Source organism: Mycobacterium sp. RTGN4 (assembly GCF_033804635.1).
Lineage (GTDB): Bacteria > Actinomycetota > Actinomycetes > Mycobacteriales > Mycobacteriaceae > Mycobacterium.
The window spans coordinates 516779-742899 of the sequence record NZ_JAPZLB010000001.1 but is presented as its reverse complement, the minus strand read 5'-3'; the positions used below and the strand labels follow the sequence as shown (position 1 = coordinate 742899).

The 226121-nt window shown below is 66.3% G+C and carries 229 protein-coding genes and 2 pseudogenes (2 of these 231 running past the window's edge); 129 read left to right on the top strand and 102 right to left on the bottom strand.

The genetic code is table 11. The features are described 5' to 3' along the window. A protein-coding gene (locus SLQ30_RS03625; protein WP_319445457.1) for an FAD-dependent oxidoreductase crosses the window boundary here: on the bottom strand, positions 1–12 show its 5' end (the start). Its footprint begins 1383 nt before the window's first position; the window shows 12 of its 1395 coding nt (coding positions 1–12); the start codon lies at positions 10–12; its stop codon lies off the left edge, out of view. A gap of 121 nt (positions 13–133) precedes the next feature. Then, positions 134–844 (bottom strand): DUF427 domain-containing protein, encoded by a 711-nt coding sequence (locus SLQ30_RS03620; protein WP_319445456.1) that lies wholly within the window; start codon positions 842–844, stop codon positions 134–136. Positions 845–1027: 183 nt separating this feature from the next. On the opposite strand from SLQ30_RS03620, the gene SLQ30_RS03615 reads away from it, so the two are divergent. Continuing rightward, entirely contained in the window at positions 1028–3880 is a 2853-nt protein-coding gene (locus SLQ30_RS03615; protein WP_319445455.1) for an FAD-binding and (Fe-S)-binding domain-containing protein, read from the top strand. Here SLQ30_RS03615 and SLQ30_RS03610 read toward each other — a convergent pair. Continuing rightward, positions 3837–4091 carry a DUF2631 domain-containing protein gene (locus SLQ30_RS03610; protein WP_319445454.1) on the bottom strand — a complete coding sequence of 85 codons (255 nt, stop codon included), beginning with the start codon at positions 4089–4091 and terminating at the stop codon, positions 3837–3839. The two genes, SLQ30_RS03615 and SLQ30_RS03610, sit on opposite strands and share 44 nt — an antisense overlap. 73 nt (positions 4092–4164) lie before the next feature. Further along, a complete protein-coding gene (locus tag SLQ30_RS03605; protein WP_319445453.1) occupies positions 4165–5457 on the bottom strand; it encodes a deoxyribodipyrimidine photo-lyase in 1293 nt (430 codons plus the stop codon). A 58-nt stretch (positions 5458–5515) separates the two neighbouring features. Here SLQ30_RS03605 and SLQ30_RS03600 point away from each other — a divergent pair, with 58 nt between their 5' ends. From SLQ30_RS03600 to SLQ30_RS03580, 5 genes are read left to right on the top strand one after another with little or no spacing between them, the layout of a single operon-like run. Beyond that, positions 5516–6385, top strand: a complete 870-nt coding sequence (locus SLQ30_RS03600; protein WP_319445452.1) for a TIGR03619 family F420-dependent LLM class oxidoreductase — start codon at positions 5516–5518, stop codon at positions 6383–6385. A 36-nt stretch (positions 6386–6421) separates the two neighbouring features. Then, on the top strand, positions 6422–7372 hold the full coding sequence (gene puuE, locus SLQ30_RS03595; protein ID WP_319445451.1) for an allantoinase PuuE: 951 nt from the start codon (positions 6422–6424) through the stop codon (positions 7370–7372). Between the two features lie 15 nt (positions 7373–7387). Beyond that, on the top strand, positions 7388–8104 hold the full coding sequence (locus SLQ30_RS03590; RefSeq protein ID WP_319445450.1) for an Rv3717 family N-acetylmuramoyl-L-alanine amidase: 717 nt from the start codon (positions 7388–7390) through the stop codon (positions 8102–8104). Positions 8105–8151: 47 nt separating this feature from the next. Then, a complete protein-coding gene (locus SLQ30_RS03585) occupies positions 8152–8940 on the top strand; it encodes a MerR family transcriptional regulator (RefSeq protein ID WP_319445449.1) in 789 nt (262 codons plus the stop codon). Further along, positions 8937–9695, top strand: a complete 759-nt coding sequence (locus SLQ30_RS03580; protein ID WP_319445448.1) for an SDR family oxidoreductase — start codon at positions 8937–8939, stop codon at positions 9693–9695. Before SLQ30_RS03585 ends, SLQ30_RS03580 begins: the two co-directional genes overlap by 4 nt. A 9-nt stretch (positions 9696–9704) precedes the next feature. Here SLQ30_RS03580 and SLQ30_RS03575 read toward each other — a convergent pair whose 3' ends face one another. Both SLQ30_RS03575 and SLQ30_RS03570 read right to left on the bottom strand, forming a co-directional pair. After that, positions 9705–10145, bottom strand: a complete 441-nt coding sequence (locus tag SLQ30_RS03575) for a nitroreductase family deazaflavin-dependent oxidoreductase (RefSeq protein ID WP_319445447.1) — start codon at positions 10143–10145, stop codon at positions 9705–9707. A 12-nt stretch (positions 10146–10157) separates the two neighbouring features. Beyond that, positions 10158–11009, bottom strand: coding sequence for an SDR family oxidoreductase (locus SLQ30_RS03570; protein ID WP_319445446.1), 852 nt, complete (start codon positions 11007–11009; stop codon positions 10158–10160). Positions 11010–11118: 109 nt separating this feature from the next. Between SLQ30_RS03570 and sigI the strand changes: the two genes are divergently transcribed. Continuing rightward, the gene (gene sigI / locus SLQ30_RS03565) at positions 11119–11946 is read left to right on the top strand and encodes an RNA polymerase sigma factor SigI (RefSeq protein WP_319445445.1); all 828 of its coding nucleotides are present in this window, start codon (positions 11119–11121) and stop codon (positions 11944–11946) included. Here the strand turns inward: sigI and SLQ30_RS03560 are convergent. From SLQ30_RS03560 to SLQ30_RS03550, 3 genes are all read right to left on the bottom strand, one after another. After that, positions 11937–13676, bottom strand: a complete 1740-nt coding sequence (locus SLQ30_RS03560; RefSeq protein WP_319445444.1) for a cytochrome c biogenesis protein DipZ — start codon at positions 13674–13676, stop codon at positions 11937–11939. The two genes, sigI and SLQ30_RS03560, sit on opposite strands and share 10 nt — an antisense overlap. Before the next feature lie 148 nt (positions 13677–13824). After that, positions 13825–14445 carry a fasciclin domain-containing protein gene (locus tag SLQ30_RS03555; protein WP_319445443.1) on the bottom strand — a complete coding sequence of 207 codons (621 nt, stop codon included), beginning with the start codon at positions 14443–14445 and terminating at the stop codon, positions 13825–13827. 54 nt (positions 14446–14499) lie between these two features. Beyond that, on the bottom strand, positions 14500–15045 hold the full coding sequence (locus SLQ30_RS03550) for a fasciclin domain-containing protein (RefSeq protein WP_413467905.1): 546 nt from the start codon (positions 15043–15045) through the stop codon (positions 14500–14502). A gap of 327 nt (positions 15046–15372) precedes the next feature. On the opposite strand from SLQ30_RS03550, the gene dxr reads away from it, so the two are divergent. From dxr to SLQ30_RS03520, 6 genes are all read left to right on the top strand, one after another. Continuing rightward, complete coding sequence (dxr, locus tag SLQ30_RS03545) at positions 15373–16545, top strand: 1-deoxy-D-xylulose-5-phosphate reductoisomerase (protein WP_319445441.1); 1173 nt, start codon at positions 15373–15375, stop codon at positions 16543–16545. Continuing rightward, the gene (locus SLQ30_RS03540; protein ID WP_319445440.1) at positions 16542–17771 is read left to right on the top strand and encodes a M50 family metallopeptidase; all 1230 of its coding nucleotides are present in this window, start codon (positions 16542–16544) and stop codon (positions 17769–17771) included. The genes dxr and SLQ30_RS03540 overlap by 4 nt, the downstream gene beginning before the upstream one ends. Before the next feature lie 10 nt (positions 17772–17781). Next, complete coding sequence (ispG, locus tag SLQ30_RS03535; RefSeq protein WP_319445439.1) at positions 17782–18954, top strand: flavodoxin-dependent (E)-4-hydroxy-3-methylbut-2-enyl-diphosphate synthase; 1173 nt, start codon at positions 17782–17784, stop codon at positions 18952–18954. Positions 18955–19008: 54 nt separating this feature from the next. After that, the gene (locus SLQ30_RS03530) at positions 19009–19863 is read left to right on the top strand and encodes a GNAT family N-acetyltransferase (protein WP_319445438.1); all 855 of its coding nucleotides are present in this window, start codon (positions 19009–19011) and stop codon (positions 19861–19863) included. A 147-nt stretch (positions 19864–20010) separates the two neighbouring features. Next, positions 20011–21834: a penicillin-binding transpeptidase domain-containing protein gene (locus SLQ30_RS03525; RefSeq protein WP_319445437.1), complete on the top strand. Its 1824-nt coding sequence runs from the start codon at positions 20011–20013 to the stop codon at positions 21832–21834. A 27-nt stretch (positions 21835–21861) separates the two neighbouring features. Continuing rightward, positions 21862–22473, top strand: a complete 612-nt coding sequence (locus tag SLQ30_RS03520) for a DUF1707 domain-containing protein (RefSeq protein WP_319445436.1) — start codon at positions 21862–21864, stop codon at positions 22471–22473. Here SLQ30_RS03520 and SLQ30_RS03515 read toward each other — a convergent pair. Genes SLQ30_RS03515 through SLQ30_RS03505 form a run of 3 tightly spaced genes read right to left on the bottom strand, consistent with a single transcriptional unit; the run spans position 22470 to position 25115 of the window. Beyond that, complete coding sequence (locus SLQ30_RS03515; protein ID WP_319445435.1) at positions 22470–22853, bottom strand: PaaI family thioesterase; 384 nt, start codon at positions 22851–22853, stop codon at positions 22470–22472. The two genes, SLQ30_RS03520 and SLQ30_RS03515, sit on opposite strands and share 4 nt — an antisense overlap. Before the next feature lie 28 nt (positions 22854–22881). Then, complete coding sequence (locus SLQ30_RS03510) at positions 22882–24054, bottom strand: sulfotransferase (protein ID WP_319445434.1); 1173 nt, start codon at positions 24052–24054, stop codon at positions 22882–22884. Beyond that, a complete protein-coding gene (locus SLQ30_RS03505; RefSeq protein WP_319445433.1) occupies positions 24051–25115 on the bottom strand; it encodes a DUF1214 domain-containing protein in 1065 nt (354 codons plus the stop codon). The genes SLQ30_RS03510 and SLQ30_RS03505 overlap by 4 nt, the downstream gene beginning before the upstream one ends. A gap of 42 nt (positions 25116–25157) precedes the next feature. On the opposite strand from SLQ30_RS03505, the gene SLQ30_RS03500 reads away from it, so the two are divergent. From SLQ30_RS03500 to SLQ30_RS03475, 6 genes are all read left to right on the top strand, one after another. After that, a complete protein-coding gene (locus SLQ30_RS03500; protein WP_319445432.1) occupies positions 25158–25739 on the top strand; it encodes a TetR family transcriptional regulator in 582 nt (193 codons plus the stop codon). 17 nt (positions 25740–25756) lie between these two features. Further along, on the top strand, positions 25757–26614 hold the full coding sequence (gene map / locus SLQ30_RS03495) for a type I methionyl aminopeptidase (protein WP_319445431.1): 858 nt from the start codon (positions 25757–25759) through the stop codon (positions 26612–26614). A gap of 79 nt (positions 26615–26693) precedes the next feature. Continuing rightward, positions 26694–28193 carry a cobyric acid synthase gene (locus SLQ30_RS03490; protein ID WP_319445598.1) on the top strand — a complete coding sequence of 500 codons (1500 nt, stop codon included), beginning with the start codon at positions 26694–26696 and terminating at the stop codon, positions 28191–28193. 13 nt (positions 28194–28206) lie between these two features. After that, positions 28207–28875 carry a hypothetical protein gene (locus SLQ30_RS03485; protein WP_319445430.1) on the top strand — a complete coding sequence of 223 codons (669 nt, stop codon included), beginning with the start codon at positions 28207–28209 and terminating at the stop codon, positions 28873–28875. Between the two features lie 64 nt (positions 28876–28939). Beyond that, positions 28940–29503, top strand: coding sequence for an alpha/beta hydrolase (locus tag SLQ30_RS03480; protein ID WP_319445429.1), 564 nt, complete (start codon positions 28940–28942; stop codon positions 29501–29503). Positions 29504–29574: 71 nt separating this feature from the next. Then, positions 29575–32907: a DEAD/DEAH box helicase gene (locus SLQ30_RS03475; protein WP_319445428.1), complete on the top strand. Its 3333-nt coding sequence runs from the start codon at positions 29575–29577 to the stop codon at positions 32905–32907. 87 nt (positions 32908–32994) lie between these two features. On the opposite strand, the gene SLQ30_RS03470 is transcribed toward SLQ30_RS03475, so the two are convergent. Beyond that, positions 32995–34602, bottom strand: coding sequence for an amino acid permease (locus SLQ30_RS03470; protein WP_319445427.1), 1608 nt, complete (start codon positions 34600–34602; stop codon positions 32995–32997). A gap of 183 nt (positions 34603–34785) precedes the next feature. Here SLQ30_RS03470 and SLQ30_RS03465 point away from each other — a divergent pair, with 183 nt between their 5' ends. The 7 genes from SLQ30_RS03465 (at position 34786) to SLQ30_RS03435 (ending at position 41338) form a co-directional block, all read left to right on the top strand. After that, the gene (locus SLQ30_RS03465) at positions 34786–36162 is read left to right on the top strand and encodes a glutamine synthetase family protein (RefSeq protein ID WP_413467904.1); all 1377 of its coding nucleotides are present in this window, start codon (positions 34786–34788) and stop codon (positions 36160–36162) included. Further along, positions 36086–36904, top strand: coding sequence for a gamma-glutamyl-gamma-aminobutyrate hydrolase family protein (locus tag SLQ30_RS03460; protein WP_413467903.1), 819 nt, complete (start codon positions 36086–36088; stop codon positions 36902–36904). Before SLQ30_RS03465 ends, SLQ30_RS03460 begins: the two co-directional genes overlap by 77 nt. Next, entirely contained in the window at positions 36901–38265 is a 1365-nt protein-coding gene (locus SLQ30_RS03455; protein WP_319445426.1) for an aldehyde dehydrogenase family protein, read from the top strand. The genes SLQ30_RS03460 and SLQ30_RS03455 overlap by 4 nt, the downstream gene beginning before the upstream one ends. Continuing rightward, on the top strand, positions 38266–39039 hold the full coding sequence (locus SLQ30_RS03450; protein ID WP_319445425.1) for a 3-oxoacyl-ACP reductase: 774 nt from the start codon (positions 38266–38268) through the stop codon (positions 39037–39039). A gap of 16 nt (positions 39040–39055) precedes the next feature. Next, the gene (locus SLQ30_RS03445; RefSeq protein WP_319445424.1) at positions 39056–39778 is read left to right on the top strand and encodes a FadR/GntR family transcriptional regulator; all 723 of its coding nucleotides are present in this window, start codon (positions 39056–39058) and stop codon (positions 39776–39778) included. Positions 39779–39820: 42 nt separating this feature from the next. Continuing rightward, the gene (locus SLQ30_RS03440) at positions 39821–40162 is read left to right on the top strand and encodes a metalloregulator ArsR/SmtB family transcription factor (protein ID WP_319445423.1); all 342 of its coding nucleotides are present in this window, start codon (positions 39821–39823) and stop codon (positions 40160–40162) included. A 78-nt stretch (positions 40163–40240) separates the two neighbouring features. Further along, positions 40241–41338, top strand: a complete 1098-nt coding sequence (locus SLQ30_RS03435; protein WP_319445422.1) for a HoxN/HupN/NixA family nickel/cobalt transporter — start codon at positions 40241–40243, stop codon at positions 41336–41338. Between the two features lie 48 nt (positions 41339–41386). Here the strand turns inward: SLQ30_RS03435 and mtr are convergent, their stop codons facing one another. Beyond that, on the bottom strand, positions 41387–42784 hold the full coding sequence (gene mtr, locus SLQ30_RS03430) for a mycothione reductase (RefSeq protein WP_319445421.1): 1398 nt from the start codon (positions 42782–42784) through the stop codon (positions 41387–41389). 2 nt (positions 42785–42786) lie between these two features. Beyond that, complete coding sequence (locus tag SLQ30_RS03425) at positions 42787–43812, bottom strand: alpha/beta hydrolase (RefSeq protein ID WP_319445420.1); 1026 nt, start codon at positions 43810–43812, stop codon at positions 42787–42789. A 144-nt stretch (positions 43813–43956) separates the two neighbouring features. On the opposite strand from SLQ30_RS03425, the gene mqo reads away from it, so the two are divergent. The 10 genes from mqo to SLQ30_RS03375 are packed head-to-tail and all read left to right on the top strand — an operon-like array spanning position 43957 to position 56704. Beyond that, positions 43957–45474, top strand: a complete 1518-nt coding sequence (gene mqo / locus SLQ30_RS03420) for a malate dehydrogenase (quinone) (protein WP_319445419.1) — start codon at positions 43957–43959, stop codon at positions 45472–45474. 10 nt (positions 45475–45484) lie between these two features. Continuing rightward, a complete protein-coding gene (locus SLQ30_RS03415) occupies positions 45485–45949 on the top strand; it encodes a GNAT family N-acetyltransferase (protein WP_319445418.1) in 465 nt (154 codons plus the stop codon). Beyond that, positions 45946–47802: a magnesium chelatase subunit D family protein gene (locus SLQ30_RS03410; RefSeq protein ID WP_319445417.1), complete on the top strand. Its 1857-nt coding sequence runs from the start codon at positions 45946–45948 to the stop codon at positions 47800–47802. The genes SLQ30_RS03415 and SLQ30_RS03410 overlap by 4 nt, the downstream gene beginning before the upstream one ends. 21 nt (positions 47803–47823) lie before the next feature. After that, positions 47824–48450: a cob(I)yrinic acid a,c-diamide adenosyltransferase gene (gene cobO / locus SLQ30_RS03405; protein ID WP_319445416.1), complete on the top strand. Its 627-nt coding sequence runs from the start codon at positions 47824–47826 to the stop codon at positions 48448–48450. Beyond that, complete coding sequence (locus tag SLQ30_RS03400) at positions 48447–49817, top strand: cobyrinate a,c-diamide synthase (RefSeq protein ID WP_319445415.1); 1371 nt, start codon at positions 48447–48449, stop codon at positions 49815–49817. Before cobO ends, SLQ30_RS03400 begins: the two co-directional genes overlap by 4 nt. Continuing rightward, positions 49814–51010, top strand: coding sequence for a uroporphyrinogen-III C-methyltransferase (gene cobA / locus SLQ30_RS03395; RefSeq protein WP_319445414.1), 1197 nt, complete (start codon positions 49814–49816; stop codon positions 51008–51010). The genes SLQ30_RS03400 and cobA overlap by 4 nt, the downstream gene beginning before the upstream one ends. Before the next feature lie 33 nt (positions 51011–51043). Beyond that, entirely contained in the window at positions 51044–52660 is a 1617-nt protein-coding gene (locus tag SLQ30_RS03390; protein ID WP_319445413.1) for an MFS transporter, read from the top strand. A gap of 45 nt (positions 52661–52705) precedes the next feature. After that, positions 52706–54211, top strand: coding sequence for an MFS transporter (locus SLQ30_RS03385; protein ID WP_319445412.1), 1506 nt, complete (start codon positions 52706–52708; stop codon positions 54209–54211). A 2-nt stretch (positions 54212–54213) separates the two neighbouring features. Next, on the top strand, positions 54214–54927 hold the full coding sequence (locus SLQ30_RS03380; protein ID WP_413467923.1) for a VOC family protein: 714 nt from the start codon (positions 54214–54216) through the stop codon (positions 54925–54927). A gap of 34 nt (positions 54928–54961) precedes the next feature. After that, positions 54962–56704: a proline--tRNA ligase gene (locus SLQ30_RS03375; RefSeq protein ID WP_319445410.1), complete on the top strand. Its 1743-nt coding sequence runs from the start codon at positions 54962–54964 to the stop codon at positions 56702–56704. Here SLQ30_RS03375 and SLQ30_RS03370 read toward each other — a convergent pair whose 3' ends face one another. Both SLQ30_RS03370 and SLQ30_RS03365 read right to left on the bottom strand, forming a co-directional pair. After that, positions 56705–57178, bottom strand: coding sequence for a ferritin-like domain-containing protein (locus SLQ30_RS03370; RefSeq protein ID WP_319445409.1), 474 nt, complete (start codon positions 57176–57178; stop codon positions 56705–56707). It abuts the gene before it with no gap. Continuing rightward, a complete protein-coding gene (locus SLQ30_RS03365) occupies positions 57175–57705 on the bottom strand; it encodes a hypothetical protein (RefSeq protein ID WP_319445408.1) in 531 nt (176 codons plus the stop codon). The genes SLQ30_RS03370 and SLQ30_RS03365 overlap by 4 nt, the downstream gene beginning before the upstream one ends. 154 nt (positions 57706–57859) lie before the next feature. Here SLQ30_RS03365 and rimP point away from each other — a divergent pair, with 154 nt between their 5' ends. From rimP to SLQ30_RS03330, 7 genes are all read left to right on the top strand, one after another. Next, the gene (gene rimP, locus SLQ30_RS03360; protein ID WP_319445407.1) at positions 57860–58444 is read left to right on the top strand and encodes a ribosome maturation factor RimP; all 585 of its coding nucleotides are present in this window, start codon (positions 57860–57862) and stop codon (positions 58442–58444) included. Next, positions 58441–59475, top strand: coding sequence for a transcription termination factor NusA (gene nusA, locus SLQ30_RS03355; protein WP_319445406.1), 1035 nt, complete (start codon positions 58441–58443; stop codon positions 59473–59475). The genes rimP and nusA overlap by 4 nt, the downstream gene beginning before the upstream one ends. 47 nt (positions 59476–59522) lie before the next feature. Next, positions 59523–59900, top strand: a complete 378-nt coding sequence (locus SLQ30_RS03350) for a YlxR family protein (RefSeq protein WP_319445405.1) — start codon at positions 59523–59525, stop codon at positions 59898–59900. A gap of 74 nt (positions 59901–59974) precedes the next feature. Continuing rightward, the gene (infB, locus tag SLQ30_RS03345; RefSeq protein WP_319445404.1) at positions 59975–62749 is read left to right on the top strand and encodes a translation initiation factor IF-2; all 2775 of its coding nucleotides are present in this window, start codon (positions 59975–59977) and stop codon (positions 62747–62749) included. Continuing rightward, positions 62749–63264 (top strand): 30S ribosome-binding factor RbfA, encoded by a 516-nt coding sequence (gene rbfA / locus SLQ30_RS03340; protein WP_319445403.1) that lies wholly within the window; start codon positions 62749–62751, stop codon positions 63262–63264. The genes infB and rbfA overlap by 1 nt, the downstream gene beginning before the upstream one ends. Continuing rightward, on the top strand, positions 63239–64240 hold the full coding sequence (locus tag SLQ30_RS03335) for a bifunctional oligoribonuclease/PAP phosphatase NrnA (protein WP_319445402.1): 1002 nt from the start codon (positions 63239–63241) through the stop codon (positions 64238–64240). Before rbfA ends, SLQ30_RS03335 begins: the two co-directional genes overlap by 26 nt. After that, the gene (locus SLQ30_RS03330) at positions 64233–65564 is read left to right on the top strand and encodes an MATE family efflux transporter (protein ID WP_319445401.1); all 1332 of its coding nucleotides are present in this window, start codon (positions 64233–64235) and stop codon (positions 65562–65564) included. The genes SLQ30_RS03335 and SLQ30_RS03330 overlap by 8 nt, the downstream gene beginning before the upstream one ends. Positions 65565–65628: 64 nt before the next feature. Here SLQ30_RS03330 and SLQ30_RS03325 read toward each other — a convergent pair whose 3' ends face one another. The 3 genes from SLQ30_RS03325 to SLQ30_RS03315 form a co-directional block, all read right to left on the bottom strand. Further along, positions 65629–66465: a hypothetical protein gene (locus tag SLQ30_RS03325; protein WP_319445400.1), complete on the bottom strand. Its 837-nt coding sequence runs from the start codon at positions 66463–66465 to the stop codon at positions 65629–65631. A gap of 148 nt (positions 66466–66613) precedes the next feature. Continuing rightward, entirely contained in the window at positions 66614–67177 is a 564-nt protein-coding gene (locus SLQ30_RS03320; protein WP_319445399.1) for a class I SAM-dependent methyltransferase, read from the bottom strand. Position 67178: 1 nt separating this feature from the next. Beyond that, entirely contained in the window at positions 67179–67940 is a 762-nt protein-coding gene (locus SLQ30_RS03315) for an enoyl-CoA hydratase (RefSeq protein WP_319445398.1), read from the bottom strand. A gap of 35 nt (positions 67941–67975) precedes the next feature. Between SLQ30_RS03315 and SLQ30_RS03310 the strand changes: the two genes are divergently transcribed. Then, positions 67976–68242, top strand: coding sequence for a DUF2277 domain-containing protein (locus SLQ30_RS03310; RefSeq protein WP_319445397.1), 267 nt, complete (start codon positions 67976–67978; stop codon positions 68240–68242). After that, a complete protein-coding gene (locus SLQ30_RS03305) occupies positions 68239–68787 on the top strand; it encodes a DUF1802 family protein (RefSeq protein WP_319445396.1) in 549 nt (182 codons plus the stop codon). The genes SLQ30_RS03310 and SLQ30_RS03305 overlap by 4 nt, the downstream gene beginning before the upstream one ends. Here SLQ30_RS03305 and SLQ30_RS03300 read toward each other — a convergent pair. Continuing rightward, positions 68776–70431 (bottom strand): CocE/NonD family hydrolase, encoded by a 1656-nt coding sequence (locus SLQ30_RS03300; RefSeq protein ID WP_319445395.1) that lies wholly within the window; start codon positions 70429–70431, stop codon positions 68776–68778. The two genes, SLQ30_RS03305 and SLQ30_RS03300, sit on opposite strands and share 12 nt — an antisense overlap. 101 nt (positions 70432–70532) lie before the next feature. Between SLQ30_RS03300 and SLQ30_RS03295 the strand changes: the two genes are divergently transcribed. Together SLQ30_RS03295 and SLQ30_RS03290 are read left to right on the top strand one after the other, a co-directional pair. Next, on the top strand, positions 70533–71663 hold the full coding sequence (locus tag SLQ30_RS03295) for a sulfotransferase (RefSeq protein ID WP_319445394.1): 1131 nt from the start codon (positions 70533–70535) through the stop codon (positions 71661–71663). Positions 71664–71672: 9 nt separating this feature from the next. Beyond that, complete coding sequence (locus tag SLQ30_RS03290; RefSeq protein ID WP_319445393.1) at positions 71673–72734, top strand: hypothetical protein; 1062 nt, start codon at positions 71673–71675, stop codon at positions 72732–72734. On the opposite strand, the gene SLQ30_RS03285 is transcribed toward SLQ30_RS03290, so the two are convergent. Continuing rightward, the gene (locus SLQ30_RS03285) at positions 72731–73315 is read right to left on the bottom strand and encodes a DUF3558 domain-containing protein (RefSeq protein WP_319445392.1); all 585 of its coding nucleotides are present in this window, start codon (positions 73313–73315) and stop codon (positions 72731–72733) included. The two genes, SLQ30_RS03290 and SLQ30_RS03285, sit on opposite strands and share 4 nt — an antisense overlap. A 166-nt stretch (positions 73316–73481) precedes the next feature. On the opposite strand from SLQ30_RS03285, the gene SLQ30_RS03280 reads away from it, so the two are divergent. The 4 genes from SLQ30_RS03280 (at position 73482) to SLQ30_RS03265 (ending at position 76693) form a co-directional block, all read left to right on the top strand. Then, positions 73482–74438 carry a metallophosphoesterase gene (locus SLQ30_RS03280; RefSeq protein ID WP_319445391.1) on the top strand — a complete coding sequence of 319 codons (957 nt, stop codon included), beginning with the start codon at positions 73482–73484 and terminating at the stop codon, positions 74436–74438. Continuing rightward, entirely contained in the window at positions 74435–75094 is a 660-nt protein-coding gene (locus tag SLQ30_RS03275) for a 4'-phosphopantetheinyl transferase (protein ID WP_319445390.1), read from the top strand. Before SLQ30_RS03280 ends, SLQ30_RS03275 begins: the two co-directional genes overlap by 4 nt. Beyond that, complete coding sequence (gene truB / locus SLQ30_RS03270; protein WP_319445389.1) at positions 75091–75978, top strand: tRNA pseudouridine(55) synthase TruB; 888 nt, start codon at positions 75091–75093, stop codon at positions 75976–75978. The genes SLQ30_RS03275 and truB overlap by 4 nt, the downstream gene beginning before the upstream one ends. Positions 75979–76042: 64 nt before the next feature. Then, positions 76043–76693 (top strand): TetR/AcrR family transcriptional regulator, encoded by a 651-nt coding sequence (locus tag SLQ30_RS03265; RefSeq protein WP_319445388.1) that lies wholly within the window; start codon positions 76043–76045, stop codon positions 76691–76693. A 238-nt stretch (positions 76694–76931) separates the two neighbouring features. Here SLQ30_RS03265 and SLQ30_RS03260 read toward each other — a convergent pair whose 3' ends face one another. Both SLQ30_RS03260 and mntR read right to left on the bottom strand, forming a co-directional pair. Then, positions 76932–77405 carry a hypothetical protein gene (locus SLQ30_RS03260; RefSeq protein ID WP_319445387.1) on the bottom strand — a complete coding sequence of 158 codons (474 nt, stop codon included), beginning with the start codon at positions 77403–77405 and terminating at the stop codon, positions 76932–76934. 85 nt (positions 77406–77490) lie between these two features. Further along, the gene (gene mntR / locus SLQ30_RS03255) at positions 77491–78186 is read right to left on the bottom strand and encodes a manganese-binding transcriptional regulator MntR (RefSeq protein WP_319445386.1); all 696 of its coding nucleotides are present in this window, start codon (positions 78184–78186) and stop codon (positions 77491–77493) included. An 81-nt stretch (positions 78187–78267) separates the two neighbouring features. On the opposite strand from mntR, the gene SLQ30_RS03250 reads away from it, so the two are divergent. From SLQ30_RS03250 to bla, 6 genes are all read left to right on the top strand, one after another. Then, complete coding sequence (locus tag SLQ30_RS03250) at positions 78268–79242, top strand: bifunctional riboflavin kinase/FAD synthetase (protein ID WP_319445385.1); 975 nt, start codon at positions 78268–78270, stop codon at positions 79240–79242. 97 nt (positions 79243–79339) lie between these two features. Continuing rightward, a complete protein-coding gene (gene rpsO, locus SLQ30_RS03245; protein WP_319445384.1) occupies positions 79340–79609 on the top strand; it encodes a 30S ribosomal protein S15 in 270 nt (89 codons plus the stop codon). 10 nt (positions 79610–79619) lie between these two features. Beyond that, positions 79620–80108 carry a hypothetical protein gene (locus tag SLQ30_RS03240; RefSeq protein ID WP_319445383.1) on the top strand — a complete coding sequence of 163 codons (489 nt, stop codon included), beginning with the start codon at positions 79620–79622 and terminating at the stop codon, positions 80106–80108. 270 nt (positions 80109–80378) lie between these two features. Beyond that, entirely contained in the window at positions 80379–82676 is a 2298-nt protein-coding gene (locus SLQ30_RS03235; RefSeq protein ID WP_319445382.1) for a polyribonucleotide nucleotidyltransferase, read from the top strand. Then, the gene (locus SLQ30_RS03230; protein ID WP_319445381.1) at positions 82654–83955 is read left to right on the top strand and encodes a pitrilysin family protein; all 1302 of its coding nucleotides are present in this window, start codon (positions 82654–82656) and stop codon (positions 83953–83955) included. The genes SLQ30_RS03235 and SLQ30_RS03230 overlap by 23 nt, the downstream gene beginning before the upstream one ends. Then, complete coding sequence (gene bla, locus SLQ30_RS03225) at positions 83952–84857, top strand: class A beta-lactamase (RefSeq protein WP_319445380.1); 906 nt, start codon at positions 83952–83954, stop codon at positions 84855–84857. The genes SLQ30_RS03230 and bla overlap by 4 nt, the downstream gene beginning before the upstream one ends. Here the strand turns inward: bla and SLQ30_RS03220 are convergent. Then, entirely contained in the window at positions 84817–85518 is a 702-nt protein-coding gene (locus tag SLQ30_RS03220) for a helix-turn-helix domain-containing protein (RefSeq protein WP_319445379.1), read from the bottom strand. The two genes, bla and SLQ30_RS03220, sit on opposite strands and share 41 nt — an antisense overlap. A gap of 118 nt (positions 85519–85636) precedes the next feature. Here SLQ30_RS03220 and SLQ30_RS03215 point away from each other — a divergent pair, with 118 nt between their 5' ends. Continuing rightward, entirely contained in the window at positions 85637–86947 is a 1311-nt protein-coding gene (locus tag SLQ30_RS03215; protein WP_319445378.1) for a cytochrome P450, read from the top strand. A gap of 12 nt (positions 86948–86959) precedes the next feature. Further along, on the top strand, positions 86960–87394 hold the full coding sequence (locus tag SLQ30_RS03210) for a nitroreductase family deazaflavin-dependent oxidoreductase (RefSeq protein ID WP_319445377.1): 435 nt from the start codon (positions 86960–86962) through the stop codon (positions 87392–87394). 6 nt (positions 87395–87400) lie between these two features. Here the strand turns inward: SLQ30_RS03210 and ald are convergent, their stop codons facing one another. Next, complete coding sequence (ald, locus tag SLQ30_RS03205; RefSeq protein WP_319445376.1) at positions 87401–88528, bottom strand: alanine dehydrogenase; 1128 nt, start codon at positions 88526–88528, stop codon at positions 87401–87403. Positions 88529–88623: 95 nt separating this feature from the next. On the opposite strand from ald, the gene SLQ30_RS03200 reads away from it, so the two are divergent. Together SLQ30_RS03200 and SLQ30_RS03195 are read left to right on the top strand one after the other, a co-directional pair. Further along, positions 88624–89139: an Lrp/AsnC family transcriptional regulator gene (locus tag SLQ30_RS03200; protein WP_319445375.1), complete on the top strand. Its 516-nt coding sequence runs from the start codon at positions 88624–88626 to the stop codon at positions 89137–89139. Then, positions 89136–90008, top strand: a complete 873-nt coding sequence (locus tag SLQ30_RS03195) for a hypothetical protein (protein ID WP_319445374.1) — start codon at positions 89136–89138, stop codon at positions 90006–90008. The genes SLQ30_RS03200 and SLQ30_RS03195 overlap by 4 nt, the downstream gene beginning before the upstream one ends. Here SLQ30_RS03195 and speB read toward each other — a convergent pair. Both speB and SLQ30_RS03185 read right to left on the bottom strand, forming a co-directional pair. Next, positions 89972–90913 (bottom strand): agmatinase, encoded by a 942-nt coding sequence (speB, locus tag SLQ30_RS03190; protein ID WP_319445373.1) that lies wholly within the window; start codon positions 90911–90913, stop codon positions 89972–89974. The two genes, SLQ30_RS03195 and speB, sit on opposite strands and share 37 nt — an antisense overlap. Then, the gene (locus SLQ30_RS03185; RefSeq protein ID WP_319445372.1) at positions 90913–92388 is read right to left on the bottom strand and encodes a purine-cytosine permease family protein; all 1476 of its coding nucleotides are present in this window, start codon (positions 92386–92388) and stop codon (positions 90913–90915) included. The genes speB and SLQ30_RS03185 overlap by 1 nt, the downstream gene beginning before the upstream one ends. Positions 92389–92513: 125 nt before the next feature. On the opposite strand from SLQ30_RS03185, the gene SLQ30_RS03180 reads away from it, so the two are divergent. The 6 genes from SLQ30_RS03180 to SLQ30_RS03155 are packed head-to-tail and all read left to right on the top strand — an operon-like array spanning position 92514 to position 97321. Beyond that, a complete protein-coding gene (locus SLQ30_RS03180; RefSeq protein WP_319445371.1) occupies positions 92514–93989 on the top strand; it encodes a PucR family transcriptional regulator in 1476 nt (491 codons plus the stop codon). 36 nt (positions 93990–94025) lie between these two features. Then, positions 94026–94760 (top strand): 4-hydroxy-tetrahydrodipicolinate reductase, encoded by a 735-nt coding sequence (gene dapB / locus SLQ30_RS03175; protein WP_319445370.1) that lies wholly within the window; start codon positions 94026–94028, stop codon positions 94758–94760. Positions 94761–94782: 22 nt separating this feature from the next. Then, positions 94783–95268 carry a hypothetical protein gene (locus SLQ30_RS03170; RefSeq protein ID WP_319445369.1) on the top strand — a complete coding sequence of 162 codons (486 nt, stop codon included), beginning with the start codon at positions 94783–94785 and terminating at the stop codon, positions 95266–95268. Further along, positions 95265–95720, top strand: coding sequence for a flavodoxin family protein (locus SLQ30_RS03165; RefSeq protein WP_319445368.1), 456 nt, complete (start codon positions 95265–95267; stop codon positions 95718–95720). The genes SLQ30_RS03170 and SLQ30_RS03165 overlap by 4 nt, the downstream gene beginning before the upstream one ends. A gap of 52 nt (positions 95721–95772) precedes the next feature. Continuing rightward, a complete protein-coding gene (locus SLQ30_RS03160) occupies positions 95773–96813 on the top strand; it encodes a hypothetical protein (protein ID WP_319445367.1) in 1041 nt (346 codons plus the stop codon). A gap of 46 nt (positions 96814–96859) precedes the next feature. Next, complete coding sequence (locus tag SLQ30_RS03155) at positions 96860–97321, top strand: hypothetical protein (RefSeq protein ID WP_319445366.1); 462 nt, start codon at positions 96860–96862, stop codon at positions 97319–97321. Here SLQ30_RS03155 and SLQ30_RS03150 read toward each other — a convergent pair. Together SLQ30_RS03150 and SLQ30_RS03145 are read right to left on the bottom strand one after the other, a co-directional pair. After that, complete coding sequence (locus tag SLQ30_RS03150) at positions 97315–98244, bottom strand: CoA ester lyase (protein WP_319445365.1); 930 nt, start codon at positions 98242–98244, stop codon at positions 97315–97317. The two genes, SLQ30_RS03155 and SLQ30_RS03150, sit on opposite strands and share 7 nt — an antisense overlap. Before the next feature lie 46 nt (positions 98245–98290). Further along, positions 98291–99028 (bottom strand): dienelactone hydrolase family protein, encoded by a 738-nt coding sequence (locus tag SLQ30_RS03145; protein WP_319445364.1) that lies wholly within the window; start codon positions 99026–99028, stop codon positions 98291–98293. 42 nt (positions 99029–99070) lie between these two features. Between SLQ30_RS03145 and SLQ30_RS03140 the strand changes: the two genes are divergently transcribed. The 5 genes from SLQ30_RS03140 to SLQ30_RS03120 all read left to right on the top strand — a co-directional run bounded on the left by SLQ30_RS03140 (position 99071) and on the right by SLQ30_RS03120 (position 103707). Beyond that, positions 99071–99871 carry a thymidylate synthase gene (locus SLQ30_RS03140; RefSeq protein ID WP_319445363.1) on the top strand — a complete coding sequence of 267 codons (801 nt, stop codon included), beginning with the start codon at positions 99071–99073 and terminating at the stop codon, positions 99869–99871. After that, positions 99868–100350 carry a dihydrofolate reductase gene (locus tag SLQ30_RS03135; protein WP_319445362.1) on the top strand — a complete coding sequence of 161 codons (483 nt, stop codon included), beginning with the start codon at positions 99868–99870 and terminating at the stop codon, positions 100348–100350. Before SLQ30_RS03140 ends, SLQ30_RS03135 begins: the two co-directional genes overlap by 4 nt. Then, complete coding sequence (locus tag SLQ30_RS03130; protein WP_319445361.1) at positions 100347–101564, top strand: winged helix-turn-helix domain-containing protein; 1218 nt, start codon at positions 100347–100349, stop codon at positions 101562–101564. Before SLQ30_RS03135 ends, SLQ30_RS03130 begins: the two co-directional genes overlap by 4 nt. A 13-nt stretch (positions 101565–101577) precedes the next feature. Then, the gene (locus SLQ30_RS03125; RefSeq protein WP_319445360.1) at positions 101578–102663 is read left to right on the top strand and encodes a GGDEF domain-containing protein; all 1086 of its coding nucleotides are present in this window, start codon (positions 101578–101580) and stop codon (positions 102661–102663) included. A 432-nt stretch (positions 102664–103095) separates the two neighbouring features. After that, complete coding sequence (locus SLQ30_RS03120) at positions 103096–103707, top strand: hypothetical protein (RefSeq protein WP_319445359.1); 612 nt, start codon at positions 103096–103098, stop codon at positions 103705–103707. Between the two features lie 27 nt (positions 103708–103734). Here SLQ30_RS03120 and SLQ30_RS03115 read toward each other — a convergent pair whose 3' ends face one another. The 3 genes from SLQ30_RS03115 to SLQ30_RS03105 are packed head-to-tail and all read right to left on the bottom strand — an operon-like array spanning position 103735 to position 106665. Then, the gene (locus SLQ30_RS03115; RefSeq protein WP_319445358.1) at positions 103735–104322 is read right to left on the bottom strand and encodes a nucleoside deaminase; all 588 of its coding nucleotides are present in this window, start codon (positions 104320–104322) and stop codon (positions 103735–103737) included. A gap of 15 nt (positions 104323–104337) precedes the next feature. After that, a complete protein-coding gene (locus SLQ30_RS03110; protein ID WP_319445357.1) occupies positions 104338–105735 on the bottom strand; it encodes an APC family permease in 1398 nt (465 codons plus the stop codon). A gap of 27 nt (positions 105736–105762) precedes the next feature. Then, positions 105763–106665, bottom strand: coding sequence for a proline iminopeptidase-family hydrolase (locus SLQ30_RS03105; RefSeq protein WP_319445356.1), 903 nt, complete (start codon positions 106663–106665; stop codon positions 105763–105765). Between the two features lie 88 nt (positions 106666–106753). Between SLQ30_RS03105 and SLQ30_RS03100 the strand changes: the two genes are divergently transcribed. From SLQ30_RS03100 to SLQ30_RS03090, 3 genes are read left to right on the top strand one after another with little or no spacing between them, the layout of a single operon-like run. Next, the gene (locus SLQ30_RS03100) at positions 106754–107521 is read left to right on the top strand and encodes a FadR/GntR family transcriptional regulator (RefSeq protein ID WP_319445355.1); all 768 of its coding nucleotides are present in this window, start codon (positions 106754–106756) and stop codon (positions 107519–107521) included. 47 nt (positions 107522–107568) lie between these two features. After that, positions 107569–108471 carry a 4-hydroxy-tetrahydrodipicolinate synthase gene (gene dapA / locus SLQ30_RS03095; RefSeq protein WP_319445354.1) on the top strand — a complete coding sequence of 301 codons (903 nt, stop codon included), beginning with the start codon at positions 107569–107571 and terminating at the stop codon, positions 108469–108471. Beyond that, a complete protein-coding gene (locus tag SLQ30_RS03090; RefSeq protein WP_319445353.1) occupies positions 108468–110192 on the top strand; it encodes a ribonuclease J in 1725 nt (574 codons plus the stop codon). The genes dapA and SLQ30_RS03090 overlap by 4 nt, the downstream gene beginning before the upstream one ends. On the opposite strand, the gene SLQ30_RS03085 is transcribed toward SLQ30_RS03090, so the two are convergent. The 3 genes from SLQ30_RS03085 to SLQ30_RS03075 are packed head-to-tail and all read right to left on the bottom strand — an operon-like array spanning position 110189 to position 112217. Further along, a complete protein-coding gene (locus tag SLQ30_RS03085; protein WP_319445352.1) occupies positions 110189–111061 on the bottom strand; it encodes an SAM-dependent methyltransferase in 873 nt (290 codons plus the stop codon). The genes SLQ30_RS03090 and SLQ30_RS03085 overlap by 4 nt on opposite strands. A 6-nt stretch (positions 111062–111067) precedes the next feature. Continuing rightward, positions 111068–111874, bottom strand: coding sequence for a mycofactocin-coupled SDR family oxidoreductase (locus SLQ30_RS03080; protein ID WP_319445351.1), 807 nt, complete (start codon positions 111872–111874; stop codon positions 111068–111070). A 31-nt stretch (positions 111875–111905) separates the two neighbouring features. Then, positions 111906–112217, bottom strand: coding sequence for a putative quinol monooxygenase (locus SLQ30_RS03075; protein ID WP_319445350.1), 312 nt, complete (start codon positions 112215–112217; stop codon positions 111906–111908). 92 nt (positions 112218–112309) lie between these two features. On the opposite strand from SLQ30_RS03075, the gene SLQ30_RS03070 reads away from it, so the two are divergent. Next, the gene (locus tag SLQ30_RS03070; protein ID WP_413467902.1) at positions 112310–114868 is read left to right on the top strand and encodes a DNA translocase FtsK 4TM domain-containing protein; all 2559 of its coding nucleotides are present in this window, start codon (positions 112310–112312) and stop codon (positions 114866–114868) included. Between the two features lie 21 nt (positions 114869–114889). Here the strand turns inward: SLQ30_RS03070 and SLQ30_RS03065 are convergent, their stop codons facing one another. Next, entirely contained in the window at positions 114890–115405 is a 516-nt protein-coding gene (locus tag SLQ30_RS03065) for an amino-acid N-acetyltransferase (protein ID WP_319445348.1), read from the bottom strand. A gap of 41 nt (positions 115406–115446) precedes the next feature. On the opposite strand from SLQ30_RS03065, the gene pgsA reads away from it, so the two are divergent. The 4 genes from pgsA to pspM all read left to right on the top strand — a co-directional run bounded on the left by pgsA (position 115447) and on the right by pspM (position 118227). Continuing rightward, positions 115447–116043 carry a CDP-diacylglycerol--glycerol-3-phosphate 3-phosphatidyltransferase gene (pgsA, locus tag SLQ30_RS03060; protein ID WP_319445347.1) on the top strand — a complete coding sequence of 199 codons (597 nt, stop codon included), beginning with the start codon at positions 115447–115449 and terminating at the stop codon, positions 116041–116043. Positions 116044–116122: 79 nt separating this feature from the next. Then, the gene (gene clgR / locus SLQ30_RS03055; protein ID WP_319445346.1) at positions 116123–116455 is read left to right on the top strand and encodes a transcriptional regulator ClgR; all 333 of its coding nucleotides are present in this window, start codon (positions 116123–116125) and stop codon (positions 116453–116455) included. A gap of 131 nt (positions 116456–116586) precedes the next feature. After that, positions 116587–117396 carry a phage shock protein PspA gene (gene pspA, locus SLQ30_RS03050; RefSeq protein WP_319445345.1) on the top strand — a complete coding sequence of 270 codons (810 nt, stop codon included), beginning with the start codon at positions 116587–116589 and terminating at the stop codon, positions 117394–117396. 12 nt (positions 117397–117408) lie between these two features. Next, the gene (gene pspM / locus SLQ30_RS03045) at positions 117409–118227 is read left to right on the top strand and encodes a phage shock envelope stress response protein PspM (RefSeq protein ID WP_319445344.1); all 819 of its coding nucleotides are present in this window, start codon (positions 117409–117411) and stop codon (positions 118225–118227) included. A gap of 3 nt (positions 118228–118230) precedes the next feature. Here the strand turns inward: pspM and SLQ30_RS03040 are convergent, their stop codons facing one another. Together SLQ30_RS03040 and SLQ30_RS03035 are read right to left on the bottom strand one after the other, a co-directional pair. Further along, a complete protein-coding gene (locus SLQ30_RS03040) occupies positions 118231–118647 on the bottom strand; it encodes a DUF5313 domain-containing protein (RefSeq protein ID WP_319445343.1) in 417 nt (138 codons plus the stop codon). After that, on the bottom strand, positions 118647–119096 hold the full coding sequence (locus SLQ30_RS03035) for a limonene-1,2-epoxide hydrolase family protein (RefSeq protein ID WP_319445595.1): 450 nt from the start codon (positions 119094–119096) through the stop codon (positions 118647–118649). The genes SLQ30_RS03040 and SLQ30_RS03035 overlap by 1 nt, the downstream gene beginning before the upstream one ends. Positions 119097–119144: 48 nt before the next feature. Between SLQ30_RS03035 and SLQ30_RS03030 the strand changes: the two genes are divergently transcribed. Beyond that, positions 119145–120317: a nucleotide disphospho-sugar-binding domain-containing protein gene (locus tag SLQ30_RS03030; protein WP_319445342.1), complete on the top strand. Its 1173-nt coding sequence runs from the start codon at positions 119145–119147 to the stop codon at positions 120315–120317. A gap of 9 nt (positions 120318–120326) precedes the next feature. Beyond that, positions 120327–120521 carry a DUF3046 domain-containing protein gene (locus SLQ30_RS03025; RefSeq protein ID WP_319445341.1) on the top strand — a complete coding sequence of 65 codons (195 nt, stop codon included), beginning with the start codon at positions 120327–120329 and terminating at the stop codon, positions 120519–120521. A gap of 5 nt (positions 120522–120526) precedes the next feature. Here the strand turns inward: SLQ30_RS03025 and SLQ30_RS03020 are convergent, their stop codons facing one another. The 16 genes from SLQ30_RS03020 to SLQ30_RS02950 all read right to left on the bottom strand — a co-directional run bounded on the left by SLQ30_RS03020 (position 120527) and on the right by SLQ30_RS02950 (position 134805). Further along, positions 120527–121270, bottom strand: coding sequence for a DUF6390 family protein (locus SLQ30_RS03020; protein WP_319445340.1), 744 nt, complete (start codon positions 121268–121270; stop codon positions 120527–120529). 1 nt (position 121271) lies between these two features. Next, entirely contained in the window at positions 121272–122354 is a 1083-nt protein-coding gene (gene hypE, locus SLQ30_RS03015) for a hydrogenase expression/formation protein HypE (protein WP_319445339.1), read from the bottom strand. Beyond that, complete coding sequence (hypD, locus tag SLQ30_RS03010) at positions 122347–123447, bottom strand: hydrogenase formation protein HypD (protein ID WP_319445338.1); 1101 nt, start codon at positions 123445–123447, stop codon at positions 122347–122349. The genes hypE and hypD overlap by 8 nt, the downstream gene beginning before the upstream one ends. Beyond that, a complete protein-coding gene (locus SLQ30_RS03005; RefSeq protein ID WP_319445337.1) occupies positions 123444–123761 on the bottom strand; it encodes a HypC/HybG/HupF family hydrogenase formation chaperone in 318 nt (105 codons plus the stop codon). The genes hypD and SLQ30_RS03005 overlap by 4 nt, the downstream gene beginning before the upstream one ends. Before the next feature lie 13 nt (positions 123762–123774). Further along, positions 123775–126117 (bottom strand): carbamoyltransferase HypF, encoded by a 2343-nt coding sequence (gene hypF / locus SLQ30_RS03000; protein WP_319445336.1) that lies wholly within the window; start codon positions 126115–126117, stop codon positions 123775–123777. Then, positions 126114–126365 carry a HypC/HybG/HupF family hydrogenase formation chaperone gene (locus tag SLQ30_RS02995; protein ID WP_319445335.1) on the bottom strand — a complete coding sequence of 84 codons (252 nt, stop codon included), beginning with the start codon at positions 126363–126365 and terminating at the stop codon, positions 126114–126116. Before SLQ30_RS02995 ends, hypF begins: the two co-directional genes overlap by 4 nt. 5 nt (positions 126366–126370) lie before the next feature. After that, complete coding sequence (locus SLQ30_RS02990; RefSeq protein ID WP_319445334.1) at positions 126371–126880, bottom strand: hydrogenase maturation protease; 510 nt, start codon at positions 126878–126880, stop codon at positions 126371–126373. Positions 126881–126899: 19 nt separating this feature from the next. Next, entirely contained in the window at positions 126900–127019 is a 120-nt protein-coding gene (locus tag SLQ30_RS33070; protein WP_413467901.1) for a DUF6893 family small protein, read from the bottom strand. Further along, positions 127019–128407, bottom strand: coding sequence for a hypothetical protein (locus SLQ30_RS02985; protein WP_319445333.1), 1389 nt, complete (start codon positions 128405–128407; stop codon positions 127019–127021). The genes SLQ30_RS33070 and SLQ30_RS02985 overlap by 1 nt, the downstream gene beginning before the upstream one ends. Then, complete coding sequence (locus tag SLQ30_RS02980; protein ID WP_319445332.1) at positions 128404–129072, bottom strand: DUF6084 family protein; 669 nt, start codon at positions 129070–129072, stop codon at positions 128404–128406. The genes SLQ30_RS02985 and SLQ30_RS02980 overlap by 4 nt, the downstream gene beginning before the upstream one ends. Positions 129073–129082: 10 nt before the next feature. Then, positions 129083–129739, bottom strand: a complete 657-nt coding sequence (locus SLQ30_RS02975) for a DUF5947 family protein (protein WP_319445331.1) — start codon at positions 129737–129739, stop codon at positions 129083–129085. Next, positions 129739–130686, bottom strand: a complete 948-nt coding sequence (locus SLQ30_RS02970; RefSeq protein WP_319445330.1) for a NifU family protein — start codon at positions 130684–130686, stop codon at positions 129739–129741. The genes SLQ30_RS02975 and SLQ30_RS02970 overlap by 1 nt, the downstream gene beginning before the upstream one ends. 3 nt (positions 130687–130689) lie before the next feature. Next, positions 130690–132489 (bottom strand): nickel-dependent hydrogenase large subunit, encoded by a 1800-nt coding sequence (locus tag SLQ30_RS02965; protein WP_319445329.1) that lies wholly within the window; start codon positions 132487–132489, stop codon positions 130690–130692. Positions 132490–132517: 28 nt separating this feature from the next. Continuing rightward, positions 132518–133573 carry a hydrogenase expression protein HypE gene (locus SLQ30_RS02960; protein ID WP_319445328.1) on the bottom strand — a complete coding sequence of 352 codons (1056 nt, stop codon included), beginning with the start codon at positions 133571–133573 and terminating at the stop codon, positions 132518–132520. 136 nt (positions 133574–133709) lie between these two features. Next, positions 133710–134474 carry a hydrogenase nickel incorporation protein HypB gene (gene hypB, locus SLQ30_RS02955; protein WP_319445327.1) on the bottom strand — a complete coding sequence of 255 codons (765 nt, stop codon included), beginning with the start codon at positions 134472–134474 and terminating at the stop codon, positions 133710–133712. A 1-nt stretch (position 134475) separates the two neighbouring features. Then, complete coding sequence (locus SLQ30_RS02950; protein WP_319445326.1) at positions 134476–134805, bottom strand: hydrogenase maturation nickel metallochaperone HypA; 330 nt, start codon at positions 134803–134805, stop codon at positions 134476–134478. 367 nt (positions 134806–135172) lie between these two features. Here SLQ30_RS02950 and recA point away from each other — a divergent pair, with 367 nt between their 5' ends. Beyond that, complete coding sequence (gene recA, locus SLQ30_RS02945) at positions 135173–137317, top strand: intein-containing recombinase RecA (RefSeq protein ID WP_319445325.1); 2145 nt, start codon at positions 135173–135175, stop codon at positions 137315–137317. Then, a complete protein-coding gene (gene recX / locus SLQ30_RS02940; protein WP_319445324.1) occupies positions 137283–137807 on the top strand; it encodes a recombination regulator RecX in 525 nt (174 codons plus the stop codon). The genes recA and recX overlap by 35 nt, the downstream gene beginning before the upstream one ends. Before the next feature lie 8 nt (positions 137808–137815). Here the strand turns inward: recX and SLQ30_RS02935 are convergent, their stop codons facing one another. The 4 genes from SLQ30_RS02935 to SLQ30_RS02920 are packed head-to-tail and all read right to left on the bottom strand — an operon-like array spanning position 137816 to position 140994. Continuing rightward, a complete protein-coding gene (locus SLQ30_RS02935; protein ID WP_413467900.1) occupies positions 137816–138733 on the bottom strand; it encodes an amino acid ABC transporter permease in 918 nt (305 codons plus the stop codon). Continuing rightward, positions 138700–139380 carry an amino acid ABC transporter permease gene (locus SLQ30_RS02930; RefSeq protein ID WP_319445322.1) on the bottom strand — a complete coding sequence of 227 codons (681 nt, stop codon included), beginning with the start codon at positions 139378–139380 and terminating at the stop codon, positions 138700–138702. The genes SLQ30_RS02935 and SLQ30_RS02930 overlap by 34 nt, the downstream gene beginning before the upstream one ends. A 47-nt stretch (positions 139381–139427) precedes the next feature. Next, entirely contained in the window at positions 139428–140240 is an 813-nt protein-coding gene (locus SLQ30_RS02925; RefSeq protein ID WP_319445321.1) for a glutamate ABC transporter substrate-binding protein, read from the bottom strand. A 25-nt stretch (positions 140241–140265) separates the two neighbouring features. Next, positions 140266–140994, bottom strand: coding sequence for an amino acid ABC transporter ATP-binding protein (locus tag SLQ30_RS02920; RefSeq protein WP_319445594.1), 729 nt, complete (start codon positions 140992–140994; stop codon positions 140266–140268). Positions 140995–141153: 159 nt separating this feature from the next. On the opposite strand from SLQ30_RS02920, the gene miaB reads away from it, so the two are divergent. Further along, positions 141154–142698 (top strand): tRNA (N6-isopentenyl adenosine(37)-C2)-methylthiotransferase MiaB, encoded by a 1545-nt coding sequence (gene miaB / locus SLQ30_RS02915; RefSeq protein ID WP_319445593.1) that lies wholly within the window; start codon positions 141154–141156, stop codon positions 142696–142698. Then, on the top strand, positions 142686–143285 hold the full coding sequence (locus tag SLQ30_RS02910; RefSeq protein ID WP_413467899.1) for a hypothetical protein: 600 nt from the start codon (positions 142686–142688) through the stop codon (positions 143283–143285). Before miaB ends, SLQ30_RS02910 begins: the two co-directional genes overlap by 13 nt. Here the strand turns inward: SLQ30_RS02910 and SLQ30_RS02905 are convergent. After that, positions 143282–144598 carry a DUF349 domain-containing protein gene (locus SLQ30_RS02905; protein WP_319445320.1) on the bottom strand — a complete coding sequence of 439 codons (1317 nt, stop codon included), beginning with the start codon at positions 144596–144598 and terminating at the stop codon, positions 143282–143284. The two genes, SLQ30_RS02910 and SLQ30_RS02905, sit on opposite strands and share 4 nt — an antisense overlap. A 298-nt stretch (positions 144599–144896) precedes the next feature. Between SLQ30_RS02905 and SLQ30_RS02900 the strand changes: the two genes are divergently transcribed. The 4 genes from SLQ30_RS02900 to hflX are packed head-to-tail and all read left to right on the top strand — an operon-like array spanning position 144897 to position 148806. After that, entirely contained in the window at positions 144897–145583 is a 687-nt protein-coding gene (locus tag SLQ30_RS02900; protein ID WP_319445319.1) for a hypothetical protein, read from the top strand. Continuing rightward, positions 145580–146485: a tRNA (adenosine(37)-N6)-dimethylallyltransferase MiaA gene (gene miaA / locus SLQ30_RS02895; protein WP_319445318.1), complete on the top strand. Its 906-nt coding sequence runs from the start codon at positions 145580–145582 to the stop codon at positions 146483–146485. Before SLQ30_RS02900 ends, miaA begins: the two co-directional genes overlap by 4 nt. Positions 146486–146489: 4 nt before the next feature. Next, a complete protein-coding gene (gene dapF / locus SLQ30_RS02890) occupies positions 146490–147359 on the top strand; it encodes a diaminopimelate epimerase (protein ID WP_319445317.1) in 870 nt (289 codons plus the stop codon). Between the two features lie 49 nt (positions 147360–147408). Beyond that, a complete protein-coding gene (hflX, locus tag SLQ30_RS02885; protein ID WP_319445316.1) occupies positions 147409–148806 on the top strand; it encodes a GTPase HflX in 1398 nt (465 codons plus the stop codon). Positions 148807–148815: 9 nt separating this feature from the next. On the opposite strand, the gene SLQ30_RS02880 is transcribed toward hflX, so the two are convergent. Then, a complete protein-coding gene (locus SLQ30_RS02880) occupies positions 148816–151107 on the bottom strand; it encodes a molybdopterin-dependent oxidoreductase (protein ID WP_319445315.1) in 2292 nt (763 codons plus the stop codon). 157 nt (positions 151108–151264) lie between these two features. On the opposite strand from SLQ30_RS02880, the gene SLQ30_RS02875 reads away from it, so the two are divergent. Beyond that, positions 151265–152425, top strand: coding sequence for an acyl-CoA dehydrogenase family protein (locus tag SLQ30_RS02875; RefSeq protein WP_319445314.1), 1161 nt, complete (start codon positions 151265–151267; stop codon positions 152423–152425). A gap of 180 nt (positions 152426–152605) precedes the next feature. Then, complete coding sequence (locus SLQ30_RS02870; protein ID WP_319445313.1) at positions 152606–154615, top strand: hypothetical protein; 2010 nt, start codon at positions 152606–152608, stop codon at positions 154613–154615. Between the two features lie 10 nt (positions 154616–154625). Here the strand turns inward: SLQ30_RS02870 and lexA are convergent, their stop codons facing one another. After that, positions 154626–155285, bottom strand: coding sequence for a transcriptional repressor LexA (gene lexA, locus SLQ30_RS02865; RefSeq protein WP_319445312.1), 660 nt, complete (start codon positions 155283–155285; stop codon positions 154626–154628). Positions 155286–155485: 200 nt separating this feature from the next. On the opposite strand from lexA, the gene SLQ30_RS02860 reads away from it, so the two are divergent. Continuing rightward, a complete protein-coding gene (locus tag SLQ30_RS02860) occupies positions 155486–155941 on the top strand; it encodes a LysM peptidoglycan-binding domain-containing protein (RefSeq protein WP_319445311.1) in 456 nt (151 codons plus the stop codon). Between the two features lie 86 nt (positions 155942–156027). Continuing rightward, a complete protein-coding gene (nrdR, locus tag SLQ30_RS02855) occupies positions 156028–156492 on the top strand; it encodes a transcriptional regulator NrdR (protein WP_319445310.1) in 465 nt (154 codons plus the stop codon). 5 nt (positions 156493–156497) lie between these two features. On the opposite strand, the gene SLQ30_RS02850 is transcribed toward nrdR, so the two are convergent. The 3 genes from SLQ30_RS02850 to SLQ30_RS02840 form a co-directional block, all read right to left on the bottom strand. Next, positions 156498–157196 carry a PhzF family phenazine biosynthesis protein gene (locus tag SLQ30_RS02850; protein WP_319445309.1) on the bottom strand — a complete coding sequence of 233 codons (699 nt, stop codon included), beginning with the start codon at positions 157194–157196 and terminating at the stop codon, positions 156498–156500. Between the two features lie 76 nt (positions 157197–157272). Continuing rightward, positions 157273–158313 carry an alpha/beta hydrolase gene (locus SLQ30_RS02845; RefSeq protein ID WP_319445308.1) on the bottom strand — a complete coding sequence of 347 codons (1041 nt, stop codon included), beginning with the start codon at positions 158311–158313 and terminating at the stop codon, positions 157273–157275. 38 nt (positions 158314–158351) lie between these two features. Then, positions 158352–159284, bottom strand: a complete 933-nt coding sequence (locus SLQ30_RS02840; RefSeq protein WP_319445591.1) for a PAC2 family protein — start codon at positions 159282–159284, stop codon at positions 158352–158354. Between the two features lie 185 nt (positions 159285–159469). Between SLQ30_RS02840 and SLQ30_RS02835 the strand changes: the two genes are divergently transcribed. Continuing rightward, positions 159470–160240, top strand: a complete 771-nt coding sequence (locus SLQ30_RS02835) for a trypsin-like serine peptidase (RefSeq protein ID WP_319445307.1) — start codon at positions 159470–159472, stop codon at positions 160238–160240. 6 nt (positions 160241–160246) lie between these two features. Here the strand turns inward: SLQ30_RS02835 and sthA are convergent, their stop codons facing one another. Further along, the gene (sthA, locus tag SLQ30_RS02830; protein ID WP_319445306.1) at positions 160247–161662 is read right to left on the bottom strand and encodes a Si-specific NAD(P)(+) transhydrogenase; all 1416 of its coding nucleotides are present in this window, start codon (positions 161660–161662) and stop codon (positions 160247–160249) included. Positions 161663–161820: 158 nt separating this feature from the next. On the opposite strand from sthA, the pseudogene SLQ30_RS02825 reads away from it, so the two are divergent. Continuing rightward, positions 161821–162869, top strand: a pseudogene (locus SLQ30_RS02825) (DUF4192 domain-containing protein). Here SLQ30_RS02825 and SLQ30_RS02815 read toward each other — a convergent pair. From SLQ30_RS02815 to SLQ30_RS02805, 3 genes are all read right to left on the bottom strand, one after another. Beyond that, a complete protein-coding gene (locus SLQ30_RS02815) occupies positions 162866–163555 on the bottom strand; it encodes a metal-dependent transcriptional regulator (RefSeq protein ID WP_319445305.1) in 690 nt (229 codons plus the stop codon). The pseudogene SLQ30_RS02825 and the gene SLQ30_RS02815 sit on opposite strands and share 4 nt — an antisense overlap. Before the next feature lie 140 nt (positions 163556–163695). Beyond that, the gene (locus SLQ30_RS02810) at positions 163696–164655 is read right to left on the bottom strand and encodes a sigma-70 family RNA polymerase sigma factor (protein WP_319445590.1); all 960 of its coding nucleotides are present in this window, start codon (positions 164653–164655) and stop codon (positions 163696–163698) included. Between the two features lie 150 nt (positions 164656–164805). Then, a complete protein-coding gene (locus SLQ30_RS02805) occupies positions 164806–165204 on the bottom strand; it encodes a DUF3099 domain-containing protein (RefSeq protein WP_319445304.1) in 399 nt (132 codons plus the stop codon). Between the two features lie 79 nt (positions 165205–165283). Between SLQ30_RS02805 and SLQ30_RS02800 the strand changes: the two genes are divergently transcribed. Next, positions 165284–165520, top strand: coding sequence for a DUF3039 domain-containing protein (locus SLQ30_RS02800; RefSeq protein ID WP_319445303.1), 237 nt, complete (start codon positions 165284–165286; stop codon positions 165518–165520). Here the strand turns inward: SLQ30_RS02800 and SLQ30_RS02795 are convergent. Both SLQ30_RS02795 and SLQ30_RS02790 read right to left on the bottom strand, forming a co-directional pair. Then, the gene (locus SLQ30_RS02795) at positions 165510–166520 is read right to left on the bottom strand and encodes a YihY/virulence factor BrkB family protein (protein WP_319445302.1); all 1011 of its coding nucleotides are present in this window, start codon (positions 166518–166520) and stop codon (positions 165510–165512) included. The two genes, SLQ30_RS02800 and SLQ30_RS02795, sit on opposite strands and share 11 nt — an antisense overlap. A gap of 63 nt (positions 166521–166583) precedes the next feature. After that, a complete protein-coding gene (locus tag SLQ30_RS02790; protein ID WP_319445301.1) occupies positions 166584–166775 on the bottom strand; it encodes a hypothetical protein in 192 nt (63 codons plus the stop codon). Positions 166776–166922: 147 nt separating this feature from the next. Between SLQ30_RS02790 and SLQ30_RS02785 the strand changes: the two genes are divergently transcribed. Further along, the gene (locus SLQ30_RS02785; RefSeq protein ID WP_319445300.1) at positions 166923–167318 is read left to right on the top strand and encodes a DUF952 domain-containing protein; all 396 of its coding nucleotides are present in this window, start codon (positions 166923–166925) and stop codon (positions 167316–167318) included. Here SLQ30_RS02785 and SLQ30_RS02780 read toward each other — a convergent pair. Both SLQ30_RS02780 and SLQ30_RS02775 read right to left on the bottom strand, forming a co-directional pair. Beyond that, positions 167300–167677: a RidA family protein gene (locus tag SLQ30_RS02780; RefSeq protein ID WP_319445589.1), complete on the bottom strand. Its 378-nt coding sequence runs from the start codon at positions 167675–167677 to the stop codon at positions 167300–167302. The genes SLQ30_RS02785 and SLQ30_RS02780 overlap by 19 nt on opposite strands. Positions 167678–167737: 60 nt before the next feature. After that, positions 167738–168829 (bottom strand): methyltransferase, encoded by a 1092-nt coding sequence (locus SLQ30_RS02775; protein ID WP_319445299.1) that lies wholly within the window; start codon positions 168827–168829, stop codon positions 167738–167740. Positions 168830–168922: 93 nt separating this feature from the next. Here SLQ30_RS02775 and SLQ30_RS02770 point away from each other — a divergent pair, with 93 nt between their 5' ends. The 3 genes from SLQ30_RS02770 (at position 168923) to SLQ30_RS02760 (ending at position 171066) form a co-directional block, all read left to right on the top strand. Continuing rightward, complete coding sequence (locus tag SLQ30_RS02770) at positions 168923–169708, top strand: hypothetical protein (RefSeq protein WP_319445298.1); 786 nt, start codon at positions 168923–168925, stop codon at positions 169706–169708. Positions 169709–169910: 202 nt separating this feature from the next. Beyond that, a complete protein-coding gene (locus SLQ30_RS02765) occupies positions 169911–170303 on the top strand; it encodes a nuclear transport factor 2 family protein (RefSeq protein ID WP_319445297.1) in 393 nt (130 codons plus the stop codon). A gap of 205 nt (positions 170304–170508) precedes the next feature. Next, positions 170509–171066 carry an RICIN domain-containing protein gene (locus SLQ30_RS02760; RefSeq protein WP_319445296.1) on the top strand — a complete coding sequence of 186 codons (558 nt, stop codon included), beginning with the start codon at positions 170509–170511 and terminating at the stop codon, positions 171064–171066. A 53-nt stretch (positions 171067–171119) separates the two neighbouring features. Here the strand turns inward: SLQ30_RS02760 and SLQ30_RS02755 are convergent, their stop codons facing one another. Together SLQ30_RS02755 and ppgK are read right to left on the bottom strand one after the other, a co-directional pair. Next, the gene (locus tag SLQ30_RS02755; protein WP_413467922.1) at positions 171120–172586 is read right to left on the bottom strand and encodes an RNA polymerase sigma factor; all 1467 of its coding nucleotides are present in this window, start codon (positions 172584–172586) and stop codon (positions 171120–171122) included. 228 nt (positions 172587–172814) lie between these two features. Beyond that, complete coding sequence (ppgK, locus tag SLQ30_RS02750) at positions 172815–173612, bottom strand: polyphosphate--glucose phosphotransferase (RefSeq protein WP_319445294.1); 798 nt, start codon at positions 173610–173612, stop codon at positions 172815–172817. Positions 173613–173765: 153 nt separating this feature from the next. On the opposite strand from ppgK, the gene SLQ30_RS02745 reads away from it, so the two are divergent. Next, positions 173766–174611 carry an inositol monophosphatase family protein gene (locus SLQ30_RS02745; protein ID WP_319445293.1) on the top strand — a complete coding sequence of 282 codons (846 nt, stop codon included), beginning with the start codon at positions 173766–173768 and terminating at the stop codon, positions 174609–174611. A 3-nt stretch (positions 174612–174614) separates the two neighbouring features. Here the strand turns inward: SLQ30_RS02745 and cei are convergent, their stop codons facing one another. Next, positions 174615–175265: an envelope integrity protein Cei gene (cei, locus tag SLQ30_RS02740; RefSeq protein WP_319445292.1), complete on the bottom strand. Its 651-nt coding sequence runs from the start codon at positions 175263–175265 to the stop codon at positions 174615–174617. Between the two features lie 164 nt (positions 175266–175429). On the opposite strand from cei, the gene SLQ30_RS02735 reads away from it, so the two are divergent. Continuing rightward, positions 175430–175732 (top strand): DUF4193 domain-containing protein, encoded by a 303-nt coding sequence (locus tag SLQ30_RS02735; protein WP_319445291.1) that lies wholly within the window; start codon positions 175430–175432, stop codon positions 175730–175732. Positions 175733–175742: 10 nt separating this feature from the next. On the opposite strand, the gene SLQ30_RS02730 is transcribed toward SLQ30_RS02735, so the two are convergent. Beyond that, positions 175743–176222: a DUF3093 domain-containing protein gene (locus SLQ30_RS02730; RefSeq protein ID WP_319445290.1), complete on the bottom strand. Its 480-nt coding sequence runs from the start codon at positions 176220–176222 to the stop codon at positions 175743–175745. Positions 176223–176247: 25 nt separating this feature from the next. On the opposite strand from SLQ30_RS02730, the gene dut reads away from it, so the two are divergent. Beyond that, the gene (dut, locus tag SLQ30_RS02725) at positions 176248–176712 is read left to right on the top strand and encodes a dUTP diphosphatase (RefSeq protein WP_319445289.1); all 465 of its coding nucleotides are present in this window, start codon (positions 176248–176250) and stop codon (positions 176710–176712) included. Further along, positions 176713–177504, top strand: coding sequence for a DUF3710 domain-containing protein (locus SLQ30_RS02720; protein WP_319445288.1), 792 nt, complete (start codon positions 176713–176715; stop codon positions 177502–177504). It begins immediately after the preceding gene. A 28-nt stretch (positions 177505–177532) separates the two neighbouring features. Here SLQ30_RS02720 and SLQ30_RS02715 read toward each other — a convergent pair whose 3' ends face one another. Then, the gene (locus tag SLQ30_RS02715) at positions 177533–178237 is read right to left on the bottom strand and encodes an alpha/beta hydrolase (RefSeq protein WP_319445287.1); all 705 of its coding nucleotides are present in this window, start codon (positions 178235–178237) and stop codon (positions 177533–177535) included. A 158-nt stretch (positions 178238–178395) separates the two neighbouring features. Here SLQ30_RS02715 and SLQ30_RS02710 point away from each other — a divergent pair, with 158 nt between their 5' ends. The 3 genes from SLQ30_RS02710 (at position 178396) to SLQ30_RS02700 (ending at position 180928) form a co-directional block, all read left to right on the top strand. Further along, positions 178396–178767, top strand: a complete 372-nt coding sequence (locus tag SLQ30_RS02710) for an OB-fold nucleic acid binding domain-containing protein (RefSeq protein ID WP_319445286.1) — start codon at positions 178396–178398, stop codon at positions 178765–178767. Positions 178768–178868: 101 nt separating this feature from the next. Beyond that, the gene (locus tag SLQ30_RS02705; protein WP_413467921.1) at positions 178869–179483 is read left to right on the top strand and encodes a DUF3159 domain-containing protein; all 615 of its coding nucleotides are present in this window, start codon (positions 178869–178871) and stop codon (positions 179481–179483) included. A gap of 62 nt (positions 179484–179545) precedes the next feature. Further along, positions 179546–180928: an MFS transporter gene (locus SLQ30_RS02700; RefSeq protein ID WP_319445285.1), complete on the top strand. Its 1383-nt coding sequence runs from the start codon at positions 179546–179548 to the stop codon at positions 180926–180928. Positions 180929–180930: 2 nt separating this feature from the next. Here SLQ30_RS02700 and SLQ30_RS02695 read toward each other — a convergent pair whose 3' ends face one another. Together SLQ30_RS02695 and SLQ30_RS02690 are read right to left on the bottom strand one after the other, a co-directional pair. Further along, positions 180931–181590: a TrkA family potassium uptake protein gene (locus SLQ30_RS02695; RefSeq protein WP_319445284.1), complete on the bottom strand. Its 660-nt coding sequence runs from the start codon at positions 181588–181590 to the stop codon at positions 180931–180933. A 7-nt stretch (positions 181591–181597) separates the two neighbouring features. Next, positions 181598–182272 (bottom strand): TrkA family potassium uptake protein, encoded by a 675-nt coding sequence (locus SLQ30_RS02690; protein ID WP_319445283.1) that lies wholly within the window; start codon positions 182270–182272, stop codon positions 181598–181600. A gap of 98 nt (positions 182273–182370) precedes the next feature. Between SLQ30_RS02690 and SLQ30_RS02685 the strand changes: the two genes are divergently transcribed. After that, positions 182371–184365, top strand: coding sequence for an APC family permease (locus SLQ30_RS02685; RefSeq protein ID WP_319445282.1), 1995 nt, complete (start codon positions 182371–182373; stop codon positions 184363–184365). Next, positions 184362–185558: a class I SAM-dependent RNA methyltransferase gene (locus tag SLQ30_RS02680; protein WP_319445281.1), complete on the top strand. Its 1197-nt coding sequence runs from the start codon at positions 184362–184364 to the stop codon at positions 185556–185558. Before SLQ30_RS02685 ends, SLQ30_RS02680 begins: the two co-directional genes overlap by 4 nt. On the opposite strand, the gene SLQ30_RS02675 is transcribed toward SLQ30_RS02680, so the two are convergent. After that, the gene (locus SLQ30_RS02675) at positions 185545–186036 is read right to left on the bottom strand and encodes a hypothetical protein (RefSeq protein ID WP_319445280.1); all 492 of its coding nucleotides are present in this window, start codon (positions 186034–186036) and stop codon (positions 185545–185547) included. The two genes, SLQ30_RS02680 and SLQ30_RS02675, sit on opposite strands and share 14 nt — an antisense overlap. A gap of 73 nt (positions 186037–186109) precedes the next feature. Between SLQ30_RS02675 and nhaA the strand changes: the two genes are divergently transcribed. From nhaA to SLQ30_RS02655, 4 genes are all read left to right on the top strand, one after another. Continuing rightward, positions 186110–187378 (top strand): Na+/H+ antiporter NhaA, encoded by a 1269-nt coding sequence (gene nhaA / locus SLQ30_RS02670; RefSeq protein WP_319445279.1) that lies wholly within the window; start codon positions 186110–186112, stop codon positions 187376–187378. 37 nt (positions 187379–187415) lie between these two features. Beyond that, positions 187416–189326, top strand: coding sequence for a 1-deoxy-D-xylulose-5-phosphate synthase (gene dxs / locus SLQ30_RS02665; RefSeq protein ID WP_319445278.1), 1911 nt, complete (start codon positions 187416–187418; stop codon positions 189324–189326). 4 nt (positions 189327–189330) lie between these two features. Continuing rightward, entirely contained in the window at positions 189331–189693 is a 363-nt protein-coding gene (locus SLQ30_RS02660) for a glyoxalase superfamily protein (protein ID WP_319445277.1), read from the top strand. A 63-nt stretch (positions 189694–189756) separates the two neighbouring features. Next, positions 189757–190425 (top strand): PadR family transcriptional regulator, encoded by a 669-nt coding sequence (locus tag SLQ30_RS02655; protein WP_319445276.1) that lies wholly within the window; start codon positions 189757–189759, stop codon positions 190423–190425. 15 nt (positions 190426–190440) lie between these two features. On the opposite strand, the gene SLQ30_RS02650 is transcribed toward SLQ30_RS02655, so the two are convergent. Then, positions 190441–192141 (bottom strand): 3-ketosteroid-delta-1-dehydrogenase, encoded by a 1701-nt coding sequence (locus tag SLQ30_RS02650; RefSeq protein WP_319445275.1) that lies wholly within the window; start codon positions 192139–192141, stop codon positions 190441–190443. 144 nt (positions 192142–192285) lie between these two features. Between SLQ30_RS02650 and SLQ30_RS02645 the strand changes: the two genes are divergently transcribed. Beyond that, a complete protein-coding gene (locus SLQ30_RS02645; protein ID WP_319445274.1) occupies positions 192286–193416 on the top strand; it encodes a Rieske 2Fe-2S domain-containing protein in 1131 nt (376 codons plus the stop codon). Further along, positions 193413–193709, top strand: a complete 297-nt coding sequence (locus SLQ30_RS02640) for a ferredoxin (protein WP_319445273.1) — start codon at positions 193413–193415, stop codon at positions 193707–193709. Before SLQ30_RS02645 ends, SLQ30_RS02640 begins: the two co-directional genes overlap by 4 nt. Positions 193710–193712: 3 nt before the next feature. Here the strand turns inward: SLQ30_RS02640 and SLQ30_RS02635 are convergent, their stop codons facing one another. The 4 genes from SLQ30_RS02635 to SLQ30_RS02620 form a co-directional block, all read right to left on the bottom strand. Continuing rightward, positions 193713–194546: an IclR family transcriptional regulator gene (locus tag SLQ30_RS02635; protein WP_319445272.1), complete on the bottom strand. Its 834-nt coding sequence runs from the start codon at positions 194544–194546 to the stop codon at positions 193713–193715. 142 nt (positions 194547–194688) lie between these two features. Further along, on the bottom strand, positions 194689–196182 hold the full coding sequence (locus tag SLQ30_RS02630) for an FAD-dependent oxidoreductase (RefSeq protein WP_319445271.1): 1494 nt from the start codon (positions 196180–196182) through the stop codon (positions 194689–194691). Next, positions 196146–197054: a biphenyl-2,3-diol 1,2-dioxygenase gene (bphC, locus tag SLQ30_RS02625; protein WP_319445270.1), complete on the bottom strand. Its 909-nt coding sequence runs from the start codon at positions 197052–197054 to the stop codon at positions 196146–196148. Before bphC ends, SLQ30_RS02630 begins: the two co-directional genes overlap by 37 nt. Positions 197055–197060: 6 nt before the next feature. Continuing rightward, on the bottom strand, positions 197061–198242 hold the full coding sequence (locus SLQ30_RS02620; RefSeq protein WP_319445269.1) for an acyl-CoA dehydrogenase family protein: 1182 nt from the start codon (positions 198240–198242) through the stop codon (positions 197061–197063). Positions 198243–198490: 248 nt separating this feature from the next. Between SLQ30_RS02620 and SLQ30_RS02615 the strand changes: the two are divergent. From SLQ30_RS02615 to SLQ30_RS02600, 4 genes and pseudogenes are all read left to right on the top strand, one after another. Next, positions 198491–200106 (top strand): annotated as a pseudogene (locus SLQ30_RS02615) (flavin-containing monooxygenase). After that, complete coding sequence (locus SLQ30_RS02610; RefSeq protein WP_319445268.1) at positions 200103–200906, top strand: mycofactocin-coupled SDR family oxidoreductase; 804 nt, start codon at positions 200103–200105, stop codon at positions 200904–200906. Before SLQ30_RS02615 ends, SLQ30_RS02610 begins: the two are co-directional and overlap by 4 nt. Next, positions 200903–201736, top strand: a complete 834-nt coding sequence (locus SLQ30_RS02605) for a mycofactocin-coupled SDR family oxidoreductase (RefSeq protein ID WP_319445267.1) — start codon at positions 200903–200905, stop codon at positions 201734–201736. The genes SLQ30_RS02610 and SLQ30_RS02605 overlap by 4 nt, the downstream gene beginning before the upstream one ends. 76 nt (positions 201737–201812) lie before the next feature. Beyond that, on the top strand, positions 201813–202376 hold the full coding sequence (locus tag SLQ30_RS02600) for a dihydrofolate reductase family protein (RefSeq protein WP_319445266.1): 564 nt from the start codon (positions 201813–201815) through the stop codon (positions 202374–202376). On the opposite strand, the gene SLQ30_RS02595 is transcribed toward SLQ30_RS02600, so the two are convergent. Continuing rightward, positions 202373–203248 (bottom strand): alpha/beta fold hydrolase, encoded by an 876-nt coding sequence (locus tag SLQ30_RS02595; RefSeq protein WP_319445265.1) that lies wholly within the window; start codon positions 203246–203248, stop codon positions 202373–202375. The genes SLQ30_RS02600 and SLQ30_RS02595 overlap by 4 nt on opposite strands. Before the next feature lie 101 nt (positions 203249–203349). Between SLQ30_RS02595 and SLQ30_RS02590 the strand changes: the two genes are divergently transcribed. Both SLQ30_RS02590 and SLQ30_RS02585 read left to right on the top strand, forming a co-directional pair. Further along, positions 203350–204264: an alpha/beta hydrolase gene (locus SLQ30_RS02590; protein ID WP_319445264.1), complete on the top strand. Its 915-nt coding sequence runs from the start codon at positions 203350–203352 to the stop codon at positions 204262–204264. Positions 204265–204450: 186 nt separating this feature from the next. After that, complete coding sequence (locus SLQ30_RS02585; protein ID WP_319445263.1) at positions 204451–205665, top strand: IS110 family transposase; 1215 nt, start codon at positions 204451–204453, stop codon at positions 205663–205665. A 339-nt stretch (positions 205666–206004) separates the two neighbouring features. On the opposite strand, the gene SLQ30_RS02580 is transcribed toward SLQ30_RS02585, so the two are convergent. Then, positions 206005–207273 (bottom strand): ribonuclease D, encoded by a 1269-nt coding sequence (locus SLQ30_RS02580; protein WP_319445262.1) that lies wholly within the window; start codon positions 207271–207273, stop codon positions 206005–206007. Further along, positions 207273–207809 (bottom strand): DUF3000 domain-containing protein, encoded by a 537-nt coding sequence (locus SLQ30_RS02575; protein ID WP_319445587.1) that lies wholly within the window; start codon positions 207807–207809, stop codon positions 207273–207275. Before SLQ30_RS02575 ends, SLQ30_RS02580 begins: the two co-directional genes overlap by 1 nt. A 155-nt stretch (positions 207810–207964) precedes the next feature. Between SLQ30_RS02575 and hemE the strand changes: the two genes are divergently transcribed. The 4 genes from hemE to SLQ30_RS02555 all read left to right on the top strand — a co-directional run bounded on the left by hemE (position 207965) and on the right by SLQ30_RS02555 (position 213538). After that, the gene (gene hemE / locus SLQ30_RS02570) at positions 207965–209014 is read left to right on the top strand and encodes a uroporphyrinogen decarboxylase (RefSeq protein WP_319445261.1); all 1050 of its coding nucleotides are present in this window, start codon (positions 207965–207967) and stop codon (positions 209012–209014) included. Beyond that, the gene (locus SLQ30_RS02565) at positions 209011–210351 is read left to right on the top strand and encodes a protoporphyrinogen oxidase (RefSeq protein WP_319445260.1); all 1341 of its coding nucleotides are present in this window, start codon (positions 209011–209013) and stop codon (positions 210349–210351) included. The genes hemE and SLQ30_RS02565 overlap by 4 nt, the downstream gene beginning before the upstream one ends. A gap of 19 nt (positions 210352–210370) precedes the next feature. Continuing rightward, positions 210371–211063, top strand: coding sequence for a hydrogen peroxide-dependent heme synthase (gene hemQ, locus SLQ30_RS02560; RefSeq protein WP_319445259.1), 693 nt, complete (start codon positions 210371–210373; stop codon positions 211061–211063). Between the two features lie 141 nt (positions 211064–211204). Then, entirely contained in the window at positions 211205–213538 is a 2334-nt protein-coding gene (locus SLQ30_RS02555) for a putative bifunctional diguanylate cyclase/phosphodiesterase (RefSeq protein ID WP_319445258.1), read from the top strand. Here SLQ30_RS02555 and msrB read toward each other — a convergent pair. From msrB to SLQ30_RS02535, 4 genes are read right to left on the bottom strand one after another with little or no spacing between them, the layout of a single operon-like run. Continuing rightward, positions 213501–213908: a peptide-methionine (R)-S-oxide reductase MsrB gene (gene msrB, locus SLQ30_RS02550; protein WP_319445257.1), complete on the bottom strand. Its 408-nt coding sequence runs from the start codon at positions 213906–213908 to the stop codon at positions 213501–213503. The genes SLQ30_RS02555 and msrB overlap by 38 nt on opposite strands. A gap of 43 nt (positions 213909–213951) precedes the next feature. Next, the gene (gene aftC / locus SLQ30_RS02545; protein ID WP_319445256.1) at positions 213952–215268 is read right to left on the bottom strand and encodes an arabinofuranan 3-O-arabinosyltransferase; all 1317 of its coding nucleotides are present in this window, start codon (positions 215266–215268) and stop codon (positions 213952–213954) included. Between the two features lie 20 nt (positions 215269–215288). Next, complete coding sequence (locus SLQ30_RS02540) at positions 215289–216857, bottom strand: alpha/beta hydrolase (RefSeq protein ID WP_319445255.1); 1569 nt, start codon at positions 216855–216857, stop codon at positions 215289–215291. 37 nt (positions 216858–216894) lie between these two features. Then, positions 216895–217680: a pyrimidine reductase family protein gene (locus SLQ30_RS02535; protein ID WP_319445254.1), complete on the bottom strand. Its 786-nt coding sequence runs from the start codon at positions 217678–217680 to the stop codon at positions 216895–216897. Between the two features lie 34 nt (positions 217681–217714). Here SLQ30_RS02535 and zapE point away from each other — a divergent pair, with 34 nt between their 5' ends. Together zapE and SLQ30_RS02525 are read left to right on the top strand one after the other, a co-directional pair. Continuing rightward, positions 217715–218746 carry a cell division protein ZapE gene (gene zapE, locus SLQ30_RS02530; RefSeq protein WP_319445253.1) on the top strand — a complete coding sequence of 344 codons (1032 nt, stop codon included), beginning with the start codon at positions 217715–217717 and terminating at the stop codon, positions 218744–218746. Between the two features lie 58 nt (positions 218747–218804). Beyond that, positions 218805–219578, top strand: coding sequence for an FkbM family methyltransferase (locus tag SLQ30_RS02525; protein ID WP_319445252.1), 774 nt, complete (start codon positions 218805–218807; stop codon positions 219576–219578). On the opposite strand, the gene SLQ30_RS02520 is transcribed toward SLQ30_RS02525, so the two are convergent. The 9 genes from SLQ30_RS02520 to SLQ30_RS02480 form a co-directional block, all read right to left on the bottom strand. Then, entirely contained in the window at positions 219547–220107 is a 561-nt protein-coding gene (locus SLQ30_RS02520) for a GNAT family N-acetyltransferase (protein WP_319445251.1), read from the bottom strand. The two genes, SLQ30_RS02525 and SLQ30_RS02520, sit on opposite strands and share 32 nt — an antisense overlap. Before the next feature lie 6 nt (positions 220108–220113). Continuing rightward, positions 220114–220638: a hypothetical protein gene (locus tag SLQ30_RS02515; RefSeq protein ID WP_319445250.1), complete on the bottom strand. Its 525-nt coding sequence runs from the start codon at positions 220636–220638 to the stop codon at positions 220114–220116. Positions 220639–220727: 89 nt separating this feature from the next. Next, a complete protein-coding gene (locus SLQ30_RS02510) occupies positions 220728–221141 on the bottom strand; it encodes a PPOX class F420-dependent oxidoreductase (protein ID WP_319445249.1) in 414 nt (137 codons plus the stop codon). Positions 221142–221181: 40 nt separating this feature from the next. Next, complete coding sequence (locus SLQ30_RS02505; RefSeq protein WP_319445248.1) at positions 221182–221898, bottom strand: Clp protease N-terminal domain-containing protein; 717 nt, start codon at positions 221896–221898, stop codon at positions 221182–221184. Positions 221899–221965: 67 nt separating this feature from the next. Continuing rightward, positions 221966–222442, bottom strand: coding sequence for a polyketide cyclase (locus SLQ30_RS02500; protein ID WP_319445247.1), 477 nt, complete (start codon positions 222440–222442; stop codon positions 221966–221968). Between the two features lie 77 nt (positions 222443–222519). Further along, positions 222520–223047: a hypothetical protein gene (locus tag SLQ30_RS02495; RefSeq protein ID WP_319445246.1), complete on the bottom strand. Its 528-nt coding sequence runs from the start codon at positions 223045–223047 to the stop codon at positions 222520–222522. Positions 223048–223101: 54 nt separating this feature from the next. Continuing rightward, a complete protein-coding gene (locus tag SLQ30_RS02490; RefSeq protein WP_319445245.1) occupies positions 223102–224016 on the bottom strand; it encodes a hypothetical protein in 915 nt (304 codons plus the stop codon). Between the two features lie 60 nt (positions 224017–224076). After that, entirely contained in the window at positions 224077–225129 is a 1053-nt protein-coding gene (locus SLQ30_RS02485; protein WP_319445244.1) for a phosphotransferase family protein, read from the bottom strand. A 131-nt stretch (positions 225130–225260) separates the two neighbouring features. After that, complete coding sequence (locus SLQ30_RS02480; RefSeq protein ID WP_319445243.1) at positions 225261–225818, bottom strand: helix-turn-helix domain-containing protein; 558 nt, start codon at positions 225816–225818, stop codon at positions 225261–225263. Positions 225819–226004: 186 nt separating this feature from the next. Here SLQ30_RS02480 and SLQ30_RS02475 point away from each other — a divergent pair, with 186 nt between their 5' ends. After that, positions 226005–226121 carry the 5' end (the start) of a metal-dependent hydrolase gene (locus tag SLQ30_RS02475; protein WP_319445242.1) on the top strand. Its footprint extends 825 nt past the window's final position, so only the first 117 of its 942 coding nucleotides appear in the window; it begins with the start codon at positions 226005–226007; its stop codon lies beyond the right edge, outside the window.

Here is a 226121-nt window from a genome sequence, read left to right as displayed (position 1 = left end):
GAGCTTTTCCATTGGCAACCCCCCGACTTGCGATCAGCATGGCAAGGGTTGGGCACGGCGACGTGAGTACTCGACTACTCGCATTTCGCCGATGTTGTGCCGGCAGAATGCACCGATACCGCCTCCGACTTCGTCAGGTCTCGCAACCGCAGTCCGTCGCGGACCCCGCGGCCTTCGGCAGTTCGGCGAGCACACCGACCCGCGTCTCGTCGAAACTGAGGAATCCCCGGATCGGCAGCGTCTCCGGCGGGGTGTCTTCGTAACTCCATGCCACGTCGTCGTAGACGCCTGCTCCGACGACCGCCGACCAATAGGTGGCGTCGCCCTTGTAGTTGCAATAGCTGGCCGTCTCGGATCGGCGGAGTAGGTCGGTGCGGACGTGAGCCGGATCGACGTAGAGCCTTGCCGCGAGCGAGGTTTCGAACACGACGACGGTGTCGGTGGTGTCCACCAGCACGGTGTCTGCGACGGTGACGCGGAGTCCGCGGTTGGTCGGTCGGCAGTCGATGCGGTGGTACGGGTTCGGTGGATAGTGGACGAGCTTGCGGCCCTCTTCGAGCCATGCGTCGACGGCGTCCCACGGCACGTGGACGTAACCGGGCGCCTCCGCCACGGGTTCGTGGGGGAGTGTGCCGACCTCGTCCGCCGGGAACGCGTAGCTGAGCGCGTGACCCGGGCGGTGCACCATCAGGACGTGCTCGGTGTCGATCACGGTGGCTCCGCCCGCCAACGCTTGAATGCGGCGCGGATGGGGTTCGACGAATACCACCCCGGTGGGCAGTGGCGAAGAGAACCATCCAGCGGGATCGGCGCTGAATGGCCCTCGACCGGCAACGAGACTCATGAGGTGGATCCTAAGTTGGGGAATGTCATGCTCATCGAACGTTACACATCTTGTTATATTTGTTACGGTTCGGCGGGTGTGGTCAGCCTACGCCTCGGGAGTCCTTGCGGGCTTTCCCATGCGCCGTGCTCCAGACTGAACTGACCCACGACAACGAAACCCAGCGCTCGAGGCGGTGCGTCAGTGCCCACGGAGAAGGTCCTCGGTGAGACAGGGGACGTCGTCGCTGCGCTGTTGCGCGCCGGCGTCACCGATGTCGATGCCTCGACGCGACGGCGAGCCGAGTACGCGGCCGATGCCTCGCTCTACCGCGTGGTTCCCGAGGTCGTGGTCTTTCCGCGCACGCCCGACGAGGTCGACGCCATCGTCGACGTCGGCCGCTCGCTTGGGGTGCCGCTGACCGCGCGCGGAGCGGGCACGTCGATCAGCGGCAACGCGGTGGGCCCCGGCATCGTGCTCGACTTCTCCCGACACCTCAATCGCGTGGTGGACATCGATCCGGCGTCGGCGACCGCGATCGTGCAACCAGGGGTCATCCTTGACGACCTCCAGCGGGCCGCCGCTCCCCATGGCCTGCGCTTCGGCCCCGATCCCTCCACCCACAGCCGATGCACGATCGGCGGAATGATCGGCAACAACGCATGCGGTTCACGCGCCTTGGGGTACGGCCGCACCGCCGACAACGTCATCGAGCTAGAACTGGTGACCGGCACCGGCGACCTTCTGCGGGTCGCCATGGGCAACCGCTCATCCACGTCTTCCACGCTGCGCAGCCTGGATGAGCTGGTCCAGTCGCGACTCGAACTGATCCGCACCGAGTTCGGCCGGTTCACCCGTCAGGTGTCCGGCTATTCGCTGGAGCACCTACTGCCGGAACACGGCTTCGACGTCGCGAAGGCCTGCGTCGGGACAGAAGGCACGTGGGGACTGCTCCGCGAGGCGACCGTGCGACTCGTTCGCGCTCCGACGGTCAGCGTGCTGCTGGTGTTGGGCTATCCCGACATGGCCTCCGCCGCTGACGCGGTCCCGGCGATCCTCCCGTTTCGCCCGGTGGCGGTCGAAGGCCTCGACGCACGCATCGTCGACGTCGTTCGGACCCGCAAGGGTGCCGCCGCGGTGCCGGAGCTTCCGGTCGGCCAGGGCTGGCTGCTCATCGAACTCTGCGGATCCGACCGGGCGGAGGTCACCGCCCGGGCTGACGCGACACTCGCCGCCGCGAACGCGAATCAGGGTCGGGTGGTCGAGCACGCAGGCGAGGCGGCCGCGCTCTGGAAGATTCGGGAGGACGGCGCGGGACTGGCTGCCAGGACCACCGATCCGCCGGGGCAGTCCGGCTGGGAGGACGCGGCCGTTCCACCCGAACATCTCGGCAGTTATCTGCGCGAGTTCGAGGCGCTCATGCGCGAGCGCCAGTTGACGGGCGTGCCGTACGGGCACTTTGGCGACGGCTGCATTCACATCCGCATCAACTTTCCACTCAGGCGCGCCGATGGGCAGGCCGTGTTCCGTGAATTCGTCACCGATGCGGCGAAACTCGTTGCCGGCTACGGCGGTTCGATGTCCGGCGAGCACGGAGATGGGCGCGCGCGAGGCGAACTGCTTGGCCTCATGTACACACCGGCGGCCATCGACACCTTTGCCGCGGTCAAGCACCTGTTCGATCCGTACGATGTGCTGAACCCCGGCGTCATCGTGCGGCCGCGCCCCATGGACGCCGACCTACGGGAGGTGGCGGCCAGGCCGATGCGCACGCAGCTGGCATTCGGTTACCCCCACGACGGCGGCGACTTCACCACTGCGGTGCACCGCTGTACCGGCGTCGGGAAGTGCCGTGTCACAAGCGGACCCGGCGTGATGTGCCCGTCGTTCCGGGCGACCAGGGACGAGAAGGATTCCACCCGCGGCCGTGCCCGGGTGCTTCAAGAGCTTGCCAACGGATCGATGGTGCGGGGCTGGCGTTCCCCGGAAGTGCTGGAATCACTCGACCTATGCCTGTCGTGCAAGGCCTGCTCCTCTGAGTGCCCGATCGGAGTGGACATGGCAACGCTGAAGGCCGAGGCGCTCTTTCAGCGTTACCGCGGCAGGCTGAGACCGGCCGCGCACTACTCGTTGGGGTGGCTGCCGCGCTGGGCACGGCTGGCGGCGCTGATGCCGCGCACGGTCAACCGGGTGATGGCAAGTCCGTTGGCGCCGGTCGGCAAGCGGTTGGCCGGAGTCGACGCCCGCCGCGACCTGCCCGTGTTCGCCCGCCAGACGTTCCGTCGATGGTTTGGCCAACACCCAAGTGCTAGTGGTGATCCGGTGATGCTGTGGGTGGACACGTTCACCGATTACTTCACCCCGGAGGTCGGGATCGCTGCGGTGAACGTACTCGAGGACGCCGGTTACTCCGTATGCATCCCGCCGCAGCGGCTCTGCTGTGGACTGACGCTGATCTCCACCGGCCAGCTCGATGCAGCGCGAAAAGTGCTGAACCGCAGCGTCACTGCACTCGCCGACGCGGCCCGCGCCGGGGTGCCCATCGTTGGTCTGGAACCATCGTGCACCGCGGTGTTCCGCAGTGACGCCGTCGAGCTACTCGGGGAAGGCGAAGGCGTCACCGCCGTCTCGAGCTCGGTGCGCACCCTCGCCGAGCTACTCGGCTCCACCGACGGATGGGAGCCGCCCACCCTGGCCGGCCTCGATGCGGTCGTTCAGCCGCACTGTCACCACCGCGCGGTGCTCGGTTTCGAAACAGACCTCGCAATCCTTCGACGCGCCGGAGTCGTGCCGCGGGTGGTGGAAGGCTGCTGTGGATTGGCGGGCAACTTCGGCGCTGAGCGCGGGCACTACGACGTCAGCGTCGCCATCGCCGGACACGACCTGATGCCGGCCGTCGAGCAGGCCGATGAGCACGCGCCGGTGCTCACGGATGGGTTTTCCTGCCGCACTCAACTACGTGATGTGACCGGACGCGAAGGGATCCACCTCGCAGAACTGCTCGCCAGGAAGGCTAGCGATTCCATCCGCGGCGGCGCAGCCACCAGTCCCGGATGACGACGGTGAAGATGACCAAGGCGACCACCACGAGGAAGATGTCCTCGACCTTGCCGACGTGATTGCCGCGAAGCATGAGCAACATGAACAAGCCGGCGAGGATGCCGCCGATCTGGATGACGAGGTGGTTCTGATGGGACCAACCCCACGCCGCCGACGGCACGTCCTCGACGTCGACGCCGGTATGTCGTTCGACCTCGGTGTTGGCCACGGCTTACTCCTCACGGTGGGCTGACGCTGGGCTCATTCTGGCATACGACGGTGCGTCGTAGCAGCCCGGTGGGTCACCGGATCGCTTGGTAGCGGCGCAGCGCCTCGGTGCGCTCGGCACGGTGGTCGACCATCGGGTCCGGGTAGTCGGGGGTGCCGAACTCGGGCACCCAACGGCGCACGTACTCCTGGTCCGGATCGAACTTGCGGCCTTGCGTGTCCGGGTTGAACACCCGGAAGTACGGCGCAGCGTCGGTGCCGCAGCCCGCCGCCCATTGCCAGCCGTGCTGGTTGCTGGCCATGTCGCCGTCGACCAGTTGGTCGAGGAACCACCGGGCGCCCCACTGCCACGGCAGGTGCAGGTCCTTGACCAGGAACGACGCCACGATCATGCGCACCCGATTGTGCATGAAGCCGCACTCGGAAAGCTGTCGCATCCCGGCATCGACGATGGGGAACCCGGTCCGGCCCGCCTTCCACGTCTCGAACCGCTGCTTGGCCTCGGCGTCCTCGTCGACCTCGATCCGGTCGAACGCGTCGTTCCAGTTCCGCCACCGGCTTCGCGGCCACTCGTAGAGCACGCCGGCGTAGAAGTCGCGGAACGCCAGTTCGCGTAAGTACGCCTGAGCACCCTTGCCCTGGCCTAGGTCCTTGGCCATCGTGCGGGGGTGGATGGTCCCGAACTTGAGGTGCGCCGACATCCGGCTGACGCCGTCCACGTCGGGCCGATTCCGGTCGTCGGCGTAGTCGCCGAGCCTTGTCTCGACGAATCGCCTCCAGGCCTTTCGCGCTGCCGACTCGCCTGCGGGCAACTCAAGTCGAACGTCGCCGGTCGGAATGTCGACGCCTCCTTCGACGCCTGAGGGGTCGAGGAAGGTCGCGGACGTGGGTCCCGTCTTCGCAGGCGCTCGCCACCCGTGCCCGCGCCATGCGGCGTAGAACGGCGTGAACACCTTGTAGGGCGTGCCGTCGCCCTTGGTCACCCGGCCCGGTGAAACTAGATACGGCGAACCGGATTCCTCGAGCGGCACATCGCCCAGCGCTTCGCGCACCGCGGTGTCGCGGCGCACGCCGAACGGTGAGAAGTCCGCCGACACGTGCACCGAGGTCGCATGAATCTGCTTGGCCAATACCGGGATTCGCGCCTCCGGGCGGCCTCGGGTGACGAGCAGCCTGCCGTCGAGACCGTCGCGCAGCTCACGCAATGAGTCGTACAAAAATTGCAGCCGGCGTGACCCGGAGGAGGCCTGCAGGCGCGGGTCCAGCACGTAGCAGGCAAGCACGTCGCCATCCGCGTTCGCGGCGTCTGAGAGCGCAGGCAGATCATGCAGTCGCAGGTCGCGCCGGAACCACATCAGCGTGGGCATCCACAGATCCTGCCCCGAATTCGCCATCGCGAAACCCCATGTACGGCAGGCTGGGGCAATGCAATTCTGGTCGGGGACGGCTTTCTTGAACACTGCGGACGCGTTGGCGGTGACCCGCATGCTCGATGAGACCGGCTACGACGGGATGATCTGCGCCGACCATCTGATCTATCCCCGCAACCTGAGGTCCCCGTATCCGACCGGGGCGGACACCCCGCCGTGGGAGCCGGAGACGGCGTGGCCCGATTCGTGGGTGATGATCGGCGCGATGGCGGCCGTGACCACCCGACTGCGCTTCACCAACGCGGTCTACATCGCGCCGTCACGTCCACTGCTCGAGGTGGCCAAGCAGGTCGCCACTGCAGCGGTGATCTCCGAGGGGCGCGTCACGCTGACGGTCGGGGCGGGCTGGATGCGCGAGGAGTTCGAGTTGCTCGGCCAGTCGTTCGAAGATCGCGGCAAGCGACTCAACGAGATGATCCCCGCGTTGCGCGCATTGTGGCAGGGCGGCTGGGTGTCGTGGGACGGCGAGCACTACCAGGTGCCCGAGCTCATGATGGAGCCTCATCCGCCCGCCCCGGTGGCGATCATGTGCGGCGGCGAATCTGAGGCCGCGCTGCGTCGCGCCGCCCGGCTTTGCGACGGCTGGGTCGGAACCGCCTATGGGTGGGATGACGCAGTGCACTACGTCGAGCGCCTGCACGCGCTGCGCCGCGAGTACGGCCGCGCCGACGAGCCATTCGACATCATGTTGGCGCTCATGGACATTCCTAGTCCCGACCTCTACAAACGCGCGGAGGACATCGGGATCACCGCGGTGATGTGCGCACCGTGGATGGGGGCGGACGGTGTCGATCCCGCGGACGTGAGCACCTTCCGTGCACCCATCGAACGCTTCGCCGAGTCCGTCGTCGCCCATGTGCGCTGATCGGCGTACCGACGACATGGCTGTCAGAATGCCAACATGAGCGTGACCTTCGGCGGCGACGACGACGTAGCCGGCTATCCGCGCGACATGGTTGGGTACGGCCCCAATCCACCTGACCCGCGCTGGCCCGGCGGTGCCAACGTCGCGCTGCAGTTCGTGCTGAACTACGAAGAGGGAGGCGAGCGCAACGTTCTGCACGGTGACCTGGAGTCGGAGACCTTCCTGTCCGACGTGGTTGGGGCGCAGGCCTTTCCGAACCGGCACATGAGTGTGGAGTCGCTCTACGAATACGGTTCGCGTGCCGGACTCTGGCGGGTACTTCGGGTGTTCGACCGGCGCCAGCTGCCGCTGACGGTGTTCGGCGTCGCGACGGCGCTGGCCCGCAATCCCGAAGCGGTGGCGGCGTTCATGGCGCGCGGTGACGAGCTCGCCTGTCACGGATTGCGTTGGCTCAGTTACCAACTCGTCGAGCCGGGGCTAGAGCGGGAACACATGGCCGAAGCCGTCGCGCTGATGACGGCATTGACCGGCGAGGCACCGCTGGGCTGGTACACCGGCCGGGATTCACCGCAGACCCGCAGGCTCGTCGTCGAGCATGGCGGTTTCCTCTACGACTCCGACTCGTACGCCGACGACCTGCCGTACTGGACGCGCGTCGATGGCGTCGACGGACCCGTCGACCACCTGGTGGTGCCGTACACGTTGGACACCAACGACATGAAGTTCGTGTCACCCAGCGGATTTCCCAGTGGCACCGACTTCTTCACCTATCTGCGGGACGCGTTTGACGTGCTCTATGCCGAAGGTGCCGCCGGTGCACCCAAGATGTTGTCCATCGGGCTGCATTGCAGGCTCGTCGGGCGCCCGGCGCGGATCGCGGCGCTCGAGCGCTTTCTGGATCACGTGCAGTCCCACGACAAGGTGTGGATTGCGCGCAGGGTCGACATCGCCAGGCACTGGGTCGAACACTTCCCGCCGCGCGCATGACGCTAGCCTCGTTCGATGCGTGCCTTGGTGTATTCGGCAGCGGTCGTGCTGTTCGCTGCGGGACTCGCCGCAGCGCCGGCGCCGGTAGCCCGCGCCGAGCTCGCTGGCAAGGTGATCGTGCTCGACGCGGGCCACGGCGCATCGGCCAACGCGCCGTTGACCAGCCAGGTCCCGAACGGACGCGGCGGGACCAAGGACTGCCAGACGACGGGCACGTCGACCAATGACGGTTTCGGAGAGCACACCTTCACCTGGGACGTGACGACGCTGATCCGCGCACAGCTCGAGCAACTCGGTGCCACCACGGTCATGACTCGCAACGACGACACCGGTCCTGCGCCGTGCGTCGACGCGCGTGCCGCGCTGGCCAATGCGCAGCATCCGGCCGCGATCATCAGCATTCACGGTGACGGCGGCCCGCCGTCCGGACACGGTTTTCACGTCAACTTCTCGAGTCCACCGGTCTTCGACGAGCAAGCCGATCTGCGGCTGGCGCAGACGATGCGGGATGCGCTGGCGGCGTCGGGACTGACACCGTCGACCTACATCGGCTCCGATGGGCTGTACGGGCGCGCTGACCTCGCCGGGCTCAATCTCGCCCAATACCCGGCCGTATTGATCGAGCTCGGGAACATGCGCAACGCCGACGACGCCGCTCGGATGGCCAGCCCGCAGGGCCAGGCCGCATACGCCGCAGCCGTGGTTGCGGGGCTCGCCACATATATCTCTTGATCCAGCTCGCTTGACCTTCCCGCTGGGGGAGACTTCAGACTGGCTGCATGCTCTCGATTGGCGACTTCTCGCGGATGACGCGGCTGAGTGTCAAGACGCTGCGGCACTACCACGACGTCGGGCTCATCGCTCCGCACCACGTCGACCGCTCCAGCGGTTACCGCTACTACGCCTACGAGCAGGTTCCGACCGCCCAGGTGATCACTCGACTGCGCGCGCTCGACATGCCGTTGCCCGAGGTGAAGGCGGTACTCGCGGCGCCGCCCGACGATCGCAACGCGCTCATCAGCGCACACCTCGGCAGGTTGGAGCAGCGGTTGGCGACCACCCAGAATGCCGTCCGGGCGCTGCGTGACATCCTCGATCGCCCGAGCGATGGGTTGCCGCTGGAGCACCGCAGCGTCGAGGCCACGCCGTCCTTCGCGGTGCACGCCACCGTCGACCGCGACGACCTGGTGGGGTGGTTCTTCGATGCGGTCACCGAGGTGCGGGACGCCGTGCAGCGCAAGCGCCTCGTCCAGACGGGTCCGCTCGGCGCCCTGTACGGGTTCGACGTGTACGCCAACGACCGCGGGCCGGTGACGGTGTTCCTACCGGTAGAAGGTGGTGAATTCATCGTGCCCGCAGCCGAACTCGTCGTCATCCGACACTGCGGCCCCCATGACGACGTCGACCTTGCCTACAGCGAACTCGGCGAGTACGCGACCCGACACGAGCTCAGCGTCGAGGCCCCGCTGCGCGAGTACTACGAGCGGTTCTCCTGGGACACCGACGACTCTTCGCAGTGGGCGACCGACCTCTGCTGGCCCATCTTCCGAACGGAGCACGCATCATGAACCTCAACGGACGCCGCGCAGTGGTGACCGGCGGCAGCAAGGGGGCAGGCGCCGCGGTGGTGGCCCGGCTGAGGGCAGCAGGGGCGGTCACCACGGTCGTGGCCCGACACGCACCCGAGGACGCGGACGACTTCGTGGCAGCGGACATCACCACGTCAGAAGGTGCTGACGCCGTCGCCGCGCACGTGGGCAGGCTCGGCGGTACGCAGCTCCTGGTGCACGTCGCGGGCGGATCGTCAGCGCCCGCAGGCGGATTCGCGGAATTGACCGACCAGGACTGGCTTGCCGAGATGCAACTCAACCTGCTCGGTGCGGTCCGGCTCGACCGGGCCTTGGTGCCTGCGATGATCGAAGCCGGATCGGGCGCCATCGTCCACGTCGGGTCGATCCAGAGCCGCATGCCGTTGTACGACGGCACGCTCGGCTACGCCGCAGCGAAGGCCGCCCTGCGCGCCTATAGCAAGGGGCTCGCCAATGAGCTTGCGCCCAAGGGTATTCGGGTCAACACCGTCTCGCCCGGGTTCATTCAGACCACCGCGGCCGAGGCGCTGGTGACACGCATCGCCGACGCGGCGGGCACCGACGAGGCCGCCGCGCTGCAGACGCTCATGGACTCGCTTGGCGGAATCCCGCTGGGTAGGCCTGCCCAACCCGCGGAGATCGCCGAGGTGATCGCGTTCCTGGTGTCCGACGCGGCCTCATCGGTGGTCGGCGCCGACATTGTGGTCGACGGCGGCACCGTGACGACGGTCTAGGGTTACCCGCTACGCAGGGTCGAACCGGAACACCGCCAATTGTCCTGCCAGCGCCTCGAATTCGTCGGGCGTGCCGTCCTGGACGAGGCCGCTGCGCTTGGCGAACCCGACACCGACCGGCACCTTCACCGCGAACGCCCGCAGGACCGGCCGCGACTCCTCTGCGGACATTTCGACGATCCTGACCTGCCGGGAGCGACGGCCTCTGGTGAGCGTTCCTAGCCCCGCCGCACGGGCGTTGGCCGCCCAGTCCGCTCGGGGGTAACCCGCCACCGTGTACAGGCCGCCGTCGTGGTCGAAGGGCGTCATCGGGGTGCGGCGCGGTTGGCCGGACTTGCGGCCAGGCACGGTCAACACCTGCGATGGGCCGGCGGGCACGCCGAGTTTCTGGACGGCGATCATGACCTTGTTCATCGGCTTCAGCCACTTGGGCGGGCGTATCTCTGACATGTGTTGACTCCCTTACGAATTGGTGAACAGGTTGCGGTGCTCGGAAACCCACCGCCCGAACGTCGTGGCCGGCCGCTCGAGGATCTTCTCGACGTCGTGGGTCACCAACGCGGGGCGGTCGAGCGTTTCGGCCTGCATCGCGATGTATGCGTCGGCGAACTCGGCGCCGAAGCCGATCGCGATGAAGCGCTGCCGCACCATCTCCGGAGGTGCTTCGAGGTAACGCAGTTCGCGACCGAGCACGGTGCCGATGGTCTCGACCATTTCGGAGTTGGTCAGCGCGTGAGGTCCGGTCAGCGGTATGCGCTGGCCCACCAGCGCGTCGGTCAGCACGGCGACGGCGGCGACGGCCGCGATGTCACCCTCGTCGATCGGTGCCGTCGTGGCGCTCGCGTACGGGCCGCCGACCACGTCCCCGGCCCGCAGCTGGGGACCCCACATACCCGCGAAATTGGACGCGAATACCGTCGGGCGCAGGCTGACCCACTCAAGGCCCGACTCGATGGAGAGCTGCTCGACCTCCCGGTTGCGGTCGCCGCGGAACCGGGACGGTTGGAGGGCGAAGTCGTCGTCGGCGTTGATTGCCGACAGCGCGATCAGCCGGGCCACGCCGGCGTCGCGGGCGGCGTCGACCGTGGCCGCCAGTTGCTCACCCAACGCACGCGAGTTGAGGAACACCGTCGTGGCGCCGGGGATGGCCGCCTCGACGGTGTCGAATGGCGTGACACCGGAAGGAAAGTCCGTGTCGGCCGGATTGCGGGTGACTGCTCTGACGTCGACTCCGGCTGCGGCGAGCGCCGTGACGAGGTGGCGACCGACGTTGCCGGTTGCTCCGGTGACGACGACGATTGGTGAGTGCGACATGTCGTGCTCCTTGAGGTCGGGGGTAACTGTCATCAAGGACGGGTGGGCGCTGCGAAAAGTTACATGCCGCAATCGGTAACTTTTCCGGCCGCTGATTCGTCGTAGAGGTATGGAGCTCACTGCGGCGTGGCGGAGCCACCGCCCCTACCTGGTGCATCTCGCCTACCAGATGCTCGGCGACGTGGGGGAGGCCGAGGACGTCGTGCAGGAGGCGTTCCTGCGGCTGTCGGACACCGACGGGATCGACGACGTCCGCGGTTGGCTGACCGTGGTGGCAGGCCGGCTGTGCCTGGATCAACTCCGCTCGGCGCGCGTGCGGCTGGTCACGATCCTGCCTCCGGAGCGCGACGTTTCCACCGCGGACGATCCCGCCGACCGCGTCACCCTCGACGACGAGGTCGGCACCGCGCTGCTGGAGGTGCTGCGACGGCTGAGCCCGGCAGAGCGGGTCGCCTTCGTACTACACGACGTATTCGCGGTGCCGTTCGAGGAGATCGCCGAAACGGTGGGCCGGCCGGTGGGCACGTGCCGCCAGTTGGCGCGCCGGGCGCGGGCGAAGTTCGCCGACGCGGCGCCACGTCCGACCGACGTCACGCCTGCCGAGCACCAACACGTCACCGAGGCGTTCATCACCGCCTGCGCCAACGGCGACCTGCAGGGGCTGGCGTCCCTGTTGGATGCCTCGGTGTGGGGCGTCGGCACCGTGCTGGCCGATCCCGCACCGCCGCAACAGGTCAACCACGGTCCGCACGACGTCGCCGCAAACCTGATGCGTTACCTAGGTCCAGGAGCAACGGTGGTCGGAGGGCCCGCGGGCGAACCGGTGCTACTGGCCTTCGACCGCGGCAGGTTGTTCGCCATCATCGTGTTGACGATTCGCGACGGCATGGTGTGCAAGATCGAGGCCACCGCCGACCCTTCGGCGCGTCACCCGTAGGTGAACGAAAATGCTTGCAGGCCTTTCGAAAGCCTGACCTCAAGGCTCCCGGCGCCGGCGACGTCATCGGCCACCACCGGACGCATGTTGGGTGGTCCGCTCACCGGAACCGTCGTCGTCTTCCCAGCCCTGGAGACGGTCACCGTGCCCGTGCCGCCGACCACCAGGTAGACGTTGCGGGCGTGATAGTTCAATTCGATGGCGGAGTCGTCGGACTGGGACGTGACGCCCTGGTAGTCCACCGCCCACGGTCCCCGTAGCGCGAAGCTGTCGTCGGCGAGTTTGGCGGGGTACGCGAAGGCGCGGACGCCCTGGTCGTAGTCGCCCGGTCCGCCGTAGTTCACCACCTTGCCGACACTGAAGTACGTCTCCGGGGTGAGTTTGGTGGTCGGCGTGGTGTCGGGCGCGTCGATCGCCTTGGGCAGGTCGGCGTTCTGCTCGGAAAGTAGTTGGCGGATCAGCTTTTCCGTGACGTCATAGTCGCCCTCGCCGAACTGGACGTGTCGCACCGTGCCCTGCTGGTCGATGAGGTACTCGGCAGGCCAGTAGCGGTTGCGGTAGTTGGTCCACGTCGAGAAGCCGTTGTCCATGGCGATCGGGTAGGTGATGCCAAGGTCCTTCGCACCGCTGACGACGTTGGCCTCCTCCTTCTCGAACGCGTACTCGGGGGTGTGCACCCCGATGACCTCGAACCCCTCGTCCCTGTACGCCCCATACCACCCGACGACATGCGGGATGGCGCGCTGGCAGTTGATGCACGAGTACGCCCAGAAGTCGATGAGCACGACCTTGCCGCGCAAGGACTTCAAGTCGATCGGCGCGTCGCCGGGGGTGTTCAGCCACTTGGTGATGCCTTTGAGATCTGGTGCGGTCCCACAGCTTTCGAGATCTGGCCCACCATTGGAGCAGTTCGACAATTGCGCGTTCTGGTCGTTGACCAGGCCACCAAGGTTGAGCTCGCGCAGCTGCTCCTCGCCACCGACTTTCTTCTGCAACGAACTGGTGTAGTCGGGGATGGCGCGTTGCAACACGGCGGGCAGATTGAACACCAATGCGACGGCGAGCAGGATCGTCACAACCCCTGCGGCGATGCGGATCCCGCGCTGGCGACGCCGGAACGCGGCGACGCGCTCGGCCACCCGCTGCCCGGCTAGCGCGAAGAACAGCAACGGCAATGCGGCACCAACGGCGAACGACAGCGTCAGCGCGACCGTGCTGAGTCCGATGGTGCCGGTGGCACCCGCGACGACGATGGCGGCCAGGACCGGCCCAGCGCACGGCACGTAAAGCACTCCAAGGGCCAACCCGAGCCCGAAACCTCTTCGACCAGAACCGAACTGCTTCTGAGGAAGTCGTGAGAACGGCTTCTCGAGGAGCGCTTCGACCTGCGGGAAGATCAAGCCCAGCCCGATCGCCACCAGTGCCACCAGGGCCACCCAGCGGATCGCGTCCTGCGGAAGGTGCAGCAGCGACAACAGCGCCGAACCGAGCAGCGTCACCACGCTGAAGCTCAACACCAGACCCGCGATCACCCAGTAGGGCCGCAGCCGTTCCGACACCGCAGGCTTGGTCTCGACCTTGGTGGCCACCGCGCCCGGGGGCGCTGGCTCGGCAGCGTCGTCGCCGGTGCGGGTGCCGGAGAAGAAGATGACGGGCAGCACCGGAAGGATGCACGGTGAGATGCCGGTGATCAGTCCGCCGAGGAAGCCAATGAAGATCAGTGTGGACATGTCTACTATTCGTCGCCAATCCGGTTTTGGATCGTCCGGTGACCAGCCAAAAAGGGCTGCTGCGAACGATATTCGATGATGCTACCCAACGTCGACAGGGCGGCCCGGCGCGAAGCCGGACCGCCCTGTCTTTCGAGCGTGCTGCGAATTACATCGCTGGCGGCGGTGCGGGCGGCATCAGCACCGTGTCGATCAGGTACACCGTGGCATTGGCGGTCTTGACGCCGCCGCAGACCACGGAGGCGTTGTCGACCTTCAGGTCGTTACCCTTGCCCGTGACGGTGACGTCGGCGCCCTGCATCGTCTTGCGAGTACCCGCCACCTGGGCGGGACTTTCCTGACCCTCGACCACGTGGTAAGTCAGGATGCTGGTCAGCAGCGCCGAATCGGTCTTGAGCGTCTCGATCGTCGCCGGATCGAGCTTGGCGAAGGCCGCGTCGGTCGGTGCGAACACCGTCAGCGACGGAGCGCCATTGAGCGTGTCGACGAGGTTGACGTTCGGGTTCAGCTGACCGGATACCGCCTGCGTCAGCGTCTTCAGCATCGGGTTGTTGGATGCGGCGGTGGCTACCGGATCCTGCGACATGCCCGTGACCGAGGCCGGCCCGGTCGGGTTCTGCTTGGCGTAACCCGCGCACCCGGCGCCGACGAGGCCCGCGGCGGGATCAGCATTCGCGACAGCGACGGACGAGGCGAACATGCCTGCGGCGACGACGGCCGCGACGGATACCCCCGTCAGGGACTTCTTGGTCTTCTGCGTGATCTTCATCTGAGTTCAACTTCCATTTCTATTGGGGGACATGCGTTCGGGTGCTAGCGCCGCTCAGTTGGCTGGCGGCATCAACACGGTGTCGATCATGTAGACGGTGGCGTTGGCGGTCTTCACTCCGCCGCAGACCAGGCCTGCGTCGTTGACCTTGAGGTCTGCGCCCGACCCGGTCACCGTGACGGCTCCGCCCTGCAGTGTCTTGTGGTCACCGACGACCGCGGTGGGGCTGGCCTGACCCTCGACCACGTGGTAGGTCAGGATCTTGGTCAGCAGGTCGGAATCGGTCTTCAGTTTCTCGAGCGTGGCGGCGTCGATCTTGGCGAACGCCTCATTGGTCGGCGCGAAGACCGTCAGGCCGGGGTTGCTGTTGAGCGTCTCGACGAGGTTCACGTTCGGGTTGAGCTTGCCCGACAACGCGGACGTCAGCGTCGTCAACTCGGGGTTGTTGGATGCGGCGACGGCGACGGGGTCTTGCGCCATGCCTGCGACGGACCCGGGACCGCTCGGGACCTTCTGGGCATATCCGGCGCAGCCGGAGCCGACAAGCTCGCCGGCGGGATCGGCCATCGCGCTCGTCGAAGGAGCCGCAGCGCTGGTCATGGCCGCGCTTGAAGAGCTGCTGGCCGATGTGCTCGATGCTGGGGTGCTCGAACAGGCGGACACACCGAGCATCGCAACTGCGCTCAGACCCGCCGCGGCAATCGCCTTGCGGTGACTTGGTTTCATGACTTTCCCCACTCCAATGTGTTCGGGACGACGTGAGCGTCGGCCTCGTGTCTGACAGTGGGGATTCGCCATGAGCTCTGACACGGATGGCCTGAGTTGTGGCGCGTCACACTCGTGTCACATTCGGTCGTGCAGGCCGGCCTCGCAGAATTCACCCGTCCCGATACCTCGATTAGGCATGCGTGGCGGCACAATGGATGGGTGAGCAGCGGCCGACTCCGAGTCTTGATCCTGGGTAGCACCGGGTCGATCGGTACCCAGGCGCTCGAGGTGATCGCAGCCAACCCCGATCGATTCGAGGTCGTCGGGCTCGCCGCAGGCGGAGGAAGTCCCGAGCTGCTGGCCCGTCAACGGGCCGAGACCGGTGTGACGAACGTCGCGGTGGCCGATGCGGCCGTCGCGGCCACGCTGGGCGACGTGCCCTACGCCGGCCCCGACGCCGTCACCCGACTGGTTCAGGACACCGAGGCCGACGTCGTGCTCAATGCGCTGGTCGGTGCCCTTGGGCTGCGTCCCACGTTGGCAGCGCTCGAGACCGGCGCCCGGCTGGCGCTGGCCAACAAGGAGTCGCTGGTGGCCGGCGGCCCGCTGGTGCTCAAGGCCGCAGCGCCGGGGCAGATCGTTCCGGTCGACTCCGAGCACTCCGCGATGGCGCAGTGTCTACGCAGCGGCACCGCCGACGAGGTCGCCAAGATCGTGCTCACGGCCTCCGGCGGCCCGTTCCTCGGCTGGTCGGCGGAGGATCTTCAGTCCGTCAGCCCCGAGCAGGCCGGCAAGCATCCGACGTGGTCGATGGGCCCGATGAACACCCTGAACTCGGCGACGCTGGTGAACAAGGGCCTCGAACTCATCGAGACACATCTGCTCTTCGGCGTCGACTACGACCGCATCGACGTCGTCGTGCACCCGCAGTCCATCGTCCACTCGATGGTCACGTTCGCCGACGGGTCGACGATCGCCCAGGCCAGCCCACCGGACATGAAGCTGCCCATCGCGCTGGCGCTCGGCTGGCCCGCGCGGGTGCCGGGGGCGGCGTTGGCATGCGACTTCACTACGGCCTCCACCTGGGAGTTCGAGCCCTTGGACGACGACGTCTTCCCGGCGGTGACGCTGGCCCGTCAGGCCGGAACCCGGGGCGGCTGCCTCACCGCGGTGTACAACGCGGCCAACGAAGAGGCCGCCGCGGCCTTCCTCGCAGGCCGCATCCGATTCCCTGCGATCGTGCGCACGGTCGCGGACGTGCTGCACGCTGCAGATCAGTGGGCCGCCGAACCAGCTACCGTGGACGAAGTACTCGAGGCGCAGGAGTGGGCCCGTGCACGGGCGCAGAGCGCGCTGAGTAGCGCAGCACAGGAGGTCGTACCAACCCGATGATGTACGTATTGGGACTCATTGCGTTCGCGCTGTGCATTCTCGTCTCGGTGGCGCTGCACGAGTGTGGGCACATGTGGGCGGCCCGGGCCACCGGAATGAAGGTCCGCCGCTACTTCGTCGGCTTCGGCCCCACCCTGTGGTCGACCAAACGACCCAACAAGTTGGGCTATACCGAGTACGGGGTCAAGGCCATCCCGCTCGGTGGGTTCTGCGACATCGCAGGGATGACGGCCAACGAGGAGCTCGCGCCCGAGGATCAGCGGTTCGCGATGTTCCGCCAGAAGGTGTGGAAGCGCGTCGTGGTGCTCTTCGCCGGGCCAGGCATGAACTTCGTCGCGGGGTTGGTCATCCTCTACGGCATCGCGATCGTGTGGGGATTGCCGAACCTGCACCCGCCCACCGCCGCCATCGTCGGCAAGACCGCGTGCGTAGCACCCGAGGTCACCAGGGGCGACGCGGGCAAGTGTGAGGGTCGGGGCCCCGCGGCGCTCGCCGGCCTGCTGCCTGGTGACACTGTGGTCAAGGTTGGCGATACCGACGTCAAGACGTTCGACGACATGGTGGTCGCCGTGCGCAAGGCAACGGGCCCAACGCCTTTCGTCGTGGAACGCACCGTCAACGGTCAGCAGACCGAGTTCACCGCCACCGTCGACGTCGCGCAGACCCAGCGTTGGGTCAAGGAGGACGACAAGTCGGCGACGAAGGTCGGCGCCGTCGGGGTCGCCGAGCCCAGATACGGTCCCATCCAATACAACCCACTGTCTGCGGTCCCCGGTACGTTCGCGTTCGCAGGAGACACCGCCGTCCAACTGGGCAAGGCGCTGGCCATGATCCCCACCAAGCTCGGCGCGCTGGTGCACTCGATCAGCGGTGGCGAGCGTGACCCGAACACTCCCATCAGCGTGGTGGGAGCCAGTCGAATCGGCGGCGAGACCGTCGAGCACGGGCTGTGGGTGTTGTTCTGGTTGGTGCTGGTTCAGGTGAACTTCGCGCTCGGCGCGGTGAACCTGCTGCCGCTGCTGCCGTTCGACGGAGGCCACATCGCCGTCGCGACGTACGAGAAGTTGCGCAACATGCTGCGCAAGTTCCGGAGGTTGGATATCGGCGGGCCGGTGGACTACATGAAGTTGATGCCCGCCACGTACGTCGTCATCGCGCTGCTCGGCGCGTACATGCTGTTGACCGTCACCGCGGACTTGGTCAACCCCATCAGGCTCTTTCAATAGGAGACTCCCCATGACCAAGTCCATCGCCCTGGGCATGCCGGCCCCGCCACCACCGGTGCTGGCGCCGCGGCGCAAGACTCGGCAGCTGATGGTGCGTGACGTCGGCGTGGGCAGCGACTACCCGATCGCGGTGCAGTCGATGTGCACCACCAAGACGCACGACATCAACTCCACGCTTCAGCAGATCGCCGAGCTCACGGCGGCGGGCTGCGACATCGTCCGGGTGGCCTGCCCACGCCAGGAGGACGCGGACGCACTGCAGGCGATCGCCGCGAAGAGCCAGCTCCCGGTGATCGCCGACATCCACTTCCAGCCCAAGTACATCTTCGCCGCGATCGACGCGGGTTGTGCCGCGGTGCGCGTCAACCCCGGCAACATCAAGGAGTTCGACGGCCGCGTCAAGGAGGTCGCCAAGGCGGCCGGTGACGCGGGCATCCCGATACGCATCGGCGTCAATGCAGGCTCGCTCGACGCCAGGATGATGAAGAAGTACGGCAAGGCCACGCCCGAGGCGTTGGTCGAGTCGGCGCTGTGGGAGGCCTCGCTGTTCGAGGAGCACGGTTTCGGCGACATCAAGATCAGCGTCAAGCACAACGACCCCGTCATCATGGTCGAGGCCTACGAGCAGCTGGCCGCGCAGTGCGACTATCCGCTACACCTCGGTGTCACCGAGGCGGGTCCGGCATTTCAGGGCACCATCAAGTCCGCCGTTGCGTTCGGTGCGCTGTTGTCCAAGGGCATCGGCGACACCATCCGGGTGTCGCTCTCGGCGCCGCCGGTTGAAGAGGTCAAGGTCGGCAACCAGATCCTCGAATCGCTGAACCTGCGCCCGCGTGGGTTGGAGATCGTGTCGTGCCCATCGTGTGGACGCGCGCAGGTCGACGTCTACAAGTTGGCCAATGAAGTGTCCGCCGGACTCGAGGGGCTCGAGGTGCCACTGCGGGTGGCCGTGATGGGTTGCGTCGTCAACGGACCGGGGGAGGCGCGCGAGGCCGACCTCGGCGTCGCGTCCGGAAACGGCAAGGGCCAGATCTTCGTGCGCGGCGAGGTCATCAAGACGGTGCCGGAACAGATGATCGTCGAGACGCTGATCGAGGAGGCGATGAAAATCGCCAGCCAGATGGACACAGAGTTGGGCCAGGATGCAAGTGCAAGCGGTTCGCCCGTTGTGACCGTAAGCTGATCGTGGCCCTGTGAGCGGGGTCACCGCGGGCCCAGGGTTGTAGAAAGAGTCTCGATGTCGGCTCCTCCGCTATTTCGCCTCGCTGACGAGCGACGTGTCAGCGTGGTACGGGATGCCGCCACCGTGCGCCGTGCGCTCGACCAGGACCCCGTCGGATCGTGCATGGTCGCGTCGCGGGTGGCCGACCACGGCATCGATCCGGCCGCGATCGGCGGCGAGATGTGGACCCGCAACCGGCCCAGCGACTCATTGTGCTTCGCGGGCGCGAACCTGATTCCGCTACGTGGCGAGCTGGCCGATCTGAATGCCTTCGCAGACAAGGCAATGAGTAGCGTCCGGCGCTGTTCGTCGTTGGTTGGCCGCGCCGAATTGGTGGTGCCGATGTGGCGCCGGCTCGAAAGTGCCTGGGGCCCTGCGCGTGACGTGCGTGAGCATCAACCGCTGATGACGCTTGACAGTGCCCCGCAGTGCGCCGTCGACTCCGCGGTGCGCCCGGCGCGGATGGACGAGCTCGACGCGTATCTGGTGGCGGCCATCGACATGTTCATCGGCGAGGTCGGCATCGACCCACGTCTCGGGGACGGTGGGCGTGGTTATCGGCGGCGGGTGGCCGGCCTGATCGCGGCCGGTCGCGCGTGGGCCCGGTTCGAACGCGGCCAGGTGGTGTTCAAGGCCGAAGTCGGTTCGCAATCGCCTTCCGTCGGGCAGATCCAGGGCGTGTGGGTGCACCCCGACTGGCGTGGTCGCGGCTACGGCGTGGCGGGCACGGCAGCGCTGGCCGCCGCCGTCGTGCGCAGTGGACGTACCGCAAGTCTCTACGTCAACGGCTTCAACACTGTCGCCCGCGCGACGTACGCGCGCATCGGGTTCACGCAAGTGGGCACGTTCGCGACGGTCCTGCTCGACTGAGCGTCGTCGGGTAACCCCGCGCGAGACCGCGCAGGTGGTCGTTGAGCGCGCGGCGCAACGACAGGGACTTCTATTTCGGCGGGATCACGGAGTGGTCTCGGTGCGCCTACGACACGTTCGAGGTTCACGCTCCTAACATCAGCCCCAATGGCAACTCGAACCTCATCCGCATCACGCGTCACTGGGCTGTGTTCAGTGCTGGCGGTCATCGGAGCCATCGGCACGCTGAGCGCCTGCACCCCGAAGCCGTTGGGCCCCGAGCCGATGGCGCAGGCCTTCTTCACCGCGCTGGGCAAGGGCGACACCGGCGCGGCAGCCGGCCTCAGTGATCACCCGTCGGTCGCAAGGGCCGCACTGAACGAAGCCTGGGCAGGACTGCAGGCGACCGGACTGGACGCACAGGTACTGAGTTCGAAGTACGCCGAGGACACCGGAAGCGTGGCGTACCGCTACACCTGGCATCTGCCGAAGAACCGTACCTGGACCTACGATGGTCAACTCAATCTGGTGCGCAACGAGGGGCAATGGGAAGTCCGTTGGAACGCAACGGATTTGCACCCAAAACTCGGCGAACATCAGACGTTCGCGCTGCGCGCCGACGCCCCGCGGCGGGCTTCGGTGAACGAACGCGGCGGCACCGACGTGCTGGTGCCGGGATTCCTCTACCGCTACACGCTCGACGCCAAGAGGGCTGCGGGCGACCTGATGCCGACCGCACGGGCCGTCGCCGACGCGCTCCGGCCGTTCGACGACACCATGGACGCGCAGCGACTCGCCGAACAGGCCAGTTCGTCGCCGCGGGCGCTGGATCTGATCACCCTGCGGCAGTCCGACCATCAACGCGTTTCGCCGGTGCTCGCCAACTTGCCCGGAGTGGTCATCACCCCGCAGGCCGAACTGCTGCCCACCGATGACGGGTTCGCACCCGAGATCATCAGTCAGGTCAAGAAGTCGGTGATGGACGACCTGGACGGGGAGGCCGGGTGGCGCGTCGTCACCGTGAATCAGAACGGCGCCGACGTCGACGTGCTGAACGAAGTGGCTGGCGCGCCCGCACCGTCCGTCACCGTCAGCCTCGACCGGGCGGTGCAGAACGCCGCCCAGGACGCGGTGAACATGGTCGGCAAGAAGGCGATGATCGTCGCCGTCAAACCGTCGACGGGGGAGATCCTGGCTGTCGCGCAGAACGTTGCCGCCGACGCGGACGGCCCGGCTGCGACAACCGGACTCTATCCGCCGGGGTCGACGTTCAAGATCATCACCGCAGGCGCCGCGGTCGAGCGCGACATGGCCACGCCCAACACACTTCTCGGCTGTCCGGGCACGATCGACATCGGTCAGCGCACCATCCCCAACTACGGTGGCTTCGATCTTGGCACCGTTCCGATGTCGCGGGCGTTCGCCAATTCCTGCAACACGACGTTCGCCGAACTCGCCAGCAAGATGCCGCCGAGGGGCCTGACGACCGCCGCCGCGCAGTACGGCATCGGGCTGGACTACAAAATCGATGGCATCACGACGGTCACCGGCTCGGTACCCCCGACGGTCGACCTGGCCGAGCGCACTGAGGACGGCTTCGGACAGGGCCGGGTGCTGGTGAGTCCGTTCGGCATGGCGATGGCCGCCGCTACGGTGGCCGCGGGGAAAACGCCCGTCCCGCAACTGATCGAGGGCCGTCCCACGGAAACGACGGGGGACAGCACGCCGATCACGCCAAAGATGATCGACGCACTGCGGCCGATGATGCGGTTGGTGGTGACCAACGGGACGGCCAAGGACATCGCAGGTTCTGGCGACGTTCGCGGCAAGACCGGTGAGGCCGAATTCGATGGTGGCTCGCACGCCTGGTTTGCGGGTTACCGCGGTGACCTGGCCTTCGCCGCACTGATCGTCGGCGGCGGCAGCTCCGAGTACGCAGTGCGTATGACCAAGGACATGCTCAACGCACTCCCGCCCGACTACCTCGCTTGAGTAGCCTGTTCTCCAGAAGGAGCAGCTATGACGAGCATCAACGACCAGACCAACACGGGCCTGCCTGACGTCGCGGCAGTGCTGCGCATCTCCGACGCCGATCGCAACGGCACGTTGCGGCGCCTGCACAACGCCGTGGCATTGGGGCTCATCGACATCGACGAATTCGAGGAGCGCTCGATATCGGTCTCGACCGCCCGCCTGCATTCGGAACTGGCGGCGCTAGTAGAGGACCTGCCGGGTCCTGGGGCCATCGTCACCTCGTCGACGGACCGCGTGGAGCTGCGCGGCGTACTGGGTTCGCTTAAGCGCCAAGGTGAATGGACCGTCCCCACCAGGCTGGCGCTCGTCCGGCGGATGGGGTCGATCGACCTCGATCTGACGAAGGCGCGGTTTGCCGGCCCGATCGTCGTCATCGAACTTGACGTGAAGTTCGGCTCGGTGGAGATCCGGCTACCGGAGGGGGCGAGCGCCTCGATCGACGACGTGGAAGTGGTCGTCGGCAGTGCCCGCGATCACCGCAAGGACGCGCCCGCCGACGGGTCACCGCACGTGATCCTGACCGGGCGCAGCGTGTGCGGTTCCATCGACATCCGCGGCCCGCGGCGCGCGATGATGAACCGGTTGCGGCGCGGCTAGCGCTTTTCGAGTACCGCGAACGTCAACGTCGCACGCGCAGCCAGCCGGTCACGGCCCTTGTCGAACACGTCGACCGACGTGACGATCAGCCGCCTGCCCGCCCGCACGACGGTGGCCTCTGCGCGCGCAGGCCCCTCGATGATCGGCGCCAGGAAGTGCACGTTCATGTCGGCGGTGGTGACGTTGTGCCCGACTCCTGCCGCCTCGCCTGCCAACCTGCCTGCCGCGATGTCGATCAGCGTGGCCACCAACCCGCCCTGGATGGCGCCGCGGATGTTCACCAGGTCGGGGCGGTTGTCCATTTCGATGACGAGCCGCTCGGCGGTCTCCTCGACGTCGCGCATGCCCAGCCTGTTCAGCAGGTGTTCCTGTTCGCTCACCGGCTGACGGTAACACCATTACCGCCTGTTACTTCAGCGCCTCCGTCGGCACGCCGAACCGCTCCTGGTAGGCCGCGACCTGCTCCCGCACCGCCTCGGCGTCGAGTCCGGTGTCAGACCACGTGTACCGGGTACCTCCGCCGTCGCCGGGGTGGGCGGCCAGATGGTCGCGCATCCGTTGTTCGGCGACCGGCGTGAGCTCGCGGCCCAGTGCGTCGTAGATGCCGCGGACCGTCGTGAACGGATCGCGGATGAAGTCGGCGAACTGCACGTCGACAAGTTGGCCAGGGGCCAGCACGCCGGAATCCCGCACCTTCATCGAACGGTCGAGTCCGACGACGATCTCCTCACAACACTGGCGGGCGCACTCCGCGATGTCGCGGTGGTCCGAGGCCATGCGGCGCACGTGATCGGTGAGCGACGCGATCGACGAGATCACGTTCAGCGGGTCGCGATGGGTCTGCACAATCACCGCATCGGGATACTCGCTCACCAGAGTGTCCAGCTGCCACAGGTGTGCGGGTGACTTCAACAGCCACTGCCCGCCGATGCCGGATTGCAAGTGCTGCAGGAAGATCCGGTGATAACGGTAGGCGTTGCGATGATCGGCGTCGTAGAGCAGCCACCGCGAGTACGACGGCAACCGGTACTGCACCGGAAAGATCATGCTGCAGAACTGGCCAGCCCAGATGCGTACGTCCTCTTGAGGCATCAGCGCGCCCATCGGATGATGGGAAAGCAGCCCAGGCACGATCTGCTCGGACATCTCGAGGTTGGCCTGGATCTGTGCGATGCGCGGATCGCTGTCGTAGGTCTCGGGCTGCGGCACCGGCCACGGTGCGTCGACCTCCCACGTCAGTGGCGGCCGCAAGTCGGGGTCCTGGGCGAGCAGGTCGAACAGGATCGTGGTGCCGGTCCGCGGCTGGCCGACGATGAAGATGGGCTGCTCGATCGGCGCCGCCGCGATCGCGGGATTATCCGTGCGCCACTGCGTGATTCGTAGCCGGTTGGTCAGCGGGCTGACGAGATCCATGACGGCGATTTCGACGCCGAGGTCCGACAGGTGGGATTCGTTGACCAACCCGTCGGTCAACAGCGCCAAGTCGTCGCGCCAGCCGTCGGGCTCGCCGAAGTCGTCGCTGCCCGCCAGTTCGCAGGCTTGGGCGACCAGCGTGTCGATGTCGAAGCGATCGGCGTTCACTTGCGCACCTCGATCGAGACCTGCGGTGGCTCCGGGTTGTCGAGCCACCGCAGCACGACGAAACCGCGGCGGTGCCCACCGGTGTCGAGCCAGTGTCCGTGCCCGAAGTCCTTGGCGCCGACCGCGATCCGGATCTTGCCGTCGGCGTCCGCGGTGACGCCTTTATTGGTGACGGAGCTATGTCTGCGGCGCGGTTCGATGCATTCGTGCCAGATGTTCTCCAGCGTCACGTTCCAGTAGCGGGTGTCGGGTGGCTCGATCTCGAGCAGCAGCGTCTCGTCGTCGGCCAGCCCGAACGTGCCGATCATGTAGAGGTTGTCCGGCGTGGTGTCAGCTGCACCGAGGTCGGCGGCCTGCGCGGTGAGTAGCACGTTGGGTGTCTCGAGCAGTTCGGGTTTGATGGTGCGGTGCAGCGTCGTCAGCTTCATCAGCGTCCACGCCATCGCGGTGAACTGTTCGGCCACTTCGGAATCCGTCGGGGGTTGCGGTGGCTGTGCGTCCAGGGTCTCGATGTGGAGGGTGGCCGGCACCTCTTCGGTGGCGTCGCCGACGTACTCCCGCACCACGATCGAGGCGGCGTCCTCGGGAATCTGGAGCCACTGTGCGTCGCCCAGGTTTTCGGGCTTGGCGGCCGACACCACGATGCTGAACGCGCCCGCGTCGAGTTGCAGGTCGGTATCGCTGAGGTAGCCCGCCATTCGGCGCGGCGTCATCCCGGTGCCTGCCAACACCTGCAGACCGAGGTAGGCCGTCGTGCCGCGGGTCCCGGTGATCCGGTAGCGCCGATCGCCGCGGATCATCGCCAACAGGTACCGGCCGTCGGGATTGGGTCCGCCGACCATGCGGGTGGGGGAGCACATGTCGAAGAACCACGGCAGTTGCGGGTCGGCTTCGACGGAGAGTTCCGAGCACAGCGCGGTCACGCGCGAAACGACCCGCAACCCGTCGAGCACTTCACGTTCGTCGCGGGCGTCGGCCATGACCATCGCCGTCGTGTCGGCCAGCATCTTCTGGACGAATTGCCAGGCCTCGACACTCTTGGGCGTCAGAACTTCGCTCATAACGAGACATAGTCTCATTCGATACGTAGTCTCATAGTCGAAATGAGCGAACTGACGTTGACGGCCCGTAAGCGCCAGGTCACGCGCGACCGCATCGCGTCCTGCGCGGCGCGACTGGTCGCTGAACGTGGACTGGCCGGCACGACCATCGAGTCCATCGCGGCCGCCGCCGACGTGGGGCGGGCCACGTTCTTCCGGTACTTCAGTTCGAAGGAGGACGCGGTCGCCGACGGGATGACGCGGCACTGGTTGGACGTCATCACCGCTGAACTCGCGGCACAGCCGTCTGAACTGTCCGCCCGCGACGCCGTCGTCGGCGCGTTCCACGCACTGGGCGACGACTTCGGCGACATCAGCGATCAGGTGCGTGACCTCGCGATCATGACCAGGTCCTCGCCGGTGCTGAACGCCTGGATTCTGCAGATCTACGTCGGCTACGAGGCGGCCATCGCCGACCTGGTGGCGCCACGGATACCCGACCTGGCCCCCGACGATCCGCGCCCGCGGCTGATCGGCGCAGTGGCGATGGCCTCTGTTCGGATCGCGCTCGACGACTGGCTGCGCTACGGCGGATCGCTGCCAGCACGGGTGCGCACGGCGATGGCGGCGTGCTCCATCGGCTGACAATTAGACTTGCCCGCATGCCCGTTCGTACCGCCCTCCACTCCGGCGAACTGTCTCCGACGTTGCCGGTGCCCAACTCGATCCCGCGGCCCGAGTACGCGTGGAAGCCGACGGTGCGCGAAGGCACCGAGCCATGGGTGCAGACGCCCGAGGTGATCGAGCGGATGCGGGTCGCCGGGCGGATCGCGGCGGGCGCGCTGGCGGAGGCAGGCAAGGCCGTCGCGCCGGGCGTCACCACCGACGAGCTCGACCGCGTCGCCCACGCGTACATGCTCGACCACGGCGCGTACCCGTCGACGCTCGGTTACAAGGGCTTCCCGAAGTCGTGCTGCACGTCGCTCAACGAGATCATCTGCCACGGCATCCCTGACTCGACCGTCGTCCAGGACGGCGACATCGTCAACATCGACGTCACCGCCTATCTCGACGGCGTGCACGGTGACACCAACGCCACCTTCCTCGCCGGCGACGTGTCCGAGGAGCACCGGCTGCTCGTCGAACGCACCCAAGAGGCCACCTTGCGGGCGATCAAGGCCGTCAAGCCTGGTCGCGCGCTCTCGGTCGTCGGCCGCGTCATCGAGTCCTACGCAAACCGCTTCGGCTACAACGTGGTTCGCGACTTCACCGGCCACGGCATCGGTACCACGTTCCACAACGGGCTCGTCGTGCTGCACTACGACCAACCCGAGGTCGACACGATTCTGGAGCCGGGCATGACGTTCACCATCGAGCCGATGATCAACCTCGGCTCGCTGGACTATGAGATCTGGGACGACGGCTGGACGGTCGCCACCGTCGACAAGAAGTGGACCGCACAGTTCGAGCACACGCTGGTGGTGACCGATACCGGCGCGGACATCCTCACGCTGGCATGACCGCCCTTTCGCGAGCAGTCGCAAATGTGCCCACATCCACGGCGTGTCGCGCACATTTACGTCTGCTCGCGAGGAGAAGGTGAGCGGCGCGCTGCTGATCGCCGGCACTACCTCCGACGCGGGCAAGTCGATGGTGGTGGCCGGACTGTGTCGGCTGCTGGCGCGCAAGGGGATTCGCGTCGCACCGTTCAAGGCGCAGAACATGTCGAACAACTCGGCGGTGACGGTCGACGGTGGCGAGATCGGCCGCGCACAGGCGATGCAGGCTCGGGCGGCGGGGCTGGCGCCCAGCGTCCGGTTCAACCCGATCCTGCTCAAGCCGGGCAGCGACCGGACGTCGCAACTCGTCGTGCGCGGCAGGGTCGCCGGGTCAGTTGGCGCGGCAGACTACTTCACCCATCGGGCTCGGCTGGCCGATGTGGTGGCCGACGAACTCGCCTCGCTGCGAAGCGAATTCGATGCAGTCATCTGTGAGGGAGCCGGTTCGCCTGCCGAAATCAACCTGCGGGCAACCGATCTGGCCAACATGGGACTTGCCAGAGCAGCCGAGCTGCCCGTCGTCGTCGTGGGTGACATCGACCGCGGCGGCCTGCTGGCCCACCTGTTCGGCACCGTCGCGGTGCTCGAGCCCGCTGACCAACGCCTCCTCGCAGGCTTCGTCGTCAACAAGTTCCGTGGCGATCCCGCGCTGCTGGCGCCGGGCCTCGACCAGCTGGCCGACCTCACCGGCCGACCGACCTACGGCGTCATTCCCTTCAGCGATCGGCTGTGGATGGACGCCGAGGATTCGTTGTCGGTGCAGCCGCATCGGATCGTCGGCGAGCCGCAGCCACCGCGCGGCGGGGAATGGCTGAATGTCGCGGCGGTCCGGCTGCCCCGCATCTCGAACTCGACCGACGTCGAGGCGCTGGCCTGCGAGCCCGGGGTGCTGGTGCGATGGGTCACCAATCCCGCCGACCTGGCCGACGCCGACATCGTGCTACTGCCGGGCAGCAAGTCCACGGTCGCCGACCTCGGATGGTTGCGCGAACGCGGGCTCGCGGCCGGAATCGTCGGACACGCCGCGGCGGGCCGGCCGGTGCTAGGAGTGTGCGGCGGGTTCCAGATGTTGTGCCGTGTCATCGACGACCCGGTCGAGTCGAGGTCCGGCATCGTCGACGGGCTCGGCCTACTCGACGCGGACATCGCCTTCGACGCCGAAAAGACGCTCAACCTCTGGGAATCCCCGCTACACGGCTACGAGATCCACCACGGTCAGGTCGTCCGCAACACCGAAGCCGACTGGCTGGGCTCCGGTGCGCCGGTGGGCATCCGCCGCGGCGCGGTCTTCGGTACCCACTGGCACGGGCTGCTCGACAACAACGAGCTCCGGCGGGCGTGGCTGACGGAGGCCGCCGCGGCGGCTGGACGGTCGAGTTTCGTCGTCGCCGACGACGTCAACGTGACCGAATCCCGCGACCGGCAACTCGACCTGATGGCCGACCTGCTTGCGGCGCACCTCGACGTCGACGCCGTCATGGAACTGCTGGACCAGGGCGCGCCGGCCCGGCCGACCATCGTGACGACGCTGAGCGGGTAAGTAACCTCGACACATGAGCACATGGCGCGTGCGGGCGGTCCTGGTGGTCGTGCTCGCCGTCGCGCTGAGCGGCTGCGGTCGGGCGATCACGGGCACGCCGACCTGGCCGGGAGCCCGGCTGGCGCAGGCCCTGCTCACCGAGGCCGACTTCCCCAAGGGCGTCCAGTATGACCGAATCGTCGAACAACCCGGCCGCCCCGACGGGCAGGGCGGACCCCCGGCGATGCTCTCCAGTCCGAAGGGATGCTCCGACGGACTGACCCGGCTGATCGCCGCGAATGCCGAGCGCGGCCCGGGAAGTGCGCAGAAGTACGTCGTCGCCTACGACGGCGCACGGATGTTGATGACGGTGTTGTCCTCGCGGCTCGACCTCGACGCGTTGGCCGCGGAGGCGCAGCGGTGCGCCGCGTACCAGACGTTCTTCGACCCGTCGATGCAAGGCATCCCCGTGACCACCACACGCCTCGACACCCCGCGTCCCGACGCACTCGGATACGCGCAGTCGATGAAGTTGGGAACCGAATCCGTCAGCGTCTACTTCGCATTCGACAACGTCGGCAACTCCGCGCTCTTCGGGATCGCGTTCCCGACGCCCAACCCCACCATCCCGGTCAAAGGGACGCTGCCGCAAACGTTTCTGGACATCTCCACGAAACAAGCTCAGCGGCTCGAAGGGCACTGACCGCGCCCGATTAAAGACGAGTGAAACCCATGCCGAACATGATCATGGACGCTAACGTGGCGCAATGCCTTCGTCCATGGTCACCGTCGACGGGTTTTCGGCGACCGTCGATGTGTCGGGCCCCGACAAGGGGTCGGTCGTCGTGCTGCTCGGAGCGGCGCATCAGGGCCCCGCGGCGTATGACGCCATATGCCAGCGGCTGCACACCGCGTCGCTGCGGACCATCGTCATCGGACCCGATCCTCGGTTGAGCGCAAAGGCCGTCGTGGGCATCCTCGACGTCCTGGAGGTGCGCTGGGCGCTGCTGGTCGGAGACCGTGTCGGCGGTGAATTGGCATGGGAGCTCGCCGCCACCCGGCTGGACCGGTTCATCGGGTTGGTCGTGATCGATCGCGGGCACCCGCGCATCGCCGACCAGGCCGGAGTCGTGCGCGACGAGCACTGCCCGCCCGTCGAGGTCAACACCACTGCGTTGGTCAGTACGCCGGCCGCGCGCGCGGTCGCCAAGGCCAGTCAGCGCTACGTCTACGGCGACTACCGATTGGTCGAACTGCTCGGCAGGCGCAACGCCCAAGAGTCCACCGCGCAGCTGGCCGCGGAGATCGTGATGCGTACCAGCACCTGGTAAGCCACGAAGCGCCTGTGGATAAGTCACGCGGCGCAGGTGCCGCTGTCGTCGCACCGATCTACTCTGCGCATATGTTCTCGCCTCGCGGCTTCGACCTCGACGCGCTGCTCGCTCGATTCGGCAGCGCGACGGTCCAACGTGGGCTGCAGTACGCCAATCAGGGGCGGGTGCGCGACACCGTGTGGGGTGATGACGGCCTCGAACTCACCGGTCGGTGTGCTGGTTCCGGACACAACGTCTATCAGGTCATGGCACGTTTCGAGTACACCCCCGACGGGCGCGAGCTCATGTGGGCCGACTGCTCTTGCCCCGTCGGAAGCAACTGCAAACATGCGGTCGCATTGCTGATAACCGCCGACTCCGGAGCTTCGCGGCGACCCGACACCGATCATTGGCGAACGGTCATCACCAAGGTCGTCGACGAGCTGGCACCGCCGGATGGCGCACAGGCCTTGCCGATCGGCCTCGAGTTCTCCATTTCGCCACCCACCCGGTACCGGACCGCCGCGACGCTCGCGCTACGTCCCGTCACCCTCGGCAAACGCGGGACCTGGATCAAGACCGGCCTGAACTGGCAACAGCTGGCGTATCAGGCCGACGCCCCGGAGTTCGAGCGGCGCCACTATGTGGCCGTCAGCGCCGTCGCCAGCGACCTGTCCCGCGCAGGTTTCGTGCCGAACGGCGACGCGATGACGATGAACGCCACGACGCCCGCCTTCTGGTCCCGGCTGGACGACGCCGTGACCGCCGGGGTCGCAATGGTGGCTGGACGCGGGCTCAACAGTGTCGAGTTCTTCAAGAGCGCGCGGCTGCAGCTCGACTTCGGCTCCGATGGAGCAGGCGGCGCCACCATGTCGGCGGTCCTGCTCGTGGATGGCCAGCGTCGGGATCCCGATGAGATTGGCCTGATCGGGTCACCCGCTCCCCACGGGATGTTCGAGGTCGTCGACGGGGTGATGCGGGTGGGCCGGTTCGATCCGGTGCCAGGACGAACCATGCTCGAGCTCGTCGCCCGCGCAGAACGAGTACACATCCCCGCCGAGAAGGTCCCGGAGTTCTCGCTCGACCTGCTCCCGCGGTTGGTCGGCGTCGCGCAGGTCGAGCTTGAGGAGGGGCTGTTCGCCCCGCCGACCATCAATGGGCCGGTGCCAGTACTGACGTTGGCGGTCCACCATGGCGGTGCCCGCGCGTACTGGAGCACGCGTTACGACGTCAACGACGCCCACCACGATTTCGATCCCGATTCGGATCCGCGGCGGACGGGCTATCGCGACGCGGACGCTGAAGAGCTTGCCTGGGTACTCGTCATGCCTGCGCTCCAGGTGGTCGCGGCGGCGTCGCGCACCTGGAAAAGCCAAGCCATCCAACATGTTCAGCGGATAATGCGCAGTATCGGGTCGGCCGGTGTATTCGACGAGTTGTTGGCGCTCGGCAGTTCCAGCGACGCGTTGGGCGCCGCTACGGTGGCGTCGCTGGTGACCCTGCGCTCGGGCGTCGACGTGACGTTGGTCGAGGCCGCAGTGCTCTACGGCGAGCTGCTGCCTCGACTGGACTGCCGCGATGCCTTCACGGTCGAACTGGAGCAGGGCGCACCCGACTTCCGGGCCGCCGACAGTGATCCGCAGCTGGAGTTCAGCGGCGACGGCGAGCCAGTGGGCAACGACTGGTTCGACCTGGGCATCACCGTGCAGATCGACGGGCATCAGGTGCCCATCGCCGCGGTCATCGCCGAGTTGGCTTCCGGCGCAACGCATATGCTGCTGCCCAATGGGGTCTACTTTCGCCTCGATACGCCGGAGATTCTGCGCCTGCGGGAGCTCATCGAAGAGGGGCGCGCGCTTGGCGAGATCGAGGGCGACAAGGTCAATGCGGGCTCGCGCAACGTCACGTTGTGGGAGGAGTTGCTCAGCCTCGGTGTCGTCGACGAACAGGTGGCGAGCTGGCGGGAACGGCTCGAACGGCTGGCCGCCGTGCGCCCACCGGTCCAGGTCGAGCTGCCCCATGGGCTCGAAGCCACGTTGCGGGACTATCAGCGTGATGGCCTCGATTGGCTGTCGTTCCTGTGGGACAACGAGCTTGGCGGTGTGCTCGCCGACGACATGGGACTGGGCAAGACGGTGCAGACCCTGGCTCTCATCGCGCGGGCCGCCGAACAGGGTGCGCGCAGATTCTTGGTGGTTGCGCCGACGAGCGTGGTCACCAACTGGACCGCTGAGTGCCGCAAGTTCACCCCAGGGCTGACCGCAGTCGCCGTCACCAGCAGCGAAGCCCGGTCGGGCACGTCACTGGCGGATCGGGTAGCCAACGCCCACGTCGTGGTCACCTCGTATGCGTTGTTGCGCATCGACTTCGAGGCCTACGCCGGGATCGACTGGGCGGGAGTCATTCTCGACGAGGCGCAGTTCGTCAAGAACCACGCCAGCAAGACACACCAGTGCGCGCGCAGGCTCGACGCCCGATTCAAGCTGGCCATCACAGGGACGCCCATGGAGAACAACCTGATGGAACTGTGGGCGCTCCTGTCGATCACGGCGCCGGGCCTCTTCCCGTCGCCCAAGGCGTTCACCGACTACTTCCGCAAGCCGATCGAGTCGGGAAGTGACAAAGAAAGGTTGGCGGTGTTGCGCCGTCGGATCAGGCCGGTCATGCTGCGCCGAACCAAGGGGCAGGTGGCCGAAGAACTCCCGCCGAAGCAGGAGCAGGTGCTTTCGCTCGACCTCGGTGCCAAACACCGCAAGATCTACGACACCCGCATGGCCCGCGAGCGCCAGAAGGTGTTGGGGCTGTTGGGCGACTGGGAGAAGAACCGGTTCCAGGTCTTCCGATCGCTGACGCTGCTGCGGCAGCTCAGTCTCCATGCCGGATTGGTCGACGAATCGAAGCTCGATGTGAACTCGGCCAAGGTCGACTTCCTGGTTGAGCAGTTGCCCGAGTTGGTGGCAGAAGGCCACAGCGCGTTGGTCTTCAGCCAGTTCACCGGATTCCTCGACATCTTGCGAGCGCAGCTGGACTCGATCGGCGTGAGCTACAGCTATCTGGACGGGTCGTTGAGTCGCCGCCAGCGCGACGCCGCCATCCACAGCTTCACCGCTGGCACCAACCAGGTGTTCCTGATCAGTCTCAAGGCCGGCGGCTTCGGACTCAACCTGACCGAAGCCGACTACTGCTTCGTCTGTGATCCCTGGTGGAATCCGGCAGCCGAGGCTCAGGCGATCGACCGGACCCATCGCATCGGTCAGACGCGACCGGTCACCGTCTATCGGCTCGTCTCCCAGGGCACCATCGAGGAGAAGGTGGTCGCGCTGCAGGAGCGCAAACGCGGCCTCTTCACCGCCGTCGTCGACGAGGGCGACGTCTTCGGATCGGCCATCACTGCATCCGAGATTCGAGAACTCTTCGGGTAGCGCATCATTCGGCCGACCGCGTCACCGACGGCACCGAGCCCCTCGGCCGTGAGGCGCGAGGGGCCCGGGGGACTGGGGCGTAAGAACCTACTTGTCGAGGATGACTTCCTCGCCGGAGTCCGTCAGTTCGACCTGCTTGATCGGACCGGTGAACCACTTCTTCACCGAAACGTGCCAGTAGATGTAGAGCAGGATCAGCACCGTGCCGACTAGCAACGGCGTGTAGTTCACGTACTTCCACTCGAAGGCAGTCTCGGGGTCCGACGCCCCGATGATGCTGCGCAGCCACAAGGGCGTGCCGCCGAGCGCAGTCGGGAACATTGCGATGATCGACGTGACGACGATCTCGATCAGGGCGAGCGGGGCCATCCACTTGTGGTGTCCACGCAGATTCCACTTGCCGACGGGGAACGAGTCGCCGGCCTTCCAGCGGTAGTAGATCGGTACCGCGAAGCACAGGTACAGCCCGACCACGCCGATGGACACCACCGCGAAGAACGCGATCGGAACGGGAGCGCCGCCGATGTCGACCTTGACAAGGGCGGGCAACGTGATGAGCGCCGCGAGCGTCGCGGTGACGACGACGGCGTTGGCGGGGATCTTGTTCTTGCTCACCTTGGACCACAGCTGGTGGCCGGGCACGGCCCGGTCGCGGCTGAACGCGAACAACATCCGGGACGCGCTCGTCTGGCAGGCCGTGGTGCAGAACAGCTGACCCGCGGTCGAGATCAGCAGTACGATGCCGACCCACTTGGAGTCCATCGCTTGCGCGAAGATCACCGCGACGGCACCGCCGCCCTTTGACACCGCGTCGGAGTCCTGCACCGCGAACAGGAACGCCAGCAGCAGGATCCAGCCGCCGATGGCCGAGTAGAAGATCGACCGCCAAATGCCCTTGGCCGCACCGTCGGCCGCGCTCTTGGTCTCCTCGGACAGGTGCGCCGACGCGTCGTAGCCGGTGATCGTGTACTGAGTCAGGATCGCCGAGATGGGCAGCACGAAGAAGATCCAGCCCGCTCCCTTGTCTGCGCCGAAGATGCCGCTGTTGTTGATGGTCTTGGCGAACACGTCGCCGAAGCTCGCGTGATGCTCGGGGACGAGGAACAGGATCAGGATGACGGTCGCGGCGCCCGCCACATGCCACCACACCGAGACGTTGTTGATGACTGCCAACAAGTGCGACGAGAAGATGTTGATCGTCGCCGACAGCGCCAGGATGACGACGAAGAGGATGAACGTTCTCGTCAGGCTGTAGCCGGCCAACCACGTTTCGCTGAACGTCCCGAGTGTGAGATCCAGGAACGTGGCGGCGCCGTAGGACACCGACGCGAGGATGGCGATCAGTCCGATGAGATTGAGCCATCCCGTGTAGAAGCCGGCCTTCGCGCCGCCGAGCTTGCTCGCCCACCAATAGATGCCGCCTGAGGTCGGGTACGCCGAGACCAGCTCGGACATGCACAGCCCGATGATGAGGATGAAGATCGAGATGATCGGCCAGCCCCAGGCGATCGCCGCCGGGCCGCCGTTGTTCCAGCCGAGGCCGAATGAGGTGAAGCAGCCCGCCAGGATCGAGATGATCGAGAACGAGATGGCGAAGTTACTGAAGCCGGACCAGGACCGGTTGAGTTCCTGGGTGTAGCCGAGCGATGCAAGGTGCTTTTCGTCGTCGTCGAGCAGTTCGTGACCCTCTGGCACGGCAATCTCCTTTTCGGGGCAGCGCTCACCTAGAGCGCTCACTGAGAGGCACAATAGAGTGGCAATGGTCTTGTGTCCTACCTTTGGCGGTGACGGTTGTGTAAATCTGTCGCTAGATTGCCCGGTCGCAGGATTCCAATGGTTGACTTCGTGTCATGTTCGTCCGGTGGAGAGGCAGAGCACGTGACTAAGGGACCCGCACGACCCGGCCTGCTGGCTCAAGCCGAGTTGGAAAAATTGGTCGCCGCAGGCGAGCTGGACACCGTCATCGTCGCGTTCACGGACATGCAGGGTCGGCTCACCGGCAAACGGATCTCGGCCCGACTGTTCGTCGACGACGTCATCGCGCACGGTGCCGAATGCTGCAACTACCTGCTCGCCGTCGACGTCGACATGAACACCGTCGACGGGTACGCGATGTCCAGCTGGGAAGCCGGCTACGGCGACATGGTGATGACGCCCGACTTCTCCACGCTTCGCCTGTTGCCGTGGCTGCCGGGCACGGCGATGGTGATGGCCGACCTTGGCTGGCACGACGGGAGCCCGGTGCTGCCCGCGCCGCGCGGCATCCTGCGCAAGCAACTCGACCGACTCGCGGACAAGGGCATGGTGGCCGTCGCCGCCACCGAGTTGGAGTTCATGGTGTTCGACGACTCCTATCGCGAGGCCTGGTCAAAGGGCTACCGGGACCTCAACGCGGGCACCGACTACAACATCGACTACGCGATGCTGGCCTCCACCCGGATGGAGCCGTTGCTGCGCGACATCCGCCGCGGGATGGAGGGCGCGGGACTGTACTGCGAGGGCGTTAAGGGCGAGTGCAACCTCGGGCAGCAGGAGATCGGATTCCGGTACGACGACGCGCTGGTCACCTGCGACAACCACACCATCTACAAGAACGGTGCCAAGGAGATCGCCGACCAGCACGGCAAGAGCATCACCTTCATGGCGAAATTCGATGAGCGCGAAGGCAATAGCTGCCACATCCACATCTCGTTCCGTGGGACCGACGGCACGGCGGTATTCGCCGACCCGAAGGATCCGCTCGGGATGTCGGCGATGTTCCGCAGCTTCGTGGCAGGCCAGCTCGCCACCCTGCGCGAGCTGACGCTCTTCTACGCACCGAACATCAACTCCTACAAGCGCTTCGTCGACGGCAGTTTCGCGCCGACCGCCGTCGCATGGGGCTTGGACAACCGCACGTGTGCATTGCGCGTGGTCGGCCACGGGCATGGCATGCGGATGGAGTGTCGTACGCCGGGCGGCGACGTCAACCAGTTCCTGGCGGTATCGGCATTGATCGCAGGCGGCCTGCACGGCATCGAGCAGGAGCTCGAGTTGCCCGAGGCATGCGCAGGCAACGCGTACACCAGTGGTGCCGAACGTCTTCCGACGACGCTTGCCGAGGCGGCCGCGTTGTTCGAGAAGTCGACGGTGGCACGTGAGGCCTTCGGCGACGAGGTCGTCGAGCACTACCTCAACAATGCCCGCGTCGAGCTCAAGTCCTTCAATTCCTCCATCACCGATTGGGAGCGGCGTCGTGGTTTCGAACGGCTCTAAGTCTCCTGTCGTACGCCCCGTGCTGGGGCTGACCACCTACCTCCAACAGGCCCAGACCGGCGTGTGGGACGTGCGGGCCAGTTTCCTGCCCGCCATCTACGTCGACGGTGTCACCATGGCCGGAGGCATTGCCACGCTGTTGCCACCTCAGCCGGTCGACGACGACATCGCGGCTCGTGTGCTCGACGGCCTTGACGGGCTCATCATCACGGGAGGCCGCGACGTCGACCCGGCGGCTTACGGACAGCACGCTCACCCGACCACTGATGAGCCCGCCCGCGATCGCGACGCATTCGAATTCGCTTTACTTCGAGGTGCTTTGGCGCGTCGGCTGCCCATACTCGGCATTTGCCGAGGTGCCCAGGTGTTGAACGTCGCACTGGGCGGCACGCTGCACCAGCACCTTCCCGACGTGGTCGGCCATACCAGGCACCAGGCAGGCAATGCGGTGTTCACCACCTCGTCGGTACGCACGGTGCCCGGTACCAGGCTGGCCGCGCTGATCGGCGATTCGTCGGACGCGCAGTGCTACCACCACCAGGCGATCGATCGGCTCGGCGAGGGGTTGATCGCGTCCGCGCAAGACGGTGTCGACGGCGTGATCGAAGCGGTTGAGTTGCCCGGCCGGGACTTCGTACTCGCCGTGCAGTGGCATCCAGAGGAACGACTCGACGACCTTCGTCTGTTCGCCGCTGTGGTCGAGGCGGCGGGCGTATATGCAACGGAAAGGACAAGAGCTTGACTGCGTCAACGCTGATCAATCCAGCGACCGAGGAGGTGCTGCGCACCGTCGAACTACTCGACGTCGGCGCCGTCGACGACGCGGTCGCACGCGCGCAGTCCGCGCAGAAGCAGTGGGCCAAGCTGGCTCCCGCAGACCGGGCTGGTGCGTTGCGCGCGTTCGCCGCTCAGGTGGATGCGCACGTCGACGAGTTGGCGGCGCTGGAGGTGGCCAACTCCGGGCACGTGATCTCCCAAGCTGAGTGGGAGGCGCGTCACGTGCGCGACGTGCTGCAGTTCTACTCGGCCAGCCCAGAGCGCATGTCCGGCAAGCAGATTCCCGTCGCGGGTGGACTCGACGTCACGTTCAACGAGCCGCTCGGCGTCGTCGCGGTCATCGCGCCGTGGAACTTCCCGATGACGATCGCGTCGTGGGGCTTCGTGCCCGCGCTGGCCGCAGGCAACGCGGTGCTCGTCAAACCTGCCGAGATCACGCCGTTGACCACCATGCGCCTGGCCGAACTCGGGAGGGACGCCGGACTGCCCGACGGACTGTTTCAGGTGCTACCCGGCAAGGGTTCGGTGGTGGGGGAGCGCTTCATCAGTCATCCCGACGTGCGCAAGATCGTCTTCACCGGGTCGACCGAAGTGGGCATCAAGGTGATGGCAGGCGCGGCGGCTCAGGTGAAGCGCGTGACGCTGGAACTCGGCGGCAAGAGCGCCAACATCGTCTTCGACGACTGCGACCTGGAGAAGGCGGCTGCCACGGCGCCCTACGGCGTATTCGACAACGCCGGGCAGGATTGTTGTGCGCGTAGTCGAATTCTGGTGCAGCGCAACGTCTACGACAAGTTCATGGAGCTGCTCGAACCTGCAGTGAAGGGTGTCGTCGTCGGCGATCCGACGTCACGTGACTCCGAGATGGGGCCGCTGGTGTCCAAGCCGCACTTCGACACCGTGTCGTCCTACGTGCCCGACGACGCCCCCGTGGCTTTCCGCGGGTCCGCGCCGAGCGGCCCCGGATACTGGTTCCCCCCAACGGTTCTGACGCCGCAGCGCAACGACCGCTCGGTTACCGAGGAGATCTTCGGACCGGTGGTGACGGTGCTGCCGTTCGAGGACGAGGCCGACGGCATCGCCTTGGCCAATGACTCGCCGTACGGGTTGTCCGGGTCGATCTGGACTGACAACCTGTCCAGGGCGCTGCGGGTATCCCGTGCCATCGAATCTGGCAACCTGTCGGTGAACTCGCACTCGTCGGTGCGCTACAACACCCCGTTCGGCGGCTTCAAACAGTCAGGCCTCGGCCGCGAGCTCGGGCCGGATGCGCCGCTGCACTTCACCGAAACCAAGAACGTCTTCTTTGCGATTGGAGAACTCTAGATGGACCTGACCCAGCGACTGAAGGACAAGGTCGCCGTCGTCACCGGTGGTGCGAGCGGCATCGGACTCGCCACCGTCAAGCGCATGCGAGCCGAAGGCGCCATCGTCGTCATCGGTGACGTCGACCCCTCCGCCGGCAAGACCGTCGCCGACGACCTCAACGTCACTTTCGTACAGGTCGACGTCTCGGATCAGGTCGCGGTCGACCGACTGTTCGACACCGCCGTCGAAGTGCACGGCGGTGTCGACATCGCGTTCAACAACGCAGGCATCAGCCCTCCCGAGGACGACCTGATCGACGTGACCGGCATCGACGCATGGGACCGCGTGCAGGACATCAACCTCAAGTCGGTGTTCTTCTGCTGCAAGGCCGCGCTGCGCCACATGGTGCCCGCGCAGAAGGGGTCCATCATCAACACCGCATCGTTCGTCGCGGTCAACGGGTCGGCCACGTCGCAGATCTCCTACACCGCCTCGAAGGGTGGCGTGCTCGCGATGTCCCGAGAGCTGGGCATTCAATACGCGCGCCAGGGCATCCGCGTCAATGCGCTCTGCCCCGGGCCGGTGAACACGCCGCTGCTGCAGGAGTTGTTCGCCAAGGATCCCGAACGCGCGGCACGCCGGTTGGTACACGTGCCGATGGGCCGGTTTGCCGAGCCCAGCGAGCTCGCCGCTGCGGTCGCATTCCTGGCCAGCGACGACTCCTCGTTCATCACCGGGTCGACGTTCTTGGTCGACGGTGGCATCACCGGCCACTACGTGACTCCGCTGTGAGTCAGCGCGAACGCTCATGACAGCCGAACCGGATCCGCAGCCCGCCAGCGAGGCACTACTGCGTCCGGTGCGGCTCGGCAATGCCTTCGAGGACACCGTCGGCAGGCTGTTGGAGACCATCAGGCTCGGCGTGCTCGCGCCCGGTGAGTCGTTGCCACCCGAGCGCGAACTCGCCACCCGGCTCGGCGTCAGTCGTGACACCGTCCGCGAGGCCATCAAGTCGTTGGCCGAGGCGGGCTTTCTGGTATCGCGGCGTGGCCGCTACGGCGGCACTTTTCTGGCCGACGAGTTGCCCGCGCCGAGCGCCGACGGAATCCGGTTCAGCCGCAACGACATCGACGATGCGCTGCGGTTGCGGGAGATCCTCGAAGTGGGCGCAGCGCGGATGGCTGCGGGTCGTACGTTGACGGCCGCTGAACGCGAGACGCTGTGGAGCAGGCTGACCGACGTGCGCGGCGCCGCCCCGGAGGACTACCGCAGGCTGGACTCGCGGTTGCATCTCGCGATCGCCGAGGCGGCAGGTGTTCCGTCGCTCGTCCCGCTTGTCGCGGAGAACCGCATGCGGCTCAACGAACTGCTGGATCACATCCCGTTGCTCGGCCGCAACATCGCACACTCCGACGAGCAGCACGAGGCCATCGTCATCGCGATCCTGGCGGGCGACGGCGACACCGCCGCCGAGGTGATGGCCGCGCATGCGTGGGGTTCGGCGGCGCTGTTGCACGGCTTTCTGGATTAGCGAAATCCCGGACCTGGCGCCTCGAAGGTTTAGATTTGACGAGTGGCGGAACCCGGCGATCATGCGAAGGCCCATGCGGCGGTGCAACGTGCATCGTCTGCGCTGGCCGACGTCGACATCTCCGGCTGGACACAACGATTCGATCTGTTGTCGGACCCGCACCGCCTGGAACTCCTACTGAGCCTGCACCGCTCACCGGGTATCTGTGTCAGCGATCTTGCCAGCGCAGTCGGTCGCTCGGAAAATGCTGTCTCGCAAGCGCTTCGATTGTTACGGCAGCAAGGCTGGGTGAGTAGCACCCGGGTCGGTCGCTCGGTGGCGTACCGGCTAGAGGACGAGATCGTCCACAACCTGCTGCATTGGATAGGCGCTGCGCACGGCTGACCTACTCGGGTGGCCGGGTAGCCGACATGAACATCTGAACAGCTAGACAGATGAATGAGCGCCACATAGGGTCGAACGATGGTCGTGTCGTCGGATACCCGTCAGAAGCCGGACGTCGCAGGCAGGCTCGACCGCACCGACTGGATGACGATCGCCGGACTCGGCAGCGTCGTGCTCTTCCTTCACCTCTTTGGTTGGGGCGTCCTGGTATTCGGCGTGGCACCGCAGCACATCACCCTGGGCTCGACCGGGGTATTCGGCGTCGGACTTGGCGTGACGGCCTACCTGCTGGGGGTGCGGCACGCTTTCGATGCCGACCACATCGCCGTCATCGACAACACCACCCGCAAGCTGGTCGGGGAGGGCAAGCGGTCGCTCTCGGCAGGCTTCTGGTTCTCGCTCGGCCATTCGAGCGTCGTGTTCGGGCTGGCCTTCCTGCTTGCCCTTGGCGTCAAGGCGTTGATCGGCCCGGTGCAGGACGAGAACTCGTCGATGTTGCAGACGCTGGGGCTGATTGGCTCCCTGGTGGCGGGCACCTTTCTCATCCTGATCGGCCTGACGAATCTGTTCGCCGTGGTCGGCATCGCCAAGGTGTTCCGGGGCATGCGCAACGGTGAGTTGGACGAGGCCGAGCTCGAACATCAGCTGAACAGTCGCGGTTTTCTGGCCAGGCTGCTCGGGCGCGTGATGCGCCGGGTCAGCAAGCCGTGGCATCTCTACCTGGTCGGGCTGTTGATGGGCCTCGGTTTCGATACGGCGACGCAGGTGGCGTTGCTGGTGCTCGCGGCAGGCACTGCGGCGTTCACGCTGCCCTGGTACGCCGTGCTGGTGCTGCCAGTGCTGTTCGCCGCTGGAATGAGCCTGTTCGACGCGGCCGACGGGGTCTTCATGGCGCGGGCGTACGGATGGGCGTTCCTGAAGCCGATCCGCAAGGTCTACTACAACCTCACCGTCACCGTGCTTTCGGTGTTCGTCGCCCTGGTGATCGGCGTCATCGTGTTGATCGGGCTGCTCGTCGACCGGCTGGGCATCACGTCCGGTCCGCTGGCGGTCATCGGCTCGGCCGACCTCGGCTCGGTCGGCTTCGTGATCGTCGGCATCTTCGTCGCGGTCTGGTTGATCGCGTTGGCGGTGTGGCGTTTCGGCCGCGTCGAGGAGCGGTGGGACCAGTCGTGATTTGGGCGCGTTCTGCCGCGTTGGGCTCGGAATTCCGCGCCCAAATCGCTAGTCGACGAGCCCCAGCAGCGCGTTCTCGATGACCTCGGGCAATGCCGGGTGTATCCAATACTGGTCTTCGGCAACCTCTTTCGCGGTTTGACCGAAGCTCATCGCCTGAATAATGGGTTGGATGATCGAGGACGCCTGGTGTCCCATGATGTGGGCGCCCAGGATCTTGCCAGTGGCACGGTCGCCGATCAGCTTCACGATGCCGTGCTCGTCCTCCATCGCCCATCCGTAGGCGGTGTCACCGTATTTCTGAACCTTGGTGACCACGTCGAAGCCACCGTCCCTCGCTTCGTCCTCGGTCATGCCGACCATGGCGAGCTGCGGATGGGTGAATACCGCAGAGGGCACGAAGCGGTGGTCGGACGCGCGCATGGATCCGGTGTCGTCCCAGTCCACCAGCAGGTTGTGGCGCACCACCTTCATCTCGTGGTTGGCGACGTGCTTCAGCTGATAGGCCGACGACACGTCGCCGAGCGCGAAGACGCCACGCGCCGAGGTGCGTTGGTATTCGTCGACCAGCACCAGCCCTTCGTCGTCGACGTCCACGCCGGCCAGCTTGGCGTCGAGCAGGTCCCCATTCGGAATCCGTCCGGTAGCCACCAGCAGCATGTCGGCCTCGATGGTCTTGCCATCGTCGAGCTCGAGCACGCATTTGTCGCCGTCCTTATGGACTCCGACGACGTTCTCGTGGGTGTGCAGGTCCCACTTGTCGGTGGCGATGTCGGTGAACGGGTAGCAGATGGACTCGTCGCAGTGGGTGAGCAGGCCGTAGCCGCGGACCACGATGGTGATGCGGACGCCCAGCGCGGAGAAGACGTGCGCGAACTCCGCTGCCACGAAGCCGCCGCCGACGATCACCAGATGCTCTGGGAGCTCGGGGATGCGCATGATGTCGTCGCTGGTGTAGTACTCGACGCCACATTCGGCGATGGCCGGTGGGATGCGGATGCGTGAACCGGCCGCGATGACCACCTTGTCGGAGGTGAACTCGTCGCCTGCGTCGGTCCGCAGCGTGTAGCGCCCGTCGGGCTGTGTCGGCCCGAACCTGGTGTGGCTGCCGTACACCCGCACGTTGGGCAGACTGCGCTTGTACTGCTCGCCGCCTGCGGCAATCGGGTCGATACGACCAAAAACGCGCGCGACGATGTCGGACCAGCGCACCTTGTCGAGGGTCGAGTCGATGCCGTAACGCGAGCTCTCCCTTATATTTTGGGCGATCTCCGCGGCATAGACGAACATCTTGGTCGGAATGCAGCCGACGTTGAGGCAGGTGCCACCGAACGTGCCTTGTTCGCATATCGCGACCCGCATGGTGCCGTACCTGGCGTCGACGCCCGGATCCGGGATGCTGTTGCCCGAACCGGTTCCGATGATCGTCAGGTCGAAGTGCTCCATGGTCAGCCCTGTCCGGTTGGCGTGGAGCTCGACGTGTTGTCGGCGCTCAGGTAGGTGTCCAACCACGTCTCGAGTTCGCGGTAGGCCGCCGCGCGGGGCTCGGGGAGGGACAGGAAGACGTCGTGCTTGGCGTCCGCGATCGGTACGACGGTGGTGCGGTTGCCCACGCAGCCCGCCCACCGGGCGATCTGGGCGACGTCGAGCACGGCGTCGCCCCGCTGGATGGCTTCGGGGTCTAGGCCCTCGGACACACTGCGGTCCGACCGCAGGATCAGGTTGGGTACGCCGACGTCGAGGCCGCGGTGCAGTTTGGCCTGGCCGCGGCGAACCGCGTTGATCCAACCGAACGTGACGGGGAACCCGCCAAGGGGCTTCCAATCGAGGTTGTAGTCGAAGTCGCCCGCGTAGTCGCGGTGCAGCGTGGTCCCGTAGCCGCCCTCGGTCGGCTTGCGGATCACCTTGAGCTTTCGCCACCGACCGAGGGCGAGCAGTGCGGCCGACGTCGGGGCGGCCCGCAGCACCGCCGGCCCCTGTAGGTCGAAGAAGGGGCTGTTGAGCACCAGCCCAGTGATGTTCAGCACGTCGAGGCCGGCCCGGCGGCGCACCCGATCCAGCCACAACGGGGCGATCAGCCCACCCGCCGAGTGGCCAAATATGCACACCTTGGCACCGCCGGTGTCGGCGGCGACGGTAGCCAGCGCCCGTTCCAACTCGGCGTCGTAGCTCGCCAGGTTGGTGGTGAAGTGGGGGGTCTGACCGTCCCGCCAGGAGCGGCCGCACTTGTGCAGATCGAGCGCGTAGAACACGAACCCTCGAGCGCTGAAGTGTTCTGCCAGTTCGGTGTTGAAGAAATAGTCGGTGTACCCGTGCAGCGCCACTACGGCGTGCCGCGCCGTGGTGGCCTCCCCGCGCCGCACCAACGTCGCGAATAGTTCCCCCTCGCCGTCAGGGTCAAGGCCCAGCGAGAAGGTGCGCTGCCAGTAACCGGGCAACACGTCGGGCTCCCACCCGGGCTCCCTGTCGCTCACGTGGCTACCTTAACCTCGTCGGCTTGCGAACCCGGGGCGGTGCAGGCAGTAGTGGGATACGTGTCCATGGAGCGTCGCGATAACCTGTTAACCCGGAAGTCCGCGAGCTGCGGACGTGCGAGCGCGAAGGGCCAAGGATTTCAGGTGTCTGAGCCAAAGGTAGCCAAGACCACAAGCACTGACGTCGTGCTGATAGGCGCGGGGATCATGAGCGCGACCCTGACCGCGCTACTGCGACTGGTGGAGCCGGATTGGTCCATCACCTTGATCGAGCGCCTCGACGGCGCGGCCGCCGAGAGCAGCGATCCGTGGAACAACGCGGGCACCGGCCATTCGGCGCTGTGCGAGCTGAACTACACGCCGCAGCGTTCCGACGGCACCGTCGACATCAGCAAAGCGATACACGTCAACGAGCAGTTCCAGGTGTCGCGCCAGTTCTGGGCATCGGCCGTCGAGGGCGGCGTGCTCCCCGACGTGCGCAGCTTCCTCAATCCGGTTCCGCACGTGAGCTTCGTGCACGGGGCCGAGCACATCGATTACCTCAAGTGCCGGCACGAGACCATGATCCAGAACCCACTGTTCGCGTCCATGGAACTCATCACCGACAAGGACGAGTTCGCCCGCAGGCTGCCGCTGATGGCCGCCAAGCGCGACTTCTCGGAGCCAGTGGCGCTGAACTGGACGCAGGACGGCACCGACGTCGACTTCGGGTCGCTGTCGCGCCAGTTGATCGGCTACGCCGCGCAGGGCGGAATGACGACGCTGTTCGGGCACGAGGTCCGCGACCTCAGTCAGCAGTCCGACGGCAGTTGGACGTTGAAGGTCACCAACCGGCGCACCGGCACCAAGCGCAAGCTCAACGCGAAGTTCGTGTTCGTAGGGGCAGGCGGTGGCGCGCTTCCGCTGCTGCAGAAGTCGGGCATCAAGGAAGCCAAGGGCTTCGGCGGCTTCCCCGTCGGTGGCCAGTGGTTGCGTACTGGGAACCCCGAGCTGGCCGCGGCGCATCAGGCGAAGGTGTACGGCGCTCCGCCGTTGGGTGCGCCGCCGATGTCCGTGCCGCACTTGGACGCTCGCGTGATCAACGGCCGGTCGTACCTGTTGTTCGGGCCCTTCGCGGGTTGGTCGCCGAAGTTCCTCAAGCAGGGCAAGGTGACCGATCTGCCGTTCTCGGTGAAGCCCAACAATCTGGGCTCGATGCTCGGCGTCGGGCTCACCGAGATGAGCCTGGTCAACTATCTCGTCAGCCAGCTGCTGCTCAGCGAACGCGATCGCGTCGAGGCACTGCGCGAATTTGCCCCCAGCGCAAGGGATTCGGACTGGGAACTGGACATCGCGGGCCAGCGCGTCCAGGTCATCCGCCGCAAGGGCGCAGGCGGCGTGCTGGAATTCGGCACCACGGTGCTGGCCGCAGCCGACGGCAGCATCGCCGGTCTGCTCGGGGCCTCGCCAGGTGCGTCCACGGCCGTCCCGGCCATGCTGGACGTGCTGGAGCGCTGCTTCACCGATCGCTACCAGGGCTGGCTGCCCAAGCTCAAGGAACTGGTGCCGACGCTCGGAACCGAGCTATCCGGTGAGCCCAAGCTGTTCGAAGAGATCTGGGACTGGGGCAGCAAGATTCTCAAGTTGGACCAGGCGCCCAGCGCATTGCCCGCGTCCGTGTGAAGCCCACACCGTGACGCTCGTGCCGAGGCGCAGCTGGGCCAAGGATCTCGACGCCGCGACGCTGTACGAGCTGCTGAAGTTGCGAGTCGAGGTGTTCGTGGTCGAGCAGGCCACGCCCTATCCCGAGCTTGACGGACGCGACCTGCTGGCCGAGACACGGCACTTCTGGCTGGAGGGCGCCGACGGCAAGGTCGTCTCGACCCTGCGGTTGATGGAGGAGCATCCGGGCGGCGAGAAGGAATTTCGCATCGGTCGGGTGTGCACCAAGCGCACCGAGCGTGGTCAGGGCCACACCAACCGACTGATGCAGGCGGCGCTGGCCGAGGTCGGCGACTACCCGTGCCGGATCAACGCGCAGACGTACCTTCAGGACATGTACGTCAAGCACGGATTCGTGCGAGACGGCGATGAATTCCTCGACGATGGGATCCCTCACGTGCCGATGTTGCGCAACCCGATTGGCGTGAGCGGATGACCTACCCATTCAGTGCGCTCGTCGGGCAGGACCAACTGCGGCTGGCGTTGGTGCTGTGCGCGGTGCGGCCGGAAATCGGCGGCGTACTGATCCGCGGCGAGAAGGGCACTGCGAAGTCGACGGCGGTGCGCGGGCTGGCAGCTGTGTTGGGTGCCGTGGACGCGAACGCCAAGCTCGTCGAATTGCCGATCGGGGCCACCGAGGACCGGGTGGTCGGGTCGTTGGATCTGCAGCGGGTGCTCCGCGACGGCGAACACGCGTTCTCGCCGGGGCTGCTGGCGCGCGCGCACGGTGGGGTGCTCTACGTCGACGAGGTGAACCTGCTGCACGACCACCTGGTCGACGTGCTGCTGGATGCTGCGGCGATGGGCCGCGTGCACGTCGAACGCGACGGCATCTCGCACAGCCACGAGGCGCGGTTCACGCTCATCGGCACCATGAACCCCGAAGAGGGTGAACTCCGTCCGCAGTTGCTCGACCGCTTCGGGTTGACGGTCGACGTCATTGCCTCCCGTGACGTCGACGTCCGCGTCGAGGTCATTCGGCGCCGCATGGACTTCGAGTCCGATCCCGACGGCTTTGCCGTTCGATACGCCGACGACGACGCCGAACTGGCCGGACGAATCGCGTCGGCGCAGGCACTCGTCGGTGACGTTATCTTGCCGGACAACGAGTTACGCCGCATCGCCGCCCTGTGCGCGGCGTTTGACGTGGACGGGATGCGGGCCGATCTGGTGGTGGCCCGCACCGCCGTTGCGCACGCCGCCTGGCGGGGGGCGAAAACTGTTGCCGAGGAAGACATCCGCGTCGCCGCCCAGCTCGCGTTGCCGCACCGCCGCCGTCGCGACCCCTTCGACGACCCGGGCCTGGACACCGATCAGCTGGACGAGGCGCTGGCTCAAGCCGACGACGACCAGCCGCCCGACCCGGAACCGCCCGAGCCGCCGGACGGCGGGGGCGACGGCGGGGGTGTGGCCGACAACCCGGATCAGCCCGTCCCAGGTGGCAATGGCGCAACTGCCCCTTCGCCGACGAAGACCAACGCGCCTCCTTCGGCGGCCTTCCGCACCAGGGCACTCGTCGTGCCCGGAGTCGGCGAGGGTGCGCCAGGCAGGCGCTCGCGCGCACGCAATCGCACCGGCAAGCCGATCGCCGCCACCGCCGACTCCGCAACGGGTCACGGCGTGCACGTGTTCGGCACCCTGCTCGCGGCTGCCGGTCGACAGCGGCAGGCTGGGCGACTGACGGTCGCGGCACCCGACGTCCGGCGCGAGCTGCGGGAGGGGCGCGAAGGCAACTTGGTGATCTTCGTCGTCGACGCCTCGGGATCGATGGCGGCGCGCGACCGGATGTCGGCGGTCGGCGGGGCCACCTTGTCGTTGTTGAGGGATGCCTACCAGCGTCGAGACAAGGTTGCGGTCATCACCTTTCGGGGCCAGCAGGCCAAGGTGGTGCTGCCGCCGACGTCATCGGTGCACATCGCCAGCCGCCGGTTGGCGCGCTTCGACACCGGCGGAAAGACCCCGTTGGCGCAGGGCCTGCTCACCGCCCGCGACGTGGTCGTGCGGGAGAAGGCGAAGGACCGCGCGCGCCGCTGCCTGGTCGTCGTGCTGACCGACGGCAGGGCGACGGGGGGACCAGACCCGCTTGGTCGGACCCGGGCCGCCGCGGCCCGATTGGTGGCCGAAGGCGCCGCCGCGGTCGTCGTCGATTGCGAAACGTCTTACATCCGATTGGGGTTGGCCGACGAGCTGGCCCGCCAACTCGGTGCACCCGCGGTTCGCCTTGCGCAACTGCGGGCCGATGCGTTGAGCCGGTTGGTCAAGTCCGAAACCGATTCCAGCGCAGCTTGATCGACGGGTAGGGGACCTCCGATGCCACAGGGCCAACCGCTGACGATCCCGGATGACGGACTCACCACCCGAGCCCGCCGCAACGCCCCGCTGCTCGCCGTGCACACCGGTCCGGGCAAGGGCAAGTCCACCGCCGCGTTCGGCATGGCGTTGCGCGCATGGAATCAGGGTTTCGACGTCGCGGTCTTTCAGTTCGTCAAGAGTGCGAAGTGGAAGGTGGGCGAGGAGCAGGCGTTTCGCGAACTCGGCAGGCTCCACGACGAGCAGGGCATCGGCGGGCCGGTGCAGTGGCACAAAATGGGCTCGGGCTGGTCATGGTTGAGAAAGAACGCGCGCAGGGACGGCTCGGAGCTAGACCACGCCGAGGCGGCCGCCGACGGCTGGGCCGAGATTTCCCGCAGGCTGGCGGCCGAAGCCCATGACTTCTACGTGCTCGACGAGTTCACCTATCCACTCAAGTGGGGCTGGATTGCCGTGGAGGAAGTGGTGGAGGTCCTCATGGCGCGGCCGGGCACCCAGCACGTGGTGATCACCGGACGGGACGCGCCGCAACGTCTGCTCGACGCCGCCGACCTGGTGACCGAGATGACGAAGCTCAAGCATCCAATGGACCTGGGCCGCAAGGGCCAACGGGGTATCGAGTGGTGACGGTTCCGGCCGTCGTCATCGCCGCGCCCGCATCCGGCAGTGGCAAGACGACGGTGGCGACGGGACTGATGGGCGCACTGCGCCGGGCAGGCCACTCCGTCGCACCCTTCAAAGTCGGCCCGGACTTCATCGATCCCGGCTACCACGCGCTGGCTGCCGGCCGACCGGGCCGCAACCTCGACCCGGTGCTTGTCGGCGACGGCATGATCGGTCCGCTGTACCGGCACGGCAGCGCAGCGTGCGACGTGGCGGTCGTCGAAGGCGTGATGGGACTGTTCGACGGTCGCATCGACCCGCACGGCGGCGTACCCGCACGTGGCTCCACCGCCCATGTCGCCGGCTTGCTGGGCGCCCCCGTCGTGCTCGTCGTCGATGCCCGTGGCCAGAGTCACAGCATCGCGGCCCTGTTGCACGGTTTCACGACCTTTGATTCAGGGGTTCGCGTGGTCGGCGTGATTCTCAACCGGGTCGGCTCGCCGCGGCATGCGGACGTACTGCGACAGGCCTGCGAACACGCTGGCGTTCCCGTGCTCGGCGTCATTCCGCGCGCCGACGAACTATCCGTGCCCTCAAGACATCTCGGCCTGGTGACCGCTGTCGAGCACGGGCAGCTCGCCAAGCAGGCCGTCGAAGCGATGACCGAGTTGGTGGCGCGCCACGTCGACCTGGCCGCCGTCGTCAACGCCGCGACGGCCCACGTCGACGACGCGCCGTGGGACCCCGCGTTCGCCGATCCGGTGGCCGACGGCGTCACCGTCGCGCTCGCGGCGGGGAAGGCCTTCACCTTCGGCTATCCGGAGCACGCCGAGCTCTTGGCGGCGGCAGGCGCTCACGTCATTCCCTTCGACCCGTTGACCGATGCGCTGCCGGCAACCACCGCGGCGTTGGTGCTACCCGGTGGCTTTCCCGAGCAGTATGGACCCGAACTAGCGGCGAACCAGGTTGCGCGCCAACAGATCAACGCCCTGGCCGGCTCGGGTGCACCGGTGCATGCGGAGTGCGCGGGGCTGACGTATCTGGTCGACGATCTCGACGGCTTGCCGATGTGCGGAGTGCTGTCGGGATCGGCGCACTTCACCGAGCGGCTGACGCTGGGCTACCGCGACGCCGTCGCACCGGTCGACTCGAGCCTTCACCCAGCGGGCACCCGCGCGAGCGGGCACGAATTCCATCGCACCGCAGTGACTTTCACCAGGCCGTACGAGTCGGCGTGGGCGTTTCGGGGTTCGGAGGCCACCACAGTCGCCGACGGGGCCGTCGATCGCGGCGTCCATGCGGCCTACCTGCACACCCATGCCGCCGCGCATCCGGACGCGGCGGTGCGCTTCGTTGCCGCCGCGGCCGCAACATCTAAGCTCGCCCGGTGAGTGAGAACGCGTACCTCGTCGGCCTGCGCCTCGACGGCAAGAAGGTGGTCGTGGTCGGAGGCGGCACCGTCGCACAGCGGCGGCTACCGCTGCTGCTCGCCAATGGAGCCGACGTCCACGTCATCACCAGGGCGGCGACCCCGGCTGTCGAAGCCTTCGAGGGAATCACCCTCACGCTGCGCGACTTCCGCGCAGGCGACCTCGACGGAGCCTGGTACGTGATCGCCGCCACCGACGATCCCGACGTCAACGAGGCCGTCGTCGCCGAAGCGGATCAACGCCGCATCTTCTGCGTGCGGGCCGATGTGGCCCGTGACGGCTCCGCTGTCACCCCGGCATCGTTCGAGTACGAGGGCTTGGCCGTCGGCGTACTGGCAGGCGGTGAGCACCGGCGCTCCGCGGCGATCAGATCGGCACTTCGCGAGGCCCTGCAGCAGGGCATCGTCGCGACCGCCGCCGCCGACGCCCCGTACCTCGGAGTCGCGCTGGTCGGCGGCGGCCCCGGGGATCCAGAGCTCATCACCGTGCGCGGTCGCAGGATGCTGGCCCACGCCGACGTCGTGGTGGCCGACCGGCTCGCGCCGCCCGAACTGCTGGCCGAACTCGCACCGCACGTCGAGGTGATCGACGCGGCCAAGATCCCCTACGGGCGGGCGATGGCGCAGGAAGCGATTAACGACGTGCTGATCGACCGCGCCAAGGCAGGCAAGTTCGTGGTCCGGCTCAAAGGTGGCGACCCGTTCGTCTTCGCGCGCGGCTACGAAGAGGTGCTCGCGTGCGCGGAGGCCGGGATTTCGGTCACCGTCGTGCCGGGCGTGACAAGTGCCATAGCGGTACCCGCGCTGGCGGGCGTTCCGGTTACCCACCGGGGCGTAACACACGAGTTCGTGGTGGTCAGTGGCCATCTTGCTCCCGACCATCCGGAATCGTTAGTGAATTGGAATGCACTGGCGGCGCTCACCGGGACGCTCGTGCTGCTGATGGCCGTCGAGCGGATCGAGCTGTTCGCGGAGGTACTACTGGCGGGCGGCCGACCTGCGGAGACGCCCGTTCTGGTGGTTCAGCATGGCACGACGTCCGCGCAACGGGTCGTGCACACGACGCTTGCCGACGCGCCAGTTCGGATCCGTGCGGAGGGCATTCGACCTCCCGCAATCATCGTGATCGGCTCGGTCGCGGCCTTCGCCAGTTAAAGGATTCCTAAGATTCCGGTAAGGTAGCCAGCCATGACGGCTCTCAGTGATGCAGAGCGCGCCGCGGCCAAGGCCGACGCCAGCGACGTTCCAAACGCCAGCAACGGGGCCCTTCCCCTGCACGTGGAACAGTCCGCCACCGAGCGAACCGGCTGGTACCCGACGTGGTTGCCCTCCCGACGCTTTCTCGCGGCGGTCATCGCCATTGGTGGAATGCAGCTGCTTGCCACCATGGACAGCACGGTCGCCATCGTCGCGCTTCCTAAGATTCAGGACGAGCTCAGCCTCTCCGACGCAGGCCGTAGCTGGGTCATTACCGCGTACGTACTGACGTTCGGCGGACTCATGCTGCTGGGCGGTCGCCTCGGCGACACCATCGGCCGCAAACGCACCTTCATCGTCGGCGTCGGGTTGTTCACGATCGCCTCCATCCTGTGCGGCATCGCGTGGGACGAGAGCACCCTCGTCACAGCCCGGCTGCTGCAGGGCGTCGGCGCCGCCATCGCATCGCCGACCGGATTGGCGCTGATCGCCACGACGTTCCCCAAGGGCCCGGCCCGCAACACCGCGACGGCAGTGTTCGCTGCGATGACGGGCATCGGCTCGGTCATGGGCCTCGTCGTCGGCGGCGCGCTGACCGAGGTGTCCTGGCGTTGGGCGTTCCTGGTGAACGTGCCGATCGGCCTGGTGATGATCTACCTCGCCCGCACCACGCTGACCGAAACGCACCGCGAGCGGATGAAGCTCGACGCGGCAGGCGCGATCCTGGCCACGCTGGCGTGCACCGCCGCGGTATTCGGATTCTCGATGGGGCCCGAGAAGGGTTGGGGCTCAACGCTCACGATCGGATCCGGGCTCGCGGCGCTAGTGCTGTTCTGCGCCTTCCTCTACGTCGAGCGCACCGCGCTCAATCCGGTGGTGCCGTTCAGCCTGTTCCGTGACCGCAACCGCGTCGCCACGTTCGCGGCGGTGTTCCTGGCAGGCGGCGTGATGTTCACGCTGACCGTGCTCATCGGGCTCTACGTGCAGGACATCATGCACTACAGCGCCCTGAAGGCCGGCATCGGCTTCATTCCCTTCGTCATCGCCCTCGGCATCGGCCTCGGCCTTTCGTCGCAACTGGTGTCGGTGTTCGCGCCTCGGGTGCTGGTGATCGCGGGCGGTGTGCTGGTGCTTGCCGCCATGGTCTACGGGTCGACGCTCCACGGCGACATCCCGTACTTCCCGAACCTGGTCATTCCCATCACGGTCGGCGGCCTCGGCATCGGCATGATCGTCGTTCCGTTGACCGTGTCCGCCATCGCCGGAGTTGGCATCGACGAGATCGGCCCCGTTTCGGCGATCGCACTGATGCTGCAAAGCCTCGGCGGTCCCGTGGTGTTGGCCGTCATCCAGGCCGTCATCACGTCGCGCACGTTGTATAAGGGCGGTACCACCGGCCCGGTGCGCTATATGGACGCGGCTCAACTCCATGCGCTCGACCAGGGCTACACCTACGGGCTCCTGTGGGTCGCCGCCGTCGCGGTCGTCGTCGGCGTGGTCGCGCTGTTCATCGGTTACACCGCCGCGCAGGTCGCCCAGGCCCAGGAGGTCAAGGACGCGATCGACGCCGGAGAGCTCAGCTCGACACCCAGCCCGGACAGCTTCTAGCCGCTTTCGTTTCGCGAGGGACGCCGCTGGGTAGGGTGTCGGGCAATGTCTGTCGCAGGTGGTCCTTCAGGTTCGACGGACCGCACGACCGCGCCACTGTCGTCGTCGGTGCTCGGTCTTGCCATCGTCGCCATCACCGGCATGCAGTTGATGGCGACCCTCGACGGCACCATCGTGATCGTTGCGCTGCCGCGGATGCAGTCCGAACTCGACCTCTCCGACGTCACCAAGAGCTGGGTCATCACTGCCTACGTGCTGGCCTTCGGCGGCCTGCTGCTGCTCGGCGGACGCGTCGGTGACGCCATCGGGCACAAGCGTGCGTTCCTCTCCGGTGTCGGCGTCTTCACCATCGCATCGCTGGTATGCGGGTTGGCCAACGACGGCATCACGCTTGTCGTCGCGCGTGCCGTCCAGGGCACCGGAGCGGCCGTCGCCGCTCCCACCGGGCTGGCCCTGATCGCGACGACGTACGCCGTCGGGCACGCCAGAAACCAGGCATTGGCGGTGTCGGCGGCGATGCAGGGGGCCGGGTCCGTACTGGGACTCGTGCTTGGCGGGGCGCTGACCGTGATCTCGTGGCGACTCGCGTTCCTCATCAACGTGCCGATCGGCATCGTGATCATCGTCATCGCAGTGCTGCGGATCGGAGAGACACATCACGAACGCCTCAAGCTGGACGTCACCGGCGCGCTGCTCGCGACGCTCGGCTGCGCCTCCGCGGTGCTGGTGTTCACGCAGGGACCACCACGCGGCTGGGTCGATCCATGGGTGATCGGCGCTGCCGTCGCCTCGGCGGTGTGCTTCATCTCCTTCCTGCTCGTCGAGCGGGCCGCCGCCAACCCGCTGGTGCCGTTCTCGGTGTTCGACAACCGCAACCGGGTGATGACGTTCGTGACGTTGTTCCTCGCGGGCGGGGTGCTGTTGACCCTGACCGTCATGATCGGCCTGCTGGTGCAGGACGTGCTGGGTTACTCGGCGCTGAAGGCAGGAATCTGCTTCATCCCGTTCGCGATCGCCTTCGGGGTCGGCACCGTCGCGGCCGCCAAACTGGCGCCCCACGTCGCGCCGCGATGGCTCATCATCGGCGGCGGAGTCTTCGTGCTCGCCGCGATGTTGTACGGCTCCACGTTGACCCGCGACATCCCGTACTTCCCTGACTTGTTCATGCCCATCGTGGTGGGCGGGTTCGGCATCGGCCTCACCGCGGTGATCCTGCCGCTGTGCGCCGTCGCAGAAGTGGGTCCGCGGGAGATCGGACCGGTGTCGGCGATCACGCTGATGGTGCAAAACCTCGGCGGGCCGGTGGTACTGGTGGTGGTGATGGCGGTGCAGACGTCACGCACGCTCTACCTGGGTGGCACCACGGGGCCCGTCAAGGACATGACCCCGGCCCAACTGGACGCGCTCGGGCATGGCTATACCTACTCGCTGCTGTGGGTGGCAGGCATCGCGGTCATCGTCGGAGTCGCGGCCTTCTGGATCGGATTCTCGGCCCGCCAGATCGCCACTGCCCAGCACACCCGAGAGGCCGTGGAAGCAGGCGAACTGTGACCGTGCCGACCCGCGGGCAGGCCTCCGCAGTCGCGGACCCGTTGGGGTGGCGGTTGATCCTCGGCGTGCTCATGGCCCACGTTCCGGTGTCGTCGCTGGCGGGCGCAGCCGAGGCGATCCAGGTCGCCGTCGGTTCCGTCGGCGCCGACGGCGACGGGCACCTGAGCGCCGATCTGCACGCCGACCGGGCGGTATTGCGATTGCACACCGTGACGGTCGGCGCGGTGACCGATCACGACCTCCGGCTCGCGCCCATCATCACCGCCGCACTGTCCGAACGGTCCATGCGCACGGTGCCAGGCGATGCATCCGCAGCGCCGCAACTGATCGAAATCGCCATCGACGCGCTCGACATCCCCAAAATCCGGCCGTTCTGGCAGGCGGTCACCGGCTATGTCGACGAGCCCGGCCCACCCGAGCTGTCCGACACCGCACTACTGGACCCGCTACGCCGCGGCCCGGCGATCTGGTTTCAGCAGATGGATGAGCCCCGCGGCCGCATCGGCGGGCAGGAGCGCAGCGACCCGGGGAATGTCATCCGCAATCGGATTCACCTGGACGTCGACGTGCCGCCCGAATTGGCACAGTCGCGGATCGACGCCGCGCTGGCCGCGGGCGGCACGCTGCTCAGCGCCGACGCGGCGCCGGCATTCTGGGTGTTGGCCGACGCCGAGGGCAACGAGGTCTGCATTTGTACGTGGCAGGGGCGTGACTGAAGTCGGTTGCAGCCGGTAGCTAGGGTTGTCGGCTGTGATCACCCGCATGTCAGAGCTGTTCCTGCGCACGCTGCGCGATGACCCTGCCGACGCAGAAGTGCCGAGCCACAAGCTGCTGATCCGGGCGGGTTACGTCCGACCCATCGGACCGGGGTTGTACAGCTGGCTGCCGCTTGGATTGCGGGTGCTGCGGAAGATCGAAGCGGTCGTGCGCAGTGAGATGAATGCCATTGGGGCACAGGAGATCCTGTTTCCCGCCCTGCTGCCGCGTGGCCCGTACGAGACGACGAACCGCTGGACAGAGTACGGCGACGGCGTCTTTCGGCTGAAGGACCGACGTGGCAACGACTACATGCTTGGCCCGACCCACGAGGAGTTCTTCACGCTGACGGTCAAGGGGGAGTACTCGTCGTACAAGGACTTCCCGCTGCGGCTGTACCAGATTCAGACCAAGTACCGCGACGAGGCCCGCCCTCGAGCAGGCATTTTGCGCGGCCGCGAGTTCATCATGAAGGACTCGTACTCGTTCGACGTCGACGACGACGGGCTCAAGTCCGCGTACCACGCGCATCGTGAGGCGTACCAGAAGATCTTCGACCGGCTCGCGGTGCGCTACGTCATCGTGTCTGCGGTCTCGGGTGCGATGGGTGGCAGCGCGTCCGAGGAGTTCCTGGCCGAGAGCGACGTGGGCGAGGACACCTACGTGCGGTGCCTCGAGTCGGGCTACGCCGCCAACGTCGAGGCCGTCATCACCGCGGTTCCCGACTCGATCCCGTTCGACGGGCTGCCCGACGCCGTGGTGCACGACACTCCGGACACTCCGACCATCGCCACGTTGGTCGACTGGGCCAACGGCGCGGGGCTCGACAAGCCGATCACGGCCGCGGACACGCTGAAGAACGTGCTGCTGAAGGTGCGCGAGCCGGGCGGGGAATGGGAACTGCTCGCCGTCGGGGTGCCTGGCGACCGCGAAGTCGACGACAAACGCCTCGGTGCCGCGCTGGAACCGGCCGAGTACGCCATGGCCGACGATGCCGACTTCGCCAAGTACCCATTCCTTGTGAAGGGTTACATCGGCCCGAAGGCCCTGCTGGCCAACGGAGTTCGCTACCTGGTCGACCCGCGCGTGGTCGACGGGACGTCGTGGATCACCGGCGCCGACGAGCAGGGCCGCCACGTCATCGGACTCGTCGCAGGCCGCGACTTCACGCCCGACGGCACCATCGAGGCGGCCGAGGTTCGGGCAGGTGACCTATCCCCGGACGGTGCCGGCGAGCTGGTGGCCGCCCGCGGGATCGAGATAGGTCACGTCTTCCAGCTGGGCCGCAAGTACGCCGACGCCTTCTCCGCCGACGTGCTCGGCGAGAACGGCAAGCCGGTGCGGCTCACCATGGGCTCGTACGGCGTCGGGGTGTCCCGCCTGGTCGCGGTGATCGCCGAGCAGCATCACGACGAGTTGGGGTTGCGGTGGCCCGCGTCGGTGTCGCCGTTCGACGTGCACGTCGTCATCGCCAACAAGGACGCGGAGGCGGTGACCGGCGCCGGCGAGTTGGCCGGCGAACTCGATCGGTTGGGCCTCGAGGTGTTGTTCGACGATCGCAAGGCGTCTCCCGGAGTCAAGTTCAAGGACGCCGAGTTGCTGGGTGTGCCGTGGCTCGTCGTGGTCGGCCGCGGCTGGGCCAACGGTGTCGTCGAGCTTCGCAACCGGTTCACCGGAGCGAACCTCGAAATCGCGGTCGATGGCGCGGCACTGGCCATCGTGGAAGCCCTCGGTTAGCTACTCGCTGCCGCCGGGGAAGGCGACGGTGGTCGGTCGCGTGCCGACCACCGCCCGCCACTTGGCTGCGGTGACCGAGGACTCCGTCAGCGCAGTCACCGCAAACGCGCGGTCCTCGTTGGTGGTGGCCTGCTCCAGCACCGCTCGCCAGGCCACCGCGGAGTCCTCCTCCATGCGCACGGCCATCTTCGCGGCGTCCACCGGGCTGTCCACCACGATGGGCATCTGATACCCAGGGGCAGGCAACGGCGGTGCCACGTTGCGTGCGGCGAGTCGCGCGATGGCCTGCTCACGGCGGGCCCGGTGCTCGGCCATGGCCGCGGCCACCAGATCGTTGGCGTCCGGTGTCGAGTGTGCAGACACCAGCCCGTAGCCGTAGATCACCCCATGCTCTCCCGCGACTGCGTCGAACAGGGCGGCATTGGCGGGGTCCGCGGGACGCGAGGGCGTCGGCGCGCCCGATGGTGAGGTCATGAGTCCGGCGCTCCCAACCCCACGGCGTAGGCCGCGGTACAGGCTGCCGAAATGGAGCCGAGCAGGCCTGCCCGGTAACCCGACTGCTGTGCCGCCACCTGGGCGGCGCCGTCGGCCGACTGCCGCAGGGCCGCGACGACGTCCTTGGGGCTCGGCGGCTTGGGCGGCGGCCCTGACGTGGTCGTGGCGGTGGTCGGGGCGGAGGACGTCGCGCTGGTGGAGGTCGACCAGCCCGTCGAGGACGGGCCGAGCATGCGGGTCAGTTCGTCGGACAACGCCTGGGCGTGAGCGGCGCGTTCCGCGGCGACGGTGGTGAGCGTCGCGGCGATTTGCGAGGGCGCAGCGGTCGCGGCCGCGGCGGCCAACTGGTTGTCCGAGCGAGCGCGCTCGAGTTGTGCGACGAGCGCGTCGACGTCCGGTCGGGGTACGGGCTTACCGCAGGCCGTGGCCGCAGTGCCGAGCACCGCCAGCGCCGCTGCACCGAGCAGGATGCGCCGCCTGCTGACGGGGGGAAGCGGGCGTGGCACAGCAACATCCTGCCATTGCTTCTGGGCTGTGGATTCGCTGGCGGCCGCCGCGCGTTTGCCAGTTGGCCCTGTCGTGCTGGCGTATCGTTGATACTCGATTTCCAAGATCGCCTATAGCGATCGTGTCAGTACAACTCAAGATGAGGAGCTCGCCGTGGCATCGGACGCACCGCTGCGGTCTGCGCGACTGCCGTCGCAGCAGCAGGTGATGGAGCTACTCGACGGTGAGTTCACGCGCGCAGGATTCGAACTGGCGGACGTCGTCGTCGAAGCCTCGTCGCGACCGGCCCGCATCGTCGTGATCGCCGACGGCGACGAGCTGCCGGACCTGGAAGCCATCGCCGCCCTGTCCCGCTCGTCCTCCGAACTGCTGGACAAGCTGGAGGATTCGGACCCGTACGTGCTCGAAGTGACCACACCTGGGGTGGACCGGCCGCTGAAGGCCGAACGCCACTACCGGCGGGCGCGTGGACGCAAGGTGGATCTCGAGCTGTCCGACGGCACCCAATTGACCGGGCGGCTGGGCGAACTCGCAGAAGGCGTGGTGGCGCTAGTCGTGGCGGGAAAGCGGCAGGGGGACTACACCGTGCGAGAATTTCCTCTCGTCGAAATCGTGAAAGCCGTTGTCCAGGTTGATTTTTCAACGCCAAACCCGCGCGAGCTCGAGTTGGCCGGAGGCCAACTGGGAGACGACCGGGGCATTCATTCGACGCAGTCCGGAAAGGAGGCCGACGCGTGAACATCGACATGGCGGCATTGCATGCCATCGAGGCCGAGAAGGGGATCGCGGTCGACGTCGTCATCGACACCATCAAGACGGCGTTGCTGACCGCCTACCGTCACACCGAGGGGCACGAGGCGGACGCCCACATCGAGATCGACCGCAAGACCGGGGTCGTACAGGTGATGGCGCGCGAGACCGACGAAGACGGCAACCTGATCAACGAATGGGACGACACCCCAGAGGGTTTCGGCCGTATCGCGGCGACGACCGCCCGCCAGGTCATCCTTCAGCGGCTGCGCGATGCCGAGAACGAAAAGAACTACGGCGAGTTCTCCGCGCGCGAGGGCGACATCGTCGCGGGTGTCATTCAGCGCAGTGCAGGAGCCAACGCCAGGGGTCTGGTCATCGTGCGGGTGGGCACCGAAGCGAAGGGATCCGAAGGGGTCATCCCTGCCGCCGAGCAGGTGCCCGGCGAACGGTACGAGCACGGTGAACGGCTGCGCTGCTACGTGGTCGGCGTCACCCGCGGTGCAAGGCAGCCGATGATCACGCTGTCGCGCACGCACCCGAACCTGGTGCGCAAGCTCTTCTCGCTGGAGGTGCCGGAGATCGCCGACGGATCCGTCGAGATCGTCGCCGTCGCCCGGGAAGCGGGCCATCGGTCCAAGATCGCGGTCACGACCCGCGTGCCGGGGCTCAACGCCAAGGGCGCATGCATAGGCCCCATGGGTCAGCGGGTGCGCAACGTCATGAGCGAATTGTCCGGCGAGAAGATCGACATCATCGACTTCGACGAGGATCCCGCCCGTTTCGTGGCCAACGCACTCTCGCCGGCGAAGGTGATGTCGGTGTCCGTCATCGACGAGGCCGCGCGGGCCGCCCGCGTCGTGGTGCCCGACTTCCAGCTGTCGCTGGCGATCGGCAAGGAAGGGCAGAACGCCAGGCTGGCGGCACGGCTCACCGGGTGGCGCATCGACATCCGAAGCGATGCCGAAGCGCCCCAGCCCGAGGCGGAGGCCAGTCCTTCGACGGCGGTCGAGGGATAGCTCGACACACGATTCTGTCTGCGACAACAGTGGCGCTAGACTGAACCGTGATCCAGCGCGAGACTTCGTCTGCTCACGTGCGCCGTCACCCCGATGACTCTGTCGGTCCAGTGCGGACGTGTGTGGGATGCCGAAGGCGAGCTCTGGCCGTCGAACTGCTTCGAGTAGCTGCGGTCAGCGACGGGAACGGCGCGTGCGTCGTCACCGTTGACTCAGCGGGTAATCTGCCCGGGCGGGGTGCGTGGTTGCATCCCGACCAGCAGTGCCTACGCGAAGCGATTCGGCGGCGAGCGTTCGTTCGAGCGTTGAGGATCACCGGCACGCCGGACACCTCCGCGGTGGTCGAGTGGTTTGACGGGATGTCCCGCGACCGCGAGACCGCCACGGCAACAGAACAGGTAGCGAAGAACATGAGCACACCGTGAAGTTCCGATGACCATGCGTCATAGCTAAACCCGAGGCGCGGCCTACTGCTGTCGCCTCCTAGACAGGAGATGTAGTGGCAGGCAAGGCCCGCGTACACGAGTTGGCTAAGGAACTCGGTGTTACCAGCAAGGAAGTACTCGCCCGACTGAGCGAACAGGGCGAATTCGTCAAATCAGCGTCGTCAACCGTCGAAGCGCCCGTCGCGCGCCGGTTGCGCGAAGCGTTCGGCGGCAGCAAGCCGGCGAAGGCGGCAGGCAACGGTGCAGGCGCACCGTCCGCGCCACCGGCCAAGCCGGCTCCCGCTGCCAGTGCACCCAAGCCCGCAGGTCCGAAGCCTGCCGTGCCCACCCCGCCACCGCCAGCCGCTCCCGCGGCGCCGGTGGCGGAGGCGGAGGCGGCGCCCACTGCACCCGAGGCGCCCGCAGCGCCTCCGGCGGCGAGCGAGCCCGGGCAGGCCCCAAGTGCCGCTCCCGGTACCCCCAGCCCGCGGCCGGGGCCCGTTCCCGGTGCGCCGAAGCCCGCCGCGCGGACGCCGCGCGTCGGAAACAACCCGTTCTCGTCGCAGACGCCCGTCGAGCGGCCCGCCCCGCGGCCCCCGCAGGGCGCAGGCGCACCACCCCGTCCGGGCGGCCCCCCGCGACCGGGTGGCGGACCACGTCCCGGTGCCACCCCAGGCAACATGCCGCCCCGTCCGCCAGGTGCGCGGCCAGGAGCTCCCGGTCGTCCCGGTGGAGCGCGTCCCGCCCCCGGCGGTCGTGGTCCCGGTGGTGGCGGCGGTCGTCCCGGTGGCCCCCCCGGCGCAGGCGGCGGCGGTAACTACCGCGGCGGCGGAGCTGGTGGCGGTGCAGGTGGCGGTGCTCCCGCAGGTGCGGGTGGTTTCCGCGGTCGCCCCGGTGGCGGCGGCGGTGGTCGTCCAGGCCAGCGCGGCGGCGCGGCCGGTGCGTTCGGTCGCCCCGGTGGCGCAGTCCGGCGTGGTCGCAAGTCGAAGCGGGCGAAACGCGCCGAATACGAGAACATGCAGGCACCGGTCGTCGGTGGCGTGCGGTTGCCGCACGGCAACGGCGAAACCATCCGGTTGGCCCGTGGCGCGTCGCTTGTCGACTTCGCCGAGAAGATCGACGCCAACCCGGCCGCGCTGGTGCAGGCGTTGTTCAACCTCGGCGAGATGGTGACTGCCACCCAGTCCGTCGGTGACGAGACCCTGGAGCTGCTCGGCAGCGAGATGAACTACGTCGTGCAGGTCGTCAGCCCCGAGGACGAGGACCGCGAACTGCTGCAGTCCTTCGACCTCACCTATGGCGAGGACGAGGGCGGCGAGGAAGATCTCGAGTTCCGTCCGCCGGTGGTGACTGTCATGGGTCACGTCGACCACGGCAAGACCCGACTGCTGGACACCATCCGCAACGCCACCGTCCGCGAGGGCGAGGCCGGTGGCATCACCCAGCACATCGGCGCCTACCAGGTCGCCGTCGAGCACGACGGCAACGAGCGGCCGATCACCTTCATCGACACCCCCGGTCACGAGGCGTTCACCGCCATGCGTGCCCGTGGCGCGAAGGCCACCGACATCGCGATCCTCGTGGTCGCGGCCGACGACGGCGTCATGCCGCAGACGGTGGAGGCCATCAACCACGCGCAGGCGGCCGACGTGCCGATCGTGGTGGCGGTCAACAAGATCGACAAGGAAGGCGCGGATCCGCAACGCATCCGGTCGCAGCTCACCGAGTACAACCTGGTGGCTGAGGACTTCGGTGGCGAGACGATGTTCGTCGACATCTCGGCCAAGCAGGGCACCAACATCGAGGCGTTGCTCGAAGCGGTGCTGTTGACCGCCGATGCCACGCTGGACCTTCGGGCGAACCCCGACATGGAGGCCCAGGGCGTCGCGATCGAGGCACACCTGGACCGCGGTCGCGGCCCGGTGGCCACCGTGCTGATTCAGCGCGGCACGCTGCGGGTCGGCGACTCGATCGTGGCAGGCGATGCCTACGGTCGAGTCCGTCGCATGGTCGACGAACACGGCGAGGACGTCCACGACGCGCTGCCGTCGCGGCCGGTTCAGGTCATCGGCTTCACGTCAGTGCCAGGCGCTGGTGACAACCTGCTCGTCGTCGACGAGGATCGCACCGCCCGCCAGATCGCCGACCGGCGCAGCGCGCGCAAGCGCAACGCACTGGCGGCACGCACCCGCAAGCGCATCAGCCTGGACGATCTTGATGCAGCGCTGAAGGAAACCAGCCAGCTGAACCTGATCCTGAAGGGCGACAACTCCGGCACCGTCGAGGCGCTGGAGGAGGCCCTGCTCGGTATCGACATCGGCGACGAGGTCGAACTGCGCGTCATCGACCGCGGCGTCGGTGGTGTCACCGAGACCAACGTCAACCTGGCGTCGGCCTCGAATGCCATCATCATCGGGTTCAACGTCCGTGCCGAGGGCAAGGCGACCGAACTGGCCAACCGCGAGGGTGTCGACATTCGGTACTACTCGGTGATCTACCAGGCCATCGACGAGATCCAGGCCGCGCTCAAGGGCATGCTCAAGCCGATCTACGAGGAGAAGGAACTCGGCCGCGCCGAGATCCGGGCGATCTTCCGGTCGTCCAAGGTCGGCAACATCGCCGGCTGCCTCGTCACCTCGGGCATCATCCGGCGCAACGCAAAGGCGCGCCTGCTCCGCGACAACGTCGTGGTGGCCGAGACGGTCACCATCTCGTCGCTGAAGCGGGAGAAGGACGACGCCACTGAGGTCCGCGACGGTTACGAGTGTGGTCTGACTCTGACGTACAACGACATCAAGGAAGGCGACGTCATCGAGGCCTACGAGCTCGTGGAGAAGGCGCGCACCTAATGGTTGATGTCGGACGGGCACGCCGGCTCTCCAAGCGCATCGGCACCATCGTCGCCTCGGCCATCGAGTTCGAGATCAAGGATCCGCCCCTGGCCTTCGTGACCATCACGGACACGAAGGTCACGGGCGACCTGCACGACGCGACGGTGTACTACACCGTGCGCGGCGACACGCTGGCCGACGAACCGGACTACGAAGGTGCCGCTGCGGCGCTCGAGCGCGCCAAGGGCATTCTCCGATCCAAGGTCGGGGCGGGCACCGGCGTTCGGTTCACGCCGACACTGGCGTTCGTGCTGGACACGGTTCCGGAAACCTCGGCGCACATGAATGAGTTGCTGGCCCGCGCGAAGGCTGCGGATGCCGACGTGGCACGAATTCGGCAGGGCGCCACACCGGCAGGGGACGCCGACCCGTACCGTGTGTCTGGGGTGGAGGACGACAGCGGGGGATCGGACGACGGCTCGGCCGTGTTTGACACTGAGGAAACCGGTGACCGCGATCGAACCGAAGACTGAGCCGGCCACCGAACCACGCGTCCGCGTCGATGCCCGCGGCGCCGCGGATCTGCTTGAGGCCGCTCAGACGATCAGCGTGGTCTGCCACGTCTACCCCGATGCCGATACATTGGGCGCGGGGCTGGCGCTGGCGCTGGTGCTCGAGCGGGTGGGCAAGGCCGTCGAGGTCGGTTTCGCCGCACCGTCGACGTTGCCCGAATCGTTGCAGTCGCTGCCTGGTGCCGAACTCCTGGTGGCACCAGGGGACATGCGCCGCGATCCCGACCTGGTGGTGACCGTCGACATCCCCAGCGTGAACCGGCTGGGGGCGCTGCAGGCGCTCGCCGATGCAGGCCGCGAGGTGCTGGTCATCGATCACCACGCGTCCAACGAACTATTCGGGACGGCCAATTACGTCGATCCATCGGCCGACTCCACCACGATGCTGGTCGCCGATCTGCTCGACGCCTGGGACAAGCCGATCGACCTGCGCGTCGCGCACTGTCTCTACGCCGGGCTCACCACGGACACCGGATCGTTTCGGTGGGCCACCCCCCGCGCACATCGGCTCGCGGCGCGGCTGGTGGAACTCGGCGTCGACAACGCCGCCGTCAGCCGGGCCCTGATGGACAGTCATCCGTTCTCATGGCTGCCCATGCTGGCTCGGGTACTGTCCTCGGCGCAGTTGTCGCGCGATGCGGTCGGCGGGCGCGGATTCGTGTATGCCGTTGTCGGACATGAGGAGTGGGCCAACGCCCGCCCTGAAGAGGTCGAGAGCATCGTCGACATCGTGCGCACCACCCAGCAGGCGGAGGTGGCCGCGGTGTTCAAGGAGATCGAACCGCAGCGCTGGTCGGTGTCGATGCGCGCCAAGACGTTCGACCTCGCGACGGTCGCGAGTTCCTTTGGGGGCGGCGGACATCGACTCGCTGCCGGGTACTCGGCAACTGGTCCGGCCGACGTTGTCGTAAAGGCTCTCGAGGTCGCGCTTGGCTGAGCCGGCCGACCAGCCTGCGCCGCCTGCCACCACTCGACGCATCGCCGGGCTGGCGCTTCCCGCCCTCGGGGTGTTGGCCGCCGAACCCCTCTATCTGCTGTTCGACATCGCGGTCGTGGGTCGACTCGGCGCCGTCAGCCTCGCCGGCCTGGCCATCGGCGGCCTCATCCTCGCGTTGGTGTCGTCGCAACTGACATTCCTCTCGTACGGGACGACCGCACGCGCCGCCCGGTTCTTCGGTGCGGGGAACCGGGTTTCGGCCGTCGGTGAGGGCGTGCAGGCCACCTGGCTCGCCGTCGGACTCGGGGCGCTGATCGTGGTCACCGTCCAGGCCGCGGCGGTGCCGCTGCTCCGCGTGATTGCCGGTGGCGGTGAGATTGCCGACATGGCGCTGCCGTGGCTGCGAATCGCCATTCTCGGAGCGCCGGCCATTCTGATCTCGTTGGCAGGCAACGGCTGGATGCGCGGCGTGCAGGACACGGCCAGGCCGCTGCGCTTCGTCGTGGTGGGGTTCGCACTGTCTGCGGCGCTGTGCCCCACGCTGGTCTACGGCTGGCTGGGGATGCCGCGTCTTGGGCTGGTCGGTTCGGCGGTCGCCAACCTGGCCGGGCAGTGGCTGGCGGCGTTGTTCTTCTGTCGGGCGCTGCTGGTCGAACGGGCACCGTTGCGCATCGACATGGTCGTGTTGCGGGCTCAGGTGGTGATGGGCCGGGATTTGGTGGTGCGCACCATGGCCTTTCAGATTTGCTTCGTCTCGGCCGCCGCGGTGGCTGCCCGATTCGGCGCAGCTGCGGTCGCCGCGCATCAGGTGGTGCTGCAGCTGTGGAGTTTCCTTGCGTTGGTGCTTGATTCGCTGGCGATCGCCGCGCAGTCGCTCGTCGGCGCGGCACTCGGCGCAGGCCAGTTGGCCCACGCCAAGTCGGTCGCGTGGCGCGTGACGATCTTCTCGACTGTTGCCGCGGCAGTGCTTGCCGCGGTGTTCGCGCTCGGTGCCTCGGTGTTTCCGCAGCTGTTCACCACGGACCGGTCGGTACTCGACGTCATCGGTGTGCCGTGGTGGTTTCTCGTCGCGCAATTGCCGGTGGCGGGAATCGTGTTCGCGCTTGACGGTGTCCTGCTTGGAGCTGGCGACGCGCGTTTCATGCGCAACGCGACCCTGGCCAGTGCGCTACTCGGGTTCCTGCCGCTGATCTGGCTTTCCCTGGCGTTCGGCTGGGGTCTGGTCGGCATCTGGTCGGGGCTGACCACGTTCATGGTGTTGCGCCTGGCGTTCGCAGGCTGGCGGGCGTGGTCGGGTAGTTGGCTGGTGGCGGGAACTGGCTAGCGCAGCGCTCTGCCACGGCCCGGCTGGAACCGGGCCGTGGCAGCCGCTGCCGGTCAGCTGCTTGCTAGACGTCCGCCGAGCCGCCGCCGAGCGGAACGCTCGCGCCCTTGAAGGTGCCGGTGCACGTCGCCTCGATGTGGTAGCTGGTCCCGAGCGGAGGAGCCTTCTCCCCGTTGAGCGCGCCCGTCCCCTTGGCCTTGACCTGGACGGTCTTTCTGATCGTCGGCAGAACGTTGAGCGGATCCAACGAGGTCGGCGATGCGACGTAGTCACACGAGCCTGCGACATCAGAGGAGTTGGTGAACTTGATGTTGAGCTTCGAACCCGCCTGCTGGACGTCCATCGTGATGGAATCCGGCGACGGCGGTGGAACTTCCTTCTCCACCACGGGGCAGGTATCAGCGACCGGAACGGGAGCGCCGCCTTCGCATGGTTTGGTCTGCGCCGCCACCGGAGGGGTGTCGACCTTGGGCGCAGCCGCTGGTGCACCGAACACGATGGTCACGACGTCGACCTCCCTGTCCTCGTGGCGGATGAAGCCCACGCCGAACTCGGTGAAGTCGCAGTTGCTGATGAGGCCTCCGGCACCCCTTGAATAGGCGCTGGTCGTCGCAGCGGCTTGAGGATCACCCGAACCGAGGAATGCAAGCGTCCTACCGTTGTAGCCGGCGGGTTGGCCGTCTACGGGATTTTCCGATCTCGCGTAGGCCTGAGCGGCGCCTTCGAGGACGCCGTTGTAATTGAGTGCCGGGCACCGAGCAGGGCGGTCTTTCTTGACGGTTTGGATGATCGCGTCAAGTGGATCAGCGTGCGCGCTCGGAGCCACCACCATCGCGGATAGTGCGGAAGCGGCCAGTGCGGTCGCCAAGGCCAGTGAAGCGGACGTGCGTGTTCTGGTCATAACGGTCTCCCCTGAGGATCGGTGCTGGGCACCTCCAGTGGGTTGCCAGCATTCGTTCAGGGATTGAAACTAGCCCGGGGACGAGCGTCGATAAATCGGGTGTTTCCCTATCATTCGATCGTTTTCGCAGGTACCGGGGTTGCCCGGCTCAAGCTTTGCGCGCGAGCACGGCCCAGCCGTACGGATTGGTGCGCACGTCGACGTCGGTGAAGCCGACGGCCGCCAATCGGTCCGGGAGCGTTGACGGCTCGACGGGGTGATAGGTGTCGTCCTCGTGATGGGCCGCGAGTTCATCGCTTCCCAGGCTGTCGCTGGCCACCAGTGCGCCGCCTGGCCGCAGCACGCGGGCGATCTCACCGAAGAGCTGGTTTTGGAGGTCGTCGGACGGCACGTGATGCAGCATCGTGAAACATGCTGCACCGGTGAAACTTCCGTCTGCATAGGCCAGCGTCGTCGCGTCGGCGTTGACGATCTCGACCGAAGGTACTGCGGCGAAGCGCTCACCCAACATGGCGGCGAGCTCGGGATCGATCTCGACCGAGGTCAGCTTCGGCACGGTCTGGCTGAGCACGTCCGTCGTGGCTCCGTAGCCCGGACCGACCTCGAGCACGTCGTCTCCGAGGTCGGTTTCGCCCAACGCCCACGGAAGGATGACTTCGCGGATCGCCTGGCGCCACTCGTCGCTGCCGCACATTTCGTGTGCCTTGTTCATCTCAGCGCACCTGCGCCCGTCCGCGTTCCAGCACCGCGGATCTGTTGGCCGCGATGTCGTCACCGGTGGCCACGCGCATCCACTGGGTAGCCGAGGTCGCCTCGATCCATAGTCCCGCGCTGGTTTGTTGGTCGTCGATGCGGTGATAGGACTCGAGCAGGGCACGAACCGCGCGTTGGTTGTTGCCGACGATCGACGCGGCGACGTTGCGTGCTGTCGGCAGAAGGTCATCGTGGGCCACGACTTCGGTGACCAAGCCTGCGCGCAGGGCGTCCTGGGCCGAAAGGTAGTCGCCGGTCATGCTCATCCGCCGCGCGAGCCCGACGCCGACCTTCTGCGGTAACCGCACGGACAGGCCCCAGGTCGGGAGTAACCCGACGCGGGCGTGGGTGTCGGCGAACCGGGCATGCTCCGAGGCGATCAGAATGTCGCAGTACAGCGCGAGTTCGAGCCCACCGGTGACCGCCGCGCCGTTGATGGCCCCGATGACCGGTTTGGTCATCGCTGGCCACTTCGGGGAGATGTCCGGCAGTTGGGTGGTGTCACCCAGTTCCTTGAGGTCCAGGCCGGCGCAGAACACCGGGTCGGACCCGGTCACGATCACGACGTCGATGTCGTCGTCGGCCTGCGCGTCTCGAAGCGCGCCGTAGAAGCCGGTGCGCAGCGCAGCGGACAAGGCATTGCGCGACTGCGGGCGGTGCAACGTCAGCGTGCGGACGCGGTCGGTGGTGTCAACGAGGAGCACGTCTTCGTGTTCAGGCATGACCACACCGTATCGAGTCGACCTATGGTTGAAGCATGTGCCGCAACATCACGGAGTTGCGCGGGCTGGAACCCGCCGCGTCCGCAGAGGAGATCGAGGCCGCATCGCGTCAGTACGTTCGGAAGGTCAGCGGGCTCACCCGCCCGACCGGCGCCAACGTCGACGCGTTCGAGGCCGCCGTCGCCGAGGTCACCGCAACCACCACCCGGCTGTTGTCCGAACTGGCGCCGCGACGTCAGCCGCCGAAGACGGTGCCGCCGCTGCGCCGCCCCGAGGTCCGGGCCCGACTCGCGGCGAAGTGAGTACTCCCGCGCTCAAGGAGTGGAGCGCGGCGGTGCACGCGATGCTCGACGGAAGGCAGTCGGTGCTGCTGCGCAAGGGCGGCATCCACGAGAAGCGGTTCGCCGTGGCCGCACCGGAGTTCGTGTTCTTTCCGACGGTCGCGCACGGCCACCGCGAGCGGGTGCGCCCCGAACACCGCGAGTTGCTCGACGTCGCCGCGGCGGATAGCACCGACGATGCGGTCACGGTACGGGCCGGCGCGAAAGTGGTTGCCGCCGTTGCGGTGAACCGTCCGGACGGGCTTGACGAGATGGCCGAGCTGCACATCTGGACTCCTGAGTCCGTGCAGGCCGACCGGCTGGACTTCCGGCCTCGGCATCGGCTGACGGTTCTTGTGGTGCAGGCCATTCCGCTCGTCGAGCCGGTGCGGCTGCTGCGCACGCCGGAGTATGCGGGCTGCGTCAGCTGGGTCGACGTGCCGTTGCGCCCGCGGTGGGGCACACCCGTCCACGACGACGAAGCGCTCGTCGAGCTCGCCGATCGGGTGCGTAACTCAGTGGGCTGACGGCGGCTGCGTTCCGGTGGGCAGCAGCAGGCGCGAGACTCCGCCCTCGCCGTGATGCACGGTGTGGCTGGCTGACTTCATCGACCGACCGCTGATGACGGGTTCCCCTGTGCCGAGATTTCTGGCGAAGCGGGGGTGCGAGCCGCCAGCGATCACCACCCGGATGCGCGAGCCTGCGCGGAAGCGATACGCGACAGGGTCGAGTTCCAGCCGCAGCGGAGCTCCGGAATATTCTGTCAGCCTTCGGAATCCGTCCGTGACGTTATGTGAGCGGCCCTTGGCGTCGACCTCGCTGACGCGGACGAAGACGTCGTGGTTGGGGTTGTCGCACGAATGAGAAAGTTCGACGTGGGGCGTGCCGACCACATAGAGGTCGGCAGGAAGTGGATCGCCGGTGAAGTCGAGCACGTCGGCGCGCTTGGCCAGCGCGCTGTCGTCGCGGTATCCACCTTCGTTGGACAGCAACCGACCACCGATGGTCGGCGTCGGGTCGGCCGGGTCGTAGGTGAAGGTCGACGGCGCGGCGGTGCCAACCGGCGGACTTTCCGAAAGTCGGTGGGCGGGTTGCAGATACAGCACCTGATCAGTCATGGAAGGCGCCCAGTCGGGTAGGTCGATCCATCCGTCGTTGGTGACGTGGATCCGCACCGGACTGCGTGTCTGCGCCGGTTGTCCGCGCAGGTGGGTGTCCAGCCACGCCAGGGTTTCGCGGATCACGGTGGGTGCGCCGACGGACATCAACTGGGTGTGAATCCAGGACCCGACCGTCAGCGCCGTGGTGACGTTGCGGTCGCTTAGGCGGCGGTACTGCTCGAGGGTCTGTTGGAGGAACAGATCCTGCCAACCGCTGAGCAGCAGCACGGGGACGTCGACTCGGTCGAGCGCCTCGTTGACCCTCAGCGCGTCCCAGAACGGATCGTCGGCATCGGGGTGACTGAGCCAGGATTCGTACCAGGTCGCACCGGTGCCCAGCAGTTCCCGGCCGGTTTCCCCAAGGGGCAGTTGGTAAGACGCGCGGTTCACGGTCCGAGGCATGGTGAACTGCCGGACTCCGGCGCGAATGCGGTTGGGGTCTTCCTGATGAGCGGCCATGGCGCTCCAGCCGAGGAAGTCATTCAGCGAGAACGAGCCGGTGCCCCAGGAGGAGGCGTTGAAGTCGTGGGGACCGACCGAGATGATTGCGGCCTTCAGTTCAGGTGGAGGATCGGTCAACAGTGCCCACTGGGTGAAGCCCAGGTACGACAGGCCCACGGTGGCGAAGGAACCGGTGAACCAGGGCTGAGTGCGCAGCCAGCCCACGGTGTCGGCGCCGTCGGCGACCTCGTTGACCATGGGGATGAATTCGCCGCCCGAACCGAACGTGCCGCGCACGCTCTGAAGCACCACGTGGTAGCCGCGCGCCGCGTAGACACTGCCGAACAAAGTGGACATCGGGAAACCACGGCCGTAGGGACACCTGACCAGCAGGGTGCCCGCCGGATCGGACGTGGTGGGGACGAAGTGCGTGGCAAGGAGTTCGACACCGTCGCGCATGGGGATTCGGACGTCGCGCCGCACCGCGAAGTCCGATGTCGGGGGAGGTATGTGAATCAACCGGGCCAGGGTGCGGGCGGCGAGCCGCCGCGGGTGCAGTCGGGAGGGCACGCTTGCAGATTACGCACGCGGCGGTTGGTCCTGTTGGGAGCGCTTGACGGGCCCGTCGTATTAGGGGCAGTGTACTGTCTCGAATATCTGAGGAGGCGGTCGTGGCTTCACCGAACGAGTTGTTGCAGCACGCTGTCACCAAGACCGGGTTGGACGACTTCGGCGACGACTCGTTTCGCGATGGGCTGGAACTCCTGCTCCGCGGGTTGGAGGCTGCTCGACTCAACGCCCGCGGGGAGGGATTCCTCTACCCCCGCATCGTCGGCTACCTGGAGCAGCGCCTTCACGTCGAAGACTGGTACCGCAGGCATCCCGAGATCGATGACATCGTGATTGAAGCGCCGCTGTTCGGCCTCGGTCTGCCACGCACCGGTTCGACGGCGCTGTCGTGCCTGCTCGCTCAGGATCCGAACGTCAGATACGTGCGGCGGTGGGAGTCGGCGGAGCCGTGCCCGCCGTCATCGACCGTTCGGGGCGTCGATCCACGCATACCCGAAGATGACCCTGTGGTGGTCGGCAGTCGGTTCCACGTGCCGCACAACATGCACGATCCGATGGAGTGCCTCGACATCATGGCGATGGACTTCAAATCACAGATCTACCAAGCCTTTGCCACCATCCCGGAGTACTCGGACTGGCTGGTCTCCGATGCCGACTTCACGTCAACCTACCGGTTCGAGAAGCGGGTTTTGAAGCTCATGCAATTTGGCGAGCGGCCGCGCCCGTGGCGGCTGAAGTCGCCTTCGCACGTGTTGTCGCTCGACGCGCTCGACACCGTGTTTCCCGACGCGCGGTTCGTCATGACCCACCGCGACCCCACCGATGTGTTGTTGTCGGTGGTCGATCTGTACGCCGACATGGTCAGCGGATTCAGCGATCACGTCGACCGCCCGTATCTGGGGCGGCTCAACGTCGAACAGTGGTCGGTGGGAATGGAGCGAGCGGTGAAGTTCCGCGACGGCGGTGCTGATCACCGGTTCTACGACATCGACTTTCGCGCCATTGCGGCCGACCCGATATCCGAGGTGCGGGGGTTGTACGCGTGGCTCGGGGAACCGGTCGGCCCCGAGTTCGAACTGCAGATGACGAGTTGGTGGGAGCACAACGCCGAAAACCGCGAGCCGAGTCAACGCGCCGATCCGGCCGACTTCGGACTCGACCTCGAGGCCGTCCGACCACTGTTCGCCACCTACGCCGAACACGTGCCGCGCTGGATCAACCAGGAAGGGTGACACACAGCCATGGCAATCGATTTGACCGGAGGCATCGACCCGCAACGGGAGCTACCGTTCGCCGAGCGGCCCGACAACCCGGAAATGCGGGACTCGGTGAGCTTCTGGGTTTTCGACGACCGCGGCGAGCTCGGCCTGCCCCGTGTCGGCATCGAGGCGGTCGCGTCCAACTGGGATGCGCACCAAATTCAGGTCAACGTGGCGTTCCCCGACGGCCGCGTGTTTCGGCTGCGCGAGGATGCTGCCACCCGACCCGTCGAAGGACCCGACGGACGGCCGACCGTGCTCGGCGCCGGGCCGTTGGCGTTCACGTGCGTGCGCGAGTTCGATACGTGGCGAATGACTTTCGACGGGAAGGCGATGCAGACGTCGTCCGCGGACCTGGTCGAGGGGCGCAAAACCGGTCCGCTGGTCGACGTCCGATTCGACGTCGAGGCCGTGCTGGCCGTGCCGCCGTGGGTGCAAGGTGCGCTCGACGCCAAGTCGGGGACTGCGCTCAAGACGTCCCTGGTGGGCGATCTGATGGGCGGGCCCCGCTACGAACAGCTGTTCCGGGCGTCCGGTGCGCTGCAGGTCGGGGACGAGCGCCACACGTTCACCGGCAGCGGGCTGCGTATCCGCCGCCAGGGCGTCCGCAAGCTCGAGGGATTCTGGGGGCACTGCTGGCAGTCGGCGTTGTTCCCCAGTGGCCGCGGCTTCGGATACATCGCCTATCCGCCGCGACCCGACGGAGAGCCGGCGTTCAACGAGGGTTACGTGTTCTCCGGTGACGGCGCGCTGATCCCGGCCCGGGTGGTCGAGGCGCCGTGGCTGCGCAGGCTTCAGCCGCTCGGCGAGGACGTCTCGCTGGTGCTGGAAACTGCCGACGGCACCGTCCGAATCGCGGGGGAGACCGTGTTGTCGACCCACGACATCACCGATCCGAGCGAGCTATCCGACGAAATGCGGGTGCTGACGGCGAACTGGTCGTTCCCGGCGCTCCAGCAGGCCGGGGTGCGCTACACGTGGGACGGCGAGCAGTCGATCGGCATGCTCGAACGCTCGATCCCGAAGGACCAGTTAGTCGGCTAGAACTTGTAGTACGGCACCAACTGGTTCGCCCGTTGCAGATTTGTCTGAAGGCAGTCGGGGTTGTCGGCGGACTCGATCGGCGAGTAGAACAGCGACTGCTGAAGCACGCCGTAGCTGGTCTTGAACGCGATCATGCAGGTCACCCACCATCGGTCGTTCCAGTCGGTCGGCTTCATGATCCAGTACTGCGCGGCGCGATGGCCTCCGATGTTCAACTCGACCGCGTCCGCGGGCAGGGTGGCCTCGTAGGTGCGCCACACGAACGCCTCCACGGCCATCTGATAGTTGCCCGCGTCGTAGTGGCACCGCAGCCCGTCCTCGTGTTCGGGTGGGGTGAACATCAATCCAATGTTTTGGATGACGTCGAGCGGAATGTCCTCGCACGCGTCGAATGGGCGAGGGTTCACCGTCTCGATGACCGGCCACTTGATCGACGTGGAGACGTTGCTCATGGGCGCTGAGGTGGACCGCAGATCGACTCGGTCGGCGCCAGGCGCGCCGAGGGGATTGGTCTGCCAGACGACGATGACCGCCGCGATCAGCGCACATGCCGCCGAGAGCAGGCGCAGTTTGGCGGCCATCAATTCCCCCTGCCGTCATGGCGGTTCCGCGGCATGCGTACTCGTCCAGATCTGTTGGCCATTGCCGGGAGTGTACAAGTTCGGCTCCACCGGACCTACCGGAAATGAGAACATGTTCTAGTTGCCGGGTCCACCGATTCGCGCGGCGCAAGTAGGCTGAGCTGTTGTGTCTGCTCCGTCGCGCGAACATCGCCATCCGACGCTCTGGGCTGTCAGTGATCTCCACATCGGACACACCGGCAACAAGCCGGTCACCGAGTCCCTGCATCCGGCCACGCCCGACGACTGGTTGATTGTCGCCGGGGACGTCGCCGAGCGCACCGATGACATCCGATGGTCGCTCGACCTCCTGCGCAAGCGTTTCGCCAAGGTCATCTGGGTGCCGGGCAACCACGAACTGTGGACCACGAGCAAGGACCCGATGCAGATCTTCGGGCGCGCCCGTTACGACTACCTGGTCAACATGTGCGACGAAATGGGCATCGTCACCCCGGAGCATCCCTTTCCCGTGTGGACCGAGGAGGGCGGGCCGGCGACCATCGTCCCGATGTTTCTGCTCTACGACTACACGTTCCTGCCCGAGGGCACGGCCACGAAGGCCGAGGGGCTCGCAGTCGCGCGCGAGCGCAACGTCGTGGGCACAGACGAATTCCTGCTGTCCGCCGAGCCCTATGCCACGCGCGACGCCTGGTGCCGCGACCGCGTGAAGCTCACCCGGGAGAAGCTCGAGGACCTGGACTGGTTGACGCCGCCGATCCTGGTCAACCACTTCCCGCTGGTTCGCGAACCCTGCGACGCGATGTTCTACCCCGAGTTCGCCATGTGGTGCGGCACCACCGCCACTAGCGACTGGCACACCCGCTACAACGCGCTGTGCTCGGTGTACGGCCACCTGCACATTCCTCGGACCACCTGGTACGACGGCGTGCGCTTCGAGGAAGTCTCGGTCGGCTACCCGCGAGAGTGGCGGCGCCGCAAGCCGTATCGCTGGTTACGTCAGATCCTGCCTGACCCGAGGTATGCGCCCGGTTATCTCAACGAGTTCGGCGGCCACTTCGAGATCACGCCCGAGATGCGGACCAACGCGCAGAAGATGCAGCAGCGCATCAAGGACAGGCGATGAGCCTCTTGACAGGGGTGCTGCCCTCGGTGGTGGCGACGGCCGAACTCTACGATGATCCGCCCGACCTGGCCCCACTGCCCGAAGAGGAGCCGTTGATCGCCCGTTCGGTGGCCAAGCGGCGCAACGAGTTCGTGACCGTCCGGTACTGCGCGCGCCAGGCGCTGGGGGACCTGGGGCTGCCACCCGCGCCGATCCTCAAGGGGGACAAGGGCGAACCGTGCTGGCCCGACGGAGTGGTGGGAAGCTTGACGCACTGCGCGGGCTTTCGCGGCGCCGTCGTCGGCCTGGCGGCCGACGTGCGTTCGCTTGGCATCGACGCAGAGCCGCACGACGTGCTGCCCGACGGCGTACTCGGTGCCATCAGTCTGCCCGGTGAGCGTCACGAACTCGCCGTGCTGCCCGATGGGCTGCATTGGGATCGAATCCTGTTCTGCGCCAAGGAAGCCACCTACAAGGCGTGGTATCCGTTGACACATCGCTGGTTGGGATTCGAGGACGCGCACATCTCTTTCACGGTCGACGGCTCGGGGGCGGGGGGCACGTTCTCATCGCGCATCCTGATCGACCCGGCCGCTGAATCCGGTCCGCCGCTGAACATCTTGGCCGGGCGCTGGTCGGTCACCGACGGCATCGCGCTGACGGCCATCGCGCTGTGAGCGCCCCAGCACCGGGCCTCGTCGTCGTCGACAAGCCTCCTGGCATGACGAGCCACGACGTGGTCGGCCGCTGCAGACGCATCTTCGGCACCAGGAAGGTGGGGCACGCGGGCACGCTGGACCCCATGGCGACCGGCGTGCTGGTCATCGGCATCGAACGGGCCACCAAGCTTCTCGGGTTGCTCACGGCAACCGACAAGTCGTATGCAGGCACCATTCGGCTTGGCCAGACCACATCCACGGAAGACGCAGAAGGTGAAGTGCTGCAGTCGATTCCGGCCGATCAGGTGACCGCAGCCGAGCTCGAGTCCGCGGTGGCCGCGCTGCGCGGTGACATCGATCAGGTTCCGTCGGCCGTCAGTGCGATCAAGGTCGACGGCCAACGCGCCTACAAGCTTGCCAGGGAGGGCAAGCCGGTGGAGCTGGCTTCGCGCAAGGTGCGCATCGCGCGCTTCGACGTTCGCGAGGTCCGGCGGGACGGCCCGTTCGTCGACGTCGACGTCGAGGTGGATTGTTCCTCGGGCACCTACATCCGGGCACTGGCACGTGACGTCGGCGCTGCGCTCGGTGTCGGTGGTCATTTAACGGCGTTGCGGCGCACCAGGGTCGGCAATTTCGGCCTCGACGAGGCGCGCACGCTCGACGAACTCGCTGACGCACCTGCGCTGAGCTACTCGCTCGATGAGGCCTGCCTACTCGGGTTTCTCCGCCGTGAGCTGACGGCCGAGGAGGTCGAGCATGCCCGGCATGGTCGTGCGTTGAAGCCCGCTGGCATCGAGGGCGTCTACGCCGCGACTGCGTCGGACGGCCGCGTCATCGCGCTGCTCTCGGACGATGGCGGCAGGACGCGCTCGGTGGTCGTCATACGGCCCGCCACGTTGTAGTGGGACAAACACGGCGCCGAGAAACTGGTCTCCACCGACCAGCCAAGCGGTACTCTCCGCAGCGATGACGAAGGCCGGCAACGGAAGTCCAGATAGCGCGGTACTGCGCGGCGCGCGGCGAACGCAGGCCGAGCGCAGCGCCGCCATGCGGCAGCGTCTGCTCGATGCCACTGTCGACTGCCTGGTGGCCTACGGATATGCAGGCACCACCACCATGCGCGTCGCCGAGAAGGCCGGTGTCACCCGGGGCGCTCAGATCCACCACTTTCCGGCCAAGGTAGATCTGGTGGTCGCGGCGATCGAGCACCTTGCACATCAGCGGGCCAAAAAGGCCATGAGTGATCTGGGTCTGATCGATCAGAACCCAGACACTGCGAATGCGATCTTGGACTTCTTGTGGTCCCTCCACGAAGGGCCGCTCTTCGTCGCGACGATCGAATTGTGGATCGCATCACGGACCGACAGAGTGCTGGGCGTTCAGATCGAGCGCGTGGAGCCAATCGTCAACGCTGGTGTGTTTGCCGCCATCGCTCAGATCCTGCCCGACGAAGCCGCCAGACGAGACCTGCGCCATGCGACGTACACGGCCATGGACGCGATCCGCGGGTTGCGGATCTCGAGCTTCGTGGACGGCGACGACGACCGTTTACTGCGTCGCTGGGCGCGCGCCCGCTCCCGGCTACGAAACGACATCGAAATGGCGCTGAACAGCTGACGCGTTGCTTGGATTCAATCCAGAATGTATGTTGGCTAGGTGGCTTTGGGGAGGTGCCACCTCTGTTCGGGGGCGCCGCTCTTTTGCGGCGCCTCCGGACACCGGAGTGGCAGTGCCGTCGAGGAGCAACTTCGCTACTCGTCGCAAATTCCGCGCCCATTCTGGACCGCCGTTGCGGACCATCCGGTCGGAGCCGCCGGGTCACGGGTGGCGTTGCTGTAAGGCTCGCACACCGCGATTAGGTTTGCTCCGTGTAGGTCAGGGCGTGTTCCTCGTCGTCGAGTTCGAATTCGCACAGCGACGCAAGCCTGCCGGCTTGGCATTCGCCGGCGACGAGCCGCGACCACTCGTATCGCTCGCCGTCCGGTCCGACTGCTTCGCGTTCCAATCGGGCGACGAACCGACGGGACGACTGCCAGCAGGTAGCCGAAAGCCACGTTCGTACCGAAGAAACCATGTCGCCGAGGTCATCGAAACTAGCCCGAAGCTCGGCGGCCGAGCGTTTCGGAAATGCGGTGCGGGTGCGGTTGTCGACGTGTAGGTCGGGAGCGACGAGCTTGGCGAACATGCGGTCGAAATCGTTGCGGTTCATGGCGTTCAAGATCTCGGTCAGCAGTGTGCCCGACTCTGCGTACGACGATCCCTCGCCTGCGTAGTACCGCCGCTCGAATTCACGATAGGCACTCTCGAAGTCGTCCTCGTCCAAGATCAATGTTACGGAGTCGAGCGGATTCGGCGAGCATTTCGGCGACGTCAATTATTCGTCGGCATCAACCTCGGAAGGCAACCTCGGGAAGCTAGGCGACGACCCAAATCGCTTCTGCCGCAGGACTTCCCAGGTCCACTGTGGTAGTGCCGTCTGCTGCAGAGTTCTCTACGGCTACCGAGATCATGCCCGCGAAATCGCGGCGGGCGAGCACCTTCAGCCGGGAATCCAGACTGATCCCCACGCTGTCGAAGTACCTCAGCATCTCCGGGTCGGAGTCCGAGATGCGTGCCACGGTCCCGGTATCGCCGTCCCGGCATACCGACAGTTGCCGCGCGTCGGGCGTCGGCACCCGGCCGTCGGCAGCAGGTATCGGGTCCCCGTGGGGATCACGTGTGGGGAAGCCCAACTTGGCGTCGATGCGCGTCAGCATCAGGTCGGACACCGCGTGCTCGAGCACCTCGGCCTCGTCGTGGACCTCGTCCCAGCTGTACCCGAGCTCGTTGACCAGGAAGGTCTCCATCAAACGGTGGCGACGGACCATCGCCAGCGCGGCACTGCGACCCGCGTCGGTGAGCGTGACCGCGCCGTACTTCTCGTGGTCGACCAGACCCTGGTCGGCGAGCTTGCGGATCGACTCCGATGCGGTGCTGGCGGACACCCCGATGCGCTCGGCCAGCATCTTGGTGCTGACCTTTTCCAGTGACCATTCCTGGGCGGTCCAGATCACCTTCAGATAGTCCTGAGCCACCGTCGAAAGGTCGCGCTGGTTACCGTCAGGACTCACGCTCGCCAAGTTTAGGCAATCATTACCCCATCTGGGGATCTCGCGCCGCCGTGGCGACGGTCGCGTCGTAGGCTTGCGGTCGTGCAGCGCTGGCGGGGTCAGGATGAGATCCCCACGGACTGGGGCAGATGCGTCGTCACTATCGGCGTGTTCGACGGTGTACACCGTGGACATGCGGAGTTGATCAATCACGCGGTGAAGGCAGGTCGATCGCGTGGGGTTCCGACCGTGTTGATGACATTCGACCCCCATCCCATGGAAGTCGTCTTCCCAGGTAGTCATCCCGCGCAGCTGACCACCCTGACGCGGCGCGCGGAACTGGTCGAGGAGATGGGCGTCGACGTCTTCCTGGTCGTGCCCTTCACCTCGGACTTCATGAAGCTGACCCCCGATCGCTACATCCACGAACTGCTCGTCGAACGTCTGCACGTCGTCGAGGTGGTCGTGGGGGACAACTTCACGTTCGGCAAGAAGGCCGCGGGCAACGTCGCGATGCTGCGCAAGGCCGGGGAGCGCTTCGGCTTCGCCGTCGAGAGCATGTCTCTGGTAGCGGAGCATCACCGCGACGAGACCGTCACGTTTTCGTCGACCTACATCCGGTCCTGCGTCGACGCCGGAGACGTGGTGGCAGCCACGGAAGCACTCGGCCGCCCGCACCGCGTCGAGGGTGTCGTGGTCCGCGGCGACGGCCGAGGCAAGGGGCTGGGCTTTCCCACCGCCAATGTGGCGCCCCCGATGTTTTCCGCGATCCCGGCCGACGGGGTATACGCCGCCTGGTTCACGGTGCTGGGTCACGGACCGGTGGTGGGCACCGTCATCCCTGGTGAGCGCTATCAGGCCGCGGTGTCCGTCGGCACCAACCCGACGTTCTCCGGCCGGACCCGCACCGTGGAGGCGTTCGTGCTGGACACCGACGCCGACCTCTATGGTCAGCACGTCGCCGTCGATTTCGTCGCGCGGATCAGGGGTCAGGAGAAGTTCGATGGGATCGACGATCTCATCGCGGCGATGGGCGGAGACACCGCCAAGGCCCGCACGATTCTTTCTGCGCAGTAGAACGCTGTTAGACTTCGCCACGACCAAGCGCGCGCTGCAGTTCGCGGCGGCCGTGCGTTCATTCATCCTCGCGGACTGAAATAGATGGAGTTGTTTCGTGGCGCTTACCACCGAACAGAAGAAGGAAATCCTCGGCCAGTACGGCCTCCACGACACTGATACCGGGTCTCCGGAAGCTCAGGTCGCGATGCTCTCCAAGCGCATCTCCGATCTGACCGAGCACCTCAAGGTGCACCGGCACGATCACCACTCGCGTCGCGGGCTGCTGCTCCTGGTGGGGCGCCGCAAGCGGCTGCTGAAGTACATCGAGAAGGTCGACGTGGAGCGCTACCGCACGCTCATCGGCCGGCTCGGCCTGCGCCGCTGACGCACGTTTCGTGAGGAGATCAGCCGCGGCCAACACGGTCGCGGTTCTGGTGCTCGCTGCTTCGACTGCGTGCTCTTCTGCGGCCACCGCCGATTTGCAGGTGGGGGATTGCCTGAAGGTCGGCGGTCCGGTGGATCAGCCGGACGCCGACAAGGCGGTATGCGGAAGCCCCGGGTCGAACTTCAAGGTCGTTCGCACCGTCGAGCACACCGATCAGTGCCCCGCAGACGTCGATTCGTACTACTCCACTCGCTCGTTCGGGGGCTCCGGAACGACGGTGTGCATGGACGTCGACTGGGTGATCGGTGGCTGCATGAGCGTCGATCCCGACAACGGCCGCGATCCCGTCAGGGTGGACTGCGCTGATACGTCGGCATCCAACCGGCAGAGGGCAACCCAGATACTTCACAACGTGGCCAACCCCGACCTGTGTGCCAGCGGTATTGGCTATCCGTACGACGAACGCCAGTTCACGGTGTGCGTCGACGCGGTGTCCTAGCTGGCTATGAGGGCCGACACAGCAACCCATGTACAGTAAGTGTGTTCTGAGCCGGTTGGGCTCGAACATAAGGTGCGGTCCGCGCACATCCGCGCGCACCGTTCCAGAGCGTCACCACGACCCGTCTTCGAATGGGCGGTCTTCGGTAGTGGCGGTCGGAGACTTGAAAGACGTCCGGCCGCTTCGATCGATGGCCGTCGGCTTTTCCCGGGTTCGCGTGTGACGACAAAAGACAGCTGAACACGAGAACAAAGAGGATTGACGTACGTCATGGCTGCAACACGAAATGAAGACGGCGCGTTCGAATCGACCGCCGTCATCGACAACGGGAGCTTCGGCACCCGCACCATCCGCTTCGAAACCGGCCGGCTCGCTCAGCAGGCCGCCGGTTCGGCCGTCGCCTACCTAGACGACGAGACCATGCTGCTGTCGGCCACCACGGCCAGCAAGCAACCCAAAGATCACTTCGACTTCTTCCCGCTGACGGTCGACGTCGAGGAGCGCATGTACGCCGCGGGCCGCATCCCCGGCTCGTTCTTCCGCCGCGAGGGCAGGCCGTCCACGGATGCGATCCTGACGTGCCGCCTGATCGACCGTCCGCTGCGCCCGTCGTTCGTCTCCGGGCTCCGTAACGAGATCCAGGTCGTCGTCACGGTGCTGAGCCTGAATCCCCAGGACGTCTACGACGCTGTGGCGATCAACGCTGCGTCCGCGTCCACGCAACTCGCCGGCCTGCCGTTCTCCGGCCCCGTCGGCGGCGTGCGCGTCGCACTGATCGACGGCCAGTGGGTGGCCTTCCCGAAGATCGACCAGCTGGAGCGGGCCGTGTTCGACATGGTCGTCGCCGGCCGTGTCGTCGGGTCGGGTGACGATGCCGACGTCGCGATCATGATGGTCGAGGCCGAGGCCACTGCGAACGTCATCGAGCTCGTCGCGGGCGGCGCGACCGCCCCGACCGAGACGGTTGTGGCAGAGGGCCTCGAGGCGGCCAAGCCGTTCATCGCGGTGCTCTGCAAGGCGCAGCAGGAGCTGGCCGACGCGGCCGCCAAGGAGACCGCGGACTACCCGGTCTTCCCGGACTACCAGGACGACGTCTTCTACTCGGTGTCCGCGGTGGCCACCGACGAGCTCTCCAAGGCGCTGACGATCGCGGGCAAGGAAGAGCGCGACGACCGCACCAACGAGCTCAAGGGCGAGGTGCTCGATCGTTTGGCCGAGACGTACGCCGGGCGTGAGAAGGAGATCGGCGCGGCGTTCCGCTCGCTGACCAAGAAACTGGTCCGTCAGCGCATCCTGACCGACCACTTCCGCATCGACGGCCGCGGCATCCGCGACATTCGCGAGCTCAAGGCCGAGACCAACTGGGTGCCCCGTGCCCACGGCAGCGCACTGTTCGAGCGTGGCGAGACGCAGATCCTCGGTGTCACCACGCTGGACATGGTCAAGATGGCCCAGCAGATCGACTCACTCGGGCCCGAGACGTCCAAGCGCTACATGCACCACTACAACTTCCCGCCGTTCTCGACCGGTGAGACCGGTCGCGTCGGATCGCCGAAGCGCCGCGAGATCGGACACGGCGCGCTGGCCGAGCGGGCGCTGTTGCCGGTGCTGCCAAGCATTGAGGAATTCCCGTACGCCATCCGCCAGGTGTCGGAGGCGTTGAGCTCCAACGGCTCGACGTCGATGGGCTCGGTGTGCGCGTCGACGCTGTCGCTGCTGAGCGCCGGTGTTCCGCTCAAGGCGCCGGTGGCAGGCATCGCGATGGGCCTGGTGTCCGATGACGTGGAAGTAGAGGGTGGTGGCGTCGAAAGACGCTTCGTGACGCTGACCGACATCCTCGGTGCAGAGGACGCGTTCGGCGACATGGACTTCAAGTGCGCAGGCACCAAGGACTTCGTCACCGCCCTGCAGCTCGACACCAAGCTCGACGGCATCCCGTCGCACGTGCTGGCGGACGCGTTGGCGCAGGCCAAGTCGGCCCGCATCATCATCCTGGAGATCATGGCCGAGGCCATCGATGAGCCCGACGAGATGAGCCCGTACGCACCGCGCATCACCACGATCAAGGTGCCGATCGACAAGATCGGCGAGGTCATCGGGCCGAAGGGCAAGATGATCAACTCGATCACCGAGCAGACCGGCGCCTCGATCTCGATCGAGGACGACGGCACGGTGTTCGTCGGCGCCAGCAACGGCGAGTCGGCGCAGGCCGCGATCGACCTGATCAACGCGATCGCCAACCCGCAGCTGCCCAAGATCGGTGAGCGGTTCCTCGGAACGGTGGTGAAGACCACTGACTTTGGAGCTTTCGTTTCCTTATTGCCTGGTCGTGACGGGCTGGTGCACATCAGCAAGCTCGGCAAGGGCAAGCGCATCGCCAAGGTCGAGGACGTGGTGAAGGTCGGTGACAAGCTCCGCGTGGAGATCGCCGACATCGACAACCGCGGCAAGATCTCGCTGATCGTCGTCGCCGATGACGAGGTCGCCGAGGCCTCGAACGGTGACGCACCTGCCTCGGAAACGGATACGGCCGCGCTGCCTGCCGATGCCGCGACCGCCAGCAGCTAAGTCGGTCCGGCGCACCACCCTGCCGGGTGGGCTGCGCGTCGTCACCGAATTCGTTCCGTCGGTGCGTTCGGCGTCGGTGGGAGTGTGGGTCGGCGTCGGCTCGCGGGACGAAGGTCCCAGCGTCGCCGGCGCCGCGCACTTCCTCGAACACCTGCTGTTCAAGTCGACGCCGACGCGTTCCGCCGTCGAGATCGCCCAGTCGGTCGACGCGGTCGGCGGCGAGCTGAACGCGTTCACCGCGCGGGAGCACACCTGCTACTACGCGCACGTGCTCGACAACGACCTGGAATTGGCCGTCGATCTCGTCGCCGACGTGGTGCTGCGTGGACGATGCGCGGTCGAAGACGTCGAGGTCGAACGCGACGTCGTGCTCGAGGAAATCGCGATGCGCGACGACGACCCGGAGGACACGCTGGGCGATGTGTTCCTTTCGGCGATGTTCGGCGAACATCCCGTCGGCAGGCCCGTCATCGGCAGCGTCGAGTCGGTCTCGGCGATGACACGTGCGCAAATCCACTCGTTCCACGTCCGCCGCTACACCCCCGAGCGGATGGTGGTCGCGGTCGCAGGAAACATCGACCACGATCACGTGGTCGCCCTGGTACGGCAGCATTTCGGGCCACGGCTGGTGCGCGGTCGCCATCCGATCGAGCCCCGAAAGGGGACGGGCCGGGTGCCGGGACAACCGACGCTCCAGCTGGTGAACCGCGATGGTGAACAGACCCACGTGTTCATGGGGGTGCGCACGCCAGGGCGGAACTGGGAGCACCGGTGGGCGCTTTCAGTACTGAACGGCGCGCTTGGCGGCGGCCTGAGTTCCCGGCTCTTTCAACAGATTCGGGAGACCCGAGGGTTGGCGTACTCGGTGTACTCGACCATCGACACGTTCTCCGATACCGGTGCGTTGTCGGTCTATGCCGCCTGTCTGCCCGAGCGGTTCGACGAGGTGATCCGGGTGACCACCGATGTGCTGGCCGACGTGGCCCGCGACGGGATCACCGAGGCTGAGTGCCGAATTGCCAAGGGCGCCATGCGTGGCGGGCTGGTGCTCGGGTTGGAGGATTCCGGGTCGAGGATGCACCGGATCGGTCGCAGCGAGCTCAACTACGGCGAGCACCGCAGCGTCTCCAGCAGCCTGGAGCACATCGATGCGGTGACCGTGGAGGAGGTCAACGCGGTAGCGCGACAACTGTTGGCCAAGCCGATGGGCGCCGCCGTGCTGGGTCCGCATCGATCCAAGCGGTCGCTTCCGAAACCCCTTCGGGCGGTAGCCGGTTGATGCGGGTGTCGAGGCGTCAGTTCGTCGTGGGCGGTGTCACGCTCGCGGCGATGACGGCTTGCGGCCCGCAGAAGCCGACGCCCGCCGACCCGGCCGAGCCGCTGCCGCCCTTCGAAGACCGCGTCGCGGCACTCGAGGCGCGGCACCACGCGTATGCCGGCCTGTACGCCGTCGACGTCGACACTGGGCGATCAGTGTCGCACCGGGCCGACGATCCGTTCGCGATGTGTTCGACGTTCAAGACATATGCGTCCGCGCGCGTGCTTCAGAAGGCGGCAGCAGGCGAACTGGCGCTGAGCGATGCGGTCAGCATTGCACCCGAAGACATCGTGGCGAACTCGCCTGTGACGGGAGCCCATGTCGGTCAGAACATGACAATCGGCGAGTTGTGCCAGGCCGCGCTGCAGCGCAGCGACAACGCTGCGGGCAACTGGCTGTTGAGGATCATCGGAGGTCCTTCGCGCATCACGGATTTCGCGCGTTCCATCGGCGATGACCGGACTCGACTCGATCGTTGGGAAACCGCACTCAACACCGCGATCCCCGGCGATCCGCGCGACACCAGCACACCCCACGCGCTCGGTGAGGGCTATCGCAAGCTGCTCACCGGCGACGCGCTCGGGACGGCTGAGCGGAAGCAACTCGAGGATTGGATGCGCGGCAACCAAACCTCCAGTCTGCGAGCCGGATTACCGCCCGGCTGGACGAGTGCCGACAAGACCGGCAGCGGTGACTACGGCAGCACCAACGACGTCGGCGTAGCCTACTCGCCCAATGGTCAGCGAGTGCTGTTGTCGTTCCTGACGCGTTCGCAGACCGACGATCCCAAGGCCGAGGGGCTTCGGCCACTGATCGGCGAGCTCACGACGCTGGTGCTGCCGTATCTGACGCCGCAGCGGTAGGTCGGGTCGCGAGCATCGGCATGAGGTAGTCGCGCACATACGCCCGGGTGTCGTCGATGTTGGCCAGCTTGATGCTGGTGTGCGGGGTGACGATGAAGGACAGCGTGAGGCGGGTTTGTAGCTCGGCCACGGTGCGCAGGTGGCGATCCTGGGCGGGCGTGGTGACTGCTGCCCCGTAGATGTCGGTGCGCAACAACGCCGCAGAGTAGTCGGTGGCGAAGTCGAGAATGGCTCCTGCGTCGATGGTCAGGCTCGGCAGGATCGTCTCGGGCTCGGTGCGCAGCAGCTTCCTGAGCAAGGTGTGTTCCCGCAGGAACGTCACGGTGAACACCGTGTCGAACACCAAGCTGTCTTCGACATTGTCGGCTCGCGCGTGGGCGTGCGCGCTGCCGTTCATGAATCGGCGCGCTTCGGCGAACACGATGGCGTCGATGAGCGCTGCCTTGGTCGGGAAGCGACGATAGAGGGTGGCCCGGCCGACGCCGCCGCGGCGGGCGACGTCCTCCATCGTGGTGCGGCGGATGCCGACGAGCTCGGCCTGTTCGAGCGTGGCGCGCAGGATGCGCGTGGTGAGCTCATCCGGGTCGAGTAGTTGGGCGAGCATGGCAGGGTCGGGTTCTGTGAGTCGCCGCACGAACTCCGCCGTTCGATTCGACGTCATCCGATTCCTCCTTGCCGACTCCGCGGGGTCGTCGTATGGTGGTATTCAAGCGAGACATTGATTGTCTCTTTGTCTCACGCGTCCCATGGTAGCGGTTGTCCTTCTAGGAGGGATGGATATGAGCCTCGGACTTTGGTCGCGGTGGGTGGCGATGCACGGCGTGCCGCGTGCTTTCATGGCGATGCAGGCGCGGCGCGGAGAACCCTTGGCCCGGGTAATCGCCAATCACGGGCGCGGGCAGGACCCGTATCCACTGATGGAGGAGCTCAGGGCCCAAGGGCCCATGGTGCGGACCCCTTTCGCGTGGGCCACCGTCGACCATGGCATCTCCCGAGAGCTGCTGCGAGACAAGCGCTTCGGTGTCACTGCGCCATCGGACATCGAGTTGCCGCGACCGCTGCGGTCGATAATCTCTAGGACTGATCCCGGGGTGGCCAATCCCGTCGAGCCGCCCGCGATGGTGGTCGTGAATCCACCCGATCACACCCGCTACCGACAGTTGGTGGCTCAAAGCTTCACGCCACGTGCCACCGACACGCTTGGTACCCGCGTCACCGAGGTGACCAACGCGCTGATCGACAGGCTGGCGCGCACGCCGAGCCCCGATCTGATCGCCGACTTCGCGGCGAAGCTCCCGATCGCGATCATCGGCGAGTTGCTCGACTTGCCCGCCGACATGCACCCCAGCATGCTGGCCTGGGGCCACAGCGGTGCCCCGCTGTTGGACATCGGGATCGGGTGGAAGACGTACCGAGGTGCCATCGACGGATTGCGGGACCTCGACGAGTACCTCCTCGCGCACTTCCGCCTCATCCGCGCCGCCGGTCCGAGCGGAAATCCCTTCAGCAACATGGCCGCTGACGGCAACCTCACCGATCGGGAACTCACCGCGAATGCGGCGCTCATCATCGGCGCCGGCTTCGAGACCACCGTCAACCTGATTGGCAACGGGATCGTCCTGTTGCTACGGCACCCCGAGCAGATCGCACGGCTCCGCGAAGACCCTGCGCTATGGCCCGCGGCCGTCGAGGAGATCCTGCGGTTCGACAGCCCCGTCCAGATGACCGCACGCACCGCCAACTGCGACGTCGATGTCTCCGGCCACCGGGTGGCGGCGGGAGACATGGTGGCGCTGCTGCTCGGTGGCGCCAACCGCGACCCGCGCGTGTTCACGAACCCGGCCAGTTTCGACATCGCCCGACCCAATGCCCGCGATCACCTGGCTTTCGCCTCGGGCGTGCACGCCTGCCTCGGTGCTGCGCTGGCTCGCATCGAGGGTGCCACCGCGCTGCGAGCGCTCTTCGAGGCATTTCCCGACCTGCGCCTGACCGAAGCGCCACCTCGACGGGGACTGGTCAACCTACGTGGATTCTCGCGGCTTCCAGCGCAATTGGGTAGCGCGCGGCCCGCGGCGCAGTCCATCCACTGATCGGGGCCGTACATGGCGCAAAGTGCAGTCGCTTACCGGGTCGCTGCGGCCGCGGCGCAGCTCTCGTCGTGGCTCGGTCCTCAGGTGATGCGATGGCTGGCCCGCTTTCACAAGTGGGTCACCAATCCGGTCCTGAGACTGGGGGCCACCCGGCTGCCCAAGATGGCCGTCATCGAGCACCGCGGTCGCAGCTCCGGCAAGCGATACCGAACCCCCGTCATGGCCTTCGTGGAGGACGGCGAATTCGTCGTCGTGTTGAACTACGGCACCCACTCGGACTGGGTTCGCAACGTCGAGGCTGCGGGTTCGGCCGGAGTCCTGCACCGTGGCAAGCGCTTTCGGCTGACCCACCCCCGCATCATTCCCGTCGAGTCCGCTGGGTTCGACGCGGCGATCGCCGCCGGTAAGGCATGGAGCGCCCTCCGGGGCACGCTCGTCCCGGACTAGCCAGGGTCAGGCAAGCACCGTCGCCGGGTCGGTGAACGGCAGCGCGAGGTCGGTGGCCACCTGCTCGGACAGCAGTGCCCCTTCGTGCGTCGAAAGACCCTTGGCCAGAGCGGGATCCGCCGCGCACGCGGCCTGCCAACCCTTGTCGGCCAGCTTGAGCACGTAGGGCATGGTGGCGTTGGTCAACGCGAAGGTCGACGTGCGCGGCACCGCGCCTGGCATGTTCGCCACGCAGTAGAACACGGTCTCGTGAACGTTGAACGTGGGGTCGTCGTGAGTGGTCGGTCGCGAGTCCTCGAAGCAGCCGCCCTGGTCGATCGCGATGTCGACCAGAACCGCACCCGACTTCATGTGCGACACCATCGCATTGGTGACGAGCTTGGGCGCCTTCGCGCCGGGAACCAGCACGGCGCCGATCACCAGGTCGGCCTGCTTGACCGCTTCTTCGAGCTCGAGTGTCGCCGAGTAGCGGGTCTCGATGCTGCCGCCGTATTCGGCGTCGATCTTGCGCAAGATGTTGACGTTGAGGTCGAAGACGGTGACGTGCGCGCCCATGCCCATGGCGACGGCGGCGGCGTTGTCGCCTGCCATCCCGCCGCCGATGACGATGACCTTGGCCGGTGCGACGCCGGGGACACCGCCCATGAGCACTCCACGGCCTCCGTGAGTGCGCATGAGGTGGTAGGCACCGACCTGCGCGGCAAGGCGACCGGCAACCTCACTCATCGGGGCCAAGAGCGGAAGCGCGACAGATCCATCCGGGCCGGCGGTCTGCACGGTCTCGTAGGCGATCGAAGTGGTGCCGGACGCCATCAGGGCGTCGGTGCACGGCTTGGACGCGGCAAGGTGGAGGTAGGTGAAGAGGGTCTGGCCCTTGCGCATCCGGCCGTACTCGGCCTCGATGGGCTCCTTCACCTTCAGCAGCAGGTCGGCCTCGGCCCAGACCTCGTCGGCCGTGTCGACGACCTGTGCGCCCGCGGCCTTGAAGTCGCGGTCGGAGATCGCCGAACCGTCACCTGCGCCGGCCTGAATGAGCACCTCGTGACCGCGGCGGGTCAACTCGGCGACACCCGCAGGCGTGATGGCGACGCGGTACTCGTTGTTCTTGATCTCGGTGGGGACTCCGACGCGCATTTCTACTCCTATAAGTGACGGTGCGACTCCGTAAAGTGTGAAGAAGATTCGGCTTTGTTGCAAATACTACGCGGAAAATTCGGTATGATCGTGTCATGTCATTGCAATCATCGGAACTGGTGTCCACCAAGGCGGCGCCGCCGAAGAATGTTCGACCCACCGACCTCGACCACGTCGACAGGCGCATTCTGACTGCCCTCCACGGGGACGCCCGCATGTCCAACAGCGCCCTCGCCGACCTGGTGGGCATCGCCGCATCGACCTGTCACGGCCGCGTGCGACGGCTCCAGGAGCTCGGGGTGATCAGGGGTTTCTACGCCGACATCGACCCGTCGGCCATCGGGCTGTCGCTGCAAGCGATGATCTCGGTCAGTCTGCAATCGAACGCGCGCGGCCGAATTGGAACGTTCATCGAGCACATCCGCACGCGGCCGCAGGTGATGGACGTGTACTTCCTTGCCGGGGCCGACGACTTCATCCTTCACGTGGCTGCGCGCGACACCGACGACCTGCGTTCGTTCGTGGTGGAGAACCTCAACGCCGATGCCGACGTGGCAGGCACGCAGACGTCATTGATCTTCGAGCATCTGCGTGGGGCATCTCCGCTGTGACGGGCGAGGATGCCGCTCAAGACGACTTGGAGCGGCTCTACGGCGTCCCGCCCGAGGAGTTCATGGAACTACGCAAGCAGCTGGTGGCGGCGGCGAAGCAGCGCGGCGACGCGGACGCGGCCAAGCTGATCGGGACCGCCCGTCGACCGACTGCGGCGGCCTGGGTGGTCAACCTGTTGGTACGCCACGACGCGACCGCGCGGCCGAGGCTGAGCGAGCTGACCGGGGCGCTGCGCGCGGCACATTCGGCGATGGATGGGTCACGCATCCGGGAACTGACTTCGGTGCAGCGCAAGTTGATCGACACGTTGGTTCGGGCTGGGCTTGCCGCTGCCGGGTACGGAGACGCGACGGCCGCCATGCGCAATGACGTGACGGATACGCTGCAGGCCGCGATTGCCGATCCAGACGTCGCGGCCCGACTGGGGCGATTGGAGAAAGCCGAACGTTGGTCGGGCTTCGGTGATTTCGGCGAATCGTCGGCGGTGACGACACCCTCGATCAAGAAGCAGGTAACCCCCGCCGAGGAGGGCCGACCCGCTGAAGACGAGGCTGACCTGGCCGCCGCGAGGGAACGCTTCGACTCGGCCCGGGTCGGCGTCGAGACTGCGGCGCACACACACGCCGCTGCAACCGAGTTGCTTTCCGAACGGGCTGCTGCACGCGCCACCGCGCGCCGACGCTACGAACAACTGCTCGAGTCCGTGGACGCAGCCGAGCGGGTGCTGAGCTCCGCCGATACCGACTACACGGCCGCGGAAGCGGCGGTCGACGCTGCAGCCGGCGGGCTCGAAGCGGCGAAAGCCGCTCTTGCAGAGGCCGAATCAGACGTTCAGCGGTTCGCCGCCAAAACCGACAGCAGTTCATAGCCGACGTGCGCTGCCGCGATGCCGGTGAGCTCCGCGTGGTCGTAGGCGGGTGACACCTCGACGATGTCGGCACCGACCACGTTGAGCCCGACGAGCCCGCGCAGCGTGTTGAGCAGCTCACGCGACGTCAGACCGCCTGCCTCGGGTGTGCCGGTTCCTGGAGCGTGGGCCGGGTCGAGCACGTCGATGTCGACCGAGACGTACACCGGGCCGCCATCGAGCCGTGCGCGCATTCGCTCGACGATGCTGGCGACGCCGTCGAATTCGTAGTCATCGGAGCGGATCACCTGGAAGCCGAGCACCGCGTCGTCCTCGAGGTCCTGCTTGCTGTAGAGCGGCCCGCGGATGCCGACGTGTTGTGAACGCTCCATGTCGATCAGGCCCTCTTCGCTGGCCCGGCGAAACGGGGTGCCGTGGGTGTACGGTGCGCCGAAATAGGTGTCCCACGTGTCGAGGTGGGCGTCGAAGTGCAGTACGGCGATGGGTCCGTGGTCGCGGGCAAGTGACCGCAGGATCGGCAGTGCGATGGTGTGGTCTCCGCCGATGGTGAGGACCGTCGACCCGTCCTTGCGAATGTCGGTGATCGACGAATCGATGGTGGCTATCGCGTCTTCGATGTTGAACGGGTTCACCGCGATGTCTCCGCAGTCGGCGACCTGTTGCGTCGCGAACGGCTCCACGTTGAGCGCCGGGTTGTACGGCCGCAACAGCTTCGACGCGGCGCGGACGTGCCCGGGTCCGAACCGGGCGCCCGGTCGGTAGGAGACGCCGCTGTCGAACGGAATGCCCACGATGCAGACGTCGGGACTCGCGACCTGATCGATGCGGGGCAGTCGGGCGAATGTCGAGGGCTCGGTGAAGCGCGGAACCCTGCTGGCGTCCGGTGGTCCGATGATTTGGCCCATCAATTCTCCTCGGCGGTAACGGTTGTGGCGATGTCCTTGGCGCTGCCTGGATCGGACACCGAGGGGCTGGACTCGATGAACGCCAGTTCCCTTGATACGTCCAGCGATCGGGTCAACGCGATGTAGACCACGCCGGACACCAGGAGTCCCACCATGAATGCGATGTCGACCTCGCCAAGAGCCTCCGCTGCGGGCCCGACGAAGAATGGCAGGTCCACGAACGGGATCTCGGCCAGGACGCCTGCGATGAAGGCGGTCAGCCCGCGCCACGACCAGGCTCCGTAGATTCCCTTGGGCGTGAACAGATCTGCGATCGCGTAGTGGCCGCGGCGGACGAAGAAGTAGTCGGTGAGGTTGACCGCGGTCCACGGCGCCAACAGGTACAGCATGATCAGCAGCGTCGTGTTGAGTGCGGTTGTCGCGTTCGACAGCAGCAGGCTCATCACCAGCCACGCGACCGCCAGCACCACGATGGTCACCACCCGCAGATTGCGGGTCGGATTGACCGACTTCAATGAATCGAGTCCGGTGACGACGGTGAGCATTCCGCTGTAGGCATTGAGGCCCATCGTGGCGACCAGCACCAGCGTCGACACGATGGCCAACACACTGCCCAGGTGCGGGAAGGTGCCATTGCCAGTTTGATCGATCCCGGCCAGCGCATCGCTGGCGCCGAGATAGGTGGCCATCCAGGCGCCGAGTGGGATCAACCACGCGGGCGAGGCGGACGCACCGAGAAACACCGACGCGATGATGGCCGACGGCTTGGTGTCACGTGGGAGGTACCGGCTGTAGTCGGAGACATAGGGCGCGTAGGTGATGTTGTACGACGCGGCGACGCTGAACTGCACCAGGAACGCGACGACGGTGAAACCGCCAGGGGCCGCAGCGGTCCCGGTGACGCCGCCGAAGAGCACGCCGCAGGTCAGGATGATCCACAGCGGCAACGAGATCCAGAACAGCACCCGAAACGACTTGTGCAACAGGTCGTGTCCGAATATCGCGACGAGTGCGGCGACGACCGTGATGACGATTGCAACCACGACGGGGTTCCAGCCGAAGATCGACTGGAGGCCGGACTTGATGATGACGACGTCGACGACGTTGAATCCGACGAACGTGAACAAGGTGCCGATCAACGGCAACAGCACGCCGCGATAGCCGAACTGCGCTCTGGACTGAATCATCTGAGGTAGTCCCAGGACTGGACCCTGCGTCGCGTGGAACGCCATGAACAGCGTGCCGAACGCAATGCCCGCGATTCCGGCGACGATGGTCCACCACAGCGACAAGCCGAGGCTGGGGCCAACGAAGCCCAGCGCGAGGGTGAACGGCTGGAAGTTGCCAACGAACCAGAACGGCCCCTGGTGGGACACCTTTCCGTGGCGCTCGTCGTCGGGCACGTAATCGATCGAGCGGGTCTCAATCATCGAACCGGCACGGCCTTCGGCGGCCACGGGCGTGGTGGATGTCATGGGGCTCCTGCGGCTATGGGTGTGTTGTGTATCACCATGCGCCGCTCAGGTGCTCAGCCACCATGGCCGAATTGTTCAAATCGTCTATTAATATTGGGCGAAATGTACATTCTCGGGTGGGCAGGATGATCACGATCGGCGACGTCGTCGCCGACCTGGCACTGAATCTGCAGGTCGCTGCGGGTGATAGCGCCCTCTCCAACCAGGTCACCTCCGCGCACGTATCGGAGCTGACGTCGCCAGGGGATTGGCTTCGCGGCGGCGAACTGCTCATGACCGTGGGGCTGTTGCTGCCGATGAGGCTGCCCGAATGCCGGGCGTACATCTCCGAGTGTGCGGCCGCCGGGGTGGCCGGCATCGCCCTCGGGCTGGGGCACGGCCTGCCGTACAAGGAATGCCCCGAAGCGCTGCGGATCGCTGCCGAGGAACTCGCCGTGCCGCTGCTGATGGTGCCCGACGAGACGCCGTTCATCGCCATCACCAAGTGGGTGTTCGCGACCATCGCCGCCCAGGAGCGCAAGGATCTCCAGACCGCGATGGAGATCAACCGCCGACTCACGGCCGTGGCCACCAGCGCTGCTCCGTTGCCCGCACTCCTATCCGCGTGGTCGGAGTCCAGCGCCACGCCGTGCGTGGTCTGCGACAGTCGTGGACGCCTGATGGCGGCGACGCCGGGCACCGACGCTGACGTGGTGGAGCGGGCCTGCCGAACTCCGTTCCATTCGCCGAGTGTTGGTGGTGGCTGGTCGATAGTGGGCGACTTCGAGGTGCACACGGTGGGGGCTGACGTGCCGCTCGCCTACGTTGTGCTCGGCGCCGACATGGACATGACGTCCCGCAATTCGTCGACCGTGCTGGTTTCTCTCGTTGCACTGGACATCGAAAGGCGCAATCTGGCCGATCAGCCCGAGCGCAGGCGCCGTGGCCAGGTCTTCGCCCAGTTGCTGCGTCCCGAAATCAAACGCGAACGCGCACAACATCTTGCGGCTAGCGTCGGGTTGACCGGTGAGCACTATCAGGTCGCCGTGGTGGCGTCCGACGACGTGGACCTACTGGCCTTCCGCCTGCACCTGGGGCTCGATGGGGCACTCCTTCGGGTGCAGGGCGCAACGGTGGAGCTTGCGCATTCCGATCTGACGGAACTGACCGATGCACTGCGGACGCATGCCGCAGGACTCCCGACGGGCATCGGCGCTCCGACCGCCCCGGAGGCGCTGGCCGTCTCGGCGATGCAGGCCCGATCGCTGCTCCCGATCAGCGAACACCTCGGTCGGATCGTGACGGCAAGCGAGGGGGAGACCGTCTCGCTGCTGCTGTCCCTGGGCACTCCCGAGGTGGTTCGCGGGTTCGCCGACGCAGTACTGGCGCCGCTGGATCAACTCGAACCCAGAGACCGATTGGAACTGCTTCGTACGCTGGATCAGTGGCTGCGAGCCAACGGGGCGTGGGATCCGGCCGCGCATCGACTGTCCCTGCACCGCAACACCGTTCGGAACCGCATCGACCGGATCGCCGCGTTGACCGGGCGGCGACTCGACGACGGCGACGATCGAATGGAGCTGTGGCTGGCGCTCAAGGCCAGGGCAGCCCTTCCTCAGTGACCGATCGTGGGCGAGCAGGCAAGTAAGCTGCCAACCATGCGAGTGGGAGTGCTTGGCGCAAAGGGCAAGGTCGGCGCGACGATCGTCGACGCCATCGAGGCCGCGGACGACCTGACGTTTTCCGCCGGGGTCGACGAGGGCGACCCGCTGAGCGCGCTGACTGACAGCGACACCCAGGTCGTCGTCGACTTCACCCACCCCAGTGTCGTGATGGACAACCTGAAATTCCTCATCGACAACGGCATCAACGCGGTGGTGGGCACCACGGGGTTCACCGACGACCGCATCGCGCAGGTGCAGGCCTGGCTGGCCGACAAGCCCGACGTCGCGGTGCTCATCGCGCCGAACTTCGCGATCGGCGCCGTCCTGTCCATGCAGTTCGCGAAGCAAGCCGCGCGCTTCTTCGAGTCGGTGGAAGTGATCGAATTGCACCACCCGTTCAAGGCCGATGCGCCGTCGGGCACCGCGGTCCGCACCGCGAAGCTGATCGCCGAGGCGCGAAAGGGGTTGCCGCCCAACCCCGATGCCACCAGCACGGGTCTCGAAGGTGCGCGTGGCGCCGACGTCGACGGAATTCCGGTGCACTCGATCCGGCTGGCGGGGCTCGTCGCACATCAGGAGATCCTGTTCGGCACCCAAGGGGAGACGTTGACCATCCGCCACGACAGCCTGGACCGGACGTCGTTCGTGCCAGGCGTGCTACTCGGCGTGCGCAAGGTCGCCGAGCATCCCGGCCTGACGATCGGGATCGAACCCCTCATGGGATTGTGACGAGCGTTCGCCCGAGGAACCGATGGCGCTGAACAAGGACGAGGGCTCACGAGCGCTGCGCATCCAGGTGCTCATCGGCTTGATGTGCCTCGCGCTCGTCGGCTACTTCGTCCTACTCGGTCGCGCGGCGCTCATCCTGGTGACGTCTGGCAGGCCTGCGGCAATCGGGCTTGGCATCGCGGTGTTGCTGCTTCCGATCGTCGGACTCTGGGCGATGATCGCCACGCTGCGTGCAGGTTTCACCCATCAGCGGCTCGGGCGCGAGGCCCGGGAGCAAGGCATGGAACTCGACGTCAGTGCACTCCCGCGGATGCCGTCGGGCCGCATCCAACGCGATGCCGCCGATGCGTTGTTCCACACGGTGAAGGCCGAACTCGACGACGACCCCGACGACTGGCGCCGGTGGTATCGGCTGGCGCGGGCCTATGACTACGCAGGGGATCGCAGCCGGGCCAGGGAGACGATGAAGACCGCCGTGCAGCTGGAAGAGCGGAGCCGTTCGGCATGAGCAAGACCCTGTTGGTCGTCCACCACACCCCGTCACCCCACACGCAGGAGATGTTCGAGGCGGTGCTGGCCGGTGCCACCGACCCCGACATCGAAGGCGTCGAGGTGGTCCGCCGAGCGGCCCTCACAGTGTCGCCGGTCGAGATGCTGGAGGCCGACGGCTATCTGCTTGGCACTCCAGCGAACCTCGGCTACATGAGCGGCGCGCTCAAGCATGCGTTCGACGTCTGCTACTACCCATGCCTGGATACGACGCGTGGGCGGCCCTTCGGCCTATTTCTCCACGGCAACGAGGGGTCCGAAGGCGCTGAGCGGGGCATCACTGCCATCACGACCGGACTGGGTTGGGTGAAGGCCGCCGAGTACGTCGTCGTGTCGGGCAAGCCGACCAAGGACGACCTCGAATCGTGCTGGAACCTCGGCGCGACGGTGGCGGCGCAGTTGATGGAATGACGTGACGCGCGGATTTGAGGATTCGTTGAGCGGCGTCCGTTAGCTTGCTGTCATGAAACGCCCTATGCGCCGCCGGCTGGCCGTCACCGCCGCGATATTCGGTGCGGTTGTCACGCTCGCGGTGGGATGCAGTGCGCAGCAGCCGAATTCCCAGCCGGCGGAAACGACTTCGTCCGCCGCCCCCGCAGCGCCGGTCACTGCCGTCCAGTTCGACCCGCAGTGGATGGGGCTGGTGCAAAACCAACCGCAGGGCTGGCAGGAACTCAATCGTCGGATCACTAGCGACTTCCAACAGTTCAGCATGCGGCCGACCGATGAGGGCGAGACCAGGTTCGGGTGCAACGGGTGCGCCCCGTGGACGGTCGACCTGACGGCCTACGCCCCGGGAAAGTTCGACCCGACGGAAGCGCGGGCGGGCCGGCCGGTCTCGGTGAACGCCGACGCCGATGGCTTCTTGGTCCAAGACGCGGCAAATCACGCGGCGACGCTGGCCTGGCCGTACGCCGAGCACGCGTGGGCGACCGTGCGGGGCGCGACCAGTGCGACAACCGAACTCGATCGCATGGTCGAACTCGCACGCGCCCTTCACCCCACCGAGCGAACCCCGATTCGGCTTCCGTTGAGCATGCCGAATGTGCCCGCGTTCATGCCGTTGGCAGAGCTCAACGTCGATACCTCTCCGCTGGATGACGACGACCTCGACTACGGAACGACGCTGACGTTCGCTCCGTGTGGACTAGCGGTCAACGGCGGCGCGGGCGACTGCGCGCAGGTGGCCGAGAGTATGGAAGTGCACATCTGGCCCGCCGATGGTTACTACGGACACTTTCGGGAGCAGACCGCAACGCCCATGAAGATCGGCGGCAAGGACGGCCTCTTCGACGACGATCTGGACGGTGCCGGTGATCACGCGGCCGTGCAGGTTCAGCCCGGCATGCTGGTCGTTTTCGACCGTGGTTTCGGCCGCCCGCACTATGCGGGCACGCCCCCGGAGCCGCCCACCGGGCTCAAGGACGTGCTGTCCCGCGTTGGCTGGGCAGCGGATCCCGGGAACGAAGCGACCTGGCCACGTGTCGCCGATTGGGCGCAGTAGGCGGCGCAGACACCGTTACGCTCATGGCCTGACATAGGAGTCGAATATGCCTGGAATCGCCGAAATCGCCATGGCCGGTGCACCGATCGCGGGCGGTGCGCTGCTCGGCATCGCGGCGGGCAATCTGCGCGGACCCGACGTCCGCGGCCTGATCAAGCAGGACATGGACCTACTCGAACGGCTTCCTGCCGACCAGGTGGAGCGGCGCGCCGAACTGCAGCGCGTCATCGACATCCGCGTCGACGACCTGATCGCGGCCGTCGACAAGAACCGGTCCCTGCTGGAGGTTGCCCAGTCCTACCGGGGCAACTGGCGCGATATCGTCGTGTTCATCTGCGCCGTGCTCTTCACGATCGTGTGGTGGAACGTCAGCCACAGTCGCAGCAACTGGCTGGTCATGTTCATCGTGATGATCGTCGTGTCGATCGCTGCGGCGGTATACGCGAGCCGGGGAATTCTGCGCGCGCTGAGGTCACTCGGGCGCCACCACGAAGCGCGGAGTCAGTAGTGGTAGGTGTCCGACGGGGCAGGCACGTGATCCGGGTCGTCGCCGAACTCTGACGAGTGGATGCCATAGGCCTTTGCGAGATCGAGGATCTTGGTAGCGCGGGCAATGCGTGGCAGGTCTGAGCCATTGCGGATCTCACCCCCGTCGCGTTCAAACTCGGCGAAGAACTCTCCTGCCCAAGTGATTTCGTCCTGTGAGGGGGACAGCCCTTCGTTTACGGCGGGGCATTGATCGGGTGAAAGACAGATCTTGCCGGTCATGCCGAATTCGACGGAGACGGCGCTGGCTTCGATGAGCTTCAGCGCGCTCGAGCCGATGGTCGGGCCGTCGATCGCACTCGGCAGGTGGGCGGCCTTGGCTGCGATCGTGAAGCGCGACCGTGCGTAGGCCAAGGTGGCCGGGTTGTCTCCGAAACCAGTGTCACGGCGGAAGTCGCCGATGCCGAACGCCAGTCGGAAGGTGCCCTTGGTCGCGGCGATCTCGGTGATGCGCTCGAGTCCTCGGGCCGTTTCGACGAGGGCGACGATCGGTACGTTGGGCAGCCGCTTGGCGGTTTCGATGACGTGGTCGACGGATTCGACCATGGCGAGCATGACGCCGCCGACGGAGGTGTCGGCCAGCATGTCGAGGTCGTCGGCCCACCAACGGGTGCCGAAGCCGTTGACGCGCACCCAGTCGTCGTTACCAGAGGTCAGCCACCGGCAGACGTTGTCACGCGCTGCGGCCTTGTCCTTCGGCGCGACCGCGTCCTCGATGTCGAGCACGACGATGTCGGCGCGGGAGTGGGCCGCGGGCGCGAACCGATCGGGCTGTGCGCCGTTGACGAGCAGCCAGCTTCTGGCAAGTACCGGGTCGATGCGGGTGCCCGCGTCCTGCGGATCGTCACTGAGCTCGGAGCTGCCGCTGCTGTCCTGGTCGTACACGCGTTCATGGTCGCCTACGAGGGTGCGGCGAGGCAAAACAGCGTCGTCAGCCGAGCTTGACGCCGAACACCCGCTCCATGGCGTCCCAGTGACGCTGCGCCGCGGCCGGGTCGTAGGGCTCGTTGTCGGGTACTGCGAAACCGTGTGCGGCGGAGTAGAACTCGATGGTGTGGTCGACGCCTGCGGTGGTCAGGGCCTTGTCGAGCGTCTCACCGTGTTCGGTGGTGAACGACGCATCGTCTGTCGCTGCGCCCACGTAGACCGTGGCCTGAATGTGGTCGGCAAGCAGGTGGGGACTGCTGGCGTCGTCCGTCACGAGCCCTCCGCCGTGGAAGGACATCGCAGCAGCCACCCGTGCGGGCACGCGACCGGCGACCAGCACCGAGGTCCGGCCACCCATGCAGTAGCCGGTGGTGCCGAATGAGCTACCGCTGACCTCGGGGCGCGACTCCAGGTAGTCGAAGAAGGCCGTCGCGTCGCGGGCCATGATGTCCGGGGTCACCTTGGAGATCATCCCGAACAGCCGGTTGCGCTCGCCCTGGTCGGTGAACACCGTCGTCATGTCGAACGGTGCCCAGTCGCCGTCGCGGTAGTACACGTCGGGCACCAACACGGCGTAGCCGAAGTCGGCCAACTGCTGGGCCATGTCGGTGAAGGTTTGGCGCGCTCCACCGGCATCCGGGTACATCACGACCGCGGGCCAAGGCCCAACTCCTTCGGGAAGGGCGAGCGTGATCGGACACGTTCCGTCGGCTGTGGTGATGGTGTCGGTGATCGTCGGCATGGCATCCGTTCTACTCCAGACCGCTCGACGTAAACTGACCGCGTGCCCATCGCCACGCCCTATGAGGATCTGCTGCGGTTGGTGACCGAGCGAGGCACGCCGAAGTCTGACCGCACCGGCACCGGCACGCGGAGTCTGTTCGGACACCAGCTGCGTTACGACCTTTCGGCAGGCTTTCCGCTGATCACCACGAAGAAGGTGCACCTCAAGTCCGTCATCTACGAACTGCTGTGGTTTCTGCGCGGCGACTCCAACGTGGCCTGGCTGCACGAGCACGGCGTCACCATCTGGGATGAATGGGCAAGTGAGACAGGCGAACTCGGGCCGATTTACGGGGTGCAGTGGCGCTCCTGGCCGACGCCGTCGGGCGAGCACGTCGACCAGATCAGCGCCTCGCTCGAACTGCTCAAGCGCGACCCGGACTCCCGGCGCAACATCGTCTCGGCGTGGAACGTCGGCGAAATCCCCCAGATGGCGCTGCCGCCGTGTCACGCGTTCTTCCAGTTCTACGTCGCCGACGGCAAGCTGTCGTGTCAGCTGTACCAGCGCAGCGCCGACCTGTTCCTCGGCGTGCCGTTCAACATCGCGAGCTACGCGCTGCTGACGCACATGATGGCCGCGCAGGCCGGCCTCGACGTCGGCGAGTTCGTCTGGACCGGCGGGGACTGCCACATCTACGACAACCACGTCGAGCAGGTGGCGCTCCAGCTGAGCCGAGACCCCCGGCCCTACCCGGAACTGGTACTCGCGCCACGGGATTCGATCTTCGACTACACCTACGACGACGTCGCGATCGTCAACTACGACCCGCATCCCGGAATCAAAGCCCCCGTCGCGGTATGACGACTGGTCTCATCTGGGCCCAGTCGACCTCCGGTGTCATCGGCCGCGCCAACGGCATCCCGTGGCGGCTACCCGAGGACCAGGCCCGGTTCAAGGAGCTCACGATGGGTCACACCGTCGTCATGGGCAGATTGACCTGGGACTCGCTGCCCGCGAAGGTGCGGCCGCTTCCGGGTCGCAGAAATGTCGTAGTGACACGGCAGGCTGACTACGTGGCAGACGGAGCGACGGTAGTGGGCAGCCTCGATGAAGCCCTGGCCGATGGACAGACGTGGGTCATCGGCGGCGCGCAGATCTACGCGCTCGCCCTACCGCTGGCCAACCGCTGCGAGGTCACCGAAGTCGACGTGGATCTGCCGCGGGAGGACGACGACGCGTTGGCGCCAGTACTCGATCAGCATTGGGTCGGCACCGAAGGTGATTGGCTGACCAGCGCGTCCGGGCTGCGGTACCGGTTCTCGAGCTATCAGCGGTCATGAAGCTGAGATTGGATCAGGCGCGCCGGGTTGCCGTCGCCGCCCAAGGCTTCGCGGAGGCAAAGCCCACCGGGGCCGTTTCGCGGACGCAGCTGCGGCGGCTCGTCTCGCGGATTCAGGTGCTGCAACTCGACTCGGTGTCGGTCGCCGTGCGGGCCCACTATGCGCCGGTGTTCAGCAGATTGGGCCCATACGACCGGGACGTGCTCGATCGCGCCGCGTGGAGTCACTCCGCCAGGTCCCCTCGGCTGCTCGTCGAGTACTGGGCGCACGAGGCCGCGCTGATGGCGGTCGACGATTGGCCGTTGATGCGGTGGCGCATGCGGGAGTACACCCACGGCCGGTGGGGCACCGAGATCGTGCGCAAGAACGCCAAGCTGGCCGAGGACGTCGTCGCCGCGGTCGCCGAACTCGGGCCGGCTACGGCCGGGCAGATCGAAGCGCATCTCGAGTCCGAGCCGCGTGGCCGCAAGGGCCCGTGGTGGGATCGCAGCGACACCAAATGGGTGGCCGAAGCGCTGTGGGCGTCTGGCGTGCTCACGACGGCGACGCGGGTCGGGTTCGCGCGGCACTACGACCTCACCGAACGCGTGCTGCCGCCCGAGGTGGTGGCACGCGAGGTCGATGACGACGAAGCCGTGCGGGAACTCGTGCTGAGGTCGGCCACAGCGCTTGGGGTGGCCACCGAGACCGACATCCGCGACTACTTCCGGCTCGGCGCCAGACAGGCCAAACCGGCGATAGCGGACCTGGTTGCCGAAGGTGAGCTCGTAGCCGTCGAGGTCGACCGGTGGAAGGCGCCGGCCTACCTGCGGGCAGGCCAGTCGGTGCCGCGCAGTGATCGCGGGACGGCGCTGCTGTGCCCATTCGATCCGCTGATCTTCTTCCGGCCGCGCGTCGAGCGGTTGTTCGACTTCCACTACCGCATCGAAATCTATGTGCCACAAGCCAAACGCCAATTCGGTTACTACGTATGGCCGTTTCTGCTCGACGGGCAGCTCGTCGGCCGGGTGGACCTCAAGGCTGAGCGGACGTCCGACGCGCTGAACGTGGTGGGCGCGTTCACCGAGCCCGGTCATGACGCCAGCCGGGTCGCCGAGGCGTTGGCACGTGAATTGCGCACGATGGCATCGTGGTTGGGCTTGACGGACGTCACGGTGGGGAAGCGTGGCGATTTGGCGGGGACGCTGCGCGCGGCGTTGCGGCGGGTTTCGTGAGCGGCGGAGCGCGGTGACGCGCTGGTGGCGGCAGACAGATCAGTTCGACTGGTTCAGCGTTTATCTGCACGACCGCGGGCTGCAGTTGCAGTGGCGGCTGGCCACATTCGTGTTCACGGCGATGCTCGGCGCGTTGCCGCTGGTGATGCTCGGCAGCCCGCTAGGGCCGGACAACTCTGTGACCACGGGCATCGCGATCGCCGCCGGGGTGTGTGGGTTCAGCGCCTCGCTGCTGTGGTTGTTCCGGTGGCCGACCCGCCGACAATCCCTGGTGTACAACGTCGTTTGTTCGGGGTGTACCGCCGCGACCTGCCTGGCGTTGTCGAGCCCCTATGCCGGCCTGATGGGATGCACGATATTCGCGGTGATCGGCGGGTTCGTCGCCTACTTCCACGTGATCACTCACGTTATCGGGAACTGCGCGTTGGCGATGACCTGCGCGGTGATTACCGCAAGCCGGCTGATCCTCGACACCGGCGACATCTCGGTGACCATCGCATCGATTCTCACCGTGGTCGCGCTCAATGTCGGGGTGCCGTTCGGAATCCACTCGTTGGTGCATTCGTTGCGCATCGACCTGCGAAACTCCGATCGCGATCCGCTCACCGGCCTGCTCAACCGGCGCTCCGTCTACAACGCGGTCCACGAGATCGCGGTGACCCAGCAAGGTTCGGTGGGAGTCCGTCTGAACGTCACGATGATCGACCTCGACCAATTCAAGAAGCTCAATGACACCCGCGGGCATGCCGTCGGTGACGAGGCTCTGGTCCACATCGGCGCCGTGCTCCGGGAGCACTGCAGTGGTGTTGCCGTCATCGGCCGACTCGGCGGCGAGGAGTTCGTGATCGCCGACAGCGAGCCCGCGGCCGACCATGCCAGGACCGTCGAACGCATCCGAGCGGGGATCGCCGCAACGCCATTTCAGATCACCGCGAGCCTCGGCACGTGCAGCGTGATCGTCGAACCCGGCACCTCGGTCGAGCATCCGGAGTTCGTCGACCGGCTCATCCATGTAGCGGACGCGGCGATGTACGAGTCGAAGCGGGCGGGCGGAGACCGAGTCCAGCATGGGCATCCTGATCAGATCGTCGCAGAGTGATGTCGTTGTCGCCCTCGGCCTTGCGGCGACAAGTCATGTTTGAAGCTTTGCGTGATCGGGTACCGGCAGTTGCAAATAGTCGAATGCGTCAATGTGGCCATCGGCGTTATTTGTGCGCTTTGCGAACGAAATGATCGATGCCGCCAAGCGGCTTGATTAAGTGGGAGGGCGACGGCTTTCCGGATCGTCCGAGATCGTCGGCGAACTCGGTCGTAGAACGGACTTCGTCGGCCTCCGGACGAGAAATGCCCAGGTTGAGGGGCCGTACCGCCAATCTGCCCGGCGCGATGGGCGAGTTCGTCATTGACAGGAACTTGCCACTAATTCACCAGATAGTGCGCATCGATTTGGCCGAAGTCCGAAAATTCACTCTGCAGTGCTACCGATTTTGTTAGGTTCCGAGAACGCGTTCTTCATTGAAAGGAATTCAATATGAACACCAAATTGATGACTCGGACCTCGGCTGCCGCTGCGACCCTCGCGCTCGCGGCCGCCTTCGCCGTCAGTTGCTCCCAGGCCAAGGAAGCGGGCAACGACGCCGCGTCGAGCGCTAGCAGCATCGCATCGTCCGTCGCAGGCCAGGCGACCAGCGGCGCGAGTGCAGCATCCAGCGCGGCGTCCAGTGCGGCGTCATCGGTCTTGGCAGGCGCACCCACCACCATCAACGTGCCCGGCGTCGGCGAGGTGGCACTCGACGGAGCGACTGCGGCGAAGTACCAGCAACTCGGCGGCGAGGGGACACTCGGGCTGCCAACCGGTCAGGCCGAGAAGGTGGGCAACGGCACGGCCCAGGCATTCGCCAACGGCACCATCTATTCCTCGCCGTCGACTGCTGCGTACCTGGTTCAGGGCGAAATCTTGAAGGTGTACGCCGCGCACGGCGGGCCGGCCGGAACGCTGGGCTTCCCGACGAGCGATGAATCACAGACCGCTGGCGGTCCCGATGTCCAAGGCGGGGGCTGGATCAGCGAATTCGAGCACGGTTCCATCAGCTGGCTCAACCAGGGCAACGGCGTCTTCAAAGAGACCGTCGCCCAGAAGTAGTCGCTTTTCGAACGGAGGCCGCAGAGCTCAGTTCAGCGGAATGTCGTTGTCGCCCTTGGTCTCCTGATACTGATCGGACAGTGCGGCATACGTCGCCTTGATGCCTTCGGTCTGCTCGCGTAGCCGCGTGCGCAGCGGTTCTGCTTCCGAGTCGACCAGGTCGGATATCGAGTACGCCGTCCAGAACTCGTTGGTGCGTCGGTAGCCGCCGGGTTCCAGCCCGAACAGTTCCTTCAGGATCTTGAGGTCATGCGGGATGGCGAAGGCGTCCCGCGAGTCTTCGTGGCTGTAGAAGTAGTAGTAGTTGTCGAACCCGGCCCAGGTGATGGCCGACATGCACAGCGTGCATGGCTCGTGGGTGGTCAGAAACACCAACTCCTTGGTCGACGGCCGATCGTGCAGCTCGTAGAACTGGTTGAGCGTGTTGATCTCGCCGTGGAGCAGTGGGTTGTCGGTTTCGTCGTTGGTGCCTGCGATGACAAGCGACAGGTCGTCCTTGCGCAGCAGTGCCGCACCGAACACCTTGTTGCCCTCGGCGACGCCGCGAGCCGTCATCGGCAGGATGTCACCCGCGATGACGTCGAGCAGGCGGGGGGCGATCGTCGTAGCTGGCATGGCACATCTTAGCGCCTAGGTGTCCGCGGATTCCTCGGCCAATTCAGGGACGCCCTTCCCGCGAAATACGTTGACTGCGAACACCACAGCGCCGATGACCAACCACACCAGCCCGCCGATCTTGGCTAGCGCGTCGGCATTGAACAAGACGAAGGCGATGATCAAGAAACCCAACGTGGGGACCACCAGGTGCAGCAGGTAGTTCTTCGACTTCTGGCGGACCAGGTAGTACCAGACCACCGAGATGTGCAGCAGGCAAAAGCCAAAGAGCGCACCGAAGTTCACCAACGACGAGATCAACCCGATCTGGCCGACGAAGAACAGCACAAGCACGATGCTGAGCGCGCTGACCACCAGGATCGCGGAGATCGGTACCTTCCGGCTGCTAATCTTGGACAGGAATTTCGGCAGCTGACCGTCGCGGCTCATCGAATACAGCAGTCTGCTGGTGGCGGCCTGCGCGGCCATCGCGTTGGCGAACCCGACCGCCATCACATTGACGGCGAAGAACGCGTTCATCCATCCGGTGTTCGACGCCGCCTGCACTAGCGTGAAGAAGGCGTTGCCAAGCTCGTCGTCGCTGAACGATTCTCGGCCCCCGGCGAGCAGGCTGGCCAGCCAGGTCTGTGTGACGAACAGGAACGCGACCACGAACAGCGCGATGATCATTGCTCGGCCCGCCGGGTTCTTGCGTCCCGTCGATTCCTCGGCGAGCGTCGAGATACCGTCGAACCCAAGGAAACTCAGCACGGCGATGGACAGGGCGCTCGCGATCAGGGGCGCGCTCACCGTGTTGGAGTCCCAGATCGGGAGCGTGCTCCAGCCCACGTTGGGCAGGCTGTCGCCGTTGATCGCCCGCACCGCGATGACGACGAAGATGACGACGAAGACGAGCTCGATGGCCAGGAACACGCGATTGGCGATCTTCAGCGAGCCGATCCCGGCAAGGTTGATGATCGTGTTGACGACGACGAACACGACGGCCCACAACCATCGCGGGGTACCGGGAAACAGTCCGATCATGGACTCGGCGGCGAACACGTACAGCAGGGTCGGCACCAGCAGGTAGTCCAGCAGGATGGCCCAGCCTGCAAAGAAGCCGAGCCCAGGATGCACGCCGCGGCCGACGTAGGAGAACACCGAGCCGGCCAACGGGAACGACTTCGCCATCTGTGCGTAGGCCAACGCGGTGAACACCATCGCCACCAAGCCGATGACGTACACCAGCGGCACCATGCCCGAGGCGCTGTTGTAGACGGTGCCGAAGATGGCCCACGGCGCGATCGGCACCATGAACACCAGTCCGTAGACGAGTAGGTCCAGCGTCGACACCGAACGGTTGAGTTCCTGTGCGTAGCCGAATGATTCGAGCGTGCGCTGGGCCGCGGGAGTGGGCGCGTCGGGTTTGGTCATGGGGCTGTCCTGTCCGTCGAAGGTTGCTCAGGCGGGGTCGTGCTCGGCGAGAAACGCGGCGACGACGGCGCGGAACTCCTCGGGTTGCTCGAGATGCGTGCAGTGGCTCGCGCCCTCGAAGACATGGCTGCGGGCGTCGCGGATGAGCTCGACGTACGGGCGCCAGGTGGCAGGGGTGGCCTCGTCGAATTCACCGGCTATCACCAACGTCGGGACGGAGATTCGGTCCAATCGGTCGATCACGGTCCAGTTCCGCAGGGTGCCGACGACGTGAAACTCGTTGGGGCCGTTCATGGTGTGGTAGACCGTCGGCTCGGCCTCCATCTGGCGCTCGCTGTCGACGAAGTCCGATGGCGTCGGCTCGACCCGGCACACGTGGCGGCGGTAGAACTCCATCGTGGCGGCGAGGTACTCCGGATCGGAGACGGTGCCTGCCGTCTCGTGATGATCCAGGGCTGCTTGCGTGTCGGGAGGTAGCTGCGCGCGAAGTTCCCCGGCGCCCTCGACCCACAACTGCATCGATGCCGGTGAGTTGCAGATCGACAGGCTGACCAGTCCCTCGGGCTGACGAACGGCGATCTCGGTGCCCAGCATTCCGCCCCAGGACTGCCCAAGCAGGTGATATCGGTCGATTCCCAATTCGGTTCTGACGGTGTGAAACTCGTCCACGAACAGGTCCGGGGTCCAGAAGTCCCGTGGCGCGTCGGGTAGGTGGGTGCTGTGGCCGCAGCCGAGTTGGTCGTAGTGGATGACTCGACGTCCGGTTTCGTCGGCGAGTGCGGCGATGTTGCGGACGTAGTCGTGGGCCATCCCTGGCCCGCCGTGGAGCACGATCAACGGAAGGGTGTCTGGTCTTGGCGTCTCCGGCGTCGTGATTCGTACCCAGGTCTCGAAGTTCCGGAACGGCACCGTGTGGGTGAGAACGGCCATGGAGCTCACAATGAACCCATAATGGTCTTATCGCAAGACCATTGCGGCGAATTAACATTCCCGTATCGAGGGGAAGGGGATCGCGCAGATGGCCGAACAGGTCGCGGGGCCGCTGTCGGGGTTGCTTGCTCAGCAGCTCGCGATGCCTTCGCGGGTCGACGAGATCACCGATCGGCTCGTCACTGCCATCGCGATCGGCGAATACCTGCCCGGCGCGCGACTGCCGGTCGAGAGGGAACTCGCCACTGCCCTCGGGGTCGGACGCATGACCGTGCGGGCCGCCCTCGCCCGTCTGGTCGAACGCGGACTGTTGGAGACCCGCAGGGGGCGTGGGGGCGGCTCGTACGTGGTGGACCAGTGGCCTGAGTCGTCCACCGACGCGGTCCGACGCACGCTGTCGATCCGACTGGGCGAGCTGCGCGATCGCTGCGACGCCATCTGTCGGCTACACGGCGCAATCTGTCGAGCCGCAGCCGAGGCCAGAACCACCGCTGACGTCGCCGAGCTTCGGGCCGCGTTGGAGGAATATCGGACCGCAAGCAGCGGACTCGCGGCCCAGCAGGCCGACAGCAGGCTCCACCTGGCGATCATGGAGGCGGCCCACAATCCAGTGCTCAAGCAGGTGCTCGTCGACCTCGAGGCCTCGATCAGCATTGGCGCGCCCGCCCACCTGTGGGGCGAGCCGTCGACCATGCGGCAGATGGAGCAGCGCTCGCTTCACGAGCACGAGGACTTGATCGCCGCGATCGCCGACGGCCACGAAGATCGCGCGGACGCGCTGGCCCGTGCCCACGTCGGCATCGACTTCGAGCACATCGCCACCGCGATGCGCCGCGCAGGCATGCTCGTCGACTGAGCAACACCCACAGGAAGACCTCGCGCGAGCGGGTAGCCTTGACGCCCGTGAGCACCAGCGGAATCGACGTCAGCGCACGCCTGGGCACCGTGCTGACTGCCATGGTGACGCCGTTCGGCCCGGACGGCTCGCTCGATGTGGCCGCCGCGAAGAAGGTAGCGACTCATCTGGTCGACTCGGGATGCGACGGGCTGGTGGTGTCCGGCACCACCGGTGAGTCGCCGACCACCACCGATGACGAGAAGCTCGCCCTGTTGGATGCGGTGCTCGAAGCCGTCGGTGACCGCGCCCGAGTGATCGCCGGAGCAGGCAGCTACGACACCGCACACAGCGTGCGGCTGGCCAAGGCCTGTGCGGCCCACGGCGCGCACGGATTGCTGGTCGTGACGCCCTATTACTCGCGGCCGCCTCAGGCCGGACTCGTTGCGCACTTCACCGCCGTCGCGGATGCGACCGAGCTTCCAATCGTGCTCTACGACATCCCGCCACGATCGGTAGTGCCGATCGAATGGGACACCGTCCGCACGGTGGCAGCGCATCCGAACATCGTGGCCATCAAGGACGCGAAGGGTGACCTACACGGCGGCGCGATGATCATGGCCGAGACCGGACTGGCCTATTACTCCGGGGACGACGCGCTGAACCTGCCATGGTTGGCGATGGGCGCGACGGGTTTCATCAGCGTATGGGGTCACCTCGCCGCAAGCCAGTTACGAAACATGTTGTCGGCGTTCACCTCCGGTGACGTGGCCACCGCGCGCAAGTGCCACGTGACGCTCGGCGCACTCAACGATGCGCAGAACCGGCTCGGAGGCGTCACGATGGCCAAGGAAGGACTTCGGTTGCAGGGCATCGAGACTGGCGATCCGCGGCTGCCGCAGATTCCGGCCACGCCGGATCAGATCGAGGCGCTGGCAGCCGACATGCGCGCCGCTGGCGTGCTCCGATGAGCGCCGCGGCTGGAACCACTCCGGCGAGCACCGGCGAAGCGCCGACGGCTCCGCTGACGCCGCCCGGGCCACTGGCTCCCGGCGGCCTGCGGGTGACCGCGCTCGGCGGCATCAGCGAAATCGGCCGCAACATGACCGTTTTCGAACACCTCGGCCGACTGCTGATCATCGACTGCGGGGTGCTGTTCCCGGGCCACGACGAGCCCGGTGTCGATCTGATCCTGCCCGATCTGCGCCACATCGAGGACCGCCTCGACGACATCGAGGCGCTGGTACTGACCCACGCCCACGAGGATCACATCGGAGCCATCCCGCACCTGCTGAAGCTACGTGCCGACATCCCGGTCGTCGGATCGAAGTTCACCTTGGCGCTAGTGGCGGCGAAGTGTCGTGAGCATCGCATCAAGCCGGTGTTCGTGGAGGTCTCCGAACACCAAAGCAGCAAACACGGCGTGTTCGAGTGTGAGTACTTCGCCGTCAACCACTCGATCCCGGATGCCCTGGCGATCGCCGTGTACACCGGCGCTGGGACGGTGCTGCACACCGGTGACATCAAGCTCGACCAGCTGCCGTTGGACGGGCGTCCCACCGATCTCCCGGGAATGTCGCGCCTCGGCGACGCCGGGGTCGATCTGTTCCTCTGCGATTCGACGAACGCCGAGATTCCTGGCGTCGGGCCCTCGGAGAGCGAGATCGGGCCGAACATGCACCGGCTGATCCGCGGCGCAGAGGGGCGGGTCATCGTCGCCTGCTTCGCCTCCAACGTCGCGCGCGTGCAACAGATCATCGATGCATCGGTGGCCCTTGGGCGCAAGGTGTCGTTCGTTGGTCGGTCGATGGTGCGCAACATGGGCATCGCCAAGGAGCTCGGCTTCCTCACCGTCGCCGACGACGACGTCATCGACATCGGCGCCGCGGAGATGCTGCCGCCCGAACGCGTCACGCTGGTCACGACAGGGACGCAGGGCGAGCCGATGGCCGCACTGTCGCGGATGTCGCGCGGCGAACACCGCAGCATCACGCTGACCCGGGGCGATCTGATCATCATGTCGTCGTCGCAGATCCCGGGCAACGAGGAGGCGATCTTCGGCGTACTGGATGCGCTGGCCAAGATCGGGGTTCGCGTCGTGACCAACGGGCAGGTGCGAATTCACGTTTCGGGTCACGCCTACGCCGGGGAACTGCTGTTCCTCTACAACGGAGTCCGGCCGCGCAACGTGATGCCGGTGCACGGCACCTGGCGCCACCTCCGGGCCAATGCCGCGTTGGCGGTGAAGTCGGGTGTGCCCGAGGAGTCGATCGTGCTCGCCGAGAACGGCGTCAGCGTCGACCTTGTCGGTGGGAAGGCATCCATCGCGGGAGCCGTGCCCGTCGGCAAGATGTTCGTCGACGGACTGATCACCGGCGACGTCGGCGATGCCATCGTCGGTGAACGCCTCACGCTGGCATCGGGTTTCATCGGCGTCACCGTGGTCGTCCGCCGCGGAACCGGAAAGTTGGCCGCTCCGCCGCAGCTGCATTCGCGTGGCTTCTCGGAGGATCCCAAGGCGCTGGAGCCGGCGACCCGCAAAGTCGCCGAGGCGCTGGAAGGCCTTGCCGCGGAAAAGGTCACCGACCCGACGCGGATCGCGCAAGCCGTGCGCCGCGCGATCGGCAAATGGGTTGGCGAGGTCTACCGCCGTCAGCCGATGATCGTGCCGACCGTGCTCGAGATCGATTAGATCTTCTCGGCGTAGGCCGACCATTCGAGCGGGGACGTGTCGAGGGTGCGGCCGGACGGCCGAACGTAGCGGTTCATGAACTCGTCGGGTCCGACCTGCTCGATCAGTCGCCAGCCGTACGGCGCGATGAAGTCCGCGACGTCCTCCGGCACCAGGCCGAACTTCCACACCTGACGCCGCTGCCGAAAGTTCCTGTACAGCCCCGGCGCACCGTAAAGCTCGTCGCCGTCGATGAACTCGCGTCGCACGTAGGTGAAGTCTAGTCGGCTGCCGGGAGCCGCATGGGCCAACTCCGTGAACGTCGCACGCACGGCCGACTCAGTCAGGTACTGCGTCACGCCTTCCCACACGAAGAAGGTGCGGTACTCGGGCCGATAGCCGTGCGACGCGAGGGTCGCCATCAGGTCGTCGCGTTCGAAGTCGACGGGCACCAGCTGCACTGAGGCCGGGGGCGTTCCCAGCACCCTGGCGACCACCTTCTTCTTGCGGTCGACGTTGAGCGGTTGGTCGACCTCGAAGACCGGAGTGTCGCTGCGGCGGGCGAGTCGGTATGCCCTGGTGTCGAATCCAGCGCCCAGGACCACTACCGCGTCGATGTCACCCAGCGCCTGCTTGAGGTTGTCGTCGATGTAGTGCTTGCGGCACGCCATGTTGGCCCACATTCCGGGCCCGGACCTCTCAGAGAGCTTGATGACGGCGCGTCGCAACGGGGCCAGCCGGGTTGCGGCCACCAACGCCCTCAGCGCGACGGGGAGGAAGGCCGCCGCGAGGTCATCGTCCACGAGCCGACGGCCCGGCGGCTCGTGCTGTTCGACCGCCGATAGCACCATCGGACCAAAGGCCGTCTGCGCTTCCGGGTTTCGGGCCATCGCTCGTCAGCGTTTGTTGGTGTAGCCCGCGTCGACGGGCAACGTCACACCAGTGATGTGGCGGGCCGCATCGGACACCAGCCAGGCCACGGTGTTGGCGATGTCCTCCGCTTCGATGGTGTCCATCTGCACCGAACTGTTGCCGCCGACGTCATTGGCCATGTCCTCGAGCCATTTCCTGGTGAACTCGTTCTCGATCATCGGGGTTCGGACGCCCGCGGGGTGAATCGAGTTCACCCGGATGTCCAGCGAACCAAGGAGATTCGCGTACACCCGCATGAGCCCGACCATGCCATGCTTGGCGGCGGCGTAGCCGATGGAGCCGGCTTGGGGAGCGGCGAGGCCCACCAGGCCGGCCACCGAACTCGTCAACACGATCGCTCCGCCGTTGCCTGCCTTGATCATTGGGCGCATTCCGACGTCGATGGTGTGGTAGACGCCGGTGAGGTTCACGTCGATGACGTCCTGCCAGGCGTCCTCGCCGGCCATGGGTGCGATACCTGCGTTGGCGATCACGATGTCTAGCCGTCCGCCGAGCTCTTCGACGCCTGCCTTCAGCGCCGTCTTGAGCGCGTCGCGATCGCGAACGTCGGCCTCGTGCGCGGCGATGCGGGCGCCGGCCTCCTCGACGAGTTTGACCGTGGCGTTCAGGTCGTCGGGCGTGGCCATGGGGTAGGGCACCGATGCGATCTGGTCACAGAGGTCAACCGCGATGATGTCGGCACCCTCGGACGCCAGTTTGACCGCGTGGGCGCGGCCTTGTCCCCGGGCCGCGCCAGTGATGAATGCGACCTTGCCGCTCAGCGATCCCAACGTGCTCCTCGCTTCCTCGCGCAAACGCTCGTCAGGGCCGCAGTTGGCCCTTGGCCGGATCGCCGGCGACGACGGGCGCCAACACCTTGATGTCGGGCGCGCCGTCCAGATGCTCTCCGATCGCGCCGACCAGGGCGGCGATGGCCGGGGCGGTGCTGTGGGTCTTCAGTGCGTCATCGTCGGCCCACTGCTCGACGAAGACGAACGTGCCGTCGGCCTCGTGCAGCGCGTAGAGGTCGCAGCCGGGCTCCGAATGCACGGCCTTGATTGCGGTCGTGCAGGCTTCCCGCACCGTGTCGACGGATTCGGGCTTGGCGGTCAAGGTGGCAACGACGACGGGCATGGATGAGACTCCTCAGCGAGTTTCACGGGTGTAGCCGGACAGTTGTCCACCCTACTGATAGGAAGCCCAGCTACAAACATTGGAATCGACCTGTGACCAGTGTGGCTGATGGTGAATATGGGGCTATTGCGACTAGGCTGATGGCCATGGCTAGTAAGACCGCAGCCCGCTCGGGTGCCCGTTCGACCAGGTCAAAGGCCGGTTCGCGCGCGTCAGCCCGCCCAGCGCGGCCCGCCCCACGACGCAAACCGGCGCCACGACGCAAGGCTTCGCCGATCGGAACCGCGGGCTCCGCGGTCGGCCGGACCGCGCGCGCCGGGTGGCTGATGGTCGCCAAGGGGGCCGGAACCACCGCCCGCTCGGTGGGCCGCGCCCGTGATCTAGAGCCCGGGCATCGGCGGGACGGCATCGCCTTGGCGCTGCTGGGCATCGCCGTCGTGGTCGCCGCTAGCACCTGGTTCGGAGCGGCCGGTCCGGTCGGCGCGTGGATAGACACCGCCCTCCGGACCGTCATCGGCGGGGCTGTCGTGCTCGTCCCGATCCTGCTCGCCGCGCTCGCGGTGATCCTCATGCGCAGCGAACCGCAGCCCGAGGCGCGCCCGCGACTCGTCCTCGGCGCCGCGATGATCGGGTTGCCGGCGCTGGGGCTCTGGCACCTTTGGTCGGGAGCGCCTCAGGAGCCCTTCGCCCGTCAGCACGCCGGAGGGTTCGTTGGCTTCGCCATTGGCGGCCCGCTGTCCGACGGGCTGACGCCGTGGATCGCGACCCCCTTGCTCATCATCGGGCTGCTGTTCGGGGTCTTGTTGATGACGGGGACGACCATCCGAGAGGCCCCGTCCGCACTGAGCAACTGGCTGGGCATCGGTGCTCATCACGATGACGACGAGTACTACGACGACGACGAGTACGACGACGCGCCCGAGCAGGCCGACGACTTCTCCGACGGCTACTACGACGATCCGGACGGATACGACGGTGGACAGGCGTGGCCGGCGGCCAGCCAACCCGACCTGCCTGCCGGCTCGCCGATGGACAACTACCCGCTCGACGAGGCCCCGACCATCCCCGAACCTGCCGTCCGGCCGGCCCGGCGCAAGAAGGTCGCCAAGAAGCAGGACACCGTGCCACTGGACCGCGTCGTCGAGGGGCCGTACACACTGCCGTCGCTCGATCTGTTGGAGGCGGGGGATCCGCCGAAGGTGCGCAGCGCCGCCAACGACAAGATGGTCGAGGTCATCGGGTCGGTACTTGAACAGTTCAAGGTCGACGCCGCCGTCACCGGGTGCACCCGTGGCCCGACGGTCACGCGCTACGAAGTCGAACTCGGCCCGGGAGTCAAGGTCGAGAAGATCACGGCGCTGCAAAAGAACATCGCCTACGCCGTTGCCACCGAGAGTGTGCGCATGCTCGCGCCGATTCCCGGCAAGTCCGCGGTCGGCATCGAGGTTCCCAACACCGATCGCGAGATGGTTCGGCTGTCCGATGTGCTGACCGCTCCGACGACGCGCCGCGACCACCACCCGTTGGTCATCGGGCTTGGCAAGGACATCGAGGGCCACTTCATTTCGGCCAACCTGGCGAAGATGCCGCACCTGCTCGTCGCAGGCTCGACCGGTTCGGGCAAGTCGAGCTTCGTGAACTCGATGCTGGTGTCGTTGCTCACCAGGGCCACCCCGGACGAGGTCAGGATGATCCTCATCGACCCGAAGATGGTGGAACTCACGCCGTATGAAGGCATTCCGCACCTCATCACGCCCATCGTCACGCAGCCCAAGAAGGCGGCCGCGGCCCTGGCCTGGCTGGTCGAGGAGATGGAACAGCGCTACCAGGACATGCAGGCCAACCGGGTGCGCCACATCGACGACTTCAACGCGAAGGTGAAGTCCGGCGAGATCACGGCGCCACTGGGCAGCGAGCGCGTGTACAAGCCATATCCCTACATCCTCGCCATCGTCGACGAGCTTGCCGACCTGATGATGACGGCGCCGCGTGACGTCGAGGATGCGATCGTGCGCATCACCCAGAAGGCGCGCGCCGCTGGCATTCATCTGGTGCTGGCCACTCAGCGGCCGTCGGTCGACGTCGTCACCGGTTTGATCAAGACCAACGTGCCGTCGCGGTTGTCGTTCGCCACCTCGTCGCTCACCGACAGTCGGGTCATCCTCGACCAGCCTGGCGCCGAGAAACTGATCGGCATGGGTGACGGGTTGTTCCTGCCGATGGGCGCCAACAAGCCGATCCGCCTCCAGGGCGCCTACATCTCCGATGAGGAGATCCAGGCCGTGGTCGAAGCGACCAAGTCACAGGCCGAACCGGACTACACCGACGGTGTCACGACGGCCAAGCCGACCGGCGAGCGCACCGACGCCGACCCCGACATCGGTGACGACATGGACGTCTTCCTGCAGGCGGTCGAACTCGTGGTGTCCTCGCAGTTCGGGTCAACCTCGATGCTGCAGCGCAAGCTGCGGGTGGGGTTCGCCAAGGCGGGCCGGCTGATGGACCTGATGGAGACGCGCCAAATCGTGGGGCCCAGCGAGGGTTCCAAGGCCCGCGAGGTGCTGGTCAAGCCGGACGAACTCGCGGGCACGCTGATGCTGATCCGCGGCGGCGCGGACGCGAACGGCGCAGACGCCGAGGACGAGTTCTAGAAGCGGTCCGAACCGTCGCGGCTACAAGACCAAGAGCATGCGCGAGTTTCCGAGGATGTTGGGTTTGACGTAGGACAGGTCGAGGAACTCCGCCACGCCGATGTCGTACGAACGGCACATCTCCTCGTACACCTCGGCGGTGACCGGGGTGCCGTCGATCTCCTTGAACCCGTGGCTGCCGAAGAAGCCGACCTCGAAGGTGAGCACGAAGATCCGTTCGAGGTGAAGTTCCCGTGCCACGGCGAGCAGATGCCGGACGACGGCGTGTCCGACGCCTTTGCCGCGAACCTTCGGATGTACCGCGACCGTGCGCACTTCGCCCAGGTCAGACCACAGCACGTGCAGCGCACCGCAGCCGACGAGCTCCCCGTCGAGCTCCGCAACCCAGAACTCCTGGACGGCCTCGTAGAGCGTCACCAGGTTCTTCTCCAACAGGATGCGCCCGGCGTAGATGTCGACCAGAGCCTTGACCCCGGGGACGTCGGAAGTACGGGCACGGCGAACCGCCAAACCTTCGATCTGGGGCGCGTCGCTCACGCTGCGAGAATATCGGCTGGCGCAAACGATATTCTGTTGCGGTGACGGGTCAGCCTGAAGTGAACCCCGCTGTCCCGCGGGTCGGCGTGGCGAACGTCGCGAACCTGCTGACCGGGTTGCGGATGGTGTTGGTCCCGGTATTCCTGGTGGCGCTCTTCGTCGGCGACGGACACCAAACGAATTGGCGGATAGTCGCTTTCGTGATCTTCGCCACGGCGGTCATCACCGACCGGTTCGACGGGGCGCTGGCTCGCACCTACGACCTGGTCACGGAGTTCGGCAAGCTCGCCGATCCGATCGCCGACAAGGCGCTGATCGGGGCGGCGCTGATCGGGCTTTCGCTGCTCGGCGACCTCCCGTGGTGGGTCACGGTGGTGATCCTCGTCCGCGAACTCGGCGTGACGGCGTTGCGCTTTGCGGTGCTGCGCGATGGCGTCATCCCGGCCAGCCGGGGCGGCAAGCTGAAGACGCTGGTCCAGGCCATTGCAATCGGTCTATTCATCCTGCCGCTGTCCGGGATGTGGCATACCGCCGCGTGGGTCATCATGTGGGCCGCGCTCGTCCTGACCGTGGTCACGGGCGTTGACTACGTCGTCTCGGCCGTCCGTGCTTCGCGAACTCGCACCGCAGGTCACTGACACTTTCAGCCGTCGGGAACCAATTCGCAGCGCACATGCGTTCTGGAACGTAGAGAGCGTCGAGGCGAAGGAGAGCGCGATGACGACATTGCTGCGCGAGGTGATCGGCGACGTGCTGCGTCGAGTCAGGATGGAACAGGGCCGGACCCTGCGTGAGGTGTCCGATGACGCCCGCGTCAGCCTTGGTTACCTCTCGGAGGTCGAACGGGGCCGCAAGGAGGCGTCCAGCGAGTTGCTCAGCGCCATCTGCGGAGCGCTCGAGGTTCCGTTGTCTCGGGTGTTGACCGACGCAGGGGAGTCGATGGCCCTTCAGGAGCGCGTCCCGGCCGACGCGATGGCCGCCAGCACCTCGAACATCGACGTCAGCACCAAGGTCGTCATCCCGCAAGTCGTGTCGATGGCGGTTGCCTAAGCGCTAGTGCCCGCGGAACGCGGAATTCGCCCACAAGGGGTGTGGTCACGTCCGCAGAACCGATAAGTTGACACCTAGCGCAACCACTCGAGCCCGTCGCCGGGCACGACACACGAAGGCGGAACGAACCGATGGCCAACCCGTTCACCAAGGCGTGGAAGTACCTCATGGCGCTGTTCAGCTCCAAGGTCGACGAATACGCCGACCCGAAGGTGCAGATCCAGCAGGCCATCGAGGAGGCCCAGCGTCAGCACCAGGGGCTGACCCAGCAGGCCGCACAGGTCATCGGCAATCAGCGTCAGCTCGAGATGCGGCTGAACCGGCAGCTCGCCGACATCGAGAAGCTTCAGGTCAATGTGCGCCAGGCACTGACCCTGGCGGACCAGGCCACTGCCGCGGGTGATGCCGCCAAGGCCACCGAGTACACCAACGCGGCCGAGGCATTCGCGGCTCAGCTGGTCACCGCCGAGCAGAGCGTGGAGGACCTCAAGACGCTGCACGACCAGGCGTTGCAGGCCGCCGGGCAAGCCAAGAAGGCCGTCGAACAGAACGCGATGGTGCTTCAGCAGAAGATCGCCGAGCGCAGCAAGCTGCTCAGCCAGCTCGAGCAGGCCAAGATGCAAGAGCAGGTCAGCGCCTCGCTGAATTCCATGAGCGAGATCGCAGCGCCCGGCAACACGCCCAGCCTGGACGAGGTCCGGGAGAAGATCGAACGCCGCTACGCCAACGCGATGGGGGCCGCGGAACTGGCCACGGGTTCGGTGCAAGGTCGGATGATGGAGATCCAGCAGGCCAGCGTCGAGATGGCCGGACACTCCCGGCTCGAACAGATCCGGGCGTCGATGCGCGGCGACGCGCTGCCGTCGGGCAATGCAGGCGCCCCGGCCACGCCGGCCGCAGCTCCGCCCGCCGCGACACCGGAAAACCCCTTACCGCAGTAACATTCACCGAACATGGCACACGATTCGAGGAGTGGACGCGCAGAGGGCTGGCGCACCTTGGTGCAGCGCGGGGTCGATACCGCCGCGGAACTGTCCGACGTCGTGGCACAGAAGCTGGGTGCGGCGGCCGATCAGCGCGCCAAGTTGTTGCGCAAGCGCCGTTGGGCTCTTCGGGCGGGCTGGTTCTTCACGTTGTCCACGGGCCTCTGGATCACGGTGACGGCGGTGCTCGCCTCCTGGAGCACGCCGGCCTGGGCACTGCTGATCCCAGGCGCCATTGCCGCAGGCGCCGCGTTCTGGGCCACGCTGGCCTTCATGCGCTACCGGTGGCTCAAGGGCACCCCGCTGCCGCCGGAACGCACCTTCAGGCGGCTACCGCCGTGGGGATCGGCGGCCCGCGATCCCATGGCGGCGCTGGCCTCGGCCGAGCGGGGACTGTTTTCCTTGCTCGGCGTCATGCAACGCGGCCAGATGTTGCCCGAGGACGAACTTCTCGAGGTGACTACGGCCGCCAACCAGACCGCGGCCACCATGACGGCCACGGCGGGCGAGGTGGTGTCGATGGAGCGGGCCGCCAATGCCGCTCCACGATCTCGTGCCCACCTGACACCCACGATCCGTGCGTTCGTCGCCCAACTCGACAGTGGGGCGCGGCAGTACGACGAAATGGTCACCGCCGCAGCGCAGTTGGTGTCTGCGGCCAACTCCGGGTCGATGTCGAGCTCGCCGATGTCGGCGCTGCGCTACCGGCACGAACTCGCCGATGCCACCGATCGGTTGACCGGGTGGGCCCAGGCGTTCGACGAACTAGGACACCTGCGCCGCGCGTGAAGCTCAGACGTCCTGGCTGCTTGGCGGTCCGGATCGCGGTCCGTACTTCTTGATGTAGGCCTCGTGCTTTGGCGCGTCGCGTTGGCGGGCGATGAAGTCGACGAGGGCTGGGTCCAGCCCGTGCTTGCGCAGCATGTGCCGCCGCCACACCTTGTTCAATGCGTGGGAGAAATACACGAACGGGATCAGGATCGGCACCGTCATGGACAGGTGCACGACGAGCGTCGTCGGAATGAACCAGAACGGCGCCAGGATCAGTATCGCGGGAATGACCATGCGGACCATCAACCGGATCGTGGCGCCGCGCCCGGCCAGGTCGTCGGCCACCCACTGGTTCATCGACGCGGGCAGTCGTCGTCCGTAGCAGTAGGTGACGTACTCGAACGCGTTCGGTCGGGTTCGGGTGGTGGGCGCGCTCATCACAACTTCGGGCGCAGTGCGGGCACGACCGCCCCCACGATTCCGCGGACGATGGCCTTGGTGCAGTCGAACAGGTCGAAGTAGTCCCGCCACAGGGTGATTCGGCCGTCGCGTACCTCGAACACGCCGCACACCCAGAACTGCACGCGGAGTGGTCCGAAGACCATGACGTCGGTGCGCTCGTTGAGCACGGTGCTGCCTTCGGCCACGTTGCGGTGGAACTTCACCTCGAATCCCATCCGGCCCTCCATCCCGCGGAGCATCTTCCGAACGCGAGCGCCGCCGCGGATGGTCGGGAATCCGACGTTCTGGTAGACGAGGTCGTCGGCGAGGAGGCGGTCGATCGCGTCGAAGTCCTGGCCTTGCAGCGCGTTGAGGAAGTCCTCCACGATTCGCGCATTGTCGACGGAGGAGTCAGTGCTAATCGTCTGCTCGGTCATGTCCGCCAGCCTAGCGCTCCGTCTTGGGCCCGATCAGGGCTGTGGCAGGGTAGGGCGATGCGCGTCGCGGTGGTCGCCGGGCCGGATCCTGGACACGCATTCCCGGCACTCGCGCTGTGCCTGAAGCTGCAGTCCGCAGGCGACGTGGTGACGCTGTTGACCGGCGTCGAGTGGCTGGAAACCGCCCGCGACGCGGGAGTGGCGGCGGTCGAACTAGCGGGCCTGGACGCCACGGAGGCCGACGACGACGCCGACGACGGAGCGAAGCTCCACCAGCGCGCCGCGCGGATGGCGGTGCTGAACCTCTCGCAGATGGGGCAACTGGCCCCTGAGCTCGTGGTCTCCGACGTGATCACGGTGTGCGGTGGCCTCACAGCCGAACTACTGGGAGTGCCGTGGGTCGAGCTCAATCCGCACCCCCTCTATCTGCCATCGAAGGGACTTCCACCGCTGGGTAGCGGGCTCGCGCCGGGTGTCGGCGTGCGGGGGCGACTGCGCGACGCGGTGATGCGCGCGCTGACGGCCCGGTCGGTGCGCCTTGGCGAACGCGAGCGCGCTGCCGCCCGCGTCGAGATCGGACTGCCCGCGGCCGATCCCGGCCCCGTTCGCCGGCTGATCGCGACGCTGCCCGCGCTCGAGGTGCCCCGTCCCGACTGGCCCGCCGAGGCCGTCGTGGTGGGACCGCTGCACTTCGAGCCGACGTCGGCGGTATTGGACATTCCGCCCGGCGACGGACCCGTGGTGGTGGTGGCGCCGTCCACGGCGACGACGGGGACGCAGGGCTTGGCCGAACTGGCCCTGGACGTGCTGCGACCCGGCTCGACGCTGGCGGTGGGCGCGCGCGTGGTGGTGTCGCGGCTGCGTGGACCCGACGTCACCGTCCCGCCGTGGGCGACGGTCGGGCTGGGCAGGCAGGACGACCTGCTGGCGCGGGCCGACCTGGCGATCTGTGGAAGTGGTCACGGCATCGTTGCGAAGGCGCTGCTGGCGGGCGTCCCAATGGTGGTGGTGCCCGGCGGGGGAGATCAATGGGAGATCGCGAATCGTGTTGTGCGACAAGGTAGTGCGGTGCTCGTCCGGCCTCTGGCCGCAGCCGCGTTGGCGGACGCGGCGGGCGAAGTGCTTGCGTCGCCTGGGTACCGCGCCGCCGCCCGACGGGCGGGCGCCAGTGTCGCCGACGTCGCCGATCCGGTACGGGTGTGCCATGAAGCTTTGGAAGCGTCCGCGTAAATTGGTCCCGTGCGGCTGACCGAATTCCACGTACTCGTCGAAGACCGGTTCGGCGCGGTGCGAGGTGGCTCCATGCTCGTCGACCACGTCTTGAGCGGTTTTGGCGGCCGCACCGCTGCACAGGCCATTGAGGACGGCATCGACCCTCGCGAGGTGTGGCGGGCGCTGTGCGCCGACTTCGACGTGCCCCGCAACGAGTGGTGAAGCGTTCAGAGTCGACTTCTGACGGCGTTGACGATGTCCAAACTCGCCTGGGTGGCCGCGGCGCACGCGTCGCCTTCGCCGTCCTCGAGGAGCCCGCACACCCAGCCCCAATGGGCCGACACCGTCTGGCCAGGAACTGGCGCCGGGGCCAGCGACGTGCCGTCCTTGCGCCAGCGCACCCGCTCGGGGATGGGCGCGCCGAGTCCGAGCGCGCCGCCCACGAACACCAGCGGCCGTGAATCGATCACCGCATGGTCGCCCTCTACCGACTGAACCGTGCCCCAGCGGATGCGGCAGTCCTGCATGACCTGGACCGGCTTGGTGGGGTTGCGATCAAGGAAGCGGATCCATGGGTACACGACGAACACGTGAAAACTGTGATGCGCCAACGCCTGCCCGGGTTCCAATGCATCGAGCAGCCCCGTCACCTGGCCGGCAAAGGACGTTCGTAGCCTACTGAGCAACGCGACGGGGTCGACGGCCTGCAGCAGTGGTCCGCCGATCCAGTAGTTGCGCACCACCTCGGCGGTCAGGGGATCCGGAAGCCCTACCGCGTCGGCGATCGCGTCCAGGTACGGCCAGGCCCCGTCGAACTCCTTTGCACGAGCGACCAGTTCGAGCGAGTCTCCGCCACGCAACAACGCTTCGGTGTCCGCGGGTCCGCAATAGCCGAGTTCGTTGGGCGGAAACGCGTATCGGGCGAACTCCTGGTAGCCGGGGGGGAGATGCCGCTCGGTAGGCGACCCCACGTCAGCAGATCCGGGGGAGTTGTTCCCCGATCGGCAGATCCACCACCCGGGTGCCGCCGAGCGCCGTCCGGGCAACCACCATGCCCGGATGCTCGGAAACGCAGTGGCCGATCGCCGCAGCGCGAATCCCCAACGGATGTCCATGCATTGCGGCGAGCACCCGATCCGCGTCATCCGGTGGCACGAACGCAAGCAGCTTGCCCTCGTTCGCGACCTGTAGGGGGTCGAGTCCGAGCAGCCCGCACGCGTCGCGTACCTCGGCGGGGATGGGGAACGTGCGCTCGTCGAGCGCGACTCCGACCCCCGCAGCCCGTGCGATCTCGTTCAGGGTGGCAGCCACTCCGCCGCGAGTGGGGTCACGCAGCACGTGGACGTCGGCACCCGTGTCGATCATGGCCGCCACTAAACTGTGCAACGGTGCGGTGTCGCTGGCGACGGCGGTCGAGAACTCAAGCCCCTCCCGGCAACTCATCACCGCAACGCCGTGCACGCCGATGTCGCCGCTGACGATGACCACGTCACCCGCCGCTGCGCGCTCCGGACGGATGTCGGCGCGTTCGTCGACGATGCCGATCCCGGCGGTGTTGATGAACACGCCGTCGCCGTGGCCCGCGTCCACCACCTTGGTGTCGCCGGTCACCAGCTTTACTCCGGCTGCCAGCGCAGCCGTGCCGAGTGTCTGTGCCACATAGGCGATCTCGCTGAGTTCGGTGCCCTCTTCGAGGATGAACGCTGTCGACAACACCATGGGGCGGGCACCCGCCATGGCGAGGTCGTTCACGGTCCCGTTGACAGCGAGGTCGCCGATCGTGCCGCCGGGAAACACCAACGGTTTCACCACGAACGAATCTGTGGAAAACGCCAATCGAACGCCGTTGACCTCGACGACGGCAGCGTCGCCCATGCCCGCGTCGGCGGCAGGTCCGAAGGCGGGCAGAAATAGATGCTCGATGAGTTCGCCGGACATTGCCCCACCGCCGCCGTGTCCCATCACGATGTTCGGGGCATCCCGCAGCGGCATGGGGCAGACCCACGCTTCCATATCGATGGTCGCCTTGGACTGTTCAGCGGAAGTATCAGGCATGGGTCACCTCGAGCCGCCGATACAGGTAGTAGGCGGCGCACGCCCCCTCCGATGAAACCATCGTCGCGCCCAACGGGTTTCGCGGCGTGCACTCCTTCCCGAAGGCTGCGCACTCATGCGGCTTGATCAAGCCCTGAAGCACTTCCCCCGAGCGGCAGATATCCGACTCGGCGGTGTGGATTCCGGTAACCGAGAAGCGGTGCTCCGCATCGTATTCGCGGTAGGCGGCAGACAATCGCCACCCACTTTGCGGGATCGTGCCGATGCCGCGCCAAGCGCGGTCCGTGACCTCGAAGACGTCTTCGAGCATTGCCCTGGCGGGCAGGTTGCCGCCAGCCTGGACTGCCCGCTGGTAGGCATTCTCGAGCTCGTGGCGACCGGACTCCAGCTGAATTACGGTCCGCCGGATACCCTCCAGAATGTCGAGCGGCTCGAATCCGGTGACGACGATCGGGATTCGGTATTTCTCCGTCAGCGCCGGGTACTCGTCGGTCCCCATGACGCAGCACACGTGGCCTGCGGCGAGGAAGGCCTGCACTCGACAGGTCGGCGATTCCATGATCGCGGCGATCGCAGGCGGCACCAGGACGTGGGAGACCAGCAATGAGAAGTTCTTCACGCCAAGTCGTTTGGCCTGATATACGGTCATCGCGTTGGCCGGTGCCGTGGTCTCGAATCCGATTCCGAAGAACACCACCTGCCGGTCCGGGTTGTCTCGTGCGATCGTGAGCGCGTCGAGCGGCGAGTACACCACCCGGATATCGCCACCCTCGCTCTTGATCCGGAACAGATCCTTCTGGCTGCCGGGCACGCGCAACATGTCACCGAAGGAACAGAAGATCACGTCGGGCCGCGCGGCGATTTCCAGCGCCTTGTCGATCATCTCCAGGGGAGTGACGCACACCGGGCAGCCTGGCCCATGGATCATCTCGATCTCATCTGGCAACAGCTGGTCTATGCCATGACGAATGATCGAATGCGTCTGCCCACCACAGACTTCCATGATCGACCAACGTCGCGTCGTGGCTGCTTTGATCTGATCGACGAGGTGGCCCGCGAGTTCGGGATTGCTGAATTCATCCAGATACTTCATGACTTCACCTCGGTTGTCGGATTGCTTCTCGGTGCGGCCAGCCCGGCCTGTTTCGCGGCGCGCGCGAAGCCGTCACCGAACTCCTCGTCGAGCACGCCGAGGTGCTCGAACTCCGCCAGTGTGCGTTTCGCCGATTCCTCGTCGAGGCGTTGAATCGCAAAGCCCACGTGCACGACGACGTACTCTCCGACGCTCGCGTCGGGGATGTACTCCAAACAGACTTCCTTTTGAATGCCGCCGAAGTCGACCAGCGACATCAGGGTGCCGTCTCTGTCGGCGAGACTCAGAATCCTTCCAGGAACTGCCAGACACATCAGCGTCCTCCTCTCATAGCGCGTTCGCCACCAACAGTTGACCGAGCGCGAGCCCGCCATCGTTGGGCGGCACCCGGCGGTGGGTGATCACGTCGAAGCCCCTGGCGCGCAGCCCGTTTACGGCTAGCCGAAGCAGGGCGGCATTCTGGAACACCCCGCCGGACAGTGCGACCGGCTGCGATCCGGGGTCGCACGTGGTGGCGAGGTCGACGATCAGGTCTGCGACCGCTCGGTGGAACCGCGCGCCGATTACCCCCGGGGGCACGTCGGCGCGCACATCTTTGATCACCGCCGACAGCAGGGGAGCAGCATCGATCACCGTCGCGGCTCCACCGGAGTCGACCGTGAAGTCGTATCGCGTCGACCCGCCGTCGACGCCACGGGTGAGGCCCTCGAATTCGATCGCCGCCTGAGCTTCATACGCGACTACCTGACGCACACCCGCCAGTGCCGAGACGGCGTCGAAGAGCCTGCCCATGCTGGATGTGGGGGCGCATCCGAGCCCGGTCTCGAGTTGATGGTGTAGCACGCGGCGCTCGTCGGTTGGACACGCTCGCACTGGCGGAAGGTCGGTGTCCCAGGGTATTCCGGCCGCCCACAGGTGGGCTAGCGACATCCGGTATGGACGAAGCACGCTAGCATCGCCACCGGCCAGCGGGACGTATTTGAGGTGCGCCAGTCTGCGGTACTCCTTGTAGTTCGCGAGCATCACTTCGCCACCCCAGACGGCGCCGTCGGGACCGTACCCGGTGCCGTCGAAGGCAAACCCGAGGACTTGGACAGTGCCGTCGAACCCATGCTCGGCCATCACCGCCGCGATGTGTGCGTGGTGGTGCTGGACGTGGCGGACGGGCTTGTTACCGCAGTTGCGGCTCGCCCACGCAGTCGAGCGATATCCCGGGTGGGCGTCGGCGACGAAGGCTTCCGGCTCGACACCGGTCAGCGCTCGCAGGTGTTGTTGGGCGGCGTCGAAGGCCGAGAGCGTGGCGAGATCGTCCATATCGCCAATGTGTTGGCTGAGCCAGGCGTACCTGCCCTCGGCGACCGCCAGGGTGTTCTTGAGATCGGCTCCGACTGCCAGGGTCGGCGTAACCGCCACCGGCAGGGACACCGGCAGCGGGGCGTAGCCGCGGGAGCGGCGGATCGGGAGTTCCCGGAATTCGTCCGGATACTCGGCTTCGCCGATGGTGTCTTGTTTTTCGGCTCCGGCGAGGCTGACCATCCGTACCACCGAGTCATCGCACGGCACCAGGATGTCGCGGTCGTGCATGAGCCAGCCGTCGGCCAATTCGGAAAGCCGTTCTACGGCGTCGTCGTTCGTGAAGCAGATCGGTTCGCCACCAAGGTTTCCCGATGTCATCACCAGCACGTGGGGACCCGGCTCGTCGCCGGCAAGTCCGAATAGCAGCGTGTGCACTGGGCTGTAGGCCAGTAGGACGCCGACGTCGGGATTGTGTGGCGCGACGGCGTCGACGACCGGTGCGTTCGGCAGCCGGGCCATCAGCGCGATCGGTCGCTGAGGGCTGGTCAGTACCCGCGCGGATGCCTGGTCAACGTCGGTGATTGTGCGTGCCGTCGCAAGGTCGGCCACCATCACCGCGAAAGGCTTGTCGCCGCGCCGCTTTCGGCGACGCAGCTCGCGCACCGCGGCGTCATTGCTGGCATCGCAGGCGAGGTGGTAGCCCCCGATTCCCTTGACGGCGAGGATCCCGCCGTCCCTCAGCAGCGTCCTGGCGCTAGCCAGTCCGCGCTCGTCTCTCTCGGTTCGGCCCTCGAGGTTGCGGTAGGTCAGCGTTGGTCCGCAGTTGGGACAACACACGGGTTGAGCGTGAAACCGGCGGTTCCCGGGGTCGGCGTACTCCCGCGCACAGTCGGCGCACATCGCGAAACCTGCCATCGTGGTGGTAGCGCGGTCGTAAGGCAGCGACTTGATGATGGTGAACCGTGGCCCGCAGTTCGTGCAGTTGACGAACGCGTGCCGGTACCGCCTGTCGGCCGGGTCGCGCTGTTCGGCCGCGCAATCCGAGCACATCGCGACGTCCGCGGAGGCAAGAGTTCGGCCACGGCCTGAGCGCGACGTGTCTGCTATCTCGAATCCGGTGCCGCCGACGGGCGGTATTTCGCTGCTCTCGATGGATTCGATGACCGCCAGTGGGGGAGCGTGCCCCCGCAGTCGGGCTTGGAAGTCGGCGATGGCGCTCCCGTCGCCCTCTATCTCGATGATCGCGCCCGAGCTGTCGTTGCGCACCGTGCCGGACAACCCCAGTGCGGCCGCGGTGGTGTAGACGAATGGTCGGAAACCAACGCCCTGTACGACGCCGCGCACGCATATGCGGAGCCGCCTGCGGAGGGTCATGGGGAGAAGTCCTCGTCGCCACTGCCCATCAGCCTCAGGCCGGCCATGGCCTTGTCGGCGCCTGCCCTGTCGGTCTTTTCGACCACGAAGCCCATGTGGATGATCACCCAGTCGCCCGCGTTGAACGTCTCCTCGGGCAGCATGCCGATGTTGACCTTGCGGTGTTCACCCGCGACGTCGACGAGGGCCAACTGGTCGCCGTAGCCGTCCAGCATCCCGATGACCTGACCCGGTATCCCCAGACACATGGCGTTCAGCCCTCCCTGGCCGGTGCAGCATGCCGCGTGCCGAACCGCGTGAGCACGTCCTCCATCGCGACGACGGCGCCGGGCACGGCCGCGGCCACCGGATCGGACAGGCCCATGCCCTCGTCGATGTTCGCGACCTCGCAGCCGACGACGATGGTCCGCGGAGCCGTCCCGCCCAACGCGGTCAGGGTCCCGAACACTGCCGCCGGATCCATGCTGTGCGCTTCGAGTCCAGCAGTGGGCGCCAGGGTTTCGTGATCGGCCTCGAAGACGTGCAGCGTGCCTGGTGCGCCCCGATCGGGCAGGGCGTCGACGAGCATGAGTCCGTCCCAGTGCTCCAGCAGGTCATACGCGAGATGCATGCCCCGGATGCCGTAGTCGACGACCTTGACGTCGATGCCATCGAAGTGACGCGTGTCAAGGCGGGGGCTGGCGCGACGGATGGCCTCGGGTCCGAAGCCGTCGTCCCCGAGGAAGATGTTGCCGATACCGGCGACCAGGATGCGGGCTGTCATCGGGTTGGTGGACTGCTGTTTACATGTTCCGCATCTTCATGTATCGCCGTATGTCCGGGACGGAACGCAACCCGACCACCACTCCGCCGACGACGACCACGGCGACGACACCTGCTGCGACCCAACCAACTACATCCATCATGAACTCCTATCTGGGCTGACTACTCTTGGTTCGAGTGGCTCGACTTCTTCCGGCGCGAAGTAGAGATATCGGCCGTACGAGTCGGGCATTTCGACGTCTGGATCGTCCTCGACGATGACGCCGACGTACTGTTGGCCGTCGACGTCTTCGTGTACGGAGGTGACGCGCGCGGTCCTACCGGCGAAGAAGATGTCCTGCGCGTCAGCGCGGCGGCACGGCCGCAGCCGCACTCGACTCCCCGCGGACACTCTCACGCCGTTCACCAGCACTGCATCAACATCTGGACGTACGGCGTTGTCGGCCAGCGGATCCCACCAGTCGACGCCGTCGGGGATCTCGGGGATCAGGCCTGCCGACCTCATCTGGTCGTCCAACTCCTCGAATCCGGGCGCTACCGAGGGATTTCCGGCGTGCGGGTTGCGCAGGATGCCATGCAACTGCTGCATGGCCTCGGGCGACATCGCATCGCACCGGTCGATCAGTTGGGCCGCCAACGGGTCGGTCGCCCGGGCCTGCGCCTTCTCCTCGTCGGTCATCGTCATCACGCGGAGCGTGAGGATCTCGTCGATCTCGGTTGAGTCGAAGAGTGCACCCTCGCTCTGCTCCGCGACTTCGGGATGGTCGTAGAGGATGATCGGCGAGATCAACAGCAAGTCACGTTCGCCAGGACGCCCGGCGAGCACCGGGAAACACCTGTGCTGGATGCAACGGGACACCGGCCCCGTTGCAGATTCGGGCGGTTCGAGCAGTGAAACAAATTGTCCACCAATGACTTCACCGATGATGTGAGTGCCGATCAACGACGTGGCGATGGCAGCGTCCTTGTCGGCCGGGGCCGCCCCTGTGTTGCGGACCGACACGCTGATCCGGTGCAGGCCATCGTCGGGTGCGACCGCGATGCTGAGTTCCCCCTGAATCGCCGCCCTGGTGCGGATGAGCCGGCCGCCGTCGACCCCTTCGGTGTGCTCGCATTTGGTGACCGCAATCTCCAGAGTGCGCGGCCGCTCGAGGTCGGTAAGCACAAACGGTCCGAACGACAGCTCGCACTCGACGGCCTCGTCCCAGGTAACCCAGGACTGCAGTCCGCTGGTCAGTTCGTCGACCGGCTCGAACCGGCCGTCGCCGAAGTCGCGCTCGGCTCGGCGGTGTTGCAGGTGCAGGAAGCGCACGACGAGCGTCAGCTCGCCGTGCCCGTCGATCAGAAACTGCGCTGACAGCGCGTCGTCCTCGCCGAGGCCAAGCTCGGATGCGCCGGGTGGTCCCACTACTCCGAACTGCCAACGGGATTGGTTCTTACTGGAGGTCGCCCGGTACGGGTACAGCAGGTACCCCTCGTAGAGCACGGCGTCCGCGATGGCCCGTGCGCGATCCCAGGTGGCCTTCACAGGGCCCGCTCCACCTGTGGTTCCGGCATGGAGAGCTGGGGCGCCTCCGCCAGAAGCGTGGTGATGGCGTCTTCGAAGTCGAGCATGCCGCGCGCAGACTTGTAGGTGGCCAGCGCGGAGACGGTGTCGTGCCCGAGCCGCACCCAACCGGCGTTCGGATAGTGCATCCGAACCAACTCGGTCCACACTGTCACCGGCAGATCGTGTTGGGCTTCGCATTCCCAGGAGACCTGGTGCACCGAGAAGCCACGCTCACCCTGGACGAAAACCGTTCCACTGAACAGGAACAACAGTGGGATGGCACCGCCGCGCAAGGCGTGCAGATACTTGGACGCAGCCACCTCGAAGTCGTAGGTGCACTCCAGCGGGAGTGCCACCTCGGTGACGCCGGTGAAGCCCTGCACCATCGCGGTGCTGTGCTGCCATAGGAAAGTGCGTTGCGTGTTCACCCACCGGTGCCGTGGGCCGAACAGGTCGACCAGTCCCTCGGCTTCCTCATCGGAATAGGGCCGCCGCAGCGGCTCGATCCGGAGCTGGCAGCGCAGCGCGATGGCCTGGATCGGCTCGTCGTCGCTGGAGGCGATACCAATCCGCGCAATGAGTCTGGGAGTAACCGAGTACTGCTCCGCGGTTACGTCCGAGATGGTGAACGTCAGGTCGCTCATGCCGCTCCGTTCATGTGGCGGCCACCTTGCTCCGCGCTTTGACCCGGTCGAAGAACTCATCGACGAACGCGCGCACCTCGTAGCCACCGTCGAAGCCCCGCCACAACATTCGGAGTCTGCCCACGAACTCGTAGCAGGCGTCGATGGGCACCAGGTAGCACTCTGCGGCGGCGTTGAGTTCGGGATCCGCGTGGTCGCGATCCGGCACACGTACGAGCAGCGCCTCGACGTCATCGGCGAGCATGCCTATCCGGGTGTCGGCGCCGCTGATGGTGCTCCAGGCGTCGAGGTCCAATTCGGATTCGGTGGCGCCGGCCGGACCAGGGTAGAAGGCGACGGTCTTGTCCATTTCAGAGTTGTGGAAGAAGAACGCCAACCCGACGGGTATCTGCAGCGCTTCCCACGCGCGACGATCGAGGGTGAAGTCCGAGAACGTCAGGTAGCGATCGGGCACTGCCCGATACCGCAGCTTCGCGTGTGAGTCGGAGAACAACAGGTAGCAGCCGCGGCACGTGCACATCAGTTGCCGCGCCGCGACATTGACGACATGCTGATGTTCGTCGGCGATCTGTTCGGCGCACATCTCGCAGCGCTCGCCTACCGGCTGGACGGCCCGCTTGTTGGCGCGGATCCGGGCCAGCACGTCATACGCTCCTGAGCCTGCCATCACATCACCCCGGTCGGCTCCGCCAGCACCGCGACGGACAGCACCCCGTCGCGAAGCAGCAGCGGGATCGGGTCGAGATGTGCTGGCTGCTCGCCAGTTTCGTCCATGCCTGCGCCGGCGTGCACGGCGTCGAAGTGGGCGTGGCAGCGTGGGCAGCGCAGCACGGCCTCGCCGATAGGTGCGCCCATCGGGCGGTGCAATAGCGCGCCCGCCATCGAGTCGTTGCACCGTCCGCATCGATCGTGATAGACGAACAGGTCGTCGCCGACCCGACACGCCAGGATCGGAACCCCCGCGACCAGGAATCCGCCGACGTCGCCGGGGCCAAGGTCCCCAATGTCGGGAACGGGGTACCAGGCGGCGGAGGCGGTGTCCTTGGCGCGGATGCGGCTCATCAGGGCATCTGCCGAGATCAGCGCCGAGGACGACGAATCCTGTTCTGCAGCTACCACTTCGATCGTGGTGATCTCCGGTGCGGCGGCACGTACGGCGTCCTCGACGGCGAACTCGAGCGTGACCGCCGACGACGGGCAGCTCTTGCAGCTGCCCGCGAACTGCAGGCGGACCACATCGTCTGCCACCTCGAGCAGTGTGACGTCACCACCATGCGAACCCAGGTACGGCCGCACGCTGTTGAGCGCATCCTCGATCCGGCGCTCCACCCCGTGCGGGTGCAGGCCGTGCACCAGCATGAGGCTGGCGACGAGTTCATCGGCGGCGAATTGGCCCACCAATTCGGGAGCCAACTGGGCGGCGATGGACACCATCCGCTCGAGCGCCGCGCCGTACAGGTCCGTCAGCTCACCGGCCAATTGCTCGGTGCGCTCGCGCACCACCGTGCCACTACCCGCGCTAGCGTCCAGCAGGAGCTGGATGCGATCGCCTGCAGTACGCCATCGCAGGTCGTCGTCGAGTGCCTCGGATCTGTGTTGTCCAGTCGAGGCCATGTATTACTCGCCGGTGACGGATTGGGTTGGGGAGTGCAGCTTCTCGAGTGTCTTGCCCTCGCCGAGGTACATGTGAACCCCGCATGGCAGGCACGGGTCGAAGCTTCGGACCGTCCGCATGATGTCGATGCCCTTGAAGTTCTCCCGGTCGTTCTCCTCGAAGATCGGTTGACCCTGTACGGCGTCCTCGTACGGACCCGGGGTTCCGTAGCTGTCCCGCGGGTTGGCATTCCACGGGGTGGGCGGATACGGGTGGTAGTTGGCGATCTTGCCGTCCCGAATCACCATGTGGTGGCTGAGCACACCGCGTACAGCTTCGGTGAATCCGCAGCCGATGGCCTCGTCAGGCACGGTGAACTTCTCCCACGTCTTGGTGCGGCCCGCCCGGATCTCAATCAGCGCCTGCTCTGCGAAGTGCAGCGCACACGCCGCAGCGTAGGCCTGGAAGTAGGTGCGGGCCCGGTTGCGTTCGATGGTGTTGCTGCCGTGCTCCGGGATCTTCCATTCGAAGGAGACAGGCCCCTTGAGCGCTGTCTTGGGCAGGTGGATCTGCACGCTGTGCCCGGTGGACACCACGTACCCACCCGCGTTGACGAGGCCAGCCAGCGCCGTACTCCACAGTCGCGCCAGCGGACCGCCACCGGTGTCCAGCGCCAGATGGTCCTTTCCGTCGAACCAGCGCGGCGACATGACCCAGCTGTACTTGTCGTCCATGTCGCGCTTCTGCGGCTTGGGGTTGGTGTGTTGGTTCCACGGATGACGTCGGTCGACCGGGTTGCCCAACGGATCATTCTTGACGAACATCTCCTGGTCGGTCCAGTCGTCGTAGTAGCTGCTGCCCAACAGAATTCGGATGCCGAGGTTGATGTCCACCAGCGAATGGGTGACGAGCTTGCCGTCGACCACCACGCCGGGTGTGACGAACATCTTGTTACCCCACAGTTCCATGTCCTTGTAGGAGAAGTTGCAGTACTCGGGATCCTGGAACGACCCCCAGCAACCCAGCAGTGTCCGTCGCAATCCGACCTTCTCGTACCCGGGCAAGGCCTCGTAAAAGAAGTCGAAGAGATCGTCGTGCATCGGGACGACCTTCTTCATGAACTCGACATAGCGCATCAGTCGGGTGATGTAGTCGGTCATCAGCTGAATGGTGGCGACAGTGCCGACCCCGCCCGGGTACAGCGTCGAGGGATGTACGTGCCTGCCCTCCATGAGGCAGAACATCTCTCGCGTCCAGCGGCTGACGACCAGCGCCTCCCGGTAGAACTCACCCGTGAAAGGGTTCAGCGCGCGCATGATGTCGGCGATGGTGCGATAGCCGTGCGCATCAGAGTTCGTGGCAAGGGAGTTCTCGGCCTTGGCGAGCACGCTCGGGTTGGTCTCGGAGACCATCTTCTCGCAGTAATCGACCCCGACCAGGTTCTCCTGAAAGATGTTGTGGTCGAACATGTATTCCGCGGCCTCGCCGAGGTTGACGATCCACTCGCCGAGGTTCGGCGGCTTGACCCCGTAGGCCATGTTCTGCGTGTAGCAGGAGCACGTGGCGTGGTTGTCGCCGCAGATCCCGCAGATGCGGCTCGTGATGAAGTGCGCGTCGCGTGGATCCTTGCCCTTCATGAAGATCGAGTAGCCGCGGAAGATCGACGACGTGCTGTGGCACTCCACGACTTCGCGATTCTCGAAGTCGATCTTGGTGTAGATGCCGAGGCTGCCGACGATCCGGGTGATCGGATCCCACGACATGTCAACGAGCGTGCTCGGGTCCTTCTTGGTGTGTTGAGGTCCGGGAATGGTGGTTGTCATTGAGTCTTGCCTCCTGTGCGAAGTGCGCCTACCAGGTGCGCTTCGCTCCTGTCGTCAGTTCCCGGCCTGAATGCCGCCACTTCGGTTCCTTGTCGAGCGTGCGTCCGGTGATGTGGCGCAGATTGCGAATCACCGATCCGTACAGGCCTGAGGCGGATGTCGAGATCTTGCCGCCCGGTGGCTCGTCCATGAAAGGCATGAACTTGTCCGGGAAGCCAGGCATCGTGCATCCGATGCAGATGCCACCGACGTTCGGGCAACCGCCGACGCCGTTGATCCAGCCTCGCTTCGGCACGTTGCACTTGACGACAGGACCCCAGCACCCAAGCTTCACAATGCATTTCGGCGACCCGTACTCGGTCGCGAAATCACCTTGCTCGTAGTAGCCGGCCCGGTCGCATCCTTCGTGCACGGTGTGGCCGAACAGCCATTGCGGTCGCAGCGCTTCATCGAGCGGAATCATCGGCGCCTGACCGGTGGCCATGTACAGCAGGTAGGTCAAGGTCTCCGATAAGTTGTCGCCCTGGATGGGACAGCCGGGCACGCACACGATCGGTATGCCCGCCTTGCTCTTCCAGTCCCAGCCGAGGTAGTCCGGCACGCCCATAGCGCCCGTCGGATTGCCCGCCATCGCATGGATGCCGCCGTACGTCGCGCACGTGCCGACGGCGACGATCGCGGTGGCCTTCGGTGCCAGCCGATCCAGCCACTCACTGGTGGTGATCGGCTGGTTGGTCGCGGGGTCGTTGCCGAATCCGCACCAGTACCCCTCCTCGTGCAGGTTCTCGTTGGGGATCGACCCCTCGACGACCAACACGAACGGTTCCAATTCGCCGCGGTCGGCTTTGAAGAACCATTCGAGGAAGTCATCTGCGCCGCCCGCCGGTCCGCACTCGAAGTCGATCAACGGCCAGTGCACCGCGACTTGAGGCAAGCCGGGCAGCGCTCCGAGCGCGATCTCCTCGATGCTTGGTTGGGTGGCGCCTGTCAATGCCACGGAATCGCCGTCACAACTCAGGCCGGCGTTGATCCACAGAACGTGGATCAGGGTTTCTTCCGCTTTTTTGGCAGCTTCAGTAAGCATGCTGCAGCTTCCCGGGACCGGGCTGGGATCCCTACGGCGCAGGAGTCGCCCTTCGGCCCACTTGCGCGTCGCTGGTTCTCGGTTTACTCGCGCAAAAGTGTGTTGTCAATCACATCTAGGCAACCCTCAGCTGCACTTAACCTGCGTGCGCGTCAATCCACTGATACCAGTTCTCCATTCCATCTCCCTTGGTAGCCGAAACGGCTATCACCCTGACCTCTGGATTGACCGAACGGGCATGTTGCGCACAGAGTTCGACATCGAAGTCGACGTACGGCAGTAGATCCATCTTGTTGATCAGCACCAGGCCCGCTGCGGCGAACATGTGTGGATATTTCAACGGTTTGTCGGTCCCTTCGGTCACCGAGATGACAACTACCTTGCTGTGCTCGCCGAGATCGAAGAGCGCAGGGCAGACCAGATTTCCCACGTTCTCGATGAACAGCAAAGAGTCGTCGTCGGGCTCGAGGGTGTGCAGCGCACGTTCGATCATCTCGGCGTCCAGGTGGCATCCTGCGCCTGTGTTGACCTGAACCGCCCGTGCCCCCGCGGCGGTGATCCGGTCGGCGTCGAGCAGCGTCTCCTGATCGCCCTCGATCACCGAAACCCGGCGCTGCGCGCTAAGTCGGCGGATGGTGTGCTCGAGCAGGGTGGTCTTTCCCGCGCCTGGTGAGCTGGTGACGTTGAACGCGAGAATTCTGCGATCTGCTAGCCAGTGCCGGTTCTGTTCGGCCAGCATGTCGTTCTTCGCGAGCACCTTCTGTTCCAGGGCGATGGTCTCGGTGCGTGGTTTCTCGTGACTGTGCGGATGGTCGTGATCGTGGGAGTGGCCGTGCGGGTGTGCATGGCCGGCCAGTGTGATGACCGCACCGTCGTCGCCACAGCCGCAGGTAGTACACATATCAGCTCACTTCCATCGAAAGGATCGTCAAGTCCCTGCCGGTTAACACCTCGACGTCGGCACTGCCGCAGGGGCACAACAGGATTGGGTCGGTCAACTCGAAGTGCGCATCACAGCTGCGGCACCGGGCCGCGCCGGGACGAACGTCGATGTCCAGCCGTGCCCCATCGGCAACGGTGCCCTCTACTGCCATCTCGAAGCAGAACGACATCGCGTCGGGGACGACGGCGCACAAGGCGCCAACCTCGACCCTCACGCTGTGCACACGGCGACCGGCGGCATGCTCGCACACCGCTTCGACGACACTCTGCGTCAACGCCATCTCGTGCATGCTGCCCCGCTTTGGGCTGGATCACCCCACCATAGGTCCGGATTCGGCGAGGCGTCCAGCGTTCGGGCCTCGCCGACGCGGCGACGAATCCGGCAGCCGCGGAACGCCTCGGCGCAGGCGCGCAGGTCGTCGTCGCTGGTGGAGAAGAAGCCGTGCGTCATGACGATGCACGACACGTCGTGGTCCGGGGCGACACGCGGCGTGTCAAGCTTGAATCGAACAGGTGTTCGTCTACTGTGGGTGATGTTCGACGGCGAAACGCTGGTCAGGCCCACTTGTCGGTGGGAGCCCCTAGCGTCACGGCCAATTGATCGAACACCGATCAACCGAACAGCTGGACATCACGACAGGGATGGAGACCCACACCATGGCACAAGCCCCAGATCGCGAGAAGGCCCTCGAACTTGCCCTCGCCCAGATCGAAAAGAGTCACGGCAAGGGTTCGGTGATGCGGCTCGGCGACGAGGTGCGTCAGCCGATCTCCGTCATCCCGACCGGTTCCATTGCCCTTGACGTGGCACTGGGCATCGGCGGCCTGCCGCGCGGCCGCGTCGTCGAGATCTACGGCCCGGAGTCCTCGGGTAAGACCACCGTCGCGCTGCATGCGGTCGCCAATGCGCAGGCCGCAGGAGGCATCGCGGCCTTCATCGACGCCGAGCACGCGCTGGATCCCGACTACGCCAAGAAGCTGGGTGTGGACACCGATTCGCTGTTGGTCTCTCAGCCGGACACCGGTGAGCAGGCCCTCGAGATCGCCGACATGTTGATCCGGTCCGGCGCGCTGGACATCCTCGTGATCGACTCGGTCGCCGCGCTGGTACCGCGGGCTGAGATCGAGGGCGAGATGGGTGACAGTCACGTCGGTCTGCAGGCCCGGCTGATGAGCCAGGCGCTACGCAAGATCACTGGCGCGCTGAGCAACTCGAATACCACTGCGATCTTCATCAACCAGCTTCGCGAAAAAATCGGAGTGATGTTCGGCTGCTTCAACTACAGCACCAGGGTTCAGCTGGCCGACGGTTCGATGGAAAAGATCGGCAAGATAGTCAACAACAAGATGGACGTCGAGGTGCTGTCTTACGACCCGGTTAGTGACCAGATCGTGCCGCGCAAGGTAGTGAACTGGTTCAACAACGGGCCGGCCGAGCAGTTCCTGCAATTCACGGTCGAGAAGTCTGGCGGCAATGGGAAGTCCCAGTTCGCCGCCACGCCCAACCACCTCATTCGCACGCCTTCGGGGTGGACGGAAGCGGGTGACCTCATTGCCGGTGATCGTGTCCTCGCGGCTGAGCCGCACCTCCTCAGTGATCAGCAGTTCCAGGTCGTGCTCGGATCGCTCATGGGAGACGGAAACCTCTCGCCCAACCGGCGGGACCGCAACGGGGTTAGGTTCCGACTGGGGCACGGGGCCAAACAGGTCGACTATCTGGAGTGGAAGACCGAACTGCTGGGCAACATCAAGCACTCGACGCATGAAAACGCCAAGGGTGCAAGGTTCGTCGACTTCACCCCGTTGCCAGAACTGGCTGAATTGCAGCGTGCGATGTATCTAGGCGACGGCAAGAAGTTCCTGTCGGAGGAGTACCTCAAGGCGCTCACCCCATTGGCGCTAGCCGTTTGGTACATGGACGATGGTTCGTTCACCGTCCGTTCCAAAGGAGTGCAGCAGCGGACTGCCGGCGGCAGTGGTCGCATCGAGATCTGCGTTGAGGCGATGAGCGACGGATCTCGGGTGCGTCTGCGTGACTACTTGCGTGACACCCACGGTCTGGATGTTCGACTGCGCTCGGCAGGAGCGGCAGGCAAGGAGGTGCTGGTGTTCTCCACCGCCGCCACCGCGAAGTTCCAGGAACTGGTTGCGCCATACATGGCTCCGTCGATGGAATACAAGCTGCTGCAGCGGTTCCGTGGTCAGGGATCGGTGACGCCGCAGTTCGTCGAGCCCGCTCAACACTTGGTGCCAGCGCGAGTTCTGGACGTGCACGTCAAGCCGCATACGCGTTCGATGAATCGCTTCGACATCGAAGTGGAAGGCAATCATAATTACTTCGTCGACGGTGTCATGGTGCACAATTCACCCGAAACGACAACGGGCGGAAAGGCTTTGAAGTTCTACGCCTCCATTCGCCTGGACGTGCGGCGCATCGAGACGCTCAAGGACGGCACCGATGCGGTCGGCAACCGTACCCGCTGCAAGGTCGTCAAGAACAAGATGGCACCGCCGTTCAAGCAGGCCGAATTCGACATCCTCTACGGCCGGGGCATCTCCAAGGAGGGCTCGCTCATCGACATGGGTGTCGAGCACGGCTTCGTCCGCAAGTCCGGCTCCTGGTTCACCTACGAGGGTGAGCAGTTGGGTCAGGGCAAGGAGAACGCCCGCAACTTCCTGATCGAGAACCCCGAGACGGCCGACGAGATCGAGAAGAAGATCAAGGAGAAGCTCGGCATCGGTGCCGTGTTGACCGACGACGTCAGCAATGTCGAACCCCTGCCCGCCCCAGTCGACTTCTGAGTCGCAGGAGGAGCAGGCGCGGGCACTGTGCCTGCGCCTGCTCACCGCACGGGCACGCACGAGGGCGGAGCTAGCCGGCCAGCTGGTCAAGCGCGGATATCCCGACGGCGTCGCCGATCGGGTGCTCGACCGGCTAGCCGACGTCGGCTTGGTCGACGACCAGGACTTCGCCGAACAGTGGGTGCGCTCACGCCACGCCAACGCCGGAAAGGGCAAGCGCGCCTTGGCTTCCGAATTGCGAACCAAGGGCCTTGACGACGAAGTGATCGCCGACGCGCTGGCCGACATCGACGCAGGTGCCGAGCGCACCAGGGCCGAGCAGCTCGTCGCCGACAAGCTACGCCGCGAGCGGCTAGCCGACGACACCGACGACACCAAGGTTGCCCGGCGGCTGGTCGCCATGCTGGCCCGCCGCGGCTACGGCCAGTCGATGGCGTTCGACGTGGTCAAGGTGGCGTTGGCCGGCGAGCGGGAACGCAGGCGGGTGTAGGCGTCGAGCTAAATCGTGCCGCCGGCGCCTGCGCCGAACGCGCCCTGCGTCACGGGTGCGATGTGCATCGGTTCCGGACCCTTGCTCGAGCGTCGCATCCGGCCCTCAAGCCACGTGGCGAAGTAGGACAGCGTGAAGTTCACGGTGATCATCAAGAGTGCGATGACGATCAGGGCGGGAACGTAGTTGCCGTAGGCCGATCCGACCTGCGTGCCTTGCCGCACCATCTCCAGGAACGTGATCTGGTAACCGATGGCAGTGTCCTTGAGCACCACCACCATCTGAGAGACCAGCACCGGCAACATCGACGTGATGGCCTGGGGGAGCAGGATCGCCCGCATGGTCTGGCCCCAGCGCATCCCGAGTGCCTCGGCGGCCTCGGCCTGTCCGCGGGGTAGGGCGTTCACACCCGCACGGACGATCTCGGCAATGACCGCCCCGTTGTACAGCGTCAGGCCCGTGATGACACCAGCCAGCGCAAGGTGTTTGGAGGGGAAGACGTCGTAGTTCGCAAACAGGAAGTACGCGAAGATCATCATGATCAGCACCGGAACTGCGCGGAAGAACTCGACGATCACCGAGCACGTCCACCGCACCCCGCTGTGACTAGACAGTCGGCCGACGCCCAACACGAAGCCGAGCGCGAGCGCCAGCACGATCGACACCGCGGCGGCCGTCAACGTGCCCTGAACACCGGGCAAGATGTAGGTCTTCCAGAGGTTGCCCGTGACGAAGGGCTCCCACTTGGCGGCCGTCAGCTGGCCCTTGCTCTCGAGTCGCGAGTAGATCACCCACGCTGCCGCGAGCACCAGCGCGTTGGTGATCACGGTGATGAGCCGATTGCGCACGCGGGCGCGTGGACCGGGTGCGTCGAAGAGCACCGATGCGCCACTCACCGCGCCACCGCCAGTCGCTTCCCGAGCCATCCGAACAACAACCCGACGGGCAGCGTGAGGACGATGAAGCCCAAGGCGAAGATGGTGCCGACCGAGATCAGCGCGGCGGTGTTCTCGATCATCCCCTTCATCAACAGCGCCGCCTCGGCCACGCCGATGGCCGAGGCGATGGTGGTGTTCTTCGTGAGTGCGATGAGTACCGAGCCCAGCGGAATGACGACGGACCGAAAGGCCTGGGGCAGCAGTATCATTCGCAAGTTTTGCCCAAACGTCAGCCCCAGTGAACGCGCCGCCTCAGCCTGCCCGAGCGGGACGGTGTTGACACCCGACCGGATGGTCTCGCAGACGAAGGACGCGGTGTAGACCGTCAGACCGAGTACGGCCAACCGGAAGTTGGAGTCCTCGATGGAGGTCGTCGACTTCGCGTCGACGAGCGTGATGCCGAGCGTCTGGGATAGGCCGAACGAACAGAACAGGATGATCAGCGTCAACGGAGTGTTGCGCACCACGTTGACGTACGTGGTGCCGAGCCAGTTGAGCGTCGGCACGGGTGACAGCCGCATCGCGGCCAGCACCGTGCCGAGGATGAGTGCCCCGACGGCTGAGTACACCGTCAACTGAATCGTGGTCCAGAACGCCTCTAGGATCTGGCCGCGATACTCGGTGAAGATCTCCACGTGGACTCCGCCGGCTCCCTCTCAGTCGCTACTGGTTGTCGGACGGGCTACTTCTCCACGGACGGCGGCGTCGGGGTAGCGATGCCTGCCGGTCCGAGATTCTTCTCGAAGGCGGCCTTCCAGGCGCCGTCCTGCTCCATCTTCGTGATGGCGTCGTTGATCTTGGTCTGCAGTTCGGTGTCGCCCTTCTTCAGGCCGATGCCGTACTTTTCCTCCGAGAAGGGCTTGCCGACGATCTTGAAGGTGCCAGGGCTCTGCGCGGCATACCCGGCGAGGATCACCTCATCGGTGGTGACGGCGTCGATGGCACCGTTCTTCAGCGCCTCCACGCAGGCCGAGTAGGTGTCGTACTGCTGCAACTGCACCCCGGGATACTTGTCCTTGATGCGCTGCGCCGGGGTAGAGCCGGAAACGGAGCAAAGCTTCTTGTTGTTCTGCAGCGACTCGGGGCCGGTGATGTCGGTGTTGTCCGCCTTCACCAACAGGCTCTGGCCGGTGATGAGGTAGGGCCCGGCGAATGACACCTTCTCCTTGCGCGCGTCGGTGATGGAGTACGTCGCCGCGATGAACTTGACCTGATCGTTCTGGATCAGCGTCTCGCGTTGCGCGGACGGTGATTCCTTCCACTCGATCTTGTCCGGCGCGTATCCGAGTTCCTTGGCGACGTAGGTGGCGACGTCGACATCGAAGCCGCTCAGCGTGCCGTCTGGATTCTTCTGGCCGAGGCCTGGCTGGTCGAACTTGGTGCCGATGACGATCTTTCCGTCGTCTGAACCGCTGCCGCCACAGGCGACGGCACTAAACGGTAGGGCGGCGGCAAGCGCAATGGCGGCAGCTACCCGAATTCGCAAGAACGGCATCTCTGTATTTCCCTTCGCCGGTGGACTAGTGGTTGAGGATCTTGCCGAGGAAGTCCTTGGCGCGATCTGATCTCGGATTGGTGAAAAACTCTTCTGGAGCGGCGTCTTCGACGACCGAACCGTCGGCCATGAAGATGATGCGTTGCGACGCGCGCCTGGCGAAGCCCATCTCGTGGGTGACCACGACCATCGTCATGCCCTCTTCGGCCAGCGACGTCATGACGGCGAGCACCTCGTTGATCATCTCGGGATCGAGGGCGCTGGTGGGCTCGTCGAAGAGCATCACCTTGGGGTTCATCGCCAGCGATCGCGCGATGGCTACGCGCTGCTGCTGGCCGCCGGAGAGCTGGGCCGGATACTTGTCGGCCTGGTTGGCGATGCCGACCCGCTCGAGCAGCTTCATCGCCTTCTCGCGGGCCTGGTCCTTCGATTGCCTGCGCACCTTCATGGGCGCGAGCGTGACGTTCTGAAGAATCGTCTTGTGCGCGAACAGGTTGAACGACTGGAACACCATCCCGACGTCCGACCGCAACTGCGCGAGCTTCTTGCCTTCCGACGGAAGCACCTCGCCGTCGATCGAGATGGTGCCCGAGTCAATCGGTTCGAGCCGATTGATCGTGCGGCACAACGTGGACTTGCCAGAACCGGACGGCCCCAGCACCACCACGACCTGCCCGCGGTCGACGTCGAGGTTGATGTCCTTCAGCACGTGCAGGTCGCCGAAGTGCTTGTTGACAGCCGTCATTGAGATCATCGGCTGGCTGGTCGACGTGGGTTCGCTCGCGGTGGACGCCGACTCGTCAGTCACCATGCGTTCAGACACTACCCAGGTAATGCGAAGCTCGCCGGAGTCTCGGGAATCCGGCGAGTTTGGTCTCCCAGAGCGCCGCCGTACCATTGGGCGGTGACTTCGATGGTGGTGAACGACGCACCGGTGACTGCCGGTGAGCGCGCGCGTACCTACCAGGTCCGTACGTACGGCTGCCAGATGAATGTGCACGACTCCGAACGCCTGGCCGGATTGTTGGATGCCGCCGGGTATGAGCGCGCCGCCGACGGTACGGACGCCGACGTGGTGGTCTTCAACACCTGCGCGGTGCGCGAGAACGCGGACAACAAGCTCTACGGAAACCTCAGCCACCTGGCTCCCCGCAAGCAGTCCGATCCGAACATGCAGATCGCCGTCGGCGGCTGCCTCGCGCAGAAGGACCGCGACTCGGTGCTGCGAAAGGCTCCGTGGGTCGACGTCGTGTTCGGCACGCACAACATCGGCTCGTTGCCGGTGCTACTCGAGCGTGCCCGGCACAACAACGAGGCGCAGGTCGAAATCGTCGAGGCGTTGCAGGAGTTTCCGTCCGCTCTGCCGACGACGCGCGAATCTGCTTACGCAGCTTGGGTTTCCATCTCCGTGGGCTGCAACAACACGTGCACGTTCTGCATTGTGCCCGCGCTGCGCGGCAAGGAGGTCGACCGCCGGCCCGGCGACATCCTGGCCGAGGTGACGTCGTTGGTCGATCAGGGCGTGCTCGAGGTGACGCTGCTCGGCCAGAACGTCAACGCGTACGGCGTTTCGTTCGCTACCGACGAGCGGTTGCGCGAGGACCCGACGATGTGGTCCGAGCTGCCCAATGACCGCGGCGCTTTCGCGGCGTTGCTGCGGGCGTGCGGAGGCATCGAAGGACTTGAGCGCGTGCGGTTCACGTCACCGCACCCCGCTGAATTCACCGACGACGTGATCGAGGCCATGGCCGCGACGCCGAACGTCTGCCCGACGCTGCACATGCCCCTGCAGTCGGGTTCCGATCGCATTCTCAAGGCCATGCGCCGGTCGTACCGGGCCGAGCGCTACCTCGGCATCATCGACCGGGTGCGCGCCGCGATCCCGCACGCGGCGATCACCACCGACCTCATCGTGGGCTTCCCCGGCGAGACCGAAGCGGACTTCCAGGCCACCCTCGACGTGGTCGAACGCGCGAGGTTCGCCAACGCCTTCACCTTCCAGTACTCGAAGCGCCCCGGCACCCCGGCCGCGGAGTTGCCCGACCAGATCCCGAAAGCCGTTGTACAGGAACGCTATCAGCGCCTGATCGACCTGCAGGAGCGCATCGCGTGGGAAGAGAATCTCGCGCAGGTCGGCACTACGGTCGAACTTCTGGTCGCCACCGGTGAGGGTCGCAAGGACGCGGCCACCGCTCGGATGTCGGGCCGGGCCCGCGATGGCCGACTAGTGCACTTCGCTCCGGGTGGGCGCGACGTGCGCCCTGGCGACATCGTCAGCACGGTGGTGACCGGCGCCGCCCCGCACCATCTGATCGCAGACTCCGACCTGCTGGACCATCGACGCACCCGGGCAGGGGACGCACACGAATCGGGCAGGCAGGTGAAGACCGTGGGCCTCGGCCTACCGGGACTCGGCGTGACGAAGGCCCAACCACCCACGAAGGGATGCTGCGAGTGACCGGTGACGAAGGCCGGGGCGACGCAGGGTTCGACGAGTTCAAGGGCGACATCGAAGCCGTAGAGCAACGAATGGCGCGCGAAATCGATCCGGGCGCAAGGGCTCTGGTCGTGGCGATCCTGATCTTCGTGATTCTGGCGACGTTCCTGCTGCCGCACACCGGCAGCGCCAAGGGCTTCGACGTCCTAGTCGGCAACGACGCGGCGCTTCGAGAGGCCATCGCCCTGCCTTCGCGCGTCTTCATGTGGCTGGTGCTGGTGTTCTGCGTCGGGTTCTCGATGCTCGCCCTGCTGACGCGGCGCTGGGGGCTGGCCTGGATCGCGCTGGCCGGCTCGGCGGTGGCGTGTCCTATCGGCATGCTGGCGGTGTGGTCGCGCCAGACGGTGGCACAGCCGCATCCCGGACCCGGCATTGGGCTGATCATCTGCTGGATCGCGGTCATCCTGCTGACGTTCCACTGGGCACGCGTGGTGTGGTCGCGCACCGCGGTGCAGTTGGCTGCCGAGGAAGAGCGTCGCAAGGCGGTCGCCGAACGGCAGCGCAAGGGGCTGCTCGACGGCCCCCTCGACAACCCAGACGCCTCTTAGCGCTTCTTGCCCAACGCCCCGACGGCCGCCTCGGCCCACTCCCGCCACTGTGTGGCGTTGGCGCGTGCTGCCTCGGCATCCTTGGTGCGCCCGGCCGCCTCGGCTTTCTCAGCCTGTCGCTCGTACTGCTCGGCGCGCTCCCGGAATTGGTCTGCCCTGGCCTGAGCCTCCGGGTCCGACCATCCGGTCGACGCCGCGTCGCGCACCTTCTTCTCAACCGTTCGCAGGCGCCGGTCGAGTTCGGCGGTCCGCTCGCGCGGGACCTTGCCGATGGCATCCCACTTGTTGCCGATCGCGCGGAATGCGGTTCGCGCGGCGTCGGCGTCGGTGAAGTCGATGGCCTCCGCCTCAACCAGGAGCGCTTCCTTGGCTGTGGCGTTCGCGCCGAACTCAGCATCCCGCTCGGCGTTGATCGAGTTGCGGGCAGCGAAGAACTTGTCCTGTGCGGCCTTGAATCGTGCCCAGAGGGCGTCGTCGAGATCCTTTGCCGCGCGGCCTACGGTCTTCCATTCGGTCAGCAGGTCGCGGAACGCCGCCGCCGTCGGCCCCCAGTCCGTGGAGTCGGAGAGTGCCTCCGCGCGTTCGCACAACGCCTCCTTGGCCTGGCGGACGCCGACCCGTTCGCGGTCGAGCTCCGCGAAGTGCGAACCACGCCTTCGGTTGAACGTCTCGCGGGCCGCCGAATACCGCTTCCACAGCGCATCGTCGGTCTTGCGGTCCAGTCCGGTGATCGTGCGCCATTCGTCGAGGATCTCGCGCAGCCGATCACCCGCGGACTTCCATTGCGTCGACTTGGCGGCGATGTCCTCCGCTTCGACGGCCAACTCATTTTTCCGCGCGGTCTGGGTCGTCCGGTGCTCGTCGCGGCGTTCGCGCTCGGCCTGCGCGGCGGTATCGGCCTTGTCGATGATTGCGCTCAGTCGGGCGGCCAGTGCGTCGACGTCGCCGAGCACGGCTGCGGTCGGAAGGGTTTCTGCGAGCGCAGTGGCGGCGGACTTGATCTTGCGGGCGTCGCCCGTCCCGGAGGCCAGTCGGCCCTCCATGAGTGAGACCTCGGTGTGCAGGTCTTCATAGCGGCGCCCGAAGTGCGCCCACGCGGCCTCTGGGTCTCCGGCCTGCCACGACCCGACGGTCCGTTCGCCTGCCGCCGTGATCAGCCAGACCGTGCCGTCCGGGTCGACGCGGCCGAACCGGTGGGGGTCGGCGGGCGGCGCGACCACGGGGTGCGGGGATCCGCTAGGCCGTGGGACGGGACGCGGCGGTCCAGGTCGGGGGGTGGGTTTGGGTGATCCGCCTGAATCACTGGTCGTCATATCCGTCATCCTCTTGCCCTCCGCGTGGTGACCCACGCATCTGCCGCGCGACGCGGCGCCGAAATAGCTGTGTTCTAGCCCGTTATTGAAACAGGTCACCCGGCGGCGTGCCCACGCCTTCGCACTACCGGCTGCCTAGGCTTGGTCGACGGACGGCTGGGAGGTCAGCGATGGACGAGGCGGACATCGCCGATGGACCCGTCCGCCACCAGGCCTTTTCCGGTGTCAGCTGCCTAATTGTCGCTGACGGAGCGGCGCAGCCAACCCCGTCCGAACAGGCGCTGGCTAGCGTGATCCCGTGCTGACTGCCATCGCCCTGATCCCATCTGCGCCCGTATTGGTGCCCGAGCTCGCGTCTGGGGCCGCCGCGGAGTTGTCGGAACTGCGCGCTGCGGTCTTCGCGGCCGCGCGGGAATTGCCAGCTCGGTGGATCGCCGTCGGCGTCGGCTCGACCGACGAGGTCATCGGATCCGACGCAGTGGGCACGTTCGGTGGCTACGGCGTCGACGTCCGCGTCGGCCTTGCCGAGGGCGAGCTTGCCGATGCGAGACGACTTCCCTTGTGCGCCTTGATCACCGGGTGGGTGCGCGGACAAGTCGGCCCAGGCGCCCGGGCCGAGGTGCGGGTCTACTCCGAAGCACTGGGCGTGGACGTCGCACTCGCTCGCGGCCGGGCCTTGCGCGCCGAAATCGAAGGGGCCGCCGAGGCCATCGGGGTCTTGGTCGTCGCCGACGGTGCAAACACGCTGACCCCACCCGCACCGGGCGGCTACGACCCGGATTCTGCTGCCGTCCAGACGGCGCTCGACGACGCACTCGGGTCGGGTGACGTGCGCGCACTCACCGAATTGCCTGCGGGCATCGGCGGACGGGTCGCCTACCAGGTGTTGGCGGGTCTGGCCGCGCCGTACGAAGCCCGCGAACTGTTCCGGGGGGCGCCGTACGGGGTGGGCTACTTCGTCGGGGTCTGGGAACCGACGTCGTGAGGCCCATCGCCGTCGTCGGCCCGACCGGCACCGGAAAGAGCGCGCTCGCGCTGGACGTCGCCGAAAGGGTCGGCGGTGAGATCGTCAACGCCGACGCCATGCAGCTGTACCGCGGCATGGACATCGGTACTGCCAAGTTGGCACCCGAGCACCGCCGTGGCATCCCGCATCATCAGCTTGACGTGCTGGAAGTCACCCAGAGCGCGACGGTCGGCAGGTACCAACAGGCCGCTGCGGCTGACGTCGAGGCCATCGCGGCGCGGGGAGCGGTGCCGGTGATCGTCGGCGGATCGATGCTGTACCTGCAGTCGCTGCTCGACGACTGGGCGTTTCCGGCCACCGATCCGGACGTGCGCGCGAGGTGGGAGGCTCGGCTGGCCGAGGTGGGGGTGGCCGCGCTGCACGCCGAGCTTGCCGGGGTCGACGCGGCCGCTGCGGCGTCCATCCTGCCGACCGACGGACGTCGGATCGTGCGCGCACTCGAGGTCGTCGAGCTGACCGGCCAGCCGTTTGCCGCGAGCGCGCCGACGATCGGTGCGCCCAGATGGGACGCCGTCATCATCGGATTGGATTGGGATACAGCACTTCTTGACGAGCGGCTAGCCCTGCGCACCGAGGGGATGTTCGGCGCCGGGCTCGTCGAAGAGGTCGTCGCGCTGTGCGCCCGCGGGCTGCGCGAGGGCGTCACCGCGTCCAGGGCGCTGGGGTACGCGCAAGTGCTCGCCGCGCTCGATACGGGAGCTGCGATGGCCCAAGCACAGGAGCGCACGTTCATCGGAACCCGGCGCTACGTGCGCAGGCAGCGGTCGTGGTTTCGTCGCGATCACCGGATCAACTGGCTCGACGGTTCGGAGCCGGGGAACGTGGAGCGGGCCCTCCGCATGTGGCAGCACGTATTCTGAACAGGTGATGTTCGCCAAGGGGCACGGCACCCAGAACGACTTCGTGCTGCTGCCCGACCTCGACGCCCGGCTGGCGCTGACGCCCGCCGCGGTGTCAGCGCTGTGCGACAGGCGGCGCGGGCTGGGGGCCGATGGCGTCCTTCGAGTGACGACGGCCCAGGGCGCGTTGACCGCAGGGGTGTTCGACCGCATCCCCGAGGGCGTGCAACCGGGCGACTGGTACATGGACTACCGCAATGCGGACGGGTCAATCGCCCAGATGTGCGGCAACGGCGTGCGGGTGTTCGCGCACTATTTGCGGGCCAGCGGGCTGGAGCGGCGCGACGAGTTCGTCGTCGGTTCGCTCGCAGGGCCGCGTCCGGTCGTGCTGCACAGCGCCGACGCACTCACCGCCGACGTCACCGTCGAAATGGGCAAGACCAACCAGAGCGGCACCGGCTCAGCGGTCGTGGGTGGGCGTCAGTTCACCGGCCTGGCCGTCGACGTCGGAAACCCTCACCTCGCGTGCGTCGACGAGACGCTGACCGATGATGCGCTCGCCCGCCTGGACGTCGCCGCGCCGGTGCAATTCGACGGAGGGCAGTTCCCCGACGGCGTCAACGTCGAGGTGCTGACTGCGCTGGCTGACGGCGCGGTGACCATGCGCGTACATGAACGCGGAGTCGGCGAGACCCGCTCGTGCGGAACCGGAACCGTCGCCGCTGCCGTCGCCGCCCTGCAGCATCAGGGCGCGGCCACCGGAACCTTGAAGGTCCGGGTGCCCGGCGGGGAAGTCACCGTCACGATCACCGACGCCAGCAGCTTCCTGCGGGGGCCATCCGTTTTGGTGGCCCGCGGCGAGCTCTCCGATGAATGGTGGCACGCGCAGCAGTGATAAATCAGATGCGCGACACCACGTCGGCGGGCAACATCGGTAGCTACCTATGACACGTCCCCACATCCCGAGTACCGGCGAGCTCGCCCTCGAAGACCGCGCTGCGCTGCGCAGGGTGGTCGGATTGTCGACAGAACTTGCCGACGTCTCCGAAGTCGAATACCGCCAGCTGCGCCTGGAGCGCGTCGTACTCGTCGGAGTCTGGACCGACGGAACGTCCGCCGACGCCGACGCCAGCCTGGCCGAATTGGCCGCACTCGCCGAAACCGCGGGCTCAGAGGTGCTCGAGGGCATGATCCAGCGGCGCGACAAGCCCGACGCGGGGACGTACATCGGCTCCGGCAAGGCCCAGGAACTGCGCGAGGTGGTCATGGCCACCGGGGCCGACACCGTCATCTGCGACGGCGAGTTGACTCCCGGGCAGCTCAACGCGCTGGAGAAGGCCGTCAAGGTCAAGGTCGTCGACCGCACCGCGCTGATCCTCGACATCTTCGCCCAGCACGCCACGTCCGCGGAGGGCAAGGCGCAGGTCGCCTACGCGCAGATGCAGTACATGCTGCCCAGACTGCGCGGCTGGGGTGAGTCGATGTCCCGGCAGGGTGGCGGCGCCGGTGGTAGCGGCGGCGGAGTGGGTACCCGCGGGCCGGGTGAGACGAAGATCGAAACCGACCGGCGCCGCATCCGCGAGCGCATGTCCAAGCTGCGTCGCGAGATCAAGGACATGAAGAAGATCCGCGACACGCAGCGCAGCGGCCGCCGGCGCAGCGACGTCGCGCCGATTGCGATCGTCGGCTACACCAACGCGGGCAAGTCAAGTGTGCTCAATGCGCTCACCGGTGCGGGCGTGCTCGTCGAGAACGCGTTGTTCGCCACGCTCGAACCGACCACGCGCCGTGGGCAATTCGACGACGGGCGCCCCTTCGTGCTCACCGATACCGTTGGGTTCGTGCGGCACCTGCCCACGCAGCTCATCGAAGCGTTCCGGTCGACGTTGGAAGAAGTCATCGACGCAGAGCTGCTCGTTCACGTCGTGGACGGTTCCGACGTCAACCCACTGGCGCAGATCAACGCCGTCCGTCAGGTCGTCAACGACGTGGTGGCGGAGTACGACATCGCCCCGCCTCCGGAGTTGTTGGTGGTCAACAAGACCGACGCGGCCAGTGGGCTGATGCTTGCTCAGCTACGCCGCGCATTGCCCGACGCGGTGTTCGTCTCGGCGCACACCGGCGACGGATTGGACCGGCTGCGGCACCGCATGAGTGAGCTCGTGGTGCCAACCGATCTGACTGTCGACGTCACCATTCCCTACGACCGTGGCGATCTCGTCGCGCGCGTGCACACCGACGGCCGTATCGATGCCACCGAGCACACGGAGGAGGGCACCAGGTTCAAGGCGCGGGTGCCCGTTGCGTTGGCCGCCAGCCTCCGCGAGTTCGCGACGTTCTAAAGCCCCTGCTCACCGGGGGATTGGGGTGATCGGCGGGGGTTCGTGCGCTTTGATCGGCGGCAGCGCCCCGGTGAACTTCTGAACCTCGACCAGCACGTGCGCACCGGTGCAGCCCTTGGCGAGCGAGGACGTGCCGACGTCGGCGGTCAACACGTTCGGGTTGCCGTGCACGCACATCGCATCGGGATCGGCGGGATCCTCGGGGTCATACCAGGCGCCCGTCGACAATTGAACGACGTGGCGACGTAACCGATCGTCGACGACCAGGCCGGCCAGGCACGCGCCGCGGTCGTTGAACACCCTGACCACGTCGCCCCCGGACAGTCCGCGCGCGGCCGCATCGGCTGGATGCATCCGGATCGGTTCGCGTCCTTGAATTTTCGAGTGCTGGCTGGTGGCTCCACCATCGAGTTGGCTGTGCAATCGGGTGGCCGGCTGATTGGCGAGCAGGTGCAGCGGATAGTGAGCTGCGCGTGGGCCGCCTAGCCACTCGTCGGGTTCGTACCACGTTGGATGGCCAGCGCAGTCGGGATAGCCGAAGGCATCGATCTTCTGCGAGAAGATCTCGATCCGTCCACTGGGAGTTGCCAATCGGTGTGCCTGTGGATCGACCCGGTAATCGGCGAACAACGTCAGATCGGGCTCGGTCGGCAGCCGCAGCTGCCCCTGCGCCCAGAAGCGCTCGAAGGTCGGCACGCTGAAATCCAGCCCAACGGCCCACTTTTCGTACATGTGGGCCAACCACTGGCGAGGCGTGCGGCCCTCGGTGAACGCGTCGCCGAAGCCCAGCCGTTCGGCCACCGCGCTGAGGCTCGAGTAGTCGTCGCGCGATTCGGCATGCGGCGGAGCCATCGCGGGCATTGCCATCAGTACGGGATCGTTGCGGGATCCCGAATAGTCGTCGCGCTCGAAGCTGGTGGTCGAGGGCAACACGATGTCGGCGTGCTTGGCCATTGCCGTCCAGTACGGGTCGTGGACCACGACCGTGTCGATCCGAGCGAGCGCTCGCCGCAATCTCGGCAGGTTCTGGTGATGATGGAAGGGATTGCCGCCTGCCCAGTACACGCATCTGATGTCGGGATAGGTCAGGGTGCTCCCGTTGTACTGGAACTGCTCGCCGGGCGACAGCAGCATGTCGGAGACGGCGGCCACCGGAATGAAGGTGCGGACCGGGTTCGCGCCTTGTGGAAAGGTCGGCAGCCCGCAGCGCAGCGGTGGCATGCCGAGTTCGTTCTGCGATCCGTAGCCATGGCCGAAACCGCCTCCGGGAAGCCCGATCTGACCGAGCATGGCGGCCAGCACCAGACCCATCCACGGTGCTTGCTCGCCGTGGCGTGCCCGTTGCAAGGACCAGCTGACGGTCACCATCGTGCGACCGGCGGCCATCCGCCGGGCCAAGGTGGTCAGGTCGTCGGCGGACAGGCCGCTGATCGCCGCCGCCCATGCTGGTGACTTCGCCACTCCGTCGTCGGCACCCAGCAGGTAGCGCTCGAATTGCGGGTATCCGACGCAGTAGCGGTCCAGGAAGTCGCGGTCGGCGAGGCCCTCGGTCGCCAGCACGAACGCCAGCGCCAACATGATCGCGACGTCGGTGCCGGGTACCGGCGCAAACCATTCGCAATCGCCGTCGACGTCGTCGCGCAGCGGGCTGAACGAGACGATCTTCCCGCCTCGTTCGCGCAACCGGGCCAGCGCACCGCGAGACGGATGTTCAGTGGCACCACCGGGATTGACCGCGGAGTTCTTGAGCGCCACTCCACCGAAACACACCATGAGATCCGTGTTGTCGACGATCACCTGCCAGTTGGTCGACCGCTTGAACAGGTCGTCGTGGGTGCCGACGATGTGCGGCATGATGACCCCGGTCGCGCCAAGACTGTAGGAGTGCCGCGAAAAGGTATAACCACCAAGCAGTTTCAAGAAGCGGTGCACCTGGCTCTGAGCGTGGTGAAACCTTCCTGCGCTGGCCCATCCATAGGAGCCGCCGTAGATGGCCTCGTTGCCGTGCGTGTCGACGACCCGGCGCAGCTCGTCGGCCAACCGTTCGGTGAGCTCTTCCCAAGGCACGGCGACGAATTGGTCGGAACCTCGTTGCGTGCTCGGGCCAGGGCCGTCGTCGAGCCAGCCGCGCCGGATGACGGGGCCTGCGATCCGCGACCGGTGGCGGATGGAGCCCACCAGATTGCCGAGTAGCGGTGAAGGGTCGGCGTCGCCTGGGAAGGGCCGAACGGTCGCGATGTCACCGTCGCGGACGTCAGCGGAGAACGCGCCCCAGTGGGTGAGGCTCGAACCGGACGCCATGCGGGCAAGTCTATTCGGGGCGGGCGATCGCCGTGCCCCCCGCGGTCGCCACGGGGCGCTCGGACACCCGGTACCGCCGGTACCAACCATCCGGTTGGGTGAGATAGGGTCGGCTCGACTCTTTCTCGCATCCCTCGTCCCACCTCGGAGGTCATCCATGGGCGTCATCAAGTACGAGCGCACCCTCTTCGAACCCGAACACGAGCTCTTCCGCGACTCGTATCGCGCCTTCCTCGAGCGCCACGTCGCGCCGTTCCACGACCAGTGGGAAAAGGACAAGATCGTGGACCGCGAGGTCTGGCTCGAAGCCGGCAAGCAGGGCTTTCTCGGCATGGCCGTGCCCGAGGAGTACGGCGGCGGCGGAGAGCCTGACTTTCGCTACAACGTCATCGTGACTGAGGAGACGACCGCAGGCCGCTATAGCGGGCTCGGCTTTTCGCTGCAGAACGACATCATCGCGCCCTATCTGCTGCGGCTCGGGACCGACGAGCAGAAGCAGCGCTGGCTGCCCGGATTCTGCTCGGGCGAATTGATCACGGCGATCGCCATGACCGAGCCGGGCACCGGCAGCGACCTGCAGGGCATCAAGAGTCGTGCGGTCAAGCAGGACGATGGCAGCTGGGTGCTCAACGGCTCGAAGACCTTCATCACCAACGGCATCAACGCCGACCTGGTCATCGTCGTCGCGTGCACGGACCCGGAGAAGGGCGCACTTGGGTTCTCGCTGCTGGTCGTCGAGCGTGGCATGGACGGGTTCGAACGTGGCCGCCACCTCGACAAGATCGGCCTCGAGGCCCAGGACACCGCGGAACTCTCCTTCACCGATGTCAAGGTGCCTGCCGAGAACCTCCTCGGCGACGAAGGGCAGGGTTTCGTCTATCTGATGCAGAACCTGCCCCAGGAGCGAATCAGCATTGCGGTCATGGCCGCCGCGGGCATGGAGGCCGTGCTGGAGCAGACCTTGCAATACACCAAGGATCGCAAGGCGTTCGGCAAGCCGATCGGAAGCTTCCAGAACACCCGATTCACGCTGGCGGAGTTGTCCACAGAGGCCACCGTCGTCCGCATGATGGTCGACGAGTTCCTCAAACTGCACCTCGAGGAGCAGCTGACCGTCGAGCAGGCGGCCATGGCCAAGTGGTATTCCACCGAGGCACAGGTGCGCCTGAACGACCGCTGCCTCCAACTGCACGGTGGCTACGGCTACATGCGCGAGTATCCGGTCGCCCGGGCGTACCTGGACTCGCGCATCCAGACGATCTACGGCGGGACGACGGAGATCATGAAGGAGATCATCGGACGCAGCCTTGGCGTCTAGTCGGCTCGCCGACCTGCTCTGGCCAGCGATTTCATCCGCTGAATCTGATTTTGGAAGCCGGTGTCTTCTGCGACACATTGCCGCTCCAGCGTGTATATCCCTCAAGATGGACGTCGACTAAAGCAAAGTTGACGGGCGCGATGTTTGCAGGGCCGCTTGCGCCGATCGCGGGGAGGACTGATGACCGGATTGCGAACCCTGTTGGGTACGACGTTGGGGCGTGTGACGGTGAGCCTCGTGACGGCGGTCGCCGTCGCGTTCCTCGCTCCGCCTTTGGCGTCGGCTGACCCGATAGGAGATGCCGACGCAGCGATGACTCAGGCCTGGGAGGCCAGCGGCGGTGCGACGGGATCGCTGGGCATCAAGGACGGCGGCGCGTACCCGGCCGGGGCGGGGTTCGGTCAGAACTTTGCGGGCGGGAAGATCTTCTTCACTCCGGAGACCGGCGCGCACATCATGGCTGGTGCGATCCTGGACAAGTACCTGTCGTTGGGCGGGCCTGCCGACGGCGATCTTGGCTTCCCCAACATCGACGAGGGCGCCGGTAAGGCCCCGGACAGTCGCAACACCACCTTCAGCGCGGCCGACAATCCCGTCATCTTCTGGACGCCCGACGCCGGCGCGCACGTGGTGCGAGGGGCCCTCAACGCCGCGTGGGACAGGCTCGGCGGATCCGCGGGTGTGCTCGGGGTGCCGACCGAGGACGCGGTGTACCGCGGCGATCTGGTGAATCAGACGTTCACCGGCGGCCAGCTGTCGTGGAATCGCAAGACCAACGCCTTCACGACCACCCCACCAGAACTCGCGGAACAGCTTGCGGGCCTTCAGGTCCCGGGTGACGTGACGTCGGCGATCAACGCCGCGCGCAGGGTCGCAGGCGGACCGATGGGGCCACTTGGGGCCGCAGACGGCGGGCAGTATCAGATCCCGCCGGATGGCGTCGGCCAGAACTACGCAGGCGGCAAGATCTTCTACAGTCCTGCCACCGGCGCCAACGTCGTAACGGGTCAGAGCCTGGCGAAGTACGAAAGCGTCGGGGGTCCGCAGGGCGATCTCGGCTTCCCGACGAGCAGCGTGGGCGACGGTGGGCTGGCCCCGCAAAGCTCGATCGTGACGTTCGCCGCCCCCGACCAACCGGTGATCTTCTGGACGCCGGACTTCGGCGCTGTCATCGTGCGCGGCGCCATGAACGCGGCGTGGGCCAAGCTCGGGGGAGCGACGGGCGACCTTGGTGCGCCGACGGCCGATCAGACCGAGAACGGCGAAGAGGTCACCCAGAAGTTCAACGGTGGCGCGATCACCTGGAACAAGGTGACCAACGAGTTCAGCACCGAACCCGCGAAACTTGCGTCACAACTTGCCGGGCTGGAGATTCCAGGGCTGAAGGCGTTGCAGGCGCCACCTCCCGGACAGGTCTCTACCGCCAACAGCGACAAGTGGTACACGTGGCACCGCTGGTGGCTGTTGGCCATCGTCCCGATCGTGGTGCTACTCGTTGCGGTGGTGATCGGTGTGTTGTTGAATCGCCGACGTCACGACGATCAGCCGTTGGACGGGTTCGACGCCGGTTACCCCGGTGACCACGACGACCACGAGCACGACGACTTCGACGACTTCGACCACGACGAACACCGCGACCTCGAGTCGCGGCCGCAGCCCGTCATCGGCATCGGCCCTCCGGTCCAGTACGCCCCGGTGAGCATGTGGGCGATGCCTTCGGACACGGGTAGTTCCGACCCCGCGATTCGTATTGCGCCCAACTCGCCTCCGCCGACAGAAGAGCCGCCCTCGGCTCCCCAGGCCGATCCCAAGGACGACTTCCAGGACGACCCGGATTCGGTCGATACCGCGCCCACCGAGATCGCTTCGGAGCCCGAATCCGATCACCAAGAGGCGCGCGAACCCGATCACGACGAGGAGCCTGAGCCCGATCACGAAGAAGAGCCCGACTCCGGTCCGGCCAGTGGTCGGCACGCCGCGATCATCATCGAGGAGCCGGCGCCCGCAGAGACGTCATTGCGCTTGGCGACGGAGGACGCATTCCACGCGCCCGATGGCTACCCGGTCAAGGCCGACACCAAGAGCGGCCTGTACTGGCTGCCAGGCAGTGAACGCTATGACGAAGCACGAGCGGAAATCTGGTTTGCAAGTGAAGAATTCGCGCTGACGAACGGATTCGTGAAGGCCTGAGCTTCGCCCGTCAGATCTTGCGGATGACGGTGACGACCTTGCCCAGGATCGCGGCATCGTTACCGGGAATCGGGTCGAACAACGGGTTGTGCGGCATCAGCCACACCTGACCGCCGGTGCGCTTGAACGTCTTGACGGTCGCCTCTCCGTCGATCATGGCCGCCACGATGTCGCCGTTGTCGGCGACGTTCTGCTGCCGGATGACCACCCAGTCGCCGTCGCAGATCGCTGCGTCGATCATCGATTCGCCGACGACCTTCAGCAGGAACAACGAGCCCTCGCCGACGAGCTCGCGGGGCAGCGGGAAGACGTCCTCGACGGCCTCCTCGGCCAGAATCGGCCCGCCGGCGGCGATCCGGCCGAGTACGGGCACGTAGGTCGGCTCCGGCAGCGCGTCGGTTCCTGCGACGTCGGTGGAGACGGTCGTGGTCACGGGATGGTCATCGGTCCCACGCACGTCGACGGCGCGTGGCCGGTTCGGGTCACGCCGGAGGTAGCCCTTGCGCTCCAGCGTGCGCAGTTGGTGTGCGACCGACGAGGTGGACGTCAAGCCCACGGCGTCGCCGATCTCACGGATGCTAGGCGGATAACCCCTGGTGGTGACGGAGTTGCGAATGACGTCGAGGATGGTGCGCTGACGTTCGGTCAGGCTCGCTGCGCTATCGCTCATGCTTGCGAATGTAGTCGTACCGGTTCTGATAATCAAACATGTGTTCGAGGCGTGTCGCTGCGCTGCTCGGACGGAATTTTCTTGTCGGTGGCCCTGGTTATGGTTTGCAACAGTTCGATCACATGTTCTATTAATCGAACAGATGATCGATTATGGTTTCGAACACAGGAGCGAATAGCGCTACGAGGAAGGCCCCGAAGATGACCATCATCACCCGTGAAGACCCCACTGATCTCGTCGTACGTCGAGTGCGTCCTCGGCAGGACGTGCGACGCCGTCCGCGGTCGACCCGCCCGCATGGAGCGGCGCATCCCTACCAAGGCACCGGAGTGCTGATGTCGCGTGCATCGCACCGCCGCCGGCCGATCACTCCGCTGTCGACCGTCCTGCTCGCGCTGATCGCCGGCGCCGTCACCATTTGGCTGGGACTGGTCGCGCAACTCGGTGGATCCGTGACGTCGTCGGACTCGCCTGAGGCCATTCCCAGTCAGCTTGCGGTGGTCAGGGTCCAGTCGGGAGAGTCGTTGCAGCAACTCGCTGCGCGGATTGCGCCCGATGCGCCCGCGGCGGCGGTCGTCGATCAGATCCGCGAATTGAACAAGCTTGGCTCGGGCACTGTGGACGCTGGTCGAACGCTGATCGCCCCCGTCGGCTGATCAGCCGACATGCGCCGTGAAATTCGCTGCCGTGCAACGGTACGCTCGTATGCGTCCCCCGTAGGAGCACGCGGCGAAGGAGCGGTATGCACTGTCCTTTCTGCCGCAATCCCGACTCGAGGGTGGTGGACTCCCGTGAAGCCGATGAAGGCCAGGCAATCAGGCGTCGCCGATCCTGCCCGGAATGCGGCCGCCGGTTCACCACCGTGGAGACCGCAGTGCTGGCGGTAGTGAAGCGCAGCGGGGTCACCGAACCGTTCAGTCGCGAGAAGGTCATCAAGGGTGTCCGTCGGGCCTGTCAGGGCCGTCAGGTCGACGACGACGCGCTGAATCTATTGGCGCAGCAGGTGGAAGATGCCGTTCGCGCCACCGGATCACCCGAAGTGCCAAGCAACGAAGTCGGCCTCGCGATCCTTGGTCCATTGCGAGACCTCGATGAAGTCGCCTATCTGCGATTCGCGTCGGTCTACCGGTCGTTCTCGTCGGCCGATGACTTCGAACGCGAGATTGAAGCGCTGCGCGCGCACCGCGGCGTGTCCACTTCGGGCTGACGCGGTCAGTCGAGCTGTCGAACGCCGTCGTCGACGACGCGTCCCGCGACCTTCACCCAACCCTCCGCATTCCAGCGGGTGCTCAGCTGCGAACCCTTGCCCTGCGTTATTTCGAGGTCGCGACTCAGGTGATCCGTGATGCGAACCGCGGCGGCGCCTGTCGCCTCGTCCTCGCGAATGCCCAGATTACTGGCGAACAATCGCGACCGAATGACGCCCGCGTCCCGGTCAATCCACGCCCACACGTAGTGGTCGACGTCATCGGAGTAGTCGTCGGGATCGGCGCCCAGGACCTCGTCGACCGAACTCAGCTCGTAAATGGAGAAGGCGGGCGCCCATTCGGAGCGCGCTCTGATGACGGTCAATTCGCCGTCCGGCCGGGTGTCGTATTCCACCTGAACGACGCCCGCCGGCACCTGGAGTGTATTGATCGGTGTCCCACGATTCTTCAGCCACCACGACAACCCGACCGTGGGATGTCCGGCGAACGGCAACTCCGTCGCCGGGGTGAAGATGTGCGCCCGTGCGGTGCTGACGCCGGCCGCTGGCAGCTCGACGAAAATCGTCTCGCTGTAACCCAATTCGGTGGCGACGCGCTGTCGATCCGACGGAGCGATGACGCTCGAGTCGACCACGCCAAGTAGATTGCCGAAGTTGCCTGCGGAGTCGGTGAAGACGCGTAGCACGCTCACGTCGATGGCCATGGCTCGATGCTACGTGGTGTCGTCGGACCGGTGGGGCGGCCGAATGCGGCGGGGGAGATGTGTGGCGCGTAACGGCTCAGGTGGCGCTGCGCTCGTCCTGCCCCATTGCGTCGAGCACGGCCACGCGGGTGTCGATCGTGCCGGTGATGGTCTGTTCGCTAATGCCGGTGCGCAACAGGTTTCGCAAAACATCGTGGTCGTAGACAGCGGGTTCGGTGGAGTCGATGAACTTCTCAACGAGCTCGACGAAGCGGTCGGGATCGTCGTGGAACGGGAAGTGGCCGGATCCGTCGAACACCTCGAGTTGAGAGCCGGGCATGGCCGCGTGTGCCATCCTGGCGTGCTCGACAGGGATGACCGAGTCGCGGGATCCCCAAATGAGTTGCACCGGTACGGATTCCGTCAAATAACATCGATCGAGCATGGTGACTACCTGACCGCGCCAGTCTACCACCGCACGCAGCGTACGGGCGAACGCCGACGACGCGGTGGGCTCGGGTAGGTCGTTGAGAATCCGAACGACGTCGGGTAGGTCGCGGCCGACACCTGTGGAGCCGAAGAGCGCGCCGCCGATGCGGCCGAGCACCTGAAGGGCAGGCAGCACCATGGGTAGCCGCAGCAGGGCGAGCGCCTCGCTGCCCATGGGCACTGAAGCGATGCGCAGGGCGATGTTGACGTCCTTGGTGACACCGCCTGCGCCGACGAGGATCAATCGCTCCACCAATTGCGGAAACTGATAGGCGAACTGCATGGCGACACCGCCGCCGAGCGAATGGCCGATCACCGTGACGTGTTCGATGTCGAGCACGCTGAGCAGATCACGCATTCCGTTGGCGTAGGCGGCCACCGAATAGTCTGCACGCGGCTTGTCCGACTTGCCGTGACCAAGCAGGTCCGGCGCGATGACGGTGAATCGTTGGGCGAGCTTGCTCTGCACCGTCTGCCACGTGGTCGAGTTGTCACCGATTCCGTGGATCAGCAGGATGGCGGGTCCGGTCCCGGCGACCCGGAACGCGCGCCGATAGCCGTGGATGGTGCGGTACTCCAACGTCGGCGTGAGCTCGCGCACGGGGCGCAAGTTGGGCTTTCGTTTGGTCTTGCTCTTTTGATCAGACACTGTCGCCAACTCCTCGCCAACTTCACTGTCGGGCCCGGCTAGGGCGCTGCACCGCCGTCGTCTCCGCCCGCGGACTCGTCGCCGGCCTGCTGAGCGAGGAACCGCTCGAACTCGGCACCGAGTTCGTCACCGCTCGGCAGGTCTTCGTCACGTGCTAGCAAGCTCCGATTTTCCTGAGCAGAGACGAACGCATCGTACTGGCGCTCCAACGCGGTCACCACTTGAGCGACCTCCGCACTTGATTCCACCTGTTCGTTGATCTTGTCGTGGACTTCTGCGCCCGACGTCAACAGGGCCGTGAGCGGGAATTCCAGTGCCCCTGTGCGCGCCACCTGGGACAGCAAGGCCTCGGCTGCCGGGGGATAGTCCGTCTGTGCCAGGTAGTGCGGCACGTGAACGGTGAAGCCCACGGCCTCGTGGCCGTGCTGGGTCAATCGGTATTCCAGCAGGTTGGACACGCTGGCGGGCACCTGCACTTCACCGACCCACGGCTCGTGGTCGGTGATCAGGTCCTTGTTGCTGGCATGAGCGGTCATGGTGATGGGCCGCGTGTGTGGCACGGCCATCGGAATGGTGCCGAGGCCGATCACCTGCCGCACGCCGAGCCGTTCGGCGAGCAGCCGCACGGCCGTGATGAATCGCTCCCACTTCAGGTCCGGCTCCAGGCCTGCGAGCAGCAGAAACGGGGTACCGACGCTGTCGTTGAGGGCGTAGAGGTTGAGCTCCGGGTCGTCGTAGCCGGTGAAGTGATCGGTCTTGAACGTCATCAGCGGGCGGCGTGACCGGTAGTCCAGGAGTTCGTCGATGGCGAACGACGCCACCAATTCCGTGTCCAGTGTCTCCTTGAGGTGCGCAGCAGCCAGCTTGATGGCGTGCCCAGCGTCGGAGAACCCCTCCAGCGCATGGATCATCACCGGTCCGCGGCCGTCTGCCGCGGACAGTTGGGGTGCCGGAAATTCCAGCTCGTACATCCCCGTCGGCTCGGGTTGGTATTGCTGCTCCTGGTCGTCAGCCACTCGCGTTCCTCCTCGTACACCTAAGTGTTGCGCACTTTGGCGTTGATGCCATTGTGGCCCACACATCCGTTCGAACACGGCGGCGGTACCTGGGCATTCCGCTGCGCCACATCCAGGGTCTTCAGGCAAGATCGTTGATCATGCGTGGCAGGTGGATGGTTTTCACGGCGGCACTGCTAGTGCTGACCGCGTCCTGCACGCGTGCGATACCCGGTGCGGTCGAAAGACCCACCATCCAAACATCCCCGGTGCCCGCGGCGGCCGTCGGTCCCGATCTGCGGGTCGGCGCGGTGTTCCTCGGCGACAAGAACATGCATGTGTGCAGTGCGTCGGTACTGGACTCGGCGGCAGGCGACCTGATCGTCACTGCCGCGCACTGCATGGCCAACGGCATCGACGCGTACTTCGTGCCCGGCTATGACAAGGATGCCGACGACAAGGACTACTGGCGGATTGACGCCGTCTATCTGGATCCGCGATGGATGGCCAGCCAGGATCCGTTGGCGGACTTCGCAATTGCCCGGGTGAGTCGTGACGGGAGCGGTTCGTTGGAGAGTCAGGTCGGCGGCGGGTTCACGATCGGCGGGGCGCCGAGTGATGGCACCGAGGTCACGGTGACCGGCTACGCCATCGGCATAGGCGGCGAACAACTCGGCTGCCAAGCCCGCACGGGCACGCTCCACGGATACCCCTCCGTGCCGTGCGCGGGGTTCGTCGACGGGACCAGCGGTGCGCCGTGGATCGCCAACTCCACGGTGACCGGGGTCATCGGGGGGTTGGACGGTGGTGGCTGCCAAGAGGACGTGTCGTACTCGCCGCCGTTCGACGGCGCGATCAAGCAGTTGCTTGCCCGCGCGGAAGCGGGCGGGCCAGGCGACGCCGCGCCGACGACGTTCCTCAGCGAATGCTGAGCGCCGTTAGCTCTTGAACTGGTTCAGCGCGCGCAGCTTGTTCATCACGTCGAGCGCGGCCACTTTGTACGCCTCGGAGAACGTCGGGTAGTTGAAGACGGCGTCGACGAGGTATTCGACCGTCCCTCCGCAGCCCATCACGGCCTGCCCGATGTGCACCATCTCGGTCGCATTGGTGCCGAAGATGTGCACGCCGAGCAATCGCAGGTCCTCGGTGGACACCAGCAGCTTGAGCATGCCGTAGGAGTCGCCTGCGATCTGCCCGCGGGCGAGCTCGCGATAGCGCGATACCCCGACCTCATACGGCACCGAGTCCTTGGTCAGGTCGACTTCGGTGGCGCCCACGTAAGACACCTCGGGGATGGAGTAGATGCCGATGGGCTGCAGTTCGGTCATGCCCCTGCATGGCTCTCCGAAGGCGTGGTACGCGGCCAGCCTGCCCTGGTCCATCGAGGTGGCGGCCAGCGCGGGGAATCCGATGACGTCACCGACGGCATAGATGTGGTCGACCTTCGTCTGGTAGTTGTCGTCGACGAAGATCCGGCCGCGGTTGTCGGCCTCGAGCCCGGCGTTGGGCAGATCGAGGTGATCGGTCTGGCCCTGACGGCCTGCCGAGTACATGACCGTCTCGGCGGGAATCTGCTTGCCACTGGCCAGCGTCGTGACGGTGCCAGAGGCGCCGACGTCGACCCCGGTGACCTCTTCGCCGAACCGGAACGTGACGGCGAGGTCGCGCAGATGGAACTTCAGCGCCTCGATGATCTCGGGATCGCAGAACTCCAAGATGTTGTCGCGTTTCTCGACGACGGTGACCTTGGTGCCGAGCGCAGCGAACATTGACGCATATTCGATGCCGATGACCCCCGCGCCGACCACCACCATCGACGTCGGGATGGTCTTCAGATCGAGGATGCCGTCGGAGTCCAGGACGCGATTGTCGTCGAACTCGATGCCGACCGGCCGCGCGGGCAGGGTCCCGGTCGCGATCACGATGTAGCGGCCGCTCACCGTGATGCGCTCGGCGCGGTTGGGATCGTCGACGTGGATGGTGTGCTCGTCGATGAACCGCGCGTGGCCGATGTACAGCTCGATGCGGTTGCGCATCAGCTGCGAGCGCACCACGTCGATCTCCTTGCCGATGACGTGTGCGGTGCGCGCAAGTAGGTCGGCCGGGGTGATCTTCTCCTTGACGCGGTAACTGGCGCCGTACAACTCGCGTTGGCTCATACCCGTGAGGTAGACGACCGCCTCGCGCAGCGTCTTCGACGGAATGGTTCCGGTGTTCACGCACACGCCGCCGAGCATGCGACCGCGTTCGATCACCGCGACCGACTTGCCGAGTTTCGCAGCGGCGATGGCCGCTTTCTGACCACCCGGCCCGGAGCCGATGACGACGAGGTCGTATTCCTGCGTGGAACCCATGGACAAGGTGTACGCCGGTTGGCGCAATCTCGCATGCCGTGTACGTCAACTGCGCGTGAACAACGTTCTTCATCCCCAGATGCGCTTTGATCCACACCTGGTCACGCACCAGGGCGCGAGCGGGCAAATGCGACGGGGTCTGCTGGGAAGTTCGGCGCATGACCACTTCTGATCCGTACGACTATTCGCTCACCCGTCCCGGCGAACTCATCGCCGCGATTCCCGCCCTGCTCGGCTTCGTCCCGGAGAAATCTCTCGTCCTCGTCACGATCGAGCACGGTTGCCTGGGCTGCGCGATGCGCGTCGATCTGTCAGACGACCTGTACGGCGTTGCCCTCCAGATGGCCGAGGTTGCCGCGGCCAGCCGCCCCGAACGGGCCGTCCTGGTCGTCGTCGACGAGTCGGGGGCGTCATGCCGGATGTGCAACGACGAGTACCGCGAACTGGCCGCAGCCGTCACCGACGCGCTGAAGGTGCACGGCATCGAACTGTGGGCGGCTCACGTCGTCGACCAGATCGCCGCTGGTGGACGTTGGCACTGTGCCGACGGGTGCGGCGCCAGCGGCACGGTCGACGATCCGGCGTCGTCCCCGCTGGCTGCGGCGGCCGTGCTCGACGGACGGCCGCTTTACGCCCGCCGTGAGGAACTCCTCGATTTCGTCGCGTTGGCAGAGCCCGAGCGGGCGAGCGGGCTCAGCGTGCTGATCGAGCGTGCCACCCACGCGGGCGGCGGCCGCCCGGCTACGGCCGCCCGCCGCGATGTCGAACATGCCATGGAAGCGGCGAGCACCATCGCCGAAAGCGGCCGACTGCCCGACGACGACGTGGCCAGGCTCGCTTGCGCACTGACCGATCCGCGGGTGCGCGACACGATGTATGCGCTCGCCGTCGGCAGCGCCGACACGAAGCCGAGGCGCTCTGGGCGATGATGGTGCGCGTGCTTCCTGATCCCTCGCGTGTGGAAGCGCTTGTGCTGCTTGCCTTTTCGGCGTACTCACGGGGCGATGGCCCGCTGGCGGGCATCTCGCTGGGGGAGGCGTTGCGCGCTGACCCGGAACACAAGATGGCGCGCATGCTGGATCAGGCGCTGCAGACGGGGATGCGCCCTCAGCAGATCCGGGAGCTCGCGCGCACGGGCTACCGCCTGGCGAAGCGCATCGGTGTCCGTTTGCCACCCCCGCAGCCATTTGGCCGCCGGGCGGGTTAGACCTTCTCGACCTTGACGGCGTGCGCCATATCGTGGGGGAGTTCGACCTGTTCGTGGCCGGGGATGACGATGAGCACGCTGCCGGAGTCACTGACCTGAACGGTGACGCGCGCGTTGGGCACCACGCCAGCGTCCTTGAGGCGGTAGATGAGGTCGGTGTCGCCCTGGACGTGCTCGGTGAGCTGGCGGACGCGCACGGCCACGGGGAAGCCGGTAGGAAGTTCGGTGAGTCGAACCAGGGTCACGTCGTCATCACCCGACGACGTGACGCCGAGCTCGGACAGTCCGGGAATCGGGTTGCCGAACGGCGACGTAGTCGGGTTGTCGAGCACCTTCACCAAACGCCGTTCGACGTCCTCGCTCATCACGTGTTCCCAGCGGCAGGCCTCGGCGTGCACCTCTTCCCATGGCACGCCGATCACGTCGACAAGGAGCCGTTCGGCGAGCCGGTGCTTGCGCATCACCGAGACGGCCAGTGCCCGACCCCTATCGGTCAGTTCGAGGTGCCGATCGCCTGCGACGTGGAGGAGCCCATCGCGCTCCATGCGTGACACCGTCTGGCTGACTGTGGGGCCGCTCTGCTCGAGACGCTCCGCGATCCGGGCGCGCAGGGGCACTACGCCCTCTTCCTCGAGGTCGTAGATGGTTCGCAAGTACATCTCGGTTGTGTCGATCAGGTCGTTCATGCTCGCGCCTTCCCAAGCCCAGCGTCTCAGCCGAGTCTACCGGGGTCAGCGGCTGATCTGGGGTGCAACATGGTTCGACGCGATGTGATCTCAGACAGCAGTGATCCCCGCCGGTAGCGGCGGGGATCACTGTGATGAAGCTAGCTCGCGTACGAACGCAACCGCTCTGCGCGCTCACCCTGACGGAGTTTGGACATGACCTCGCGCTCGATCTGGCGGACCCGCTCCCGGGAAAGCCCGAACAGCTTGCCGATCTGGTCGAGTGTGCGCGGTTGGCCGTCGTCGAGGCCGAACCGCAGCCTGATCACCTGCTGCTCGCGCTCATCGAGGGTGGCCAGCACGTGGCGGATATCGGTGTGCAGCAGTTCGGAGATCACCGCGTTCTCGGCGGACATGGCGTTCTCGTCCTCGATGAAGTCACCCAGTGGCGCCTCTTCGTCGCTGCCGACCGGCATGTCCAGACTCACCGGATCGCGACTGTGCGAAAGCAGGTCGGCGATCTTCTCGGCGGGGATGCCCGACTCCTCGGCAAGTTCCTCGTCGGTGGCGTCGCGACCCAGGTTCTGGTGCATCTCACGCTTGATCCGCGCCAACTTGTTCACCTGCTCGACCAGGTGGACGGGGAGGCGAATGGTGCGGCTCTGGTCTGCCATGCCGCGGGTGATGGCCTGGCGGATCCACCACGTGGCGTACGTCGAGAACTTGAAGCCCTTGGCGTAGTCGAACTTCTCCATCGCGCGGATCAGACCCAGATTGCCTTCCTGGATGAGATCGAGCAGCGGCATGCCTCTACCGGTGTAACGCTTCGCCAGCGAGACGACGAGCCGGAGGTTGGCCTCGAGGAGGTGGCGACGGGCAGCCTCACCGTCGCGGGCGACCGCAGCCAGTTCGCGTTTGCGTGTGTCACCGAGTCGCTTCTTGGTGGCGAGCAGATGTTGCGCATAAAGCCCTGTTTCGATCCGTTTGGCTAGCTCGACCTCGTCTGCGGCGTTCAGCAAGGCGGTTTTGCCGATGCCGTTGAGATACACGCGTACAAGGTCGGCAGCTGGGCTCTGGCTGTCCAAATCGGAATCGACGCGGCTTAGGGTGGCGTTTGCCATTGCGGCCTCCTGCTCGGGTGGAACTGTCATGAGCTACAACGCTGTTGTCGCTTCAAGAGTTCCCACGCGTCGCGGGTTTCACACCTTCTGACCTGCAGAGATTCGACGTCGACCTGAATTTCTCCTGAGAAAAGACCAAGAAGGCTCTCATCAAGGAACGTCGTAGGGCGATTCCGTCGACTCCGGTTGCGGTGAACCGGGCGAGCGGCGCTCCAGCGCAGGCCGCTCGGAGGTGGGGAAGAGCGGAATTCGCCGCGGCGCCTGATAACGGCGTGGCTCCTCGGCCCGCCGTGGCGGGCGGTCGTTGGCGATCAACACGGCGATCCACGGCAACGGGATCGACGCGACGAGGATGGCCAGCGAGATGAGTCCGTTGTGCCAGAGGCCGTACGCCCCAGCCGCCAGCAGGAGTGCCGGGACGCGGAACGACATGATCGTCAGGTACTTGCGCACGCGCTCTCGGTGCTGCACTTCGTACGGTTGTTCCGCACGGGTGATGAGCACGGGCTTGCCGTCATCGTCGAAACTCAGCTCTTGGCCGTGTTTCATATCTCCACTGTTCCACACTTCCGTGCCCGGGTAATCGGCCCGGTTTCTTACGGATCCATCTTTGGGCACAATGAATGCCATGCAGACCCAGACGATCGAGCGCACCGACACCGACGAACGCGCCGATGACGGGACGGACGACGACGCACCCAAGGTCTTCCACTATGTGAAGAAGGACAAAATCGCCGAAAGTGCCGTCATGGGGACCCATGTCGTTGCCCTGTGTGGCGAGGTCTTCCCGGTGACCAAGTCCGCCAAACCCGGTTCACCGGTATGTGCGGATTGCAAACGGATCTACGAGTCGCTCAAGAAGTAGGCCGCGCCGGCGGCGCCCCGACGTTCGCTTGCCCGGCGTCTTCTTGTGCGGCGTCTTCTTGGTCACCGTTGCCATTGCGCACTTCGTCGGCCTTGTCCTCCAGCCATTCGCGCAGTCGGCGGGCGTGGGTGTCCGGCGCGGGCCACTCTTCCTGGATCGCGGCGTTCAACTCGGCGCCGATCATGATCGCGAAGCCGAGGAAGAAGGCGAACAGCAGGAACGCGATCGGGGTCGCCAGCGCGCCATAGGTGTATCCCGTCTCGGTGATCCAGGTCAGATAGAACCGCAATCCCAACGTCGCGACCAGGAACACCAGCGTGGCTAGCACGGCACCGTATGCGAGCCGGTGCGTTGGCAGCGGCTTGGGCAGCGCTACCCGGTAGAGCACGTTGAATGCCAACACCAGGCCCACGACCAAGACCGGGTAGTACCCGTACTGGAGCGCGTTGGCCAGGCGCACCGGAATGTGTTCGGCGATCTTGATCGGCCCGAGGGCGACGAACGGCGCCGAGATGATCACGGTGACCAACATCGCCAGGTAGAGCCCGAGCGCATAAAACCTTTGACGCACCGGGTGACGCAGTGGCGTCTGGTCGTGCGCCTCGGTAATCGAGTCGACGAAGGCCGATATCGCGGACGACCCTGCCCACAACGAGATCACGAATCCGATCGAGACCACTTCGCCGCGCGCCCCTTGGGCGATGTCCCGGATCGTCGGCTCGATGATCTCGTTCACCACATTGGGCGAGAAGAAATTCTTCGCGGTGTTGAGGATCTGCTCCGTGATCATCGGTAGCGTCTCAGGTCCGAACAGCGGCGCTACGTAGGCCAGGCTGCCGAGCATCCCGAGCAGCAGCGGCGGTAGCGACAAGGCGCACCAGAACGCGGCCTGAGCCGACTCCGAGAAGATCGAATCGTCCCAGCTCTTCACAAGCGTGCGCTTGGCCACCCGCCAAATGTGGTGTCGGCTGGGCTTGACTGGCGCTGGTTGGTCATTCATGACCAGACCAGCATTACCGATGCGGGCCGCCGCAACCCAAATTGACGGTCGTCGGCGGGTCGGTCAGGCCTCGACGGGGTCGACTTCCAGGACCGCAGCCAACTCCACGAGCTTTGCCTCGTGCTCGTTGGCGTGGTGCTGGCAGAACAGCAGCTCGGCTCCCGAAGGCAGCTTGGCGCGAACACGGGCGGCGGCGCCGCACCGGTCACAGCGATCAGCCCGAGTCAGTTCGGGACTGGTCAGAGTTGCGTTCATGGCGCTCTCCTCCGTTTCTGCTGGTGCGTCTACCGCTCGTGGGTCTACTGTCTCAGACGTTTTTGCTTCCGGCCTTGTTCCCCGACCGTTCACCGGTGTGTCGTGTCTCACGCAATACCCAAGTTGCAGGTCCGGCACACTCAGCGGATGATCGCCGCGCCTCGAATATTCGTCCACCTGTGCACGACGGATGAGTGGCGAGCCGCCGAACGGCTCGGCCTGCGTAAGCCACCGTCGCTCGACGATGTCGGCTTCGTGCATCTTTCTGCCCCCCAGCAGGTCCATCTGCCCGCCAATCGGCTGTATGCCGGCCGCACCGACATGGTTTTGCTGCAATGCGATCCAGCGTCGTTGGATGCGCCGGTGCGTTGGGAGCCCGGCGTGCCGGGTGATCCGGAGGCGATGCGCTTCCCGCATCTGTATGGGCCGCTCCCGATGGCCGCTGTGACGAGCATCACGCCGTACGGGCCGGGCGCCGACGGGAGGTTCCCCGAACTGTCCGAGGAGCAGCTGTTGGAACGGGATCAGGAGTTGGACAGGTAGGCGTCGACTTCCACTTCGACGAGGAGGTCCGGCGAGATGAGCGCGGACACCTCGACCATCGTGGCGACCGGGCGGATGTCGCCGAACACCTCGGCATGGACGGCCGCCACCACGTCCCAGTGGCTGATGTCGGTCACGTACATCCGCGTGCGCACCACGTCGGAGAGCGCTGCACCTGCCTCGGTCAGCGCCGCCTCGATGCGGCGGAACACTTCCCGACTCTGGGCGGCGAGGCCGTCACCGGCGGCCGTGGTGCCCGCAACGACGACCAGCGGTCCGATGCGTACCGCCCGTGAGTAGCCGACCTGCTCCTCGAACGGGGAGTCCGAAGAGACGTTCACGCGCGCGTGGAAGGGCATCACGACGAGTCACCATACTGCGACGCGGCCCCGGGGAAGGGGCTCAGAACGCGGTTTCGACTACGCGGGCACGGCCTCGACGATGGACATCGGACCCGCGGTGGGCACGATCCGGGTCTGGCGAAAACCAGCCTTGGACAACAACTCTGCGTACTCGGATCCGGTACGTTCCCGGCCGCCCGCCTGGACGAGCATCTCGAGGTCGAGCAACATGCCGGGGTGCGGCGGCGCACCCGCTGGCAACACCAGTTCGAGCACGAGCAGCCGTCCGGTCGGGGCGATGGCCGAACGGACATTGCGCAAAATCGTCAGCGCCTGATCGTCGGCCCAGTCATGCACGATCGTCTTGAGCAGGTAGGCGTCCCCGCCTTCGGGCACAGACTCGAAGAAGGAACCGCCGACCATGGTGCAGCGCTCGCTGACGCCTGCGGCCTCCAATGGCGCGCCCGCGCCGTCGATGACCGACGGCTGGTCGAACAGCACCCCCCTGGCTCGGGGGGCTTTCCGCAGCACTGCGCCGAGCAGCGCGCCGTGCCCGCCGCCGACGTCGACGATCAGCTTTCGGTCGCTGAAATCGTATGCACCGTCCAGGCTTTCGATGGCCATGCTGGACACGCCGGTCATCGCCCGGTTGAAGACCTCGGCGTACTCCGGCCTAGTCTCGAAGTAGTCGAAGATCGGCATGCCGCGGACCGCCTCGGCCGCGGTCTCGCCCGTCTGCACGGAGTGCAACAGGCTGCCCCAGTGTTCCCAATGTTCTTGAGTGCCTATCAATTCGACCATGGCCGCCATCGTGTCGGGGCTGTCCGTGCGCAATTCTTGTCCGACTCGGGTCAGTGCGAAACTGCCGTCGCGACGTCGCTTGAGGATCCCGTTGCTTGCGAGCGCGCGCATGAGCCGGAAGGTGGCACTCGCATCCGACCCGACCTTGCTGGCGACCTCGTCGGCACTCAGCGGCCCGGACGCAAGCACGTTGGCGATGCCGAGCTTCGTGGCCACGTACAGCGCCTGGGTGAGCCAGGCGCCCTGTGCGATCTCCAGCAGCGCGACCTTGGGCGGTACGGCGGCTCGGTGGAGCAGGCCGAGGCCTGCGCGGACGCGGCCGATGCCATCGATCAGCCAGGCGGGTGGTGGTTTCGAGGTGTCTGACACGACGCCAACCTTAGCGTTTCCTGTGTGTCGGGACTTGTCAGGTGGGGGCGGTGGCGCACGTCACGGTAATTCCGTTACCTACACTGACTCATCGTGGCCATTCTCGCCGGATTCATACCGTGGATCGTCTATTGGGTGCTCGTCGGAAACGTGCCCTTCAAGGTCGCGGTGGTTGCGGCCCTGGCAGCAGCCGTGGTGTCGTTCGTCGCCGGGCGGATCAGGGGCACCGGCGGGCGCACGCTCGAAATCGGAGCGATCGGCGTCTTCGTGATCCTGACGGTGCTGACGTTCACAACGAGCCAGGCCTTCATGGAGCGGTGGGTGCAGCCGTTGAGCAGCGCCGGGATCTTCCTCGTTGCGCTCACCAGCGTGCTGATCGGGCGGCCGTTCGTGCGCGAGTTCGCCGAATCGGATCAGCCCCCCGAGGTCGTCAAGAGCGAATTGTTCGGCCGGATAACCACATTGGTGACATGGATCTGGGTCGCCGCATTCGCGGGCATGACGGTGTCCTCGGCGATTCCACCGATCGTGCAGGGCAATGCAACGCTGCTTGACACCCGCACCCCGTTGTCGTTCATCTGCTACTGGGTCATTCCATTCGTGTTGCTGTTCGGTGCGGTGGTCACGGGGCGCTTGCTCACCGACCACATGGTGGCCGAGGCCAACAGCCCCCACACGGTCCGCAAGACGACGTTCCTTGCCTTCAAGGAACTCGGTATCGACGAGCTGCTCTACCTGGCTCACGAGAAGGCCAACCGGGAGGCCGGCCCCGGCAAGGAGGCATACGCCGTCCAAGTGGGCGGCAAGGGCGTCCCGCTGACCGGCGACGAGTCAAGGGAGTCCTGGCCCGCGTCGTACAAGGTGCGCGAGGCCCGTTAGCTGGCCACGCAGAACTGTTTAACAGTTCAAATACCTGCTGCGCGTTTCCATCTCGGTGTCTGTACATCCACCAGCGCGAGGCTTACATTTGGTGCGGCGGTGAATGGTCTGACTGATCCGAGAGCCATCGCTTGACCTCCCAGACCGGCCTAGTCCGTCGCAGCCGAAACATCGGGGTAATCGGCACAAGGGGGTACTGACAATGTCAGAGCAGGAAGAAAACATCGAACTCGTCAAGGCGGGCTATGCCGCGTTCATCGCGGGTGACATCGAGACGGTGATGGGGTTGTTCGACGACAACGTCGAATGGGTCCAACCGGGTAACAGCACCATCAGCGGCGTCTACCACGGCAAGGGTGAACTCACGGGCTACCTCGCGCAGCTCGGCGCCAAGTCGCCATCGGTGAAAGTGAACCGCCTCATCGCCAACGGTGACACCGTCGTGGCGCTGACCGACGTCGCGGTAGGTGACGAAAAAGGTGAGGACGCCGACGTCTTCACGATCCGCGATGGCAAGACGGTGCGGGTCGTCGTACACACCGACACGGCGTTGATGGAGCGCGTGTACGGAACGAAGCAGGTCGCCAACCGATAGCGAAAGGCATTGAACCGACCCGTCATTCGCCAGCAAAGGCGGGTCGGCTCAAGAGCGAGCTAATCCAGGTAGTCGCCCGTTGGCCCGGCGGCCCCGTCGCAGTCGGGAACTTGTGTCAAGAAAAGTGTGGGAGCCGTGGTCTCTGATCGCTCCTAGTTGGTGAACGCGACTCGCAAGGGGTCGCGACCCAACGAAAGGAACGATGATGACCACCACCCATATCCGCACGAAGACACGCCAATTCGGCATGAGCGCGGCACTGCTCGTCGCAGCAGGCGCAGTCACCGTGCTCAATCCCGTAGCCCCCGCCGCCCACGCGGCGATTGCACCGCAGATCTTCACGATCCAACAGGTGTCGTCCGGCCGATTCCTCGACGCCTGGAATGACGGCACCCACGACTACGACGTCGTCACACGCCCGGGCCAGGGCGACTCCAGCCAAGAGTGGAAGGTCACCTTCGACGACAGCGGCGCGAGCGTGGCCACGATCCAACAGGTGTCGTCGGGCCGGTTGCTCGATGCCCACGAGATCGCCTCGTTGGACTTTCGCGCAGTGTCGCGACCGGGCGGACAGACCGACAACACCCAGAACTGGCAGGTGAAATCGATCGGGGGAGGTTCCTACAACATCATCCAGCAGAGTTCGGGGCGTTTCCTCGATGCACACGAGATCAAGGAGAAGGACTTCGAAAGTGTCACGCGCCCTGGTGGTCAGACCGACCACACTCAGGAGTGGAGACTCAACTTCGTGCGCTACGCCTGAACGTGGCGGCCATGGGTTGGCCGTGATGGTCTGGCCAACCCATGGATCGTCGCCTAGTCCAGGTAGTCGCGCAGCACCTGAGAACGGCTGGGGTGACGCAACTTTGACATCGTCTTGGACTCGATCTGGCGGATTCGTTCGCGGGTGACCCCGTAGACCTGCCCGATCTCGTCGAGGGTGCGGGGCTGGCCGTCGGTGAGGCCGAAGCGCAGTCGGACCACGCCCGCCTCGCGCTCGGACAACGTCTCGAGCACCGACTGCAGCTGATCCTGAAGCAGGGTGAACGACACCGCGTCCACGGCCACGACGGCTTCGGAATCCTCGATGAAGTCGCCCAGCTGGCTGTCGCCCTCGTCGCCGATGGTCTGGTCAAGCGAGATCGGCTCACGCGCATACTGCTGGATCTCCAGCACCTTCTCCGGCGTGATGTCCATTTCCTTGGCGAGCTCTTCTGGGGTGGGCTCGCGGCCCAGGTCCTGCAGCAGCTCGCGCTGGATGCGACCGAGCTTGTTGATGACTTCGACCATGTGCACCGGAATGCGGATGGTGCGGGCCTGGTCGGCCATGGCGCGGGTGATGGCCTGGCGGATCCACCACGTGGCATACGTGGAGAACTTGTAACCCTTGGTGTAGTCGAACTTCTCGACGGCGCGGATGAGGCCGAGGTTGCCTTCCTGGATGAGGTCCAGGAACGCCATGCCGCGGCCGGTGTAGCGCTTGGCCAACGACACGACGAGGCGGAGGTTGGCTTCGAGCAGGTGATTCTTCGCGCGATCGCCGTCGCGGCAGATCCAGAGCATGTCGCGCCGCTGCGCGGTGGTGAGCTTCTCGCCCTTCTCGGCGTGCTCCGTCATCAACTGGGTGCAGTAGAGCCCGGCCTCGATGCGCTTGGCGAGCTCGACCTCTTCCTCGGCGTTGAGCAGCGCGACCTTGCCGATCTGCTTGAGATAGGCGCGGACCGAGTCGGCAGATGCGGTGAGTTCGGCGTCCTTGCGGGCCTGGCGCAGCGCCTCGGACTCCTCTTCGTCCCACACGAAGTCGCCAGAGGCCTTGTCCTTCTCGGAGGGCTCGGCGATGTCGTCGTCTGCGGCGGCATCGGCGGGCGCAGCCTTGGCCCCGGCCTTACCTGGGGTGGCCTCGTCGTCGCCGACCACCACGACCGCGTCGTCGCCGGTTTCGAGGTCAGCGAGATCGATTTCCTCGACCTCGATTTCCTCATCGGGCTCGACTTCGATGTCGTCGGTCGATTCGAGTTCGTCGGTAGCTTCCAGTTCGGTGCCGCCGCCGGCCGCCGCGCCCTTCTTGGGACGGCCGGGGCCGCCTGCGGTCTTGGCGCGTGGACCTGCCTTGGCTGCGGTGCCCGGTGCGGCTTTCGTGGCGCGTGCGGTGGTCTTGGTGGCCTTCTTGGCGGGGGCCGATCCGTTCGCCGCCTTGGTGGCCGCAGCCTTCTTGGCAGGGGCCTTGGTGGCGGGGCCCTTTACCGGCTCATCGGTTACCGGGCTTGCCTTTGTCGCGGCCACTTGCACCCTTTCGGTCATTGCGGATCTCGGTGGTCGTGGGCGTGCGCCACCGAAAAGCGTCGGCTGTCGAATGTTGGCGTTGATCTCAGCTTGGATACTTGCCGCTATCCGTCGTGCGGCCGCCGTTGACCATTGTAACGACAGTGTTGGCCAAGTGCCGCTACGAGCGGCAAATATGCCACCGCGTGCCGTCCCGGAGCCGCCCCGAATCGGAACTTCGGCGACGCACTAGTGCGTCGGGGCGCCGACGTCGGTGGCCATCGCGGCACCGACGATGCCCGCGGTGTTGAGCAGCGCGGCGGCCACGACGGGCACCCGGTTCTTCAGCAGGGGTATCCACTTGTCGGCCTTGCGGCTGATGCCGCCACCGGCGATGAACAGGTCGGGCCAGATGGCGTTCTCGACCGTGACGAGCACCTTGGTGACCTCTTCGGTCCAGCGCTCGTAACTCCAGTCCTTGGCCTCCTTCACCGACGACGCCGCGCGGTGCTCGGCCTCCTTGCCGCCAACCTCGAGGTGGCCGAATTCGGTGTTGGGCAACAGGACTCCGTTGTAGATGACTGCCGAGCCGATGCCGGTGCCGAACGTCAGGAGCACGATCAGGCCGGTGTTGTCCTTGCCCGCGCCGAACTTCTCCTCGGCCAGACCCGCGGCGTCGGCGTCGTTGAGCACGGTCACCGACTGGCCGTTGAGCTTGGCGCTGATGACGTCCTGCGCGTTGGTGCCGATCCACTTCTTGTCGACGTTCGCGGCGGTGCGGACGATGCCGTCGGTGACCACCCCGGGGTAGGTGACGCCCAGGCTGCCCTTCCAATCGAAGTGGCGGACCACCTCGGCGATGGTGTCCGATACCGCGTCCGGCGTGGCGGGTTGGGGCGTGGCGAGTTTGAAGCGGTCGCCGATCAACAGACCCGTTTCGAGGTCGACGATGCCGCCCTTCACGCCGCTACCACCGACGTCGATGCCGAATCCCCGGTGTTGGGAGGCAGCGCTGGATTCGGTGGCTGGGGTATCGGTGGCGGTCATTGAACGCTCCTCTTGCAACGCAGTTTCGTTTCCCCTGGCGAGTTCGCCCCGCCGTCGAAGCAGGTGAAGCGCGACCCACACATTAGTGCTTCGTCAAAGTCGACGTGGGGCCGACGAGGAACCCGTTTGCCACTCGTGTGTTGCGATATCTGGGTGAGCCACTCAGACAACGATCCGGTGACCCTGCGGGCGGTCTCGGAGCTGCTGGCCGTCGAGGCTGCCGAGCTCGTCCGACGTCGCCGCGCCGAGGTATTCGGTGACGACGCCCGACGCGACCACGACGGCACGACGGTCCAGAGCAAGAGCACGCCGACCGATCCCGTCACGATCGTCGACACGGAGACGGAACGGATGTTGCGCGACCGGCTGGCGGTGGTCCGGCCCGGGGAACCGATTGTCGGGGAGGAGGAGGGCGGGTCGGTCGACGCACGGGCGGGCGCCCCGACCTGGGTGCTCGATCCGATCGACGGGACCGTGAACTTCGTCTACGGACTCGAGGCGTACGCGGTCTCCGTCGGCGTACAGATCGACGGAAGCTCGGTGGCCGGCGCCGTCGCCAACGTCCCGACCGGTGAGGTGTTCTCGGCCGCGCTGGGGCACGGTGCGCACGTCCGCCGCGGCGATGCGTCCGTCCCGTTGCACTGCACGACCGTCACCGAGCTCTCGATGGCCTTGGTGGGCACCGGGTTCGGCTATGCCCGCGAGCGCAGGATCCGGCAGGCGAAGGTCTTCACCCAGCTGCTGCCCGAGGTGCGCGACGTGCGTCGCATCGGATCCTGCGCGCTGGACCTGTGCATGGTGGCCGCCGGACGCCTCGACGCCTACTACGAAGAGGGCGTGCACGTATGGGACTGGGCCGCGGCCGCGTTGATCGCCGCCGAGGCCGGGGCATGGCTGCGATTACCCCCCGCGAACGGGAAGTCGGGCTTCGTCGCGGCCGCGGCACCGGGGATCGCTGCGGAGTTCGACCGCGCGCTGCACGGCAGTGGGGCGTACTAAGCGCTAACAGGTGGCTCCGTGAATCTTCGACAGCAGCGCCGAGTCTGGCGGCTGGGTCGCGTCCGGCCGAAGGCTGGCAAGCATGGCGTCGGTGTCGTCGTTGTGCGTCAACTCGGTGAAGTCGGTCCCGATGGCCAAATCGACGGTGTCGTCGCTCCGTTGGTCTTGATACAACTCCGTGCACGGAGCGACCAACCAGACCGCGGCCGCGGCCGCGCGGCCCGTCGGCCCGAACCGGAGCTGCCCCTGGCATTCCAGGCGGGTGCCGGCATAGACGTCGTCGTTGGCGGCGGCGGGCTGGGCGTATCCGAGATCGCGCAGCGCACCCGAGACCTCGGCGGCCTGGCCGCCCTGGCCGCTGGCGTTGAGCACCCTGATCTTGGTGTCGGCGAGTTTCGCGGGGACGACCTCGGTCATGGTGGCAGTGGTGACCGGCGAGCCGAGCTTGGGCTGGTTCGGGTCGGTGGCCGCCGGTGGTGCGTTGCACGCGGCCACCTGCTCCACCTCGGCGGGCTGATTGAAGGCGATCAGCCACGCGACCAAGGAGATGACGGCCAGCGTGGCGATCACGATGGCACCCGGTAGGAAGTTCCTTCGCCGGAAGGGGCGACCGTGTTTGTCGAAGGCGGTGCCTGACGTGATTTGCGCGACCACCCCTGCACTGTAAGGGCAGGCCGTGGCGCCGGTCGCTACCTGGCCATTCGTCCTGTGATATAAATCACAGTCAATCTGTGCCGAAACGGGGCACGAATTATTTGGCGGATGCGTTCTGCGCTGGTACAAAGCTCTGTCGCTACTGATACGAGGGGAAGAGGGGTATGGCCACCGACTACGACGCCCCACGGCGCACCGAGACCGACGACGTTTCCGAGGATTCGCTCGAAGAACTCAAGCAACGGCGCAACGAGGCCCAATCGGCGGTTGTCGATGTAGACGAGTCCGAATCTGCGGAGTCATTCGAACTGCCCGGTGCCGACTTGTCGGGCGAGGAACTCTCGGTTCGCGTGATACCCAAGCAAGCCGACGAGTTCACGTGCGCAAGCTGCTTCCTGGTGCATCACCGCAGCAGGCTTGCTACCGAGAAGAACGGCGTCATGATCTGCACGGACTGCGCTGCCTGACCGGAGCCGCTCAGGCGCGCAGTGCCGCCAGCAGTTGGTCGGGTCGCCTGCTGCTCACCAGCCAGTACGGGGTCGGGTCGTCCGGATCGTCCAGGACCACCAGGATCATCGGGCCCACCCACGGCCGGTGCACGACATAGGCCGCTGGATCGAGTTGGCGACCCAACGCGGAGGACTTGGCCGAGCGAGGAACTTCGGCCGAACGGGCGATGACGCTGACCGGAAGGTGCGCTGCGTTGACCCACAACTCGGTTTCGCGATCGGGGGAGCTCACGACCCGGATGTCGAATCGACCCATCCAGAGCAGGACCGCGGCGGCCACCGGCAGCAGCACCGCGAACGGTATCCAGGCGGGCATGGCCTGCACACCTTGATCAACCTCGAGGGCGATGAGGCCCGCAAGCCCGAATCCTGGCAGCCACCACCACAACGGCACTCGCAATCGTTCTTGATACAGCACCGTTTGGGCGGCTGCGCGCGTGTCGGACACGTGGCCAAGAGTAATCTTGCACGCCGTGTCCACCTCTCTCGCGGTCGTCCGGTTGGATCGCGACCTCCCCATGCCTGCCAGGGCTCACGATGGTGACGCTGGCGTCGACCTCTACAGCGCCGTCGACATCGAGCTCGCGCCAGGTCGACGCGAGTTGGTCCCGACGGGCATCGCCGTTGCCATCCCACACGGGATGGTGGGGCTGGTGCATCCGCGCTCGGGATTGGCTACCCGCGTTGGGCTTTCGATCGTGAACACCCCAGGCACCATCGACGCCGGCTACCGCGGGGAGGTCAAGGTGACACTGATCAACCTCGACCCAGACCTACCGATCACCGTGCGACGCGGTGATCGGATCGCACAGTTGTTGGTACAACGGGTCGAACTGCCCGAGTTGGTCGAGGTGACGTCATTCGACGAGGCCGGACTGGCCGACACCTCCCGTGGCGAGGGCGGCCACGGTTCCTCCGGCGGACACGGGAGTCTGTAGATGGCATTCGGCAAGCGCAAGCACGGCAAAGAAGACACGGCCGACGAGCAGGGTGGCGCGGACGACCGCGGCAAACCGGCCAGTGGCCAGGCGGGGGAGGTCGCGCCCGCGGCCGGTGACGAGTTCGACGGGCCGTTCGACATCGACGACTTCGACGATCCGGCGGTGGCGACACAGGGTCGTCACGACCTCGGCTCGGTGCTGATCCCCGTCGACGAGACCGCCGAACTGGCGGTCGAAGTGAACCAAGAAGGCGTCCCCACCATGGTGTGGATGGTGACGCCCAACGGGCGCTACAACTTCACCGCGTACGCCGCACCGAAGACCGGCAGCCTGTGGCGCGAGGTGGTAACCGAGGTCGCGGATTCGTTGCGCAAGGAGGCCGCCCAGGTCACCATCGAGGACGGCCCGTGGGGGCGCGAGGTCGTCGGGGTCATGACGAACGGTCCGGAACCCACGGTCATGCGCTTCATCGGCGTCGACGGCTACCGCTGGATGATCCGAGGCGCAGCCGTCGGCAGCCCGGAAAGCGCCGACGCGATTGCCGATGACGTGCGAAAGGCCATGGCGGACACGGTTGTTCGTCGAGGCGAGACGCCGATGCCAGTGCGCTATATGCTTCCGCTCCAGTTGTCCGAGTCGCTCGTCACGCGGCTGCGGGCCAGGGCCGAGCAGATGGTGGCCGAACAGGGCACCGACTCGCCCGAGCCGCCGCAGCCTCCGCAGCCCGCGGCCAGGCGTTCCGAGCAGGGCTCGGCGATGCAGCAGCTCCGCACCATCACGGGTGGGTGAAGCTGGGTGGGTCAGTGACCCAGGTGAGTCAGTGCTCGACCTCTAGCAGCGCATCCACGCAGGCCGCGCCGAGCGCGCTCGCATCGGCTCCCAACTCGTCCAGCGTGATCGTCCGCAGCGCCGCGTGCGGTGCCGCGGCAACCCACTCGAAGGCCACCTCTACGGGATGGACCAGATCGCCTGTCGCGGCGACCACCCCCATCGGAACGTCAAGCGTCGCCAGTTCGTCCGAAGTTGGGGCGACGTAGTGCGCGGCTTCGTCCATCGCGTCGGGTAGCGCGGGCCACTGGCCCACCCATGACCGGGTGAGCTCGTCGGCCAGCCAGGCCGGACTCGAGGCACGCATCTGGGCGATCGCCGAGGCCAGCCCATCGCGCCGAAGAACGTCCGCCGAATACTTCGCCGCCATCGCGGCCGGTGCGGCCTCGGGTGGGCCGGTCCACGCCGGCAGCGCGGCGAGCACCCCGACTGCGTGCGACGGGTGAGCCAGTGCCCACGCGACGGCCACCGCGGCGCCGATCGACACGCCGCCGACCGCGATGGGACCGGTGCGGGCGGCCTCGTCGAGCGCGCGTCGATACCCGGCGACGAGGTGCTGTGGCTCGGGGGCGGGGGTGACTACCGTGGCGGCGCAGCCGTGCAACGCGGAGGAAAAGGCCCGGTAGACGTAGTCGTCGTCCGATCCTGTTCCGGGCAGCAGGACCACTGTGACGCCGCGCAGACTGACGGTCATCTGTTGATCGTGCCGGGTCGGCGGGCTCATGTGGCAGCCGACACGTCGACGCGACACGACGTGCGGTTGGGCCGCGTGGAAAAAGGGAACCCAAGGGTCTACCGTGGCGTTGGTTATAGCGGAGTCCACGGTGGACTCGCAGAGGGGCAGGAGAGCCCATGGCTACGGCCGAAGGTTATCTGCGCCGGCTGACACGCCGGCTGACGGAGGACCCCGAACAACGTGACGTCGACGAGCTCACCGACGAAGCCGCTAACACGGGCGCGCAGAAGGCCATCGATTGCCGGCGCGGTCAGGAAGTGACGATGGTCGGCACGTTGCGCTGCGTGGAGACCAATGCCAAGGGTTGTGCGGGCGGCGTGCGCGCTGAACTGTTCGACGGCACCGACTCGGTGATGCTGGTGTGGCTGGGGCAACGCCGCATCGCCGGCATCGAGTCCGGACGCACGCTGCGCGTCCACGGACGACTCGGCAAGTTGGAGAACGGCTCGAAGGCCATCTACAACCCCCACTACGAGATCCAGAAGTGAATGACCCCGAAAAGGGGATCACGGACGACGTAGAGCGTGACCCGGTTGGGTCGCCCGACGAACCCGAACAGAAGCTGGACGGCCGTGCGCTGCTGGAGCAGATGGGCGGCTTCAGCGGCCTGATCTACTCGTCGTTGCCGGTGCTGGTCTTCGTTCCGGTGTCCACCAAATTCGGGCTGATGCCCGCAATCTACGCGGCGCTCGGCGTGGCCACTCTCGTGCTGATTTGGCGACTGATCCGACGAGAGTCGTTGCAGCCGGCCATATCCGGCTTCTTCGGCGTCGGAATCAGCGCGCTCATCGCCTACGTGGTGGGGGAGTCCAAGGGTTACTTCCTGCTGGGCATCTGGTCGTCGCTGATCTACGCCGCGGTATTCGCGGTGAGCGTCCTGATCCGGCGGCCGATCGTCGGCTACGTGTGGGCCTGGGTCAACGCCCGCGACCGCGACTGGCGCGGAGTACGCAAGGCGGTACTTGCCTTCGATCTGGCCACCCTTGCGTGGGTACTGGTGTTCGGGGCGCGCTACCTCGTCCAACATCGGCTCTACGACGCCGACGAGACCGGTCTGCTCGGCGTGACTCGCATCGCCATGGGCTGGCCGCTGACCGCCGTTGCGGCGCTGGTGACCTACCTGGCGATCCGGACGGCCCAACGTGCCATGCACGCACACGAGTCGGAGCAGGACGACGTGTCCGTCGAGCCCCGAACGGACTGACACCCCTGAGCGGCGCTCCCCAAGCGGACAGTGCGACCGATCGTCCACTCATCGCGGTCGCCGTGCTGGCATCCTTCGTGGCGTTCCTGGACGGCTCTGTCGTCAACCTGGCCCTTCCCGCGATCGGCCGCGAGCTCGGTGGCGGCCTTGCGCTGCAGCAATGGGTGATCGATGGATACCTGCTCGCGCTCGGGGCGCTCATCCTGGTCGCCGGGGCGGTGTCGGATCAGTACGGCAGGCTCAGGGTGCTTCGGGCGGGGCTGGGGATCTTCGCGGGCGCGTCGCTGTTGTGTGCGGTTGCGCCTACGGGATGGGTGCTGGTCGCCGCGCGCTGTCTTCAAGGTGTCGGTGCGGCTTTCTTGGTGCCGAGCTCGCTGGCGATGATCAATTCCCGGTTCAGCGATGCGCGGCAGGCCAGCGCCATCGGAACCTGGACCGCGTGGACCGGCACGGCGTTCGTCGTCGGGCCACCTCTTGGGGGCGTGCTGGTCGACGCGTTGAGTTGGCGCTGGGTGTTCGGGCTCAACGTTGTGCCGGTCGCCGTCACGCTCTACCTGGCGACCAAATTGTCTTCGGCGGGGGCGGGGGAGTCCGGCGCACGGCGCGAGGCGCGCATCGACGGCGTCGGCGCCGCATTGGCCGCCGTCGGCCTCGCTGCGACGGTGTACGCGCTGATCGAGGTGCAGCGCCTCGGCCCGTCCAATCCCGCCGTGCTCGCTGGACTGGGGTCTGGAGTCGCGTGCCTGGTCGCCTTCCCGTGGTGGGAACGCCGCACGGCGAATCCCATGCTGCCCCTTCAGCTGTTCGGCGAGCGGAACTTCGCCGTGGGCAATCTGGCCACCGTGTTCTTCTACGCTGCGGTATCGCTCGGCATGCTCAGCATCGCCCTGTTCCTTCAGGAGGCGGTCGGGCTGACGGCCACGCAGGCGGGCCTTGCCACCCTTCCGATGCCGGTGCTCTCGTTCCTGCTGGCCCGACCGTTCGGCACTCTGGCAGGCAGGCATGGGCCTCGGCTCTACATGGCCGCGGGCCCCGTCGTCGCCGCAGGCGGGTTTCTGTTGATGGCGATGTCGTTGCAGCAGCGCGACACGTTCGACTTCTGGACACAGGTGCTGCCCGGCGTACTCGTCTTCGGGTTCGGCCTTTCGATGACCGTATCGCCGCTGACGGCGGCCGTACTCGCCGCAGTCCAGCCCGCCCAGAGCGGCATCGGATCGGCGGTCAACAACGCAGTCTCGCGCATCGCAGGCCTGGTCGCGGTGGCCCTGATGGGGATAATCGTAGGCGGCGCAATGGATTTCGATGGATTTCGACGGACCGTTCTGGTGGCTGCGGTGTTGTTCGCGATCGCCGGGCTCTGCTCGGCACTGGGCATCAGCAACGCCCGCCACGGGGCTGGGCACGGCTCGGCCCAGTCACCCCCGCGCGCGCTCGGGTGGCACTGAGCTCAGCGTGAGTGGAGTAGCACCTCGCGCAGCTGCTCCTCGACGTCGGCGACCGCAACGAACAACAGTTCGTCGCCGCCCTCCAACGGCTCGTCGTCCTCGGGGACGATCACGCGGGCCCCCCGCAGGATCGTCACCAGCACTGCGTCACGCGGGAGTTCCAGCCTCTTGACGGCCTTTCCGCCCCACGGGGTGTCGTCGGGCAGCGTGATCTCGACAAGGTTGGCCTGGCCCTTGCGGAAGCTCATCAGCCGCACCAGGTCACCGACGGACACCGCTTCCTCGACGAGCGAGGCCAGCATCCGCGGTGTGGAGACCGCCACGTCGACGCCCCAATTCTCGTCGAACAGCCACTCGTTACGCGGATCGTTGACCCTGGCGACCACGCGTGACACCGCGAACTCCGTCTTGGCGAGCAGGCTCAGCACGACATTGGCCTTGTCGTCGCCGGTCGCGGCGATCACGACGTCGAAGTCCTCGAGCTTGACCGACTCGAGCAGGCTCAACTCGCACGCGTCGCCCAGCCGCCAGTGCGCGGCCGGGATGGCGTCGACGTCGACGTGAGCGGGGTCGCGTTCCAGCAGCGTCACCTCATGGTTGGCGACAAGTTCTCGTGCGATGGACCGGCCGACTGCCCCGGCCCCTGCGATGACGACCTTCATGGGTTCCTCACCGCTCCTCGACGTCGTCGGCGGGCGGCAGCGCAGCGATTGCCATTGCTTCGGCCACGCGGCCGGAGATTGCGGCGAGGTACACCTGATCGCTGGCCTGGATGACAGTCTTGGGCTCGGGTAGCAGTCCGCCGCCGAAGCGGATCATGAACGCGACGCGTCCGCCGGTGGCGGCCTCCAGTGCGGTCACCCGGTGTCCGACCCACTCCTCGTGCAGCGCCAACTCGGCCACGGCGACGTTGCCCGAAGGATCGCGCCACTTCGTCGTTTCCGATTCTCGGGTCAGCACGTTCAGCAGCCGGTCGGTGGTCCATGGCACCGTCGCCACCGTGGGGATGCCCAGCCGCTCGTATACCGCGGCGCGTTTGGCGTCGTAGATACGGGCCACCACGCGCTCGACGCCGAACGTCTCGCGAGCCACCCGCGCCGAGATGATGTTGGAGTTGTCGCCCGACGACACCGCGGCGAAGGCTCCAGCCTCCTCGATACCCGCCCGCAGCAGCACGTCGCGGTCGAAACCCATGCCGAGCACGCGCTCGCCGGGAAACTCGGGGGACAGTCGGTGAAATGCCGTGCTGTCGCGGTCGATGACGGCAACTTCGTGGCCCACCCGGGCCAGTCCGTCCGACAACGACGCGCCGACTCGGCCGCATCCCATCACTACAACACGCACGCGTCGGTCCTTCCAGCGGTCGTTCAGCATCAGATTGTCGCGAACCTGAGCACACGGAACGCTACAGCCATTCGTCCATACGCTTACTCTTGGCAGTCGTGTCCAAGCTATCGACCGTCGCGCGCCGGCTGGTCCTGGGAAGGCCGTTCCGCAGCGATGCGATGGGCCATACGTTGCTGCCCAAGCGGATCGCGCTGCCAGTGTTCGCGTCCGACGCGTTGTCGTCGGTCGCCTACGCACCCGAGGAAGTCTTCCTGGTGCTCTCGGTCGCCGGGTTGAGCGCCTACTCGATGGCACCGTGGATCGGGCTGGCGGTGGCGGCGGTCATGCTCGTCGTGATCGCGAGCTACCGGCAGAACGTGCACGCCTATCCGTCCGGCGGCGGCGACTACGAGGTGGTGACCACCAACCTCGGCGGTACTGCCGGGCTCACGGTCGCGAGTGCACTGCTGGTCGACTACGTGCTGACCGTTGCGGTCTCGATGTCGTCGGCGATGTCCAACATCGGGTCGGCGGTGCCGTTCATCGCGCAGCACAAGGTGATGTTCGCGGTCGGCGCCATCCTGCTGCTCGCGGCGTTGAATCTGCGCGGTATCCGGGAGTCGGGCACTGCCTTCGCGATCCCTACCTACGCCTTCATGGTCGGCATGTTCATCATGCTCGGCTGGGGTTTCTTCCAGATCCTGGTTCTCGACCATCCCTTGAAAGCTGAGTCCGCGCAGTTCCACATGCACGCCGAGCACGGCGACATACTTGGGTTCGCGTTGATCTTCCTGGTGGCGCGGGCGTTCTCGTCGGGCTCTGCCGCATTGACCGGCGTCGAAGCCATCAGCAATGGTGTGCCCGCCTTCCGGAAACCCAAGTCGCGCAACGCGGCAACGACACTTCTGCTACTTGGGTTGATCTCGGTGACGCTCTTTATCGGCATGATCATGCTGGCAAAGGAGACCGGCGTACAGATGGCGGAACGCCCGGCCGAGCAACTGGTCGGCGCGCCGCCCAACTACCACCAGAAGACGTTGGTCGCGCAGCTCGCTGACGCCGTGTTCCACAATTTCGGCCCAGGGCTGTTCCTCATCGCACTGGTGACCGCGCTGATCCTCGTGCTGGCCGCCAACACGGCGTTCAACGGTTTCCCGGTGCTCGGCTCGATCCTCGCCCAGGACCGCTACCTGCCCCGCCAATTGCACACGCGAGGGGATCGACTGGCGTTCTCGAACGGCATTCTCTTCCTGGCCTTCGCCGCCATTGCCTTCGTGGTGGCCTTCCGGGCCGAGACCACGGCGCTGATTCAGCTGTACATCGTCGGTGTGTTCGTGTCGTTCACGCTCAGCCAGATCGGCATGGTCCGGCACTGGACACGACTGCTGCGTGCGGAACCCGACGCCGCAGAGCGCCGCAGGATGCAGCGGTCCCGCGTCATCAACACGGTCGGCCTGCTCTGCACCGGGACGGTGCTGGTCGTGGTCGTGGTGACGAAGTTCCTGGCCGGGGCGTGGATCGCGATCCTTGCGATGGGCGCGCTCTTCCTCATCATGAAGTTGATCCACAAGCACTACGACACCGTGGCGCGCGAACTCCACGCTCGCGAGGCGGAGGACGAGGACATCGTGCTGCCCAGCCGCAACCACGCCGTGGTGCTGGTGTCGAATCTGCACAAACCCACCCGCCGCGCGCTGGCCTACGCCAAGGCCACCCGACCCGATGTGCTGGAGGCCATCACCGTCAGCGTCGACGACGGCGAGGCCCGAGCGCTGGTGCACAAGTGGGAGGACAGCGACGTGACGGTGCCGCTGAAGGTCATCGCGTCGCCCTACCGTGAGATCACCCGTCCCATACTGGATTACGTCAAGCGGATCACGAAGGAGTCGCCACGCACGGTGGTCACCGTGTTCATCCCCGAGTACGTCGTCGGACACTGGTGGGAACAGGTGCTGCACAACCAGAGCGCGCTTCGGCTGAAGGGGCGGTTGCTCTTCGAACCGAACGTGATGGTCACTTCTGTTCCGTGGCAACTGAACTCGTCCGAGCGGCTCAAGACGCTGGAGCCACAGTCGGCTCCAGGTGATGCGCGCAGGGGCTTCCTAGATTGACGAGCTCTGAGCAATTGATCTTGACCACGGGCCCTCCGGCCAACGGTGGTAGCTGCGTCGCCCACCACGAGGGTCGGGTGGTGTTCGTGCGCCATGCCCTACCTGGGGAGCGGGTGCGGGTGCGCGTTACCGCCGAGCGCGGAAGCCATTGGCACGCAGAGGTCGTCGAGGTGCTCGATCCATCGCCTGACCGCATTGACTCGCTGTGCCCGATCGCCGGTGTCGACGGCGCGGGGTGCTGCGACCTGGCCTTCGCCGAGCCCGACGCGGCGCGCAGGCTCAAGGCCGACGTGGTGGCCAACCAGCTGGCGAGGCTCGGTGGGTACGAGTGGGCGGGGGTGGCCGAGCCGGTCGGGTCCATCGAGGCCACCGGATGGCGCACCAGGGTGCGGCTGGACACCGGTCACGATGGTCGCGTGGGGTATCACCGCTACCACAGTCCCGACCTGGTGACGACGCTGTCCTGTGCCCAGGTGCCGTCGGGCATGTTGGACGGGCTCGACGAAGGGCGCTGGCCGGCCGGTGCGCAACTGCACGTCGCGCTCGACGATGACGGCCAGCGGCACGTGGTGCGGACCGGGCCAAAAGCGGGCCGTAAGACCGCTCCCACCCAGGTCGTCGAGGGCAGCTACGAGGCCGTGCAACGCGTGGGCAGCCGGACGTGGCAGGTGCCGGTCACCGCGTTCTGGCAGGCCCATCGCGACGCCGCCCGCGTCTACAGCGGCCTGATCGCCGAATGGGCACAGCTGAGTCCAGGTCAGACCGCGTGGGACTTATACGGCGGCGCAGGGGTTTTCGCTGCAGTGCTCGCACAGGAAGTCGGTGAGTCGGGACGGGTTGTCACCGTTGACACTTCACGTGGCTCCGCTCGCGCGGCGCGCACTGCGCTGGCGGACCTGGGCTGGGTCGACGTCGTCACCGATTCAGTGCGCCGCGCGTTGAACTCGCAACCGCGGCGTGCCGACGTCGCGGTGCTTGACCCGCCGCGCACCGGCGCAGGCCGTGAAGTCGTCGACCTGCTGGCCGGTGCCGGAGTGCCACGCATCATCCATATCGGTTGTGAAGCAGCATCTTTCGCGCGCGACGTCAGCCTGTACCGGGGCCACGGCTACACGGTCGAGGAGGTTCGGGTATTCGACTCGTTCCCGCTGACCCATCACGTGGAATGCGTTGCGGTGCTCAGCCGGTCGTGACGGCGAAGTGGCGTTGCAGCCGCCGATGGCGATGGCTGAAGAGCGCGCCCACGCCCGCCGCGACCAGCGGGGTCGACAGCCTCAACCCGGCCCTCAGCCGGAAGCTGACGCGGTCGTGGACGACGGATGCCATAGCGCCTTCTGGCGTGACCGTCCGCTCGTGACGCCACAGGCTCATCGAGAGCATCGTGGACTCCTCGCGAAACCGCCGTCCCGGTTCGAGTTCGGCGATGGTGAGGTGGTCGTAGTCGAACGGCAGCACGCCGCCCAGCCGAAGCCATGCCCTGCCGATGGGGATGCCGACCGGCACGTTGTCGACGGTCAGGGAATCGGCGCCACGCGGCATGGACATCGTCATGACCGGCCGCAGTTCGTCGTTGATGCCTTCTGGGGTCACCACGCGCTGCCATACCTCTTCGGCGGGCGCGGCCACGACGGTCCGACGTTCGATGACAGTCGGTGCCTTCGTCGACGGCATGGTGAACAAGTTAGGCCGCATTCGCGCTCTCATGTGGGCTACGTCGTCGCGGCCGCACTCTAGGATTTGGTCGATGCCCGTGCGTCAGCGTCTGCTCAGCCGAGGTTCGTGGCCCGAGGCGCGGCGCCTGACCGAGGTGCTGCGCCGCGAGACAGTCGGCGGCGTACTGCTGCTCATCGCCGCGGCCGCCGCCTTGGGGTGGGCCAACTCGCCGTGGGCGCACCTGTATCGCGAACTGTCCGAGGTCATGATTGGTCCGGAGTCGCTCCACCTACGGTTGTCCATCGCTTCGTGGGCGGCCGACGGATTGCTCGCGATCTTCTTCTTCGTCGTCGGGCTCGAACTCAAACGCGAGTTCGTAGCCGGCGACCTGCGCGATCCGGCCCGTGCCGCGCTGCCGATCGCGGCTGCCGTCGGCGGGATGATCGTGCCCGCCGCGATCTTCATCGGGATCAATCTGGCGACGGGTCACCCCGAGACGGTCGACGGGTGGGCGGTACCGATAGCGACCGACATCGCGTTCGCCTTGGCCGTGCTGGCCGTGCTCTCGAGCCATCTGCCCGCCGCGTTGCGAACTTTTCTGCTGACACTGGCGGTCGTCGACGACCTCCTGGCCATCACGATCATCGCGGTGTTCTATACCGACCACCTCTCGGTCGGGCCGTTGGCACTTGCGCTGATTCCGGGCGGGTTGTTCGCGTTGGCGGTCCAGCGCGGGGTGCGGCACTGGTGGGTATTGGTCCCCTTGGCGGTCGTCACGTGGGCGTTGGTGCACGCCAGCGGTGTGCACGCGACGGTCGCCGGGGTCGTGCTGGGCTTCACCGTGCCGGTGCTGGGTCGACACGCGATCGCCGAGCACTTCGAACACCTGCTGCGGCCTTTGTCGGCCGGCTTCGCGGTGCCGGTGTTCGCCTTCTTCGCCGCAGGAGTAACCGTCGGCGGGTTGTCGGGGCTCGGCGACGCGCTGCTGCATCCGGTAACGCTCGGCGTGCTCGTCGGTCTGGTGGTCGGAAAACCGGTGGGCGTGATGCTCACCACTTACCTGCTGGCGAGGTTCACCGGCGCGACCCTGGACGAAGACTTGGCCTGGCGTGACGTTTTCGGAGTGTCGTTGCTCGCTGGTATCGGATTCACCGTCTCCCTGCTGATAGGGGAGTTGGCCTTCGGTTACGGAACGGTGGCGGGCGCCGACGCCAAGATCGGCGTCCTTGCCGGATCGGTGGTCGCCGGAGTGCTGGCCGCGGTGGTCCTGGCCAGCCGCAACGCCGCTTACCGGCGCATTCAGGAGCGTGAACTCGCCGACTCCGACCACGACGGTGTGCCCGATGTCTACGAACCTTGACAGGACTGCCGCCGGAACCCGTGCGTAAACTAGCGGGATGCTCGAACAGATCCGCGGCCCCGCTGATCTGCAGCACCTTTCCCAATCTCAGCTAACGGAACTGGCTGGTGAGATCCGCGAGTTCCTGATCCACAAGGTCGCTGCCACCGGTGGACACCTGGGGCCCAACCTCGGCGTCGTCGAGCTCACGTTGGCCCTGCATCGAGTCTTCGACTCGCCACATGACCCGATCATCTTCGACACCGGCCACCAGGCGTACGTGCACAAGATGCTGACGGGGCGGTCCCCGGAATTCGACAGCCTGCGCAAGAAGGGCGGGCTGTCGGGATATCCATCGCGTGCCGAGAGCGAGCACGACTGGGTCGAATCCAGCCACGCGAGCGCCGCGTTGTCCTACGCCGACGGCCTTGCGAAGGCCTTCGAACTGAACGGACATCGCAACCGGCACGTGGTCGCCGTCGTGGGTGACGGCGCGCTCACCGGCGGAATGTGTTGGGAGGCCCTGAACAACATCGCCGCCCAACGTCGACCCGTCGTGATCGTGGTCAACGACAACGGTCGCAGCTACGCGCCGACCATCGGCGGGTTCGCCGACCACCTCGCGGCGCTACGGCTGCAGCCGGGCTACGAGCGGATCCTCGAAGAGGGTCGCAAGGCCGTGCGGAACGTGCCGCTCATCGGCGAGCTCTGCTACCAGTGCATGCACAGCGTCAAGGCCGGCATCAAGGACGCCTTGTCTCCGCAGGTCATGTTCACCGACCTCGGGCTGAAGTACGTCGGGCCCATCGACGGTCACGACGAACACGCGGTCGAGATGGCCCTGCGCCACGCCCGCGGCTTCAACGCGCCGGTGATCGTGCACGTCGTCACCCGAAAGGGCATGGGCTACGGCCCGGCCGAGTCCGACGAGGCCGAGCAGATGCACTCCACCGGGGTCATCGACCCGCTCACCGGGTTGTCGGCGGCGGTGTCGGCGCCCGGGTGGACGTCGGTGTTCTCCGACGAACTGATCACGCTCGCCAAGAAACGCCGCGACGTCGTCGCCATCACCGCGGCGATGCCGGGGCCGACGGGGCTCAGTGCGTTCCGGCAGCGGTACCCCGATCGGTTCTTCGACGTGGGCATCGCCGAGCAGCACGCGATGACGTCGGCGGCCGGCCTCGCGATGGGCGGTATGCATCCCGTCGTCGCGATCTACTCGACGTTCCTCAACCGCGCGTTCGATCAGCTGATGATGGACGTCGCGATGCACAGCCTGCCCGTCACGATGGTGCTGGACCGCGCAGGTGTCACCGGACCCGACGGCGCCAGCCACAACGGTGTGTGGGACCTCTCGATGCTTGGGATCGTGCCAGGCATGCGGGTCGCCGCGCCGCGCGACGGCGCGCGACTGCGCGAGGAACTCGGCGAGGCGCTCGACGTCAAGGACGGACCCACTGCCATTCGGTTCCCGAAGGGTGATGTGGGAGTGGACATCCCGGCGATCGAGCGACGGTCGGGTGTCGACGTGCTCGCGGTACCGGCGGACGGCCTGTCCGAAGACGTGCTGTTGGTGGCCGTCGGACCGTTCGCGGTGATGGCACTTTCAGCGGCTGAGCGCCTGCGCAACCAGGGCATCGGCGTGACGGTCGTCGACCCGCGGTGGGTGCTTCCAGTGCCCGAGGCGATCGGAGCATTGGCCACCGCGCACAAGCTGGTCGTCACGCTCGAGGACAACGGCGTGCACGGAGGTATCGGGTGCTCGGTGTCGGCGGCCTTGCGCGCCAACGAGATCGACGTGCCCTGCCGTGACGTGGGGGTGCCGCAAGAGTTCCTGGCGCATGCCTCGCGCAGTGAGGTGCTCACCGAAGTCGGGCTCACCGACCAAAACGTCGCCCGCCAGATCACCGGCTGGGTCGCCGCGCTCGGTGCCGCAGTTGGCGATCACGTCGCCCACGAGGTCGACTAGTCCGGTGCGCATCGGCCCACCAGTGCCGGTGCTGCGCATGTTCGACGTTGATGCGACGCTCGACTTCTACTGCGGTTACCTGGGTTTCACCAAGGACTGGGAACATCGCTTCGAGCCGGGGTTTCCGCTCTACGTTCAGGTAAGCCGGTCCGAGGCGGTCATCCACCTGTCCGAACACTACGGCGACGGCAGCCCGAATACCGTGCTGTGGATTCCGGTCGACGACGTCGCGGCGCTGAACGCCGAGTTGCTCGGTCGGAAGCACGGGTACTCCAGGCCGGGTATCGAACCCGGAGGCCCCGGCGGCCCCACAATGACCGTCATCGACCCGTCCGGAAACCATCTGCGGTTCGCTCAGCCGGAGTGACGGGCCGTCCCAGCCAGCGGTAAGTCGGGGGAGACGCCTGACCGGCGTTGTTACGCTGGCGAAGTGGACGACGGCAACGAGCGAGGCGAGCCGAATCTGACGGCGACCAGCTGGGCGCTGCTCGGCATGCTGTCTTATGAGCACGAGCTCTCGGGCTACGACATCCGCAAGTACATCGACTGGAGCATGCGGTTCTTCTACGGGAGCCCGGCCTACAGCCAGATCTACTCCGAATTGAAGAAGCTGGAACAGCTGAGCTTGGTGACCTCGAGGGTGGATCACTCAGGTGGTGCGCGTAGCCGCAGGCTCTACAAGATCACCGAATCCGGGCTGGACGCGGTGACGCGATGGGCCGACGAGGCGCCGGTCGACCCGCCGATGCTCAAGCACGGCCCGCTACTGCGGGTCACGTTCGGCCACTTGACCAATCCGACTCGGCTCAAGGAGATCCTCGCCGAACACGTGGCGTACGCCGAAGACATGCAGCGCAAGGCCGCCAAGGACGCCCGCTGGTCTGCAGCGGACCCGGCATGGGCGTACGCGCGGGTCGCACTCCAGTGGGCCGAGCGCTACTACGCGAACGAGCGCGAGCTGGCGCTGAAGATGATCAAGGATCTCGACGAGGCCGAGGCGATCTTCCCGGCTGAGGTCGGGCGCCGCGAAGTGCCATGGCCCGCACCGGAATTCTGGTACGAGATCGAGCAGAAGGCCGACGCCGAGGATCAGGATTAGCTCCGGATTGATTCCTCAGCGCGTGGCCGCGTCCATCGCGGCGACGTAGCCGAACACCAACCCCTGCGCGATCGTTGCGCCGGCACCCGGGTAGCTCGCGCCGAACGCGTTGGCTGCGGTGTTACCGATCGCGTAGAGCCCGTCGATCGCCGTCCCGTCCTCACGGAGCACCCGCGCCCGCTCGTCGGCGCGCAATCCGCCGCAGGTGCCGAGATCGCTCAGCACCATCTTGACCGCGTAGAACGGGCCTTGCTCCAGGGGGCGGAGGTTGGGGTTCGGTGTGATCGTGGGGTCGCCGTAGTACCGATCGTAGGCGCTTTCGCCGCGGTGGAAGTCGCCGTCGATCCCGGCATGCGCAGCTTCGTTGAACGTACGCATCGTCTCGGCGAACCGTGGCTCGGGGACGGCGATCCGTCGGCCCAATTCGACGAGTGTGTCGGCGCGGCAAGCGATTCCGGCGTCATACCAGGGCCGGGGAATCGCCATGCGCGGGAACAGTTCAGCGGCGAACACGTAGCCGTTGCGATACTTCTGGTCGAACACGATCCACATCGTCTCGACGGGCCTGCCCGCACGTTCGAGTTCGAGCACGCGCTGCCCGAACGACATGTAGTCGGTCGACTCGTTGATGAATCGATCGCCGTCCTGGTTGACGATCAGCGACCCGGGCAACGAGCGTTCGGCGAGCATGACGGCGGGCGGCCGGTCGGGCAGCGGGGCCACCGCGGGAAACCACCAGGCCTGGTCCATCAGGTCCAGTCCCGCGCCGACGTCCTGCGCAACCCGGATCGCGTCGCCGGTGTTGGTTTCGGCGCCAAGGCTGAGCCCGGATCCGAGCGCATTGGACTGGAACTTCCAGCGCAGCTCCATGTCGTGGTCGAAGCCACCCGCGGCCAGCACCACCCCGCGGCCCGCCGTCACGGTGATCCGCCTGCCGTCGTGGTCGACGACCGCCCCAGTCACGTGACCACCATCTTCGACGAGCTCGACCAGCGAGGTGTCCGTCCAGATGGGAATCCCGGCGTCGAGCACGCCACTGAAGAGGCCAGCGGCGAGGGCCTGGCCGCCCGCGGCGTAGCGCCTGCCCAGCAAGAGCCCGCCGACGCCCTGGGCGAGTCGCTTCGCGATGGTCGGAATGCCCTTGCGCGGCACCCTGGCCATCAAGTTCATCCAGCGGTAGTCGGCCCCGGTGGTCGGCATCGGCACCTTGGCCTCCAACACGCCGGGACGCAGCCGGGTGAGATATTCGCCGAGCACCGACGTATCCAGCGGTCGGCACTCGCACGTCCGCCCTGCTGCGCTGCCACCGGGGGCCTCGGGGTGGTAGTCGGAGTAATCCCTGGCCCAGAACAGCTTCATCGGAGTGGTCCGGCGCAGCATGTCCACGGTTGCGGTCAGCTGGTCGACGAAGCGTTCGCTGCGCTCACTCGGTGCGGTATCGCCCACCACTGAACGCAGGTACGTCTTGGCCCGTTCCGCGTTGTCGCCGGCACCCGCCTCGCTCAGCACCGGGCTTCCGGGCAACCACAGCGCACCGCCCGATCGAGCGGTCGAACCGCCGACGTACGACGACTTCTCCACGATGAGCACCGACAGTCCGGCGTCGTGCGCGGCGAGCGCAGCGGCCATGCCGGTCCCGGAACCCACCACGACCAGGTCGACGGTGGTGTCGGCGACGGTCAGCCCGGTCGGGATGGTCATGCTGGGTGCGGTCACATTCGCTGACGTTAGGCCTCGTTGGCGGGAAAACCGATCGAAGTTCCTGATGAGCGGAACACTGCTCTGTTCTCGTCGCGGCATCAGCGGTTCAATCGAGGAAGCAGCCCACTGAGCACATTAGGCACCTAGGACGGTCGTGACATGACACTGCAGGCGCACACCGACGACATCCGGTTCATCGAAGCCGACGCCGCACCAACGCGGTTCGCGCGCGGCTGGCATTGCCTTGGTCTGATCAAGGACCTCGGCGACGGTACGCCCCATGCCGTCAACGCCTTCGGTCAGCGGCTTGTCGTGTTTCGCGGTTCGGACGGTCGGATCAACGTGCTCGACGGGTACTGCCGACACATGGGTGGCGACCTCACGCAGGGCACGGTCAAGGGCAACGAGATCGCGTGCCCGTTCCACGACTGGCGCTGGGGTGGCGACGGGCGATGCAAGAACGTGCCGTATGCCCGCCGGGTGCCGAGGCTGGCGCGCACCGCGACGTGGACGACGATGCAGCAGGACGGAATGTTGTTCGTATGGAACGATCCGGAGGGCAACGCGCCGCCGGAACAGGTGACCATACCGCGCATCGAGGGTGCGACGAGCGACGACTGGACCGACTGGCACTGGTACACCACCGTCGTCCACACCAACTGTCGCGAGATCATCGACAACGTTGTGGACATGGCGCACTTCTTCTACGTACACGGCTCGCTACCAACGGAATTCAAGAACATCTTCGAAGGACATGTCGCGACCCAGTACATGAACGGCGGCTCGCGGCCCGACCTCGGTGGAACGGAGGGGGCGGCCATGCTCGGCACCACCTCAGTGGCGTCCTACTATGGCCCATCCTTCATGATCGACGACCTGGTCTATCACTATGCCGAGGCCGACCACCACACGGTGCTCATCAACTGCCACTATCCGATCGACGCGAATTCCTTTGTGCTGCAGTACGGCATCATCGTCAAGAAATCCGAAGCACTACCAGCGGACGAGGCCATGCAGACCGCGATCAGCCTTGGTGAGTTCGTCAAGATGGGCTTCGAGCAGGACGTGGCCATCTGGCGCACGAAGGCCAGGATCGACAATCCACTGCTCGTCGAGGAGGACGGGCCGGTGTATCAACTTCGGCGTTGGTACGAGCAGTTCTACGTCGACGCGGCCGACGTGACTGCCGATATGGTGGACCGGTTCGAATTCGAGCTCGACACGACCACGCCCACCGAGCACTGGAACGCCGAGATCGAGGCCAACCTGGCGGCCGGAACGGCGCCGTGAGCGTCCGCGCCGACAACCGGCTGGACGACGCTCCGATGGTCGCCGTCGAATGCCGGCGTTGCGCGGCAACGGTGTTGGTGCGCAAGAGCAGTCGGCATCAGACCAGCATTCAGTGGAGCGCGGCCGCGCATCAAGCCTGCCCGGAGCGGCAGGCGGCGGACATGATCTCGGCGCACGGACCGCGTGGGGTATTCCTTGCGTGCGCCGAGATCAAGGGTTCCATCGCCGACGCCGTACGCCGCGGGGACGTGAGCGTGGTCGATGACGCGGTCGCGCTTCCGACCGGCCCGTAGCGCTCAGGCGTACTGCAGCGCAACACCATTGCGTAGTGGCCGCGCCTGCTGAAGCGTCGGCGTGACTCGGCGCGGTCCGTCCTCGACGTCGCGCCAGATGTTCATCGCCGCCATCCGCAGCGGTGCGACGAGGCGCTGATCGAACGTGACGTGGCTCATCGGTCCACACACGGACACCGCCGCGACGGCACCGCCCATTTCACCGCCCATGTCACCGATGGGGGCTGCCACGCAACCGAATCCAACCAACGACTCCTCCCGGTCGAAGGCCACGCCGTGCGAGCGGACCTTGTCGAGTTCCTGCCGCAGCTGTGCGGGGGTGCCGACCGAGTACCTGGTGCGCCGGGCGGAGAAGTCGACGGATTGTGCACGCTCGGAATATGCCAACATGGCCTTGCCCACGGCGGTGCACTGCGCAGGTTGGCGGCCGCCGACCCTGGTCGGAATGGCAGCGACCATCCGATTGCCGATCTTCTCCAGGTACACCACGTCGGAGCCGTCGAGCACGGCCAGGTGCACCACCAAACCGGTCGCGCGATGCAGTTCGTGCAGTAGTGGGGTGGCGGCGCGGTGCAAGCGATCCTGGTGCACGGCAAGCGAACCCAGCTCGACGAGGCGCATGCCCAGTTCGTAGTCGTGGCCGTTGCGTCGGAGCCATCGCAACGCGACCAGCCGTTCGAGCATGCGGTGCGCAGATGAGCGGGGCAGTCCGGTGCGCCGTACGAGCTGCGCGAGGGTGAGCCGACCGGGGCCGTCGAAGGCTTCCAGGACCAGCGACACCCGATCGATGACGGCAGTGGGCGTAGTGGGTTCCTGGCGTTCCGCGGTCACGGTCATGGCGTCTCCTCGGGGTGGCACACGATATGCCTATTAGTAATATAGCTATTTGTAGCATAGGAGGGTGGCCGCTGTCACTCGCGATTTTTGGAGTTTTTTCGGCGCCTACCGCCGCAAAGACTCCACAAATCGCAGGGAAGCCCTAGGCCTTGGCGGCTGCGCGGCCCGCTCGGCGCCCGTAGAAGCTGCCATCGCCGAGTGAGATGCCGCTGGCATAACCCCACGCGGCCAGCCCCGCGGTGCAGCGACCTGCCGCAAAGAGCCCGGGTATCGGCTGACCCGCGACGTGCAGCACCTCGCCGTCCAGGGTGGTCTGCAGCCCCCCGAGGGTGAAGCCTGCGCAACTGGCGCGCAGATCGATGGCACCGACGGGCGTGCCGATGGGCTTGAGCCATTCGCGCTTCTTGTGCAGCAGCGGATCATCGCCACGCGTGGCGGCGGCGTTGTAGGTGTCGACCGTCGCTTGCAAGGACCCTGGCGGAAGGCCGATTTCGGCTTCGAGTTCGGCGACGGTGTCGCATACCCAGGTCGCGGGTCGCTTGAGGAACGGTGTCGCCGACGTGGCGGCCATCGCTTCTTCTTGCGCGTCACCGTCGATGATCAGGTAGGCGGTGTCGTCCTGGTGGTACAGCGTCACCTGTCCGATGCGGCCCGAGTACATGTCCTCGGCGACATAGCGTTGACCCCGCCCGTTGACGAGGATGCCCCGGACGGTCTGCTGCGGGTCGATCAGAAAGGCCACCTCGGTGGCATCCATGTGGGCCAGATCGGCACCGAGCGCCTGCGCCATCCGGATGGACTGCCCGTCGTGCTGCTCGATCGACGCGGCCGGACGACCGGCCAGTCGCGGCGCGTACTGCATCACCATTGCGTCGTTGTACGCGAAGCTGCCCGACGCCAGCATGACGCCGCGGCGCGCCCTGACGGCGAGTCGCTTGCCGTACTGATGGGCGATAAGTCCCACCACTCGGCCGTCGGCCGCCACAACCAACGACTCCGCCCTGAGGTCGTAGCAGGCCCGCACACCAAGCGCGGTCGCGGTGTCGACCAACGGCTTCATCAGCATGTAGCCGCCGCTCTTCTCACCCGCCTGTTTGTCGGCCATCTGTGGGACGTGGCCGCGCGGAGCGGGTTCCGCGACGGTATTGAACGGGAAGGCGTTCTCGCCGCCGGTGAACATCAGGCCTTGGTCGCCTGGGGGCTCCCAGCCTGGCTCACCCCAGAACTCGGCCTTGAACGGGACGCCGCAGCCGACCAGCCAGTCGTAGTGCTCGACGCTGCCCGCGCAGTAGTCGTCGATTCGACGTTCGTCGGCACCGGGACCCATTGCGACGTTCAGGAAGGCCTTCATATTCTCGGCCGAATCCTGGTAACCGCAAGCCTTCTGAAGTGCAGTGCCGCCACCGAGGTAGATGAATCCACCTGCCATCGCCGCCGCACCGCCCCACCCTCCGGTGCGTTCGACGACGAGCACGTCGGCACCGGCCGAGCCGGCCTCGACCGCTGCGGCCGCGCCCGCGATGCCGTACCCGGCGATCACCACGTCGGCTTCGAGGTCCCAGGTGTGAACGTCGTCCGCCGACGTGGGGTAGACGTCGGTCACGGCCGCATCGCCGCGGGAAGATCGCTCACCCATTCGTGACCCCAATAGCTGTCGGCGGTGATTTCCTCTGCCGTGTAATGGTTTTCGTCGACCCGCGTGCCTTCGGTGCCGAACTCGATGTCCCAGTCGCCTGGCGCTCGCACGTAGAACGACACCATCTTGTCGTTCGTGTGGCGTCCCAGGGTGGACGACAGTTGGAAGCCGTCCTTGTTGACCCGATCGAGCGCCTGCCCAACGGCGTCGAGCGTGTCGACCTCCACCATCAGGTGAATCAGGCCAGGGTCACGCTGAGTGGCCGCCGGACAGATTGCCAGGCTGTGATGTCGCTCGTTGAGGCCGAGGAAGCGCACGCGCAGCGCGCCGAACTCAGGTGGCGCAGGCACCCGAAAGGCGCCACGGGGGAGGAAACCCAATGTCTGCGTGTAGAAGTCGAACAGGCCAGGGAAATCGACCGCAGGCAGCACGACGTGTCCCAGCCCCTGGGCTCCGGTCACGAACCTGGCACCGAACGGCGTCACTACCGGGCTGTGGTCGAGCACCGCCCCGTGGAAGACCTCGACCGAGTTGCCCGCCGGGTCGTCGAACGCGATGACCTCCTCGACGCGACGGGCATCGGCCTCGGCCAGCGACAGTTCCTTGACGGGGAGGCCCGCCACGTCCAGGGCGGACTTCACGCGGGCAAGCGCCGCGCCGTCGCGCACCTCCCACCCCACCGTGACGATCCGGTCGACGGCACCTGGGACGACGATGATGCGGGCTGGGCGTTCGTCCATGCGGAGGTACAGCGCATCCGGATCCGGGCCGTCACCCTCCGCGAAGCCCAGCACGCCGAAGGCGAAGCGCCGCCACCGATCCATGTCGGTGGCTTGGATCTTGACGTAGCCGAGGCTCTTCAAGTCAGGCATGGCGGCTCAGATCAACGCCCGCAGTGGACCCTGCGGGTCGACACCGAACGAACTCAGCGCCGACGCGTGGTACGTGGTGCCCGGGGTGTGGATGGCGTGCGCCATGCCCGCATGCGCATCGCGCCAATAGCGTTGTAGCGGCTTGTCCATGCGCAGCGCGTTGCCGCCGGAGCGGGCGAATATCTGATCGACGGCAGCCACCGCGCGCCAGACCGCCCGGACCTGTGACCGGCGTACGGCAGCACGCTGCTCGAAGCTGATGTCCCGCCCGGCATCGACGGCGTCGTACACCTTGTCGACGTTGGCCAGCAACGCCTGGCGCGACGCGTCGATCTCGGCGGCCGCCTCGCCGATGGAGTACAGCACGTACGGATCGTCCTTGATGGCCGTGCCCGCGGCGCCGACCCGCTCGCGCTGGTAGTCCAAGTGAGCGGCCAGCGCTCCCTCGCAAATGCCGATGGTGGCCGAGCTGATGCCAAGCGGGAACATCGTCGACCACGGCATCTTGTAGAGCGTCTTGGTCATGCCCGCCTCGAGTTGGGCGGTTCCGTCCATCACCTTCGTCCCGTCCATCGTGCGGTACGCGGGCACGAAGGCGTCCTTGACGATGACGTCCTTGGAGCCCGTGCCACGCAGTCCGACGACGTCCCAAGAGTCGGCGACGATCTCGTAGTCCTTACGGGGCAGGATCATGTGGAGGATCTGCGGCGGCATCACCGGTTTCCCGGCGGCGTCACCGACCATGGCGCCCAGAATGATCCAGTCGCAGGCGTCGGTCCCCGAACTGAACTGCCACCGACCGTTGAAGACGTACCCGCCGTCGGCGGGAACGGCAATGCCCTGTGGCGCGTAGGGCGACGCGATCCAGGTGTCGACGTCGTCGCCCCACACTTCCTGGGCGACGCGCGGGTCGGCGTAAGCGAACTGATATGGGTGAACGCCGACCACGCCGTTGACCCAACCCGCCGCCGGATCCAGTGCCGCGGTGGCCATCACGGTCTCAGCCCACTCGCGCGGGTGGACTTCCAGGCCGCCGTGGCCTTCGGGTTGCAGCAACCGGATGGAGCCGATCGACTTCATGCTCTTCACTGTGGCGTCGGGCAATTGGCCGAGCTTCTCGGCCTCGACGGCCTGTTCCTTGAACTGATCAGCCAGGTCCGCCACCCGGTCGATTACTCGCTCGCTCATCGTTGAGGTCCTAACTGTGTGGGCTGAGGAGAAGACTTACCCGATTCGAGTCTGGCCGGTCGGTTCGGTCCCGGTGAGTGGACCAACATTCTCGTCGCGACTGTGAACCTCGCGCCGAAATAACGAAATCGTCGTGACGTTCATACTCGGCGCGATCACGGAGGTTCGTGTCCGGTGGCCGGGAGGCCCGTTCGTTGGCGTCCGGTCACCGGGAACGCCACGCCGCACGATGCGCCCGTCGGCCTAGCTTGGCGAGCGTGAACAGTGCCCGCCAGTTCGACGCGGTGGTCGTCGGCGCCGGATTCGCCGGCCTCTACGCCTTGTACAAATTACGCGCGCAGGGGCTGACGGTGCGCGTCTTCGAAGCCGCGCCCGAAGTCGGGGGCACCTGGTACTACAACCGGTATCCGGGTGCGCGCTGCGACGTCGAGAGCGTCGACTACAGCTACTCGTTCTCCCGCGAGTTGGAGCAGTACTGGAACTGGTCGGAGAAGTACGCGACTCAGGCCGAGATCCTGCGTTATCTCAACTGGGTCGCCGACGAACTCGACCTGCGCGACGACATCACGTTCGAGACCAGGGTCTGCTCCGCGGTGCTCGACGAGCACACGTCGCAATGGACGGTTACCACCGATACCGACGAGCAGGTGCTGGCCCGGTTCTGCGTGCTGGCGACGGGTCCGCTGTCGGCGGCGCTGACGCCGGACTTCAACGGCCTGAGCACGTTTGGTGGCGAGGTGTACCACACGGCGCACTGGCCGCACGAACCCGTGGACTTCAGCGGCAAGCGGGTGGCGGTCATCGGCACCGGATCGTCGGGGATCCAGTCGGTGCCCGTCATCGCCGAACAGGCCGAGCGACTGTACGTGTTTCAGCGCACGCCCAACTACAGCGTGCCCGCAGGCAACACGCCGTTGAGCGACGCCGACCGAGCGGCAGTCAAGGCGGACTACGCGGAACGGCGGCGGCAGTCCTGGTGCAGCGGTGGAGGGTCGCCGCACGTCGCTCACCCGAAGCTGACGATGGAGGCCACCGCCGAGGAACGTCGCGAGGCGTTCGAGCGGCGCTGGGAACTCGGGGGCGTGCTGTTCTCCAAGACGTTCGCCGATCAGCTGACCGACATCGCAGCCAACGACGAAGCCCGCCTTTCTACGAGCAGAAGGTCAGGGCCGTCATCGACGATCCCGAGCTGGCTGACCTGCTCATCCCCACCGATCATCCAATCGGCACCAAGCGAATCTGCACCGACACCAACTACTTTCAGACGTTCAACCGGCCACACGTCAAGCTGATCAGCGTGCGCCAGACGCCCATCGAGTCCATCGACACGACCGGGATCAACACTTCCGATGCCCACTACGACGTCGACGCGATCGTGCTCGCCACCGGGTTCGATGCGATGACGGGCGCGTTGGCGAAGGTCGACGTCGTCGGTCGCGGCGGGGCGCGGTTGAGCGACTACTGGGCCGATGGACCCCGTACCTACCTGGGCCTCGGCGTCGACGGATTCCCGAACCTCTTCATCGTGTCCGGCCCTGGCGCACCGGCCGTGTTGGCCAACATGGTGCTGCACGCCGAGGCGCACGTGAACTGGATCGGCGCCTGCATCGGCTACCTCGACGACCACGGCTATGTCGGCATCGAAGCCACCGATGCTGCGGTGGACGACTGGGTGCGGGAGTGCGCGCGCCGGGCGGAGGCCTCGTTGTTCACCAAGGCTGACTCCTGGTATCTCGGGGCCAACATTCCGGGCAAGCCAAGGGTGTTCATGCTGTTCATCGGCGGATTCGCCGTGTACAACGACATCTGCGCCGAGGTCGCCGCCGCGGGGTACAAGGGCTTTCGCTTGCTCAAGGAGGATTGATGCGGTTACTCGACCGGGTTGCGGTGGTCACCGGTGCCGGACGAGGGTCCGGTCGCAGCCACTGCGTGCGCATGGCCGAAGAGGGCGCCGACCTCATCGCGCTCGACACCGCCTCGGCCGCAGCCGACTTGGCGGTCACGGCCGCTCAAGTCGAGCGGCACGGTCGGCGTTGTGTCACCGAGGTGGCCGACGTGCGCGATTTCGACGCGCTCGTCGCCGGTATCGACGCCGGAGTGGCCGAACTTGGCCGGCTCGACATCGTGGTGGCCAACGCAGGCGTGCACACCGCAGGGGCACCTGCCTCGGAGCTCACGGAGGAAACCTGGCGGCACACCATCGACGTCAACCTCACCGGCGTCTGGCACACGGTCAAGGCCGCAGTCGGCCACTTTGGCGAGCAGGGCGGTTCGATCGTGATCATCAGTTCCACCTCGGGACTTCGCGGCGAACGCAACGGTGCGCACTACTCGTCGAGCAAGCACGCTGTCGTCGGGCTGGCGCGGTCATTGGCCAATGAGCTTGGTGCCAAACGGATCCGGGTCAACACGGTGCACCCGGGAGCGGTGGGTACGGCGATGGTGCTCAACGACGCAACGTTCGCGCGGCTCTGCCCCGACGTGGAGCACCCCACGGCTGAGGACGCGGCGAAAGTGCTTGCGGCGCGGAACTTGTTGCCGGTGGGCTGGGTCGATCCGGTGGACGTCAGCAACGCGGTGCTGTTCCTGGCCTCCGACGAGGCGCGCTACATCACCGGCACGCGACTCGTCGTCGACGCGGGCTTGAGTGAGAAGACGACGTGACCGGGCGGCTGGCTGGCAAGGTCGCATTGATCACCGGTGCGGCCAGGGGCATTGGGCGCGCTCAGGCGGTGCGCTTCGCAGAGGAAGGCGCGGACATCGTCGCGCTCGACGTGTGCGCTCCGATCGAGACCGTCGTGGTTCCTGCGGCGACCACCGACGACCTCGGCGAGACCGCTCGGCTGGTCGAGGCCGCCGGCGGCCGCATCGTGACCGAGGTCGTCGACGTCCGTGACCCGGACGGCCTTCGCGGCGCGGCCGACGCGGGAGCGAGTGGCTTCGGAGGCATCGACATCGTCTGCGCCACTGCGGGTATCACGTCGCGGGGTATGGCCGCCGAGCTCGACGAACACACTTGGCAAACGATGCTCGACGTGAATCTCACTGGGGTGTGGCGCACCTGCAAGGTCGCGGTGCCGCACCTGGTGGCGCGGGGGAGTGGAGCCGTCGTTTTGGTCAGTTCGATCGCCGGCTTACGCGGCCTGGTCGGGGTTGCGCACTACACCGCGGCCAAGCACGGCGTGGTGGGTTTGATGCGCAGCCTCGCGCAAGAGCTTGCGCCACATGGTATTCGGGTGAATTCAGTCCATCCGACCAACGTCGACACTCCGATGATCCAGAACGCCGCGGTCAGCTCGGCCTTCCGGCCCGACCTCGACCGGGCGCCGACAAGGGCGGAGTTCGCCGAGGCGGCGCGGTCGATGAACCTGCTCGACGTGCCCTGGATCGACCCGGTCGACGTCGCCAACGCCAGCCTGTTCCTGGCGTCTGACGAGGCCCGGTACATCACCGCAGTGGCGCTACCGGTCGACGCGGGTTCGACGCAACGCTAAGCGGAGTGGTGAGCCGCGATGAGTCTTGCGGCGTCCGGGAGTCTTACTGTCGAATCCCTTACGGAGGAGGACTCTGATGCGCAGCGTGACGTATTCGATGGGCGTCTCACTCGACGGCTATATCGTCGGGCTGGACGGCGGCTTGGATTGGGGGGTCCCCGACGACGAGGTCTTTCGCTTCTGCCTCGACGAACTACAAGGGGTCGGCGTTCACCTGTTGGGACGACGGCTCTACGAGACGATGCTGTACTGGGAGACCGCCGAACAGGATCCGTCGCTCAACGATGCAGAGCGCGAGTGGACCGTGCTCTGGAACGCGCTGCCAAAAGTCGTGTTCTCCACGACGCTGTCGGCTGTGCAGGGCCATGCCCGCTTGGCTTCTGGCGGATTGGCCGCAGAGATCGAGCGGCTGCGCGCCGAACCGGGGGAGGGCGACATCGCGATCGGTGGCGCAGCACTCGCCGCGGAGGCAGCCGCGCTAGGCCTGATCGACGAATACCGCACCAGGGTCTCCCCGGTGCTGCTCGGTGGTGGCACCCCCTACTTCCCCCAACACGAGCGGCGGGTGGACCTCGAACTCGTCGAGAGCCGCACCTTCAGTTCGGGAGTCGACTACCGCAGTTACCGTGTGACGCGCTAGCGCTGCCTGCGAAGAAACGCGAGCACCGTCGACTCGAAGGCGGCCTTGGCCTCGATCATCGCCCAGTGGCCGCAGTTCGGAAACACGTGAAGCTCTGCGTTGGGAATGGTCCGCATCGGGATGAGCGCCATGTCCAGTGGACTGACCCGATCGTCGCGACCCCACGTCAGCAGCGTCGGGCACTTGACCTTGTGCATGATCGCCCACGGCATCGGCATGTCGGCCTTTCGCATCATCGCCATCATCTGCGCGAAGGCGGCCTTGCCGTACATGCGGCGGGCCGACTCGAGGGTGGGCGGATCGGTCGCGAGCGCCCAACGCTCCTCGATCAATTGGTCCGTCACCAGCGCCTCGTCAAAGACCATGGAGCGCAGCCAATCGACGAGGCGCTGTCGCGTCGGCTCCTCGGTGAAGTCCTGCAGCAACCGGATGCCCTCGCTGGGTCCCGGGCTGAAGACGTTGGTACCGATGCCGCCGATCGTGACGAGCCTGCCCACTCGGTCGGGGTGGTTGATGGCGAAGTTGATTCCGACGCCACCGCCCATCGAGTTGCCGATGATGTCCACCTTGGGTACGTCGAGGGCTTCCAGGAATGGTGCGACCGCCGCTTGCGCAGTCACCATCGGATGGCCACCGAAGTCGGCGCTGACGCCGAAGCCGGGGAACTCGAGCACCAGGCAGCGGAAGTGCTGCGCGAACGTGGGAAGTACCCCGCGAAAGTTGCGCCACCCGGTGACGCCCGGCCCCGATCCGTGGAGGAACAGCAGCGCGGGGCCGCTGCCCTGGTCGTAGTACCGCAAAGTGCCTGCGGGCGTGGCGAGTTCGAGCAATCCGTCGTCGGGTCCAGCGGTCACCGTCGCTCCGTTCTCCATGGGTGGCGTGGCACCGGTGCCACGCGCACTCTCACGCTAGGTGACGGTGTGGGGAAGCGGACGCCGTATCCCACCAGGCGGGCAGAGCCTAGGCTGCCGACATGGACGCCGAACTCGAAAGCTGGAAGGCCGCAGGCCAGTACTTCGACTACCTGGGCTTCGACATCTTCTATCGGGTCGGCGGGCTTCCGCTCGGGGAGGGGCCGACGCTGCTGCTGGTCCACGGCTACCCGTTCAACTCCTTCGACTGGGAGCTGATCTGGCCGACACTCGTCGAGCGGTTCACCGTCATCGCTCCCGACATGATCGGCATGGGCTTCTCCGCCAAGCCCGTCGCCTATCAGTACTCGGTGCACGATCACGCCGACATGCACGAGGCGCTGCTGGCGCGCCTTGGCGTGGAGCGTTGCCACCTGCTGGCGCACGATCTCGGCGATTCTGTCGGCCAGGAACTGTTGGCGCGCTACCACTTCGGCGAGCATGCATACGGGTCGGTGAGTTACGAGTCCATCACCTGGCTCAATGGCGGCATGTTCAACGAGACGTACACGCCGCGGGCCATGCAGAAGCTGATGTCGGGCACCCCATTGGGCGACCTCATGAGTCCGTTGCAGGGTTCTCCGCTGTCGCGCCGCCTGTTGGAGCCGACGATCAACGAGATGTTCGGCCCGAACACCAAACCGTCCCGTCCGCTCATGGAGAAGTTTCACCAGATCCTCGACTACAACGACGGCAAACGCGTGCTGCACAAGGTCGGTCGCTTCCTCGCCGACCGGTACGCACACCGAAACCGCTGGGTGCGCGCGATGCGGGAGACCCAGGTGCCGATGCGGCTCATCGACGGTCCCATCGACCCGAACTCGGGCGCGCACATGGCACGGCGGTATGCGGAAGTCATTCCGAACGCCGACGTGGTGATGCTGGCCGACGACATCGGGCACTGGCCGCAAATCGAGGCGCCCACAGACGTGCTGGCGCACTTTCTGGCCCACGTCGACCGGGTGATCGATCGTTGAGTGTGAACTGAGGGCGAGTCCACTCGAAGAACGTCGCCGTGAGCGCTACGTCAACGCGCTGATATGAGTGGAGTTAGTCCTTCACAAACGCCTCCGGAGGTGTCAGGAAGGGATCTGTAACTGATTCCTTTCGGGGTCCGTGTGTTGACGCACGTGGACCTCCTGACACACCCCGGAGGTGTTGTTGTGTCTGTGCATGTAGCCCCAGTCACGTTGTCCACGATCGTCGTTGCCGTCGATGTCGGCAAGACCTCAGCAGTGTTTTCGGTGACTGACGCGGCTCGTCATCGGCTGGTCGCTCCGTCGGAATTCGCGATGACGGGGTCGGGCCTGACCGCGGCGGCGGCTCGCGCGATCGCTGTGGCGCCTGCGTCGGTGCAGGTGAAGGTCGGCGTGGAGGCAGCTGGGCACTATCACCGCCCGGTGCTCGACCATCGATGGCCCGATGGGTGGGAAGTGTTGGAGCTCAATCCCGCTCAGGTCGCCGAGCAGCGTCGCGTGCAGGGTCGGCGTCGGGTCAAGACCGACGTGATCGACCTGGAGGCGATCACCGATCTGGTGCTGGCTGGGTATGGGCGCCCGGTCGCCGATCGCGATGCCGTCATCGGTGAGGTGAGCGCCTGGGCCGGACACCGGAGTCGACGGGTCGCCACACGTACCGCGACCAAGAATCAGCTGCTCGGGCAGCTGGACCGGGCGTTTCCCGGCCTGACCCTGGCTCTGCCCGACGTGATGGGTACCAGGATTGGCCGGCTAGTGGCCGCCGAGTTCGCCGACCCGGCACGCCTGGCAGGGCTCGGAGTCAACCGGCTGATCCGGTTCGCCGCGACCCGCGACCTGCAACTGCGCCGTCCGGTCGCCGAGCGTCTGGTCGCCGCGGCCCGCGACGCGCTGCCGACCCGCGACGCGGTGATCGCGCGCCGGATACTGGCTGCCGACCTGGTGTTGCTGGCCGACCTCGACGATCAGATTGATACCGCGGAGACTGAACTGGGGTCGCTGCTGCCGCGCAGTCCGTACGCGACGTTGACCTCGGTACCAGGATGGGGAGTCGTGCGGGTCTCCAATTATGCTGCTGCCCTTGGTGATCCGCAACGGTGGCCGGGACCTCGGCAGATCTACCGTGCGTCGGGGCTGTCCCCGATGCAGTACGAATCCGCCCACAAACGCCGCGATGGTGGTATCAGCCGTGAAGGCAGCGTGGCCTTGCGCCGCGCCTTGATCGACCTCGGTATGGGACTGTGGCTCACCGAGCCGGCGGCCAGAACCTACGCCCTCGCACTCAAGGATCGCGGCAAGCACGGCGGAATCATCGCCTGCGCGTTGGCCCATCGCGCCACCCGCATCGCTCACGCACTCGTTCGCGACCACGCCACCTACGAGCCGACCCGTTGGGCCTAAACCCCCGCACACCCCACTCGGGAAAGGACCAACCAGACCCCTTCACAACCCCCATCGGTAGTGCCACGCTAAGCGGACGGGACGAAGGGCCGGATCAGATGCCGTGCGCGCTATGGCGGACCCCTCACCGGGTTACGCCGCTCCTAGCTTGGCACCCGGCCCTTCGCCTCCACGGCAGCCCGAACGACGCCAGATAACCCACCGAGGTTGCATGCATCAGCGTGGGCGCCAGGCACCCCTCAACTCACAGCAGCACCACCGACCGCATGAAATCCAACGCCCCATCCAAGGGTGTCAACCCACTATGGCCCCGCTCCACTTGACTCGACCTACAGCCAGCTAGGAAGGCTCGGGGAGCGGTTCGGTCAACGCCTTCGCCATGACGGGCACGGTCAGCTCCCGCTGCCATGGCCGCGCTCCCGCATCGGCAAGGAATGCATCGATGACCGGGGCGGCGTCGTCCACCGGCTGCCAGTCCCACACCAGCCTGCGGACGAGCTCCGGGGTCAGCAGATTCTCAGTCGGGACCGAAAGCCGTTCGGACAGTTCGCTGAGTCCGTTGCGGACCGCTTCCAGCCGGGCCGCGGCGTCGGGCTTGCGGCGGCTCCAGCGCACGGCGGGCGGTGGGCCCGTCAGCGGTTCGCTCGCGGCGGGCAAGTCGTCGGTCGTGCGGGCGCGCGTCAGCGCGTCCAACCACACCTGCGCGCTGCGGCGCTGGCGTGAGCCGCCGAAGACCGGAAGGGCCGTCAGCTTCTCCACGGTGTCGGGATCGTTGGTCGCGGCGTTGACGATGGCGGCGTCGGGCAGGATGCGCCCCGGTGCGATGTCACGGCGCTGGGCGATGTGGTCGCGCGTCGTCCACAGTTCGCGCACGGCGGCCAGCGTGCGCGGGGAGCGCACCTTGTGGATGCCCGAGGTGCGGCGCCACCGGTCCCGCCGGGTGAGCGGAGCGACGTAGGTGCGTAGGTGTTCGAATTCCTCTGCCGCCCAACGTGACTTGCCCTGCTCTTCGAGTACCTCGGCGATCGCGGCGCGCAGCTCGAGCAGCACCTCGACGTCGAGCGCGGCGTAGTTCAGCCACTCTGCAGGCAGCGGTCGCTTGGACCAGTCCGCCGCGCCGTGACCCTTGGTCAGGGCAAGGCCGAGCAGCCGCTCGACCATGGCGGCCAGGTTCACCCGTTCGAAACCCGCGAGTCGGCCCGCGAGTTCGGTGTCGTACAACGCAGTCGGCGTCATGCCGAGTTCGCCGAGACACGGAAGGTCTTGATCGGCCGCGTGCAGGATCCATTCGTCCTTGGTGAGCACCTCGGCGACCGGCGCCATGGCCTCGAGGGGGTCGATGCCGTGGCTGACGGGGTCGATCAGCACCGTGCCAGCGCCTGCCCGCCGGATCTGGATCAGATAGGCGCGATTGGAGTACCGGAAACCAGAGGCGCGTTCGGCATCGATGGCGAAGGGTCCGTGGCCTGAATCGAGAAGTGCTGCGGCTCTGGCGATTTCACTGACGTACAGCGCAACCGCCGGCACCCCGTCAGCCGGAGCTAGCAGTGGGATGGCCTGAGCCTCGGGTTCCTGCGGACCGGGGTCTTCCGACGTTTCTTCCGTCATCAAGCGCGGGTGCGGGAGCTCAGGTCGGTGACCCCCAACGGGGGCAGCCCGGCCGCGTGTTCGAGCACCTCGCAGAACGCAGTCACGTGGGGGCCAAGTTCCAGCGTCGTCGCCGTCCACGAAGCGCGAAGCTCCAGTTGGTGAGCGCGAGGCGGTCCGGAGATGTCGCCGTAGCGCACCGACGTGGTCGCGGTGACGGTGCCTCCGAGTGCAGTGACGTGCTCCTCGCGCTCTGCCAACGCGTCGACGAGCCAGCTCCACGCGACCTCGGGCAGTAGCGGGTCGACGGCTTCGGTCGAGTCCAGATCTGCCTGGATGTAGGCGACTAGCCGCATGGTGCCGTCCCAGGCCTCGGCGCCGTCGGGATCGTGGAGCAGGATCAGTCGGCCGAACGCGTCGCCCTCTGACCGTTCGGGCACGATAGCCGTGTCGGGATGGCGCACCTCGGCGCCAAGGGCGTAGCTGTACGGAGCCAACCGCTGCGGCGGACGGATCGGGCCAAGGTCGATCTCAGGCCGCACGGTGGTGGCGTTCATCGCCGCCACCGCTTCGCGGAACTGAGCCGGCTCGGCAGAGGTCACGGCGTTTGACGCTAGCCGATCCGGGCATCGGACACGGCAGGCGCGCCGAACTGTTACCAGACGGTGCCAGGAGCGCCCGTGAACAGGGCCTCATGGCAGCATGGTGGCCGATGAGCACCCGTCGTAACCTGCCCGATTCCCCGTACCTCGCCGCGGCAGCGGGCCGCAGGCCCAGCCGCACTCCGGTGTGGTTCATGCGCCAAGCGGGACGTTCGTTGCCGGAGTACCGGGCCTTGCGTGCCAACCACGGCATGCTGGCGGCCTGCTTCGACCCGGGTCTGGTCTGTGAGATCACGCTTCAGCCGGTGCGACGGCACGGAGTAGACGCCGCCATCTTGTTCTCCGACATCGTGGTGCCGCTGCGCGCATCGGGCATTGACCTGGACATCGTGCCCGACGTCGGACCCGTCATCGCGAACCCGATTCGCACCGCGTCCGACGCCGCGGCGATCAAACCGCTCGAGCCAGGGCAGGTCGCTCCGATCTCCGAGGCCGTGGAGTTGTTGGTGGCCGCCCTTGGCGACGTGCCGCTCATCGGGTTCGCCGGTGCGCCCTTCACGCTGGCGTCCTACCTGGTCGAGGGCGGTCCGAGCCGCAACCACGAGCGCACCAAGGCGATGATGTTCGGCGAGCCCGCGACCTGGCACGCGTTGATGACCGCGCTGACCGACATCACCATCGGCTTCCTGCGCGCCCAACTCGACGCCGGTGTCGACGCCATCCAGTTGTTCGACTCGTGGGCGGGGACGCTGTCGCTGGCCGACTACCGCAGTCACGTATTGCCGCACAGTGCGCGGGTGTTCGCCGCACTCGCCGGCGACGGGGTGCCTATGACGCACTTCGGTGTCGGTACCGCCGAACTACTTGGCGCGATGGGTGAGGCGGGCGCGACGGTCGTCGGAGTCGACTGGCGCACCGCCCTGGCCGACGCCGCCACGAGGGTGGGCCCCGGGTTCGCACTCCAGGGCAACCTCGACCCGGTGGTGTTGCTGGCGGGCTGGCCCGTTGTCGAACGGGCCGTGCGAAACGTCGTCGAAGATGGTCGTCGCGCCGTCGCTGCAGGAGCCGCGGGCCACGTGTTCAACCTGGGCCACGGGGTACTGCCTGCCACTGATCCGGGCATTGTCACCGACGCGGTCACATTGGTGCACTCCTTGTGAGAGCAACGTACTGCGTTGTGGGAGGCGGTATCTCGGGATTGGTTGCGGCCTATCGGCTTCGGCAGGCGTCGGGTCCGGACGCATCCATCACGCTGTTCGACCCCGCCGACCGGCTGGGTGGGGTGCTGCGCACCGAGCGGATCGGCAACCAGTACGTCGACGTCGGCGCCGAGGCATTCGTGGCGCGCCGACCCGAAGTGCCTGCGTTGCTGGCCGAATTGGGGTTGGCGGCGCGGCAGGTCGGCTCGACGGGGGTGCGGCCGCTGATCTTCTCCGGTGAACGCTTGCACCCGATGCCCCAAGGCACGTTGCAGGGCATACCCGCCGACGCGTCGAGCGTCATGGGACTCGTCGACGCAGCGACGGTGGCGGCGATCGGCGGCGAACGGGAACGCCCGTTCTCGTGGCGGCCCGGCGCCGATCCGCCCGTCGGGAGCCTCGTCGGTGACCGCTTCGGAGCACAGGTCGTGGCACGGTCCGTCGACCCCCTGCTGGCCGGGGTGTACGCGGGTTCGGCCGCCACGATCGGTGTGCGCTCCGCGGTGCCGACGCTGGCCGCCGCGCTGGACCGGGGGGCGAGGAACCTCACCGATGCGGTGCGCCAGGCGCTGCCCCCGCCGACGTCGGATTCGGTGTTCGGCGCCGTCGACGGCGGCTACCGGGTACTGATCGACGCACTCGTCCGACGCGCCCACGTCAACTGGGCACACGTCGCGGTCGAGCGCGTCGAACGGGCCGCCGGCGGATGGACCGTCGTCGACGATGAGGGGGCCTGCTGGCCCGCCGACGCGGTGGTGCTCGCCGTACCTGCGCCGAGGTTGCCCCGGATCATCGAGCGCGTGGCGCCGCGAACTGCCGCGGCGGCGCGGCGGATACACGTGGCCTCGAGCGTGCTGGTGGTGTTGGCGCTACCTGGCGGGACGCCGATGCCTGCCCAGTCGGGCGTGCTGGTCGCCAGCGGAGAACCCTTGCACGCCAAGGCGATGACGTTGACGTCCCGGAAGTGGGGCGCCCGCGGCAACGTCGAGTTGGTGCGGCTGTCGTTCGGGCGGTTCGGCGATGGTCTGGCCCGAAGTGTGGGCGACGAGGAACTACTGAAGTGGGCGTCGGACGACCTGTCCACCGTGTTCGGCGTCAACGTGGATGCCGTCGACTGCCACGTGCAGCGCTGGCTCGACGCGATGCCGCAGTACGGACCGGGACACCTCGACGTCGTCGCTGAGTTGCGGGCCGGGTTGCCACCAGGGCTGGCCGTCGCGGGCGGCTACCTCGACGGCATCGGGGTGCCCGCGTGCGTCGGGTCGGGCACGAGGGCGGCCGCGGCGTTGACCGCCTAGCGCGTGGCACGATGGCTGTATGGCCAAGCTCGATTATGACGCGCTCAACTCCATGACGAGATACATGATGATCTCGGTGTTCGCCGTGCAACCGCAGGCCTTGGGGGAGGACCGCGCCGCAGTCGTCGACGAAACCGCGACTTTCCTCAAGCAGCAGGAGGAGAACGGCGTCGTCGTGCGCGGGTTGTACGACGTCGCGGGCCTCCGGGCCGACGCCGACTTCATGATCTGGACGCACGCCGAGCGGGTGGAGGACCTGCAGGCCACCTACTCCGGGTTCCGCAGGACGTCGCTTGGCGTCGTCAGCGAGCCGGTATGGAGCGTGGTCGCGCTACACCGGCCCGCCGAGTTCAACAAGAGCCACGTGCCTGCGTTCATCGCGGGCGAACCCGCGGGCGACTACCTATGCGTGTACCCGTTCGTGCGCTCGCTGGAGTGGTATCTGCTGCCTGACGACGAACGGCGCAAGATGCTGGCCGAGCACGGCATGGCGGGCCGTGAGTACGCGGATGTCCGGGCCAACACGGTGCCCGCCTTCGCGCTCGGCGACTACGAGTGGATCCTGGCGTTCGAAGGCCCTGACCTGGGTCGCATCGTGGAGTTGATGTGGAAGCTGCGATACACCGATGCGCGCCGACACGTCCGTGAGGAGACGCCGTTCTTCACCGGCCCACGGGTCGGGGTCGAGGAGCTCGTCGCCAAGCTGCCGTGACAGTGCGGGCCCATGACTACTCAGATTTGCTGTTTTTGAAGGTTCGTGGACAGCGAATGTCGTGCAGGGCCCTAAATTGGCGGGAAACGCGTCAAGGGCGATCTAATTTGCTCGCTCGGTAAATGTTGCTAGCATCCCCCGATGGGGCGAATCGCGTGGCCGGTGGGTATTGCCACGGCTGTCGCCGTCGCGCTCTCGGTGTGGTTCATCGGCGGCTGGGGTGACGAGGCGACGCTGCGCATCGGCTGCAACGTCGCCTGCGTGGTCTTTGCCATCTTCGCCACCGTGTGCGCTGTGGTGGCCGCACGCTCGTCGGCTGGTCGGAAGCGCGCCGCCTGGGGGTGCGTGAGCGTCGGACTTGCCGGGTGGATCGTCGGCTCCGCGCTGTGGTTGTTCTACTCGCTGGTGCTGGGGACCTCGCCGTTTCCTTCGCTCGCCGACGCCGGTTATCTGCTGTTCCCGATAGCCGTCTGCATCGGATTGGTCGTGTACCCCGTCGGATTCTCCGGACACTCGCACGGCCGCCTGGTGCTGGACGGGCTGATCGTGGTCGCCGCGCTGTTCCAGGTCTCCTGGATCCTCGTACTCCAAGGCGTATACGACGCGGGCGGCACCAGCCCCTTCGCCTTCGGGTTGGCCCTGGCGTATCCCGTTGCGGACCTGGTCGTCATCGCGGTGGCCTTGCTGGTGTTGGCGCGGGCTCGCCCCGGACAGCGCCGGACGCTGACATTGCTCACGGTCGGCGTCACCCTGATGGCGCTGTCGGACAGTGGATTCGTCTACGTGACCGCTCACGATGCACATCGGGGCGGCAGCATCGTGAACGTCGGTTGGATCGCGGGCTTACTGGTGATCGGCATCGCCGCACTGGTGAGCCAGCGCGAGCCGACCTCCGATGCGGGACCGGTGCGGGTGCCGTCGAAAGCGGCCCTGTGCCTGCCGTACCTACCGACGGCGGCGGCGATCGCCGTGTGCACTCCGCCGGTCATGAGGACGCCGGGGATGGGCGCACTCTTCGTGTCGACGGCAATGCTGGTCGTCGCCGCGATGGCGCGGCAATTCTTCGTCGTGAGCGAGAACCGCAGGCTGCTCGAAGTGGTCGCAGATCAGGCCATGCGCGACCCGTTGACCGGGCTCGCGAACCGCGCGTTGTTCAACGACCGACTGATGCACGCCGTGCAACTACACCAGCGAGAAGACCAACCAGTGGCCGTGCTGTGCCTGGATCTCGACGACTTCAAACTCGTCAACGACAATCTGGGTCACCCCGCGGGAGATGCCCTGCTGGTGCTCGTCGCGGAACGAATCCTCGGGTGCGTCCGCACCGGCGACACCGTCGCCAGGTTGGGTGGCGACGAGTTCGCCGTGCTCATGGAGGGCAAGGTCGAACACTCGCGAATCGTGGCGCACCGGGTGATGGCAGCCTTCGACGAGATGTTCCTCATCGACGGACATGACCTCTTGCTGCGGCCCAGTGTCGGACTCGCGGTGGCGTCCGGAGCTGACACGGGGACCTCCGCTGATGCGTTGTTGAAGCAGGCCGACGTGGCGATGTATTCGGCCAAGCGCTCCCGCACCGGTGGTGTCCACACTTTTGATCCCGAGATGCATCTGGTCGACCCGGCCGATTCCGGGCTGGCGGCTGGCTCGATGGCAAGCGCCGGGCGCAATGGGGCAGCCACGGTGCGCACGTTGGGCCAGCTGCGCAAGGCCATCGATCACGCCCAATTGAGTCTGATGTATCAACCGAAGTTCGGGCTCCACGACGGAACGCTCGTCGGCGTCGAGGCCTTGGTCCGATGGCCGCACCCCGAACGCGGCCTGCTTGGTCCTGACCATTTCCTACCGCTGGTCCGAGAACACGGGCTCATGCGGTCGGTCACGGCATTGGTGATCGGCCAGGCGCTCGACGACGCGGCGGAGTGGCAGGCGAGCGGTTTTCGGGTGCCGATCGCCGTGAACATGTTCGCGCCGTCGCTCTGCGATGTGGCGCTGCCCGACCAGTTGCTGCGCGCACTCGACGACCGCGGCCTGAGCCCCGACGTGCTCACCATCGAAATCACCGAAGACTTGTTGCTCGACAACGTGGACCGCACCAGAACCGTGCTCGACCGGCTCCGGGCGTGCGGGATGCGGGTCGCCATCGACGACTTCGGCAGCGGCTACTCCTCACTCGGCTATCTGTGCGAGCTTCCGATCGACGAGGTGAAACTCGACAGGCAGTTCATCGCACCGATACTGGCCGACCCGCGGGCCGCCGCGGTGGTCCGTGCGGTGGTCGAGCTCGCCCACGTGCTCGGTATGACGACCGTCGCCGAGGGCGTCGAGAACGCCGCAACCGCGGCGATCCTGAGCGAATACGGCTGCGATGTCGCGCAAGGGTTCTACTACAGCCCGCCACTTGCCGCCGTCGAGCTGCGCACGCTGCTGCCCGGGGTTATGTTGCGGGCGACAGCTTCAGCGAGATCGAGTTGATGCAGTACCGCTGATCGGTCGGCGTCGGGTAGCCCTCACCCTCGAACACGTGGCCAAGGTGGCTGTGGCAGTTGGCGCAGATGACCTCGACTCGGTGCATGCCCAGTGAGTCATCCGTCTTCAGGATGACCGCGTCGGAGTCCTTCGGATCGAAGAAAGATGGCCAGCCGCAATGGGATTCGAATTTTTCTGAGCTGCGGAACAACTCGGCACCGCACGCCCGGCATTCGTAGACGCCTTCGGTCTTGGTGTCGGTGTATTCCCCCGTGAAGGGGCGTTCCGTGCCCGCCTGGCGCAGCACCGCGAACTCGTCCGGGGTGAGCTTCTTGCGCCAGTCGTCGTCAGTCAGTTCGACCTTGGGTGTACTCATGCCTCCACGCTAGCGAGTTCCAACAGGTCGCGGAACCTCGAACTTAGGCGGCGATGGCCCGCGCGTCGTCGACGCGCTCGATCCAGGGTGGGTCGATGCCGTCCTGCAGGCGACCGTCGGCCTTCGCGTCGAGGTACCGGAAGTACAAGACGCAGAAGACCACGATGAGCATCAGCGACCATCCGTAGGTGATCTTCATGTACTCGAGATAGCGGCCCGTCGTCGGCCAATGGCCAAGCAGCCAGCGGTCCATCGTCATGAAGCCGTAGATCGCCAGCCACGCAGGCCAATTGCGGATCACCGAATTGGGCAGCACCACCGACATCAGGAAGGGAAACAGCATCATCGAGTAGTAGCCCTGGCCCAGCGACGTCACCAGGAACGTCGCGATGAGCAGCACGCCGGACGACGTCACCATCCAGAACAGCGGGTCGCGTTCCCGGTAGTAGCGGTACAGCAGCCACAGGCTCGCGACCGCGAGCAACAGGAACAGCACGCGGAGCGACAGGATCAGCCACGTCGGCAGCCCGTAGTAGATGCCGTTGCCCTGAATCGAGCTGTTGAAGTAGTCGCGGACGCTGAAGATGTAGGGCACCGTGCCGCGCACGAAGTTCATCGGGTCGCTGACCATGAACCAGCCGACGGCGTTGAACAACAGGGGCACGAAGAACGCCGTCACCAGGGCTCGCCACTGGCGGTTGAGCAGCGGCAGCAGCAGCAGCGGCGCCAGCGACGGTTTGATCACCAACGTCAATCCGACGGCGACGCCCGCGAGCCATTGGTGGTTGACCTTGCCGTCAAGGAGCCACCGGAAGAACAGCACCTCGCACAGCAGGATGCACCCGTTGATGTTGGTGAACACCAAAGTGTTGGTAACGCTTTCGGTGCAAAACATCGCAAGCAGCAGGGCCGGGGCAGCGACCGACGCGAGCGAGAACTTGAACAGACGCAGCAGGAAGTACGCGGCGACGACGATCGCGATGGTGTTGAACGTGATGAACCAGTACCTGGAGGCGTCCACGGGCAGGTATCCGAACGGGGCGAGCAGCAGCGTGCCGCCGGGCGGATAGAGGTAGTGCGGGTCGACCTGGTCGAAGTGCTCGTTGTAGATGTCCAGGCCGAGCTTGAAGTTGATGACGGCGCGGTAGACGGGGCCGAAGTCGTCGGTGATGTAACCGTTCGTCCCGAGCACGTAGCTCCGGTGGATTATCGAGATGATGGCTGCGGGCCACAACACCGAGCGCAACACCGTCGCGGTGCTGGGCGGGGATGTACGGGGTCGAAAGGCGCTCAGCAGAGCGTGCTTGGGCGAGCGAAGCGACGGGAGAGAGTTGGGTACCGCCACCAGCGCACCGTACACCGGCCACCGGGACCGGCAAGTCAGGCGGGGCAGTACGTGTCGGTGTCTGGCAGCTTGCCGGATTGCAGGTAGCTGAGCAGTGGTGGCATCGCACACGGGGTGTAGATGCTGGCGCCATGGCCGACGCCCTGCCACATCACCCTGCGGTTGGGGGCGCCGGCGTTGATGACGGTCGCGGCCACCGCGGCCACCCCTTCGATTCCGACGATCGGGTCGTTCTGCACGCCGAGCAGCAACACCGGGACCGTCAGATCCTTAGGTCCCTGTGGGGCGTTGCCGCTGGGCCAGCTCAGACACTTCACCAGGTTGAGTGCGCCGACGGTGCCGAACTGCGGGTAGAGCTTGCCCCACTGCACCAAGAGTTCGCGCACCCGGTCGGGGGTGGGTCGGTTGAGCGCGTCACTGCACGAATTGACGAACTGTCCGTCGGTTTGGCGCAACGCTTCGGCCCTGGCGATGAGCTCGTTCAACTGGGTGGTGTCACCGCCGCGCGCAGCGGCGAGGGTGTTCGCGAGGTTGTTGGTCGCGCTGACGCGGTCAGTGGAGGGGAATGCGAGCGCTGTGGTGATCGCGTCCGCGAGGGTGGCGACCGACGCGCCTCCCGGACCGCGTCCGGCTCGGGCGGCCGTCAGCAACCCGTCGACGGCGCCCTTCGGATCGGGGCCGAGCGCGCACGCAACGGCGGCGCATTGGGCGGCGAACACGTCCAGTGCGGCCTGCTGACCCTTGACCTTCTGTTCGGCGGCCGCCTCGGCGGCGACGTCCAGCGGCAGCGGTGAGTCGAGTATCAGCCTGGCGAGCTTGTTGGGATGAATGCCCGCGTACGCCAGCGCTACCTGAGCGCCGTTCCCGATGCCGAGCAGGGCGAGCGTCGGGACGTCCCAAGTACTGCGGAGCCGTTCCAGGTCTTCGGCGGCGCGCGCGTTGTCGTACGCCGAATCGCCAGGGGCGATGGTGTCGGTGCAACTAGTGGTGGCGGTCTGCACGACAGCGGCGAGGTTGGCGACGGGGTCGTTGCCCGATTCGAACTGCGCCTGGTCGACCATCTCCTGCCGGTCGAATACGTCGCGGCAGTCGAGCTCACCCGACATGCCGGTTCCGCGTCGGTCGACGGCGACGATCGGGTTGGTCTTCAGCAGGTCGACGCCGTTGCGGCTGAGCCACGCTGGAAGCTGCACCGACGTTGGCACGTCAGTGCCCGTCGTCATCACCAGCGGGCCTGCGTCGGACGGCGTTGCCGTCGACGTCGCCTTGACCACGCCGATGCTGACCGTGCCGGTTGCGCCGCTGATGGGGTCGAGGTCGGCGTCGTAGTTGGCGCACTGCAGGGTGATGCCGGGGAGCGCCGGGACGGAGGCATCGCTGAAGACCTTTGACGTGCAGTCTCGCCACGACAGTTCATTCTTGGGAGCTTCGATGGGCGGCGGGCCCGACGGCGGAGGCGTGCTCTCCGGTTGCGCTTGGGAGCCGCCGCCGGAGTCGGTCGCATAGCGCGGGTTGGCGGCCAATCCCGGCGCGCACGCGGCGAGCACTGCCGACACCACGACGGACAGGCTCAGAGCCCGGAGTAGCTGACGGTCCCGACGCATGCTGACCACAGTAGCGATCTGCTGGAGCGTTCTGACTTCAGTCTTCCTTCACGTAGCGGGTGTAGAGGTAGCCCTCGGCATCACTGAGCAGGTGGCTGCGTCGCATCCTGGTGTGCGCCTCTCCTGGTCCGGTGGCGATGCGTCTGGCGAGGCCGCCCACCAGGATCGGGGCGATCGTCACGCACAGTTCATCGAGCAGGTCCCGCTCGATGAACAGACTCAGCAGCGACGGCCCACCCTCGGTGAGCACCCGCCGCAGCCCGCGCTTGTCGAGGATGTCGAGCACCACGCCCGCGTCGACCCGGTCGGGCTGCGGTCCCGACGCGTCGATCACCTCGGCCACCGCACCGAGTCGGTGGCGCACTTCCGTCGCGGTTTCGCGGCTGGTCAGAATCAGCGGCGGAACCTCGGCGCGGGTGAACAGCTTGGCGTCGTGCTGGAAGTCGGCGGATCCGGTGATGACGGCGATCGGGGGCACTTCGGCCTGCCCGCGGCGCTGACGGTGCTGGCGCTGGGCCACCGACATCTGCGCGCCGGAGTAGTTCTCGATCCGCACCGTGGAAGCCCCGACGAGGATGACGTCGGCCTCCTCTCGCATCCGTGAGAACACGGCGCGGTCACCGGGGCCCGCGAGGCCGCCCGAGCTGCCGTCGTCGGTGGCTCCGCCGTCGAGGCTCGAGATCATGTTCGCCCGCACCCAGCAGCGGTCGAGGGCCTCCGGATAGGAGTAGTAGGCCGCAAGGCGCGCGTCGTCGTCGGGATCGAAGGCCCCGCCAACCGCGCCTAGCTCTGTGAGCTCTGTCGCAGCATTGGCATCGGGCACGGGCTCAATTTCAGCACGCCGATAAAGTGCGTTCATGTCTGGGGTTGTCGCGCATCTGACCGATCGACACCCGAGCGTCACCCCGGAGCGGCTCGTCGCCGGGCTCGTCCCGCCACCGACGTTCGCGACCGTCGACTTCGATACCTACCGGCCCGATCCGGCCGAACCGTCGCAGGCCGCGGCCGTGCAGGCCGGTCTGCGGTTCTGCGACGACGCGGTGACGCGGCGGGCGGGCAAGAAGAAGCTGTTCGGCAAGGGTGAGGTGCTGCCCGGGGTCGGCATCTACCTCGACGGCGGGTTCGGCGTCGGCAAGACTCACCTGCTCGCGTCGATCTATTACCGGCTTGCGGCGGCACAGGCCGGACCTGCGGCGTTCGCCACCTTCGGCGAGTTGACGCAGCTCGCCGGGGTGTTCGGCTTCGTCGAGTGCATCGACCTGCTGGCCGAGTACGTGGTGGTGTGCATCGACGAGTTCGAACTCGACGACCCCGGCAACACGACGCTGATCTCGAGGCTCTTGTCGCAGCTGGTTGAGCGCGGCGTGTCGATCGCGGCGACGTCGAACACGCTGCCCGAGCAACTCGGTGAGGGCAGGTTCGCCGCCCAGGACTTCCTGCGCGAGATCAACACGCTCGCGGGCATCTTCACCACCGTGCGGATAGAAGGTCCCGACTACCGGCACCGGGACTTGCCGCCCGCCCCCGAACCGCCACCCGACGCGGACGTCCGGGCCGAGGCCGCCGGAGTGGAGGGGGCGACGCTGGACGACTTCGACGCGTTGTGCGCGCACCTGGCGACCATGCACCCTTCGCGGTATCTGGCGTTGATCGACGGCGTCACCGAGGTCTTCGTCACCGGTGTCCATCAACTGGACGATCAGAGTGTCGCGCTGCGACTGGTTTCGCTGACCGACCGGCTGTACGACGCTGGGATTCCAGTGGTGGCCTCTGGGGCCAAGCTGGACACGATCTTTGGCGAGGAGATGCTGGCAGGCGGATTTCGCAAGAAGTACCTGCGGGCCACCTCGAGGTTGTTGGCGCTGAGCCACGCGGGTCGGACCTCGTGAGCCGTTCCGCGTGCCACGGCTAAGCTAGCCCCGCCCATCAGGTCGAGGAGCGTGGGAAATGGCACCAAGGGTTTCATCGCTGGGTGAGTTGCGCCAGGCGCTGGTCGTCAGCGGATTGCGTGGCTTGGCCCGCGCCACGCCGTGGATGGAGAGCGAGTTGGTGGGGGTGGCCCAGCTCATTCCCGCGGGCGGCGTGTGCATCGACATCGGTGCCGCGGCAGGCTTCTACACCGCCGAACTGGCCCGGCTGGTCGGCGACGGCGGAGTGGTCCACAGCGTGGAGCCGTTGCGCTTCGCGCACGCGACGGCGTCGCGGCTGCTCGGACTGCGGACCGGTCGAAACATCGTGCGGCACAGCGTGGCGCTGGGGGAGAGCGGTGAGGAACTCGTGATGAGCGTGCCGCTGCGCAAGGGCGTGCCCATCACTGGACGGTCGTTCGTGACGCGCCACGCCAACGGGTTGGGTTCCAACGCCGAGTTCGAGGAGCACCTGCGGGTGGTGGTCGAGGGCGACACGCTCGATGACTTCTGCGGGCGGCTGGGCATCGACCGGTTGGACTTCGTGAAGATCGACGTCGAGGGCGCGGAGTTGCACGTGCTGCGCGGCGGCCAGTCCACCATCGCGACGCTCAAGCCGTTGGTGATGGTCGAGGTGGAGGACCGTCACCTCGAGCGCTTCGGAGTGACTGCTCCTCAGATCGCCGCATGGTTTACCTCGCAGGGCTACCGAATGTCGGTGTGGGACAGCGGAAATTGGCGTGAGGTCGATGTCGTTACGGCGCAGTTCCGCAACTACTTGTTCAGCCCTCCCGGATGGGTTCGCGCTCGGTAGGCAGTGGTCGCACCAACACGTAGTCATTTTCGAGGCCGTCGCCAAGGCGGAACGTCTTGGTGCCGCCGGGCGTGAACCCGTGCTTGGCGTAGAAGCGTTGGGCGCGTTGGTTCTGTTGGTTGACGCCGAGCCAGACGCAGGCGGCGCCAAGCCCGCTTGCCCGGTCGAGTGCGGCAACCATCAAGGCGGTGGAGGCGCCTGCGCCGTGCGCGTCGGGCAGCACATACATCTTGGACAGTTCGACGGCGGGACGTAGCGGGACGGCCTGCTGGACTTCGGCGTCGGCGATGACCCCGCGAATCAGCATGGCGTACCCCAACATTCGGCCGTGCTCACGGCCGCACAACACCACCCGCTCTTGGTCTGTCAGGTACTCGGCGAACCGCGCGCGCGACAGGTGCTCGGCGATGAACGCCGCCACGTTCTCGGCGGTGGCCGACGGTGGGCACGCCAGCGGAAACGTGACCGCTGCGACGTCGGCGAGGTCGTCGAGATCGGACTCGGTCGCCGCCGTGACCAGAACGGACATCCCGCGTCAGGGCAGCGGCGCCCCTGGCTGCCAGATGTTCCACTGCGCCAGGTGCGTGCCCGTCTGGGGATTAAGCAATACGACATTGGTGACCAGCGCGCGATAGACCTGCCAGTAGACCGCGCCATCGACCGTCGCGCCCGGCGGGGCGTTGAGCAGCTTGTACTGCAACGCATCCGGGGCGTCGGTGTTCTTCGGTGTGTACGCGTCTGCGTAGGGCGTGACGCCGTCGAAGGCGAATGCTACCGACGTGATGAACGGGTTCGGCGCCTGGATCACGTGCACCGTGATGTTGGCCTTCCACGGTCCGCCCTCGTTGCGCCAGCGCGGTGAGCCAGTCGGGGAGTAACCGTCCGGCGGGTCCGTTGGCACGACGTCGTGCACGGTGACGTCGGCGACGATGCCCTTGAATGCCACGCGCAGCGTGTCACCGAGATTCCCGATCGGGGTACCTTCGGCGCCCGCGGGCGGTGCCGTGACGAATCCGGCAACGACCACCATGGCGGCGATCATGGACATCAGCCAGCGCATCGATCCTCCATCCAGGCGAGCGCAGCGACGGGGTCATTTGCTGCCCTCGCATGATGTCACACGCCGTGTGCGACCAGACGAGGATCTGGCTATACGCCGATACCGCCGACCTTGTCGATGTGGATGCGGGTCAGCAGCCCCGCGGGCGCGTTGGGTGGGGGGAAGTGCTCGCTGGAACCCAGCATGACCTCGGACAGTTCGGTGAGCAGTTCGGGGGCGCCGCCTTCGACGATGCGCGCTGTTCCCGTGACCGTCAGATACGGCGTCTGCTGCCCGGGTTGGCGCTTGGCCACGATGGTGACGGCGACCCGCGGATCGCGCCGGATGTTGCGTGTCTTTTGGTATTCCGCGAGGTGCGCACTGACCAATTCGTCGCCGTCGGGCGTCGACTGCAGCGCCACCCACACCAGGGACACTTGGGGGCTTCCGTCGGGATTGATGGTGACCAGGGTGGCGTCGGCGCCGGATCCGATCAGCGCGCGGGCAGAGTCATCGAGTTCCATGACTGTGTTCTACCGCGTGCGCGTGCATTTCATTCCCGAATCACTGCCCGGTCAGTGAGCTCAGCGCCGCGACGACCTCGGCCTCGGTCCGCTGCTTGTCGACGCCGAGGCTGTGCAGCGGGCCGTCGCCTGCTTCCGCCTCCAGCAGCGCGAGCAGGATGTGCTCGGTGCCGATGTAGTTGTGCCCCAGGCGAAGTGCCTCACGGAACGTCAGTTCCAGCACCTTTCTGGCTGCGCCGCTGAAGGGGATCAAGGCCGGTAACTCGGCGGCCGGTGCCGGCATGGTCAACGCGTTGGCGACCGCGTCGGCGTCGACGCCCCGACCCTCGAGCAGTCGACCGGCCACCGAACCGGGATCGGCGAACAGCCCCAGCAGCAGGTGCGCCGGTTGGATCTCGTCATGGCTCAGCTGGCGGGCCTTGTTCTGCGATTCGACGACCACGTTGCGCGCTCGCGGTGTGAAGCGGGTGAACCCGTCGTTGGGGTCGATCGGATCCGTCTGCGCCTTGGGCACGAAGCGCTTTTGGGCGGCCTGCTTGGTCACTCCCATGCACTGACCGATCTCCGTCCAGGACGCGCCAGAGCGGCGAGCCTGGTCGACGAAGTGGCCGATGAGGTGGTCTGCGACCTCACCGAGTGCATCAGCGGCGAGCATCGCGTCGGTCAGTTGGTCGAGCGGTTCGTCGTGCACCGTCTTGATGGCGGCGATGAGGTCGTCGAGGCGGACGGGGTTGGTGATCTTCGAAGGCTCGGTCATGCGTCAACTGTAGGTTGACGGCTATGGTTCGTCAACCTTGCGTTGACGCACCCCGAAGGGGGTGCGGTCAGCCGCGCGGATAGCCGCGGCGCACCGTGCGATCGAGGATGCCCAGCGTCGCGCGGAGTGCCGTCTCGGAAATCACCGGGAAGATGCCCGCGTCGCGCCAGTGCTGATCGATGTCGGACCAGTCGTAGAACGACGTGACCAACGTCGAGTCGCCGTCGGGTTCCAAGCGATAGCCGTACACGTGCCCGATCTGCGGCTTGATCTGACCGAGGATGGTCCACGCAATGAGTCGGTCCTGGTCGAACTCGCTGATGCTCACGGTGACGTCGTACTTGCCGAGCGGAAAGTCGTTGAGTGCCTCGCGATCCATGTGCACGACGAAGCTGTCGCCCACGGCAGCGGCAGGCGCTCCGTCCGCGTCCTGCAGCATCCCCGATGCATCGATGGCCACGTGCCCCTGCGGGTCGCACAACACGGCAAAGATGTCGGCCGCCGGGGCCGCGATGGTGCGCTGGACTTCGATGCGTTCGCTCATGACGACGATGGTGTCAGGCCGTGGCGCCGTCGTGACCAATTTCGAGTGACGGCAAGATCAACGGCCCGCCCCACCCGTCAAGCAGGTGGCTCAGCCGCTGGTCCTGGTAGTGGCCCCGTCCCAGTCGGTGCTGGGGCCGGTGCTGGCGCGGCCGCCGGCGCCGGTGCTGCGCCCCCGCCGCCACCCAGGAAGCCGCCTCCCATGAGGCCGTTGAGCATGGTCATGGCGGCTTGCGCCTGAAGGTTGCTGATGCCCGCCGGCGGAGTCGCGTCGGTGAGCGTCCAGGCCTGGCAGCCGTTGGTCTTGAAGGTGGCGTCAGATGCTTCGATCGCCACTACCTGCGGTTTCTTCGTGATGGCGTTGTCTATGGTCTCGTTCGCGGCGCTGGCGCGCTTCCAGGAGCACGTTCCGTTGACTGGACCCGCAGACGCATACGTGCCGGGGGCGATGTCCGTGCCCACCTTGTAGATGCCATCCGCGTCGATCGACGTCTTGGGTCCCGACGGCGCGGGAGGTGTGGGCGGATCGGCGCTTGCCACGCCCAACGCAGCGCTCCACCCGCCGAGCACGAGAGCGGTCGCCGCCGCCATCTTGATTACGCGCATGGGGTACAGCTTAGAACGTCTACGCAAACTGCCGGGTCACAGCGCTCGTGGCGGTCAGGTTGCCTGCGTCCTCGCGACGGCCCGGGTCACGCCGATCGCGGCTGCGCCGTATGCCATCGCAGCGGCGATTTCTTGCTGCACGGCTCGCAGTGGCAGCGTTAACTGGGCCCTCAGCGGCTCGAGCCACGGGGCGTCGACGTCGTCCTCGACGGCTTCGAGCACGTCGTGCAGGTGGCAGATCAAGAGGTAGAGCGGGTCCTCGCCGATCGCGCTCGGATCGAGCTCTCCGCGCCGGTATCGGTCGAACAGCGCGTTGGAGTCGAGGTAACACGGGTTGGCCACCGCGACCCGGTGGGCTACCAGCCAATCCGAGACGACGGTGTTGGTGTACTGAATCTGGTCGGCAAGTTGGTCGGCTCGGGTGCGCAGGGTGCGTGCGGCGCACACGAGGTCGTCGTCGTTGCCCTGCCCAGGTTCGATGAGCAGGTAGGGGGCATTCGCCAGCCGGCGGGTCCGGTCGCCGCGCAGCACGTAGTTCGCCAGGCTCCAGCGAACGGAGTCCAGGTATTCGAATGTGTCGTTGTCCCGTGGTGCTGCCAGCCCGCTTGCGTCGGGAATCAGGCCGAGGTCATCCGCGATATCGGTGATGTCGGCCAGGTCGCGTACCAGCTCGTCTGCCGACACCTGGCGGTGGCGCGCGGGCGGCGCCGTCGCGGGTGGGGTGTCGTGCGAACGCTGGGTGCGCAGCAATGCGACGACGCCGCCGAGCAACAACGCGAAGGAGAGGTTCTTCATCGCACTCTGGGCGAATGTGATCCAGCTCCACCCGCCAGTCGCTACCGTGACGACCTGCTCGAGCAGCGCCCACACCAGAGCGGCGACGACGAGGCCGATGGTCAGGGCCGCGGTGCTGTCGCGCAGCAGGCCCGCTTTTCCAAACGACCTCCGCAGTCGAACAATTGTGACCATGTGTGCCCCTTGGGATTTCGCTTGCCAGCTAGTCGGTGATCGGCAGTGGGCCGTTCGTGATCACGCGTTGATCGCCGCGATCGTCCAGCTGGGGAGGGTGGGCGCCTTGGCGAGCACGTGATCCCCCTGGCCGATACTTCGCAGCAGCGACTGCATGCGCACGATGCAGCACCCCATTCGCACCATCGCGAAGATCTCGTACCAGTTCAGGTCGATCAACGGCCGACCGATCAGCTCTTCGAAGCGGGCGATGACGCGTTCGCGACTGTCGAACCCTGGCAGTTCCGGATCGAGGTCGAGTCCATTGACCTCCAGCATCTGGCGACGCGTGGCGAGCCACCAGGCGAAGTCGACCTCGGCTGGGCACCAACAGGCTTGCTCCCAGTCGAGTACGCCGACGATCGCGCCGTCGTCGTCGAAGATCGCGTTGGACAGTCGAGCATCACCCCAACACAGCACGAGGTCGTCGGTGTCCTCCGGCTGGTTGCGGACGAGCCAGTCGAATGCGGTCGCCATGACGTCGGGCACGTTCGAAGCGGTGCCCCAGTCGACGTAGTCCCGCCACCACGCCAGTTCGGCAGTATTGCCGACGCCAGTCGGGCGGGCCAGCCACGGTGCCGCGGCCATCGGAACCTGGTGCAGGGCAACGAGTGTCCCGAGGAAGGAGTCGTGGACCCGGCGCTGTACGGGCGCTCCCGCGCCGTGTAGCCAACCGCGCGTGGCGTACGACATGTCGGAAGGCGTATGACCCACGATGCGGGGCATCACGATGAAGGGCGAGCCAATCCACGCATCGTCTGGTTCGTAGCGAATGGGCGACGGCGTTGCGATGTCGTACTCGCGCAGCAGTTCTTGTGTGCGTGTCTGGGCGCCCAGGTCGTAGGTGGGGAAGATGCCCCCACCGGACGGCGGGATGCGAATGACGTAGTCGTTGGTCGATCCGTCGGCCCCGCGTGTCGAGAACTTCAGGCATTCGCTCGACCAGCCGGCGGCGCGATTGGCCAGCTCGAGCTCCGACACCGTGACCCGTTCGCCGAACGACTGCTCGAACCACTGACCGAGGCGGTGTTGGGTGTCGACGAGATCGCGTTGGGCAACGGTAATGCCAGCCATGAAAAGAGCTTTACATATGCATCCTTCGATGTAAAGTCAATCGGGCTTACGTATGACTGTCCGTGTGTAATACACCGCCGCGCATTTCGGTGGCGGAACGACATCCTCGGCTGGGCCCTCGACGGGGCCAATTAGCTAGCCGTGGCTGCGGTACGTGCCACCCTTCGGCGCCGCGGTGGAAGCCCGGCGGCATGCCGCAGTTCGGCGAGGTAGCGCTCGGGATCGTCCGCACCGAGCAGGAAGTGGCACACGGCGATGCGCACCACGGCGGCTGCGGCGATGTCGGAATGCTCGCCGGGAATGATTCTCCGGATGCGTTCCTCCAAGACGGGCAGCAGCCGTTTCGTTTGCGCCAGTACGTGTTCGGGTTCGATGTCGACCATCACGCTGACCGAGTACTCATGCTGAAAGTCGACGATGAACTGCAGGGCGGCATCGAGCCGATCGGGTCCGCGCAGCCCTGCCATCGCGGCCGCGATGCCCGCGTCGAAGTTGTCCTGCTCGAAGAGCCCGAACGCATCAAGCAGGCCCTGTTTGGAACCGAAGTACCGGTAGAGCGTCGGCCGGGACACCCCGGCTTCGGCGGCCACCTCCGACAACTGCAAGTTGCGGTGCCCGCTGCGCGACAGCACGACGAAGGTCGCCGCGAGTATGCGCTTTCGAGTCGACTGCTCCGCCTCGCTGGGCATCGTTCGAACCCCCATCCAGTGCTTTACATCTGAAGGCCATAATGTCACACTGGCGTCGTCCTGTCTGCACTAGCGTTTCGCAACATGCGTGACGGCAGACCGTATCGATGTCAAGACGTACCGGGCCGGAAGCGATCGCCCGGTGCCCGCTAGCCGCGGTGTTGCGGTGGGGAGGGTGACAAGGCGATGACGGACTTGATAATCCGCAAGATCGGCTGGGAGTTCGACGCGAGCGTGCCGTTCCTGTGGCAGCCGGCAAACCCGAACTTCAGCAACTTCTGCAACGCCTTCACTTTCATCGCG

Excerpts from the sequence above, each read along its gene's own strand:
- SLQ30_RS03620 (WP_319445456.1), bottom strand. The coding sequence starts at position 844 with ATGAGTCTCGTTGCCGGTCGAGGGCCATTCAGCGCCGATCCCGCTGGA.
- SLQ30_RS03605 (WP_319445453.1), bottom strand. The coding sequence starts at position 5,457 with ATGCCCACGCTGATGTGGTTCCGGCGCGACCTGCGACTGCATGATCTG.
- SLQ30_RS03600 (WP_319445452.1), top strand. The coding sequence starts at position 5,516 with ATGCAATTCTGGTCGGGGACGGCTTTCTTGAACACTGCGGACGCGTTG.
- puuE (WP_319445451.1), top strand. The coding sequence starts at position 6,422 with ATGAGCGTGACCTTCGGCGGCGACGACGACGTAGCCGGCTATCCGCGC.
- SLQ30_RS03590 (WP_319445450.1), top strand. The coding sequence starts at position 7,388 with ATGCGTGCCTTGGTGTATTCGGCAGCGGTCGTGCTGTTCGCTGCGGGA.
- SLQ30_RS03585 (WP_319445449.1), top strand. The coding sequence starts at position 8,152 with ATGCTCTCGATTGGCGACTTCTCGCGGATGACGCGGCTGAGTGTCAAG.
- SLQ30_RS03580 (WP_319445448.1), top strand. The coding sequence starts at position 8,937 with ATGAACCTCAACGGACGCCGCGCAGTGGTGACCGGCGGCAGCAAGGGG.
- SLQ30_RS03575 (WP_319445447.1), bottom strand. The coding sequence starts at position 10,145 with ATGTCAGAGATACGCCCGCCCAAGTGGCTGAAGCCGATGAACAAGGTC.
- SLQ30_RS03570 (WP_319445446.1), bottom strand. The coding sequence starts at position 11,009 with ATGTCGCACTCACCAATCGTCGTCGTCACCGGAGCAACCGGCAACGTC.
- sigI (WP_319445445.1), top strand. The coding sequence starts at position 11,119 with ATGGAGCTCACTGCGGCGTGGCGGAGCCACCGCCCCTACCTGGTGCAT.
- SLQ30_RS03560 (WP_319445444.1), bottom strand. The coding sequence starts at position 13,676 with ATGTCCACACTGATCTTCATTGGCTTCCTCGGCGGACTGATCACCGGC.
- SLQ30_RS03555 (WP_319445443.1), bottom strand. The coding sequence starts at position 14,445 with ATGAAGATCACGCAGAAGACCAAGAAGTCCCTGACGGGGGTATCCGTC.
- SLQ30_RS03550 (WP_413467905.1), bottom strand. The coding sequence starts at position 15,045 with ATGACCAGCGCTGCGGCTCCTTCGACGAGCGCGATGGCCGATCCCGCC.
- SLQ30_RS03540 (WP_319445440.1), top strand. The coding sequence starts at position 16,542 with ATGATGTACGTATTGGGACTCATTGCGTTCGCGCTGTGCATTCTCGTC.
- ispG (WP_319445439.1), top strand. The coding sequence starts at position 17,782 with ATGACCAAGTCCATCGCCCTGGGCATGCCGGCCCCGCCACCACCGGTG.
- SLQ30_RS03530 (WP_319445438.1), top strand. The coding sequence starts at position 19,009 with ATGTCGGCTCCTCCGCTATTTCGCCTCGCTGACGAGCGACGTGTCAGC.
- SLQ30_RS03525 (WP_319445437.1), top strand. The coding sequence starts at position 20,011 with ATGGCAACTCGAACCTCATCCGCATCACGCGTCACTGGGCTGTGTTCA.
- SLQ30_RS03520 (WP_319445436.1), top strand. The coding sequence starts at position 21,862 with ATGACGAGCATCAACGACCAGACCAACACGGGCCTGCCTGACGTCGCG.
- SLQ30_RS03505 (WP_319445433.1), bottom strand. The coding sequence starts at position 25,115 with ATGAGCGAAGTTCTGACGCCCAAGAGTGTCGAGGCCTGGCAATTCGTC.
- SLQ30_RS03500 (WP_319445432.1), top strand. The coding sequence starts at position 25,158 with ATGAGCGAACTGACGTTGACGGCCCGTAAGCGCCAGGTCACGCGCGAC.
- map (WP_319445431.1), top strand. The coding sequence starts at position 25,757 with ATGCCCGTTCGTACCGCCCTCCACTCCGGCGAACTGTCTCCGACGTTG.
- SLQ30_RS03485 (WP_319445430.1), top strand. The coding sequence starts at position 28,207 with ATGAGCACATGGCGCGTGCGGGCGGTCCTGGTGGTCGTGCTCGCCGTC.
- SLQ30_RS03480 (WP_319445429.1), top strand. The coding sequence starts at position 28,940 with ATGCCTTCGTCCATGGTCACCGTCGACGGGTTTTCGGCGACCGTCGAT.
- SLQ30_RS03475 (WP_319445428.1), top strand. The coding sequence starts at position 29,575 with ATGTTCTCGCCTCGCGGCTTCGACCTCGACGCGCTGCTCGCTCGATTC.
- SLQ30_RS03460 (WP_413467903.1), top strand. The coding sequence starts at position 36,086 with ATGCCCGCGTCGAGCTCAAGTCCTTCAATTCCTCCATCACCGATTGGG.
- SLQ30_RS03450 (WP_319445425.1), top strand. The coding sequence starts at position 38,266 with ATGGACCTGACCCAGCGACTGAAGGACAAGGTCGCCGTCGTCACCGGT.
- SLQ30_RS03445 (WP_319445424.1), top strand. The coding sequence starts at position 39,056 with ATGACAGCCGAACCGGATCCGCAGCCCGCCAGCGAGGCACTACTGCGT.
- SLQ30_RS03435 (WP_319445422.1), top strand. The coding sequence starts at position 40,241 with ATGGTCGTGTCGTCGGATACCCGTCAGAAGCCGGACGTCGCAGGCAGG.
- mtr (WP_319445421.1), bottom strand. The coding sequence starts at position 42,784 with ATGGAGCACTTCGACCTGACGATCATCGGAACCGGTTCGGGCAACAGC.
- SLQ30_RS03410 (WP_319445417.1), top strand. The coding sequence starts at position 45,946 with ATGACCTACCCATTCAGTGCGCTCGTCGGGCAGGACCAACTGCGGCTG.
- cobO (WP_319445416.1), top strand. The coding sequence starts at position 47,824 with ATGCCACAGGGCCAACCGCTGACGATCCCGGATGACGGACTCACCACC.
- SLQ30_RS03390 (WP_319445413.1), top strand. The coding sequence starts at position 51,044 with ATGACGGCTCTCAGTGATGCAGAGCGCGCCGCGGCCAAGGCCGACGCC.
- SLQ30_RS03385 (WP_319445412.1), top strand. The coding sequence starts at position 52,706 with ATGTCTGTCGCAGGTGGTCCTTCAGGTTCGACGGACCGCACGACCGCG.
- SLQ30_RS03370 (WP_319445409.1), bottom strand. The coding sequence starts at position 57,178 with ATGACCTCACCATCGGGCGCGCCGACGCCCTCGCGTCCCGCGGACCCC.
- rbfA (WP_319445403.1), top strand. The coding sequence starts at position 62,749 with ATGGTTGATGTCGGACGGGCACGCCGGCTCTCCAAGCGCATCGGCACC.
- SLQ30_RS03325 (WP_319445400.1), bottom strand. The coding sequence starts at position 66,465 with ATGACCAGAACACGCACGTCCGCTTCACTGGCCTTGGCGACCGCACTG.
- SLQ30_RS03320 (WP_319445399.1), bottom strand. The coding sequence starts at position 67,177 with ATGAACAAGGCACACGAAATGTGCGGCAGCGACGAGTGGCGCCAGGCG.
- SLQ30_RS03315 (WP_319445398.1), bottom strand. The coding sequence starts at position 67,940 with ATGCCTGAACACGAAGACGTGCTCCTCGTTGACACCACCGACCGCGTC.
- SLQ30_RS03310 (WP_319445397.1), top strand. The coding sequence starts at position 67,976 with ATGTGCCGCAACATCACGGAGTTGCGCGGGCTGGAACCCGCCGCGTCC.
- SLQ30_RS03290 (WP_319445393.1), top strand. The coding sequence starts at position 71,673 with ATGGCAATCGATTTGACCGGAGGCATCGACCCGCAACGGGAGCTACCG.
- SLQ30_RS03285 (WP_319445392.1), bottom strand. The coding sequence starts at position 73,315 with ATGGCCGCCAAACTGCGCCTGCTCTCGGCGGCATGTGCGCTGATCGCG.
- SLQ30_RS03275 (WP_319445390.1), top strand. The coding sequence starts at position 74,435 with ATGAGCCTCTTGACAGGGGTGCTGCCCTCGGTGGTGGCGACGGCCGAA.
- SLQ30_RS03265 (WP_319445388.1), top strand. The coding sequence starts at position 76,043 with ATGACGAAGGCCGGCAACGGAAGTCCAGATAGCGCGGTACTGCGCGGC.
- SLQ30_RS03235 (WP_319445382.1), top strand. The coding sequence starts at position 80,379 with ATGGCTGCAACACGAAATGAAGACGGCGCGTTCGAATCGACCGCCGTC.
- SLQ30_RS03230 (WP_319445381.1), top strand. The coding sequence starts at position 82,654 with ATGCCGCGACCGCCAGCAGCTAAGTCGGTCCGGCGCACCACCCTGCCG.
- SLQ30_RS03220 (WP_319445379.1), bottom strand. The coding sequence starts at position 85,518 with ATGACGTCGAATCGAACGGCGGAGTTCGTGCGGCGACTCACAGAACCC.
- SLQ30_RS03215 (WP_319445378.1), top strand. The coding sequence starts at position 85,637 with ATGAGCCTCGGACTTTGGTCGCGGTGGGTGGCGATGCACGGCGTGCCG.
- SLQ30_RS03210 (WP_319445377.1), top strand. The coding sequence starts at position 86,960 with ATGGCGCAAAGTGCAGTCGCTTACCGGGTCGCTGCGGCCGCGGCGCAG.
- ald (WP_319445376.1), bottom strand. The coding sequence starts at position 88,528 with ATGCGCGTCGGAGTCCCCACCGAGATCAAGAACAACGAGTACCGCGTC.
- SLQ30_RS03200 (WP_319445375.1), top strand. The coding sequence starts at position 88,624 with ATGTCATTGCAATCATCGGAACTGGTGTCCACCAAGGCGGCGCCGCCG.
- speB (WP_319445373.1), bottom strand. The coding sequence starts at position 90,913 with ATGGGCCAAATCATCGGACCACCGGACGCCAGCAGGGTTCCGCGCTTC.
- SLQ30_RS03185 (WP_319445372.1), bottom strand. The coding sequence starts at position 92,388 with ATGACATCCACCACGCCCGTGGCCGCCGAAGGCCGTGCCGGTTCGATG.
- SLQ30_RS03180 (WP_319445371.1), top strand. The coding sequence starts at position 92,514 with ATGATCACGATCGGCGACGTCGTCGCCGACCTGGCACTGAATCTGCAG.
- dapB (WP_319445370.1), top strand. The coding sequence starts at position 94,026 with ATGCGAGTGGGAGTGCTTGGCGCAAAGGGCAAGGTCGGCGCGACGATC.
- SLQ30_RS03170 (WP_319445369.1), top strand. The coding sequence starts at position 94,783 with ATGGCGCTGAACAAGGACGAGGGCTCACGAGCGCTGCGCATCCAGGTG.
- SLQ30_RS03165 (WP_319445368.1), top strand. The coding sequence starts at position 95,265 with ATGAGCAAGACCCTGTTGGTCGTCCACCACACCCCGTCACCCCACACG.
- SLQ30_RS03160 (WP_319445367.1), top strand. The coding sequence starts at position 95,773 with ATGAAACGCCCTATGCGCCGCCGGCTGGCCGTCACCGCCGCGATATTC.
- SLQ30_RS03155 (WP_319445366.1), top strand. The coding sequence starts at position 96,860 with ATGCCTGGAATCGCCGAAATCGCCATGGCCGGTGCACCGATCGCGGGC.
- SLQ30_RS03145 (WP_319445364.1), bottom strand. The coding sequence starts at position 99,028 with ATGCCGACGATCACCGACACCATCACCACAGCCGACGGAACGTGTCCG.
- SLQ30_RS03135 (WP_319445362.1), top strand. The coding sequence starts at position 99,868 with ATGACGACTGGTCTCATCTGGGCCCAGTCGACCTCCGGTGTCATCGGC.
- SLQ30_RS03130 (WP_319445361.1), top strand. The coding sequence starts at position 100,347 with ATGAAGCTGAGATTGGATCAGGCGCGCCGGGTTGCCGTCGCCGCCCAA.
- SLQ30_RS03120 (WP_319445359.1), top strand. The coding sequence starts at position 103,096 with ATGAACACCAAATTGATGACTCGGACCTCGGCTGCCGCTGCGACCCTC.
- SLQ30_RS03115 (WP_319445358.1), bottom strand. The coding sequence starts at position 104,322 with ATGCCAGCTACGACGATCGCCCCCCGCCTGCTCGACGTCATCGCGGGT.
- SLQ30_RS03110 (WP_319445357.1), bottom strand. The coding sequence starts at position 105,735 with ATGACCAAACCCGACGCGCCCACTCCCGCGGCCCAGCGCACGCTCGAA.
- SLQ30_RS03105 (WP_319445356.1), bottom strand. The coding sequence starts at position 106,665 with ATGGCCGTTCTCACCCACACGGTGCCGTTCCGGAACTTCGAGACCTGG.
- SLQ30_RS03100 (WP_319445355.1), top strand. The coding sequence starts at position 106,754 with ATGGCCGAACAGGTCGCGGGGCCGCTGTCGGGGTTGCTTGCTCAGCAG.
- SLQ30_RS03090 (WP_319445353.1), top strand. The coding sequence starts at position 108,468 with ATGAGCGCCGCGGCTGGAACCACTCCGGCGAGCACCGGCGAAGCGCCG.
- SLQ30_RS03085 (WP_319445352.1), bottom strand. The coding sequence starts at position 111,061 with ATGGCCCGAAACCCGGAAGCGCAGACGGCCTTTGGTCCGATGGTGCTA.
- SLQ30_RS03075 (WP_319445350.1), bottom strand. The coding sequence starts at position 112,217 with ATGCCCGTCGTCGTTGCCACCTTGACCGCCAAGCCCGAATCCGTCGAC.
- clgR (WP_319445346.1), top strand. The coding sequence starts at position 116,123 with ATGACGACATTGCTGCGCGAGGTGATCGGCGACGTGCTGCGTCGAGTC.
- pspA (WP_319445345.1), top strand. The coding sequence starts at position 116,587 with ATGGCCAACCCGTTCACCAAGGCGTGGAAGTACCTCATGGCGCTGTTC.
- pspM (WP_319445344.1), top strand. The coding sequence starts at position 117,409 with ATGGCACACGATTCGAGGAGTGGACGCGCAGAGGGCTGGCGCACCTTG.
- SLQ30_RS03040 (WP_319445343.1), bottom strand. The coding sequence starts at position 118,647 with ATGAGCGCGCCCACCACCCGAACCCGACCGAACGCGTTCGAGTACGTC.
- SLQ30_RS03030 (WP_319445342.1), top strand. The coding sequence starts at position 119,145 with ATGCGCGTCGCGGTGGTCGCCGGGCCGGATCCTGGACACGCATTCCCG.
- hypE (WP_319445339.1), bottom strand. The coding sequence starts at position 122,354 with ATGCCTGATACTTCCGCTGAACAGTCCAAGGCGACCATCGATATGGAA.
- hypD (WP_319445338.1), bottom strand. The coding sequence starts at position 123,447 with ATGAAGTATCTGGATGAATTCAGCAATCCCGAACTCGCGGGCCACCTC.
- SLQ30_RS03005 (WP_319445337.1), bottom strand. The coding sequence starts at position 123,761 with ATGTGTCTGGCAGTTCCTGGAAGGATTCTGAGTCTCGCCGACAGAGAC.
- hypF (WP_319445336.1), bottom strand. The coding sequence starts at position 126,117 with ATGACCCTCCGCAGGCGGCTCCGCATATGCGTGCGCGGCGTCGTACAG.
- SLQ30_RS02995 (WP_319445335.1), bottom strand. The coding sequence starts at position 126,365 with ATGTGTCTGGGGATACCGGGTCAGGTCATCGGGATGCTGGACGGCTAC.
- SLQ30_RS02990 (WP_319445334.1), bottom strand. The coding sequence starts at position 126,880 with ATGACAGCCCGCATCCTGGTCGCCGGTATCGGCAACATCTTCCTCGGG.
- SLQ30_RS33070 (WP_413467901.1), bottom strand. The coding sequence starts at position 127,019 with ATGGATGTAGTTGGTTGGGTCGCAGCAGGTGTCGTCGCCGTGGTCGTC.
- SLQ30_RS02980 (WP_319445332.1), bottom strand. The coding sequence starts at position 129,072 with ATGAGCGACCTGACGTTCACCATCTCGGACGTAACCGCGGAGCAGTAC.
- SLQ30_RS02975 (WP_319445331.1), bottom strand. The coding sequence starts at position 129,739 with ATGGCAGGCTCAGGAGCGTATGACGTGCTGGCCCGGATCCGCGCCAAC.
- SLQ30_RS02970 (WP_319445330.1), bottom strand. The coding sequence starts at position 130,686 with ATGGCCTCGACTGGACAACACAGATCCGAGGCACTCGACGACGACCTG.
- SLQ30_RS02965 (WP_319445329.1), bottom strand. The coding sequence starts at position 132,489 with ATGACAACCACCATTCCCGGACCTCAACACACCAAGAAGGACCCGAGC.
- SLQ30_RS02960 (WP_319445328.1), bottom strand. The coding sequence starts at position 133,573 with ATGCTTACTGAAGCTGCCAAAAAAGCGGAAGAAACCCTGATCCACGTT.
- hypB (WP_319445327.1), bottom strand. The coding sequence starts at position 134,474 with ATGTGTACTACCTGCGGCTGTGGCGACGACGGTGCGGTCATCACACTG.
- SLQ30_RS02950 (WP_319445326.1), bottom strand. The coding sequence starts at position 134,805 with ATGCACGAGATGGCGTTGACGCAGAGTGTCGTCGAAGCGGTGTGCGAG.
- recA (WP_319445325.1), top strand. The coding sequence starts at position 135,173 with ATGGCACAAGCCCCAGATCGCGAGAAGGCCCTCGAACTTGCCCTCGCC.
- recX (WP_319445324.1), top strand. The coding sequence starts at position 137,283 with ATGTCGAACCCCTGCCCGCCCCAGTCGACTTCTGAGTCGCAGGAGGAG.
- SLQ30_RS02935 (WP_413467900.1), bottom strand. The coding sequence starts at position 138,733 with ATGGCTCGGGAAGCGACTGGCGGTGGCGCGGTGAGTGGCGCATCGGTG.
- SLQ30_RS02925 (WP_319445321.1), bottom strand. The coding sequence starts at position 140,240 with ATGCCGTTCTTGCGAATTCGGGTAGCTGCCGCCATTGCGCTTGCCGCC.
- SLQ30_RS02920 (WP_319445594.1), bottom strand. The coding sequence starts at position 140,994 with ATGATCTCAATGACGGCTGTCAACAAGCACTTCGGCGACCTGCACGTG.
- miaB (WP_319445593.1), top strand. The coding sequence starts at position 141,154 with ATGGTGGTGAACGACGCACCGGTGACTGCCGGTGAGCGCGCGCGTACC.
- SLQ30_RS02910 (WP_413467899.1), top strand. The coding sequence starts at position 142,686 with ATGCTGCGAGTGACCGGTGACGAAGGCCGGGGCGACGCAGGGTTCGAC.
- SLQ30_RS02905 (WP_319445320.1), bottom strand. The coding sequence starts at position 144,598 with ATGACGACCAGTGATTCAGGCGGATCACCCAAACCCACCCCCCGACCT.
- hflX (WP_319445316.1), top strand. The coding sequence starts at position 147,409 with ATGACACGTCCCCACATCCCGAGTACCGGCGAGCTCGCCCTCGAAGAC.
- SLQ30_RS02880 (WP_319445315.1), bottom strand. The coding sequence starts at position 151,107 with ATGGCGTCCGGTTCGAGCCTCACCCACTGGGGCGCGTTCTCCGCTGAC.
- SLQ30_RS02875 (WP_319445314.1), top strand. The coding sequence starts at position 151,265 with ATGGGCGTCATCAAGTACGAGCGCACCCTCTTCGAACCCGAACACGAG.
- SLQ30_RS02870 (WP_319445313.1), top strand. The coding sequence starts at position 152,606 with ATGACCGGATTGCGAACCCTGTTGGGTACGACGTTGGGGCGTGTGACG.
- lexA (WP_319445312.1), bottom strand. The coding sequence starts at position 155,285 with ATGAGCGATAGCGCAGCGAGCCTGACCGAACGTCAGCGCACCATCCTC.
- SLQ30_RS02860 (WP_319445311.1), top strand. The coding sequence starts at position 155,486 with ATGACCATCATCACCCGTGAAGACCCCACTGATCTCGTCGTACGTCGA.
- nrdR (WP_319445310.1), top strand. The coding sequence starts at position 156,028 with ATGCACTGTCCTTTCTGCCGCAATCCCGACTCGAGGGTGGTGGACTCC.
- SLQ30_RS02850 (WP_319445309.1), bottom strand. The coding sequence starts at position 157,196 with ATGGCCATCGACGTGAGCGTGCTACGCGTCTTCACCGACTCCGCAGGC.
- SLQ30_RS02840 (WP_319445591.1), bottom strand. The coding sequence starts at position 159,284 with ATGTACGAGCTGGAATTTCCGGCACCCCAACTGTCCGCGGCAGACGGC.
- SLQ30_RS02835 (WP_319445307.1), top strand. The coding sequence starts at position 159,470 with ATGCGTGGCAGGTGGATGGTTTTCACGGCGGCACTGCTAGTGCTGACC.
- sthA (WP_319445306.1), bottom strand. The coding sequence starts at position 161,662 with ATGGGTTCCACGCAGGAATACGACCTCGTCGTCATCGGCTCCGGGCCG.
- SLQ30_RS02815 (WP_319445305.1), bottom strand. The coding sequence starts at position 163,555 with ATGAACGACCTGATCGACACAACCGAGATGTACTTGCGAACCATCTAC.
- SLQ30_RS02810 (WP_319445590.1), bottom strand. The coding sequence starts at position 164,655 with ATGGCAAACGCCACCCTAAGCCGCGTCGATTCCGATTTGGACAGCCAG.
- SLQ30_RS02805 (WP_319445304.1), bottom strand. The coding sequence starts at position 165,204 with ATGAAACACGGCCAAGAGCTGAGTTTCGACGATGACGGCAAGCCCGTG.
- SLQ30_RS02800 (WP_319445303.1), top strand. The coding sequence starts at position 165,284 with ATGCAGACCCAGACGATCGAGCGCACCGACACCGACGAACGCGCCGAT.
- SLQ30_RS02795 (WP_319445302.1), bottom strand. The coding sequence starts at position 166,520 with ATGAATGACCAACCAGCGCCAGTCAAGCCCAGCCGACACCACATTTGG.
- SLQ30_RS02790 (WP_319445301.1), bottom strand. The coding sequence starts at position 166,775 with ATGAACGCAACTCTGACCAGTCCCGAACTGACTCGGGCTGATCGCTGT.
- SLQ30_RS02785 (WP_319445300.1), top strand. The coding sequence starts at position 166,923 with ATGATCGCCGCGCCTCGAATATTCGTCCACCTGTGCACGACGGATGAG.
- SLQ30_RS02780 (WP_319445589.1), bottom strand. The coding sequence starts at position 167,677 with ATGCCCTTCCACGCGCGCGTGAACGTCTCTTCGGACTCCCCGTTCGAG.
- SLQ30_RS02765 (WP_319445297.1), top strand. The coding sequence starts at position 169,911 with ATGTCAGAGCAGGAAGAAAACATCGAACTCGTCAAGGCGGGCTATGCC.
- SLQ30_RS02760 (WP_319445296.1), top strand. The coding sequence starts at position 170,509 with ATGACCACCACCCATATCCGCACGAAGACACGCCAATTCGGCATGAGC.
- ppgK (WP_319445294.1), bottom strand. The coding sequence starts at position 173,612 with ATGACCGCCACCGATACCCCAGCCACCGAATCCAGCGCTGCCTCCCAA.
- SLQ30_RS02735 (WP_319445291.1), top strand. The coding sequence starts at position 175,430 with ATGGCCACCGACTACGACGCCCCACGGCGCACCGAGACCGACGACGTT.
- SLQ30_RS02720 (WP_319445288.1), top strand. The coding sequence starts at position 176,713 with ATGGCATTCGGCAAGCGCAAGCACGGCAAAGAAGACACGGCCGACGAG.
- SLQ30_RS02715 (WP_319445287.1), bottom strand. The coding sequence starts at position 178,237 with ATGACCGTCAGTCTGCGCGGCGTCACAGTGGTCCTGCTGCCCGGAACA.
- SLQ30_RS02710 (WP_319445286.1), top strand. The coding sequence starts at position 178,396 with ATGGCTACGGCCGAAGGTTATCTGCGCCGGCTGACACGCCGGCTGACG.
- SLQ30_RS02705 (WP_413467921.1), top strand. The coding sequence starts at position 178,869 with ATGGGCGGCTTCAGCGGCCTGATCTACTCGTCGTTGCCGGTGCTGGTC.
- SLQ30_RS02695 (WP_319445284.1), bottom strand. The coding sequence starts at position 181,590 with ATGAAGGTCGTCATCGCAGGGGCCGGGGCAGTCGGCCGGTCCATCGCA.
- SLQ30_RS02675 (WP_319445280.1), bottom strand. The coding sequence starts at position 186,036 with ATGCCGTCGACGAAGGCACCGACTGTCATCGAACGTCGGACCGTCGTG.
- nhaA (WP_319445279.1), top strand. The coding sequence starts at position 186,110 with ATGCCCGTGCGTCAGCGTCTGCTCAGCCGAGGTTCGTGGCCCGAGGCG.
- dxs (WP_319445278.1), top strand. The coding sequence starts at position 187,416 with ATGCTCGAACAGATCCGCGGCCCCGCTGATCTGCAGCACCTTTCCCAA.
- SLQ30_RS02645 (WP_319445274.1), top strand. The coding sequence starts at position 192,286 with ATGACACTGCAGGCGCACACCGACGACATCCGGTTCATCGAAGCCGAC.
- SLQ30_RS02635 (WP_319445272.1), bottom strand. The coding sequence starts at position 194,546 with ATGACCGTGACCGCGGAACGCCAGGAACCCACTACGCCCACTGCCGTC.
- SLQ30_RS02630 (WP_319445271.1), bottom strand. The coding sequence starts at position 196,182 with ATGGGTGAGCGATCTTCCCGCGGCGATGCGGCCGTGACCGACGTCTAC.
- bphC (WP_319445270.1), bottom strand. The coding sequence starts at position 197,054 with ATGCCTGACTTGAAGAGCCTCGGCTACGTCAAGATCCAAGCCACCGAC.
- SLQ30_RS02620 (WP_319445269.1), bottom strand. The coding sequence starts at position 198,242 with ATGAGCGAGCGAGTAATCGACCGGGTGGCGGACCTGGCTGATCAGTTC.
- SLQ30_RS02600 (WP_319445266.1), top strand. The coding sequence starts at position 201,813 with ATGCGCAGCGTGACGTATTCGATGGGCGTCTCACTCGACGGCTATATC.
- SLQ30_RS02595 (WP_319445265.1), bottom strand. The coding sequence starts at position 203,248 with ATGGAGAACGGAGCGACGGTGACCGCTGGACCCGACGACGGATTGCTC.
- SLQ30_RS02590 (WP_319445264.1), top strand. The coding sequence starts at position 203,350 with ATGGACGCCGAACTCGAAAGCTGGAAGGCCGCAGGCCAGTACTTCGAC.
- SLQ30_RS02580 (WP_319445262.1), bottom strand. The coding sequence starts at position 207,273 with ATGACGGAAGAAACGTCGGAAGACCCCGGTCCGCAGGAACCCGAGGCT.
- SLQ30_RS02575 (WP_319445587.1), bottom strand. The coding sequence starts at position 207,809 with ATGAACGCCACCACCGTGCGGCCTGAGATCGACCTTGGCCCGATCCGT.
- hemE (WP_319445261.1), top strand. The coding sequence starts at position 207,965 with ATGAGCACCCGTCGTAACCTGCCCGATTCCCCGTACCTCGCCGCGGCA.
- hemQ (WP_319445259.1), top strand. The coding sequence starts at position 210,371 with ATGGCCAAGCTCGATTATGACGCGCTCAACTCCATGACGAGATACATG.
- SLQ30_RS02555 (WP_319445258.1), top strand. The coding sequence starts at position 211,205 with ATGGGGCGAATCGCGTGGCCGGTGGGTATTGCCACGGCTGTCGCCGTC.
- msrB (WP_319445257.1), bottom strand. The coding sequence starts at position 213,908 with ATGAGTACACCCAAGGTCGAACTGACTGACGACGACTGGCGCAAGAAG.
- SLQ30_RS02540 (WP_319445255.1), bottom strand. The coding sequence starts at position 216,857 with ATGCGTCGGGACCGTCAGCTACTCCGGGCTCTGAGCCTGTCCGTCGTG.
- zapE (WP_319445253.1), top strand. The coding sequence starts at position 217,715 with ATGTCTGGGGTTGTCGCGCATCTGACCGATCGACACCCGAGCGTCACC.
- SLQ30_RS02525 (WP_319445252.1), top strand. The coding sequence starts at position 218,805 with ATGGCACCAAGGGTTTCATCGCTGGGTGAGTTGCGCCAGGCGCTGGTC.
- SLQ30_RS02520 (WP_319445251.1), bottom strand. The coding sequence starts at position 220,107 with ATGTCCGTTCTGGTCACGGCGGCGACCGAGTCCGATCTCGACGACCTC.
- SLQ30_RS02515 (WP_319445250.1), bottom strand. The coding sequence starts at position 220,638 with ATGCGCTGGCTGATGTCCATGATCGCCGCCATGGTGGTCGTTGCCGGA.
- SLQ30_RS02510 (WP_319445249.1), bottom strand. The coding sequence starts at position 221,141 with ATGGAACTCGATGACTCTGCCCGCGCGCTGATCGGATCCGGCGCCGAC.
- SLQ30_RS02505 (WP_319445248.1), bottom strand. The coding sequence starts at position 221,898 with ATGACCGAGCCTTCGAAGATCACCAACCCCGTCCGCCTCGACGACCTC.
- SLQ30_RS02500 (WP_319445247.1), bottom strand. The coding sequence starts at position 222,442 with ATGAGCGAACGCATCGAAGTCCAGCGCACCATCGCGGCCCCGGCGGCC.
- SLQ30_RS02495 (WP_319445246.1), bottom strand. The coding sequence starts at position 223,047 with ATGCGCGTAATCAAGATGGCGGCGGCGACCGCTCTCGTGCTCGGCGGG.
- SLQ30_RS02490 (WP_319445245.1), bottom strand. The coding sequence starts at position 224,016 with ATGGTCACAATTGTTCGACTGCGGAGGTCGTTTGGAAAAGCGGGCCTG.
- SLQ30_RS02485 (WP_319445244.1), bottom strand. The coding sequence starts at position 225,129 with ATGGCTGGCATTACCGTTGCCCAACGCGATCTCGTCGACACCCAACAC.
- SLQ30_RS02480 (WP_319445243.1), bottom strand. The coding sequence starts at position 225,818 with ATGCCCAGCGAGGCGGAGCAGTCGACTCGAAAGCGCATACTCGCGGCG.